Here is a 222,949-nt window from a genome sequence, read left to right as displayed (position 1 = left end):
CAGCACCAGGAACGGCAGCAAGATATGCGTCATGCCGATGACGACGCCGGAAAAATTGTTGGCAAGCGATAGCGGCTGGCTGATGATTCCGAGATCGATCAGCCAGCTGTTGATCAGTCCCTTGCGCTGCAGGATCACCAGCCAGGCATAGGTGCGCACCAGCACCGATGTCCAGAACGGCAGGATGACGAAGATCAGGCAGATCGACGCCGCCCGCCGCGGCAGTTGCGACAGCATGTAGGCCAAGGGATAGCCGAGCAGCACGCAGGCGCCGGTGACGATGAAGGCGACCTTGAAGGTGGTGATGAAGGTCTTGATGTAGGAGGCCTGCTCGAAGAATCGCGCATAATTGGCGGCGCTGAAGCCGCCCGCTTCGTCGAACAGCGACAGCCAGAACAGCCAGCCGATCGGCACGATGATGATGGCGAAGACCAGAAGCAGGCTTGGCGACAACAGCGCCAGCAGCCGTAGTGATTCACGCCGGGCGTCGGCGTGAAGTCCCTGCGTGTTGAACTCCCGGCCTGCGGCGCTGCCGATCTCTTCCATGAGGGCGGGCTGCGCGCTCATCAGTCTGCCGCCACCAGGATCGTGTCCTGCGCATCGAGACCGAATGAGACTGGCTGGCCGGGCGCCGGCATTTTGGCCAGCACATCGCTGCGGCAATAGTCGCGCAAAGTCAGCTGGCGGCCGTCGCGCAACGCCGCGTAGCAGACGAAGCTGTCGCCCTGATAGATGATGTCGCTGACTTTCGCCTCGAGCACGTTGACGCCGCTTGTCGGTTCGGCGTCTGCCAGGAGCCGCAGCTTTTCCGGCCGCACCACCATCAGGTGCTGGCCTGCCGCCGGCACTGGTGCCGCGGTGTGGATTCTCCGGTCCTCGTACCAGACGGAGCCGTTGCGGCACTCGACCGGAATGAAATTCGATTCGCCGATGAAGCCGGCTACAAATCGCGTTTGCGGCCTGGCGTAGAGCGTTTCAGGCTTGTCGAGTTGTTCGATGCGCCCGGCGTTCATGACCGCGATGCGGTCGGACATGGTTATGGCTTCGCGCTGGTCGTGCGTGACATAGACGGTGGTCATGCCGAGCCGGCGATGCAGGGCGCGCAGCTCGATCTGCATGTGCTCGCGAAGGCCCTTGTCGAGCGCCGACAAGGGTTCGTCCATCAGCACGATGCGCGGCTCGAAGACGATGGCGCGCGCCAGCGCCACACGCTGTCGCTGGCCGCCGGAGAGCTGGTCGACCCGGCGCTCGCCCAGGCCCTGCAATTTCACCAGATCGAGCGCCTTCTCGACACGTTCGGCCGTCTCGGCGGCGGCGACGCCGCGCTGCTTCAGCGGAAAGGCGATGTTGTGGAAGACGTTCATGTGCGGAAACAGCGCGTAGTTCTGGAACACCATGCCGATGTTGCGCTTGTGCGGCGGCGTGGTGATGATCTCGTCGCCGCCGACCTTGATCGAGCCGGCATTGGCCCGCACGAAACCGGCCAGGATCATCAGCAGCGTCGTCTTGCCGGAACCGGAAGGGCCGAGCAGCGTCAGGAATTCGCCGGCCTCGACATCGAGGTTAAGGTCGCGCAGCACAGGCACGCTGCCAAATCGTTTCTCGATCCCGCGCATGCCGATGGGCAACGCGGATGGCGCAATGGACAAGATTTTTCGCTCCTTAGCCGCAGAGAACAGGTGGCGAGGCAGTGGCTGGTTACGCTGCCCGCCGTAAGCTTGTGTCCGCGGCCTATTGCTGGACCAGATTGTTGAACTTTTCCGTCGCCTCGACCAGATTGTCGCGCCAGAATTCTGCATCCTGCAACACCTGCTTCTTGACGTTTTCGGGCGCCGAATTGATGTCCTTGATCCTGTCCTGCGGGATCTTGCCGGTCTCGAAAGCCTTCTCGTTTACTGGGCCATTGTCGACGTAGAGCGGCAGATTGGCCTGTAGCTGCGGGCTGACGAACATCGCAAGCGCCTTCATCGCGGCTTCCTTGTTCTTGGCACCCTTGGGGATGACCATGCAGTCGGCGGTCAGCACGCCCTGATCGAAGGAGAAACTGACCGGCGCGCCTTCCTTCTTCAAGGTGCCGGCGCGGCCGTTCCAGATGCTCGCCATGTCGACTTCGCCGTCTTTCACCAGTTGCATGGCCTGCGCGCCGGAGGTCCACCAGGCGTCGACATGGCCACGGATCTTGTCGACCGATTTCAGCGCGCCGTCGACATCCACGGGATAGACCTTGTCGATCGGCAGGCCCGAGGCGAGAGCCGCGACGCTCAGCGTTTCGGTCGCCTGGCTGCCGCTCAACGCGCGCCGTCCCGGAAACTTTTCCACGTTCCAGAAGTCGGCCCAGGTCTTGGGGCCTTTGTCGCCGAACACATCAGTCCGGTAGATCAGCACGACGGAGGTGTAGGAAATGCCGACCCAGTCATCGTGGACAAGCTTCGGGTTGATGCCGGTCTTATCGATGATGCCGTAGTCGAGCTTTTCGAACAGCCCTTCCTTCGAACCGCGTGCGCATTCGTCGGCGCCAAGCTCGGTGATGTCCCATTTCACCGCATTGCCGGTTACCTGCAGCCGTACGTCGTCGAGGCCGTTGGTGGTGTCCTCCTTGATGGTGATGCCGAGCGCGTCGGCGGTCGGCTTGAAGAACGCCTTGGTCTGCGCTTCCTGGTAGGTGCCGCCCCACGAGGCGACGGTGATGGTGTCGCCCGCCATTGCGGGGGCCGCGACCGCTGCCATGAGGGCGGCCACCGCGACAACGCTGATGCTTCTGATCCTGTTCATTTTAGGCTCTCCACCGGTGTTCCCATTGTTTTTGATTTCGCATGCTATTTTGTATACAATTTTGAGTGTAGCTTCGGGATCAGCGATGTCAACACCGATCGGCGCGCCTGGGGTCGTCGACCCGGGCTGGGAGATGGGGCGCCGGGGCGTGGCAAACCGCGCCGACTTTGAATACAGCTATGCGTGAGAACATATGCCGGCGGAAAGACCGGAGAACTGGAAACGGAACTTGGCCAAGGAAACCAAAAACACGCTGCGCGACTCGGTCTATTCCGCGCTCAAGGCGATGATCGTGACCGGCCAGATTCCGCCGGGCTCACGCGTCACCGAAAACGACATCGCGGCGAAGCTGACTGTCAGCCGCACCCCGGTGCGCGAGGCCTTCAACCGCCTCGAGCGCGACGGCCTGGTCACCGGCCGGCCGCGCCAGGGCTATGTCGTCCCCGAGTTCGACATCAACATGTTCCGCGAGGCCTTCGAGATCCGCGAACTGCTCGACGGCCACGCGACGGAACTGGCCGCCGCTGCTGCGACGGAACAGGACAAGGCGCGGCTGCGTGTCATGCTGGCCGAATGCGAGCGGCTGGCCGCCATTCCGGAGCGCACCACGCGCGAAAAATTCCAGGAGCTCGAAGTCGGCATCGACCTGCACCGCGTGATCGCCGAAATCAGCGGAAATGCGATGCTGCATGGCATGCTGTGCGGCATCCTCGACAAGTGCCAGCACTATGTCTGGACCGAACTGTTGTGGCTCGACGAATGGAAGATCGCCCGCGACGAGCATGCCGAGATCGTCGAGGCGATCTGCGCCGGCGATGCCGCCCGAGCCGGCACGCTGGCCCGCGCCCACGTAAGGGGCTCGCGCGACAATGTGCTGCGCCTGCTGCAGGCGAAATCGGACTACCAGAGTTTTCTGGCCAAGGCGTCCTGAGCGGCGCTGGTGGCGGCGTCAGATGGTCCGAGCGGCCATGGATATTGCTATCGACAGCACTACTATATGTCTCACGAACTGCGACGAGGACGGTCCAGTGCTTCCCTCGACAGGGCTCGATCGGTTGAGCGCATTTTCGGATGGCGTGTTCGCCGTCCTCATCACGGTGCTGGTCCTCGACTTGCGCCCGCCGGAGTTGCCGACGTTCAAGGCGCTTCTGGAGCTCTGGCCGACATGGCTGAGCTACAGCGTCAGCTATCTCTTCATCGCCATCGTCTGGGCGAACCATCATCATCTGTTACGCCACGCCAGGGAGGCGACAGCCAGCCTGATGTGGTACAATTTCGCGCATCTGTTCTCGGTTTCGCTGCTGCCGCTGGCGACCGCGTGGATGGCGGTCAGCGAGCTGGCGCCGCAGCCGGTCGCCTTCTACGCCGCCGTCTTCTTCCTGGTGAACCTGACCTACATTCTTCTGATCCGCGAACTCATCGACCCGATGCCGGAGAACGCGGTTCCGCTCGCGGTGCGCAAGCGCATGCGCATCCGGTCGCTCGCGACGCTCTGCCTATTCGCGCTGGCGGGGCTGGTCGCCCTGAAATATCCAGTCGCGGGCTTGGCGATCTGTTGCTGCTGCTTGGCCGTCTATCTCAGGCCGGAAGCGCCGGGGGCAGGCAAAAGCTCGGGCAAAGGCTGAATTCTCGCACCCGACGCGTTGGACGGCTTCAGCCCTTGCGCTCCTGCAGGCTGTTGCCGCCATCGACCACCAGCAGGGCGCCGTTGACATAGCTGGCGCCTTCCGAGGCCAGGAACACGACCGCGGCGGCCACCTCATCCGGTCGCCCGGCCCGCGCCGGCGGCGTATTCAGGGCGGCTTGCCGCTCCATCTCGCTCGACGATCCCGTTTCGATCCAGCCGGGAGCCACGGCATTGGCTGTGATGCCGCTTTTCGCCACTTCGAGCGCCAGTGTCCGCGTCAGGCCGACCATGCCGGCCTTGGCGGCGGAATAGGCTGATGTGCCTTCGAAAGACACCAGCGGCCCGGTGACCGACGCCACATTGACGATGCGCCCATAGCCCGCTTCGACCATCGCCGGCAGAAACGCCTTGGTGACGAGGAATGCGGTCTTAAGGCTGACGTCGATCCCATGGTCCCAGTCGGCCTCGGTCATGGCGAGAAACGACTTGTCGACCGATGGCGATGCCAGCGAGCCCATGCCGGCATTGTTGACCAGGATGCCGACCGCGCCGACATCGGCCCGCAGCCGCGCGACATCGGCAGCGATGGTGAGATCGGCGACCACGGCCTTGGCGTCGATGCCTTCTGCACGGAGCTCAACGGCGCGATCGAGCACACGCCCACTGGCACCGGTGAGAAAAACGGCATGGCCGGCATGGCCGAGCTGGCGGGCAATGGCGAAGCCGATGCCGTCGGCCGCTCCGGCCCCGGTGATCAAAGCGCGCTTGATGGGGGTAGAGGTCATGGTCAAATCAGGCTCCGCTGGTTGCGCCTGTCGCGGTCTTACCACGCACATTGGGGTGATGGCGCTGCGAAGATTTGCTCTGCAACATCCCGCCCCGCTTTGCGTTCTCGACGTGCGAAGACGAGCCGAACGAGGCGTGGCGATAGAGCGGGCGTGGCAAGGACGATCTTGATGCCCGAGATCCGGAAAATACCGTGTCTTCCGCAGGTGGGTGCTATGCGAGCGGGGCGAAACGGGCTCAGCGTGGAGCCAATCGCGCGGGTTAGATCCTCTTGTCTCAATTCCGATGTCGTAGCGTGTCGACGATGACCTTGAACGCGGGAAGATTCTGACGACGGCTCGGATAATAGAGGAAATAACCGTCGAAGAAGGGCGACCAATCATCGAGAACCTGCACCAGCAGGCCCGAGGCGATGTGCTGCTCCACGATGTTCTCGGGCACATAGGCGATGCCGTAGCGGTGCACGGCTGCGTCGATCATGGCGTAGGAATTGTTGAAGGTCAGCTGGCCGTTTACCCGGACGCGCAACGCCTGCCCATCCTTCTCGAACTCCCATGCATAAAGACCGCCGGCGGTCTCGTGACGCATGTTGATGCAGACGTGGCGGATCAGGTCCTGTGGGTGCTCAGGCACACCACGCGCGGCGAAATAGTCGGGAGAAGCCACGGCCACCAAACGCCAGTCCGGACCAATTCGGACCGCGATCATGTCCTTCTCGACGCTCTCTCCCAACCGGACGCCCGCGTCGAAGCCCTCCTCGACGATGTTGCGGAACGTGCTGTCCAGGATCAGTTCGACACCGATATCGGGATAGGCGCTGAGGATCGGCTTCAGCTTGGGCCAAACCACGCTTTCAAGCGCGTGGTCGGACAGCGTCAGCCTGATCGAGCCCGAGGGTTTTTCACGAAACGCCATCAACGCGGCGATCTCATCCTCGATTTCGCCGATGCGCGGGGCGATCGTCTGTAACAGCCGCTCGCCTGCGGCGGTCGTCGCGACATTGCGCGTGGTGCGGGTCAGGAGGCGTATGCCCATTTGCGCTTCGAGCTGCTTGATCCTGTGACTGAGCGTCGACTGCGCGACGCCGAGCTTTGCCGCCGCCTTGGTGAAGCTGCGCTCCTCGGCGACGGCCTGAAACCACGTCAGTTGATTGAGGTCGGTTTTGGCCATGAGCTTCTCTCGTTTGCCATGCCGCAGCACATTATTCGATGTGGTCGATTAGTTCATGCGAATTTCGATGGCTAATCGCTTTATGGCAAAGCCACTAGTTTTGCGTTGCAACAATTCAGCAGGAGCAAACGACATGGCGATTGCCGCCGCAACCGATGCGGATAGCAAACCGGACGCCGCCTGGGGCGCGGTTCTTTCGATGGCACTGTGTGTGGCAATGCTGATCGCCTCGGAATTCATGCCGGTCAGCCTGCTCACCCCCATGGCCGAAGGATTGCGCGCAACTGAGGGACAGACCGGACAGGCGATCTCGATCAGCGGTCTTTTCGCCATAGCGGCGAGCATGGTCATCACCACTGCCGCTGGAATGCTGAACCGCAAATGGGTTCTGGTCGCGATGACGGCTTTCATGCTGTTGTCACTGGTTCTGGTTGCGGCGGCCCCGAATTTCTCCGTGCTGATGCTCGGTCGAGGCCTGTTGGGCATCTGCATCGGCGGCTTCTGGGCACTGGCCACCGCCGTCATCATGCGGCTGGTCCCTGAAAGGGATGTGCCGCGCGCGCTCGCCTTGATGTATGGCGGACAGGCGATCGCTGCGGCCTTCGCCGCGCCGATCGGCAGCTATCTCGGCGCCGTGTTCGGCTGGCGCGCGGTGTTCTGGGCGCTGACGCCAATCGTCGCCATCAACCTCGTCTGGCACTTGATCGCGCTGCCGTCGTTGCCCGCGCGCCAGCGGCAGGATTTCCGGGCGATGTTCGGCCTGCTGAAGCGCCCCCATTTCCTGCGCGGCCTTATTGCCTCGATGTTATCCTGGGGCTCGGCCTTCACCATGTTCACCTATCTGCGCCCCTTCCTGGAGCAGGTGACGGGCGTCAACGTGGGGACGCTCTCGATCCTGTTGCTTGTACTGGGCTGTGCGGGCTTCCTCGGAACATGGGCGGCAGGGCGTATCGTGAGCGGCAATGTCGCACCGCTGCTGCGGTTGCCCGCGCTGCTGATGGGCGGCTGCACGCTGGGGCTCCTGCTTCTCGGCGGCTCGGTAGCCGCCGCCGGCCTCTTCCTTGCTCTCTGGGGCGCGACGAACACCGCAATGTCTGTGATCTGGATGACGTGGATGTCCCAAAACGCGGACGATGCGCCGGAAGCCGCCGGAAGCCTGATGGTCGCAGCCATCCAGGCGTCGATCCTGCTCGGTGCCGTGGTCGGCGGGCTGCTGCTGGATGGCATGACGGTCTTCGCGACCTTCGCCGGCAGCGTAGTTCTCGCCGGCATTGCAATCGCCCTGATCGGCAATGGCCGGCGGTTGCTGAAGCCCGGACGCCCCGCACTGACGTTCGTTCAACGAACTGCCCAATCCCAATTCATACCAACAGGAGATCGGAAATGCCCATGAATACCCCTGACACGAAAAATTCGGCAAGCGTCATCCACCGGCGCGAACTGTTGAAGTTGACCGGCGCAGGCGTCGCCGCCTTCGGTGCAGTTTCAATATCCAACCCCTTCAAAGCAAAGGCTCAGATGTCAAAGCAATGGGATAAGGTCTTTCCGCTCAGCGATAAGATCGATCACGAGAAGATCACGTTCAAGAACCGCTACGGCATCACACTATCGGGTGATCTCTATCTGCCGAAGGACCGGGCCGGCGGACGTCTGCCGGCGCTTGCCGTCGGCGGTCCGTTCGGCGCTGTTAAGGAACAATCCTCTGGCCTTTACGCGCAGACGATGGCCGAGCGCGGCTTCGTCGCACTGGCTTTCGATCCGTCCTACACCGGCGAAAGCGGCGGCGAGCCGCGCAATCTCGCTTCGCCGGACATCAACACCGAGGATTTCAGCGCGGCCGTCGACTATTTCGGCCTGCACGCCGCCGTCGACCGTGAGCGCATCGGCGTCATCGGCATCTGCGGCTGGGGCGGCATGGCTTTGAATTCCGTCGCCGCAGACAAGCGCGTCAAGGCCGTGGTGGCGAGCACCATGTACGACATGACCCGTGTTATGTCGAAGGGCTACAACGACAGCGTGACCCCCGAACAGCGCGCACAGACATTGGAGCAACTGGGTCGGCAGCGTTGGACGGATGCGGAAAACGGCGCGCCAGCCTATCAACCACCCTACAACGACCTGCACGGCGGCGAGGCGCAGTTCCTGGTCGACTACCATGACTATTACAGGACGCCGCGCGGCTACCATGCGCGCGCGGTCAACTCAGGCAATTCCTGGACGCAGACCACGCCGCTGTCGTTCATGAATATGCCGATCCTGACCTACATCGCGGAAATCTCGCCGCGCCCGATCCTGTTCATCCATGGCGAAAAGGCCCATTCGCGCTACTTCAGCGAAACCGCCTTCGCGGCAGCGGCGGAGCCGAAGGAACTCATGATCATTCCAGGCGCCAGCCACACCGATCTTTACGACAAGGTGGACGTGATCCCGTTCGACAAGCTGACCAGCTTCTTCAACCAGCATCTCGCTGCCTGACCAGGTCGTATCGTCGAAAGGTGCGGCCGTGTGCAGGAACGATGGACATGGCCGCACCACCGGGAGACTTTAAATGACACGCGCCGCCGTATGGCTTTCACGCCGCACCTTGCTGGCAGGTGCTGCCAGCCTCGCGCTCCCCTCTTCGGTGCGCTCTCAGACCGACGCAGCCACGGATAGGAAAGGAGCCACCATGCGCCTTAGATTCATCTTCGGGGATCAGGATTTCACGGCGACGCTGGAGGACAATCCTTCCGCGCACGATCTGGTCTCGATCCTGCCGCTGGATCTGACGATCGACGACTATTCGACCAACGAGAAGATCGCCTACCTGCCGCGCAAGCTCACCGAGGAAGGCAGCGGTCGCTTCGGCAACGAGGCGACTGGCGATCTCTGCTACTACGCCCCCTGGGGCAATCTGGCGATGTTTCATGGTCCCTACCGCTGGTCGCGCGGCCTGATCCGGCTCGGGCGACTGGACCAGGGCCCGGCGCCCCTTCTGACGCGCGGAGAACATCCGCTGCGCGTCGAAATGCTTTCCTGAACCCGGGAAGGCCGCTGCGCACGGGGACAATGCCGCGGATGCCGGACAAAACCGAAGCAGGTTTCGAGTGACTGACGCACGCCGACCAAGTGGCATGAGCGCCTGCTGACCTCGATCCATGATCTGATACAAATGATGCTCGCCTATCGGGAGATCGCTGTTAGATCGTCGTCGGCACCATCCACATCGCCAATCACCGCTTGGAGCTCCGCCCCGACCGCGTCGGAACTCCGCCAATCTGAAGAGATTCGAACTCTTTACTGCCTAACGCCGCCGTTTCTACGCTTTTTCGCTCGCAGGCTATTCCCCGCTCGTCGCGTAGGCACCAATTCGGCAGCTATATCGTCGCATAGAAACGATGAATGGTTTTGGCGCGCCCGAAGAGATTCGAACTCCTGACCCCCAGATTCGTAGTCTGGTGCTCTATCCAGCTGAGCTACGGGCGCGCAACAGGCCATGCTTTCCATGACCCCGCGATCCGATCGTGAACGACCGGTCGCGACGAGACGTGTTCCCTAGCGACTGAATTTCCGAAAAGCAAGCCGATCCGGCAAAAGTTTTGTCGCAGGCGTGTCATCCGGCAATGACAGCTCGCTTCTCGGCGCCTCAAAACAACCAAAGCGCATCGTGTCTGGGTGGTTCAGACGATGCGCTTTCCATGCATGCCGGCCTCTCAGGGCAAAAGGCCGTTTCGCGGGCGACATGTTTCTGGAAGGAAGGGGTGAGACCGAAAAGCTAGGTGTTGCCAAGCGGAAACCGGTCAAGAACCTCACGCCGGGCGGCGCAGGCCGTTGCGGGCCTGGTCGAGCCGGACCGGCTGGTCGGGGATGGTGACGGCGAATGTGGTGCGCCCGCCAATGCTCTCGACCAGCTCGACCGTGCCGCCATGCGCGCGGATCAGTTCGTGCGCGATTGCCAGGCCAAGGCCGGTGCCGCCGCTGCGCGCCGAGCCGCGAAAGGCCGCGAACAGGTTTTCGCGCGCCTTGGGCGGCAGGCCGGGGCCGGTGTCGCTGACGGCGATGCGGCTGACGCTGCCCAGGCGCACGGCCGACACCGCCAGGCGGCGCACCAGGGCGCTTTCACTGTCGGCCGCCATCGCCTGCACGGAATTCCGGCACAGATTGGTCAGCACCCTGAACAACTGGTCGGAATCGGCATCGACCTCGAAGGCCGGCTCGACCGAATTGACGAACTCGATGCCTTGCTCGATGTCCAGCAGGCCGTGCACGTCCTCGACCAGTTGCCGCAGCCTCAGGCGTCGGCGCGCCGGCGGCGGCTCCTGCGTGCGGCCGTAGTGAAGCACGCCTTCGGAATAAGACACGGCGCGGTCGAGCGCGCGCAGCAGTTTCGGCGCGAAGGCCTGCACCGTCGGATCCTTGACCTGACGCAAGCGGTCCGACATCAGCTGCGCCGAAGCCAGGATGTTGCGCATGTCATGGTTGATCTTGGAAACCGCCAGGCCGAGATCGGCAAGATGCTTCTGCTCGGAGAGCATTTTTTGCAGCCGTTCCTGCATCTGCGACAGCTCGCGCTCGGCAACGCCGATCTCGTCGGCGCGGGCAGCCGGATGGATGATCCGCCCGGGATCGTCGGGCGCCTCGGAGAAAGATAGCATCGAGCGCGTCATCGTCCGGATCGGCCCGATCATGATCAGGTCGATGGCGGCGTAGACCAGCATGGCGGTGAACAGCGAGATCAGCAGCGAGACGAAGGCGACGTTGCGCGAATAGCGCAGCATCGCATTGCGCAGGCTGTTGTCGGGCATGATCAGCTCGAACTCCTTGTCGGACTCGCCGACCGGACCGAAGACGCGCAGCATCCGGTCGCCGCCGAAAAACAACGTGTCGAGCGCGCCGGTCATGCCCTTGATCATGCCGATCGAGGCGATATCGATGTGTTCGTCGACCTTCGGCGGCATTTCGGCCACCACCAGCAGCCGCGAGACGCCTCCGTCGCGCACCGCGATCGCCTTGGCGCCGATCGCCATCAGCACGTCGTTCTGCGCCGTGCGCGACAGCGAGGTGGGTTCACCCTGCACCAGCACGATCGACACCGCCGCCGCCGTGCTCAGCCGCTCCTTCAGCCAGTTCAGCCGGTAGCTCGCGATCCAAGGCAGGAAAATCAGCACTTCGGCCAGCAGCACGAAGACGATGGTCAGCAGCAGCAGCTTGGTCGACAGGCCGCGCGACAGCGGAACCGTGCGCACGCTGGCCGGCGCCTCGGTGGACCCCGCCGTGCCGATCCCTTCCTGGGCCTGTATGGTTTCGCTCATGCGGCTAATGTCTTCACGATCACTTGATCAACGCAGATTAGGCGATTACGGCTTTTTTGCCAATTTCATCCTTGGTCGCAAACATAAACCGGCCTGAATGGCGAAGCTTTCGGCCCGACGACTCCGGATTGACTTCCAAAAGCCTTCTTTCTATAAGCCCGCACACGCTCGGGCCATTCGTCCCGGCGCGGTTTCGATCGCGCCAAAGCCGGCCCGGCAAAGCTCCTGTTACACAGTGACAGAATCAAGAAGGGCCGCACCCCGCGGTATTAAAACAAATGAAGCGTACCTACCAACCGTCCAAACTCGTCCGCAAACGTCGGCACGGCTTTCGTGCCCGCATGGCCACCAAGGGTGGTCGCGGCGTCGTCGCAGCTCGCCGCAACCGCGGTCGCAAGCGGCTCAGCGCCTGAACGGAAGACGAGATCGTTGCCCGCATCCGGCAAGCCAGTGGGACCAAATCCCAAGCGGCTTCTGAAGCGCGCGGAATTCCTGGCTGTCCGTCGTGGTGAAAAACGACGCGGGCGGCTTTTTCTCGTCGAAGTTCTCGACCGCGGCGACGGCCTGTCGCCGCGCGTCGGCTACACCGTCACCAAGAAGGTCGGCAATGCGGTTGTCCGCAACCGCGTCCGGCGGCGGCTGCGAGAAGCCGTCCGTACGCACGCCGCAAGTGACATGGCGCCTGGCAATGACTATGTCATCGTCGGGCGCGAAGACGTGCTTACCACTCCGTTCGGCCAGTTGAAGGCCGAACTCTCCCGCCGACTGCGCGGAACACGATAGGCCAAGGGCTTTCGATGGAAAACAACCGGAACTTCTTCATCACCATCGCGCTGTCGGTGCTGATCCTGGCGGTATGGCAATATTTTTATGTGTTGCCGCGCAGCGAAGCGCAGCGCGAGGCCGCCCGCGTCGAACAGCAGCGCGTCGAGGAGCAGAAGAAGGCCGCCGGCACCAGTCCCGGTACCGACACCGGAACGCCCGCCGCCCCTGGCGCCATTCCCAACGCACCCGGCACCGATGCCGTGAAGCCGGCCGGCCGCGAACAGGCGCTCGCCACGACGACCCGCGCGAAGATCGACACGCCGAGCCTCGAGGGTTCGATCAACCTGACCGGTGCCCGTCTCGACGACCTCAAGCTCAAGCACTACACCGAGACGGTCGACAAGAACTCGCCCGAGATCAGCCTGCTCAACCCGGCGGCACTGCCCAATGGCTACTATGCCGAGATCGGCTTCGTCGGCAACGACAAGACCGGCGCGGTGCCCGGTCCCGAAACAGTGTGGGCTGTCGACGGCAATGCGACACTGACGCCGACGACCCCGGTCACGCTGACCTATTCGAACGACAAGGGCCTGACCTTCAAGCGCACCTTTTCCGTCGACACCAACTACATGTTCACGGTGTCCGACACGGTGCAGAATGCCGGCACGGCCGCCGTCTCGCTGTCCAATTACGGCCGCGTCACCCGCTTCGACAAGCCGCTCGTTGCAAGCACCTATGTGCTGCATGAGGGCCTGATCGGCTTCACCGGCACGGAAGGCCTGCAGGAACACAAATACGCGTCCATCGAGAAGGACAAGCAGTTCACGCCGGGCAAGTCGACCGACGGCTGGCTCGGCATCACCGACAAATACTGGGCGGTGACGCTGGTGCCGACCGAGAAGCAGCCGTTCCAGCCGCGCTATGCCTATTTCGAGGACGGCCGCCATCGCTACCAGTCCGACTTCCTCACCGACCCGATCACCGTCGATGCCGGCCAGTCGGCGACGGTGGAGAGCGAGATCTTCGCGGGCGCCAAGGAAGTCGGGAAGATCAACGCCTATGCGGAAGACCGTCATATCAAGCGGTTCGACCTTTTGATCGACTGGGGCTGGTTCCACTTCATCACCAAGCCGATGTTCTGGCTGATCGACACGCTCTACAAATTCTTCGGCAATTTCGGCCTGGCCATTCTCGCCACCACCGTCATCGTCAAGGCCATCTTCTATCCGCTCGCCAACAAGTCGTACGCGTCGATGGCGAATATGAAGAAGGTGCAGCCGAAAATGCTCGAGATCCGCGAGAAATACGCGGACGACAAGATGAAGCAGCAGCAGGCGATGATGGAGCTGTACAAGACCGAGAAGATCAACCCGCTTGCCGGCTGCTGGCCGGTGGCGCTGCAAATCCCGGTCTTCTTCTCGCTCTATAAGGTGCTCTACATCACCATCGAAATGCGGCACGCGCCGTTCTTCGGCTGGATCCAGGATCTGGCCGCGCCCGATCCGACGTCGCTGTTCAACCTGTTCGGCCTGATCCCGGTCACCCTGCCGCACATGCTGATGATCGGCGTCTGGCCGTTGATCATGGGCGTCACCATGTTCCTGCAGATGCGCATGAACCCGACGCCGCCGGATCCGACGCAGGCTGCGATCTTCACCTGGATGCCTGTCATCTTCACCTTCATGATGGCGGGGTTCCCGGCCGGCCTGGTCATCTACTGGGCCTGGAACAACACGCTGTCGATCCTCCAACAGGGCATCATCATGAAGCGCCAGGGTGCCAAGATCGAGCTGTGGGACAATCTGGTCGCGCTGTTCCGAAAGAAACCATCACCGGCCGAATAGAAGGCGCAGCGCTTTCTCCAGCCTTCAAAGCCCCGCCTCGCGCGGGGCTTTTCGTTTAAGCAGCTCCGGCATCACGTTCCCGTGATCGGCGAAACTTGCGCCGCGTCGGCGGCGTGACTGCCCGTGCGTTTCCAAAGGCTATCAATTCCGATCAGCCCTCACACGGAGGAAGACCACATGCGCTTGCCGTCATTCAGGATCATCGCCCTTTCCGCACTCGTCGCCGGCGTGGCGATTGCCGCGCCCGCCTATGCCAAGAACCCGAATGTCGGCGGCGCGCCGATGTACACAACCAAGACCATCGTCGAGAACGCCGTCAATTCGAAGGACCACACGACGCTGGTCGCCGCGGTCAAGGCTGCCGGCCTGGTCGACACGCTGCAAAGCGCTGGCCCGTTCACCGTCTTTGCCCCGACCAACGCAGCGTTTGCGAAACTGCCCAAGGGCACCGTCGACACGCTGCTGAAGCCGGAGAACAAGGGCAAGCTCACCAAGGTGCTGACCGCGCATGTCGTGGCCGGCAAGATCTCCGGCGCCGAGATGATGAAGAAGGCCAAGGCTATGGGCGGCAAGTACGAGATGAAGACCGTCTCCGGTGACACGCTGACCGCCGAAGTCAAGAAGGGCAAGCTCTACATCATGGATGAGTCAGGCGGCGAGGCGCGAGTGACGATCGCCGACGTCAACCAGTCGAACGGCGTCATCCATGTCGTCAACAAGGTGTTGTTGCCGAAGTAACGGCTTTCGGCAAAGGGGATCAAGGCAGGTCCGTTGGGGCTTTCTCGGGCCTGCCATCCCCGCCTCATGACGAGGTGCCATGTTTCTTGGGAAGTCGTATCGGCATCGGCCGGGGTCCTGTCCCTCACAGGACCCCGGTTTCTTTTTGGCTGTTGCCTGTGCAGCCGGATAAGTTTCGAGCGTCGTCACTCCATCACGGCGCTGTGGTCGATCTTGGCCGGAGTCGCCGGCTTGCGCAGCAACAGAACCAGCGGAATGGCGGCAAGCGACAGGATCATCATCAGCTTGAAGTCGTTCATATAGCTGATGATCGTGGCCTGCAGCGTCACCACGCCGTCGAGCGCGGCGCGGCCCGCGGCGCTGTAGGGATCCATTGCCTGGAAGATCGCCGGATTGCTGAACGCCTGGTTGTAGGGTGTCACATAGGTGGCGATGTTGGCGTGGTTGATCTGCACGTTCTGCGTCAACAGCGCGGTGACCACCGAGATGCCGACGCTGGAGCCGATGTTTCGTGACAGATTGTAAAGGCCTGTGCCTTCCGCGCGCCGCTCCGGCGCCAGCGTGGCGAAGGTGATGGTGGTCAGCGGCACGAACAGGAAACCCAGGCCCGCGCCCTGGATGAAGCCGGTGCTGATGATCGTCCATTGCGAGACGTCAGGCGTCCAGCCGGTCATGTCGTACATCGCCCAGGCGGTGACCAGCAGGCCGGTTAGAAGCAGCCAGCGTGTGTCCACCTTGCCGATCAGCCTGCCGACCAGGAACATGCAAGCCATGGTGCCGAGACCGCGCGGCCCCATGACGATGCCGGCCGTCACCACCGGATAGCCCATCAGCGTCTGCAGATAGGGCGTCATCAGGGCCAGCGAGGCCAGATAGGTGATGCCGATGATGAAGATGAAGATCATGCCGACGGCGAAATTCCTGTCGAGGAACAGCCGCGGGTTCACGAAGGTGTTTTTGGCGGTGAAGGTGTGGACGAGGAAGATGTAGAAGGCCGACGCGCAGATCAGCGCCTCGACGATGATCTCGGACGACGAGAACCAGTTGAGCTGCTCGCCGCGATCGAGGAACATCTGCAGCGACGCGATGGTGACGCTGAGCATGCCGAAGCCCAGCCAGTCCAGCCTGGCCTTGAGGTCCGTCTTGGTTTCCTGGACGAACATCGAGACGCCGGCGAAAGCCAGCGCGCCGATCGGTACGTTGATGTAGAACACCCAGCGCCAGCTGACATTCTCGGTCAGCCAGCCGCCGATGACCGGCCCGAGCACCGGCCCGACCATCACCGAAACGCCGAACAGCGCCATCGCCGAGCCGCGCTCCTCGACGCTGTAGATGTCGAGCAGGATGCTCTGCGCCAGCGGCACCAGGGCTGCGCCGAACAGGCCTTGCAGCAGGCGGAAGCCGACGATCTGCGGCAGCGACTGCGCGAAGCCGCACAGCACCGACGCGACGACGAAGCCGGTGATCGAGATCAGCAGGATGCGCTTGCGGCCGAAGCGATTGGCAAGATAGCCCGAAGGCGGCGTCATGACGGCTGCCGCGACGATGTAGGACGTCAGCACCCAGTTTATCTGGTCGGCGCTCGCCGAAACGCTGCCCTGGATATAGGGCAGCGCCACATTGGCGATGGTGGTGTCCAGCGCCTGCATGATCACGGCCAGGATCACGCAGGCGGTGATGGCGCCGCGATTGGCGACCACGCCACCTGTCGCGGACGCGCCGGTCATGACTTTTGTCCGAACCGACCGAGGAGGTCCGTCACGAAGTCCGGCAGGCCGCGCGCATGGCCGGTATCGATGCCGACCACGACGCTCATCCCGCCGCGCAGCGGCGGCTTGCCCTGGAGATCGTCCACCGTCACGCGCATCGGAATGCGTTGCACGACCTTGACCCAGTTGCCGGTGGTGTTCTGCGCCGGAAGCAGCGAGAAGCTCGACGACGACGCCGGGCTGATCGAGACGACCCTGCCGTGCCAGACGGCACCGGGATAGCTGTCGACGCTGATCGTCGCCGTCTGTCCCGGCCGCACATAGGTCAGTTCGGTTTCCTTAGGCTCCGCCGCGATCCACAGCTCGGTCGCCGAAATCAGGCTGAACGCCGGCTGCGAAGCCGGCAGGTACTTGCCGACCTGAAGCGCGTCGACATTGGTGACGATGCCGTCGAATGGCGCCTTGACGATGGAATCGGCAAGGTTGCGCTGGGCGTCGTCCACCGCCGACTGCGCCTGGAGATAGAACGGGTTCTTCTCCACCGGCTGGCTGGCGTCGCCGCCGAGCTGGGCAAGCGTCGCCTGTGCCTGCGCTTGGGCAACGGACACTTTCTGGCGGGCGGCGACGAGGTCGTGCTGGGCGCTATCGAAGGTCGCCTTGGAGGAGGTGGAGGTCTTGAGCAGATCCTGCTGGCGTTGGAAAGCGGCCTCGTAATAGGGGATGTCGGCCTGCGCCTGCTCGATCAGCGCCTGCGACTGCTGGTAGCTCGCCTGCAAGGTCAGCACCTGGTTGCGCACTGTGCCGAGCTGTGCCTGGGCGGCGGCAAGAGCGGTTTCGAAAGAGGCCGGCCGCAACCGGAAAAGCACCTGGTCCTTCTTCACCGCCTCGTTCTCGTGCACGTCGATCTCGGACACAGTGCCGGAGACATCGGTGGAAACGCCGAGCGACTGCGCCTGGATGTAGGCATTGTCGGTCGTCATGACCTGGCCGCCGATGACGTAGTAATAGCCGCCGACGACCAGCGCGAACGGAAGCAGGGCAAACAGGATCGGCCGTGCCCGGCCGCGCTTGGGCTTGACCGGCGCCGGAGGCGCCACCGCAACCCCGGCCTGGCGTGGCTCCTTGGACGGAGCCTCGAGCGCCGCCGGCTCCAGGGCGACCGGTGCTTCGAGCTCGTCATTGTCGATGACGGTGCTGGCTCGCCTTTGCTCGCGTTCGCTGTCCAGCCGGATGACCTGGTCGCGCGCCCGGTCGGCGGCGGATCCGTCTTCTTCGACAGGCTTCTTTGGTGAGGTTGATTCAGCCATGTGTTTTCTCCCGGTCGGCGGCAGGCTGGGCGCAAGCCGCGAGCAGATTGGATTTGATGAGGGATAGGGTTTGCAGCAGATGCAGTTGCGCATCCGCGGAAAGGCCGACAAAGGCCTCGTCACGCGTCTTCCGCCCATTGCCGCGCATGATTTCGATCAGTGGATGGGCTTGCGGCTTCAGGTACAGCAGCCATGCCCGGCGGTCAGCGGGATCGGGCCGGCGCTCGATGAAGCCGCTTGCTTCCATCTTGTCGAGCAGCCGGGCGAGCGTGATCGGCGTGATCTCGATCAGGTCCTCCAGTTTGTTCTGGTGGATGCCTTCATGCAGGCTGAGATAGGCCAGCACCTGCCACTGGGCGCGGGTCAGCCCCGATGCCCGCGACCTCTGCTCGAACCGCTTTCGAAGCAGGCGCGCGACATCGTGCAGCACGAAGCTGATGTTGGGTGACGATGGCATGGGAGGTACTGGAGTTTTTCGGCGCGACTGTTAGTGAGCATGCTTATTATCATCATGCACATAATCTTGCTGGACGCGGTGCGCAAGACGGACTAAGCCCGCCTGGAAAAAATGACGCATGGGCTGCGACCCACCCAAAGGCTCAGGTAGCGGGCTGTTGCCGGGCAAGGATACGACGATGAATTGGCTGAAGATCGCGACCGTGGCGGCCATTGCGGGATGGCCGGGCATTGCGCTCGCAAAGGGCGCCGTCAGTTGCGGCGGCGCCGCCATGCTGGGTGGCGCGCAATTGAACTGCAGCCACGTCGAACCCCAGGCGCCGCCTCAGTTTTGCACCTATAGCTGGGCTCTCCACATGCCGGCCGGCGACCAGAAAATCGTTGAAGGCAGCTTCATGCTGCCGCCCGGCGCCACGAATGTCACCGTCTATCAGGGCAGCGGTTTCGACAGTGCGCTGTCCGATCCGATCGTGATTTGCCGCGGCAGCAAATGAGCAAGGCCGTCAAGGAAAGCTCGCTCGTCGCCCGATTGGTGCTATAGGGCGGATCACGCTATTTTGAACGGGCGCATTCGAGTTTCGGATGCACCTGGCGGCCATTTCTCTGACGGATTTCGACATGGACGGACCCAACCCAGACATCAAGCACCCGATCCCGATGCATACCCGCGTCGGCTTCCTCAAGGGACTGGTGAACGCGCCGAACATCGAGATCGGCGACTTCACCTATTATGACGACCCCGACGGGCCGGACAAATTCGCCGAGAAATGCGTCCTGCATCACTATCCGTTCATAGGCGACAAGCTGATCATCGGCAGGTTCTGCGCCATCGCCGAGGGCGCGCGCTTCATCATGAACGGCGCCAACCACGCCATGTCCGGCTTTTCGACCTATCCGTTCAATATTTTCGGCCATGGCTGGGAAAAGGGTTTTGATCCGGCGACCTGGTCGAAGGAGGTGCGCGGCGACACCATCGTCGGCAACGACGTCTGGATCGGCATGGAGGCGGTGATCCTGCCCGGGGTGGAAATCGGCCACGGCGCCATCGTCGCTGCGAAATCAGTGGTGACGCACGACGTGCCGCCCTATGCGATCGTCGCCGGCAACGCGGCCAAGGTGGTAAAGATGCGTTTCGACGACCGGACAATCAGGCGGCTGCTGGCGGTGGCGTGGTGGGACTGGCCGGTAGACAAGGTCAGCCGCAACCTCGATGCTATCCGGGGTGCCAATATTTCTCTTCTGGAGGCAGCAGCTTGAACGCTCTGAACAGCAGCATAATCGGCACCGAACTGTTTACGCGAGGGTGGATCTTCATCCGCGGCGTGCCGGCGATGAAGTTCCTGCCACCGGAAGGGCCGCCGGAAATCGCCTTTGCCGGCCGCTCGAATGTCGGCAAGTCGTCGCTGATCAACGCGCTGGTCAACCAGAAGGGGCTGGCGCGCACTTCCAACACGCCGGGGCGCACGCAGGAGCTCAACTATTTCGTGCCGGATGGATTTTCGGGCGAGGGCGCCGACCTGCCGCCCTTGGCGCTGGTCGACATGCCCGGCTACGGCTACGCCACCGCGCCGAAGGAGAAGGTCGACGAGTGGACCAAGCTGGTCTTCGATTACCTCAAGGGCCGGGTCACGCTGAAACGCGTCTATGTGCTGATCGACGCCCGTCATGGCATCAAGGCCAAGGACGACGAAGTGCTGTCGCTGCTTGACAAGGCGGCGGTGTCCTACCAGATCGTGCTGACCAAGACCGACAAGATCAAGACTGCCGGCGTGCCGAGGCTGATCGAGGAGACGCTGGCAAAGATCAAGAAGCGGCCGGCGGCGTTCCCGTTCGTGCTGGCCACCTCTTCTGAAAAGGCCGAGGGCCTTCAGGAATTGCAGGCAGCCATCGTGCTTGCCGCCAATGGCGGCTAAAGCATCCGCACCTTAGAACAATTCTAGGAAAAGTGTGAAGCGGTTTTCCGTTCAGAATTGCGTCTAAACAAAGAGTTAGAGCATGGTCTGGCTAGGGCTTGGCCTCGATAGCAATCGTCTGATGGCCTTCTTCCGCCACAAGCCTTTCGGTGCCGTAGGCCTTCAGGAACATGCTGACGCCTGACCTGACGATGTGGTCGATCTCGTCCTGGGTCGGGGCCTTGGTGCGGTAGGCGAAGATGCACTGGCGGAACAGACCGGCCAGGCACAGTTCGGTGAACTGATAGGCGGCAAGATCGACATCGTCGATGCGCAGCAGGTCGCGCTCGATGGCGGCATTGAGAAAGGCCGCGACCTTGTCGTGGCCACGCTTGGGACCGCGCTCGTAAAAACGCGCGCCCATGTCGGGGATACGGTCTGATGCCCCGATCACCGTGCGCTGCGCTTGGACGACCTTGGCCGACGTGATCTTGAGAGCCAGCACCTTGCCGAACTTCACCAGCGTCTCGCGCAGGTTGTCGGCGTTGTCCAGCACGTCATACATGTTCTTGAAGATGGTGCCGCGCTCTTCCTCGATCAGCGCCTCGAACAGCTCTTCCTTGTTGGCGAAGTAGACGTAGATCGTACCCTTGGAGACGCCGGCCTCGCGGGTGATGTCGTTCATCGAGGCGGCTTCGAAGCCCTTGTCGATGAAGACACGACGGGCGCCGTCGATGATCTGGCTGCGCTTGGCCGGATCCTGCCCCGCGGCCGGGCGGCCACGACGCAAGCTTTCCAACAGGTCGTCACACGACTCGTTTTCGACATTGGGCGGGGTCTCGGCCATGAAAGTCACACCTCGAAAATAATTCGAACCAAGCGGTTCGATTGCCCTTGATATGGTCCTCTTTACGCGCTATGTCAACGGCCGGATCGAACCGAACGGTTCAGTATTATATTATAACTTTAGAGAGATGTCATGTCCTCGAACGCGCCGACCACTGCCGAAGTCCGTCCCTTCCCCAACGCCAAGGTTGCGCCAGCGACGGAAGCACCGGAAGTACCTGTCCAGCCCGTCTCGTCGCCGCCGGCAGAGGCTCCGGCCAGGAAGAAGCGTTCGGTGCGTTCCTTCCTGCTGCCGGTCATCGGTGTTGCCTTGTTGGGCGCCGGCGCCTGGTATGGGTACGACTACTGGACAACGGGCCGCTTCATGATCTCGACGGACGATGCCTATGTCCAGGCGGACATGGCGTTCATCTCGCCCAAGATTTCCGGCTATGTCGATCAGGTCAAGGTCAGCGAGAACCAGCTGGTCAAGGCCGGCGATCCGCTGCTCGTCGTCGATGACGGCGATTACAAGATTGCCGTCGCCCAGGCCGAGGCGCAGATCGCCACCTTGAGCAAGACGCTCGACCGTATCGACGCCCAGACCGACGCGGCCCGCGCCTCGCTGCAGCAGGCCCAGGCGCAGAAGGTCGCCGACCAGGCCGCGGCCGACAACGCAGCCAAGGTCGCGGCGCGCGCCTCGCAGCTGCTCAAGACCCATGTCGGCACACAGGCGCAGCTGGACGACGCCCAGACCGCGGTCCAGCAGGCCGATGCCGCCCTTGTCGGCGCCGACGCACAGATCGCCGCCGCGCAAGCCAATATCGGCGTGCTGCAGGCGCAGCGCGCGGAATCGGCGAGCACGCTGGCGTCCCTGCAGCTCAGCCATGACAAGGCGCTGCGCGATCTTTCCTTCACCGTGCTCAAGGCGCCATATGACGGCATCGTCGGCAACCGCTCGGTCGAGCAGGGCGACCTTGTCAGCCCCGGCCAGAAGCTCGCCGTCATCGTGCCGATGGACAAGCTCTACATTGTCGCCAACTTCAAGGAGACACAACTTGCCCGGCTGGTTCCCGGCGAGAAGGTCAGGATCTCGGTCGATGCGACCGACGGCCAGGACTTCGAGGGAACCGTTTCGTCGCTGGCGCCGGCTTCGGGTGCCGTGTTCTCGCTGCTGCCGCCCGAAAATGCCACCGGCAACTTCACCAAGGTCGTGCAGCGCGTTCCGGTCCGCATCGATGTGCCGGCCGATGCGCTGAAGAGCGGTAAGCTGCGCGCCGGCCTGAGCGTCGTCGTCGCCGTCGACAGCCGCACCGCCCCATCCGGGTCGGCGTCAGTGGCAGCGTCGAATTGAGCGGCGGCCGGGGAGCAATGCCATGGCAACCGCAACCCTGACAGCAGGAGCGCCGCCGGCGAGGCCGGCTGTGCCTGACACCATTTCGACGCGGCGCGTCATCGCCTTCCTGGCGATGGTGTTCGGCATGTTCATGGCCATCCTCGACATCCAGATCGTCTCCGCCTCGCTGTCGGAGATCCAGGCCGGCCTGAGCGCCAGCTCCGACGAAATTCCGTGGGTGCAGACCGCCTACCTGATCGCCGAAGTGGTGATGATCCCGCTGTCCGGCTTTCTCAGCCGGATGCTGTCGACGCGCGTGCTGTTCACCATCTCGGCGGCGGGCTTCACCGCGGCCAGTGCGCTGGCGGCGACCGCCACCAACATCGACCAGATGATCGTCTACCGCGCCGTCCAGGGCTTCATCGGCGGCGGCATGATACCGAGCGTCTTTGCCGCTGCCTTCACCATCTTCCCGCCCTCGCGCCGCGCCGTCGTCTCGCCGATGATCGGCCTCGTGGCGACGCTGGCGCCGACCATCGGCCCGACCGTCGGTGGCTATATCAGCCATGCCATGTCCTGGCATTGGCTGTTCCTGGTCAACGTCGTGCCCGGCATCCTGGTGACAACGGCGGCCTGGACGCTGATCGACTTCGACAAGCCCAACCTCAAGCTGTTCAGCAAGTTCGACTGGTGGGGCCTCGCCGGCATGGCGGCTTTCCTGGGCTGCATGGAATATGTGCTCGAGGAAGGCCCCAACAATGACTGGCTGCAGGACCAGGGCGTCTTCATCTGCGCCGTCGTCATGACCGTCGGCGCGGTCCTGTTCTTCTGGCGCGTATTCACCGCCGAGGAGCCGATCGTCGACCTGAAGGCCTTCACCAACATCAACTTCGCCTTCGGCTCGCTGTTCTCGTTCGTCATCGGCATCGGTCTCTACGGCCTGACCTATCTCTACCCGGTGTTCCTCGGGCGCATCCGCGGCTACGATTCGATGATGATCGGCGAGGCTCTGTTCGTCAGCGGCTTGGCGATGTTCTTCACCGCGCCGATCTCGGGCATCCTGTCGAACAAGATGGACCCGCGCCTGATGATGATGATCGGCTTCTTCGGCTTCGCCACCGGCACCTGGTGGATGACGCATCTGACCGCCGACTGGGATTTCTATGAGCTGCTCATCCCGCAGATCCTGCGCGGCTGTTCGATGATGCTGTGCATGGTTCCGATCAACAACATCGCGCTCGGCACCTTGCCGCCCGAGCGGCTGAAGAATGCGTCCGGCCTGTTCAATCTCACCCGCAACCTTGGCGGTGCCGTCGGCCTTGCGCTGATCAACACCGTGCTGATCGACCGCAACGCCTTCCACTACGCAAGGCTCTCCGAGCATGTGCAATGGGGCAGTGAAGCCGCGCAGACCAAGCTGCAGAACATGACCCGCAATTTCGAGCAGACCCCCGGCCTCGACGCCACAAGCGCTGCGATCTCCAAGTTGTCTGGCATGGTCCAGCAGCAGGCGGCGCTGCTGTCCTTCATGGACGTGTTCTTCATGCTGACGGTGCTGTTTGCGACGCTTGGCCTGTTCACCATGCTGATCCGCAAGCCGGCCGCACCGGGTGGCGGCGGCGGTGGGGGGCACTGATACGGAGCAATTCCAGGAAAAGTGCGCAGCGCTTTCCCTTGGAGATTGCGACAAGACAAAGATACGTGGGCAGCGGTTTCGGGAAGCTCCTCCAGTCCATGCCCGAAAAGCTCTGACCGCGCAAAAAACTCCGGGCCGCAAGCCCGGAGTTTTTTGCATTCCAGTCTATGGACTCAGGCCGTGGCGGGTTTGAAGGTCAGCGCGACGCCGTTGATGCAGTGGCGCAGGCCGGTCGGCGCCGGACCGTCGTCGAAGACATGGCCGAGATGGCCGCCGCAGCGGCGGCAATGTGCCTCGGTACGCGTCATGCCGAGCGACCTGTCCACGGTCGTGCCGATCGCCTTGGGGATCTCTTGCCAGAAGCTCGGCCATCCGGTGCCGGAATCGAATTTCGTCTCCGACGAATAGACCGGCAGGTCGCAGCCGGCACAGGCGAAAATGCCCTTGCGGTGTTCGTTGAGCAGCGGGCTGGTGCCGGGGTACTCCGTGCCTTCCTTGCGCAGCACGTCGAAGGCGGCCGGCGACAGGATGGCTTTCCACTCGGCGTCGGTCTTGACGACCTCGAAGCTCTCGGCCGCTTGTGCTGCCTGCGGATCGCCCATGCGCAGCATCGTTGCCGCGGCCCCGATCACGCCGATGGCGGCGGCACCGCTCAAAAGAAAGTCGCGACGGTTCATGACCAGTTCCTCCTGATGTCCTTTTGCCAAACTACACCGCCGCGCGGAAATCAAAAGCCGGTGACGGTAGCCCCTCGAACGAACACTCCGCGCCCTCCCACATCCGAATGCAGGCGGGCGCGAAGTGCACGGGCCAATTGCGGATCACGGGAGCGGGATCGTGCAATCGACGGAGGGTCCTTGCCGTCAGTTCGCCGGCAGCAAGCCCCTTGTTACATCTTGGGCAAAAGAACCTTGTCGATGACGTGGATGACGCCATTGGACTGTTCGACATCGGCGATCGTCACATTGGCGACATTGCCGTTCTCGTCGGTGACCGTGACCTTGCCGCCGTCGGCCTTGAGCGACAATTCGCAGCCGCCGACCGTCTTGACCTTGTGGGTGCCGCCGTCAGCCTTGGCCATCGCGGCGACATCTGCTCCCATCGCCTTGGCGCCGATGACATGGCAGGTCAGGATCTTGGTGAGCTTGTCCTTGTTTTCGGGCTTGAGCAGCGTCTCGACCGTACCGGCCGGAAGGGCTGCGAAGGCTTCGTTGGTCGGCGCGAACACGGTGAACGGACCGGCGCCCTGCAGCGTCTCGACAAGGCCGGCGGCCTTCACGGCGGCGACCAGGGTGGTGTGATCCTTCGAGTTCACGGCGTTCTCGACGATGTTCTTGTTGGCATACATGGCGGCGCCGCCAACCATCGGGTTTTCGGCGTAGGCGGCGGTGGCAAGGGCCGAAACGGCGATCGTACCGGCGAGCAAAAGGGTGGCGTATCTACGCATGATGTCGAACTCCTCGGGTTTTTCTCTTCCCATTTTTGGGGACGCGAGGAGATACGGAACAAACTCGCCCGAGTTTCAGAAATATTGTGATTTTTGATTTTATCCATGGCGCAGAGGGATTTCCCGAGCCATCGGCCGCCTGCCGACATGCTGTCTATGGGCATGTTCAGCGAAGGATAGACTTATGATAGTCTGTTGTGATTTTTCAGGTGAAGAGCCGGTCAGATGCTCTTCAGGTCGCCAGCGGCAACCACCGGTCCGGTCGGCTGTCCGGTCGGCGAACCGCCCGACGGCTCGAGGCTGACGGCAAGCACCGCGCCCTGGGCAAGTTTCTGATGGGCCGCCGGCGAGACGATAATATGCGCCGTTGCACCTGCCGGAATGACGCCCATCGAGACCGGCGGGTTCTTGCCCTCGATCATCCACAGCTCGAAGTCCTTGCCGGAAGCACGCTCACCGGAGACATGCGACAGGCCGACTTCGTGATGCGCGGCGTCGTAGACGGCAAGATATTTGACGTCGCTGCCTTCGGCGGCCAGCGAAGCGACGAGTCGCGCCTGCGGCTGCTCGACCGGTGGGTTGAGAATGGGCACGGCGATGTAAATCGCCAGTGCCGCAACCGCGGCTGCGGCAAGGCCGCGCCAGAAGGCCAGGCTGGACCACAGGCCGCCGCGCACTTCGGCGGGCCTGCTCACCGCGGCAGCGGTAGCGAACAGGCGGCGGTCGACCGCGGTCTTCACCGAAACCGGCGGCTCGACTTCCCGATAGGCGGCGGCAAGCGGTGAGAGACTGACCTCCCAGTCCTCGACAAGACGGGCGAAAGCCGTATCCGCATCGATGCGGCGAGAGACGATCTGGCGTTCGTCGGCATCGAGCACGCCGAGAACGTACTCGGCGGCGAGCAGGTCGTCGCCTCCACGTTCCGGTCCTGTGTCTTCTGCCAGCGTCATCTTTCCAGGCATTCTCTGAGTTTCAACAGGCTGCGGCGCAGCCATGTACGCATCGTGTTCAGCGGCACGCCATGGCGCTCCGCCAGTTCGGCATAGCTCTCGCCCTTGAGATAGGCGCCCCGGACGGCTGCTGCCCGGTCCTTCTCCAGCTCATCGAGACAATGGTGGATACGTTCGGATTCGTCGCCCGCCACCGCCATCGCTTCAGGCCCCGGCGCCGGATCGGCCACGTCGAGCGCGGCATCGATGTCGGCGGCGGGTTTGCGCCGCGCTCTGATGCGATCGATCGCATGATTGCGCGCGATTGCCACCAGCCAGGAGATCGGGCTTAGATCGGAAACAGCAAAACGGTCGGCCTTCGTCCATATCTTGACGAAGACTTCCTGCAGCGCTTCTTCCGCGTCTCCCCGGTCGTTCAATACACGAAGACAGACGCCAAAAAGTTTCGCGCTGGTCTGCCGGTAAAGCAGATCGAACGCGGCCCGATCCTTCATCGAAGTCCGAACGATCAGCTTGGTGATGTCCTGCGGCGTCATTGCAGGCAAATTAGGCGATTGCCATGTATTTGCAACGACGGAAATAACCTTGTGCACGCCTAAGCTTTTGTGTGTCGCCGGCCCGGATCCGTCGATCGATTGCCAATGGAATTGCCACTGGCTAGCTTGCCTTCATTGATGGGGGAGCGCGCATGTCGGTCGAACGGATCCTTTGGGAAGAAGATGCCACCGGCCTCGCCAATCTGGTCCGCAAGGGCGAGGTTTCGGCCGTCGAACTGACCGACGCCGCGATTGCCCGCGCCGAGGCCACCCGTCCCGACATCAATGCCACGGCCGAACCGCTCTACGATGCTGCCCGCGCCCGCGCCAAGACCGTCGACCCCTCGCTGCCGCTGGCTGGTGTTCCCTTCGCCATCAAGGATCTTGGCATCGCCATCAAGGGCGTGCCGACGCATGGCGGCAGCCGCATTCCGGCATGGCTGGCCGACGTCAATTCGGCGCTGACCGACCGCTATCTCGCTGCCGGACTTATCCCGATCGTCACCTCGACATCGCCGGAGCACGGGCTTCGATTGATGACCGAATCAAGGGCCTTTGGCATCACCCGCAATCCGTGGAACACCGGCCATACCAGCGGCGGCTCTTCGGGCGGTTCGGCAGCACTGGTCGCAGCCGGCGTCGTGCCGGTGGCGCATGCCTCCGATGGCGGCGGCTCGATCCGTGTGCCTGCCGCCTGCACCGGACTTGTCGGCCTGAAGACGTCGCGCGGCCGTACACCGCTGACGCCCCTGGTGAGCGAAAGCTGGTACGGCATGGTCGTCGACCATGCGCTCACCCGTTCGGTGCGCGATTGCGCGCTGCTGCTCGACCTGACCCACGGGCCCGATCCTCTGTCGCCCTATGCCGCGCCGCGGCCGAAAGGCACGTTCGCGGCTGCCGCCGCGCGCGATCCCGGCAAGCTCAGTCTGGCCGTGTACCGCAAATCGCCGCTTGGCCTGCCGATCTCGGACGAGACGCTCAAGGCGCTCGACACGGCGGTGGCGCTTGCCCGCGAGGGCGGCCACACGGTCGAGGAGATCGACTTGCCCTTTATCGGCCGCGATTTCTTCGCCGATTTCTGCAGGACGGTTGCCTCCGCCGTCGCTGGCACGATGCGGGCCGAAGCGCTGCGCGTCGGCCGTTCCGTTGCCGGCGACATCGAGCGGGCCACGCGCGTGCTCGCCCGCTTCGGCGAACTGGTGTCGGCCGGCGAGACCTATGCCGACCTGCAGCGGCTGCATGCCGCCTCACGGCGGCTGATCGCAGAGACCGCGCAGTATGACGCCGTGCTGATGCCGATCATTGCCCACCCGCCGCTTGCCTGCGGCGCAATGGATCCGAAAGGCGCCGACGACCTCATCGAGAACCTGCTCGACAAGCTTCACCTGACGCCCTTGCTGAAGCTGAAGCCGTTCTTCGGCCAGTTGATGGACAAGAGCCTCTGGTTCACCCATTGGCCGGCGATCCAGAATGTCAGCGGCCAGCCATCGATCGCCCTGCCGGTCCATGTCACCGACGCCGGCCTGCCGATCGGCGTCCAGGCTGCCGGCCGTCCGGGCGACGAGGAGACGCTTTTGTCGCTCGCCGCGCAGATGGAGAAGATCTCGGGTTGGCTGGGTCGCAGGGCGCCGCTGATGGTGCCGACACGATGACGAGGTCGTGAAGCGCTCGAATATGACAGCAAAGCCATTTGCGGGCGGCGCCAATTCCCGCTAAGACGCCGCCGTCCTTACCGATCTCCAGGGAAAAAAGCCGATGACGGAAATAACCGCCACCGCCGAAATGCAGGCAGCCCTGTTGTCGCGGGCGCTGCCCTACATGCAGCGCTACGAGCACAAGACGGTCGTGGTGAAATATGGCGGCCATGCCATGGGCGACATCGAGCTCGGCAAGGCCTTCGCGCGCGACATCGCGCTGCTCAAGCAATCCGGCGTCAACCCGATCGTCGTCCACGGCGGCGGCCCGCAGATCGGCGCCATGCTGGCCAAGATGGGCATCGAATCCAAGTTCGAAGGCGGCCTGCGCGTCACCGACCAGAAGACGGTCGAGATCGTCGAAATGGTGCTGGCCGGTTCGATCAACAAGGAGATCGTCGCGCTGATCAACGCCGAGGGCGAATGGGCGATCGGCCTGTGCGGCAAGGACGGCAACATGGTGTTCGCCGAAAAGGCCCGCAAGACCATGATCGATCCGGACTCCAACATCGAGCGCGTGCTCGATCTCGGCTTCGTCGGCGAGCCGGTCGAGGTCGACCGTACCTTGCTCGATCTTCTGGCACGCTCCGAAATGATCCCGGTGCTGGCGCCGGTGGCGCCGGGACGCGACGGCCACACCTACAACATCAACGCCGACACCTTCGCCGGCGCCATTGCCGGCGCCTGCCAGGCGACGCGCCTGCTGTTCCTCACCGACGTGCCGGGTGTGCTCGACAAGAACAAGAAGCTGATCGACGAACTGACCGTGGCCGAGGCCAAGGCGCTGATCAAGGACGGCACGGTCTCGGGCGGCATGATCCCCAAGGTCGAGACCTGCATCGAAGCGATCGAGCGCGGCGTCGAAGGCGTCGTCATCCTCAACGGCAAGACCCCGCATGCGGTGCTGCTGGAACTGTTCACCGAACATGGCGCCGGCACGCTGATCGTGCCCTGAGGGGCTCGTCAGCCGGCTAACTTTCTCGCCTCGGAATCTTCAATATTGTCGATGGTGGGAATGGCGGGCTTTCTGGCCGGGCGTCGAACGGACATCGATTCCTCCTCGGCGTCCTGCGGCGCGCCCCAGAATTCGGCCAGCGTCGGGCCGTCTTTCACCCTGATGTCGCGGACCAGAAAGCCCCAGACCTCGCGGAACCACACGCGGCGGCCCATCTGTGTGTACCAGCGCATCGAATGGCGCTGCTCGGGATCCTTGTGGAACAGGATGCGGGCCAGCGCCTTCGGCCGCGATTGCACCGCCAGCTCGATCAGCTTGACGCTGAAGAACAGCATCCACGGCTTCAGCCGCGTCATCTGCAGCACCTGGTGCTTGTAGTCCCACAGGCGCGCATCCTGCTGGATCACCTTGCGATCCCGCGCGATGCGGAAGAACGGCGTCCAGCGATGCGGCGTCACATAAAGCGCCTGGATCTGGTCGGGGTCGTAGGCGATGAGTTGGCGAAAGCCGCGCCACAGGTCGCGAAACCCTTCGTCCTCGAAGCCGGACACCCAGGTCGCCATAGACAGGATGCCGCTGAGACGCAGCAGCCTTATCGCCTCGCGATCGGATGAGGTGCTGCCGCCCTTGCGGATCAACTGAAGCGTCTGCTCGTCGGTGTTTTCCATGCCGAGCAGCCAGCGGATGACACCGGCCTTGCGGTAGAGATGCAGGATGTCGGCATCGCGCACGATGTCGTCGGCACGGGTCGAACCGACGATCAGCACCGGCACGTTCTCGGTGATCAGGGCATCGAGGAAGGCCCGCCAGGCTTTCTTCGAGACCGTCGGATTCTCGTCGGCGAGATTGATGAGCTCGACGCCATGTTGGCGATGCAGCCATGCGATCTCCCTGGCGAATTTCACCGGATCGCGATGCCGCCAGCGGGTCCAGAAGCCGCGCTGGCCGCAATAGTTGCACAGATGCGGACAGCCGCGCGAAAACTGCATGACCACGGCCCGCTTGCCGCCCCAGTAGCTGTAACTGGTATGGTCGATCAGTTCCCAGCCGACGCGGTAGGCGTCGAGGTCGGCAATGGTCATCGCCGCCTGTGTGGCGAAGGGGCGGCTGAGATCGTCGCGATAGGCGATGCCGGCCACGCTCGCCGGCGGCTGGCGCATTTCCAGCCCTTCGACCAGCGCCACCACCGTCGCTTCGCCCTCGCCGCGCACGATGAAGTCGAAGGCATCGGTAGCGGCCAGGATGTCGCGCCAATGATAGGTCGGGAAAACGCCGCCATAGATGATGATGGTCGCCGGCTCGCGCTCCTTGATCATGCGCGCGATCGCCAAGGCGGTCGGATGCGCCGAGGTCGAGCCGGAATGGCCGATCAGGACGAAGTCGGGGTGGTCCTCCAGTGCGCTGCGCACGACGTCATCGAGCGGCATAGGCCCGAACTCGGCGTCGACGAGGCGCACCTGATGGCCGGCATCGATCAGCGGCCCGCCGATCGCCAGCAGGCCGATCGGCGGCAGGTGATCGTCGGGCACGCGGCTGCCGATGGCGGTGTGCGGCGGATTGATCAGGACGATTTTCATGGCGGACCTCCTGGGCAGTTGGCCCGCACAAGCTGGCCGGCGATGTGGACACGCGCTTGGCCCGTTTCAGCAGTTTGCGTGCAGCTTTTCCTCAAGGAGTGCGAAGGGCAGGCATTGTCATCGCCTGAGATGCCCGAGCGGCACATGGCCCGGGCCCTTGATGTTCTGCAGCACCAACTGCGTGTGGACGTCGCGCACGCCGTCGAGCCGCATCAGCCGGTGCATGACGAAAGCGTTGAGCTCGTCGACCGACGGCACCATGACATGCAGCAGAAAGTCATGGTCGCCGGTCATCGTCCAGCACGAGGAAACCTCGTCCATGCGCTGCACGGCGGCGATGAAGCTTTCGGGCGAGCCGTCGCTGTGGCTGACGAGGCGCACCTGGATGAACACCTCGACCATCAGCCCGACAGCGCGGCGGCTGATCACGGCGGCAAATCCCTTGATGATGCCGGCCTCCTGCAGCGCCTCGAAGCGCCGCGCGCATGGTGTCGTCGACAGGCCGATCTCTTGCGCCAGTTCGGAAACCGGCTTGCGCCCGTCGCGCTGCAGGACATCGAGCATCTTGATCTCGAAATCATCGAATTGAGGCATTTCCACTCCTTCCTGGGAATTTATGAGTGAATATTATCCCGATTTCCGAATTCGAACCATCATCAAAACCGATTCGCCTCCGCAAACCCGCTTAACCTTCAACACGTCGGCCATTTGCTTTGCGAGGAGAAAAACCATGACGACGATGAGCGTTGCCGAATACGCCCGCGACTGCGCGGCGCAAGGATTGCGCGGCGACTACTCGGTCTGCCGTGCCGATTTCACCGTGTCGCAGGGTTACGATTACAGCGATGAAGAGCAGGCGGTGTGGCGCACGCTGTGCGACCGCCAGACCAGACTGACGCGCAAGCTCGCCCACCATTCCTACCTCGACGGCGTCGAAAAACTCGGCCTGCTCGACCGTATTCCCGACTTCGACGAGGTCAGCGCCAAGCTGCGCAAACTGACCGGTTGGCAGATCGTCGCGGTGCCGGGGCTCATTCCCGCGGCTCCGTTTTTCGACCATCTCGCCGATCGCCGCTTCCCGGTCACCAACTGGCTGCGGACCAGGCAGGAGCTCGACTACATTGTCGAGCCCGACATGTTCCATGATTTCTTCGGCCATGTGCCGGCGCTGTCGCAACCGGTGTTCGCCGATTTCATGCAGATGTATGGCGAGAAGGCCGGCGACATCATCGCGCTGGGTGGCGACGAGATGATTTCCCGGCTCTACTGGTACACGGCCGAATATGGCCTGATGCGGGAGGCCGGCCAGCCGCTGAAGGCCTTTGGCGCCGGCCTTATGTCGTCGTTTACCGAGCTGCAGTTCGCCGTCGAAGGCAAGGACGCCCACCACGTGCCCTTCGACCTGGAAACGGTGATGCGCACCGGCTACGAGATCGACAAGTTCCAGCGCGCCTATTTCGTGCTGCCGTCCTTCGATGCCTTGCGCGATGCCTTCCAGACCGCCGATTTCGCGGCAATCGTCGCCCGGCGCAAGGACCAGCCGGCGCTCGACCCGGCGACGCTCTAGAGCAATTCCAGGAAAAGTGTGAAACGGTTTTCCGTCCGGAATTGCGTCAAACAAAGAGTTAGAGCGGATCGCCGTTCCGTGAAACGGTGAACTGCCCTAGGCAGCATGCTGCCCTGCAGCCGTCAGGCGGTGACCACCTTGCTGAGATGGTCGCCCAGCCGGCAGGCCAGCGCAGTGATCGTCGTCGTCGGGTTGCATTGACCCGACGTGCAGAACACCGAGGAGCCGCCGACATAGAGATTGTCCATGCCGTGCACCTTGCAGTTGGCGTCGACCACGCTCTTGCTGATGTCGGTGCCCATGCGCGTGCCGCCCATATGGTGATGGCCCGCCGTCTCGTCGTTGGTCGGATAGTCCTGACCATTGCTGATCCAGTCGGCAATGCGCACGCGGCCGAGATTCTTCTCGATCAGCGTTGCGCCGAACAGTCTGAGCCCTTCGAGAAGGGTGCGATGTTCCAGTTCGGATTTCTTCCAGTGCAGTTCGATGCGCGGCACGCCGGCATGGTCGACATCGGTCTTCGACAACTCGATCTGGTTGGAGGCCAGCGGCGCCTGTTCCCAGGCGACGTAGAGCTGGGCCGCGCAGCGCAGTCTCTGACTGAGCTGGTAGGACATCCATTCCGCCATGCTGGGCGCCGTGCAGGCGAGGTCGGCGATAAGGCTCTTGACGCCGGGATACGGCGTCTCGATCAGCCGGATGCCGAAATTCATGATCTGCAGCCGCTCCATGGCGGCGAGTGTCGGCGAGAAGAAGGCCTCGTTGACGGCGTCGACCTCGAACGCGTTATAGTCGGCCAGGATGGCGTTGCCGCCCTCGAAGGTCGGATGCTCCATCCAGTAGCGGCCAAGCGCAGTTGCATTCGGCACGACGCCGCCGTTCGAGCGCTGGTTGGACCACAGAAGCAGCCGCGAATTCTCCAGCCCACCGGTGCAGACGATGAAATAGTCAGCGCTGAACGAGCCCGCATCCTGTCCGTGCGACCACAGCCTGGCGCCAGTCACGCGTCTGCCGTCGCCGGCAAGTTCGGTGGCACAAGTGTTGAGCGCCACCGCGATGTTCGTGGCCTTGTCGAGTTCATCGCCGAACTTCTCGGCTAAGCGCACGGCCGGGCTCTTGATCAGCTGCACCCAGCGAATGTCGTCCGAGATCGGCATATCGGGCCGGAGGGCCGGAAGGTCGAGAATATCGCGCACTTCCGGCAGATAGGGTTCGATGTCGGTGCGGGCGATCGGCCAGCCCGTATCGGGTACCCAGGCCTTCGGCTCGAAATCCTGCTTGTCGAGCACGCGGCACCAGCCTGCCCAGTGGTTGGAACTGCCCCCCATGAACCGCAGCCGGGTGATGTCGAGATCGAAATAGAAATCCCCGACCGTGCTGCCCCGGTAAAAGTCCTGCGAGTCGTCGCTGAATTCGCGCGGACCGGCCTCCATCACCACCACCGGAATGCCGGCCGCGCCAAGCTTGCGGGCAATGGTCATGCCGGCCGGACCGGAGCCGAGGATGCAGACCTTCGGGGTGAAGTTCGCAGCGCGATACGCCTCGTAGCTGTCGAAGATCATGCCAGGTCGCTCCGCTTCAGGATCCAGCCACCGACCTCGACGATCTCGTTCGGGTCGGGCTTTGGACCGGCGGCATCGGCATCAGGCAGCTTGCGGAACAAAGACAGGGCAGGCAATGCGATCAACGCCTGCACGAGCGCGCGGCGTGACATTTTCTTGATGATGAAACTCATGGCTGGTCTCTCGGCTGGGCTTCGGCACTGCATGGCGTTCCCAGAACGGCAATTCCCGGAACGACACATGCATCACCGTGGAAGCCAGTATCGTGCCAAGTCTGGCCGCAAAGCAGTGAAAACCCGGCTAAGCGGTACAACCGAGTGCAAACAAGGTTAGAGTTTTCTTAACAGGCCGGTTGCAGCAGATCGGATCACGCCGCCTCGGAAATGCCGGTGTCGATGATCGTCAGGTTACGGCCCTGGTGCTTGGCCTGGTAGAGGCGTCGGTCGGCGGCGCGCATCAACTCCGACACGCTGGCTTCCTCGCCGCAGACAGTACCGCCGATGCTGACCGTGAGCGGAATGGTCCGCTCGTCGACGGGCCGGAAGCGGATCAGCTCGACTTCGCGGCGAATGCGCTCGGCGACGCGCTTGGCCTCCTGCTCGGTGGCGCCAACCAGAAAGGCGCCAAATTCCTCGCCGCCGATGCGGCCGAGCACATCGCCGCTGCGCACGCCGCGCTGAATCGCGCTGGCGATCAAAAGCAGCGCGTCATCGCCGGTCAGGTGGCCGAAATTGTCGTTGATGGTCTTGAAGTGGTCGGCATCGATGATCAGCAGCGCGCCGCGATCGGACTTGCGGCGCGAACCGTCGAGCGCGGCAAAGAAGCTTTCCCGGTTGAGCATGCCGGTCATGTCGTCGCGGCTCGCCTTTTCCGCCAGGCGGCGATGCGCGGCGGCGAGCTGGGCATGGGCTCGGGCGAGATCGCGATGCGCGTTTTTCAGCCTGTCGCTTTGCCAGAAAGTGCTTGCGCTGGCGGCCCACGCCAGCACCAGCGGACAGAGCGTGGAGGTCAGCCAGATCGTCCGGTTGACCGGAAATCCCATGGCCGGAACGATGATCAGGGTCAGCAGGAGAGAGGCCGCGACTGAGGCGAAAGCAACGGCGGCGGATCTCAGAATTATGCTGTTCATCGCTTGCTCCCACAAGACTGCCTCTCTGCCAGCAAGCCCTGAAGGCCACCTTTCCCAGATGCCTAAAATTTGAATCGTGAGACGATTTACGCAACCTCAACGAGCAGAAGTTGTGGATAAAGTCGCTTTCGGAATGCGCGTTTCATGCCATAAGGAGTCCATGACCACGCTCCCTGACCCCGCCCGCTTCGCCCATGTCACCGACTGGGTCTTCGATCTCGACAACACGCTCTATCCGCACCATTCGAATCTGTTCTCGCAGATCGACGTCAAGATGACCGCCTATGTCGGCGAACTGTTGGCATTGCCGCGCGACGATGCACGCAAGTTGCAGAAGGAGCTCTACCGCGAATATGGCACGACGCTGAACGGCCTGATGACACGCCACGGCATCGACCCCGACGATTTCCTCGAGAAGGTCCACGACATCGACTATTCATGGCTGGTGCCCGATCCCGTTCTCGGCACCGCCATCCGCCAGCTTCCCGGCCGCAAGTTCATCTTCACCAATGGCGACCGCAGGCACGCCGAGCGCACCGCGCGCCAGCTCGGCATCCTCGACCATTTCGACGACATCTTCGACATCGTCGCTGCGGGGCTCAATCCCAAGCCGGCGCGCCAGACCTACGAGAAGTTCGCCGAACTCCACGCCGTCACCGGCCACAATGCGGTGATGTTCGAGGATCTTGCCCGTAACCTTTCGGTGCCGAAGTCGCTCGGCATGACCACGGTGCTGATCGTGCCGCGCAATTTCGAGCCGACCTTTTCCGAGATATGGGAGCGCGACCCGGCCAATGAGGATGATGTCGATTTCGTCACCGACGATCTGGCGGGGTTTCTGACGGCGATTGTGGAGAGGGGCGAGGGGAAATGAAGAAATGATGAAATGACGAATTGGGGATCGATCCGAACGCAGAGCCGCTTCAATTCTTCACTTCCCCAATTCCCCAATTCCCCTATTCCCCTACTCCCCTACTCTCCTACTCTCCTAACTTATAGAACCGGCTGATAATCCCCCACGCCTCATCCGCGGTGTCGACGAAGTCGATGATGTCCTGATCACCGGGGCTGATCGTGCCCTGCTCGGCGAGGAAATCGAGATCGATCGCCCGCTTCCAGAAGGATTTGCCGAACAGGATCACCGGCACGCGCTCCATGCGCCCTGTCTGGATCAGGGTCAGCGTCTCGAAGAATTCGTCCATCGTGCCGAAGCCGCCCGGAAACACCGCGACCGCCTTGGCGCGCATGACGAAATGCATCTTGCGGATAGCGAAATAATGGAAGTTGAAGCAGAGCTCCGGCGTCACATAGATGTTCGGCGCCTGCTCGTGCGGCAAGACGATGTTGAGGCCTATCGACGGCGCGCCGACATCGTCGGCGCCGCGGTTTCCCGCTTCCATCACGCCAGGCCCGCCGCCGGTCACCACGACATATTCGCGGTAATAGGAGGTAGCCGATTGCTGCGAGCAGAGGCGGGCGAATTTGCGCGCTTCCTCGTAGTATTTGCTGTTCTCTTCGAGGTTCTTCTTCTGCGTCTCGTTCTTGGCCGCCCAGGCCCCGCCGCCGGGTTCCGGCAGGCGCGCACCGCCGAACAGGATCACCGTCGAGCGGATGCCGCGTTCGGCTAGGATCATTTCCGGTTTCAGGAGTTCGAGTTGCAGCCTGACCGCGCGCAACTCGCGCCGCGTCATGAAGTCGGGATCGTTCCAGGCGAGCCGGTAGGTTTCGGCACGCGTCTGCGGCGTGTCAGGCACGCTCTTCGACCGCTCCAGATCCTCGTCCGAATGCGGCAGCGGCGTCCACCCCGCCTTTTCCATAGGAGTCATAACTACCCGTCCAATTCCCTTAACTGCGCCGTCCCGTGACGCACACGCGATTGACCCCCATTAAGCCTTAACATAGGGTCCGCGCGACTTTCAAAACAGGTTAAGGCTCAGCCCCTTAACAGCTTGGTAATGGAGCGAATTCATGTCGAAGCCCGATCTGGCGAGCCTCGAAAAGACCATCGAGAAGGCCTTCGAGGAACGCGATGCGATTTCGACTGCGACGCGCGGCGAAACGCGCGATGCCATCCAGTCGGCGCTTGACCTGCTCGACCGCGGCGCCGTCCGCGTCGCCGAGCGGCAGTCCGACGGCAAGTGGCATGTCAACCAGTGGCTGAAGAAGGCCGTGCTTTTGTCCTTCCGGCTCAACCCGATGGAGATCATCAAGGGTGGTCCCGGCGAAGCGACGTGGTGGGACAAGGTGCCGTCGAAATTCGATGGCTGGGGCGCTGTCGATTTCGAAAAGGAGGGCTTTCGCGCCGTGCCGGGGTCGATCGTGCGTCGCTCGGCCTATATCGCGCCGGGCGCCGTGCTGATGCCGTCCTTCGTCAATGTCGGCGCCTATGTCGATACAGGCACCATGATCGACACCTGGGTCGGGGTAGGCTCCTGTGCCCAGATCGGCAAGAACGTGCATCTTTCCGGCGGCGTCGGCATCGGCGGCGTGCTGGAGCCGATGCAGGCAGGTCCGACCATCATCGAGGACAATTGCTTCATCGGCGCGCGCTCGGAAGTGGTCGAGGGCTGCATCGTGCGCGAAGGCTCGGTGCTCGGCATGGGCGTCTTCATCGGCCAGTCGACCAAGATCGTCGACCGCGCCACCGGCGAGATTTTCTACGGCGAAGTGCCGCCGAATTCCGTCGTCGTCGCCGGAGCGATGCCGGGCAAGCCCTTTCCGAACGGCGAGCCGGGTCCGAGCCTCTACTGCGCCGTCATCGTCAAGCGCGTCGACGCCAAAACCAGGTCCAAGACCTCGATCAACGAATTGCTGCGCGATTGATCTTTGCGCAAAGCGGGCGCACCTTCCGCCGGCGCGACAATCGGTCGCGCGGGTTCATCATGGAGGGGTGACATGGACTGGAAGTATCTGCTCACAAGTTTTGACGGTCGCATCAACCGTGGCAAGTTCTGGGCCGCGATTGGCGTTTTCATCGTCATTGGCATCGTTGCCTTTATTCTCGATGCGATCCTCGGTACACGCATCACCACGGCCAGTGGCGCCCAGATCGGCATCATCGGCATTCTCATCGCTCTGGCCTCGATCTATTTCGCACTCGCAGTCTACGCCAAGCGCTGGCATGATCGCGGCAAGTCGGGCTGGTGGAGCCTGATCATGCTGGTGCCATTGATCGGCCCGATCTGGTTTCTGGTGGAATGCGGCATTCTCGAAGGCGCCAGGGGCGCCAATCAATATGGACCGGACCCGCTTGCCTGACAGATCAGATCTCACCTGGCTTTTCTTCAAAACCTCGGGCCGCGTCAGTCGCGCGGCCTATTTTCTTGGCGGGTTGCTCGTCGCCATCATCCAGGCCTTCCCGCTCTACCGCTTCACGCTGGTGCCGGAAGGTTCGGCCGAGAGCAACATGTGGTCGTTCATCTTCTTCGTCGCCTTCATCGCCTCGCTGTGGTCGAACATTGCCCTGGCGGTCAAGCGGCTGCACGATTTGGACAAGCCGGGCATTGCGGCGCTGATCTTGTTCGTGCCGGTGGTCTCGATCGTGGCCTTCCTTGTGTTGTGCCTGTTTCCGGGGCAGCCTGGACCCAACCGCTACGGCCGGCGCACCAACGAGCCAGCACAACCCTGAGGTTCGATCGGACATGCGCTACCGTACGCTTGATCCGAAACTGATCATCGAGACCGCAGAACGGCTGGAGACGCGCGTTGCGGAGCGTTTCCCCGATGCCGGCCTGCGCGGCGTTGCCGCCGAACTGGTCTCGCTGTCGCGCGACCTGGCACAGGGCGCCAAGGCCCTGGAAGCGCCGATCTGGTGGCTGCGCGGCCTCATCGTCGCCGCTGTCGTTGCCGGCGCACTGATGTTCATCTTCGTCGGCACCGTCCTGCCATTCGACCGCATTTCCAAACCCGGTGATGCCGTCCAGTCGGTGCAAGGCATCGAAGCTTCGCTCAACATGTTCATCCTCGCCATTGTCGGATTTCTCGCCTTGATCCGCTCCGAGGAGCGCATCAAGCGCAAGCAGGTCTTTCGCCAGCTGCATGGCCTGCGCTCGCTGATCCACGTCATCGACATGCACCAGCTGACCAAGGATCCGGCGGCGCTGTCGGCCGATTTCAAGCCGACGTCGCATTCGCCCGCCCGCATCACCAATGCCGCCGACCTGGCGCGTTACCTCGACTATTGCTCCGAAATGCTGTCGATCACCGGCAAGATCGCCGCATTGTTCGCGCAGTCGGTCAATGACGACGTGGTCATCGACGGCGTCAACGACATCGAGAACCTGGCGTCCAACCTGTCGCGGAAAATCTGGCAGAAGATCACGTTGATCGACGGCCGGCCGGTGCAACAATCTGCTCCGGCGCCAGGCTCGGCGAGCCAAGCCGCTCCGCTTCCGCCGCGCGCACCAAGGCGATGATCCGCTGAACCGTCGGCACGGGCGTGCCGGCCTTCCCCGCCAGCCGCAAGATGGCACCTTGCAAGTCGTCGATCTCCGTCGGCCGGCCGCGCTGAAGATCGTCCCACATCGACGAGCGCGCCTGCGGGTCGATCGCCAGCATGCGCCGCGCCAAGAGCTTGAACAGCCAGTCCGGCAGCCTGAGCACTTTCGGCAGCAGCGCCGGCCGGAGGCCGGCGATCCGCGCCGGCTCGATGCCGGACGCTTTCAGCGCCGTCAGCGCCTCGTCGATCTGGCCGGCCAGGATCAGCCGCCAGCGTCGGTCGGCCAGTTCGGTTGCCAGCGGCAGGCCGGAAAGCGCCACCAGCGCGTTGTTCAGATTCATCAGCAGCTTACCCCACAGCACCGCCTTCATGTCGCCATGCGCTTCAACCGCAAACCCTTCGACGCCAAGCAGGCCGACCAGGCCGGCATCGCCATCCTCGACCATCACCTTGCCGTCGCTGGCGCGGTGCACGCGCAGCGGCAGCTCGCCGTCCGGCGACTGCACCACATTGAACGGCACCATGCCGGCCAGCACCGTTCGCCGGCCAAGTCCGGCACGCAGCCTGTCGGCATTGTCGACACCGTTCTGCAGGCTGATCACCACGGCGTCGGGCCGGGCATGAGCTTTGATAAGATCCGCCATGTCCTGAGTGGCGCCGCTCTTGACCGTGACCAGGATCACGTCCGCCTGCGGCAGGGTGGCGGCCGGATCGGTGGTGACGGCAAGCGCCTCCGGCTTGATCGAGCGATCGCGGCCCTGGAGGTCGCTGACCCGCAATCCACCCTGCCGCAACGCTGCCTCGATGCGCGGCCGGGCCAGCAGAATGACCTTTCGGCTGGCCAGCGCCAGGCAGCCGCCGGCATAGCAGCCGATGCTGCCGGCACCGGCTGCGACGATCCGTTTGTCCTTGTCTGCCATCCTGTCGCCCGCGCCGGGTCGCAACTATACGACATGAAAACCATAATATCGGCGGTATCGCCAGCCATGAGGCTGGCCCCTATGTCTGGCCGTGACAGGCCCTGCGCTTTCGACTATCGCTTTTGCCATGACGCTGCCGACCGATCCTGCCGAAAACCTCGCCGCCCTTATCCGTTGCGCTTCGGTGACGCCCGCTGAGGGCGGTGCGCTGACCGCGCTGGAGACGATGCTCAAACCGCTCGGCTTCCTGGTCGATCGGCCGGTGTTTTCCGAAGACGGCACGCCCGATATCGAAAACCTCTATGCAAGGCGTTCCGGCAATGGCCCGCATCTGATGTTCGCCGGCCACACCGACGTGGTGCCGGTCGGCGACGAAGCCGCCTGGACGCATCCGCCCTTCGCCGCCGAGATCGCCAATGGCGAGATGTATGGCCGCGGCGCCGTCGACATGAAGGGCGGCATCGCCTGTTTCATCGCCGCCGTGGCGCGCCATGTCGAGGCCAATGGCGGTCCGAAAGGCTCGGTCTCGCTGCTGATCACCGGCGACGAGGAAGGCCCCGCGATCAACGGCACGGTCAAGCTGCTCGAATGGGCGGCTTCCAGGGGCGAGAAATGGGATGCCTCTGTCGCCGGCGAGCCGACCAACCCGGATGCGCTGGGCGACATGATCAAGATCGGCCGCCGCGGCTCGATGTCCGGCGCCGTCACCGTCAATGGCCGCCAGGGCCATGTCGCCTATCCCTTGCTTGCCGACAATCCGGTGCGCGGGCTGATGAGCCTGGTCGATGCCTTGCTGCATCCGGTTTTCGACAAGGGAACCAGGGATTTCCAGCCGACCAATCTGGAGATCACCTCCATCGATGTGGGCAACCCGGCCACCAATGTCATCCCGGCCAAAGCGACCGCGACCTTCAACATCCGCTTCAACGACACCTGGACGGACGAGACCCTGCAGGCCGAAATCCACAACCGGCTCGACCAGGCGGCCAGGCGCAAGAAGTACCGGCAGGGCAAGAAGACGCCGGTCGACTACGAGCTCGTCTGGCGCGACCGGCCGAGCCATGTCTTCCTGACCCGTGACGACAGGCTGATCGAAACGCTGCGCGGCTCGATCAAGTCGGCGGTCGGCAAGGAGCCGACGCTGTCGACCTCCGGTGGAACCTCCGATGCGCGTTTCATCAAGGACTATTGCCCGGTGGTCGAGTTCGGGCTGGTCGGCAAGACCATGCACATGGTCGACGAGCGCGTCGCCATTGCCGACCTCGAGACGCTGACGCAAATCTACCAGCGCTTCATAGAAGACTGGTTCGGACAGGGCTGAACAGCATGCTTTCGGCGGACGAAACCCAAGCTTCGCTGACGGGCGCCTGGCGATTGATGCTCGGCAGAGCCGACGGCCTGCGCCTGCTCGACCTGTCGGCCGACGGCTTCTGGAATTCCTTCTTCGCCATTGTCGTTGCAGCACCGGCGCTGATCGTCGGCTGGGTCGGCATCGCCAACGAAATCGGCGATCCCGACGCCTTCGCGGGGCGCTTCAGCATGCTGGTGCGCCTGGCGACGGTCGACATCGGCTCCTGGGTGCTGCCGCTGGTTGCGCTCGCTTTCATCGCGCCGCGCGCCGGCATAGGCGGCCGCTTCGTCCACTACGTCGTTGCCAGCAACTGGGCTTCGGCCATCACCGCCTGGCTGATGCTGCCTTCGGCGCTGATCCGGCTTTTCCTGTCGTCCGCAAGCCAGGTTTCGAGCCTTGTGTCGCTGTTCCTCTTTGCCCTTTCTATGGTGCTGACCTGGCGCATGACAAATGCCACGATGGGCAGGGGCGCAGCGGTCGGCACGGCCGTTTTCGTCGGCATGTTCATTGCGTCGCTGCTGGTGCTGTTCGCCCTGCAGACGTTGCTCGGCATCACCGTCCCGGACGATGTCGGAGTTCAGAGCCTTTCCGGGCTCGTCTCGATCGGATAATCGACACCGGTGAGAAACAGCCCGTCGGGCGGCGCCACCTGGCCGCAGGCGGCGCGGTCGCGCGCCTCGAGCGCTGTTTTCAGGTCGGCCGTGCTCCAGCCGCCGTCGCCGACACGCTTGAGCGAGCCGACCATCGAACGCACCTGGTTGTGCAGGAACGAGCGCGCCGAAGCCCTGACCTCGATCATGTCGCCTTGTCGGCTCACATCGAGCCGTTCCAGCGTCCTGATCGGGCTGTTGGCCTGGCACTGGGTCGAGCGGAAGGTGGTAAAGTCATGCCGTCCGAGCAGGACCTTTGCCGCTTCGTGCATGGCGCCGGCGTCGAGCCGCTTCGGCACCCACCACACCTTGCCCTTGTCGAGCGCGGCCGGCGCGCGGCGGTTCAGGATGCGGTAGAGATAGTGGCGGCCAATGGCCGAGAAGCGGGCGTCGAAACTGTCGGAGACCACCGTCGCTTTCAGGATGGCGATGCGCGCCCCGGCCGCCTGCAGATGGGCGTTGACGGCATCGCGCACCTTGTCGCTCGGCCACGCCTTGACGAGGTCGACATGCGCCACCTGCGCGGTCGCATGCACGCCGGCATCGGTGCGGCCGGCGGCGCGCAGCCTGATCGCTTCGCCGCAGAATTTTTCGATCGCCTGCTCGATCGCCTGCTGCACCGAAGGCTGATCCGCCTGGTGCTGCCAGCCGGCAAACAGGCTGCCGTCATATTCGATGTCGAGGCGAAAACGCGGCATTTGCGGCTAGAGCTCTCGCCTCGAGCAATTCCAGGAAAAGTGTGAAACGGTTTTCCGTTCGGAATTGCGTTAAAACAAAGAGGAGTGCAGTTCGCCGTTTCCGTGAAAACGGCGGACTGTTCTACGCGGCGAGAGCGGTGAAGGCGGAGGCGTAGACCAGCCTGCCTGCTTCTGGCGCGTCACCCCAGGCCAGCGCCTGCAGCGCTTCGCCCTGATACTCGCTTTCGAAGTTCTCGGCACGCGTGTGGCTATAGCCGAAACGCCCGTAATAGGTGGGGTCGCCCAGCACCACGGCCAGCGTCTCACCACCATCCTTGAGGCGGATATGCGCCTCGCGGATCAGCGCGCCGCCAATGCCGCTGCCATGGAACGAGGGCTCCACCGCCAGCGGCGCCAGCGCCACGGCCGCGAAGGTCTTGCCGCCATTCTGGACGAACAGCCGCGAAAACAGGATATGGCCGACCACCTGGCCGTCCTCTTCCGCAACCAGTTCGGCAACCGCGTCGCCGCCGGTCACCAGCGCGTCGACCAGACCGGCCTCCGCCTGTTGGCCGAAAGCGTGTTCCTCGACGAGGCGGATGGCCTCGCGATCCCGCGGCGTTGCCGCGCGTATCGACATCATGCTCATGAGAATTTCAGTCCTTTTTCGATCTTGGCCCCGCGCAGGAATTCCGACGCGGCAGCGGGCTTTCCGCCCGCCCGTTGAACTTCGACCAGCCTGATCGCGCCTGCCCCGCAGGCGACCGTCAGCCGGTCATCGAGAATTCCTCCCGACTCGCCCAAATCTTCCGAAGGCGACAGGCCTTGCGACAGCGTCGAGCGAAGCAGTTTCAGCCGCTCCTGGCGGCCGCCAATTCCTATCTCCGACCAGGCGCCTGGAAAGGGCGACAGGCCACGAATATGATTGTGGACCTCACTTGCCGAGCGAGTCCAGTCCACGCGAGTCTCGGATTTATCGATTTTCTTGGCGTAGGTCACCCCATCCACAGCTTGTGTGGTGAATGTCAGGGTGTTCCCTTCCAACCGCGCCAGCGCTTCCACCATCAAGGCAGCACCGACACTCATCAACCGATCATGCAGATCGCCGGCTGTCATATCGGGTTCGATGGCGCACTTTTCAACCAGCCCGACCGGACCGGTGTCCAGGCCCTCTTCCATGCGCATCACCATCATGCCGCTTTCCAGGTCACCGGCCATGATGGCGCGCTGGATGGGGGCGGCGCCGCGCCAGCGCGGCAGAAGCGACGCATGGCCGTTGATGCAGCCGAGCCGGGTTGCCTCTAGAACCGCCTTTGGCAGCAGCAAGCCATAGGCGACGACCACCGCCACATCGGCCTGCAAGGCGCGAAAAGCGGCCTGTTCGGCCTCGCCTTTGAGCGAAACCGGCGTCCGCACCTCGATGCCCAGTCGCTCCGCCTCGCGCTGCACCGGCGACGGCGTCAGCTCCAGCCCGCGTCGTCCGGCAGCGCGCGGCGGCTGGGTATAGACGACTGATATCTCATGGCCAGCCTCGGCGATCGCGCGCAAGGTCGGCACCGAAAACTCCGGCGTACCCATGAAGATGACGCGAAGGGGCATTTTTTCTTCCGGTATCCTGTCTTCTTGCTCGCGCAGTGTGCCGGCTCAGGCATCCGCTTCAAACGGGTTTACGAGCTTCAGGTCAAGGCCGTCGAAGTCGCGGGACGACCGTCGCGCTATCTTTCCGCTTCGATCTTCTCCATGATTTCCGCGTATTCATCGCCAATTGCGCTTTCAGATACGAAAGCCGAGCGAATTGCAGCCCACGCCGAGAGGCTCGACTCCTCTCGGGCCGGCCTCTCCGCAACTATGCCTTTGCGCAGAAGGCCGATGGCCTTGTCCGAGACGCTCTGGCCGACCTCGCGCGCCGCCAGTTCGATCTCGCGCTTCAAAGGCTCAGGAATGTCCCTGATCAGCATGTCGACCGTCGGCATCTCCATTTGGTGGCAATCCTGCCGACAATAGGCCTGGAGGGGACTCCCGTACCTTATCCCGCGAGCTTGCCCGGCGCCTTGTCCCTGGCGAGCTTCTTGAATTTCTTTACCACCATGTCGCGCTTCAGCTTCGAGATGTGATCGATGAACAGGACGCCATTGAGGTGGTCGATCTCGTGTTGCAGGCAGGTCGCCATCAACCCCTCGGCCTCTATCTCCTGCAATTTGCCGTCGCGGTCGAGATATTTGACCCGCACGGCGGCGGGGCGTTCGACCTCGGCGTAATAATCCGGGATCGACAGGCAGCCTTCCTCATAGACGGAGCGCGCGTCGGCGCTCTCCAGGATTTCCGGATTGATGAAGACATGCGGCGCCGGCGTCTCGTCTTCCTTGGCGAGATCGATCACCAGCAAGCGCAGCGGCTCGCCGATCTGGATTGCCGCCAGCCCGATGCCCGGCGCATCATACATGGTCGCCAGCATGTCGTCGGCTAATTTGCGCAAAGGCGCGTCGACACGCTCTACGGGCTTGGAAACCTGGCGCAGGATGGGGTCGGGAAGGATGATGAGCGGCTTGATCGGCATGGCGTTCCACCTAAGACCTCCAGCGAAACGCGTCAACCGGTTGGCATCAGGCGCGTTCACGTTTTGATCTGTGCTATCGCGGCGAATCGTCTATGCTGTCCACATGAATGATTTGAGCACCATCCTTTCGGAGCCTGTCGCCCGGCTTGGCGCCACAACGATCACGCTCGGCCATGCGCTGGCCTTCGGCGTTTTGCTGTTTCTGGCCCTGTTCGTGGCGCTGGTCATTGCGTTGTGGCGGTCGGCCAAGGCGCGCGCTGTGGCGGCCGCGGAAGCCGCCGATCATGCCCGCGATGCGGAAGTGCGGATGGCCGGCATTCTGCAAAGCCAGGCCGAAATGCAGGGCCGCATGGGCGCCATTGCGGAAGTGTTCGGCGCACGGCAGGCGGAGCTGACGCAATCGATCGGCCAGCGCCTCGACGCCATGACCGGCCGGCTCGGCCAGACCATGACCGAGCAGACCAAATCCACGCATGAGAGCCTGGCCAAATTGCAGGAACGGCTGGCGATCATCGACGTCGCGCAAGGCAACATCCAGTCGCTCGCCGGCCAGGTCGTGCAATTGCAGGCGATCCTCTCGAACAAGCAGACGCGCGGCGCGTTCGGCCAGTCGCGCATGGAGGCGATCGTTGCCGACGGCCTGCCGCACGGTGCCTATGAGTTCCAGGCGACGCTGTCGAACGGCAGCCGGCCCGACTGCCTGGTGAAGATGCCGAATGGCGCGCCGTCGCTGGCCATCGATGCAAAATTTCCGCTGGAAGCCTGGAACGCCATCCGCGCCGCCGATGGCGCCGATCTGCAAAAGGCAGCTTCGCAGGCCTTTCGCCGCGACATCGAGATCCATGTCCGCGATATCTCGGAAAAATACCTGATCCAGGGCGAGACGCAGGACACTGCCTTCATGTTCGTGCCGTCGGAATCGGTGTTCGCCGAGATCCACGAGAATTTCGAGGCGATCGTGCACAAGGCGCACCGTGCGCGCGTCGTCATCGTCTCGCCGTCGCTGCTGATGCTGTCGATCCAGGTCATCCAGGCGATCCTCAAGGATGCCCGCATGCGCGAACAGGCGCACCTGATCCAGGGCGAGGTCATCCGGCTGATGGAGGATGTTGCGCGTGTCGATGAGCGGGTGCGCAAGCTGCAGGTGCATTTCGGCCAGTCGGCCAAGGACATCGACGACATACTGGTTTCGACGTCGAAGGTCACCAAGCGCGGCCAGAAGATCGAGGCGCTGGAATTCGGCGCACAGCCCGACGGCGATGCCGCCGTAGACGCCGCGTCACGGGCTCCCGCCGCGAAGGTCGATACCGGCGCGCGCGTTGCCGATTCGAAAACCGGGCAGCTCAGGCTGAGGGTCGTCGAAGGCGACGATTGAGGCGCGGTGCCGGACCGGTGCTACTGCTCCTCCAACGTGGTCATGCCCTGAAATTCAGGCAGCCAGTGCAGCGCCGAGCGGTGCCATTTCTGCTGTGTCGGGATCAAATCCTGGCGCTGCCGCGCGGTCCCCACGCGAATTCCATAGACCTTCGGACCATCTCCGACAGACGTGGCGTAAAGATGCGAACCGCAGTCGGCGCAAAAGGCCTGGGTGCGCTTGGCGCCGCTCGCCACGATCTTGATGTAGATTTTCGGCGTGCCCTTGGTGATGCGATAGTTGCTTTCCGGCGCCGGAACCGTAAGGCGAAAAGCCGTGCCGGTCAGTTGCTGGCAATCCGTGCAGTGGCAGATCGTGGTCTTTTCCGGATCGACCTCCGCCTCGTAGGTGATGGCGCCACAATGACAGCCGCCGTCTATTCTCATCTTCGTTCCTCCAAAGCCCCTTCAATCTAGCGGCGCAAGGCCGTGAGGCAATGGCACGGTTTTAGTCCAGGGCAGGATCGGATGCGGAATCGATCAGCCTGCGTCGCTGCTCCCAGGTGCCTGACGTCTGCGGCTTGACGAACAGCCGTGTGATCTCCGGCATTTCCTTCTTCAACTGCGCCTCCAGGCGCTCGACGCAAGCTTCGATCTCGGGCGCCGTCAAATGGTCCTCGAACTCGATGCTGAGCCCGGCGACGATCTCTGTCGGCCCCATATGGACGGTCAGGACGCCGTTCGCCCGCTGCACCGCCGGATCCTGCTGGGCGATCGCCAGCACTTTCATCTGCACCTCGGGCGACGCCGGCTCGCCGATCAGCAGGCCCTTGCTTTCGCGGGCCAGGAAGATCGCGGTCGCGCCAAGGATCAGTCCGATGCCGATCGAGGCGGCGCCGTCGAGCTCCGGCATCTCCAGCAGTTCCGCTGCCAATATGCCGGCGAAAGCGACGATCAGGCCGAGAAGTGCCGCACTGTCCTCGAACAGCACGGTGTAGACGCTCGGATCCTTGCTCGACTGCACGGCCTGCAGCCAGCCTTGCCTGCCCTTCTGCCGGCGAAACTCCTTCAGGGCGACCCACCACGAACTGCCTTCGAATAGGAAGGAAAGGCCCAGAACAATATAGTTTACCTTGGCGTTGGCGACCGGCTCCGGCGCCATGATATGGACCACGCCTTCGTAGAACGACACGCCGGCGCCCAGCGCGAAGACGAGGAGCGCGACGATGAAGCTCCAGAAGTAGAGTTCGCGGCCGTGGCCGAGCGGATGCGTGCGATCGGCAGGGCGAGCGGCGCGGTGCATGCCGTAGAGCAGCAGGCCGCCATTGCCGGTATCGACCAGCGAATGGACGCCCTCCGACAGCATCGCCGAACTGCCCGTAAAGGCGGCGGCGGCGAACTTGGTCAGCGCGATGGCGAGATTGCCGGCGAGCGCCGCGTAGATCACCTTTTTTGAGCCGCCGTGCCCGGCCATGGCATTTGCCCCCGTTCAAGGCGCAGTCTAGCGGCCAGGCCGCTAAAGCTCCACAGGCATCACACCGCGCGAATGTCGGGTCGTCCACGGCAGCGGCCATGAGAGATCGGTCTATGGAAAACGGCGACTACTCGATGATCTCGCTGGTCCACACCTTGAAGCCGGCAAGCGTTCCCGGGCCGAAAATATGGGTCAGCGGCACGTCGGCGGCGTCGCGGCCGGAGGCGATCAGGATGCGGCCGATGCGCGGTGCATTGTTGCGCGGGTCGAAGACATGCCAGCGGCCGCCGAGATAGACTTCCATCCAGGCGCAGAAATCCATGCTTGCCCATGGCTTCGGCATACCGATGTCGCTGATGTAGCCGGTGCAATAGCGCGTTGGGATGTTGAGTGCCCGGCAGAAGGTGACGGCGAGATGCGCGTAGTCGCGGCACACGCCGCTCTGTTCACGATAGGCTTCCGCCGCGGTGCGCGTCGGCCGTGCATTGCCGTAGTTGAAGACGATGTGGCTGTGGACGAAGTCGCAGACCGCCTGCACGCGCGGAATACCCAGCGGCGTGTTGCCGAACAGCCGCCACGCCTCGTCAGCCAGAAGGTCGCTTTCGCAAAAACGGCTGGGCAGCAGGAACAGCAATGTGTCCGCCGGCAGGTCGCGCACCTCGTGCTGCCAGGCCATCAGGTCGCCCATCTCGAAGGTGCCGGGGTCGCGGATCACCGCGTCGGTGCCGAAGGTGAAGCGCCCGGGAGGCGCGACAAGCCGGTTGCACCAATTGCCGAAACTGTCGCGATAGCTTTCGATCGGCACCGGCGGATTGGAGATCAGGAAATCCGGCCGCTCGAGATCGGAGGCCCGCGAATAGTGCACATTCAGCATCGCGATGAGCGGCGTTTCCTGCGGAAAGTCGAAGCTCATCTCGCAGCCGATGTGGATTCGCATTGTCGTCCTGACGGCCTGCCTGACGATCACCCGGCGAAGCTCGGGTCGATGCTGCAGTGCGAAAATGACCATGGCACGGACCGCCATGGTTTACGAGCAAATTAGAGCAATTCCAGGAAAAGTGTGAAGCGGTTTTCCGTCCGGAATTGCGTCAAAACAAAGAGTTAGAGCAATTCACTGTTTCCGCGAAACGGTGAATTGCTCTAGAAACCGGTTGAAAGCGATCCGCTGTCGGCGGCAACAGTCGCTAACCCCTTGCGGTCGGGCGGTTCTCTTGTTTCACTTGGCTTCTCACATCAGGAGGAACGAATCATGGCTAAAGGTGCGATGAAGGCAGGCAAGGAAGCCCGCAAGCCGAAGAAGGACGCCAAGAAGCCCGCTCCGGCTCCGGCGCTGAAGGCGCCGCCGGTCAAGGCGATGAAGCTCAAGGACAAGTAGGTCCGGCGATCCACTTCGCAATAAGATTACGGCCGGCGACACTTGTTGCCGGTCGCTGTTGCTCGAGCGCCCGAAATTCCTATATTGGCGTAGCGGGGACGACCTCGCACTTCCCCAAATCCGGACGGGACGACCCGCCATTGTTTGACTGATCGTCGGACGCCGAAGTCACTTTTCGGTCCGATGCTCTGATGGAGCGTTGTCGATGTCGTGGATTCTTCTCTTTTTCGCTGGCTTGTTCGAGATCGGCTGGGCAATCGGCCTCAAATACACCGATGGCTTCTCGAAGCTGGTGCCGACCGTGCTGACCGTTGCCTCGATGGTCGTCAGCCTCACTCTGCTCGGCCTGGCGCTGAAGGCGCTGCCCGTCGGCACCGCCTATGCGGTGTGGACCGGCATCGGCACCGTCGGTACGGCACTGCTCGGCATCTGGCTGCTCGGCGAACCGGCCACCGCGATCAGGCTGGCCTGCATCGCGCTCATCGTCTGCGGCATCATGGGGCTGAAGTTCGCCGCCTGACGGTAACGCTTAGGTCTCTTGGTTTGCGCATGTCGTCCTCCCAGAACCGGGACCAGGGCGACATGCATGGGACAAACACGTTCAGGGCCGCTGCGAGGCGACCCTGATTCTCGAAGCAGATTGCTCCGTAGCCGAGAGCTAGCGGGCGGAGAAGCCCGGAGGCGTCCTGCCGGTACGCTGCTTGCGTGCCGCATAACGCGCGTCGCGCTTGGCCTTGCGTTCGGCTTCGTCGGCCAGAAGACGGGCGATGCGCTCGTTCTCTTCGGATTCCCGAATCTTGGCCTCGGCCTGTGCAGCTTCCTCGGCGGCGATACGTGCCGCTTCGGCTGCTGCCTCGCGCTCGGCCTTCTCGACCGCTTCGCGTGCCAGCTTCTCCTGCTTGAGCCGGGCCTTTTCGGCCTCGCGGATTTCGCGGGCCGCAAGGATAGCCTTGCGTTCAGCCTGCCGCGCCAGCACTGCGGGATCATCCGCCGCCGGCTTTGCCTTGAAGCGCTCGAGGAGCGCCTTCTTTGCCTCGTTTGCGGCATTGCGCCGCTCGAAAACGTCTTTTTCCCTGTAGATAGCCAAGTCCACTTCCCTGAAGTCAATTCGCGACGCTTACATACGCGCGAAAACCGAGAGTTCAAGCGCCAAAACGGCATGGCAGCCATGAAATTGTCGGCTGTTGCACTCGGGAGACGCCTTTGGAGCAATTCCAGGAAAAGGGTGAAGCGGTTTTCCGTCCGGAATGGCGACGAAGAGATAGAGCCGAAACCGACATGCACTGTTCACCGTCCGCCCCACTGGCGGCGCGGCTGAGGCGTCGCTACGTCTAACCCGAAAACCCAACACCAGGATGACATCAAATGGAACTCGGTCTCTACACATTCGCCGACGTCAGCCCGCAGCCGGGCCCCGGTGCCATCGGCCCGCATGAGCGGCTGCGCAACCTGATCGAGGAGATCGAGCTGGCCGACCAGGTCGGCCTCGACGTCTTCGGCCTCGGCGAGCATCACCGGCCCGACTATGCCGCCTCCGCACCGGTCGTGGCCCTGGCCGCGGCGGCCGAGCGTTCGAAGCGCATCAAGCTGACCAGCGCGGTCACCGTTCTCTCTTCCGATGACCCGGTGCGCGTTTTCCAGCAATTTGCCACGCTCGATCTTCTGTCGGGCGGCCGCGCCGAGATCATGGCCGGGCGCGGCTCGTTCATCGAATCCTTCCCGCTGTTCGGTTTCAACCTCGAGGATTATGACGAGCTGTTCGCCGAAAAACTGGATCTGCTGCTTGCCATCCGCGACAGCGTGAAGGTCACCTGGTCGGGCAATCTGCGTGCGCCGATCAACGATCGCGGCGTTTATCCCCGGCCCTTCCAGGACAGGCTACCGGTCTGGATCGCCATTGGCGGCACGCCGCAGTCTGCCGCCCGCGCTGGCGCGCTCGGCCTGCCGCTGGCGCTCGCCATCATTGGCGGCGAGCCGGCGCGTTTCGCGCCGCTGTTCGATCTCTATCGCGAAGCCGCCAAGCGCGCCGGCAGTGATCCGGCGGGCCTCGCCACCAGCATCAACGTGCATGGCTTCATCGCCGAGACGACCGAGCAGGCAGCCGACGATTTCTACGGCCCGCAGGCGGAGGTGATGAACCGCATCGGCCGCGAGCGCGGCTGGGGTCCGACATCGCGGGCGCATTTCGACCAGTCGCGCGGCCCCACAGGCGCCCTGTTCGTCGGCAGTCCCGAGCAAGTGGCTGAAAAGATCGTCGCCCAGCACAAGATCTTCGGCAATGACCGCTTCCTGCTGCAGATGGCGATCGGCACCATGCCGCACGCCAAGATCATGAAGGCGATCGAACTCTACGGCACCAGGGTGGCGCCGATCGTGCGCAAGGAAACAGCCAAGCCCGCCACAGCCGTCACGTCGCCGGCAGCCTGACCCGGAGCCGGCGCGAGCGGCCTCAATCCCGAAGCCGGCTCATGGAACCCTCGCCCGTAACTCTGCGTTTCATGAAGGCGATTGCCGTGCGAAGGGGCGCCGGCTTGAGGGGTGACCATGAAAACCGAACCCACAGCCTGGGGTCAGGACGTTTCCGATGAACCGGATTCGCGCGTCGCGGCTCGCGCCGACACGCGTCTGATGCGCTCGTTGCTGATCGGCATCTTTCTCTTCATGGCCATCTACGCGCTCTATTTCGCCCGCGCCTTTTTCATGCCAGTGCTTCTGGCTTTCCTGCTGGCGCTGACGCTGACGCCGATCGTCCGGCTGCTGCGCAAGCACGGTATCCCGGAAGTGATCTCGGCAACCCTTCTGGTGCTGTTGTCCCTTTGTGTGTTCGCCACCGCCGGCTATCTGCTCAGTGGCCCGATCATCGATCTTATCAACAACACCTCGTCGATCGGCCAGAAGCTCACCGAACGGTTGGCGCAATTGCGACAGCCGCTCGAGAAGATCATGCAGATTTCGCATCAGATCGAACAACTGACCGAGACCTCGCAGGAGTCCGGTATTCAGAAGGTGGCGGTGGCGCAGTCCGGCATCCTGTCGGCGGCCGCCAGCAACATCCTGTCGGCGGGAACAGGCCTCACCATTATCTTCGTGCTGTCGCTGTTCCTGCTCGCCTCCGGCACGATGTTTTATGAAAAGATCATCCAGTCCTTCGCCAGCCTCAGCGAAAAGAAGCGGGCGCTGCGCGTCGTCTATGACGTCGAACGCGAAATCTCGCACTATCTGCTCACCGTCACCATCATCAATGCCGGCCTCGGCACGGTCATCGCTCTCGGTCTTTGGGCGCTCGGCGTGCCCAATCCGCTGGTCTGGGGCGTTGCTGCCGCCCTGCTCAATTTCCTGCCCTATGTCGGAGCACTGATCACCATCGTGCTTGTCACGGTCATGGCGTTGATCAGCTTCGATACCATCTTCTACGCGCTTCTGGCGCCCGCCTTCGTGATCTTGTGCGACATCGTCGAAGGCCAGTTCGTGACGCCGATGGTGGTCGGCAGGCGCCTCGAGATCAACGCCGTGGCGATCTTCATCGCCATCGCCTTCTGGTCATGGCTGTGGGGTTTCGTCGGCGCCCTGATGGCGGTGCCGCTGCTGGTCGTCATCAAGGTGTTCTGCGATCATTTCGATGGGCTCAGCCATGTCGGCAATTTTCTCGCCGCGCAGCACGCGGTTGTCGTCGAGGAGGACGACATCGCCGACCCCGAAGCTGTCAAGGGCTGATCAATATTTTTGAATTTGCGGCGCCGCCGGATGCTTCCTACATGCGGTCCTGACACAGGATCCCACCCATGACCGCTCTTTCCGTTCTCGACCTGTCGCCGATCGTCGAAGGCAGCGATGCCTCGCAGTCGCTGGCCAACTCGCTCGATCTTGCCCGCCATGCCGAGCGCCTGGGCTACAAGCGTTTCTGGCTGGCTGAGCATCACAACATGCCGGGTATTGCCAGTGCCGCCACAGCCGTCGTCATTGCCCATGTCGCGGGCGGCACCAAGACCATTCGTGTCGGCGCTGGCGGCATCATGCTGCCCAACCATTCGCCGCTGGTGATTGCCGAGCAGTTCGGCACGCTGGCCGCATTGCATCCGGGCCGCATCGATCTCGGCATCGGCCGGGCGCCCGGCACCGACATGGGTACCGCCCGCGCCTTGCGCCGCAATCTCGAGGCCGGGGTCGACAATTTCCCGCAGGATGTCGTCGAGCTGATGGGCTATTTCCAGCCGGCCGAGGAAGGCCAACGCATCCGTGCCGTGCCCGGCGAAGGCCAGGGCGTGCCGGTCTGGATCCTCGGCTCCAGCCTCTACGGCGCGCAGCTTGCCGCCATGCTCGGCCTGCCCTATGCCTTCGCCTCGCATTTCGCGCCGGCGGATCTGGATCACGCGCTGGATGTCTACCGCTCGCGCTTCCAACCCTCCGAGCAGCTCGACAAGCCGCATGTCATGCTTGGCCTCAACGTCTTTGCCGCGCCCACAGATGCCGAGGCTCGTTTGCTGTTCACCTCGCTGCAACAGGCTTTCGTCAATCTGCGCACCGGCCGGGCCGGACGGCTGCCGCCACCTGTCGAGAACTATGACCGCGATCTCGATCCGATGGCAAAGACCATGCTGGGCCAGGCATTGTCCTGCGCCGTCGTAGGCTCCCCGGAAACGGTGCGGCAAGGCATCGATGCCTTCGTGCGCCGCACCGGCGCCGACGAGCTGATGGTCACCGCGCAGATTTTTGATCATGCGGCGCGGGTGCGGTCGTTCGAGATCCTGGCCGAGGCGCACAAATCGCTGTCGCAGGCGGCCTGAGAAGTTCTGGTACGATATATGCTGGGCGAAAAACTATGCGCTCACGCTCTGCGCAATCGCCCCGAGCGGGCGGCATGAATTGCGGATCATCAGCCGGCCCTTGAGCAAAAGCTTGCGCGGCGGCGCGTCCCTGTTGCCGGCGAGACGGTCGAGAAGCAGATTGGCCGCCTGTTCGCCGATCGCCTGCACCGGCTGCGCGACGGTGGTCAGCTGCGGCTGAAACACGTCGGACCATGGAAAGTCGTCGAAGCAGGCAACTGAAATGTCTTCCGGGCAGGACAGGCCGATGTCGCGGATCGCCTTCATGGTGCCGATCACCATCGGGTTGTTGGCCGAGAAGATCGCGCTTGGCCGATCGTGCGAGGACAGCATCTGCATGGTCGCGTTGTAGCCGTCGATCTCGTGGAAATTGCCGAAGCGGATCAGCTCCTCCGCGATCGGCAGGCCGGCGGCGTGAAGCGCCTCGCGATATCCCGCCATGCGGTCATGCATCGGCGAAATGTCCGACGTGCCGGTGATGTAACCGATGCGCCGGTGGCCGAGATTGATCAGATAGGTGATGGCGTCGAACACCGCGCGCTGGTTGTCCAGCACCACGGCATCGGTGTCGACGCCTTTGCAGATACGATCGAGCAGCACCACCGGCACGTTGGCGTCGTCGACGATCCGCTTGAGGATCGCGCCGTCGCCGACGCGCGCCACGATCAGCCCGTCGACCATGCGGTCGAGCAGCAGCTTGATCTGATCGTCCTGGGTATTCAAATCCTCGTCCGTGCAGCACAGCATGACGGCATAGCCGGCCCGGTCGAAGGCCTGCTGGATGACCGAGACGACATCGGTGAAGAATGGGTTGGTGATGTGCGGCACGGTCAGTCCGATCGTGCGGGTCGTGCCCATCTTCAGGCTGCGGGCGATCGCGTTGCGCTTGTAGCCGATATCGCGGATCGCCTGTTCGATGCGCTGGCTAAGCTCCGGACTGACCGTCGCCGTGCCGTTGATCAGCGCCGAAACGGTGGCGACAGACACACGTGCCGCTTCAGCCACATGAAGCATGGTGGGCGCGGTGGATTTCCGGTGTTTTTTTTGCCCTGATGCTGTCATTTTCGAAACGTTTCGCCACCCTTGCCGGCCAATACGTACGGAATCCTGTCCTTTTTAGCAAGAATCGAAATGCAGCAAACATGCGGCACCTCATATCAGCTTGACATGATCGAAACGTTTAGATTAGCGTTTGCGGGAAGTTGACGAGGACGGAAGGGAGGCCGCCATTGTCATGCGAGAGAGCAGTTCCCTTTCCCCGCAGCACGGCGCTGCCGATCGGTCGGACACCGTTCTGAGCGCCGAGCATATTTCCAAGAGCTTCGGCGGCATCGCCGCCCTGGTCGATGTCGGCTTCGAGCTGCGGCGCGGCGAGGTTCATGCCTTGATGGGCGAGAACGGCGCCGGCAAGTCGACGCTGATGAAGATCCTCTCCGGCGTCTACACCGGCTATGAAGGCACGGTCAGCGTCGATGGCCACCCTGTCAATTTCGCTGGCGTACGCGACGCCGAGGATGCCGGCATTGCCATCATTCATCAGGAGCTCAACCTGGTGCCCGAACTCAGCGTCGCCGACAACATCTTCCTTGGCCGCGAGAAGCTGATCGCCGGGCTGATTGTCGACCGCAAGGCAAGCAGCCGCGCGGCGGGCGCTTTGTTGCAGCGGCTCGGCATCGAGCTCGATCCGCAAGCCCGCGTCGGTGCCCTGCGTGTCGGCGAGCAGCAGCTGGTCGAGATCGCCAAGGCGCTGTCGATGTCGGCACGCATCCTGATCATGGACGAGCCGACCTCGGCGCTGTCGCCGGCCGAATGCCAGCGGCTGTTCCGCATCATCCGCCAGCTTGCCGAGAGCGGTGTCGCCATCGTCTACATCTCGCACCGCATCGACGAGGTCATGCATCTGGCCAGCCGCGTCACCGTGTTTCGCGACGGGCGCCATGTACTGACCGAGCCGATGGCCAGGCTGGACGAAGATGCGATCATTTCGGCGATGGTCGGACGCAACCTGCTCGCTTCCTCCCAGGAAGAGCGCCACTCCGGCGGCAACATTGTGCTTTCGGTCGAAAACCTGTCGCTGTCGAAGCCCGATGCGCATGGCTGGCGCACGGTGATCGACGGCGTTGGCTTCGATCTTGCCGCCGGAGAGATCCTCGGCATTGGCGGGCTGCTGGGTTCGGGCCGAACCGAGATCCTGGAAGCGATCTTCGGCTCGAGCGATGGCCGCACCGGTGGCGAAATCCAGGTCGACGGCCGGCCTGTGGATATCCGTTCGCCCCGCGACGCAAGGCGGCTGGGCATTGCACTGGTCACCGAGGACCGCAAGACGCAAGGCCTGCATCTGCAGGCTTCGATCGCAGACAATGTCGCGCTGCCGCTGGTCGGGTCGCTGGCCCGCTTCGGCATCCGCTCGCTGGCCTCCGAGCAGGGGCTGGCGCGGCAGGCGGTCAAGGCGCTCGGCATCCGCTGCCGGGACATCGACCAGCCTGCCGGCACGCTGTCCGGCGGCAACCAGCAGAAGGTCGTCATCGGCAAGTGGCTGGCGACCAGGCCAAGGGTGCTGTTGCTGGACGAGCCGACGCGCGGCATCGATGTCGGCGCCAAACGCGAGATCTACGACCTGATCTTCAAGCTGGCGCGCGATGGACTGGCCATCGCCGTCATCAGCTCCGAACTGCCGGAGCTTTTGCATCTCTCCGACCGCATCCTGGTGATGGCCGATGGCCGCCAGACAGGCATTCTTTCCCGCGACGCGGCCAGCGAGGAGGCCATCATGCGTCTCGCCGCCCCGCGCAGGACCATATCGAGACCAGCCGCATGACTGCCCTGAAACTCCTGTCCCGTACCAAGCTCTACTGGGGCCTGATCGCCATCTTCCTGATCGGCGTGCTGGGCTCGCCGATGAGTTCCAAGGGCAACAACATCTTCCTCTCCTACGGCAACCTGCTCGACGTGCTGCGCCAGGTCTCGACCACCGGGCTGATCGCCACCGGCATGACGGCTGTCATCATCACCGGCGGCATCGATCTCTCCGTCGGCTCGCTGATGGCCATCTGCTCGGTGGTCTGTGCCATGCTGCTGACGGTCCCAAGCGTGACGCCGGGCGTCGTGCTGGGCGTGCCGACCGTCGCGCTGGTGGCGCTTTGCCTCGGTTTCGTCGTCACCCGCTTCATCTTCCAGAACCTGGCAAAGTCCCGTGCCGGCGCCGATCTCGTCCGCGAGATCAGGCTGGACGGGATTCGCGGCCTGATCACGCCCGCCGTCGTCGGCGTGGTCTTGTGCTGCCTGTCGCTGTGGTTTCTGCTGCCGCAGATCGAGCCGAAATTCGGCGTGCTCGGCGTGCTGCTGGTGGCGCCGTGCGTTGGTTTGCTGTTCGGCGCGCTCAACGGCTTCATCATCGTTGCCGGACGGCTGCAGCCCTTCATCGTCACCCTGGCTATGATGGTGACGGCGCTCGGCATCGCACGGCTGACCGCCGGCCAGAACAATGCGGTGCTGCCGGTCTATACCGGCTCCAACGCCACCGCCGATTTCGAGATCCTGCGCTCGCTGGTGTTCGGCATCATCCCGATGCCGGGCCTGTTCTTCCTCGGCGCCATCGTGATCTACGGCGCGGTGCTGCGCTTCACGCCGTTCGGCCGCTATGTCTATGCCATCGGCGGCAACGAGGAGGCGGCGCGCCTCTCCGGCATCGCCGCCGGCCGCGTCAAGATCGCCACCTATGCCGTCTCCGGGCTGCTCGCCGGCATTGCCGCCGTGCTCTATGTTGCGCAGTACCGGCAAGGCAAGCCGGATGCCGGCGCCGGGCTGGAGCTCGACGCCATTGCCGCTGTGGTCATAGGCGGCACCAGCCTGATGGGCGGGCGCGGCAGCCTCATCGGCACGTTCTGCGGCGTGCTGATCTTCGGTCTGCTCTCCAACATCCTGCAGCTCCACAACATCAATTCGAACCTTCAGCTGGTGCTGAAGGGGATGATCATCATCGGCACCGTGCTCGTGCAGGAGCGCAATGCCGGTGATCTCCTGGCCTATCTGCGCCTGCCCGGCGGGCAATCGGCGCACAAGGAAACGGCCGCGGCAAAGCGGCCGTCGCAAGAGACACCGTCTCTCAATCTCGGAGGAAACAAAAAATGAAACGACGTGACATGCTGAAGCTTGCCGCCGTGACCGCGGCACTGCTGACCACCACCGCGCTGCTGACCACTGGCAACGCTTACGCTCAGGACAAGAAGTGGAAGATCGGCTTCTCCCAAGTGACGACCATCGAGCCCTGGCGCGCGCAGTTCAACAAGGACATCCTGGCCGAAGCCGCCAAGCACCCCGAGGTCGAGCTGATCATCACCGACGGCGAGGACAAGACCGAAAAGCAGGTCGCCGATGTCGAGAACCTGATCCGCCAGGAGGTCGATGCGCTGTTGGTGTCACCGAAGGAATCGGCCGGCCTGACCGGCGTCGTGCAGCAGGCGATCGACGCCAAGATCCCGGTCTTCGTGCTCGACCGCAATGTCGACACCAAGGACTACACGCAGTTCGTCGGCGGCGACAACGCGCTGATCGGCCGCGCGGCCGGCGAATATGCCGTCGAACTGCTGGGCGGCAAGGGCAAGGCTGCAGGCAACGTCGTCGAGATCTGGGGCGGCATGGGCACCCAGCCGGCGCATGATCGCCATGACGGCTTTCACGAATTCACCGACAAGGAGCCGGGCATCAAATATCTGCTCGACCAGCAATCGGGCGACTGGAAGCAGGACCAGGCCTACAATCTGATGGCCAACGCGCTGAAGAGCAACGAGAAGATCGATCTCGTCTACGGCCACAACGACCCGATGGCCTATGGCGCCTATCTCGCCGCCAAGGATGTCGGCCGCGAGAAGGACATCAAGTTCATTGGTATCGACGGCCTGCCCAATGAAGGCGTGCAGATGGTGAACAAGGGCGAGCTGACGGCGACCTTCACCTATGTCACTCCCGGTGCCGAAGGCCTGCGCCAGGCGATCAAGTTCCTCAACGGCGAGAAAGTCGAAAAGACCATTACCCTACCAACCAAGAAGATCACCAAGGAAAACGCCGCCCAGGTGCTGAAGGACAACGGCCTCTGAGGCAAACTTCCTGCCGGGTGCCTCCTTTGGCGCCCGGCGGGTCTAAGCCAGCTTCACCAGCAGCTTCATGAAGGTGGCGATCTCCTTGGCCGAGAGCGGCGCCAGCGTCTCCTTTGTGATCTCGCGCGCCAGCGGGATCAGGCGCTCGATGGCATCGCGGCCTGCCGCGGTCAGATTGACCAGCAGCCGTCTTTTGTCGACCTCGTGCCTGGAAAGCTCGACCAGGCCGCGCGCCTTCAGCCGGTCGATGACGCCCTTGACCGTCGCCGCATCCATCGCGATCAGCGTGCCGAGCTGGTTCTGCGAGGTCTCGCCGACGTCACGCAGCTTGGCCAACGCCGCAAATTGCGGCGGCGTCAGATCGCCGATATGCGCGGCAAAGATCGCGACATGGCGCTGATGCGCCTTGCGCAGGATGAAGCCGACCTGCTCCTGCAGGAGGTAATCCTGGTCGTCCGGCGCCTCGACCTCGACCAGCTTGAGCAGATTGTCCTCGCCGCTCACCGCAGCCCATCCCAGGCTTTGATGTGATCGGCCGCGAGACCACCCATGCGATCGTGGATGCGCGGGCCACAAGTCATGGCGAGGCAGAACAGAATCTCGTCGGGGCGCGGACCATCGGACATGCCGACTTCCATGGCGTCGAAATGGCTGCGCACATAGGCGGCGTTGATGTGGCCGAGCGGCACGTCGAGCTTCGAACCGAAAGCGCCGACCTTCTTGGCCGACGGCACGATCGCCTTGGCGTCGCCGAGCCGCTCGCGCATGGCGTAGCCGCCGGGCACATGCCAGAGGGCGCCGTGTTCCAGCTCACCTGCGGTGCCGACAATGGCGCCTTTGCCGTAGCCGTCGATCTGCTTGACGTCGCCGCCGAGCGCCGCGATCAGCCGGTCGGCGAGCAGCAGGCCGAGCGGCTTGAGATCGTCCATGGCGCTCTGCAGCTCCTCGACATAGCGCCCGGCGAACGGGTTCTTTACCAGCGCCATGGCGGCGGCACGGCGGCGCGGCACCTTGGCCACCGGCCCGCCCTCGTGAAAGATCTCTTCGGTCAGAACCGCGATCTTGCGGATCGGAAACTCAGGCATGGGCAACTTCCTCCCTCGAAGTTTCGTTGGGCGCGGCAAGCGCAACCGAGCCACTGATGCGGATCTCGCCGCCGAGAAACAGCGCCGACCCGGCAATAAGCCCCCGCCGGCGAAAATCTTCGGCGACGGCAAGGCCATTGTCCAGCGCGCGCGCCACTTCGCCAAGGGCAAGCGTGCCGACGCCTTGCGTCACCAGCCGCGAGCCGAGATCGCTGTCGGGCGACAGTTCGTGTGCGGAAATGCGCTTGATGGCGGGATTGCCGGGCAGGTCCACCGCGTTGGCGATGAGCGTCGCCGCCGCATCGGCTTCGGCGCCGGTCCGCGCCAGAACCGTGACGGCGTCGGCAATGCCAAGCGAGAAGGAGCGGCCACGCCAACCGCTGGTGGCGACGCCGCGAACGCCATCTTCCGCGCGGATCGTGATCCGGTCGGCCATGCCGCTGCCGGTACCGGCTACCGCCAGACCCATCGACTGGCCCTTGCCGATATGGAGCGCGCAGTCGCCGCCATTGTTGACATAGGCGCGCTCGATCTTGCGACCGGCAAGCAATGCGGCGAGCATTTCGTCGGCTACCGATCCCGCGACGGCCGCCATCGGAGTTATAAAGCATTCCGCCAGGGGCATGACGGCTGCCTCCATGCGGCGCGCCGTCGGGCCGGCGAAGGTGCGCGGCACCAGGAAAAACGCCGGCAGCCGCAATTCGGGGAGTTCCTCGACCAGCTCCACCAGGATCGTCTGGAAGCGCGCTATGGCCTGTTCATAGGCTCGGCGGCATTCATCCGCCTCACCAAAAACCTCGACGATCAGGTCGATCGGCCCGTGGTTGAGATGCAGCCGCTTGCCGTCCTGCAGCCAATGCGCTTGCGGGCCTTGCATCACCCGGCTCCATTCGAGCCGGCACGACGTAGCTGCGCGAGTGGCGGCCATGGATTGTTGGCTTCGGCGCCTGTGCCGCGGCGCGGATTCAGGTACTCACCGCCTTTTGCGACAATATCCTCGACGCTGCGGATCTCCGCCTCGTACCCGCCGAGCCTGACATAGTCGTCGCGGCGCAGCGTGAATTCGATCGGCGCCACCAGCGCCGGTGTAGGCACATAGCCGAAGGCGCCTTCCGGCACCCGTGTGACATCGACCATCAGCGTGATGCCGCCGCCCGGCCAGACATAAACCGGCGCGCCGCCGACCGTGACATAGGTGGTCAGGCCCTGAACCGAGCGGGTGAGATTGACCGGGTTTTCGGTGACGCCGGCGCGCAGCGAACCGCCGGCGCCGCCGATGAACAGCACCGTGCACAAAGCCGGCTCGCAATTGTCCTCGATCAGGCCGACCGACTTTTGCAGCCGTTCCGGAAACGGCTTTTGCACCGGCTTCAACTCGTCGTCGAGCTCGTAATAGGCGAATTGCTCGCCGGTGGTCGAAACCATCAGCAGCGACAGGCCCGGCCGCGCACCCTTCTTGGCGTTCCACTCGCCAAGGATCGACAGCGGGTCTGAAATGCTGGTGCCGCCCCAGCCGAGGCCTGGCTCGGACACCTTGAAATAGCGGCCCGGCGTCGAACGGCGGCCGATGATCTTTATCCCTGTGTCCTGCCAGCCCAGCACCTTGCCGGCCTGATGCTCGGAAACGACGCCGGTGATGTGGTCGTCGACCACCACCACCTCGTCGACAAGGCCGCGCCATTGCGTGGCGAACATGCCGATGGTCGCCGAGCCGCAGCCGACGCGCATGCGATGTTCCTGCTTGCCGTCGATGACAGGCGCTTTGCCGGCTTCGACTGTTATGGTGGCGCCGCCGTCGATGGCCAGTTCCACCGGCTTGCGGTTGCACAGATTGAGCAGCGCGTCGCAGGTGGCGCGTCCTTCGGCCTTCGAGCCGCCGGTCAGATGATGCACGCCGCCCAGCGACAGCATCTGCGAGCCATACTCGCCCGTCGTGACATGGCCGATTGCCTCGCCTTGCGATCGCACAATAGCCGTCTCGGGTCCGATATGCCGGTCGGTGTCGATCTTCACCTTGACGCCGCAGTACGAAAAAATGCCTTCCGTGACGACGGTGACGAGATCGACGCCTTCGACTTCCTGGCTGACGATGAACGGCGCCGGCTTGTAGTCGGGATAGGTGGTGCCGGCGCCGATTGCGGTGACGAAGCGGCGGCCGGTGTTGACCAGTTCGCCGTCCCATTGTTCGCCCTCGGCGACGAACGGCACGATTGCCGCGCCGGTCTCGGCCGCATGGTCGAGGATGGTCAGCGGGTCCATCCGCACGATCCTGCCGCCGACATTGCCGTAGCGGTCGCAGGCGCCGGTGCGCCCATCTGATATGTAGCACATCACCGGGCAGGCATCGCAGCGGATCTTCTCCGCCACCAGCTTCTCGCCGGGATCATGGGTCTCGAAGCGTTCGGCAAGCTCGCTCATCGGCGTGCCTCCTTTTCGCGGATGCCATCTCTTTCGCGGATGCCAGCGCGGATACGCGTCGGCGTCGCCGGAACCTTGGTGATCAGAACGCCGGTGGCGTGGCGGATGGCGTTGAGGATTGCCGGCGCCGTCGGGATCAGCACATGCTCGCCCAAACCCTTGGCGCCAAAGGGTCCTTCCGGATCCGGAACTTCTATCAGGACGGTCTCGATCGGCGGCACGTCGCCAATGGTCGGGATGAGATAGTCGTGCAGGTTCTCGGTGCGGCCGGGGATGTACTCTTCCATCAGCGCCATGCCGATGCCTTGCGCGATACCGCCCTCGATCTGGCCTTCGGCCAGCAGCGGGTTGATCGCCTTGCCCACATCATGCGCGGCGGTGATCTTGATCAGCTTCACCGTGCCGAGCTTGAGATCGACCTCCAACTCGGCGATCTGCGCGCCATAGCCGTAAACGGCGTAGGGTTTGCCCTGGCCCTTGGCATCGAGGGGCAGCGTCGGCGGGTCGTAGCTCTCCTCGGCACGGAAGACGAAGCCCTGGGCATCCAGGTCCAACGTCGTGAGATCGATGCGGCGCGTGGCTTCGCCCTCGCGGATGACGATCGCCGGGCCGTCGAGTTGGAGAGCGGCTTTTTCCGAAACATTGGCGAAACGCAGAATCTTTTCACGCAAGGCGCGGCTGGCCTTTTCGGCCGCCTTGCCGGTGACGAAGGTCTGGCGCGAGGCCGATGTCTTGCCGGCATCGGGAGTAATTGATGTATCGGCGCTCTTCAGCTGGAATCTCTCCAGCGGCAGGCCGAGCGCGTCGGCGCAGATCTGGGCGATGACCGTGTTCGAACCCTGGCCGATATCGACCGCGCCCTGGTGCAGGATGACCGTGCCGTCGGCCGCGATGCCGACCCGAATGGTCGACGGATTGGGCAGCGAGGTGTTGCCGCAGCCATACCAGCAGGACGCGACGCCGAGGCCGCGCTTTCTATCTGTGTTGGCACTGTTGAATGCCTCCGCATCGGCCGCTGCGCGCGCCCAATGCGGCTGTAGCGATTCGAGGCATTCGGCAATGCCGACGCCGGAGTCCAGAAGCTGTCCTGTGACCGTTTCGGAGCCGTTACGAAGGCAGTTCTTCAAGCGAAAATCGAGCCTGTCCATGCCGAGCTTGCCGGCCAGCTCATCATAGAGGGTCTCCTGCATGATCGTCGCTTGCGGCACGCCGAAGCCGCGGAAGGCGCCGGAGATCGGCCCATGCGTATGGATGGCGCGGCCTTCGGCGCGGTAGTTCGGCGTCGCGTAGGGTCCGGAGGCGTGCACCGGCACGCGGTTGGCCACGGTAGGGCCCCAGCTTGCATAGGCGCCGGTGTTGAAATCGCCTTCGAAGATCATGCCGGTGACAAGGCCGTCGGCATCGGCGCCGATGGTCGCTTTCATCTCGGCCGGATGGCGCTTGGTGGTCGACATCATCGATTCGGTGCGGGTGTAGGCAAGTGCCGCCGGCCGCCCTGTCTTCATCGCCACAAGGCCGATCAGCGGCTGCAGCGAGACGTCGAGCTTCGAGCCGAAACCGCCGCCGGTCGCGGTCGGCACGATGCGCACCTTGTCGACGGCAAGGCCGAGCACCTTCGCCGTCTCGTCGCGGTCCATATAGGGCGCCTGGGTGCAGGCGACGACGACCAGCGTGTCGCCGTCCACATAGGCATAGCCGGCTTCGGGTTCGATATAGGCGTGCTCGACATAGGAGGTGTCGATGACGCCGGAAACCGTGAACGCTGCACCGGCAAGGGCCCCTTCCGGATCGCCGCGTTCGACGAAGCCGGAGGTCAGCAGGTTTGCCGGTCTGTTCTCATGGATGAGCTTGGCACCGCCGGCGCGCGCTTCGCAGGATTGGAGAACATGCGGCAATTCGGTCCAGCGGATCGGAAAATCCGAGAGGTCGATATCGAGCATCGCCTCGCGTTCGCCAGCGACCAACGCCACCGCCTCACCGCGAAGGCGGGCAAACCCTTCGGCCAGTGCCGGCTGGTCGGCGAACGGGCCGATGACGCCGAAACAGTTTTTTCCCGGAATGTCGGCTGCGGTGAAGACGCCGGCAACGCCGGGATGTGCCTTCGCCCAGCCATCGAGGTCACCGAAGGCGAAGCTGGCGTGATAATGCGGAGAGCGGACCACCAGCACCGCCAGTGCATCGGCGGGGAAGGAATCGCTGCCGAATTTCTCAGCCCCGGTGACTTTCGGCACGCCGTCGAGCCGGATGGGCGAGGAACCGATCGCGTGGCCTGACCGGGGCAAGCGGAAATCCAGGCTTGCTGCCTGCAGGGAGGCATCCATCACTGCGGCAATGATCTTCCGGTAGCCGGTGCAGCGGCACAGAATTCCGCCGAGCGCGTCCTGTACCTCGACCTCCGTGGGGCTCGCCTTCTTCTCCAGCAGAGCCGTCGCCGCAACCAACAGAGCGGGCGTGCAAATCCCGCACTGCGCCGCGCCATGGGCAAGGAAAGAGGCCTGCAACGTCGACAGCGTCGACAGCCGGCCGTTGGCAAGCCCTTCAACTGTCGTCACCGATACGCCGGCAGCGGACGCCGCCGACATCAGGCAGGCGCAGACGGGATCGCCGTCGACCAGCACCGTACAGGCGCCGCAATCGCCGGCATCGCAGCCGACCTTGGTGCCGGTCAGCCCCAGTTCGTCGCGCAGCACCAGGGACAGTCGGCGCAGCGGCGGCACATTGACCGATACGGCGCTGCCATTGACCTCGAAGGCGATGTCAACGCGCTCCGGGCCGCGAGCAGGCCGAACGGCGCCCAGGTCGGGCACTGCTTCACGCACGTCAGGTTGAACCTGGCTCATGCCGCCACCTCTTCGCCAGTCGTCCGCCCCACAGCCGCAAGCACGGCGCGGGCAACAATCTCGCGCACTGCATCGAGCCGGTATTCGGCGCTGCCGCGCACATCGGCGATCGGCGACAGTTCGCTCATCGGCGCGGACAGGACCGCATCGGCAAGCTCGCCATCCACCGGCAGCCCGCACAACGCGGCTTCGACGCCGGCCAGCCGCTTGGCCACCACCGAACAGGAGCCGGCCGCGACCGCCGCTTGCCGGACGGTGCCATTGTCGACGGCCAGACGTGCCGCCACCATGGCAATGGAAATGACGAGGTAGCGCCGGGCGCCGAGCTTGACGAAAGCCGACGTGCCGCTGGGCTTCGGCACGCGGATCGCCGTGACCATCTCACCGGGCAGCAGAGCCGTGCGGCGATTGCCGAGAATGAAGTCCTGCAACGGCAGGTGCCGCGTCGCTGCCACCGAGCGCAGCTCGACCTCGGCATCGAGGACGAGCAGGGCCGGCACGCCGTCGGCGGCAGGCGAGGCGTTGCAGAGATTGCCGGCGACCGAGGCGACGTTCTGGATCTGCGCCGAGCCGACCTCTCGCGCCGCCTGCTTCAGCGCCTCGAAGGCCGGCGGCAAGGGATGGCGGACGATGTCGGTCCAGGTCGTGCGCGCGCCGATGACGAAATGGTCGCTCGTCTCGGCAATGCCGCAAAGCGCCGCCAGGCCGTTAACGTCGAGAACATTGTCGCGGATCGGTTTGCTGCCCTGTGCCGGATAGAAATCGGTGCCGCCGGCAAGGATGCGCCAGGCGCCCTCGCCAAGCAAAGCGAGCGCTTCGTCGACCGAGGTGGGTTTCGCGTAACGGATCACGCTTTGCCTTCCCGAAAAGAGGCCTTCCAGAGCTGGTACTTAGAAAGATCCTTCCAGCACAGGGGTCGGAAAATTCATTCGTATGCAAATGATATCAAGCTGGCAGGATTTGTCAAAGCCGGAGTTTGCCGCGGCGCCGCCGGCACGCATTTGTTATGGCTTGAGAGGTTGACGCGGCCGGCCATCTGGTCAAGTTTCTGCGTCCGGTCGCGTCAGCGGCATTTTCCACTGGAGCCTGCATACGGAAGAGGAAAGCCCATGGCCGACGAAGCGCTTGTCGTCATCGACCTGCAGAACGATTTTTGTCCCGGCGGCGCGCTGGCGGTTGCCGGCGGCGACGAGATCGTGCCGCTGGTCAACGACCTGATCCGGCGAACCGACCATGTCGTGCTGACGCAGGACTGGCATCCCGCCGGTCACTCCAGCTTTGCTTCCAGCCATCCGGGCGCGCAGCCCTTCACCATGATCGAAATGCCGTACGGCCAGCAGACGCTGTGGCCGGACCACTGCATCCAGGGCAGCCTGGGCTCGGATTTCCATTCCGGCCTCGCCTGGACCAAGGCCGAGCTCGTCATTCGCAAGGGATTTCGGCCTGATATCGACAGCTACTCGGCCTTCTTCGAGAACGACCGCACGACCCAGACCGGCCTTGCCGGCTACCTCCGGGAGCGCGGCATCGACACGCTGACCCTGGTCGGGCTGGCGACCGATTTCTGCGTCGGCTTTTCGGCGCTGGATGCCGTCAGCCAGGGCTTCAAAACCACACTGCGGCTGGATGCCTGCCGCGGCATCGATCTCAACGGTTCGCTCCATGCCATGCTGCAGCGCATGCGCGACGCCGGCGTGAGGCTCGAAGACCCTTTGTCGGACTGACGGATCGTGAGGCGCAAGAGGGGCTTTTTGTGGGTCGCGACGAAGGCGGCAATCGTTGTGGCCGTGCTGTTTCCGGCACAGGCTTTCGGGGCGGAGGAACACGGCCTGCCCGGCGCTTCGATGTCGCTGTGGTGGGCGCTGCCCTTTGCCGGGCTGCTGTTGTCGATCGCCACTGGTCCGCTGCTGTTTCTTCATGTCTGGGAGCATCACTACGGCAAGATCGCGGCCCTTTGGGGCGCTCTGGTGATCCTGCCGCTGGCGGTTGCCTTCGGTGTCCCCACAGCGACCGAAGCGGTGCTGCATGCGTTGCTCACCGAATACATGTCGTTCATCATCCTGCTGTTTGCGCTGTTCACCATTTCCGGCGGCATTCTCCTTGCCGGCAACATTCACGGCACGCCGCTGGTGAATGCCGGCCTGCTGCTGGTCGGCGCGCTGCTGGCCTCGGTGATCGGCACGACCGGTGCCTCGATGATCCTGATCCGGCCGATCATCCGCGCCAACGATAACAGGCCGTTCAACGCCCATGTCGTTATCTTCTTCATCTTCCTGGTGTCCAACATCGGCGGCTCGCTGACGCCGCTTGGCGATCCGCCGCTGTTCGTCGGCTTCCTGCGCGGCGTCGACTTCTTCTGGACGACGACGAACCTCTGGCGCGAGACGCTGTTCGTCGGCGGTGTCGTCCTGGGCGTTTTTCTGGTGATCGACATCATCCTGCACCGGCGCGAGGCTGGCGCGCCGAAGATCAAGGACCCGACACCGGATACCAAGGTGCGCCTGCGCGGCCTGGCCAACCTTCCGCTGCTGGCGGGGGTGATCGGCGCCATCCTACTATCGGCGGCTTGGAAGCCGGGCGTCAGCTTCTCCGTGTTCGGCGTCAGCCTGGAACTGCAGAATCTGGTGCGCGACGCCATGATCCTGGCGCTCGCCCTCGTTTCGCTTGTCATTTCGCGCAAGGAATACCGCGAGGCCAATGGCTTCAACTGGGGTCCGATAGCAGAGGTGGCCAAATTGTTTGCCGGCATCTTCATCTGCATCGTGCCGGTCATCGCCATCCTCAGGGCAGGCCATGAGGGTGCGCTGGCGCCGCTGGTGTCGCTTGTGAGTTCTTCCTCCGGCCAACCCAACGATCTCGCCTATTTCTGGCTGACCGGGGCGCTGTCATCCTTCCTCGACAATGCGCCGACTTATCTGGTGTTCTTCGAGCTTGCCGGCGGTGACCCCCGGCACCTGATGACGGAGTTCGCTTCGACGCTTGCCGCGATCTCGGCCGGCGCGGTGTTCATGGGCGCCAACACCTATATCGGCAATGCGCCGAACTTCATGGTCTACGCCATCGCCCGACATCGCGGCGTGAAGATGCCGGGCTTTTTCGGCTATATGGCATGGTCGGGCCTGGTGCTGATCCCGACATTTTTGGTAGCGGGTTTTCTGTTCTTCGGCTGATCAACCCACGCCGACATAACGGCGCACCGCTGACGGATCGGCGCGCAGTTCTTGGACATCGACCGTCTCGCGGTTGCGGCCGTTTTCGACGAAGGCAACGCGGTCGGCGACAGAAAGCACTGCATCGACCCGTTGTTCGACCAGGATGGTCGACACGCCCATGTCACGCAGCGTCGACACCGTCTCGCGGATCTTGGCGATCATCGACGGCATCAGCCCTTCGGTCGGCTCGTCGAGCAATAGCACCTGCGGTTCGAGGCAGAGTGCACGCGCCATCGCCAGCATCTGCTGTTCGCCGCCGGACAGTGTGCCGGAACGCTGCCGCAGCCGCTGGCGCAGCAATGGAAAGAGGTCGAGCACGTTTTCACGCGTCGCCTTGCCCTTGCCGCGCGCCATCAGGCCGATCTCGATGTTTTCCGCCACCGTCATCTCGGCGAACAATCGCCTTCCCTGCGGCACATAGGCGACGCCGGCCTTCGGCACCTCATGTGCCGGCAGGCCGGTCAACTCCTTGCCATCGAGCCTGATCGAGCCGGCGCTCGAGGGGACCAGTCCCATGATGGCCTTGAGCGTCGTCGTCTTGCCGGCGCCATTGCGGCCGAACAGGCACAGCACCTCGCCTTTGTTCAGCACCAGGTCGAGCCCGTAGAGCACCTGGACCTCGCCATAGAAGCAGTCGAGCCTCGAGATGGTGAGCGCTTGAGACTTCGGCTCGGCCTTGTTTGTCATGGGGCAGTCCCCAGATAGGCTTCCTGCACCGCCGCGTTTTCGCGGATCGCTTCGGGCGTGCCTTCGGCGAGGATCTTGCCGGCATTGAAGACCGTGATGCGGTCGGCCAGTTGCATGACGACCGGCATGTTGTGCTCGATCAGAAGCACGGTGGCGTTCTTGGCGATCTCGCGCACCAGGGTGATGAAATTGTCGATCTCGCTGTCGGCCAGCCCTTGCGTCGGCTCGTCGAGGATCAAAAGGCGCGGCTTCAGCGCCAGCCCCATCGCCACTTCCAGCAGGCGCTGATGGCCGTAGGACAACTGCCCGGCCGGCATGTGGGCGCGATCGGCCAGGCCGGTGCGTTCGAGTGCGGTCATGACAGCGGCCTGTATCGCGCTCCTGGAATGGCTGCCATGCCGCAGCGTCAGTTGCGCGGGCAGCGCGACGTTGGCGTAGACGGACAGGTTGGCATAGACGCTGGTGAGCTGGAAGGTGTAGGCGATCCCCCTGCGGACCCTGACATAGGCAGGCAGATTGGTGATGTCGGCGCCGTCGAAGACGATCATGCCGGCAGACGGCTGGATGCGGCCGCTGACCAGGCTGACAAAGGTGGTCTTCCCCGCTCCATTGGGGCCGATCACGGCGCGGATTTCGCCCGGCATCAAGGAGAAATCCACACGGTCGACGGCACGCAGGCCGCCGAAGTCGCGAGAAAGGCCCTTGGTGGTCAAAAGCGGCATCATGGCAGCCACCCGAGCCAGCGCTGCCTAATGCTGCCCAGAATGCCTTTGGGGAAGAACAGCACCAGAAGGATCAGCGCGATGCCGACGATCAGCAGATAGGCGGAGGTGTAGCCGCTGGTGATATCGATGACATAGTACATGAACAGCGTGCCGATCAGCGGCCCGAGCGTTGTTGCAGCACCGCCCAGCAGCACCCACAGCAGCGGCAGGATCGAATACTGCACCGACGCGAAGCTCGATCCGACATAGCCGAACAGCAGCGCATAGGCGGCACCCGAGGCCGCGCAGATGATGCCGGAGATGACGACGGCGGCGAGCTTGTTCGAAAACGTGTCGTATCCGAGCATCTTCGTACGCTCCTCATTTTCGCGGATGGCGACCAACACGCGGCCATAGCGGGAGCGGACGATGGCCAATGTGACGAGCAGCACGATGGAAAACAGCGCCAGCGCTGTCATGTAGCGCACCGTCGGATTGGTGAGCTCGAGCGACGTCGCGCCGAAGCTCAGCACCCGCGCCGGCTGCGGCACGACCATGCCCTGGTCGCCGCCGGTCCACGTCGCGAAGTAGAGGATGAGGAGGTAGAACACTTGCGCGAACATCATGGTGACGATCATGAAGGCGACGCCCGTGGTGCGCAGCGCCAGCAGGCCGATCACGAGTGACACAACAACACCACAGGCAAGCCCGGCGGCGAACGCCGCTGGTACGCTCCAGCCGAGCTGGATGACGGCAAGGCCGGCGCCATAGAGCCCGGCGGCAAAGAACATGGCATGGCCGAGGCTGAGCAGGCCGACATAGCCGAACAGCATGTTGTAGCCCATGGCGAACACCGCCAGCACCATGATGCGGGCGAGCAGGCCGTGATAGTATTCCGGCAGAAGGAAGCTCAGCACGAAAAGCAGCGCGACGACGCCGAGATGCAGGGCATAGGCTTTTACCGGCGAAGCTTCGCTCATCGCGACCTCGTCCCGAACAAGCCTTGCGGACGGAACACCAGCACCATGGCGACCAGCAGCGTGGCGATGATCTTGGCCAGCGTCGGCGAGAAGAACATCGAGATGATGCCGTCGGAGAGACCGATCAGCACGGCGGCGACGACCGTGCCGCGCAGCGAGCCGAGGCCGCCGATGATGACGACGATGAAGGAGAGCAGCAGCGGGTCCTGCCCCATCAGGTAATGCGCCTGGCTGATCGGCACGATCAGCACTGCGGCAATGGCCGCCAGCATGGCGCCAAGCGCGAAGACGCCGCCATAGACGCGGCCGACGGGAATGCCGAAGGCCTGCGCCGTCTCGCTGTCATACTGCGTGGCGCGCATGACGAGACCGATCCTGGTGCGCGTCAGCACCAGCCATGTCGCGGTGAGCAGCAGCGCGGAGGCGGCGATGACAGACAGTTTGTAGCCGGAGTAGCCGAACCACGGCAAAAGGATGCGGTAGCTGAACGGCGGCTCCACCGGTCGCGCCTCCGGACCGTAGAAGGTCAGCGCCAGCTGCTGGATAATGTAGAGCATGCCGATGGTGGCGACGATGGTGGCTTCCGGATTGTAGTTGAGCCGGCGCAGCACCAGCCGTTCGGCGACCAGCGCAATGGCGCCGACGATCAGCGGCGCAATCACAAGTGCGGCCAGGAAGCCGAGCGCGGGATGGCCGCCAATGGCTGTGGTGATCGCCCAGGCGAGCACGGCGCCCAGCATGAAGAACTCACCATGCGCGACATTGACCACCCGCATGACGCCGAACACCAAGGACAGGCCGAGCGCGGTCAGCGCCAGCACGGCTGAGGTGACGAGGCCTTCGAGGGCGGCGAGGAGGAGGTGGGGACCGAAGTGCATGCTACACGCCCAGCGATAGCGCAATCGCGCCCCTTGCGGGGGGTGAGGAGTGGTCCGCGCAGCGGACGGAAAGCCAATTGCTTGGCTTTCCGAACGACGAACGCCCGGAGCGACAGCGAAGGGCCGGGTCCGGCAGGACAGAGGGGGGCGGCCTGGCGCTCACGCTTGTGCTGGAGCAGCTCACAGCGCCTGCGTCGTATAATCCCCTTCGGCCTCGTAAAGTCCGTCTTCGATCTTGGTCTTGTGCACGACCTTGAGCTTGCCGCCTTCGATCTTGGAGATGTTCTGGATGCCAAAGCACTGGTGGATCTTGCCGTTGAAGGTCTTCGGTCCCTGCGGATGTTCCGGACCTTCGGCGAATGCGGTCAGCGCCTCGGTCGCCTCGACCAGCTTGGCGCGGTCTTCCGGTCCCTTGTAGCCGGCGTCCTCCATCGCCTTCTTGACGACGTAGAGCGTTTCCCAGCAGCCGAACATGTGGGCTGCGGTGGAGACGTCCTTGGGGTCGCCGACGGCGGCGCCATTGTCGTCGATGCCGACAGCAGCGCGATAGGCCTTCTGCGCCTCGGAATCATCGGCCTGCGCATAGCGCGGCGAGCCTTCCCAGAAATGGCTGCCATCGAGGAATTCGAGGCCGGGGCTGTTGATGTCGGTGGCTTCGAGCGAATCGATGAAGCCGAACAGTTGCGGCCGGTTGGAGCCGTAGAACTCACCAAGCTCCTTGACGAAGGTGAGCACGGCCGGGCCGACCATGACGTGGTAGATCACCTCGGTCTCGGCCGGGATCTGCGGAAAATACTTGGTGAAGGATGATTCCGTCGGCGGGATGGCGATCTGCGCGATGACCTCGCCGCCTTGCGCCTTCAGCGCCGGCGGCAGGTAGTCGCGGTGGTCGTAGCCGAAGGCGAAATCCGGGAAGATCTGCGTCACCTTCTTGCCTGCATTGGCCGCGATCCACGGCGCCATCGACTGGATCTGGCTCTTCACGTCGGTGATGCCGGGCTGGAAGACATAGCGGTTCAGCTTGGTCGAGGCGACGTGATGGCCTTCGCTGACGACGAAATAGGGCATCTTGTTTTCGCCGGCGGCGGGCGCCGAGCCGATGACGACATGTGAAAACAGCGTGCCGAAGACGATGTCGGTCTTGTGCTGGGTGGCGAACTTGCCGACCACCTCGGCGCCACGGCCGGGATCGGTGCCGTCATCCTCGATGATCACCTCGACCTGGCGGCCATTGATGCCGCCGGCGGCATTGATCGCCTTGACTGCGGCAGCTGTCGTCTTTTCGTACCAGCGGCCATAGGCAGCGCCGATGCCGGTGCGGTGCGACTGGAAGCCGATCTTGATCGGCGCCGAACTCTGCGCCTGGGAATAGCGGACGAAGCCAGGGGCAAGGCCGAGGCCGGCGCCTGCGGCCAGACCTTTCAGTGCGGTGCGGCGGGTGAGCGTGGATCTGGAGAGATCGAAAAACCCATTCTTGTCAGTCACGGCAGTTCCCCTGTTTTTGAGTTTTGACTGGCTGCAACGAGGCAAAAAATCGCATGTGTACAAACTAAATCACCAAAGCCCCGACGTGGCAAGCGGGCTTTCCCCGAAGGCATGCTGGTCGCCTTTTCTCATCCGACAGTCGGCGTGGCAAGCAACCAGAGGCCGAAGACGGTGTAGGCGATCATCAGCAAGGTAAGCGGGAACTGGCTGAGGGCTGCGCGGGAGGGCTGTGGGTGCAGGCGCCAGGCGAAGCCGTGAGCGACGAGGACGGCGAGCACATGGCCCAGGATGATGGCGCCGGCCTGGATATTCCACAGCCACCACGCAGAGTCCGCCCCCGCAACGATGCCGGCCTCGATCTGCATATCGGCGGTGCCGAACAGGTTCCAGCCCATCGCGAACGGATCGGAAAGTGCCGCAAGCGCATATTGGCCGTCGACGAGCAGCGCCGTCAGATAATGCGCAATGTGATAGGCAAGCGCGATCGGCACGATCGACCACACCAGCTGACCGGCCGCCTGGTTAAGAATGTGGTCGCTGCCGGCAAGACGTTGGCCGAGCCAGACGGCAAGCAGGAACACCGCCGCCAGCAGCGCGAATGTCAGGATCAGCCCGAAAGTGCCGCTGCCGATCAGCGCCGTGCGGCCGGGAAATTCGAGCGGGTTGATGCCGAACAGGCCGAGCCAGAAGAAGGTTTTCGACAGGCCGTCGAAGGACACCGACGACAGGGCGAGCAGCAGGAAAGCCATGCCGCTGGCCGGCAAGGGCTCCGCGGCCAGCAGCTTGGCGCCCGGCCAGCACAGGGCAAGCCGGCCATGTTCGTTCCGTACCACAATTGCGAAACGCGCCACCATGGAGAAGAAGACCGTCAGGAATTCGCCGCTGCGGCTCCAGCCGCGATAGCCGAACGCCAGTATGGCGAGGAAAGAGAATAGCCAGTAGAGGCCGGCGGCCACGGCCAGACGCGCCGGATCGTCGGGCGCCGGATCGATGAGTTCGAACCAGGCAAAGGCGAAGAACAAGATGGCCGCAGGCCAGCAGCCGACCCATCGGGGCAGGCGCCATGTCCCGGTCCCGAACAGGCGCGAGGCGATACGCCATGGTCCATACCAGGGGTTCAGCCATGACCAGAGATCGCCGAAGAGGCCTTGCAACAGCGTGACGCCAGCCCACAAAAGGGTCCAGACCACCAAAGGCAGCGGGTTTGAAAGCGGGTCGCGGCTGCCGAAAAGGCCGGCGGCGATGAGAATTGCAAAGCCGGCAAAGGATATCAGGCTGATGGCGGCGCGGGCGCTGTCGCCGAAGGTGAACAGCGGCAGGCGTCGGCGCCAGAAGCGGTCAAGCGAAGCCGCCGGCAGCAGCGCCAGGACGAGGAAGCTGATCGCCACGGCGAAAGCGCCTCCAACCAGATAGTAGCCGGTCGGCAACAGCAGGACGTGGCCCCGGTCGGAGGCGTGTGCGCAGGCGGGGGCGGGCAATACGAGCGATACGGCTGTAAGCAACAATGCCAACGATAGATGACGGCACCCTGCGGCGCCCCCCTCTGTCCTGCCGGACCCGGCCCTTCGCCGTCGCTCCGGGCGTTCGTCGTTCGGAAAGCCAAGCAATTGGCTTTCCGTCCGCTGCGCGGACCACTCCTCACCCCCCGCAAGGGGGGAGATTGGCAGTTCGCTCGATCGGCGCTTTTCGTTGGGCGTCGAAAATTGGCGAAAGCGGAGATGACGTCCAATCTCCCCCCTTGAGGGGGAGATGTCCGGCAGGACAGAGGGGGGCGCCAAGGAACTCGGCCTATCCAAGAGCCCCACCACCCCACCCCTCACACCTTGACCAATTGCTCCACCCGGTCCTTCTCGCCAAAAATCCTGAGATACCGCTCGATCTCTTTCACATCGCCGGTCGCCTTGGCCGGATTGTCCGACAGCTTGACCGCTGGCCTGCCATTGGCCTCGGTGACCTTGCAGACCAGCGATATGGCGTCGAGGCTGTTGGTTTCCGTCGGCGCGCAGCCTTCGAAATCATTGGTCAGATTGGTGCCCCAGCCGAACGACATACGCACCTTGCCCTTGAAGTGGCGATAGGTCTCCTCGATGGTTTCGACCTCGAGCCCGTCGGAGAAGATCAGCAGTTTCTGCTTGGGGTCCTTGCCCTTGTCGCGCCACCAGGACAGGATTTTTTCGCCGCCTTCGATCGGCGGCGCGCTGTCGGGGCGAAAGCCCGTCCAGTCGGCCACCCAGTCCGGCGCATCGCGCAGGAATGAGGCTGTGCCGAAGGCGTCGGGCAGCACGATCAAGAGATTGCCGCCATAGTAGCGCTGCCAGTCCTGCAGCACCTTGTAGGGCGACTGTCTCAGCTCTTTTTCCGAGTCGGCAAGCGCGGCAAACACCATGGGCAGCTCATGTGCGTTGGTGCCGAGCGCTTCGAGGTCGTTGTCCATGGCCAGAAGCACGTTGGAGGTGCCGGTGAACGCCTCGCCGATGCCTTCCTTCAACGCTTCGACACACCAGCGCTGCCATAGGAAGGAATGGCGCCGGCGCGTGCCGAAATCCGAGATGCGGATGCCGGGCAGCGCCTTCAGCCGCTCGGTCTTGGCCCACATCTTGGATTTGGCGCGGGCATAGAGCACGTCGAGCGCGAAAGGCCCGAACGCCCGCATCGCCGCGCGAGATCGGAGTTCATTGATGATGGCGAGCGCCGGGATTTCCCACAGCGTGGTGTACATCCACGGCCCGCTGAAGGTCAGTTCATACTGCCCGTCGCACTTCGACAGCTCGTATTCGGGCAGCCGGAAGCCTTCCAGCCAGGCGAGGAACTCCGGCTCGAAGATCTGCTTGCGGCCGTAGAAATTGTTACCGCCGAGCCAGATCATCTCCTTCTTGGAGAAGCGCAGCGTGCGGGCATGGTCGAGTTGTTCGCGCAATTCGCCCTCGTCGATCTCGTCGGCAAGGCGCACCGAGGTCGTGCGGTTGATCAGCGAGAAGGTTGCGTCGACCTTGGGATACATGCCCCAGATCATCTGCAGCATCAAAAGCTTGTAGAAATCCGTGTCGAGCAGGCTGCGCACGATCGGGTCGAGCTTCCAGGTGTGGTTGTAGACGCGCCGCGCAATATCGGTCTTAGCCATGTTTCAACACCGCCTTCGCTGCCTGCCATCCACAATTGCGACAGGCCTCATAGCATCGAATCGGCCGCAACGCTGCCCGCTTTCAGGCTGGCCCGACAAAAAGAGCTGCCTGCATGCGGCGGCGCGCAGCCCGGCATCAGCTTGCGGATTTGCCGCCCATCACCCTGAGCGCCGGACGCTTGCGGCGGCTGACGATGCGGCCGGCCACAGGGGCGTCGGCGCGCCCGTCATCCCCCGCTTTCTCGGCGAACAGCCAGTCGATGAACACCTGCACGATCGGCGTCGTCCGCATCTCGTTGCGGCAGACGACATAAAAATCGTCGACCGCCGGCACCGACAGGCTGAACGGCGCGACCAGCATGCCCCTGGCCAGCAGCGCGCTTGCCGTCACCGAGTCGCCCAGCGCCACGCCGTGGCCGTGCACCGCCGCCTCGGTCGCCATCCGCGCATCGCCGAGGTGATGGCGGCGGCCCCGCTCCAGGTCCAGCGCATCGGCGGCAGCCAGCCAGGTGTGCCACTCGCGGCCGTCATCGCCATGCAGGAAGACATGATCGGCGAGATCCCTGACGCTGCGGATCGGCCGGTTGTTGATCAAGGTCGGGCTGACCACGGGAAACAGTTCGAGGCCCGACCATTTGCGCATCCAGCAATCGGTCCAACTGCCGTCGCCATAATGCACGCAGACATCGATATTGGGCGCCCGCAAATCCTTGGGATCGTTGGAAGGAATAAGCGTCAGCCTTATGTCGGGATATTGCGCCATGAAACTGCCGAGCCGCGGTGTCATCCACAGCAACAGTAGCGCCGGCACGCAGGAGACCGAAAGTGTGCCGCTGCTCGCCGGCCTTGTCATGCGCTGGGTGGCGGCGGCGATGCCGTCGAACGCGGTCGACACCGCCGGCAGAAGCTCCGCGCCATGCGGTGTCAGCTTGACCCGCTGGCCGACCCGCTCGAACAGCTTGACACCGAGCGACTGCTCGAGCGCCTTGATCTGGTGGCTGACGGCGCCATGCGTGACGTTCAGCTCAGTGGCCGCCTTGGTCAGTGAACCATGGCGAGCCGTTGCCTCGAAGGCGCGCAGCGGATTGAGCGGTGGCAGGCGCTTGGTCATGGTACCACTTTGTTGTGAGATTTTCTCACAGAAAACACCCTAACAATATCAATTGATTTTTCAATGCCACTGCCAGACACTTGAGTTTAGAACAGCATCAAGACATGAAATCTGCAGGCAGCCAGCGGGACAGCGGCCCGGCCGGATGACGGTCGGTTCGCAGGCGTCACCCGCGCCGGCACTGCATCAGCCCAGGAGGAGCGGACATGGGATACGATCGCGGCAAGCTCGATGCGTTGCGTCGCAAATATGGTGAAAGCCATGGCGGCGAGATGTTCGACCCGAAATTCCGCAAGGTCGCCGACAAGATCTTCTCCAAGAGCGGCACGCGGCTGGCGCCCTATTCAGGCATCCCGACCTTTCTCGCCGCGCCCTACCGCGAAATATCGGCCGACAATCCGGATTTCGGCGATTTGCAGGTGGCGATGATCGGCGTGCCGATGGATCTCGGCGTCACCAACCGCCCAGGCTCGCGCTTCGGGCCAAGGGCGTTGCGCGCCATCGAGCGCATCGGGCCCTACAATCACGTGCTGGAATGCGCGCCGACGCATGAGCTCAGGGTCGCCGACATTGGTGACACGCCGTTCCGCAGCCGCTACCGGCTTGAGACCAGCCATGAGGATATCGAGCGCCGCACCAACCAGATCGTCGATGCCGGGGTCATTCCGCTGTCGATCGGCGGCGACCATTCGATCAGCCATCCAATTCTGAAGGCCGTCGGCAAGAAGGCCCCGGTGGGGTTGATCCATATCGACGCCCACTGCGACACCAGTGGCCTGTTCGACATGACCAAGTTCCACCATGGCGGCCCGTTCCGCAACGCGGTGCTTGACGGCGTGCTGGACCCGACGCGCACGATCCAGATCGGCATCCGCGGCTCGGCCGAATATCTGTGGGAGTTCACCTACGAGTCCGGCATGACCGTGGTGCATGCCGAGGAGGTGACCGGCCTCGGCATTCCGGCGATCATCGAGAAGGCGCGCAAGATCGTTGGCGACGGCCCGACCTATGTCTCCTTCGACATCGACAGCGTCGATCCGGCCTTCGCGCCGGGCACCGGCACGCCGGAGGTCGGCGGGCTGACGACGCGCGAAGTGCTTGAACTCCTGCGCGGCCTCAAAGGTCTCAACATCGTCGGCGGCGACGTCGTCGAGGTGGCGCCGCAATATGACGCCACCACCAACACCGCGCATGCCGCCGCACAGGTGCTGTTCGAGATACTGAGCCTGATGGTGTTCAGCCCGGCGATAACAGGCAAGGGCGCCTGACGTCTAGAAAAGCAAAGGCAGCCGCCGCGCTGGAGCCGGCGGCCGACCCGAACAAACAAAGCTTCCAGACAGGGGAATGACAATGACAATCCGTAAGACATTTGCCTCCATCGCCGCCGTGCTGATGCTCGGCACGGCCGGTTTCGGCCTCGCAGTTCAGGCCGCTAGCGCCGATGCGCTGGCGGACATCACCAAGGCCGGCACCATCAATGTCGGCGTCTTCGCCGACTTTCCGCCCTTCTCCTCGGCCAGCGCCGACATGAGCCTCAAGGGCTATGACATGGATGTCGCGCAATACATCGCCGATACGCTCAAGGTGAAGCTCAATCCCATCGCCGTCACCGGCCAGAACCGCATCCCGTATCTGAACGATCATCGCGTCGACCTGCTGATGAGCGTCGGCTATTCGAAGGAACGCGAGCAGGTCATCGACTTCGCCGCTGCCTACGCGCCCTACTACATCGCTGTGATCGGTCCGGCAGCGCTTGCCGTCAAAGGCAAGGAAGACCTCGCCGACAAGTCGATCGCCGTCAATCGCGGCACGCTGGAAGACACCTCGCTCACCGAGGCAGCACCGGCATCGGCCGACATCAAGCGCTTCGACAACTACAATTCGGTGATCCAGGCCTTCATCTCCGGCCAGACGCAGCTGATGGTCGTCGGCAACGACGTCGGCGCGCAGGTGCTGGCCAAGCAGGACGCACTGAAGCCGGAGCAGAAGTTCCAGCTTCTGACCTCGCCTTCGCATATCGGCCTCAACAAGAACGAAGACGGCCTGAAGAAGGCCGTCAACGATGCGGTCGCCAAGATGCTGGCCGACGGCAAGCTGGACGAAAGCTCGAAAGCCTGGCTGAAGACGCCGCTCAATCCCGACAATCTCAAGGATTGAGTTTCCGTGGCCTTTGGCTGGCTCCCGGGTGCCCTGGGCGACATCGCGCATGGCGCGGCCACGACGATCCTGCTGATCGCCGTGACCACGCTGGCCGGAACGCTGCTCAGCATCCTGGGTGCCGCGGGGCGGCGAAACGGCCCGGTGCTGCTCAAGCGGGCAATCGCCTGCTATGTCGAGGTGATGCGCAACACGCCGTTCCTGGTGCAGTTGTTCTTCATCTTCTTCGGGCTGCCCAGCCTGGGCGTCCGGCTCGACCCGCTCCTGGCCGCCATGCTGGCGATGACGCTCAACATGGCGGCCTACACCATCGAGATCGTCGGCGCCGGGCTTGACGCCGTGCCCGGCGGGCAGACGGAAGCAGCGCTGGCCCTTGGGCTGCGGCCACGCCAGGTGTTCGTCAAGATCGTGCTGCCGCAGGCGCTCAAGATCATCTACCCCGCGCTCACCAGCCAGATCGTCATCATGATGCTGGAGTCCGCCGTCGTGTCGCAGATCGCCGTGCGTGAGCTGACCTACGAGGCCGACATGCTGCAGGCACGCACCTTCCGCTCCTTCGAGACCTATTTCGTCGTGACGCTGGTCTATCTCGCTCTGTCGATGGCCCTGCGCCGGCTGCTGGTGTCAGGCGGGCGCCGCGCGCTCGGAGCCGGTGTGTCATGATCGAGTTCACCTTCTGGGACATCGTGCGCAACCTACTGCTCGCCGCCCGGTGGACGGTGCTGCTATCGCTGGCCGCCTTTATCGGCGGCGGCATCGTCGGCACGATCGTGCTGTTCTTCAGGATCGCCAAGAATAAGTGGAGCAGGCGTGTCGCCTCCGGCTACATCGCCCTCTTCCAGGGAACGCCGCTCTTGATGCAGCTGTTCCTGATGTTCTTCGGCCTGCCGATGCTCGGCCTGCGCATCGAACCCTGGACAGCGGCGGCGCTCGGCCTCACCTTCTTCGCCAGCGCCTATCTTGCCGAAATCTGGCGCTCCGGCGTCGCGGCGCTGCCCCTCGGCCAATGGGACGCCGGCGCCAGCCTCGGCTTGCACTATCTGCAGGAGCTGAGGCTGATCATCCTGCCGCAGGCGTTTTCGATCACCCGCGCACCCACCGTCGGCTTCCTGGTGCAGCTCATCAAATCGACGGCGCTGACCTCGATCATCGGCTTCGAGGAGCTGGTGCGGACCTCCAACGCCATCAACAATGCGACCTTCGAACCGTTCAAGGTATACGGGCTGGTGGCGCTGATCTTCTTCGTCATGTGCTTTCCGCTGACGCAATACGCCCGCAGGCTCGAGAAACAGGCGGCTGCTCGCTGACGCGCCAAGGCAGCGCCCGATTTCAGACCGGCAACCCAAGCTGCTTGCGCAGGCTCTTGTCGAATGCGGATGCGGGGACGAAACGGCGCAGGAAACGGACCTGGCGCGCCATTTTTCCCGCCGCATAGCGTTTCTTCGGCGCGGGATCGGTCGCTGCTGCCAGAATGGTCTTGGAGACCACTTCGGGCGCATCCCCTTTTTCCATCGATTTCCGCACTGACATAGTCATCCCGGCGCGCGCGGAGTCGTAGATTTCGAGCGACCGGTCGGGGGCGGCAAGATTGTCCTCGAATGATGTGCGGGTATAGGCGGGCTCCACCAGCGAAACGCGAATGCCGAAGGGGCGCAATTCGTGATCGAGCGACTCGGAATACCCTTCGATGGCGTGTTTGGTCGACGAGTAAAGCGCGAAATAGGGAGCGGGGATGAACCCCTGTACCGAGCTCAAATTTACGATTCTGCCCTTCCCTTGGCGCCGCATTGCCGGCAGCACCGCGTTGGTCACGCGCAAGACGCCGAAGACGTTCACGTCGAACAGCGCCTTGGCCTGGGCGGTCGAGGACTCCTCCGCGCCGCCAAACAGCCCCATGCCGGCATTGTTGACAAGCACGTCGATGCGTCCGGCCGCGGCCAGAACGTCATCGACCATTGTCGCGACGGACGCGTCGTCGGTCACGTCGCAGGTCAGCATGGTCACGCCGGCGGATTGCTGTGAGGCCGTGCGACGGCTGGTTCCGAAGACGCGAAAGCCGGCGCCGAGCAAGGCGTCGGCGGTAGCGCGCCCGATGCCGGAAGATGCCCCTGTGACAAGGGCGACGCCGGGATTGGTCTTGTTCATGGATTCATATCCTTCTTTGCGTTGGATCGGATTGGGAAAAGCATTGAGATAGGCCGGGGCAAAGGTCGTCGGTCATGACTGCGTCTGGCCACCGCTAGTTCCAGCGTCTGAACAGGGCGCTGGCATTCACGCCGCCAAAGCCGAAGCCATTGGAGATCGCGTACTCCATCTCCATGGGCCGGGGTGCGTTGGCGACGAAGTCGATTCCGTCGCCGGCCGGATCGGCCTCGCCCAGGTTGAGGGTTGGCGGGGCGACCTGATCCCTGAGCGCCAGGATTGCGAAGATCGCACCAAGCCCGCCGGCCGCTCCGAGCAGGTGTCCGGTCGCCGATTTCGTGGCACTGACAGCTATCGCGAAATCGCGCCCGAACACGCTCTTGATCGCTTCGATCTCACCCAGGTCGCCGACTGACGTGGAGGTCGCATGCGCATTGAGATGACGAACGTCGCGTGGCGAAATCCCTGCCTGGGCAATCGCGATCTGCATGGCCCGGCGCGCGCCGTCGCCGTCCTCTGGCCCGGAGGTGACGTGATGGGCATCCGCCGTCGTGCCGTAGCCGACGAGCTCAGCAATCGGTTTTGCGCCGCGCGCCAACGCGTGGCTCAACGCCTCGATGACCAGCACGCCGGCCCCTTCGCCCATCACGAAGCCGTCCCGCGATGTGTCGAAAGGGCGCGAGGCTTGGGCCGGCGCCCAATTGAAGCCGGTTGAAAGAGAACGAGCCGCGGCGAAACCGCCGAGACTGACGGTGTTGATGCACGCTTCCGTTCCGCCGCACACGGCGATGTCGGCTTCGTTGGCGCGGATCAGGCGGGCGGCGTCGCCGATCGCCTGGATGCCCGCCGCGCACGCCGTCACCGGTGCGCCGAGTGGACCTTTGAAGCCATGACGGATCGAGATGTGGCCCGCCGCAAGGTTCACCAGGAAGGACGGCACCGTAAAGGGAGACAGGCGGCGGGCGCCACGCAGGTCCACCGTGCGCACCGCCTCGGTGATGGCGGGGAACCCGCCGACCCCTGAAGCGATGATCGTGGCCGTGCGCAGGCGATCCGCCTCCAAGGCAGGTTTCCATTGCGCCTGCGCAAGCGCCTCTTCCGCCGCCGCCAGCGCGAAGAGAATGAACCGGTCTACCTTGCGCTGATCCTTCGCGGACAGGACGGCATCGGCATCGAAACCAGCCTCGGGGTCTTCGCCCAGGGAGGGAACCACGCCGCCAATCTTAGCCGGCAGCTCTCCCACCACATCGTCAGGAAGCCTGCGAACGCCAGACCGGCCGGCAAGCAGGCGTGACCAGGACGCTTCGACATTGGCGGCAAGGGGCGTGACCGCACCCATGCCCGTGACGACAATCCGTTCCATCTGCTCTCCTATCCTTGCTGTGCTGGCGCTGCTCGCGCCGTTCAAGTAGCGACTGCTTCGCGAACCTGATCGGCCGCCGCATCCAGAAAAGCCTGCGCAAGGTCGGGGTCGTTGACGACCCGCGACAGCACGACCGCGCCGACCATCGTCGAGAGAACGGCCATTGCCTTGTTGCCGGTCTTTTCGCTGTCGCCCTCGCCAACCCAACCGCCGAGCATCTCGAGGTACGCCTTGATGCCGGCTTCGAATGATGCCTTCACCTCGGCACCTTGCCTGGCCGCATCCGAGCCGAGCGCAACGACCGGGCAGCCGTCCATCTTTTCTCCGCGATGATCCATGCTGAGGTAGAATGAGATCACCCCGTCGAGCGGGTTCCCGGGATTTGCCGCGGTCGCGGCCGACCATTTGTGGGTGGCGCTTTCCATAGCCCGCCTGGACGCCAGCGCCGCCAGATCGTCCTTCGACTCGAATTGCTTGTAAAAGGCGCCCTGGGTCAGCCCGGCCCCTTTCATCAGATCCTTGAGGCCGATGCCGTCGAACCCGCGCTCCCGAAAAAGCCGGCTTGCCACATTGATCACGGTCTCACGGTTTTCCGCGGCCTGAGTGCGACTTACACGCATCGTCATCTCCTTTTTTAGATTGCGTTCGTAATCTATACCCTATATAGAGGGTGAACGCAATCTAAAAAAGGACAAATGAGATGATCCGTAAAACCTTGGGCGCCTCGCTGCTGGCGGCGCTGTTTCTTGCAACCCCGGCTCTTGCCGAGGAAGCCACCATCGGGCGCCCGATCGAAAGCGGTAGCCTGCACCAGGGACACCTGGACATGGTGGCCTACTACGTTCCGCGCGGCGACCTGCTTGAGGTCACCGCCACTTTCGCACCGAAGGCCGGGGGTGATCCGCTGCGGGTTGTCATGGGCCTCGCCAACAGTGACGCCGTGGCGTTTTCCATACCGGGCTACCCGGGCCCGCTCTACGCGTTCTCAAGGTCCGGTGAGGAAGTGACGGTCTCGACCGAGACCGACACATCCCTGCGGGCCGACGCGACAATGCCCTGACCTGACGCGCAGGCCGCGGCCGCGCGATGCTGGCCGGGGCTCTCGCGTCGGAACGCCGCGCCACCGACAAGTTTGGAGAGAGGTCACATGCTTTACAGCTATTTTGTCGAGAAATCGATCCGGCAGAGCTTCGACGACGTCAACAACCATCGCTGGGATGCGGCGGTGAAGGCCATCGCGCCGCATGTCCATCACCGGGTTGGTGGCGCACACGCGCTTGGTGGCGAGCGTCACGACAAGCAAGCCCTGCGCCGGTGGTTCGAGCGCCTCGGCCGTGTCCTGCCCACTCTCCATCTCACGGTCAACCACGTGTGGGTGAAGGGCTGGCCGTGGCATACCACCGTGTTTGCCCAGTGGGATGGCACCGCTACCCTGCTCAACGGCGATACGTCCTACGTCAACCGTGGTCTCCACGTGTTCACGCTGCGGTGGGGCAGGGTTCATGCGCTCGAGGAATTCTACGATTCACAGGCGGCGGCGCGCGCTCTCGCCGCCCAGGCCGCAGCCGGCCTCGAAGAAGCTGTCGCCGAACAGATAACAAGCTAGCACAAGCGCGGTCCGAGGACGCCCAAGGTCTACGGGCCGGTGGCGCCGATCGTCTTCGTCTCGTGCCTTGCGCCCACGCACTATGCGCGCAGGCTCGAGAAGCGAGCGCTGGCGCGCTGGACTGCAGGCCCTGCATCGATGCCGGTGCTGTCGCGGCAACGGTCGAGCCGAGGCAGGCATACAGCTTTCCTCTTGGGAATAAGACTTGACATCTTGCCGTTCGAATTGTCCATTTGAAGCTTGACCGGGCCGAACGGGGCGGCGAGGGACAGGGGCAAACCGGCGGGTGGATAGACAGTCGAGTCGAGTGCTGTTGAGGACGGTCGGGCTGACAAAAGCCTTTCGAGGGCTAGTTGCCCTGCGTGATCATTCCATCGAGCTCCACGAACGTGAAATCATTGGGGTAATCGGGCCGAATGGCTCGGGCAAGAGCACGCTTTTCAACCTGATCACCGGCTTCTCCCAGCCGAATTCCGGTAGCATCGAGATGGAGGGCCGGTCGATCGTCGGCCTGCGCACATCGCAGATCGTAGCGATGGGCATCGCCCGCACCTTCCAGGGCTCTCGCCTGTTCGGCAGCCTCAGCGTCGCACAGAACGTTCTGACGGCGGCGCAGTTGCGCCATCCTGTCGGCGCCGCCGATACCGTGCTGCGCGGTCGGCGTTATCGCGAGCGGGTGGCCGCGACCCGGCAGAAGGCCGACGAACTCCTCGACCTCATGGGCCTGACAGATCAGGCCGGCAGGGTCGCCGCGGATCTTCCCTACGGCGATCAGCGGCGGCTGGAGATTGCGCGTGCGTTGGCGACCGGCCCGCAACTGCTGTTGCTCGATGAGCCCGCTGCCGGTCTTGATTCCAACGAGACCAAGGTGTTGGCAGCGCTGATCCGGACGATCCGTGACCGCTATGGCGTAACGGTGGTCGTTGTCGAGCACGACATGGACCTGATCATGGCGCTGTGCGAACGCATCCAGGTGCTGGCGACTGGCGAGGTGATCTGCGTCGGAACACCGGAGCAGGTACGCGAACACCCGAAAGTGCGGGAGGCGTATCTTGGCCACGCCTAGCCCCGTTCTGCTCAGTGTCGAGAACCTCGAGGTCAATTTCGGCGCGGTGCGTGCGCTGAAGAGCATTTCGCTCGACGTCCATGCCGGCGAGGTGGTGGCGTTGGTGGGCGCCAACGGCGCCGGCAAGAGCACGACCTTGCGCACCATTTCCGGCCTGTCGCGGCCGCGCGGCGGCAGGATCATCTTCGATGGCAAGCCGATTGGAGGTGTCGCTCCGTCGCGCATCGTAAGTCTGGGCATCGCGCAGAGCCCGGAGGGCAGGCGCCTGTTCGGCGGCCTGACGGTGGCTGACAATCTGCGGCTCGGCGCCTGCACCCGCACCGACAAGGAGGCCGTCGTCAGAGACAGCGAGCGCATGTTCATGCTGTTCCCGATTCTCAAGCAGCGGCTGAAGCAGCTGGCCGGCACGCTGTCGGGCGGCGAACAGCAGCAGCTTGCTTTGGCGCGCGCGCTGATGGCGGCGCCGCGCCTGCTGCTGCTCGACGAGCCTTCGCTCGGCGTTGCGCCGCTGCTGGTCCGCCATATCTTCAGCGCGCTTGCCGAACTGAAGCGCCAGGGCATGACGATGCTGCTGGTGGAACAGAACATCACGCTCGCGCTGGACCTCGCCGACCGTGCCTATGTGCTGCGCACGGGCCAGGTGGCGCTGTCTGGCCGGTCCGCGGAACTGCGCGACAGCGAACGCGTGGCGCAGGCATATCTCGGGGCGGCAACATGACCCAGCTGGACTATATCCTGCAGCAGATCGTCAATGCGGTGAGCCTCGGCAGCCTCTACGCACTGGTGGCGGTCGGTCTGTCGATCGTCTTCGGCGTCCTCAAGCTCACCAATTTCGCGCATGGCGACGTCATGATGGTAGGTGCCTTCGGGGTTGCCTTGCTGGTCGGCATCGGCGTTCCGTTCCCGGTCGCCGTGATCTGCGGCATCGCCGCGGCCGCCGCCGCCGGCTTCCTCATCGAACGCATCGCCTACCGCCCGATCCGCGACGCGCCCGACGTTGCGCGACTGCTGACCAGCCTCGCCGTCACCTACATCATCGAGAATGTCGGCATCCTGGTGTTCACCTCCTCGCCGCGCAATTTTCCACTCCCCGATATTCTCAACACCTCCTGGGAAATGTCGAACGGCGCCATCACCTTCACCAGCATCAATCTCCTGACCATCGCGCTGACCTTCGTGTCGCTGCTGCTCCTCGGCTGGTTTATCACGCGCACCACGACTGGGCTCGGCATGCGCGCCGCAGCCGAGGACATGTCGGCGGCACACCTTGTCGGTCTGAACGTCAACCGGTTGATCATCGTCGCCTTCATCGTCGCATCCGCCTATGCCGGCCTCGCCGGCATTTTGTGGGCGGCGCAGGCCGGCGTGGTGCAGCCGCAGATGGGCTTCACGCCGCTCCTGAAGGCTTTCGTGGCGGCAATCATCGGCGGCTTCGGGTCGATCGCGGGCGCCCTGGTCGGCGGCTACATATTGGGCGCGCTGGAGATCTTCATCGTCGCATTCCTGCCGAGCAGCGTCTCGTCTTATCGCGACGCCATCGTCTTCGCCGTGCTGATCGCCTTTCTCCTGGTGCGCCCAGGCGGGCTGCTCCAGCCAAACCGGGAGATAAAGCTGTGAGCCGGGAAGCGCGGATCACACTCCTCGTCCTCGTCGCCGTGGTGGCGGGGGCAGCTGTCGCATTCGGTGCGCCGCACGTGCTGAGCGACTATTTCGTCCGGATTATCCTGCTGATCGCGCTGAATGCAATCCTGGTGCTGGCGCTGTCGCTGAGCAACGGTTTTACGGGCGTGTTTTCGCTCGGCCATGTCGGCTTCATCGGCGCCGGCGCGTATATTTCGGGAATCCTGTCGATCCCGGTGCAGCAGAAGATGGCATTGCTGCCGCATCTGCCGGGGTTTCTGCATGCTTTCAGCCTCCCCTTCCTGCCGGCGACGCTGGTGGCAGGTCTTCTGACTGCATTGCTTGCGGTGGTCGTCGGTTATCCCTTGATGCGCCTGTCGGGCTATTTCGTTTCGGTGGCGACGATGGGATTCTTGATTATCGTCAACGTGGTGCTGATCAATGCGTCGGATTTCACCCGAGGCGCCCGCACGTTTACCGGCGTGCCGCTGGAGACGACGTTGCCCTGGGTGATGGGTTGGCTCGCCATCACGGTGTTCGTTCTGGCGCGCCTGGTTTATTCGCCTTTCGGGCGCGCCATGAAGGCGGTGCGCGACGACACGATCGCGGCCAGCGCTGTCGGAATCGGCGTGCTGCGGACCAGACTGATCGCCTTCGTCATCGGCGCGTTCTTCTCGGGCGTCGGCGGGTCGCTCTATGCGCATTATCTCGGCTCGTTTTCGCCGAACACTTTCTACTTCGCGCTGACGATGAGTCTGATCACAATGCTGGTGCTGGGCGGCATGGGCTCCCTGACCGGCGCGGTGGTCGGCGTCATCTGCGTTTCGCTGTTGTCGGAGATCCTGCGCTCGGTCGAACGCGGCTTCACGATCGGCGATTTCGCGGTGCCGGCCCTGTTTGGCGCCAGCCAGATCGTGCTCGGCTTCATCTTCATTCTAGTCATGATCTTCCGGCCGAAGGGGATCATGGGGGACCGGGAACTTATGTTCGGATCAACCCAAAGATCGGCAACGGTGAACCAGACAGAGGAACGAAAACGATGATCAAACTCACTCGACGCGGTACCATCGGCCTGGGACTTGGCGCATTCTTCGCGCTTGCCTCGGCCAGCACGGCACTTGCTGCCGACACGATCAAGATCGGCTATCCGGCAAACCTGACCGGCATCCAGGCCTCGCTCGACGGTCCGATGCTGAATGGCGCCAAGCTGGCAGCGAGCGAAATCAACGCCGCCGGCGGCGTGCTCGGCCAGCAGATAGAACTGGTGATCTACGACTCCAAGAGCGATTCGACGACGATCTCGACCGTCGCCAGCCAGTTGATCGACAGCGACAAGGTCGTCGGCATCATCGGCTTCGCCGATTCCGACTCGGTGCTGGCCATCGGACCGCAGGTCCAGACGGCGCAGATACCGTTCATAACGCCAGGCGCGACCTCGCCGAAATTGCCGAGCCAGCTCGGCAACGAGATCTTCCTCGCCGCCTTCGGCGACAACGTTCAGGCTGCGGTTGGCGCGGAATTTGCGCTGAACAAACTGAACGGCAAAACCGCCTACCTGCTGACCGACATCGGCACTGAATACACAACGCTGCTGTCGGACTACTTCGTCACCGCCTACGAGCATGGCGGGGGCAAGATTTTGGAGCGCGACACCTACAAGATCGGCGACAAGACCTTTACCGCGCAGATCGCCAAACTGAAGGCGCTGTCGCCGCAGCCAGACTTCGTCTATGCCTCGTCGAATGCCGAGGAAATCGGCCTGATCTTGAAGCAGATGCGCCAGGCCGGCATCAACCTGCCGGTGGTCGGCGGCGACGGCTACGACACGCCCTTGCTGATCCAGGTCGGCGGCGACGCGGCCAAGGACACCTACTTCACTACACACGCCTACATCGGTGAGGGCGCCACCCCGAAGGTGCAGGCCTTCATCGACGCCTACACCAAGTCGGTCGGCAATGCCCCGGAGAACGCGTTCGCTGCGCTCGGCTACGACTCGGTCAAGCTGATGGCCGACGCGATCAAGCGTGCCGGTGCGCCGGATCCGGCCAAGATCCGTGACGCGCTGGCCGCTACGTCCGGGCTCGACGGCGTGACCGGCACGATCACCTACCGCCCGGGCATTTCGGTGCCGGACAAGTCGGTCTCGGTCATTGGTGTCAAGGACGGCAAGCTTGTCCTAGCAAGTGAAGCGGCACCGACCTTCGTCGCGGAGCCGTGATCTTGTCCACTCCGGGCTCGCTTTGGGACATCTACAGGTCGCGGCTCTCCGCCGCGACCTTCACCGACCTGACGCATGCGTTTCATCCGGGTCAGCCGCATTTCCCGGCCTTCCCGGACGAGGAGCGCAGTGCGTTGCTCGATTTTTCGAAGGGCGATGCCTTCCAGGTCCACCACTACGCCTTCGTCGGACAGTGGGGCACCCATGTCGATCCGCCGGTGCACTTCATCGACGGCGGCCGCTCGATCGACCAACTGCCGGTGGCGGAGATGCTTCTGCCGCTGGTCATCCTCGACATCAGCGACAGGGTCGCCGCCGATCCCGACGCGACGCCGACGCTCGACGATATTTCGGCCTGGGAGACGCGGAACGGCCGTATCCCGGAAAAGTGTTTTGTCGCACTTCGCACCGGCTGGTGGCCGCGCTGGCCGGACCCCGTGGCATTTCGGAACAAGTCGGCCGACGGTATCTCGCATGCGCCGGGTTGGTCGAAGCCGGTGCTGGAGGAACTTTTGGAACGCCGCGGTGTCGCTGCGATCGGGCACGAGGGCATGGACACTGATCCCGGCCGTGCCACTTCCGCAGGTGACGCAAGCCTGGAATACTATGTGCTGTCGCGCGACTGCTGGCAGATCGAGCTCTTGGCCAATCTCGACAAAGTGCCCGAAGCCGGCGCGTTGATAATGGCAAGCTGGCCAAAGCCAAAGGCCGGATCTGGCTTCCCGGCTCGCGCTGTCGCCATCCATGAAGCGGCCGGCTGAACGCGTGAAGCCGCTGCTGGCGGCGGTCGAGGGGCCGCCGCACAACGATCATCAGACACGGAATTCAGACATGGATATAGATACAGTCCGCGATGCTTTTCCGGCGATGGCGAGAGGTGCCGAGCCGAAGAAGCGGATTTTCTTCGACAATCCCGCGGGAACCCAGATGGCGAGCCGTTCGATCGAGCGTATGACGCGTGCCATGATCGAAACCAACGCCAATCTTGGTGGCTATTTCGAAACCTCACTCGCGGCCCAGGCGATGGTCGACGACGCGCATCAGGCGATGGCCGATTTCTTCAATGCCGCCGACCGGCGTGAGGTGGTGTTCGGCCAGAACATGACGACTCTGACTTTCGCCGTCTCGCGCGCCATCGGCCGCGATCTGAACGCCGGCGACGCCATCGTGTTGACGCGCATGGATCATGACGCCAACGTCGCACCCTGGCTGATGCTGGCGGAGGATCGGGGGCTTGAAGTACGCTGGATCGACCTCGATCCAAAAACCTTCGAACTCGACCTGTCGACGCTGGAGGCGACTATCGACGAGGACGTCAAGCTGGTCGCCGTCGGCTATGCCAGCAACGTTACCGGCACGATCAACGACGTGAAGCGGATCGCGCAGCGCGCCCGCGCGATCGGGGCGCTGAGCTATATCGACGCGGTGCAGTTCGCGCCGCATGGGGTGATCGACGTCCAGGAGATCGGCTGTGATTTCCTGGTTTGCTCGGCCTACAAATTTTTTGGACCGCATCACGGGGTGTTGTGGGGCCGTTTCGATCTGCTGCAGGCGCTGACCGCCTATAAGGTGCGCGCGGCTTCCAATACGCCACCTGGAAAATTCGAGACGGGAACGACAAGCCGCGAGGCGCTTGCCGGGGTGCTTGGCGCCGTCGAGCACTATGCCTGGCTCGGACAGTCCTTCGGCAACGTCCACCCGCAGGCGACGCGGCGGGAGCGCATCGTCGCCGGCATTGAAGTCGCCGACCGTTATGAGCGTGTCCTGACAGCACGGCTGATTGCCGGATTGTCTAGAATTGATGGCGTCTTGATCCAGGGCATATCCGATGTGGCGGCGCTGGCGCGCCGTGTGCCTACCGTGTCGATCACCGTTGACGGAACCGATCCCGCCGATATCGCCAAGGCGATGGCAGAGGAAGGCATCTATCTCTGGCACGGTCACAATTACGGTTTGGAGCCAATCAAGCGGCTGGGGCTTGCGGACCGCAACGGTGTCGTCCGCATCGGGCTGGCTCATTACAACACCGAGGCGGAAGTCGATTTCCTGCTGGCGAAGCTGGCGGACTGGATGAAGACGCGGACCTGACATGCGCGACAGAAACGGAACCCCGAGGATCGGCGTCAAGCTGCGCCATGCCAGACAGGTGCTTGGCCTCAGCCTGGAAGAGCTCGGCGCCCGCATCGGGCTGACAGAGGGTTATCTCTCGAAGATCGAAAACGACCGCGCTACGCCGTCCATGGCGGCTCTGCACCGGCTGGTGCAGGCACTGGGCATCAACATGAACGCGATGTTCGGCACGCTGCAGCACAATGCCTCGGAAGTGTTCGTTTTGCGGCAAAACGAGCGTCCGCACATGGAGACGGGACATCGGCGTTCGGGCAACCATGTCGTGCTCGAGCAATTGGTGCCGTCCGGTCCGGAATATCTGCTGCAGATCAACGTCCACGTGATCGAGGCCGGCGGCGGCAGCCCCGAGTTGATCAGCCACAAGGGACAAGAGTTCGGCTACGTGCTCGAAGGTTCCGTCGAATTGCTGGTCGAGGCGAACGTGGTAGCGCTCGAGGCAGGCGACGCGTTCTATTTCAACTCCGAACTCGGCCACGGCTACCGCAATATCGGTTCGACCACGGTCCGCATCCTCTGGGTCAACACGCCGCCGACATTCTGACCGCCTCCAGCGCGGCGCCGGATTTCGAGGGAGTTCTGCAGGCGTTGTTCAATGAGCCAACGTCCACAGGACAACAGCCGCCGAGCCCAACCGTCCTGTTTCAATGCCCGAACGCGAGCGGCGGGGCCAGTCGGTCGCGCCGCAGCCAGCGCGCCAGCAGCAGCGCGGCCACCACGGCCAGCCCCGTCGACAGGCCGATCCAGATGCCGACGCCATGCAGGCCGAAATGGAAGGCGAGCAGCACCCCAAGCGGCAGGCCGACGCCCCAATAGCCGATCGCGGCATAGATCATCGGCACCTTGGTGTCGTGCAGGCCGCGCAGCATGCCGGCGGCCACCGCCTGGGCGCCGTCGAAGACCTGGAACAGCGCCGCGAAGACCAGGAACGACACGGCAAGTTCGATCACCCTGGCATTGGCCGGATTGCTCAGATCGATGAAGGCGCTGATCAGCGGATGCGGCCACAGGATCATCACCAGCCCCATCAGCGCCATGAACGAGACGCCGATGACGAAGGCGGTCCAGCCGGCGCGCGACACGCCTTGCGGATTGCCGGCGCCATGCGCAAGGCCGACGCGCACCGTCACCGCCTGGTTGAGGCCAAGCGGCACCATGAAGGAGATCGAGGCGATCTGGATGGCGATCGCGTGCGCGGCCAGCGAATCCGCGTCGATCAGGCCCATCAGCAGGGCGGCCGCATTGAAGATAGTCACCTCGAAGGCGAGAATGCCGGCAATCGGCAGGCCGAGCCGCAACAGGCCCTTGAAGCGTGGCCAGTCCGATCGCCAGAACCGTCCGAACAGACGATAACGGCGGAACTTCTTCTCCAGCATCACCACGGCAGCCAGGCCGATGAACATCAGCGTTGAGGACAGCGAGGTGGCAAGGCCCGACCCGGCAATGCCCATCGACGGCACGCCGAGATTGCCGAACATGAACACCCAGTTGAAGAAGGCATTGCAGGCGACGGCAACAAAGACGATGACCAGCGCCCAGCCCGGCCGCTCCAGCGCCGAGATGAACGAGCGCAGCACGATATAGAAGTAGAAGGGCAGCACCGCCCATTCGAGCCAGCGTAGATAGATGCCGGCCTGATGCGCCAGCGCCGGTTCCTGGCCCATGGCCAGCAGAATGCCTTCGCCGTGCCAAAGCACGAGCCAGATCGGGATCGAGATCAGGATCGCCAGCCACAGGCCCTGGCGCACGGTGCGGCGCAGGTCGCGCACCGAATAGCGGCGGCGGCCAAGCTCGGTGGCGATCATCGGCGATGTCGCCAGCATCAGGCCGAGGCCGAAGATCAGCGGCATGAAATAGAGGTTGGCGCCAAGCGCGCCGCTGGCCAGCGTATCCGGCCCCAGCCGGCCCATCATCATGACGTCGGTGGCCGTCATCGCGGTCTGGCCGAGATTGGTCAGCACCATCGGCCAGGCGAGCGCCAGCGTCGCCCTGATTTCCTGACGCCAAAGATTTTCCGGCGCGCGAGCGCCGGCTTCGATCGCAGACATTGTTCCGCTCTTTCCAGATACGGCACGTCGGCATTAAAGCCGGAAGCCGCATTTCAAACGGCAAAACCTTCGGTTTCGCGGCGTTTGCGTCAGCTTCTGGACGAAACGCGACATGAAGGCAAGAGAGGAGGGACGGGAACGGATTGAGCCAGGGACCGGCCCCGGTGCTCTAGCGGATCGCGTCCAGCATTCGCCGCTGGCGGTGCATCTCGAGGAAAACCTTATAGTCGCGGTCGAAACGCCCTGATGATTTCGGGTTCGACGCGCGCGTCCTGCCGCCTTGCTGCATGGCAAGACAGGCCGCGTTGAGGTCGGGAAACAGCCCGGCCGCGGTGGCGGCGATCATGCCGGTGCCGAGCAGCACCGCCTCGTCGGCCAGCGGCTCGATCACCGTGCAGCCGGTGGCGTCGGCATAGAGCTCCATCAACAGCGGGTTCTTGGTGTGGCCGCCGGTGACATGCAGCGTATCGATCAGATAGCCGTTCTCGTTCAGCGCCTCCAGCACGTGGCGCACGCCGAGCGCGATGCCGACGGCGGTGCGCCAGTAGAGCTTGCACAGGCTGTCGAAGGAGGAGTCCAGCGTCAGCCCGCTGACGACGCCGACGGCATGCGGATCGGCGAGCGGTGAGCGGTTACCATGAAAATCGGGCAGCACATGCAGCCGCGCGGCAAGGTTGTCGCCCTCGGTGGCGCGCAGCTCGGCGACACGCCTGGCGATCTTCGCATGCATGGCGGCATCCGGCTCGCCGCCGGCGCCGTGCCAGCGGATGATGTGGTCGAGCAGGGCGCCGGTCGCCGACTGGCCGCCTTCCGACAGCCACAGCCTGGGCAGCGCCGCGCCGTAATAGGGACCCCAGACGCCGGCGAAGGGCTGCGGATCCGGTGACATCGCCATGACGCAGCTCGACGTGCCGGCGATCAGCGCCAAATGCCGGCCGATGTCCTGTTGGTCGCCGGCAAAGCCGCCGAGCACGCCAAGCGCACCGGCATAGGCATCGATGACGCCGGCGCCGACCCGGCATTTCTCGCTCAGCCCAAGCTCGGCCGCTGCCTGGGCGGTCAGTTGGCCAATATAAGCGCCGACCGGGCTGGCCTTTTCCGGCAAATTGCCGTGCTCGAAAAGATCGCCGAGGCCGACGAGCGCAAAGAAGTCGCGCCGCCAGCCGGCCTCTTCATGCGCCAGATAGGTCCATTTGGCGGTCAGCGTGCATTGCGAGCGGGCCAGCGAACCTGTCGCTTGCCAGGTCAGGAAATCGGTGAGATCGAATAAATAGCCGGCTTCATTCCAGGTCTCCGGCAAATTGCGCTTCAGCCACATCAGCTTCGGTGTCGCCATTTCCGGCGACATGACGCCACCGACGTAATTCAGCACGGCATGGCCGCTTGCCGTGCATTCGTCGGCCTCCGCGATGGCGCGGTGGTCGAGCCAGACGATGGTGTCCCAGCGCTTGTCGCCCGTGGTCGAGACGCTGAGCTGGCCGTCTTGCCGGTCGCGCACCACCAGCGAACAGGTGGCATCGAAGGAGATGCCGACGACCTCCTCGGCAGCTATGCCGGCCTTTTCGCGGGCAGCGCGCACGGCGGCGCAGACGGCCGACCAGATATCGCGCGAATCATGTTCGGCGTGATCGGGCTTCGGCTGGTTCATGGCGATCGGCCGCTCGGCGCGGCCGAGCAAGGTGCCGTTGGTGTCGAGAATGCCCGCGCGAGCGCTCCCGGTGCCGACATCGACCGCGCAAACGAACTGTTTCGTCAAGATGCTCTGTCTCTCGCTCCCAGGCCTGCAATCAGATCGGGCAATTGCAGCATGTCAGCGAATATAAAGTCCGGTTCACTCGACGCAAGCCGCGCTTTCAAGGTCGGGTTGCCGGCATGCGAGCCGCCGGTGAAGGCAAACACGCGCATCCCCGCCGCCCGCGCGGCAATGATGCCGGCCGGGCTGTCCTCGATGACGAGGCATTTGCGTGGATGGGCCCGCATGCTGGCGGCGGCATGCAGGAACAGGTCCGGCGCGGGCTTTCCCTTGGCCACCATGGTGGCACTGAACAGATGCGGTTCCATCAGCCCAAGCAATCCGGTGACGTCGAGCGCGTAGCGGATGCGGTCGAGCGTGCCCGAGGACGCGACACAGAACGGCAGCCCAAGCTTCGGCAGCATCTTCTTGACACCGGCGATCGGCTTCAGCTCCTCGCGGAATTTGCGCATCAATTCGACGCGCATCTCGGTCAGGTGCAGGTCGGTGATATCGAGCCCGAAGTCGCGGCCGAGGATCTCGCGCACGCTTTTCATGCTCTTGCCGAGGAAATGCTCGTAGGCGGCATCCTCACTGACGCTGCCGCCGGCAAGCCTGACCATGCCGAGCAGCGCCGAGACGGAGAGCGCCTCGCTGTCGACCAGCACGCCATCGCAGTCGAAGATGACCAGTTCAGGCGTCATGACGGCTAATGGCTCTCAGAGCTTGCCGGCGAGGTAGCGCGTCAGCGTGGCGCGCGCGCCATTCGCCCACAGCACGTTGAGCGCATGGGCAAAGGCCTCGACAAACGCCGTTGCGCGGCCGACATCGCCATAGATGTCCTCCATGGCGAGCCAGGCGGCGGGAGCGTCCTTTGCTGCCTTTGCCGTCGCCTGCAGCCGGTCCCAACTCGGGTCGTTGGGCTCGATGACGGCGCCGCTGTCCGTCGTGCCGAAGCAGTAGCGGCACCACAATGCCGATTCCAGGGCCAGGCCGGCGACGCTTTTCCCAGCCTTCAGCCGGTCGGCGATGGTCGGGATGATGAACTTCGGCTGGCGGTTGGAGCCGTCGAGGCAGAGCCGGCGCACCGTGTCGCCGATCTTCGGGTTGGAGAAGCGGCTCTCGATGAGCTGGTAATAGTCTTCCAGAACCGTGTCCGGCACCGGCGGCACCGTCGGGATGATTTCGTCCCGTTCGAGCTTGGCCAAAAAACCGCTCACCAGCGGCTCCTGCATCGCCTCATGCACGAAATGGATGTCCATCAGGCCGGCCGGATAGGCGATCGCTGCATGGCCGCCATTGAGGATGCGGATTTTCATCAGTTCATAAGGCGCAACGTCTTTGACGAACTGCACGCCGACCTTTTCCAGCGGCGGCCGGCCATCGGTGAAATGGTCCTCCAGCACCCACTGCCGGAACGGCTCGCAGAACACCGGCCAGTTGTCCTCGAGGCCGAAATCCTTGGCCAGGATGCCGCGCTCGCGGTCGGTGGTGGCCGGCGTGATGCGATCGACCATGCCGTTCGGAAAGGCGACATGCTCGCTGACCCAGTTTGCCAGATCCTCGTCGATCAAACGGGCCAAGCCGATGACGCCATCCGAGGTGACATGGCCGTTGTGGGGAATGTTGTCGCACGACATGACGGTGAACGGCACGGTGCCTTCATCGCGGCGGCGCATCAGCCCGGCAAGAATGATGCCGAACACCGTCTTCGGCGTGGCGCCGGCCTGCGCGTCGGCGACGATGTCGGGATGGGTCGGGTTGAACACGCCGGAAGCCGGATCGATAAAGTAGCCGCCTTCGGTGATGGTCATCGAAACGATCTTGATCGCCGGGTCGGTAAGCCGTTCGATGATAGCGGCCGCATCGCCGGGCATCAGGAAGTCGATCATCGCGCCGGTCACACGGGCATTCATATGGCCAGAGTCCTGCTCGACCACCGTGGTCAGCCAGTCCTGCTCTTCCAGCTTGGCGCGGCCGATCTTTTCACCGTCGAACACGCCGGCACCGATCAGCGCCCAGTCATGGCCGATGCCCGCATTGAACAGATCGTCGAGATAGACGGCCTGATGCGAGCGGTGGAAATTGCCGACGCCGAAATGCACGATGCCGGCCTTCAGCGTCGCGCGGTCATACTTCGGACCTGCGACGTTGGCGGGCAGCTTGGAGAGGTTAGAGGACGAGAGTTTCACGGTCATCTGTTTTACCCTTTGGCCGGGTTTCGGCCTTCGTTACGCTCCTCTCCCCGTCGGGGAGAGGATAAGGGGTGGCACTTGCTACGCGCCCGCTGAAGTCGGCCTCTGCTCCCCGCGGAGGGACGAGGAGCAGAGGCCGTCCCCCGCCCTCAACTCATCCACTGGCCGCCATCGACATTGTAGGTCTGGGCGACGATGTATTCGGCGTCGCTGCTGGCGAGAAACACCGCCATGCCGGTGAGGTCCTGCGCCGTGCCCATGCGGCCATACGGCACTGCCTCGCCGACCAGTTTCTTCTTCTCGCCCCTAGGGCGGTTCTCATATTTGGCGAACAGCGAATCGACGTGATCCCAGTGCTCGCCGTCGACGACGCCAGGGGCAATCGCGTTGACGTTGATGCGGTGCTTGATCAGGTCGAGCCCCGCCGACTGGGTCAGCGAAATGACGGCGGCCTTGCTGGCGCAATAGACGCCGACCAGCGCCTCGCCGCGGCGTCCGGCCTGGCTCGCCATGTTGATGATCCTGCCGCCCTTGCCTCGCGCGATCATCGAGCGGGCGGCTGCCTGCAGCATGAACAGCGTGCCGGCGACATTGACGGAAAACAACTTGTCGTAGCTTGCCCTGGTGATTTCGACGATCGGCGCCAGGTCGAACAGGGCGGCGTTGTTGATCAGGATATCGAGGCCACCGGTCTTCGTCTCGACGGCTTTCACTGCCGCCTCGATCGAGGCGAGGTCGGTGACGTCGAGCTTGACCGCATAGGCCTTGCCGCCAATCTCTGCGGCCGTCTTCTGCGCAGCCTCGAGATTGATGTCGGCGATGGCGACGGTTGCGCCTTCGCCGGCATAGACTTCGGCGAAGGCTCTGCCGATGCCGCGGGCCGAACCCGTGATCAGCGCGGATTTGCCGGCCAGTCGCATGTTCAGATTGCCTTTCCGTCGGCGCCAAAGCGATGCAGCTTGGCCTTGTCTGGTGTCAGGTAAATGGTGTCGCCGTGATGGACGCCGAGTTCGCCGTCGGCGCGCACGGTCAGCGGACCGACGCCGTCGGCCTGGACGTGCAGGAAGGTGTCGGAGCCGAGATGCTCGGCGACGCCGACGACCGCCTTCCATTCGCCCGCCGTGGTCGAGATCTGCAGGTGTTCGGGACGGATGCCGATGGTCTTGGCGCCGTTTTTGGCAGCCGGCGCGCCCTCGATCAGGTTCATCTTCGGCGAGCCGATAAAGCTGGCGACGAACAGGTTCTTCGGCGTCTTGTAGAGCTCCATCGGCGAGCCGACCTGCTCGATGTTGCCGGCGTTCAGCACGACGATCTTGTCGGCCATGGTCATCGCTTCGACCTGATCGTGGGTAACGTAGATCATGGTGGTCTTGAGCTGATGGTGCAGCTCGCTGATCTCCAGCCGCATGGTGCCGCGCAGTGCCGCATCGAGGTTGGACAGCGGTTCGTCGAACAGGAAGGCGGTCGGCTGACGCACGATGGCGCGGCCGATCGCGACGCGCTGGCGCTGGCCGCCTGAAAGCTGGCCGGGCCGGCGTTCGAGATAGTTGGTCAGGTTGAGCACGCGCGCCGCGTCTCCCACCTTCTTGTCGATGGTCGCCTTGTCCTCACCGGCCATCTTCAGCGGGAAGCCGATGTTCTTGGCCACCGTCATGTGCGGATAGAGCGCGTAAGACTGGAACACCATGGCGAGCTTGCGCTTGGCCGGTGCCTCGCCGGTGACGTCGCGGCCGTCGATGTTGATGGAGCCGCCGCTGGTGTCCTCGAGCCCGGCGATCAGGCGCAGCAGCGTTGACTTGCCGCAACCCGACGGGCCGACAAAGACGACGAACTCGCCATTCTCGATCACCAGGTCGAGACCGGGGATGATGGACGTCGCTCCGAAGGATTTCGAGACGTTCTTGAGCGTGATGTTTCCCATGGTTTCCTCCCCGAGGGGTTATTTCTGCCGATTGCTTCGGGCAATTCCGTTATTTCACCGCACCAAATGTCAGGCCGCGCACCAGCTGCTTCTGGCTGAACCAGCCCATGATCAGGATCGGCGCGATGGCCAGCGTCGAGGCGGCCGAAAGCTTGGCCCAGAACAGGCCTTGCGGGCTTGAGAACGAGCTGATGAAGGCGGTCAGGGGTGCGGCTTCCGTCGTCGTCAGCCGGATCGTCCAGAACGCCTCGTTCCAGGCCAGGATGATGTTGAGCAGCATTGTCGAGGCGATGCCCGGCACCGCCATCGGCGTCAGCACATAGACGATCTCGTTCCACAGCGATGCGCCGTCCATGCGCGCCGCTTCCAGGATCTCGCCAGGGATTTCGCGGAAATAGGTGTAGAGCATCCACACCACGATCGGCAGGTTGATCAGCATCAGCATGATCATGAGGCCGATGCGGCTGTCGAGCAGGCCTGTGTCGCGGAAGATCAGGTAGATCGGGAACAGCACCGCGACCGCCGGCATCATCTTGGTGGACAGCATCCACATCAAGATGTCCTTGGTCCGCTTGGTCGGCGAGAAGGCCATCGACCATGCCGCGGGTATGGCGACCAGCAGGGCCAGGATGGTCGAGCCGACCGAGAGCAGCACCGAGTTGAAGAAGAACTTGAAGTAGCCGCTCTGTGCCTGGACCTCGGTATAGCTCTCGAACGTTCCCGACGGGATGATGCTGAAGCCCTGGATGGCTTCCTGCTCCGACTTGAACGAGGTGATGATCGTGTAGAGGATCGGGAAGAAGATCAGCAGGGCGACGATCCAGGCGGCAACCGTCGCGATCGTCTTGTGCCGGGTGGTGACTGAGCGTGCCATCGTAGCCTCCCTTACTTGTCCAGGTTCTTGCCGACGGCGCGCATGGCGAAGAAGGCAACGATATTGGCGAGAATGACGGCGATCACACCGCCGGCGGATGCCTGGCCGATTTTGAACTCCAGCAACGCCTTCTGGTAGACGAGGAAGGGCAGGTTGGTGGAGGCGTATCCCGGGCCGCCATTGGTGGTGACGAGGATCTCGGCATAGACCGAGAGAAGGAAGATCGTCTGGATCAGGATGACGACCGTGATGGCGCGCGACATGTGCGGCAGCGTCAGATAGATGAAGCGGCTGATGAACCCGGCGCCGTCCATCTCGGCGGCTTCCTTCTGCTCGCCGTCGAGCGACTGCAGCGCGGTCAGAAGAATGAGCGTCGCGAAGGGCAGCCACTGCCAGGCGACGATGATGATGATCGCCAGCATCGGATGTTGCCCGAACCAGTCGATCGGCTGGGCCCCGAAGAAGCGGGCTATGTCGGCGAACACCCCGTATTGCGGGTGCATGATCATGTTCTTCCAGACCAATGCGGCCACCGGCGGCATGACGAAGAACGGCGAGATGACGAGGATGCGCACTATGCCCTGGCCCCACATCGGCTGGTCGATCAGCAGCGCCAGAAGGATGCCGCCGATCGCCGTGATCAGGAGCACGCTGACCACCAAGGTGAGCGTGTTGAGGATCGACTGCAGGAAGGCCGGGTTGGAATAGAACAGCGCGTAATTCGAGAAGCCGACAAAGCCGTCGCGGATCGGATTGAGCGGGTTGTACTGCTGGAAGGAGAACCAGATGGTGATGACCAGCGGCACGATCATCCAGACGAACAGCAGCACCACGGATGGCGCCATCATGAAACGGGCAAGCGAACGGGTCTGCTGAGTAGCCATGACGGTCACCCTCACTGGTCAGACGGAATTTTCAAAAGGCGTTAAAGGCGGCCGCCCGAACTGGGAACTCGGGCGGCCGTTGCCGGTCAAGGAGGCGACCGGCAGTCGGCACCGGGAGGAGCCTTACTTGATGTATCCGCCCTCGGTCATTGCCGCGGTGGCAGCGTCCTGGGCCTGCTTCAGCGCGTCGTCGACGCTCGACTGGCCGGCAAGCGCCGCCGAGAAGAGCTGGCCGACGGTGGTGCCAAGGCCCTGGAACTCAGGGATGGCGACGAACTGGACGCCGACATAGGGCACCGGCTTGACCGTCGGATGTGTCGGATCGGCGGCATTGATGGAGTCCAGCGTCATCTTGGCGAACGGAGCGGCCTTCTGGTACTCGGCATTGGCGTAGAGCGAGGACCGCGTGCCCGGAGGAACGTTGGCCCAGCCTTCCTTCGAAGCGACGAGCTCCGCATAGTGCTTGCTGGTCGCCCAGGAGACGAACTTCTCGGCGGCATCCGCCTTCTGCGTGCCGGCGGGGATGGCCAGCGACCAGGCCCACAGCCAGTTGCCGCGCTTGCCCAGGCCATTGTCGGGCGCCAGCGCATAGCCGACCTTATCGGCGACAGTCGAGTTCTTCGGGTCCGAAACGAAGGACGCGGCGACCGTGGCGTCGATCCACATGCCGCATTTGCCCTGCTGGAACAGCGCCAGGTTTTCGTTGAAGCCGTTGGAGGAAGCCCCCTCGGGGCCGTCGGCCTTCATCAGGTCGACATAGAACTGCAACGTGTTCTTCCATTCCGGCTGATCGAACTGCGGCTTCCAGTTCTCGTCGAACCAGCGGGCGCCGAAGGAGTTCGACATGGCGGTCAGGAAAGCCATGTTCTCGCCCCAGCCGGCCTTGCCGCGCAGGCACACGCCGTTCACGCCATTGGCGCGGTCGGTCATCTTGTCGGCGGCCTGCTTGATGAAGTCCCAGGTCGGCGCGTCGGGCATCTTCAGCCCGGCCTTGTCCATCAGGTCCTTGCGGTACATGACGAAGGAGCTTTCGCCGTAGAAGGGCGCGGCATAGAGCTTGCCGTCGACCGAAAGGCCGCCAGCAATGGCCGGGATGATGTCCTTGGCGTCGTAGTCGTCGCCGAGCTTGTCGAGCGGCAAAAGCCAGCTCTGCTTGGCCCAGATCGGAACCTCATAGGTGCCGATGGTCATCACGTCGTACTGGCCGCCCTTGGTGGCGATGTCGGTGGTGACGCGCTCGCGCAGCACATTCTCTTCGAGCGTAACCCAGTTGAGCTGGATGTCGGGGTTCGCCTTGGTGAAGTCCTCGGTCAGCTTTTGCATGCGGACCATATCGCCATTGTTGACGGTGGCGATGGTGATGGATTCGGCATGTGCGGCGAACGCAAGCGTGCTGGCCGACAACAAGCCCAGGGTGAGCGTGCGAAGTTTCATCAAATTCCTCCCTTGAACCAAGATGAGCATTTGCCTTGGCTTTGGGCAATTACTCACTTGGCGTGAATTATGTCAAGTCGGATTCGATGCTGCAGCGCAGCACCCGGGCGACACCGCAGGCCGGGACGAGCGGAAATTGCCAGGACGAAGAGCGTCCTGGCCGGATACAGTGCGGCAACAGCGGATGGATCTGCGAGACCAGATGCAGCCCGCAAGCCTGCCGGTCAGCAGGCGATCTCGGCCAGCAGCCAGTCGCGGAAGGCACGGATCTTCGGCACGTTGCGGCGCGCTTCGGGGTAGACCAGCCAAAAGGCATGGCCGTCGTCGCCAACCAGATCGAAAGGCTGGATCAGGCGCCCACCGGCAAGTTCCGCCTTGAACAGCGCCCTGGTCAGGATCGCGACGCCATGACCGGCGATCGCCGCATTGGCCTCATAGGCCTGCGCGCCCATGCTGCTGCCGGGCCGTTTGGCGAGATCGTGCGAGTGCACGCCGGCAGCCTCGAACCATTGCGTCCACCAGATGTCGCCGGGATCGAGGATCGGCAGCCGCAACAGGTCCGCCGGCTCCCTGACGCCGCCGATGCTTGCCGCGAGCTTCGGGCTCAGCATCGGCGTGAAATCGGCATCGAGCAGCTTGTAGGCTTCCAGCCCCGGCCATTTGCCGCCGCCCGACCGGATGGCGAGGTCGACATCCTCGCGGGCGAAATCCGTCAGCCGGCTCGATGTTTCGAGCCGCACGGCAAGGGAGGGATGAGCGATCTGGAATGAGCCCAGATGGTGCGCCAGCCAGTTCGAGGCAAAGGTCAGCACCGTCGTGACGCACAGCAATCCGTCGGCGCCGCCACGCGCCGCCGCATAGGCCTGGCCGAGAATGGCAAAGGCCTCGCTGACCGCTGGCGCGAGGCGCTGTCCAGCCTCGGTGAGTGCGATCTGGCGCGGCCGGCGCAGGAACAGCGGCGCGCCGACCCGTTCCTCCAGCACCTTGATCTGATAGCTGACCGCCGCTTGCGTCATGGCAAGTTCCTCGGCCGCCTTGGTGAAGGAAAGATGCCGCGCCACCGCTTCGAACACCCGGATCGCCTGCAGCGGCGGAAGCTGTGAAACCTGCCGAGAGCTGAGGTCCGGCATAAAGCCTCCTTATGGGTCCTTATCGACGTTCGATTGGCAAAGGCCGCCGTCAAGACCGACATTTCCAGTCAACCCGTCATTCGGGTTCAGGATAGCGAAGGTTGACGATCATGACCATGGCGCAGCAAAAATGCACTTCCGCACCCGATCATCGCTGGTTTTCGTGGCTGACGGATGGATTCGGCTGGTTCGCAGCCAAAAACGGGCACATCTCGACATTAGGGACCTGTCGCCCCATCTGCAGCGCGATCTCGGTTTTCTCGATGGCAACGACCCTTTCGGGCGGCACAGCTAGCGCGGTTGGTTTTATCGCAAATCAGTTGTGCTTCCGGTCAGATGCTGGCGAGCAGCGCGGCGGCGGTCCGTTCATCGGTGATGAGGCCGTTGATCAGCCGCCGGTTCGCGGCCGCCAGAATGCCCGGCAGCTTTCGTTCTCCCATCGCCAGTGCGATGACCAGCGATTTCTCGCGTGACGGCAGCGACGCCGACGACACCCGGTCGTTGGTGATGCCCTCGATCATGCGGCCCTCCCTATCGAACACCCAGCCGACGATCTCGGCGATGCCGCCGGCCTTCTGCAGCGCCTTCAATTCGCTCTCCGAAATGAAGCCGTCCTCGTAGAGCGGCGCCTTGGGGCCGAGGTCGCCGATGCCGATGAAGGTGACGTCGGCCTCGGCGGCAAGCGCAAGCGTCGGCTGGATCATCGGCTGGTTGAGCAGCATCTCACGCTCCTCCGGCGACGAGGCGATGACCGGCAGCGGCATCGGAAAAGAACGCGCCTTGACCCTGTCGGCCATGGTGAAGATGACGTTGTAGAAAGCGGCCGAGCCGTCCGGCGAGATGTTGCCGGTCAACGACACCACCTTGTGCTGCGGGCATTCCATCGGCGGCAGCTGCTCGATCGCCGCCTTCAGCGTGCGCCCGGTGCCGATCGCCATGACGATCGGCGTCGGTGAACGCAACCGTCGCTCGATCTCGGCGGCAGCCGCCTCGGCGATGCCGATCGTGGTCGAGGACGAGTTGGGGTCGCTCGGCACCACTTCGACCAGATCGAGCGCAAAGCGCGATCTCAGCCGTGCCGCCAGATCGAGGCAGTTGGCGATCGGATGGTCGACGCGAACCTTGATCAAGCCCTCCGACACCGCCAGCGATACCAGCCGCTGCGCCGTTTGCCGCGAGATGCCAAGCGTCGAAGCGATCTGGTCCTGTGTGTTGCCGGCAACATAATAAAGCCAGCCGGCGCGTGCCGCATCGTCCAGCCTGTTGCTGCCACCATCCTGCCGGCTATTCAAAGTCCTGCCTCCCGAGACCGCCGGTCATGAGAGCGGCCCATGCCCACTTTCGCAGGGAACGGCCTGCTGCGCAATTGTCAAATCTCGGGGGCAATTGCTTGCTGTCCCTCGGCGTAGGCACGGCCCAGTTTCTCGTCTCCCCACGATGTCTGTCTCGCCAAGAGACTTGGCTGCGGTCCCGGCAGGCGGCACGTTCTTGCGCTCCGAAGGTTTATCTCCCGGCTCAAACCCTTTAAGGGATGGCAAAAAGGAGCCTCGCATGACGCCGAAAGCGGTTTTCTGGGACATGGACGGCACGCTGGTCGACAGCGAACCGCTGCACGAAGCTGCCCTGGTGGCGGCGATGCGCAATGTCGGCCTTGTCCCGCCGGACGATCTGCATGAGCGCGTGCTCGGCGTCGCCGCCTGGCCGGTCTACGAGATGATGCGCGACGAGTTCGGCCTGGACCTGCCTTTCGACGACTGGATCTTGCGCAAATACGAACACTACCTGCCGCTGGTGGAGAGCTTGAAGCCGCGCCCCGGCGCGATCGAGATCTTCAACGAGCTGCGTGCAAGAGGCATCCAGCAGGCCGTGGTCTCGAATTCGGACCGGATGATCGTCGACGCCAATTTGAGCATGGTCGGCCTGATCTACCCCGGCATGAAGACGATCAGCCGCAACGACGTGCGCGAAGGCAAGCCGCATGCCGAGCCATTCCTGCGCGCCGCGTATCTGGCCGATGTCGACCCCGCGCAGGCGGTGGCGATCGACGATAGCTGGCCGGGCGCCATGGCAGGGCTGGCGGCGGGAATGAAGACGATTTTCTGGCCGGAAAAGCCGATGGAAGGCCCGCCCGGCGCCGTCGTCATCAACAGCGCCGAGGAATTGCGGAAAGAGCTGGGGCTCTGAGGAAAACCGCCCAGGTCGGCGCCGTCCCTCATCCGCCTGCCGGCACCTTCTCCCCGTATAGTGACGGCATGGGGAGAAGGACGCTCAATTCCGGTAGACCGGTTCCTGCTCGTCGAGGATCGCCTTCAACTCGCTGAGATGGCGTCCGGCCTGGCCGGGATAATCGTCCATCTCGCTCGCCGCCTTTTCGGCGATCGCGTCGGAAAGCGTGCGCAGCGGGCGGCCGGTCCACAGCGCCTTGATGTATGTCTCGGCGGCGCGTTCGAAATAGAACATGCGGTTGAAGGCATCGGCGACCGTGTCGCCGATGACCAGCACGCCGTGATTGCCCATCACCATCACCTTGACCTTGGGATCGACGAGAAGCTGCGAGCAGCGCTCGCCCTCCTCCTCGAAGGCCAGCCCGCCATAGTGCGCGTCGACGACATGGCGGTTGAAGAACATCGCCGAATTCTGGTCGATCGGCGGCAATGTCGAGTCAGCGAGCGATGCCAGCACCGTAGCGTGGATCGAGTGCACATGCATGACGCAGCGCGCGTGACGCACATTGCGATGGATGGCGCCATGCAGCCCCCACGCCGTCGGGTCGGGCGCATTGGGGCCGGAGAGCGTTTCCGGATCGTTGGCATCGATCATCAGAAGGTCGCTCGCCTTGATGCGCGAGAAATGCACCTGGTTGGGGTTCATGAGGAATTGTGTGCCCTCATCATTGACGGCCAGCGAGAAATGATTGGCCACCGCCTCGTGCATGTTGAGCCGCGCCGTCCAGCGGAAGGCACAGGCGAGATCGACGCGCTCCTCATAGTAGGGCAGGTTGGTCAGCGTTTCCTTTTGCAGACGGGCAAGGCTCATCGAAAAATTCTCCGGTTTCGGCAAGAATGCCGTGGCCAGCCCATTCCCGCAACCGGTTTTGGTTGGTGCAGGGATGCTCACGCCGCCGTGCTGGCAGCGGCAGCGCCGGCTCGCAGGCCGCCATGCTCGACGATGAAATCGATCACCTCCTGCAGACCCTTGCCGCGCGACAGGTCGGTGAAGCCGAACGGCCGCTTGCCGCGCATGCGGCCGGCGTCGCTCTCCATGACATCGAGATTGACGTTCACGTAGGGTGCCAGATCGCTCTTGTTGATGACCAGGAAATCGGAGCGGGTGATCGCCGGTCCGCCCTTGCGCGGAATCTCCTCGCCCTGGCAGACCGAGATGACATAGAGCGTCAGGTCGGCGAGATCCGGCGAGAAGGTGGCGGCAAGGTTGTCGCCGCCGGATTCGATGAAGACGATGTCGAGGTCCGGGAACTTCCTGTTCATCTGCGCGATCGCCTGCAGATTGATCGAGGCATCCTCGCGGATCGCGGTATGCGGGCAGCCGCCGGTCTCGACACCCATGATGCGGTCCTCGGGCAGCGCCTGCAGCCGCGCCAGCATCATGGCGTCTTCCTTGGTGTAGATGTCGTTGGTGACGACTGCGATGGAAAACTCGTCGCGCAGCGCCTTGCACAGTTTTTCGGTCAGCGTCGTCTTGCCCGAACCGACCGGGCCGCCAATGCCGACGCGCAGCGGACCATTTGTCTGTGTCATGCGGGAAACTCCGTGATGGCGAGGATGGCAAAGCCGAGCCCGATCAACAGGCACAGCGGCGAATAATAGCGGACATCGAGCCGCGCGAAAGGCTGTTCAGGCGTCAGCCGCCGCCACCATGGCGTGAAGCCGGCTATGCCGCGTCCCAGGAACACCAGACCGATGAGCAGCGACGTGGCGGCGAGACCCTCCTTGGGGAAGGGTGAAGCGAAGACTCCCATGAGCGCCAGCGGCCATAGTGTCGCCAGGCACAAGCACGCGGCAACGGCGAAACTGGCAAACGGCGTTGGCATCTCATCGACGCCGCGAAAGCCGACCACGGCGCGAGCGCAGGAGGCTGCGTCCTGGCCCGGCCAGATGCCGCCAAGGCCCCAATAGACATGCAGAACGGTGATCAGCAGCAGGACAAAGGATAGCGAGAAGGCGAGAAAAATCATGAGCGGAACAGTCGCGAATATTGGATTTCATGCTTCATCGCCATGACATCGGAGACGAAGGCGCAGCCACCGAGATCGTCGAGTGTCGAGCGCGCGGCGCGGCTTGCGGTCGCCAGGGCCAGCGGCTCGAAGCCGGCTAACAACGTGGTCGCGCCGCTCTGGCCGACGATGCCAAGCCGGATCGCTGCCTGCACAAGGTTGGAGAAGAAGGTTTGCAGGAAGGCTGACAGCGCATCCTGAAGCGCGATCCCGTTGCCACCCGCAATGGCGCCGACGGCGACGCAATAGGCGCATTCGGCCGGCAGGCGCTCCAGCACCGGATTAGGCCAGGCGGCCGCCGCTTTGAGGAAGGCCGCACCCTGCAACATGGTCTCGGTGTGGCGTTCGCGCGAGCCGGCCAGGGCTTCGGCGAGTGCCGCCACTTCATCGAGATCACCGGTGCCGCATGCTCGGCGCCAGCTCTCGGCGAACAGCACGGCGTCGTTCCAGCCCGAGCCCATCTCGACCAACGTCTCCAGCCAGCCGGCGAGGCTCCCGGCATCGGCAACCAACCCGTCATGCACCGCCCGCTCGAGACCATGGCTGTAGGAAAAGCCGCCGACCGGAAAGGCAGGCGACAGCCACGCCATCAGCCGCAGCAGGGCGATGTTCGAAGGCTGGTCAGTCATGATCGTGGTGATGGCCGGCATGACTGTGCGAATGGGAATGCGCTTCGCCATGAGAATGGCTGTGCGCTTCGGCGTGCGCATGCGCATGGCCGTGATCGTGGCTTTGCCCGCCATGCCCGGAATAGGCGCCGCGCACCGGCTTGAACGGTTCGGAAACGTCGGTCACGGTGGCGCCCAGCCCCTCCAGCATCGCCTTGATGACATGGTCGCGCAGGATGAGGATGCGTCCGGCCTCGATGCCTGCCGCGAGATGGCGGTTGCCGATGTGCCAGGCGAGCTCGGCCAGATGCACGCCATCGCGGGCGCGGATGTCGTAGACCTCTTCCGGTGCCGCGATGATCTCGATATGGCCGCCATTCTCCAGCACCAGCCGGTCGCCATCGTTCAAGGCGACGGGTTCGGGCAGGTCGACCAGCACCTTGCTGCCGTCGGCAAGTTCGATGGCCCGGCGGCGCAGATGCCGCTCGTCATGGGCGAGAATGGCCCGGCCGGACGGTAGGGTGGTTCCGGCAGCGCCGGCGGACAGCACCGAGACGGCGCGCGGGAATTTGGTGAAGTCGGTGTTGAGGTTGAGCTTCATTTCATGGATTTCCCATTTGCTTGTGCCCACACACGCGCGATCCAATGGCCTTGTACATGTCGAACCCTGCCTTTCCCCAACAAAGCTAGATCATCGCGTTCGTTCAGACGATGGTGTCGAAGAGCCGCAGGATGAACGATATCTGGTAGATAAGCGCCGCCGTGACAAAGGCGATGTGGAAGCGGCGGTCGCGCACCAGGATCGCGATGATACAGAGCACGACGAAGACCGGCGTGCGAAACAGATACTCGCTGCCGAAGCGGGCGAAATGCTCCGGCCCCTTCAGCAGCGTGTCGACCACGTCGAGCAGATAGGTCGCCGCCAGCAGGCCGAAGAACCACGCCCGCCGCGAATAGAAAAAATCCTCGTAGCTGGTGTAGTCCAGCATCGAATCGGGAAACAAAAGCGCGCACAGCAGGAACAGCGTGATCGCGTAGAAGATGATGAACAAATATTTGCCGAAGGTCCAGGTTTCGATGGCGTAGAGGCCGAACTCCCACCACCAGAAATGCACCAGCATCAGGAGCACTGAGACGACCCAGGCCAGATGCACGGTATAGAGCTTGTACTGGCCGGGATGCTGGACGATGCGTGCCACCCCCGACAGCAGGCGGGCGACACCAAGCCCGATCACCATGCCCATGACGATGCGGATGTGCGGGAAGATGTCGTGGGCGGAAGCGATTTCGGTGGTCATGCTCGATCACAATGCAGCTGTTGGTTGGCCGCATAGTGCTGCCTTCCACCAAGGGCTGCAACGGATGCTCGCCCGGTGGAAGCGCCGCTTCAAAACAGGAAATACCGTTGCGCCATCGGCAGCACCGTCGCCGGCTCGCAGGTCAGCAACTCGCCGTCGGCGCGCACCTCGTAGGTTTCCGGATCGACCTCGACATGCGGCGTGGCGTCGTTGAGCACCATCGAATGCTTGCCGATGCCGCCGCGGGTGTTTTCGACGGCGACGAACTGCTTGTCGACACCGAGCCTGCCATGCAGTCCCGACTCGAGCGCTGCTTTCGAAACGAACGTCACCGACGAGTTGGTCCTGGCCTTGCCATAGGCGCCGAACATCGGCCGGTAATGCATCGGCTGCGGCGTCGGGATCGAGGCGTTGGGGTCGCCCATCGGGGCGGCGGCGATCATACCGCCGATCAGCACCATGTCCGGCTTGACGCCGAAGAAGGCCGGGTTCCACAGTACCAGGTCGGCGCGTTTGCCAACCGCGATCGAGCCGATGTCTTTCGACAGCCCATGCGCGATGGCCGGGTTGATCGTGTATTTGGCGATGTAGCGGCGGACGCGGAAATTGTCGTTGTTGCCGGTCTCCTGCGGCAGCGAGCCGCGCTGGCGTTTCATCTTGTCGGCGGTTTGCCAGGTCCGGATCGCGACTTCGCCGACGCGGCCCATGGCCTGCGAATCCGACGAGATGATCGAGAAGGCGCCGATGTCGTGCAAAATGTCTTCCGCCGCGATGGTCTCCTTGCGGATGCGGCTTTCGGCAAAGGCGATGTCTTCGGGGATCGAGGGCGACAGATGATGGCAGACCATCAGCATGTCGAGATGCTCGGCCAGCGTGTTGACCGTGTAGGGCCGCGTCGGATTGGTCGAAGACGGAATGACGTTGGGCAGGCCGCAGACCTTGATGATGTCGGGCGCGTGGCCGCCGCCGGCGCCCTCGGTGTGGAAGGCGTGAATGGTGCGGCCCTTGATGGCGGCGACCGTGTTCTCGACAAAGCCGGATTCGTTCAGCGTGTCGGTGTGGATCATCACCTGCACGTCGTAATCGTCGGCGACCGACAGGCAGCAATCGATGGCCGCCGGCGTCGTGCCCCAGTCCTCGTGCAGCTTCAGCGAGCAGGCGCCGCCCAGCACCATTTCCTCGAGCGCGGCGGGCAGCGAGGCATTGCCCTTGCCCGACAGGCCGATGTTCATCGGAAAGGCGTCGAAGGACTGGATCATGCGGGCCATGTGCCATGGCCCCGGCGTGCAGGTGGTGGCCAGCGTGCCCTGCGCCGGACCGGTGCCGCCGCCGAGCATGGTGGTGATGCCTGACATCAGCGCTTCCTCGATCTGCTGCGGGCAGATGAAGTGGATATGCGCGTCGAAGCCGCCTGATGTCAGGATCTTGCCTTCGCCGGCGATGATCTCGGTGCCGGGGCCGATGATGATGGTGACGCCATCCTGCGTGTCCGGATTGCCCGCCTTGCCGATGGCCGCGATGCGCCCGTCGCGAAGCCCGACATCGGCCTTGAAGATGCCTGCACTGGCATCGATCACCAGCGCGTTGGTGATCACGGTATCGACGGCGCCTTGCGCCCTGGAAACCTGGCTCTGGCCCATGCCGTCGCGGATCACCTTGCCGCCGCCGAATTTCACCTCTTCGCCATGGATGGTGAGATCCTTCTCGACCTCGATGAACAGTTCGGTGTCGGCAAGCCGCACTCTGTCGCCGACCGTCGGGCCGTACATCTGCGCGTAGGCGGCGCGGGTAATTCTGGCCATCAGCGATTGCTCCCGAAATGCGGTTTGCCGAAATGCGGTTGGATTGAAGCGCGGCTGCACATTGCTGCCATCCTATGGTCACGCAATGACCTGCTGGGCGACACCTTCTGATCCCATTTGGCGGTTGAGGTTAGGGGGTCACCCCAGACCGACCGTTTGCCAATCGATGGAAAGGAAAATCCATGCGCAAAACGATAGCTCTTGCCGCCGCCGCCAGCCTGATGCTGGCGGGCGCCGCCAGTGCCCAGCAGCAACCCGCGCCACAGCCCGCTCCGGCGCCGGCAACGCCTGCTCCAGCCACGCCCCAGGCTCAGCCGGCCGTTCCGACGATCCAGAGCGTCAACATCGTCGACATCACGGAGCTGCCAAAGGACACCCAGACGCAGGTCAACCAGGTGATCGCCCAGCGCGGCGATGACGGCTTGAAGAAACTGCGCAGCTCGATCGACGCCACACCCAAGGTCAAGTCGGCGCTCGAGGCCAAGGGAATGACCTCGGCGCAGGTGGTCGCAGCCAGTATGGAACCCAATGGCGCACTGACCCTGATCACCAAGAAGGCGAGCTGACGCCACGGTATGGCGGGCCGGCATCCGGCCGGCCGGCCGCATCGGGAATGGAACCTTCGCCGGGCGGGATTCGTTTTGTTCTTTTCGCGCTAACCCGCGCCCCGAAACGATTTCTCTCAGGAGCGAGCGATGGCGATCACTTCTTTCTCGACCAGAATGCAGGCAGTCGCCGCCATGACGTTCCTGGCGGCGGCTGGTCCTGCTGCCGGACTGAAGGCGCAAGGACTGGAAAGCACGGAGACCGTCAATCGCATCGTCGGCTCGCAGGTCAAGCAGGAAGAGGCCAAGGCCAACACTGAGGCCGGCAACGTCAACACGGCGATCGACCGCACGCGTGAAAACATCGGCACGGTGCGCAAGACATCCAAGCTCGACAAGGTCGACATCGTGTTCCTCACCGATGCCGCGCGCAGCGAAGGCGGCCCGCCGCCGGAGATCGAGGCCAAGGTCAAGCAGCATCAGGACGACATTACGGAGCTGCGCAAGGAGATCGAGGCCAACGCGCTGCTGTTCAACGCCATCGAATCGCGGCGCGTGCAGGCGCAGGATGTCCTCGCCGTCGAATTCGACAATCCCGGAAAGATCGTCATCTACGCCGCGGCCAAGCCATCGAACTGAGCTGAGCGCGCCGGAAGATTTCACAGCTTGCCCATCACCTTCTGCTGAAATCCGTAGACCTCGCGCTTGCCGCCGAGCGGCACCAGCGTGACGTCGCGCTCCTGGCCCGGCTCGAAGCGCATGGCCGTGCCCGCGGCAATGTCGAGGCGCATGCCACGCGCCCGTTCGCGGTCGAATTTCAGCCCCTCATTGGTTTCGAAGAAATGGTAGTGGCTGCCGACCTGGATCGGCCGGTCGCCGCTGTTGGCGACTTTCAGGGTGACGGTCTGCAGGCCCTTGTTGAGCTCGATGTCGCCGCCCACCGTGGTGATTTCACCGGGGATCATGGTCACCCTCACACGATGCCGAAGGCGAGACCGATGCCGATCGCCGCGCAGGCGGCACCGGCAGCGCGGGCCAGGCCACGAAACCGGATGCCGAGACCGAGACCGGTGGCGATGCCGGTGGCATGCAGTAACAGCGTGGCGATGGCAAAGCCGGCCATGTATTCAAGCCCGCCGGCATTCTCCGGCACCTCGGTGCCATGCGCGTGGCCGTGGAAAAGTGCGAACAGGCCGATGATGGCGACGCCGGCCGAGACCGGCAGATCGATCGCCAGCGCCACCAGCAGTCCGAGTGTCACGACCGATGCCAGTATGCCCGGTTCGACGAAGGGCAGCGGCATATGCAGCATGCCCAGCGCGCCGCCAACCAGCATGACGCCGACAAAGGCAGCCGGCCAGGCAAGAACCGCCTTGCCGCCCTTGAGCGCCGCCCACAGCCCGACCGCGATCATCACCGTCATGTGATCGAGGCCGGAGAGCGGGTGCATGAAGCCGGCCGTGAAGGAGGAGGTGGTGCCCAGGCCGACATGGGCATAGGCCGGCAGGGCGGCGGCCAGCAGCAGGATCGCCGACAGGCAGAGGCGTTTGGCGGATATCATTCTGTTTGCCTTTCGTTTTGCTCGGTCTGGTGTTCACGCCGCCTTGCGGGGGCCGCAGCCTTCGGCCTTGAGAACGCGTTTGCTCGACGCCGGATATTTCTTCAGCATCGCTGCCGGGCGGATCGGCCGCGCCGAAAAACCACCGCCGCAATTGGGGCAGATGCCGCCCAACACCTGTTCCACGCATCCGGCGCAAAAGGTGCACTCGAAGGTGCAGATCAGCGCATCCGTCGCCTCGGGCGGCAGGTCCTTGTCGCAGCATTCGCAGTTGGGACGCAGCTCCAGCATCCTGTCCTCCTCAACGGATCGGTTCGTGCACGGTCACCAGCTTGGTGCCGTCGGGAAACGTCGCCTCGACCTGCACGTCATGGATCATCTCGGCGATGCCTTCCATGACTTGCGCGCGGCTGACGACATGAGCGCCGGCTTCCATCAGTTCGGCGACCGGACGGCCGTCGCGGGCGCCTTCGACGACGAAATCGGTGATCAGCGCAATCGCTTCCGGATGGTTGAGCTTGACGCCGCGTTCGAGCCGCTTGCGCGCCACCATCGCCGCCATGGCGATCAGCAGCTTGTCCTTTTCCCTCGGCGTCAGGTTCATGCGTTTCCCTGGATTGGTAGAGGCAGGCCTATAGTGACCATAATTTGGGCAACCCCGCCCTTCCGTTGAGCAATTCGACGAGTGGAACCAGCCGCTGGCGCAGCCGGTAGCCATCCCCGGCGTAGAGCCTCGCAAGAAGCTTGCCAGATTTCTTCACGCGCCAGGCGCTGGCGCTGCCCTGGTCGCCGACGATCTCCAGAACCGGATCGAGCAGGGCTTCGGCGCGCGGCGACACCAGAAGCAATGTCGCCACCGCGATCGCGCCGCCGGCAACCGCCGGGCGATCGAGCGTTGCGGCGATATCGGGCCCGATGCGGAAATCCTCGGCATGAACGAGGGCGCCATCCTGACGCACACGCCAGCGGTCATGGAAGTTGCCCTGCGTGGCGCGTTCGCCCATCGCCAGGCGGCCGAAGACGGCGGCTTCCAGCACCAGCGCCTCGGCGCCGACGGCAAGCTCGACGTCGAGCGTGCGGGCAAAGGCCGCCCGGTCGAAGACGATGGTTTCCTGCGGCAGCCAGGCGATGCGGCCGTTTTCGCCTACCGACAAATTGACCCGCACTTCGGCATGGTCGGATGCCGCCCGGTAGATCTTCTCGCAGGCCTGCGTGGTGATCGATGCCGAAGCGGCCGCGCCGACATCCACGTCCCAGGCGATACGGTCGCCGCCCGTCATTCCGCCGGCGGTGTTGATCAGCACCGCTTCGAGCGGATCGGCCGAGACGGCCGGCATTCTTATCTTGGCGGCGCCGTCCTGATAGAGGCGCCGCAAGCGCGTGCGGCCCTCGCCAAGCGCACAGGAAAGCCGCGCCACGCCCGCAACGCGCTGCGTCGAAATCCCGCCATGTTCGCCCATATCCATGCCTGCACGTTAAGCACTCCGGCGGCTTTGTCGATATGGAGTTCGATATAGCTTGTTGCTTGACAACGTTTCGGTTTCTATAGAGGGAACCACCTTGGTACGGTCATGCTGCGCTTGGCGGGGGTATTAAACGACGACGGCGGCTTGAGACCAGGAGAAAAAGGGGCGCTGCTCAGTCGGCGTCGGGAAACGCGAGATAGTGGGGAAGGAACCGAATGGCCGACCAGCTGGCAACGGATATCATCGCGAAGATCAAGGCTCATGCCGAGCCGGGCGGCGAAGAAATCACCACCACCACCGAATTGACCTCGCTTGGCATCCATTCGCTCGAGCTGACGGAGATTATCTTCGATCTTGAGGAAGAGTATGGCATCGAGATCGAGATGAACACGGTCGACGCCTGGAGCAATCTGAAGAACGTCGGCGACATGGTCGAAGCTGTGCGCGCGCTGATCGCGAAAAAAGCCTGAACTGAATGCGGCAGCGCGTTGTCATCACCGGCATGGGCGGCATTTGCGGGCTCGGCACCAGCGCGCCCGCGATCTGGAACGAGATGCGCGCCGGCCGCTCGGCCATCGGCCAGATCACAAGTCCCCAACTGCATGATCTGAAGGTCAAGGTCGGCTGCGAAATCAAGACGCTTCCCGATCACGGCATCGACCGCAAGCAGACCGTGTCGATGGACCGCTTCAGCCTGCTGGCGACGATCGCAGCCAGGGAAGCCATGCAGCACGCCGGCCTGGTCTCGAATGAAGCCACCACCTATCGGATGGGCACCGTCGTCGGCGTCGGCGTCTGCGGCTGGGAGGCGATCGAGGAGAGCTATCGCGCCATCCTGGTCGAGGGCAAGAACCGCGCCGGCATCTTCACCGTGCCAAAGGTCATGCCAAGCGCGGCCTCCGGCCACGTCAGCATGAATCTGGGCCTGCGCGGCCCGGTCTTCGGCGTCACTTCGGCCTGCTCATCGTCCAACCACGCCATCGCCTCGGCCGTCGACCAGATCAGACTTGGCCGCGCCGACGTGATGGTCGCCGGCGGCACCGATGCGCCGCTGGTCTGGGGCATCCTGAAGGGCTGGGAAGCACTGCGCGTGCTGGCGCCCGACACCTGCCGCCCATTCTCGGCCGACCGCCAGGGACTGTCGCTCGGCGAGGGCGCCGGCATGGCGGTCCTGGAGACGTACGAGCACGCCATGGCGCGCGGCGCCACCATCCTTGCCGAGGTCGCCGGCGCCGGCCTCTCCGCCGACGCCTCCGACATTGTCGCGCCGACCGTCGAAGGGCCGACGGCGGCCATGCGCGCCTGCCTCGCCGATGCCGGCTTCAATCCCGAGGATGTCGACTACCTCAATGCCCATGGCACCGGCACCAAGGCCAACGACCAGATCGAGACGGCAGCGATCAAGCGCGTCTTCGGCGACCATGCCTACAAGCTTTCGGTGTCGTCGACCAAGTCGATGCATGCCCATTGCCTCGGCGCATCGGGTGCGCTGGAGATGATCGCCTGCGTGATGGCGATCCGCGAAGGCATCGTGCCGCCGACGGCCAATTTTCGTGAGGCCGATCCCGATTGCGACCTCGACGTCACGCCGAATGTGCCGCGCGAGCGCAAGGTGCGCGCCGCGATCAGCAACGGCTTCGCGTTCGGCGGCACCAATGCCGTGCTGGCCTTCAAGGCTGTCTGATCTAAGGGGCGGGCGGATCTGCCCCAGGCCGGCCATTCCGTTGACTGTCCGTGCTCGATGAAACCCTTCGCCGCCATATTGATCGTGCCGTGCGCCGCGTCTAATCCTTGGCCGACCCGCCAAAACCGCGCCGCTCGGCGCGAATCCTCATCCAGGAGTTTCCATGGCAGACCTGTCCGCCTTTCCGATCGCAACGCGTTGGCCGGCCAAGCATCCGGACCAGCTCCAGCTCTATTCGGCGACAACGCCGAACGGGGTGAAGATATCGATCGCCCTGGAGGAACTCGGCCTTCCTTACGAGCCGCATTGGGTCAACATCGGCCAGAACGAAAGCTGGACACCGGAATTCCTGTCGCTCAATCCCAACGGCAAGATACCGGCGATCATCGATCCCAACGGCCCGGACGGCAAGCCGATCGGCCTGTTCGAATCCGGCGCCATCCTGCTCTACCTCGCTGAAAAGACCGGCCTGCTCATGCCCATTGATGGCGCGCGCCGCTACGAGACCATCCAGTGGGTGTTCTTCCAGATGGCCTCGGTCGGGCCAATGTTCGGCCAGGTCGGCTTCTTCCACAAATTCGCCGGCCGCGAGATCGCCGACAAACGCCCTCTGGAGCGCTATCGCGACGAGTCAAAGCGACTGCTCGGCGTGCTCGACGGCCGGCTGAAAGGGCGCAAGTGGATCATGGGCAATGACTACACCATCGCCGACATCTCGCTGCTCGGTTGGGTGCGCAACCTGATCGGATTCTACGAAGCGCGCGAACTCGTCGGCTTTGACGATTTCGCCCATCTGGGAACATGGCTGGAGCGCGGCCTGGCGCGGCCGGCGGTGCAAAAAGGCCTGACCATCCCGGCCAAGGGATAGCAAAACCAGCCTCCGAAGCGCGGCTATTTCGCCTTCGCTTTGGCTTTCGAACCGCCTTTGCCAATGACGGAAGCAGCGAGCGACGCAGCACCTCGGGCGGCGACCATGACCGCGCCGGCAGCGACGTTGGCCGTGGCCTTGGCCGTGCGCATCGCACTGCCGCCCAAGGAGTGGCTGGAACTCGCGGGCTTCTTCGGCTTTGCGGCTTTTGGCGCGGCTTTCGCTGCGGCCGGCACCACTTTCTTCGGCGCTGCCTTGCCGAAAGCCGGCTTGGCGTCCTTGGAACGGGCTGTCATCGCCGGGCCGGCGCCGATTTTGGATTGGGTCGCCTTGCCCTTGGCGGGCGCAGGCTTTTTTGCCTTGGTTGCCATTGGACCGAATCCCTCTTTTGGCACAATTGTCGTGTCGGGATAACGGCCTGAAAGTCTTAAGGTTCCCCTTGCACAATCCGTCGAATCAAGCGGAAAGGCCGATCACCAGATCGGCGGCACTGCGCCGCGCGAGCACGCGCTCGATGTTGGGCAGGTCGTTGGAAGCGATCCAGGCGCGCGCATCTTCATCGGAGCGGCCATGCTCGTGCCAGCGCTCCATCAGGCGGCGCTCGAGCTCGTTGCGCGGCACGTCGACGAAGATCGAGAAATCGAACAGCGGCGCCAGCCGCGACCACGGCTCTTCGTCGAGCAGCAGGTAATTGCCCTCGACCAGGATGAACTTGGTTTCTGTGGCGACGATCGAGGCTGCGGCGCGCGACAGTTCCATGCTGCGGTCGAAGACCGGAATGGCGATGTCGGGTTCACCGGCACGGATACGCTTCAGCAAGGCCTCAAAACCGGCAAAGTCGAAGGTTTCCGGCGCGCCCTTGCGCGCGCGCAGACCGCGCCGCTCGAGCACGGCGTCGTCATAGTGGAAGCCGTCCATCGGTACGACCTCCGCTGCACCTTCGGGCAGCAGTTCATGCAGCCTTGCCGACAGCGTCGACTTGCCGGCGCCCGGTGGACCGGCAATGGCGACGATGAAGCGGTTTGCCTTGCCGGCACGCTTGAAGATGGTGGCGGCGAGATGGGCGATTTCGGACATGAGAGCCTCTCTGGCAGAGCTTCAGATCCACCATGTTCCGCATGATGATTTCGGCCACATCTTGGCGACAGTTCACGGAAATTTCAAACCCTGCGGCCGCGCAATCACACCTACGAGGCCAGCGGCTGGCCGATGCGCAGGAAATCGCTGTCGAAGGGAACCTCCCGCGTCGAACCACCGGCTTGCAGCCGCATGCGGCCATCCGCCGTCATGACGTCCCGCGGCGGCTCGCCGCCCGACAGCGGCAGGACGCCGATGACGTGGCGAAAGGACACGCTTTGGCCTTCGCCCAGCGCAAAAGCGGTCGCCACCCCTTCGCGCTTCAGCCAGTTGTCGCCGATCGAGGCGGCATGGCCGACGGCAGCGCGGCCATCCTCGATGCCGAGCACGCCAAGGTGGCGGCCGCTCCATGGGGCGTAGTCGCGCCCGCCATTGCTGAACCACAGCATGGTGATTGGCAGTTCGGCCGGGTTCTTCAGCACCAGCACCAGATCGTCCTCGGCCTGTCGTGCAAGCGCGGTCCATCCCGGCCCGCCATGGTCGGCTTCGACCAGCGTGATGAAATCCTCGCGGCGGTCATCCATACGGTATTCCGTCAGGTCGAGCGTGCCGCCGCCGGCGGCGGGAAAATGACCGAGATCGGCGGAGCGCGCCGGATAGGCGAGCATGAAGCGGCCGCGTGCGGGATCGGGCTCCAGCGGGTCGTCCAGCGTCGCGGCAAAACGCTTCGGCGAAAAGGCCAGCCTGCCGCCGCCGGTCATGGCCGTCATCGGGTGATGGGCGACCGAGATGGCACCATGGCCGCCTGAAAACGCATGCTCCTGGTAGAGGAAGGGATGGCCGTCGTGCAGCGTCAGGATCTTGTCGACCGAAGCGCCCATTACCTTGTGCCGCAAGCGGTAGACGGCGCGCCAGCCATCGTCGGTCGCGACACTTTCGACGACATCCCAGGCGCTGTTGGCCGTCCAGCCATGCAGCGGCGCTTCCTCGACATCGCTGCGCGAAAACGGCGCGCAGAGGAAATCGCCGGACAGCCGAACCGTGCCTTCCGGCAGGTCTTTCGGCAGCGTCTCGTTCGCATCGACCCAGGGCGCGCGATGCAGCGGCTTCAGCTGCCGCCCGCCGCCCTCGACGACCATGTCGGCGATGTGGCCGACCGTGAGGTCGAGCGAAACCGAAATGCCTCTGGCCTTGATGGTGTGGATGGTCATTGCGCTGTCACCGATTCTGAAGGCGCAAACTGAACCGTTCGGCGGCGGTTGCGCAAGCACTGCGACAGGGCATTTTTGCATCAGCGCCCTTTCACCCTCCCCACAAAGGGGAGGGTGAGCTACTGTCGCTTGTATTCCCGCACCGGCGACTTGGTGTCGTCGGTGTAGGTAACCTGCACCGACATCGATTTCACGCTGTCGGCGACCTTGAAATAGGGTTGGTAATCGTAGGGGATGGCGTAGGGGTCCTTCTTGTCGCAAGGCGGCATCTTGATCTCCTTGTCGAGTGCCGCGCCGTTCAGGCTGTAATGCACCTGTTTGATGGCGCAGCGGTAGGACAGCATCTGGGTGAAATAGACCAGGCCGTGGTTGCCGCTGGCATCGAAGGCGATCCACGAGGTCCAGAACTGGTCGAGGATCTGCTTGTTGCCTTGCTGAAGCGCTGTCTCGGGGTCGAAGCGGATGTCGAACGGGCCGGTCTCGCGGCCCCTGATGTCGAGATATTTGATCGCAATGATCCCCGCCACCGTGCTGTCCGGCATCTCGAAGCTCGGATTGGCCATCGGCTTGCCGGTCGTCTGGTCGTTCATGGCCAGGAAACCGGTGTCGGTGAACGGACCGCTGTCGCCCATGCGCCAGGAGATGGCGGTCGCCGGCTCGGGCAGCGAGATGGTCATCGACCAGCCCTGGTTGGAGCGCATCGGCGTCAGCGAAGGCACGAAGCGGGCGGGGTCGAGCACGTCGCCAAGCGCCGCCAGCCGGCTGCGGCTGCGGTCCAGCCAGTCGGCCAACTGCGTCTGGTCGACGAAATATTTGAGCAGCCCGCCATCCTTTTCGTAGGACGTGAACTTGGTCAGCGCCTTGGCCTCGTTGCGCTTGTCGGCCAGCGTCTGGGCGCCGAGGCGGTCTTCGGAAAACTCCTGCGCCAACAGGAAATAGGCCGGCGCGAAATCTGGATTGGCTGATATGAAGGCGTTGAGCTTGTCGAGGCGCTGGGCGTCGTCGAACTGCTGGATATGCACGAGCTTGATCGACAGCGCCTTGCCCTTGTCGGCAAGCGCGCCGAACACCTCACGCGCGCCGGCCTTGCCGTCCTGCACCCGAAGCAGCGTGGCAAAGCGCGTATAGGGGTCGATGGCGTCGACGTCGAAGCCGGCAAAAGCGAGGTAGGAGCGCCGCGCATTCAGCATGTCGCCGGACAGCTCGTAGACGCGGGCATTGTGGTAGAACTCGTCCGGCCGCTTCGGCTCGGCGATCGCCCCGCCCTGCGCGGCCAAGGCGGCAAAGCCCTTGGCGATGATGTCGATCGAGGCGGCGATCTGCACGGTCGTCGCTTGCAGCTTCTCGGTCTGGGCCTGCTGCTGCGCCTGGCCGGCGACCAGCGTCTCGGTCTCCTTCTTCACCTCGTCGGTGGTCTTCTGCACTTCCGCCGTCTGCTCAGTCTGCTGCTGCTGGACGGACGCGATCTCGTCGGTCTTTTTCGCCACCGTGTCGGTCGACTGCTTGACCGCCTCGACCGTCTTTTGCGTCTGCGTGACGGTCTGCTCGATCTTCGCAACTTTCTCGGTAACGATGCCCATCGACTGCTGCAGCCCGGCGATGGCCGGCACCAGGCTGGCGATCACCCCGTGCTGGGCGTTGGTCTGCTGCTGCAGGCCGTAGACGCCGCCGGCGACGGCCGCCGCACTGGTGGCGAAGATCAAGGCCGGCAGCGCCTTGGCCGCCAGCACCAGCCGGAGCACGATGGCAATGGCGATGATGATTGCGGCCACCGCGGCGACCAGCGCGACATAGGCGGCGAACGGCGCCAGCGGATTGAGGATGTCGGATACGGCACCCCCGACAAAGGCGACGCTGCCGGCCCATTTGCCGGTGCGGCTGAGTGATGCCCTGATAAGCGAGGGCGCAGCGCCCCCGGCCCCGATATTCGTCATGCCAAGCCCCCAAGCCCTCGATACCACGCCCCTTCCCACGGAAAACGCGGCCTTGGCAAGCAAAGACACGGGAAAACCGGCGTTTTCGCGGCGGATGCCAAGCTTGCGCGGCTCGACAATCCTGGGGCTAACCGGCATTAACCAAATGGACGCAACAGCTGCGTTACGTTAGCGTCGTCTCATCTCAGCAACAGCCGACCCAGAACAGTCCAGCCCTTGTCCTACCTGCGTCCCCTTCCGCTCATCCAGAGAGTTTTTGCGGCACTAGCCCTGCTGGTGCTGCTGGCCGGCTGCGCCACGACGCCGCCCGACAGCGTGCTGGCCGTGCCCGCGCCGGCGCAGAAATATGCGGCCATCGTGGTCGACGCCAGGACCGGCAAGCAGCTGTTCGAGGTCAGCTCGACGGCGCAGCGCTACCCCGCCTCGCTGACCAAGATGATGACGCTGTATCTTTTGTTCGAGGCACTGGAGTCCGGCCGCGTCAGCAAGCAAACGCAGATCCCGGTTTCGGACCATGCCGCCTCGCAGCCGCCGACCAAGATGCGCTTCCGGCGCGGCGAAAGCATCGACGTCGATTCCGCGATCCGCGCCATCGTCGTCAAATCGGCCAACGACGTGGCGGTGGCGGTCGGCGAATATCTCGGCGGCTCGGAGGATCAGTTCGCCGCCATGATGACATCCAAGGCGCGCCAGCTCGGCATGACCAGCACCACCTTCCGCAACGCGTCGGGCCTGCCCGACGATGGCCAGATGACGACGGCGCGCGACATGGCGGTGCTCGGCATGGCGCTGCATCAGCGCTTTCCCCAGCAGTTCCACTATTTCTCCGAAAGCGACTTCATGTTCCGCGGCCGGCTGGTGCGCGGCCACAACGACATGCTCGGCCGCGTGCGCGGCGTCGACGGCATCAAGACCGGCTACATCAGGGCGTCGGGCTTCAACATCGTCACCTCCTACAATGCCGACGGCCGCAATCTGATCGTCGTGGTGATGGGCGCCGACTCAGCCCGCCAGCGCAACGACCACGTCGAAGCGCTGATCCAGCGCAGCCTGTCGCCGACCACGGACGGCGCCAAGACTAGGCTGATGTTCGCCGAGCAGTGAGGAGTGGTCCGCGTAGCGGACAAAAAGCCAATTGCTTGGCTTTTTGAACGACGAACGCCCTGAGCCTGCGAAGGGCGAGCTGCCGGTAGCAAGCATCGCGCTTGGCTGCGCGGGGATGGATATCGATAGGAATTTTTTCTTGACCCTGAGGGCAGCTATGCTACTATTTTCGGTATGGTGCTGAGTCGCGCCAATTGATCGACTGGAAACGTGACCCGCCCGCAAGGCGGGTTTTTTGTTGCCCGCCGCCCTGCAGAACCTTGTGCACGTTGGCGGGACAGCGCCCCCCTCTGTCTGCCGGATGTTCGTCGCTCGGAAAGCCAAGCAATTGGCTTTCCGCCCGCTGCGCGGACCGCTCCTCAACCCCCGCAAGGGGGGAGATTGGCAGCTTCGGCGCTCCGCTCACTCCTGTGACGGTGGAAATTGGCGAAAGCCGGGACAACAGCCAATCTCCCCCCTTGAGGGGGAGATGTCCGGCAGGACAAAGGGGGGTGATTGGCGCAAACATCGGGCAAGTTCTTCCCGCTCCGGCCAATTTCGAACGTCTCCACCCTCCCTGAGGGGCGAGCCGCCGTCAGCCACATCGCCTCTCCGATCAAAAACACTTGTCCGGCCTGCGAAATCCGTGCCCGGCGCTGGCTATGCGCCGCCACCTCTGTCTATCGTCGCCCAGCACCCTCAGGAGCCCACCATGAGCACCGTCCCCAAAACGCCCGAACAGGCGGCAGACAATCAGAACGATGACGGCGGCGAGTATTTCGAGGCGCCGATCGTCGGTGAGCTGGAGGCCGATCCGGTATCGGACGAACACTTCGACACGCCCGAAGTGCCGGACTCCGAACCGGCAGGCCCCGGCGCCCACCGTGGCAAGCCGAAGAAAAAGCCGTCGGCGATATCGGGCCGCAAATTCCGCAAGCGCGATCTGGTGCGCATCGACACGCTGCGCCCGAGCCTCGCCGACCGCATCCGCTCGGACCATCCCGACCTGCCGGCCGGCGCCCGCATCAGCCGCGCCGAGCTCGGCCGCTACCGCATGCGCTATATGGAGGAGCTGCTGCAGCAGGAGCACGGCGAATTCTCCGAGCTCGACCGTCAGGTGGTCGAATCGATCGCCAGGCAGGACACGATTTCCGAAAACTCGGAAGAAGAATTCGAGGAGCACCGCACCTTCGCCGACCGCGTCTCCGACAACATGGCGGCCTTCGGCGGCAGTTGGTGGTTCCTGATCTCGTTTGGCAGCGTGCTGCTGGTGTGGATCGGCATCAATCTGGTCGCCGGCATGTCGAGCGCCTTCGATCCCTACCCCTTCATCCTGCTCAACCTGCTGCTCTCCTGCATTGCCGCCATCCAGGCGCCGATCATCATGATGAGCCAGCGGCGGCAGGAGTCCAAGGACCGCCTGCGCTCCTTCAACGACTACCGCGTCAACCTCAAGGCCGAGCTCGAAGTGCGCCATCTGCACGAAAAGCTCGACTACCTCATCTCGCGCCAATGGACGCGCCTGGCCGAAATGCAGCAGATGCAGCTGGATGCGATGCACGAACTGGCGGGCGCCAAGAAGCCGAAGCGGGCGGTGCGTGGAAGGCGGACGGTGAAGGCGGGAACCTCATAGGCCGCAGCCTGGAGCACCGGGCCAAGTCGCTACGCCAATCGCCAATTGCCCGTTGAAGCCCGCCCCGGCTTCCGCTAAGAAGCCGTGACTTGCCGGTTCACCGGCTGGTTCGTTTTCCGGATTCCGGAAAGCACCCGTAGCTCAGCTGGATAGAGCGCTGCCCTCCGAAGGCAGAGGTCACAGGTTCGAATCCTGTCGGGTGCGCCAGTTCATGTAGGACCGTTTCGGGGCACTGCGTTTGTCGTTGGCAGCTTTGCGGTCGAGCAGGCTCACGCGGCCCTTCAGCCCTTCAAAGGCATAATTCTTCTCAACCGCCAGCCAGGGCAACCGCCAGCGTTCGGCGGCGAGGGTGTCGCGAGCCCGCGAATGGGCCACCTGCGTCGTGAAGAAGGTGCACCCCTCATTGCTCGGCTGCCGGCCGGCCGTCGAACCACATGTAATAGGAGGCGATGAGCATTTGGCGCCCCTCGAACGCGTCCAGCAATGTTACCGACCCGACACCGATCGGAGTGAGTGCGCCCTATCTCCGCTTATGAGGCACCGTGCCGTTCTCCCGCGGCTGGGGAGCGCCTAGAGCATCAGATAGATGATCCGGCCCAGAGCGCCAAAAAGCAGCGCGAAGGCTGCAATCGACTGGACGAAGAAGCCGGGATAGCGCTTCAAGGGCGCGGTGCGATACCCTACGAAATATGCAATCCGACCTATCATCCAGAGCAGCCCAAGGCCGGAAGCCCACGCGGCATTCCAGTAGATCGCGAACAGCCACATCGACGGCATTAAGATAGGAAACCATTCCACCGCGTTGGCATGTGCCCGGATGGTTCGTTCAAGGAGCGGGTCGCCGGTCATTGCGGGCGCCAGTATGCCAGGCTTCTTGTGGGTTCTCGCGACCGTCACCGCCATTCCGAATATCATCAAGCTACAAAACAGCGTCACGAGAGCTACCGGGTAAAGCCGTTCCATGTTTGCCTCCTCTCATGGTCGGGACAGTAGGCAAGCAAAGGTTATCGGCAAGGGCAAGGCGCAGGCAGATCTTTCCTGACAGCCAGCGCCAATAAGAGCGGGGTTGTCAGTTACATAATTGCCCTTTTTGTTAATCATCCGAAAACGATGGGCAAGTTGGAATGCCATCAGCGTTCCTTCCGTGGAGGCGGTGATGGCCATCGACATACCGCCGTGACCGGCCTGCTGCCGAAAGGTGGCGGCATTTTGTTGCGCGATTGACACGCTGCCCGGCGGAAGGCAAAGAGTGACACATTATTGGCAAAGGGGAATGTCGATGAAGAAAATCTATCAGAAGCCCGTTTTCACGAAGCGTGAGCGACTGTCGTCAGTGACGGCTTCGCCCAGCTCATCCGGGATTATCGATTAACCAAGAGAGTTACAGTTTTGGAAAGCCCGCTGCCGAAAGGTGGCGGGCTTTTTGCTTTCTCCAGGAAACGACAGCCGATTCCGCAAGTCGGCTCCGTCAACCTCAATTTCAAGTTCGGCAGACGCAACTGCCTGTGGGACCGCGTGCAGGGCACGGTTAGCGGACCAGTGCCGAAGGCCTGAAGAAAGACAAGGCGGAATGGTTAGCCCGGCCTTGTCGGACGGGTGCGAAGAAATGCATCGCCATGCGAAGCTGCTGGACTGCCCGGAGGAGAAGTAATGCCCGTGGTAAAAAGGCCCCCCCTGAAGCGCGAGAACAGGCTCTGCACTCGCGATCTAGACCATCAGGCTTAATTGCTGGATTCCTGTTGTGCCGGTAGCGTAATCGGGCTGGGGTGTCCAGCACTGGCCGGCACGGCGTGTCCAACCCCAAATTCGCAACCGTGCCGGTCTGTTGCACCAATGGGAATGAATGTCTCGGGCTTCGACCTTGCCCCCCCCCTTCCGCGCAAGAATTGTCTGCATTGCCGCCATCAGCTCTTCGTCCCACTGGTCAGGTTTCCCTAACGGTCGAAGGTAAGCCAGCGCTGGCCCGCCGAGTCGCGTTACCCCGCCACCCCCCGCACACTCTCCCGCTCCACCAGCGGACACTCCAGCTTCGTGATCGGATACCGCCCCCGTCCAGGCGCCGCCGGCGCTTCCAGCTGTTCGATCGCCCATTGGCCCATCGCCATGTGCGGCAGGATCGAGGTCGTAAGCGGCGGGAACAGATGCCTGGCGATTTCCTCGTCGTCGTAGCCGACCACGGAAATGTCTTGCGGAATGTGCAGGCCGGCTTCCTTCAGCGCTTCGTAGCAGCCGATCGCGGTGCGGTCGTTCTGGCAGAAGATGGCGGTGGGCTTGTCCCTGAGCGCCAGCAGCTTGACGGTTGCGGCATAGCCGGCGCTGGCCGACCAGTCGCCCTCGACCACCAGCTCGGGATCGAACGGAATGTCGGCCGTGGCGAGCGCGCGGCGGTAGCCCTTCAGCCGGTCCTGTGCCGCCTGCATCCACGGCTCGCCGGTGATGGTGGCGATGCGGCGGTGGCCGTGGCTGATCAAATGGCGGGTCGAGCTCTGGCCGCCGGCGATCTCGCTCGGCACCACGGCAGGGAAGGCGTAGTCCGCCGTGTAGCAGTTGAGCAGGATCACCGGGATGTCGAGGCCGTAGAGATAGTCGGGCGCTGTGATCTCGCGGGTGAAGATGGTCATGTAGATCAGCGCCGAAATGCCCCGCTTGGTCAGCGCTGAAATGGCGCGCGGCTCCATGACGGAATCGCCCAGCGTCTGCGCCACCAGAAGCACGTTGCCGGCATTCCACGAGGCCTGGCGCGCGCCCTCGATGGCGACCACGGCTTCAGGGCTGGTGGCGAGCTGGTCGACGGCAAAGCCGATCACCCCGTCCAGCCCTTCGAAGGCGGGCCCCTCGAAGGCAGGCAATGCCGGGTGAAGCGCCTCGAAAGCGGGCGCGGTGTAGCCAAGCGTCCGTGCGGCCTCGATCACCCGTTCGCGGGTCTGCTGCGACAGCTTGATCCCTGGCGAATTGTTGAGCACGAAGGACACGGTCGCCTGCGAGCAGCCGGCGGCCCTGGCGATATCGATCATGGTGACGCGGCCCTTGGCGCCCTTGGCCGGCGCCTTGCGCCGCCTCGCCGTGTCGCTGGCCCGATCCGTCGTCTCGCTCATGGTAAATCCCAGTCTGGCTGGCCGGTCAGGCCGGCAAGGTGGCGTGACGCCGTCGATTTATCGGAATAACATCAAGCTCGTTTATAACTATTAGTATGCCGGAGGTCCATCCGCCACGCATCTCCATACAAGCTAAAGCTCAATTAACAAAAGGCCTGGGCAGCGGCCCAGCGGTGAGGGCGGCATGCCGGCGGGCACACCGCGAAACCGCTGGCATTGGCTCGGAACTAATACTGTTTACTAATACAAAAATGCGCTGTACCGTCAATCGTCGCATCCGGCCGGTCACGTCCGGGGCGGCGGGAGAGTACGAAAAATGGCCCGGTGGCGAGCGGATACTATCTCCGCAAGCCTTGTCTCGGATATGTGATATGTCAGACAAATCGGACTATTTACGAATGAGGGATGAGTCTCTAAGGTCGCTGTCGTGGCTGGAACGACGCCATTCTTTCGGTGCCGGGAACCCCTTTGAGGAGGAGGGCGTCCACGCTGCAAACGGCAAATCAGGTCAGTGCAAGATCGGCCGGTCCAACGACTGAGCCAAACGGGAGGTTGAACATGAAATCCTTGATACGCAATGCATCCGTAGCCGCGACCGCGCTGCTGCTTGGCCTGTCGGCCACGGCAATCGCGCGCGCCGACGACAAGCCGACGCTGGCCTTCGTCGTCAACGGCGCTTCCGATTTCTGGAAGGCCGCCGAAGCCGGCGTCAAGAAGGCGCAGGGCGAACTGCCCGACTATACGCTCGAGCTCAAATATCCCGAACAGTCCTCGGTCGCCATCCAGCAGCGGCTGATGGACGATCTGGTGACGGCCGGCGTCAAGGGCATCATGGTCTCGGCCGTCGATCCCAAGACCTCGACCGATGGGTTGAATAAGATCGCCTCGGAAACCGCGCTGTTCACCACCGACTCGGACGCGCCGCAGACCAAGCGCGTCGCCTATATCGGCTCGTCCAACGTCGATGCCGGCAAGCAGGCGGCCGAAATCGCCAAGAAGGCGATGCCCAATGGCGGCAAGTGCCTCGGCTTCGTCGGCCTGCTCGGCGCCGACAATGCCAAGGAGCGCATCCAGGGCATGAAGGACGGCCTGGCCGGCACCAAGATCGAGCTGATCGACGTGCGCGGCGACGACATCGACCAGGCGCGCGCCAAAAAGAACGTCGAGGACGCGCTGGTCGCCAGCCCCGACGTCACCTGCATGGTCGGCTTCTACTCCTACAACACGCCGCGCATCTATGAAGCGCTGCGCGATGCCGGCAAGCTCGGCTCGATCACCGTCGTCGGCTTCGATGACGATCCGATCACGCTGGGCGGCGTCAAGGAAGGCACCATTGCTGCCACCGTCGTGCAGCAGCCCTTCGAATGGGCCTATCAGGGCATGAAGCTGATGGCTGCCTATCTCAAGGGCGACAAGTCGGGCATCCCGGAAGGCAACCTCATCATCATCCCGACCAAGATCATCGGCAAGGATGACGTCGACGCCTACGCCGCCAATCTGAAGGCGATGGCCGGAAACTAAGACTTGAAGCAGTTCAGCCGGCTCAACGTCGCTTGGGCCGGCTGCTCGCATTGACGAACACCGCGAGGATCGTCAGTCTGCCAAAAGCCAAGAGCATGATCCCGAAAAGTGGAAGCCGGTTCTCGGAAAAGATCATGCCCAGAAATTGGCCCGCCAATCGCTGTCAGGCATGATGAATTATTCCGACACATCCATTGCTGCATCCGTGACCGCCCCGTTCCTCAGCCTTGAGAACGTGCGCAAGACCTATCCGGGCGTCGTCGCGCTCGACGGCTTCTCCATGGAGGTCAGGCCGGGCGAGGTCATCGGCCTTGTCGGCGAAAACGGCGCCGGCAAATCGACGTTGATGAAGATCCTCGGCGGCGTCACCAGGCCCGACAGCGGCACGATCACCGTCGACGGCACCGCGCATGACAGGCTCTCCGTCGAAGCCAGCCTGGGATCGGGCATCGCCTTCGTCCACCAGGAACTCAATTTGTTCGAAAATCTGGACGTCGCCGCCAACATCTTCTTCGGCCGCGAACCTTTGCGCGCCGGGCCGCTCAAGCTCGTCGACCGCGCAAAGCTGCGCACCATGGTGGCGCCGCTTTTGAAGCGCGTCGGCGCCAATTTTTCCGCCGACACGCCGGTTGCGACCCTGTCGCTGGCGCAGCAGCAGATGGTCGAGATCGCCAAGGCGCTGTCGATCGAGGCGCGGCTGGTCATCCTCGACGAGCCGACATCCAGCCTGCCGCTCGCCGAGACCGACAAATTGCTCGACGTCATCAAGGCGCTGAAGGCCGACGGCATCAGCGTCATCTTCATTTCGCACCGCCTGCACGAGGTCGAACGCGTCGCCGACCGCGTCGTGGTGCTGCGCGACGGCATGCTGGCCGGCACCTTGCCGAAGAGCGATATCGGCCATGACCAGATGGTCAAGCTGATGATCGGCCGCATGCTGAAGGAGCGCGAAAAGGCCTCGGAAGCGGCGCGTGCGCCCGGCGCCGTAGCACTTGCGGCCAAGGCCATCCGCACCCCTGCCTATCCCGGCCGCCCGGTCGATCTCGACGTCAGGCGCGGTGAAATCCTCGGCCTCGCCGGTCTTGTCGGTTCCGGCCGCACCGAGCTGGCGCGGGTGTTCTTCGGCATCGATTCGAAGCTTGGCGGCGCGCTGGAACTCGACGGCAAGCCGCTTGCGCTGGCTTCCGCGGCCGACGCCGTCGCGCACGGCATCTTCCTGGTGCCGGAAGACCGCAAGCTCACCGGTATCCTGCTCGACCTGTCGATCGCTCAGAACATTTCGCTGCCCAATCTGCCCGCGCATGCGCGCCGCTCCCTGGTGTCCTCAAGCGCCGAGACCTCCACCGCCGAGAAGCAGAAGAAAGATCTCGGCATCAAGGCGCCTTCGGTGCAGACGCGCACCGGCACGCTGTCGGGCGGCAATCAGCAGAAGGTCGTGCTCGGCAAGTGGCTGGCCATGAACCCCAAGGTGATGATCCTCGACGAGCCGACGCGCGGCATCGACATTGGCGCCAAGGCGGAAATCTACGGCCTGATGCGCGCATTGGCCGATGCCGGCGTCGCCGTGCTGATGATCTCGTCGGACATGGAAGAGGTGATCGGCGTGTCCGACCGCATCGCCGTCATGCATGAGGGCCAAATCTCCGGCATTCTCGACAAGGACCGGTTCAGCCAGGAAAACGTGCTGCTGCTGGCGGTGGGCAAGCAGCCGAAGTAGTTTTGCCGGGGTCGCGCAAGCGCGATCTGCTCAGGCATTGGGGAGACGACGATGAGCAAGAAAGATCTCGGCCTGCTGATCCTGATCCTGGTGGTCGGGGCGATCGTGGCGATCATCAATCCGCGCTTCCTGCTGCCGATCAACCTCGCCAACACCTCGAACCTGATCGGCCTGTTCGGCATCCTGTCGATCGGCCAGGCCTTCGTCATCATCACCGGCGGCATCGAATTGTCGGTCGGCTCGGTGGTCGCGCTGCTTGGAACGCTCTTCATCGACTTCATCGCCGTGCGCGAGGTGGGCTGGCCGCTGGCCTTCGTGCTGATCCTGTTCCTCGGCGCCATCATAGGCCTGGTGCATGGCTGGCTGATCACAAGGCTCAAGCTGCAGCCTTTCGTCGTCACTTTGTGCGGCCTGTTGATCTACCGCGGTGTCGCCCGCTTCTACACCGCCGACGGCACGGCGGGTTTTGCGTTCGGCCAGAATTTTCCCGAGCTCGAATTCCTGACGGCCGGACGCTCCTATGGCGTGCCGAACAGTTTCATCGCGCTGATCGTTATTTCGATCGTCATGTGGGTGGTGCTGCATCGCTCGGTGTTCGGCCGCTATCTCTACGCCATCGGCAAGAACGAGGAGGCGGCGAAATATTCGGGCATCCGCACCGGCCGTGTCGTCATCGCCGCCTATGTCATCTGCGGTGTGCTGACGGCGCTGTCGGCGATCTATTTCGCCATGTACACGCGCTCGATCTCGCCGGCCAGCCACGGCCAGTTCTACGAACTCTACGCCATCGCCGCCGCCGTGCTCGGCGGCTTCTCGCTGCGCGGCGGCGAAGGCTCGCTGATCGGCGTCATCCTCGGCACGGTGCTGCTGCAGGAGCTGCAGAATCTCGTCAACCTGCTCGGCATCCCGTCCTCGCTCAACTTCGCGGTGATGGGCGGCGTCATCCTCATCGGCGTGCTGGTCGACCAGCAATGGGGCGTGTTCCGGGAACGGCGGCTGATGGTCGACGCCACCCGCAAGGGCGTGGCGGGCCAGGCTGCGGAATAGCTAGCCTAGATCAGGCCCGACATGTCGGAAAAGGCCATCGCCTTGCGCAGCACCTCGGCGAAGCGTTCGCCGGCGGCTTCGCGCGGGCCGCTGTTGTCGATCGAGGTGACGCCGGGCCCGGACAGAGTGACATTGGCGCTGCGTGCCAGCCGCGCCAGCACTTCGCCGCGGGACTCCCGGCCGCGCATCGCCAGACGCTCGGCCAGCACTTCAGGCGAGGCAGTGATCTCGACGACGGCCAGGTTGGCATAGCGTTCGCGCAAGGAGGGGATGATCGCGCGCGACACATTGGCGACAGCGACACGGCCATTGGCGACAGACCAGTCGACATCGGCGGGGATGCCGTAGCGCAAGCCGTGTGCTTCCCAGGAAATGGCGAAGGCGCCATCGGCTTCGGCTTCGGCGAAGGCAGCGTCGGCCAGCGTGTCGTGATCCTCGCTTGCGGCATCGCTCGGCCTGGTGATGACCCGGCGGACGAACTCCAGCCGCGTTTCGTCGGCAAAATGGTTGCGGGCGTAGCCGATCACCGTGTCCTTGCCGGCGCCGCTTGGGCCGACGACGGCGACGAAAACGCCATCGCGGATCGGAAACGTCTCGGCCGAAAGTTCCCGCTCGATCAGTGCCGACACCATCATGCCACCCGGCGTCCCTGCCGCCACACGGTGCGCACGACCGGAACATGGTCGTCGACGCGCACCCGTACCAGATCGGCGCGGCGGCCCTGCTCGATGACGCCGCGGTCGGTCAGGCCAACCGCATCGGCCGGGTTCTTCGAGACCATGGCGACGGCCTGCGGCAGGGAAATGCCTTCGACGACATCGCCGAGGAAGAACGCCGACTGGATCAGGCTGAAGGGAATGTAGTCGGACGACAGGATGTCGAGCAGGCCGTCGCTGGCCAGCGTACGGGCCGAGACATTGCCCGAATGCGAGGCGCCGCGCATAACGTTTGGCGCGCCCATCAGCACACCCATCCCGGCCTCTTTCGAGGCCCTGGCGGCCTCTTCCGTGGTCGGGAATTCGGCGACCCGCACGCCCTGCTCGATCGCTTCGTCGACATGGCCCGATGTGGCGTCGTCGTGGCTGGCCAGCACGATGCCGCGCTCCTGGCAGGCGGCGGCGATCACCGCCCGGTTCGGCGCCGAATTGCGCGCCGATTCGGCCATCCGCTTTTCGCAGAACACCTTGAAGTCGCGATCGGTCAGCTTCAGCTTGCGCTGGTAATAGTAGGCATAGGTTTCGAGATTGACGAACTGGCGCTGGCCTGGCGCATGGTCCATCAGCGATGCCAGCTTAACCCGCTCGTCGCCGTCGAAATTGGCGAAAGCCCTGAGGCAGTCGGGTGCCGAAACCTCGCAGCGCAGGTGGATGAAATGGTCGGCGCGCAGACGGTCCTGCTTCACACTGTCCTCGATCGCGTCGGCCAGCTTGCGGATGTCGGCCGATGTCAGGTCGGCGTCTTCGTCCATGCCGACGCGCAAGGCGTCCAGCACGGTGGTGATGCCGGCGGTTGCCACCTGCGCGTCATGGGCGAGCACGGCGGCGATCGGATTCCAGCGCACCTTGGGCCGCGGCGCGTAATGGCCTTCGAGATGGTCGGTGTGCAACTCGACCAGCCCGGGAATAATATAGTCGCCGCCCATATCCTCGCCGATGCGGCCAGAGCCAAGGCTTGCGCCGGCTTCGATGCCGGCGATAAAGCCGTCGCGCAGCACCAGCGAACCTTCGACGATCTCGTCGGCAAGCACGATGCGGGCATTGTGGAGAACAGTCTCGGCGGTCATTTCAGGCAGTCCTTCAGGCGGTTTTTCTGGCCGGGCGGCGCCCGAGCGCGTGATGCGAGAGCACCATGAACGGCGCACCCGGTTCGGTTTCGACAAATAAGGTCAGCGCATCCACCAGCACCTTCTGTTGCAGCACTTCCGCGAACAGGCTGTCGATCGCTGCGCGCAAACGCGGGCTCTCCTGTGACCCCGCCCGGCCGGAGAGCGTCATGTGGAAGCGAAAGGTTTCGAAGACATAGGGGTAGCCCCATTGGCAGAGATTGCGGAACTCGGCCGGCTTCAGCGAATCCGGGCTGCGCCGCTCGATTTCCGCCTCGCTCAGCGGTGCGCGAAACCGGTCGAAGTCGCGCACCACGTCATCGGCGAACCGGTTGAGCGCAGGCACTGGCCCTTCCGGCACCAGTGCGAAGAAGCCGTCGATCTGGCTGACCACGAGACGGGGGATGGTCACCACCGGCGTCACCTCGGCAAAAAGGTCGAGTGCGGCGCGCAGCGAGACTTCCGTCTCGTTGGCAGCCAGGCGGAACGGTGCTTTCAGCGTCGCATGGAAACCATATCGGCGCGCCGAAGCGGTGTGGAAAGCGACTTCCGCCGCCGACAGGTCGGCCACCGCTTCGACCGGCCTCGTCGCGGCGCCAAACGGGTCGCGGCCCAGCCAGTCGGCGGCGATCCGCGCCAGTGGCTCGTCCTGCCGGGGAGTGAAATAGAGGGCGTAGCGCATGGAAAGTCCTTGTCAGCTTCGCTGCCATAGGTGATTTCCATGACGAATTGACGAAGCCTTGCTGGCTTTCAGGTAACAAAACGCTGCGGCGGGGTCATTAGCCGACGATTTTTTCGTGCTGGACCAGGGAGCGAGTGCTCACGCAGCGACCGATCAGGCCTTCATCAGCCATTCATGCTCGGGCGCATTGTGGAACTTCCACGTCCGCTTCGGTCCTGCCATGACGTTGAGATAATAGAGGTCGTAGCCATGGCAGGCGGCGCAGGGGTGATAACCCCTGGGTACCAGCACGACATCGCCATCCTCGATCGCCATTGCTTCGTCGAGCGCGCGATGACCGTTCTTGTCGGCGTCGGTGTAGACGCGCTGGAAGGCAAAGCCCTGCGGCGGGTTGAGGCGGTGATAGTAAGTTTCCTCGAGGTAGGATTCAGCGGGCAGATTGTCCTGGTCGTGCTTGTGCGGCGGATAGCTCGACGTATGCCCCCCGGGCGTGATGACCTCGACCACCAGCAGCGAATCGGCCGGCTTGCCCTCCGGCAATATGTTGGTGACATAGCGCGTGTTGGTGCCCTTGCCGCGCACCTCCTGGCCGAGATCGTCCGGTCCGATGACGCGAACCGGCAGGCGGCCGCCAAGGCCCGGCGCCGAGCAGACCGCGAGTTCCAGTTCGGTGTCCGCGGTCACCGACCAGTCCGAACCCTCAGGCACGTAGACCGACCACGGCTTGCCCTCGAAGGGCGACATGCGCTCGCCGAGCAGGCCGAGCTCCTTGCCGCCGGCTGAAGCCTTGCCCTTGCCGGTGACGAACACCAGGCAGACTTCGCGATCCTCCGTCTTGCCGGAGGCGCTCTCGCCCGGCTTCAGCCGATGCAGGTCGAAACCGACATAGGTCCAGCCGGCGCTTTTCGGCGTCACATGGGCGACGCGACCGTGGCCCTTGTCGGCTTTGACGAGCAGCTTCGACATTTTTGTCTCTCCTATCGCAAATCTTCGAGATCGGCCGAAGCCTCTCAACTTCGTCACCCTAGGGCGTAGCAGGAGCGAAGCTCCGTCGCGGAGACCCTAGGATGACGAAGTTAGAAGCACTGGAAGCTAACCGCCGACGCATGCGATCAGTCACTCCTTCGGCTCGGGCCCGACCGGAGGCCTCGCCTCGTCAGCAGGCTTGTAGAGATAAAAAAACTGCCAGACGGCGTAGCCGGCGAAGCCGAGCGCGATCATGCCCCAGAACGGCGTGCCGGTGGCGAACTCGATGATCGACCAGATGACGCAGACCGCGACGACGGCGACACGCCGCCACAAAGGCCGGAAGAAGGGGTGTTCGGAATCTTTCATCGGGCCAATCTACAGCAATCGGCCTCGCCGGGAACCCGTCGCACCAGCCATTAGGAGACTAGACATTTGGAAAGCCTTGCGTCTCGACCGTGTATCCGGCCGCCGTCATGACGCGCATCAATTCCTTGTAGCCCACTTGCGCCATCCTGAGCGGCGGGTTCTTCTTCGGGTCCTGCTCGGCCTCGACCACGAACCAGCCCTCATAGCCATGGTCGGCGAAGCGCTGCACGATGGCGCCGAAGTCCAGCGAACCGTCGCCCGGCACGGTGAAGGCGCCGAGCGCCACGGCGTCGAGGAAGGATTGTTTGGTGCGATCGAGCTTTTCAATCACCCCCATGCGGACGTCCTTCACATGCACATGGCTGATCCGGGTATGGTGGTTGTCGATGGCGCGCAGCACGTCGCCGCCGGCGAATGCCAGATGGCCTGCATCGAGCAGCAGCGGAATGCCGGCTCCGGAATAGCGCATGAAGGCATCGAGTTCCGGCTCGGTCTCGACCACCGCCGCCATGTGGTGGTGGTAGGACAGCGGCATGCCTTGTTCGGCGCACCATTCGCCAAATTCGGTCAGGCGCTTCGCATAGGCTTTCATCTCGTCGTCCGACAGCTTCGGCTTGGTCGCCAGCGGCTTCGAGCGGTCGCCCTGGATCGAACGGCCAACCTCGCCATAGACGATGCAAGGCGCGTTCACCGCCTTGAACAGGTCGATCATCGGCTGGATGCGATCCTTGTTGGCCATCTCCCCATCGACCAGCGTGCCCGAGAACCAGCCGCCGCACAGCGTGACGTCGGCGGCCTTCAGGATAGGCAGCATGATTTCGGGGTCATTGGGAAAACGCCGGCCCATCTCCATGCCGGTGAAGCCGGCCGAGCGCGACTGGCGCAGACATTCTTCCAGCGACACGTCATCGCTGAGCTCCGCAAGATCGTCGTTCCACCACGCAATGGGGGACATGCCCAGTTTGGCTTTCAAGTCGTCACTCCGGTCCTAAAACAGTTTCTTGCTCGTTGGCGCCGCCCCTCATCTGCCTGCCGGCATCTTCTCCCCGTGTAGAGGTGGGGAGAAGGAGGAGCTTCGGCGCCTCTATCAATCGCCGATGGTCTGCATCTGCCGCTTTTCGTCATACGCCTTGCGCGCCGCGTTGACCTGCGGCCGCACTGATACTTCCGGCACCGCCACATCCCACCAGTGACCGCCGGCATCGGTGGAAACCAGCGGGTCGGTGTCGATGACGAGCACCGTGGTGCGCGTATTCTTCCTGGCCTGTGCCAGCGCGTTTTCCAGCCCGGCGATCGACGGCACTTTCTCGGCAATCGCCCCCATGCTCGCCGCATGCGCGGCGAAGTCGATGTCGGGCAGAACCTCGTGGCGCGAGTCCTTCAGCAGATTGTTGAAGTTGGCGCCGCCGGTCGCCATCTGCAGCCGGTTGATGCAGCCATAGCCGCGGTTGTCGAGCAGCACGATGGTCAGCTTGAGGCCGAGCATCACCGAGGTGGCGATCTCCGAATTCATCATCAGGTAGGAGCCGTCGCCGATCATGACGACGATCTCCTCGCCGGGCTTCGCCATCTTGGCGCCGAGCCCGCCGGCAATCTCGTAGCCCATGGTCGAGAAGCCGTATTCGCCATGGTACGAGCCGGGCGCGCCCGCCTGCCAAAGCTTGTGCAATTCGCCCGGCAACCCGCCGGAGGCATTCAGCAGCGTCACACCGGAGCCCATGGCGCGCTGCACCGCGCCGATCACCTGCGCATCGGACGGATAGGCGGCATTGGTCGACGCCGTCACCTTGGCCGCCTCGACCGCCCAGGCCTTCTTGCCGGAGGACGCATTGTCGGTCCAGCTTGCCGGCGCCTCCCAACCCTTCAGCGCAGCACCGAGTTCCCCCAGGCCCTCGGCCGCATCGGCCACCAGTGGCAGGGCGCGGTGCTTGCCGGCATCGAAGGGCTGCACGTTGAGCCCGATGATGGTCTTGCCCGAATTCTTGAACAGCGCCCACGAACCGGTGGTGAAATCCTGCAGGCGCGTGCCGATGGCCAGCACGACATCGGCTTCCTCAGCCAGCCGGTTGGCGGCAGAAGTGCCGGTGACGCCGACCGCCGCCATGTTGAGCGGGTGGTCGTCCGGCAGCGAGGATTTGCCGCCTTGCGTCTCGCAGACAGGAATGCCGGCGCCCTCGGCGAATTTCGCCAGTTCGTCCGACGCCTGCGAATAGAGGACGCCACCGCCGGCGATCACCAACGGCTTTTTTGCACCCTTGAGCGCGGCGACCGCGGCCGCCAGTTCCTGGCGATCCGGGCGCGGCCGGCGCTGGTGCCAGACCCGCTCCGCGAAAAAACTCTCGGGATAGTCATAGGCCTCGGCCTGGACGTCCTGGCAGAGCGACAGCGTCACCGGGCCGCATTCGGCCGGATCGGTCAGCACGGCCATGGCACGGCTCAGCGCAGGAATGATCTGCTCCGGCCGGGTGATGCGGTCGAAATAGCGCGAAACCGGACGGAAGCAGTCGTTGACCGTCGCCGTGCCGTCGGAAAAATCCTCGGCCTGCTGCAGCACCGGGTCGGGGATGCGGTTGGCGAAGACATCGCCTGGCAAAAACAGGACGGGCAACCTGTTTACATGGGCGAGCGCCGCCGCCGTCACCATGTTGAGCGCGCCGGGGCCGATCGAGGACGTCGCGGCCATGAAGCGGCGGCGGAAATTGGCCTTGGCGTAGGCGATTGCCGCATGCGCCATCGCCTGTTCGTTGTGGGCGCGAAAGGTCGGCAGTTCGTCGCGCACCTGATAGAGCGCCTCGCCGATGCCGGCGACATTGCCGTGGCCGAAGATCGCCCAGACGCCGCCGAAGATCGGGACTTTGCTACCGTCGATCTCAGTCATCTGGCGCGACAGGAAGCGGGTCAGCGCCTGCGCCATCGTCAGGCGGATTGTCTTGCTCATGGTGTTTTCCTCCGCAGTCCTATTCCGCGCCTTCTTATGCCGCCTTGCGGCCGCGCGCGGCAAGCCACGCATCCGTCAACTGTTCGAAGCGCTGCGCCATGTCGGCGATCGCCTCGTCATCCGACATCCTGCCGGCCAGCCATTGTTCGGCCGCATGGACGAAGATGGTGCGGCCGACGGCAAAACCCTTGACGATGGGTGCCTTGGCGGTGGCGGCGAACGCCGCTTCCAGCTCGTCCTGCGGCGCTTCCAGGCCCAGCAGCACGACGCCGCGGCACCAGGGGTCGTGCTTCAGGATCACGGCCTCGATCTTCGCCCAGGCGCCGCTCGACGCCTGCGGCTCGAGCTTCCACCAGTCCGGCTTGATGCCGAGCGCATAGAGTTCCTCCAGCGCGCGCGGGATCGTCGTGTCGTCGAGCTTGCCATGCTTGCCGGCGATGATCTCGATGAGAAGTTCCCTGCCGACCTTCCGCGCGCCTTCGAACAGCGCGCGCAACTTCTGCTGCTGTTCTTCCTTGAGCGCGGCCGGATCGTCGGGATGATAGAAGCACAGGCACTTGATGCAGTGGTCGACCGGCCACTCGGTGAGCTGCGAGCCGATGTCCTGCGAGAATTCGAAGCGCAGCGGCCGCGAACCCGGCAGTTCCACCGGCCGCCCGAGCCAGGCGAAGGAATGCCTGGCGAATTCGAACATCGCCTTGCGGCCGTGTTTCTCGTCGATCAGCATGCCGTAGCCGTCGCGGCCGGCGGCAACCTTCGCCGCCGCCTTGACCGCCAGCACCTTGAAATCCTGGATGCGTGCGGGATCGGCACCGGCCTTCGCCGCCACATCCTCGAGCTGCACGCGGTGGTCGCAGGCGAGCGCCATCATCGAGGGAATGTCGCGCCGGCGCGTCGTTGCCCAATGGATGTGGTTGATCGCCTCGTCCTTGCGCAACGCCAGATGCCTGCTGCCGTTCTTGAGGAAGAACCGCAGCTCCTCGAAGGTCGGATATTCCGGCGCGCAGAGCAGCCGCGACACGGCGAAGGCGCCGCAGGCATTGGCCCAGGTCGCCGCCGTCGCATGGTCTTCGCCGCCCAGCCAGCCGCGCAGGAAGCCCGACATGAAGGCGTCGCCGGCGCCGAGCACATTATAGATCTCGATCGGAAACCCCTTGCCGACGACGCCGTCCTCGAGATCGTGGCTGATCGGTCCGTCATAGACGATGCAGCCCATCGCGCCGCGCTTCAGGACGATGGTGGCGGACGACAGCGAGCGGATCGTCTTCAAGGCGCCCAGGCAATCATCGGCGCCCGACGCGATCATGATCTCTTCCTCGGTGCCGACGATGAGGTCGCAGTCGGGCAGCACCGTCTTCAGCTGCGCCGAGACCCGGTCCGATTTCACATAGCGCTCGAACCCTTCGGCATGGCCGGCGAGACCCCACAGGTTCGGCCGGTAGTCGATGTCGAACACCACCTTGCCGCCCTTGGCCTTCATGATGCGGATCGCCTTGCGCTGCGCGGCATCGCTGTTGGGCCTGGAAAAATGCGTGCCGGTGACGACGATCGAGCGCGCCGAGGCGATGAAGGCCTCATCGATGTCTTCCGGCGCCAGCGCCATGTCGGCGCAGTCCGAGCGATAGAAGATCATCGGCGAGACGCCTTCGTCCTCGACCGACAGCAGCACCAGTGCGGTTAGCCGCTCCTTGTCGGTCTTGAGCCCGTCGACATTGACGCCTTCACGCGTCAGCTGCTCGCGGATGAAGCGGCCCATCTGCTCGTCGCCGACGCGGGTGAGCAGCGCCGAGCGCAGGCCGAGCCTGGCGGTGCCGACCGAGATGTTGGCCGGGCAGCCGCCGACCGACTTGGCGAAGGAGGTGATGTCCTCCAGCCGCGAGCCGATCTGCTGGCCGTAAAGGTCGACGGAAGCGCGACCGATGGTGATCACGTCGAGCGGCGCGTATTCAGCGTCCACGGCTTCGCTCATTGGAACCTCCCGTCGGCCTTGTTGTGTTGGGGTACACGCGCGAGCGGCAGCGTGGCGCCGGGAATATGAAATAATAATTCCAATCGATAGTCAATATGGAATGAGTATTCCTTCGGTGAAAAGTACCTTTTCGGCGGTGGATCAGGCCTTGCGCTTCCTGCCCGTGTCGCGCCGCTTCTCGCCGACGCCGACGGTCAGCGCCATGGCCAGCGCCATCGTCGCCGACAGCGACCGGAAGCCGGCGAAATCCGCCTCGGCAACCTCGAACCAGACCTTGGCGAACTGGGCGAGCGGCGAAAACGAGCTGTCGGTGATGGCGACGATCGGCACGCCCTGTTCCGAGATGCTGCGCGCCTCCTCGATGGTGGCGGGCGCGTAGGGCGAGAAGGAGATGGCGATGACGGCATCCGCCGGCGTGGCGAAGCCGATCATCTCGGCATTCAGCCCGGCCGCCGATTCGATCAGCTGGTTGCGGATCTTCAGCTTGCCCAGTGCATAGGCGATGTAGGACGCCACGGGATAGGAGCGCCGCTTGGCCAGCACATAGATGGTTTCCGCCTTTGCCAGCAGGGAAATAGCGTCTTCCAGATGCGCTTCGTCCAGCGTGCGCGAGATATCGTTGAGCGAGGTCGAGGCGGCGGCGACGAAGCCGTCGAAGATCGCCCGGTGGCCGGCGCCTCCCTCAGCCTTGACGCGCAGCGCCTGCAGCCTTTCGTCATAGGATGAGTTGCGCTCGCGCAGCCGCTCGCGAAACACCTGCTGCAGGCTGGTGAAACCATCGAAGCCAAGCTGCTGGGCAAATCGGATCAGGGTCGAAGGCTGCACGCCCGCCGAAGCGGCGATGCTGGCGGCGGTGCCGAAGGCGATATCGTCGGGATTGTCGAGCGCATGGGCAGCGATCTGGGCGATGCGTTTCGGCAGGCTTTCGCGTCGCTCCAGGATGGTGGTGCGCAGCGTCTCGAAATCGCGAGGTACCCGTTCGTCCATCGTCGCTCTGTCCAGGCTCATGCGTGAAGCGTCCTCTGTGCCTCATCATAGCGAGCCTGCGCAAGAACACCATAAAAAATGAGGCAGACATTCCATTTCAAGAGAAAATGGACTAATTCATCCACGCAGCGCTTCAAGCAGTGGAGAAACGGAAAATGGTCGGCGTCGGTCTCATCGGTACGGGTTTCATGGGCAAGTGTCACGCCATCGCATGGAGTGCCGTCAGCGCCGTCTTTCCCGACGTGGCCAAGCCACGGCTGGTCCACCTCGGCGAGGTCAATGAAGAGCTTGCCCGGCGCAAGGCGGGCGAGTTCGGTTTCGCCAAGGCGTCGGGCGACTGGCGCGCCGTCGTCAACGATCCCGAAGTCGACATCGTCTCGCTGACCACGCCCAATCAGTTCCATCCGGAAATGGCCATCGCGGTTCTTCAGGCCGGCAAGCATCTGTGGTGCGAAAAGCCGATGGCGCCGAGCTTTGCCGAGGCCGAGGCGATGGCGGCGGCGGCGAAAAAGTCCGGCAAGGTCGCCGCGCTTGGCTACAACTACATCCAAAGCCCGGCCATCCGTCACATCGGCGCGCTGCTGGAAGAGAAGATCATCGGCGAGGTCAACCATCTGCGCATCGAGATGGACGAGGATTTCATGGCCGACCCGGAGGCGCTGTTCTTCTGGAAGCACGAAGCCGCGTCAGGCTATGGCGCGCTCGACGATTTCGCCGTGCATCCGCTGTCGCTGGTCTCAGCCCTGTTCGGCCGCGTCGCCAGTGTCATCTGCGACATGGCCAAACCCTATGCCGACCGCAAGCTGGCCAGTGGCGGCCGTCGCGCGGTGGAGACCTACGACATCGCCAGCGTGCTGATGCATCTGGAAAACGGCATTGCCGGCACGCTGCTGGTCAACCGCTCGGCCTGGGGCCGCAAGGGCCGCATAGCCGTCCAGATATTCGGCTCGAAGGGGTCGATCCTGTTCGACCAGGAACGATCGAACGAATTCCAGCTCTACCTCACATCAGATCGGCCGACCGAACAGGGCTACCGCACCATCCTGGTGGCGCCGCACCACAAGCCCTATGACCTCTTCGTGCCGGCGCCAGGCCATGGCCTCGGCTTCAACGACCTCAAGATCATCGAGTGCCACGAACTGCTGACGCGGCTTGAGGGCAGGCCGGCGCGGCTCATCGAGTTTGCCGAAGGGCTGGAGATCGAGCGCACCGTGCATGCGATGGCGCGTTCGTTCGAGGAAAAGCGCTGGGTGGACGTACGGTGATATAAGCCCGCTCAGACGACCGTGGCAGCGACGTTCGTCTCCCATCCATTCACCCAGACCTGCCGCAAGCGGTCGCCTTCGCCCTTGAAGCGTAACCCGGTCGCCTGGCAATCCGCGATCCGGTCGCTGCGGAAATTGCGGATCGCCTGGCGCAGCTCGCACCAGGCGACGATGTTGGCGGTTTCGGCGTAGTAGATCAGCGCGATCGGGCGGATGAGGCGCTCGGAGGCGCGGCCCATTTCGTCTCGATAGGAGAGGTCGAGCTTCTCCTCGTCGCGGATGGCGCGTCGCACCAGCGCCAGGTCGATCGCGCCGGTCGAGGGCGCGGCGAACCCCCACGCATGCAGCGCATTGGCGTCGAATACCTGGCGCAAGGGCGGCGGCACCGCGCCGGCGATCTTGGCGCTGACGCGCTTGGCCGCCTGCTTGAGCTCGCTGTCGCCGGTGCGCTCCAGCAGCGCCAGCGACAGGACGATCGCCTCCATCTCCTCGATCGAGAACATCAGCGGCGGCAGGTCGAAGCCGGGACGCAGGATGTAGCCGATGCCGCGCCCGCCCTCGATCGGCACGCGCATCGCCTGCAGGGCGGCAATGTCGCGATAGATCGAGCGCACCGTCACCTCCAGCCGCCCGGCGATCGTCGCTGCCGTCACCGGCTGCCGCGCCAGCCGCAGGATCTGGATGATCTCGAACAGGCGCGACGCCTTGCGCATTTTTCTCGCCCGGTTTCCATCACAACTGACACACCATCGTCAGTTGGGCTGACCTATAGGAGCGCCTATCGAATTGAAAATCAACAGGTTCCGCTGCGGTTTGGGGGAGCGAGGCGGCAGGCAACTGACATGGGCTATGCGGAAAATCTCTGGCTTTTCTTTATCCTGCTGTTCGGCATCATCGCCGTTCCGGGCATGGATATGCTCTTCGTGCTTGCCAATGCACTGACCGGCGGCCGCGACCGAGGCCTTGCCGCGACCGGCGGCATCATGGTCGGCGGCATGGTGCACACGCTGAACGGCGCCATCGGCGTCGGCCTGCTGATGCATTTCGTGCCGATCCTGTTCAAGCCGCTGCTGCTTGCCGGCGCCGCCTACATGGCCTTCATAGGCATCACGCTGATGCGCAGTTCCATCACTGTCGGTCAGGAGGGGCCTGCCGGCAGCCGTTCCGCGTGGAAGGCGTTTCGCCAGGGGTTTGTGACCTGCCTGATCAACCCGAAGGCATACCTGTTCGTGCTTGCCGTCTACCCGCAGTTCCTGAAACCGGACTACGGTCCGATCTGGATGCAGGCGACGGTCATGGGGCTGCTGACCGTGGTGACGCAGGCTGCGATCTATGGCGGGCTGGCTATCACGGCCGGCCGCAGCCGCAACCTTCTGATCGCCAATCCGCGGGCGACCATTTTTGCCGGCCGGGCGGCCGGACTGCTGCTCTTTGCCGTGTCGGTGTTCACGGCATGGGAAGGATTAAGGGCGGCGTAATCCCGGTCACCGCCGCCCACTTCCCTATGCCCTGTCAGGCAGCTCCCTGCCGGTTGTCGATCATGGCGCGGCGTGCCGAGCGGCGCCACTCGACGGCGCCGGCAAGGCCGTGCAGCACCGTCTCGGTGGTCGCCCAGTCGATGCAGCCATCGGTGATGCTCTGGCCATAGACCAGCGGCTTGCCCGGCACCACGTCCTGCCGGCCGGCGACGAGATTGCTCTCGATCATCAGGCCGATGATGCGCTCGTCGCCTGCCGCGACCTGGCCGGCGACATCTGCCGCCACCTTGGGCTGGTTCTCGGGCTTCTTGGCCGAGTTGGCGTGGCTGACATCAATCATCAGACGGGGCGCAATGCCGATGCGGGCGAGTTCCACAGCGGCGGCTTCGACGCTCGCCGCGTCATAGTTGGGCTGAACGCCGCCGCGCAGGATAACGTGGCAGTCCTCATTGCCCGTGGTCGTGGCGATGCCGCTGCGCCCGCCCTTGGTCACCGCCATGAAATGATGCGGCTGCGCGGCGGATTTCACCGCCTCGGCGGCTATGCGCAGATTGCCGTCGGTGCCGTTCTTGAAGCCGACCGGGCAGGAGAGGCCCGAGGCCAGTTCGCGGTGGATCTGGCTCTCGGTCGTGCGCGCGCCGATCGCGCCCCAGGCAACGAGGTCGGCAATGTATTGCGGGGTGGTCATGTCGAGGAATTCGGTCGCCGCCGGCAGGCCGAGATTGTTGACGGCCGACAGCACATTGCGTGCCATCCGCAGCCCCTTGTCGATGTTGAAGCTGCCGTCGAGGTCGGGATCGTTGATGAGGCCTTTCCAGCCGACCGTCGTGCGCGGCTTTTCGAAATAGACCCGCATCACGATCTCCAGCCGGTCCGACAGGCTCTCGCGCAGCGCCGCCAGACGGCTGGCGTAGTCGACGGCCGCGACCGGATCGTGGATCGAACACGGGCCGACGATGACGAGCAGCCGGTCGTCGGTCCCGTTCAAGATGGCATGGGTTGCGTTGCGCGATGCGCTGACGGTGCGCGTCGCCGTCAAAGTGCGCGGTATCTCCCGCATCACCTCGTCCGGTGTGCTCAGTTCTCGGATTTCCTTGACCCGGAGGTCGTCTGTGGTGGTCAACACGGCTTTCTGCTCCTGTCGAGAGCATGATGCCGAAAAGTGTGAAGCGGTTTTCGGACGACATCATGCTCCTCTTTGATTTAGAGGGAACCTGCCGGCTGAAAACAAAAAAGCCGCCAGGTATGGCGGCTGTTCGGATCTTGTTGCTGCAATCTTCAGATCGAGCGCAATCCTCCCGCCGCCAGCGAGCTCCTAAAGTACCAATATGTGGCGGTCAGGTTGATCATGAGGCTCATATAGTCGATGCGGAGGCACTTGTCACGTGCCCTGATGCGGAGACAATTCGGGATGGCCGAAGCACCCAAACTTCGTCATCCCTGGGCGGAGCAGGAGCGAAGCTCCGTCGCGGAGACCCTGGGATCCATTCCGTGACTTTGGCCGAATGGTGCAGCGGAGCAGAATTCCGCACCGCAGCAACGCTCAGAAGTCGCGGCATGGATCCTCGGGTCTGCGCTGCTTCGCTACGCTCCTTGCTCCGCCCGTGGATGACGAAGTGATGGGCGTTTGAGACTCGCCGGCGTTACTCCGGTGACGCCCCCGCAATGCTTTGATCGTAGTCGACCAGCGACCCGGTCATGACACCGGACTGTGGGCTGACCATGTAGCTGATCAGACGGGCAAGCTGGTCCGGCTTGACCAACTGGCCCATCGGCTGCGTCGCTTCGGCCTTCGCCAGCCAGTCGTCCGGCGCGTCGTGCCACTTCTTCTGCACGATGTCCTCACCTTCCGTGTCCATCCAGCCGGGCAGCACCGCATTGCAGCGGATGCGGTTGTAGCGATAGGCATTGGCGACATTCTTGGTCAGTGTCATCAGCGCGCCCTTGCTGGTCGAATAGGGCGTCAGGAACGACTGGCCGGTATGCGCCGACATCGACAGCACGTTGACGATCGAGCCGGGTGCCTTCTTCTCAAGGAGATGCGCCACCACGCCCTGCATCAGGAAGAACGGGCCGCGCACATTGGTATCGAAAATCGTATCGAACAACTCTTCGGAGGTTTCGACCAGTGAACCGCGCGCCGAAGTGGCGGCGGCGTTGACCAGAGCGTTGACGGTGCCGAAATGCGAGATCGCGGTGGCGACCGCGCGCTTGCAGTCCGCCACTTTTGACACATCGGCGCTGATGAAAATGGCATCGACGCCTGCTTTCTTGAAATGGGCGACAGCCTTGTCGCCCTTCTCCTGCGAGCGGCCGATGAGCGCCAGTGCCCGGCAGCCCTCGTCGGCCAGCGCTTCGGCAACGGCAAAGCCGATCCCCTGGGCGCCGCCGGTGACGATGGCGCGTGTCTGTGAATTGCGATCGGCTGATGCGCTCATCGCTCTGCTCCTGTGGTTTTTCCTAAGGGTTCTCTTACTTGTCGAGACGGACGGTCTTGCCGGTCGTTGCTGATTTCAGCGCTGCGTCGGCCAGTTTCAGCGCCACCAGTCCGTCCGCGCCGCTCGGCGCGGCCTTCTTGCCTAATGTCGCTGCGGCGATGAAAGCAGCGATCTCATTGGCATAGGCGTCGAGATAGCGGGTCATGAAGAAGTCGTGCAGCGGCGGGCGGGTATAGCCCTTCTCGTTGGCCAGCTCGATCGACACCGGGCGCTGGTTCTCGGCCGCGACCATGCCTTTCGAGCCATGCACCTCGATGCGCTGGTCGTAGCCATAGGTGGCGCGGCGCGAGTTGGAGATGACGGCCTGCTTGCCGGAAGCGGTTTCGAGGATGACACTGACGCTATCGAAATCGCCGGCATCACCAATCTTCTTGTCGACCAGCACCGAGGCATGGGCGCTGACCGCCACGACCTCTTCGCCGAGCAGGAAGCGCGCCATGTCGAAATCATGGATGGTCATGTCGCGAAAAATGCCGCCCGAACGCTTGATGTAGTCGATCGGCGGCGCGCCGGGATCGCGCGAGGTGATGGTGACCATCTCGACGGTGCCGATGGCGCCGTCGTCGATCGCCTTGCGCACGGCGGCGAAGTGTGGATCGAAGCGCCTGTTGAAGCCGACCATCAGCGTCGCCTTGGTCTTCTCGACCACGGCCAGGCATTTCTCGACGCGCTTGACGTCGAGGTCGATCGGCTTCTCGCAGAAGATCGCCTTGCCGGCCTTGGCGAAGCGCTCGATCAGATCGGCATGGGTGTCGGTCGGCGTGCAGATGATGACGGCGTCGATATCTCCGGCTTTCTCGATGTCCTCGATGCTGCGCACCTCGGCGCCATAGGCGCTGGCCAGTTCGGTCGCCGCCTTCTCGAACGCATCGGCAACCGCAACCAGTTTGGCCTGCGGATTGGAGCCGACGGCACGGGCGTGGACCTTGCCGATGCGGCCGGCACCGAGGAGAGCGAAGCGAACGGTCATGGGTATTTCCTCTGGGGAATGGGTTGGAGAGAGTTGTCCGCACCTTGCTTTTGGGGAAAGGTGGCAAGGCTATTTTTCGAGCGCGCCAGAAAACAGGATGACCATCCTGTTTTAGGCCGCGAGTTCCGCCTCCCCGGTCTTGGCGCCGGTGATGTAGGAGACGATATCGTTTCCGTCGGTGTTCTCCTTGCGCAGATTGGCGACGATGCGGCCGCGCCGGAACACGACGATACGGTCGCAGAGATCGAACACCTGGCGCATATTGTGGCTGATCAGGATCAGCGGCTCGCCATTGTCCTTCAGCGTACGCACGATGTTTTCGACCTGGGCGGTCTCCTGCACGCCAAGGGCGGCGGTAGGCTCGTCCATGATGATCAGCTTGGAGGCGAAGGTCGCGGTCCGGGCGATCGCCACGCACTGGCGCTGACCGCCTGACATGTGGCGGATGGTGTTGGACAGATTGGGGATCTTCACCGCCGTGCGGACCAATGCCGCCTCGGTTGCCTTGCGCATGTATTTGCGGTCGAGGATCGAGAACGGGCCGAGGTTGAACAAAACCTTCTCGCGGCCGAGGAACAGGTTCGACGGCACGTCGAGATCGTCGGCCAGCGCCAGATTCTGGAACACGGTCTCGATGCCCGCCGTGCGGGCCTCGATCGGCCCGGCAAAATTCACTTCCTTGCCGTCGAACCAGATCTGGCCGCTGGTGCGCTGCTCGACGCCGGTGATCTGGCGCACGAAGGTCGATTTGCCGGCGCCGTTGTCGCCCATGATGGCGACATGCTCGCCCTTGCGCAGCTCGAAATTCGCGCCTTCCAGCGCATGCACGCCGCCATAGCGCTTGGTCAGGTTTTCGGTCTTCAGGACGATGTCTGACATGGTCATGCCCTCATTGCCCGCAGGCGTTGGCGCCACTGGTCGAGAACCACCGCACCGACGATGATCACGCCCTTGACCATCTCCTGGTAGTAGGCGTCGAGGCGCAGGAAGGTGAAGCCGGAGATGATGACGCCGAAGATCAGCGAGCCGATCACCGTGCCGATGATCGAGCCGCGGCCGCCCGACAGCGAGACCCCGCCGATGACCGCCATGGCGATGGCGTCGAGTTCGTACATCACGCCCATGCCGGACTGCGCGGTCAGGTTCTTGGAGCTCAGCACCACGGCGGCGAGCGCGGCGAGAATGCCGGCGATGACGTAGACCAGGATCTTGTGGTTGGCGATCTTGATGCCGGACATGCGCGCGGCGTCCTCGTTGGAGCCGATCGCGTAACAGTGCTTGCCGTACCTCGTATAGGTCATGATCAGCTGGAACAGGATGGCCAGCGACAGGAAGATGACGACCGGCATCAGGCCTTTGCCGATGCTGGCGAAACTCTCGGTGGGAAACGAGATCGGCTGGCCCTTGGACCACCATTTGGCGATACCGCGCGCGGTCACCATCATGCCGAGCGTGGCGATGAACGGCGGAATGCGCGTGTAGGCGATCAGCGCGCCATTGACCAGGCCGGCGAAGAGGCCGCAGGCGATCGCCACCAGCAGCGGCACGATGACAGGCAGGTCGGTCCAGCCCTGCGCCAGGAACATCGCCTTGGGATTGGGGTTGCCGTTGACCGTCGCCACCTGGGCGAAGCTCATGGCGATCATGGCGGTCGCGCCGACGATCGAGCCCGAGGACAGGTCGATGCCGCCGGTGATGATGACCTGTGTCACGCCGATGGCGATGATGCCGACGATCGACACCTGCAGGATGATGATCTGCAGGCGCGCTTCGTTGAAGATGCCGCCGACATCGCTGCGTGTGTTGAACAGGAAGCTGTCGCCGAGAAAGATGCGGCCGATCAGTTCGAAGATGACGACGAGAATGACCAGGGCCAGGAAAACATTGAACTCGGCCGGCCATGTGCGCTTCTTCGCATCATAACCGACGCCGCCGACGCCATGAGATGTCTGTGCCACGTATTCTGTCCTCCATCAGCCGCGGTCGCCCTCGCGCCGTGCCGGCGCTGAGGGAGAGAGGGGAGCGGCGCTGTCTTGATCGAGAGCGCCGCTCCGTATCGAACCGCTGGCGGCTCAGTTCTTCTTCAGGAACTTGTCGATGTTGGCTGGCGTCACCAGCTGGAAGGGCACGTAGACCTTGTGCTCGACCTTCTCGCCCTTGGAGAGCTTGAGCGCCGCATCGAGAGCGCCGGCGCCCTGGCCGGCCGCGTCCTGGAACACAGTTACGTCGAGGTCGCCCGCCTGCATGGCCGCCAGCGCGTCCTGGGTGGCATCGACGCCGCCGACGACAACCGCCTTCATGTCGATGTTGCCGGCCTTCATCGCCTGGATGGCGCCGATGGCGCTTTCGTCATTGTTGGCGATGACGCCATCGAACGGCTTGCCGGTCGAAAGCCAGTTGGTCATCAGGTTCTGCGCCTCGTCGCGGTTCCAGTTCGACGTCTGCTTGTCGATGATCTTGATGAAGCTGCAATCCGGCGTCGCGATCACATCGTCGATGTCCTTGGTGCGCTGCACGGCGGCCTGGTTGGAAAGCTCGCCCATGATCACATAGACATTGGCTTCCTTCTTGCCGGCTTCCTTGAACAGGCGGCAGACTTCCTTGGTCTCGAGCGTGCCGGAATCGGCTTCGTTCGAGGCGACGAAGGCCTGGTTGTCGGGCAGCGTGTCGACATTGACCGGCTCGCGGTTGACATAGACCAGCGGGATCTTGGCTGCGGCGGCGGCATCCGACATCGCCTGCGTGGCCGAAGTGTCGACCGGGTTGACGATGATGGCGTCGACGCCCGAAGCGGCGAAGTTCTTGATCTGGTCAAGCTGCTTGGCAACGTCGTTCTGCGCGTCCTCGACCTGCAGCTCGACGCCGCTCATGCCCTTGGCCTGCTCGATCATGCCGTTGCGCAGCACGGTCAGGAAGTTGTCGTCGAACTTGGCCATCGACACGCCAACCTTGGCGGCCAGGGCGGATGAACTCATCAGCGCCGCGAAGGCGACGCCTAAAATCAATTTCTTCATTGTGTTTCTCCTCCACATATTGGTGTCCGGTTTCACCGATTTATCCGGAATCCCCGATCTCCCCGGGGAATCTCTCCCTGATGTCATTTCTATTCCGGGTGACGCTTGCCGTTGGCTGGAACGTCAAACCCTCTGTTTGAAACAGATATTCCGGAACGAAAGAACCAAAATATACAGATGATGAAATATTTATTCCATTTCACATCGGGGCGTCAAGGGCGATTCCGCGGCCTGCGGGCCGATTTACGCATCGCTCTGATGGATTCTATCATTTGCCTCGGCGCCTTGCGCGGCGGCTGGCTAGATGTTTTCCGGCAGATAGATGTCGAAGGGCAGAAAGGTCTGGCCCGGAGCGTTGGCGGCGCCGGTTTCGATGGCATGCGCCATCAGGTCGACGAGCTCACGGCATAAAGCGGCGAGCGGGGTCGAGATCACCATGGTGAGGATGTTGTCGGCGAGCGCCGCGCGCGACTCTGCGTTGATCTCGTTGCAGACGACCACCGGCATGGTCGCGGGCTTCGCTGCCCGCAGCGCCGAGACCGCGCCTTCCATGCCACCGCCGGCGACGTAGCAGCCGGCAAGATCCGGATAGCGCGCCAGAAGATCGATCATCGCGTCATGGGTCACCTGGTTGGCTTCCAGATTGACCAGCGTTTCAAGCACGCTGAACTCCGGCGCATGCTCGCGGAAGAAGGAGCGAAAGCCGATCTCGCGCAGCTCATGGCCGTGGAAGCGGTGGCTGCCGACGAAGAGGGCGACCTTGCCGGGCCGCTTGGCTGCCTTGGAGATCATCCATGCGGCGGTGCGCCCGACCTTGCGGTTGTCGAGGCCGATATAGCCCTCCCGGATGCCGGCGGCAAAGTCGGACAGCACCGAAAAGACCGGCTGTCCTCTCGCCTTCAAGGTTTCCACGACCGCTGTCAGGGTCGGATGGTCCGGACCGACAACGGCGATGGCCCTCGATTTCGCCGCCAGCCTGCGCATCTGCAAGGCGATCTCGTCGGGAGCCAGGGAGCTGGCGAAATCGATGCTCGCAACGCCGCGGAAGCGCTGCGATTGCGAGATGGCCAGTTCGAGTTCCCGCGCGAAGTCACCGTAGAAGGCATCGTTGCCCCGCAGCAGCAGGAAGCCCAGGCGGTACTCCGGCAACTCCTGGCGCATGCGCTGCTTGATAAGGCCGGCAGCGTGATAGCCGATGTCGGTAGCGGTCTCGTAGACGCGGCGCGCTGTCTCTTCGCGCACCGGCAGCCGGTTGTTCAGCACGCGGTCGACGGTGGCGACACTGACGCCCGAGATGCGCGCCAGATCGGATATTGTCGGCCGCTTCACCATGCTTGCCTCGTCGGGTTTGCTCGAGCCCTTCGTACATCATCCTGATGGGAAATGATAGAAACTATCTTTATGATGTTGAGTCTATCATTAGTCGGCGTTACTTTGACGCCCGAAGCCAAGGGATTTCATGGCATTCGCTCTGGCGGATGCCTTTGCCGAGGGAGGCAATCATGTCCACTGCGCCGTCCCGGCGTGACTACAGCCTGATCGGCCGCGACGCCAAGCTCGCCGTCGAGACCGGCCTGTCGGCGGCCGAGTGGTATCACACCGACATACCGCGCAAGCAGATGAAGGAGCTGATGCAGCGCTCCGACGGGCCGGCGATCCGCGATACGGCGATCTGGTTCGCCGCCCTGATCGTCAGCGGCGCCGGCGGCGCCTGGCTCTGGGGCACATGGTGGTGCGTGCCGTTCTTCTTCGTCTATGGCGTGCTCTACGGCTCCTCGACGGATTCACGCTGGCACGAATGCGGTCACGGCACCGCCTTCCGCACGCAATGGATGAACGATGCGGTCTATCAGATCGCCTGCTTCATGATCATGCGCAATCCGGTGACCTGGCGCTGGAGCCACACGCGCCACCACACCGACACCGTCATCGTCGGCCGCGACCCGGAAATCTCGGTGATGCGGCCGCCGGATCTGGTTCGCGCCATGCTGGGCTTCGTCGGCGTGCTCGACGCCTGGCATGCGATGAGCGATATGCTGCGCAACGCCGCCGGCACCGTCAGCGCCGCCGAAAAGACCTTCATTCCAGAACAGGAACAGCCCAAGGCGATCCGCGTCGCCCGCATCTGGACGGCGATCTATGCCGCCACCGTCGGGCTGGCGCTCTACACCGGTTCGTTCCTGCCGCTGATGCTGGTCGGCCTGCCCAGGCTCTACGGCGCCTGGCACCATGTCATGGTCGGGCTGCTGCAGCATGGCGGCCTGGCCGACAATGTCACCGACCACAGGCTCAACAGCCGCACCGTCTACATGAACCCGATCAGCCGGTTCATCTACTGGAACATGAACTACCATGTCGAGCATCACATGTTTCCGATGGTGCCCTATCATGCGCTGCCGAGGCTGCACGAACTGATCAAGCACGATCTGCCGGAACCGACACCGTCGATCCTGGCCGGCTACCGCGAGATGATCCCGGTCTTCCTGCGCCAGCTGCGCAACGAGGACTATTTCCTCAAGCGCGAGCTGCCGCCGACCGCACGGCCATATCGCGAGGAATTCCACAACGACACTATCGCCGCCGCGGCGGAATGATCGTGCTTCCATCCGATCCAGACTGTTTATTTAACGCAATTCCGGACGGAAAACCGCTGCGCACTTTTTTGCTTTTGGGAGGACTTGAATGAGCGACTGGGTCGAGGCCTGCGCCACCGGCGACATAGACGAGGAGGATGTGATGCGCTTCGACCATGGCGGCCGCACCTTCGCCATCTATCGCAGCCCCGACGACGAGTTCTTCGCCACCGACGGCCTTTGCACGCATGAAAAGGTGCACCTGGCCGACGGGCTGGTGATGGATGACATCATCGAATGCCCCAAGCACAATGGGCGCTTCAACTACAAGACGGGTGACGCCCGCGGCGCCCCGGTCTGCATCAATCTCAAGACCTATCCGGTCAAGGTCGATGCCGGCAAAGTCCTGATCCAGATCGGATGACTGACATGGCGGGGGGGATGCTCATCATCGGCGCCGGCGAATGCGGCGGGCGGGCGGCATTGGCGCTGCGCGACCTCGATTATCAGGGGCCGGTGACGCTGGTCGGCGACGAGCCGCATCTGCCCTATGAGCGCCCGCCTCTGTCCAAGGAGGCGATGGCCAGCGATGCGCCCGAGATCAAGGCGATCGCCAGCGACGCAATTCTGGCCGAGAAATCGATCCGGCATGTCCATTCCGTCCAGGCCGTCGCGATCGATCGCGCGGCGCATACTGTGCGCCTGTCGGACGGATCGGTCCTGCCTTACGACAAGCTCCTGCTGGCAACCGGTTCGACGCCGCGCAAGCTGCCGATGCCGGGCCTGGGCCCGCGCTGCGTCTATCTCAGAACCTTCGCTGATGCGCTCGCCATTCGCGCGCATCTCACCCCCGGCAACCGTATCGCCATCATTGGCGGCGGCTTTATCGGCCTCGAACTCGCCGCCGCGGCCCGCAAGCTCGGTGCCGCGGTCACCGTCATCGAGGCTCAGCCTCGCATCCTGATGCGCGGCGTGCCGGCGGAGATCGCGGAAATCATCCATGAGGCGCATGTCGCCGAGGGCGTCGACATCCTGTGCGGCGACGGCATCGCGTCCATCGCCGACGATGGCAACGAGGTGCGCGTCACACTTGCCGGCGGCCGGGAGATATCAGCCGACCTCGCGATCATCGGCATCGGCGCCGTGCCGGTGACCTGGCTTGCGGCCGAAGCGGGGCTCACGATCGACAATGGCATTGCAGTCGATGCCGAGCTGCGCAGCAGCGATCCCGACATCTTTGCCGCCGGCGATTGCTGCTCGTTTCCGCTCGCCGTCTATGGCGGCCGCCGGGTGCGGCTGGAAGCCTGGCGCAACGCCCAGGAACAGGGCGCGCTGGCGGCCAGGAACATGCTCGGCGCCGGCGAGGCGCATGCGGCGGTGCCGTGGTTCTGGTCGGATCAATATGGTCTGTCCCTGCAGATCGCCGGGCTCTCCGACGAGGGCAAAAACACCGTGCGCCGCGATCTCGGCGACGGCGCCTTCATCCTCTTCCATTTGGCTGAAGACGGCAGGCTGGTCGCGGCCAGCGGCATCGGCCCCGGCAACGCGGTCGCCCGCGACATCAGGCTGGCCGAAATGCTGATCGCCAAGCGCGCCAAGCCGGCGCCGGAAGCGCTGGGATCACAGGACGTGAAGCTGAAGTCGTTGTTGGCGGCCTGAGTCTTTGTGCGACCTTATAGAGGTCGGCGCTGCCCCTCATCTGCCTGCCGGCATCTTCTCCCCGTAAACGGCTACGGCATGCACACATTTCCAAGCAACTGGTCTTTGGCGATGGGGTGCATGGCAACTTGTCTTATGCGGCGCTGGTCGACCCCCACTCCGTCTCGGCTTCGCCGAGCCACCTCTCCCCCGATCGACGGGGTAGAGGAAAGGCGCCAAGCTTTTGCCGTCGACGCTCGTCCAGCAACGCTCCTTTCCTTTCCCTCCGGAGGGGGGAAAGGTGGCGCTGCGAAGCAGCGACGGATTGGGGGAACCACGTGACAATCAGGCCTCGGGCGGATCAGTCACGCCAGTCACAGAAGATATGTGCATCCCGTAGCCGCGAACGGGGAGAAGGACGCTTTCGCCCGGGGATTTCGCCAATCACCAACGTTGCGAGAAGAGCGCTGTCGTTGATGCCAGCTACTTTCTCCCCGTCACTATACGGGGAGAAATGCCCGGCAGGGCAATGAGGGGCGGCGCAGGCGCCAGAAGATGAGGCGTTTTCGGCCTCAAAGCTTGAAGTCAGCGCGCGCTAAAACAGCGCCTTCAGCTCCGGCAGTTTGTCGTTCACCAGCCAACCATAATAATTCTCTTCCGGCAGCTTTTCGGGCTCACCGGCGGCGCGGCGCCTGTCGTTCTCCGCCTTCAGGGCATAAGCGCGCTGCTCCGGATTGCCGACATTGTAGAGCGTGGCGGTCAGCCCGGGATTGCCCGAAATGTCGAAGCCGGCAATGCTTTTATAGGCATCGATCGATTTCCTGATCGTCGCGGCGACGTAGGGCAGCGTCAGGTCGGGATCCATGATGGTCTTGTAGACCGAATTGGGATCGCCGACGTCGAGCTTGGGCAGGCCCGAAACCTTGTGCACCAGATCGCTCATCTGCAGGGCGGTCAGCGGATTGAGCTGGCCGAGGCCGAAGGTCTGGCCGGCATAATAAGGCTGGAAGAAGGTGGCGCCGAAGCGGTCGTCGGGAAAGCTCGTCCCGCCGACCGACTTGCCGCGAAACGAACGGTTCCACACCTGTTCGCGGCATTCCCACAGATCGTAGCTGTCGGACATCCCCGCGCATTTCTTGAATTCCGGCCGCTGGACGAAATCGGTGATGTCCTCGCCGTCATAGGCGAAGGACAGCTTGCTGGAGAGATAGGAGATCGCCTTGACATAGTAGGTCTGCAGCCGGTCATAAGCATCGACATTGTAGGTGTGCTCGCCGACGATGGCGCCGACGATGTGCAGGGGATCGATGCCGTAGGCGGCCGCCGCCTTCCTGATCTTGCCGCGCAAATCGGCGTCGTTCTGCAGCAGGGCATAGACCTTGCGGTACTTCGCCTGGAAGCTGGTGTTGGTCGCCTGCGTGCGCCGGCTGGAGGCGCCGGGAATGTCGGGCTGCACGGCATTGCGATTTCCCGGCGGCACCAATGTCGCTGCCTCGGCGGCGAACAGCGTCGCCGCCAGCGTCAAGCCGAGAATGACCAGGATCAGTTTTTTCATGCACCCGCCGCCCAAGCAATTCCAGGAAAAGTGTGAAACGGTTTTCCGGAATTGCGTCAACCAAGAGATCGAGAATTGCCGCGCAAACTAGGTAAAGCTCTTGGTCGAGTCGAGAGCGCCCCTTCACCCGGCAGGACGAAAGGTGGCCAGATGGTACCATCTGGCCACACATGATTTTGCTTGCCGGAAAATGTTGCCTGGACCGGCGCCGGAACGTTTCGGCGCCGTCGTTTAAAGGATGAACCGCGACAGGTCGGTATTCCTGGACAGATCGCCGACATGCTTTTCGACATAGGCGGCGTCGATAGTGACGCTCGTTCCGTTGCGGTCGGGCGCATCGTAGGAGATTTCGTCCAGCACCCGCTCCATCACCGTCTGCAGGCGCCTGGCGCCTATGTTCTCGACGCTGGCGTTGAGATCGACGGCGATGCCGGCGAGCGAATCGATGGCGTCTTCGGTGAAGGTCAACTCGACGCCCTCGGTCTTCATCAGAGCGATATACTGCTTGATCAGGCTGGCCTCGGTCTCGGTCAGGATGCGCACGAAATCGTCCTTCTCCAGCGCCCGCAGTTCGACGCGGATCGGCAGGCGGCCCTGCAATTCCGGCAACAGGTCGGACGGCTTCGAGACGTGGAAGGCGCCGGAGGCGATGAACAGGATGTGATCCGTCTTCAACGGTCCGTATTTGGTCGCCACCGTGGTGCCTTCGACCAGCGGCAGCAGGTCGCGCTGCACGCCTTCGCGCGAGGGCCCGCCGGAAATGTCCGATCTCGCCGCGATCTTGTCGATCTCGTCGAGGAAGACGATGCCGTCGTTTTCCGCGGCATCGAGCGCCCGGCGCACCACCTCGTCCTGATCAAGCAGCTTGTCGGACTCGTCATTGACCAGCAGGTCGTAGGACTCCTTCACCGTCGTCTTGCGCATCTTGATTTTCTTGCCGCCCATCGCCTTCGACAGCATGTCGTTGATGTTCAGCACGCCGATATTGGCGCCCGGCATGCCGGGGATTTCAAATCCGGGCATGCCGCCGCTGCCGGTGTCGGCAACCTCAACCTCGATTTCCTTGTCGTCGAGCTCGCCGTCGCGCAGCTTCTTGCGGAAACTGTCGCGGGTGGCCGGGCTCGCCGTCTTGCCGACCAGTGCTTCCAGCACACGTTCCTCGGCGTTGATGTGGGCGCGCGCCTTGACGTCCTCACGCATCTTCTCGCGCACCAGGCCGATGGCGATCTCGACCAGGTCGCGGATGATCTGCTCGACATCGCGGCCGACATAGCCGACTTCGGTGAACTTGGTCGCCTCGACCTTGACGAAGGGCGCACCGGCCAGCCGCGCCAGGCGGCGCGAGATTTCCGTCTTGCCGACGCCGGTCGGCCCGATCATCAGGATGTTCTTGGGCATCACCTCTTCGCGCATCTGGCCTTCCAGCTGCTGGCGGCGCCAGCGGTTGCGCAAGGCAATGGCCACGGCGCGCTTGGCGTCCTTCTGGCCGATGATGAAGCGGTCGAGTTCCGAAACGATTTCGCGGGGAGAAAATGTGCTCATATCACTAAATTCCACTTTGCCACTGCTTGATGGCCTCGAACGGATGCAGCAGCATGATCACGTTGAGTGTCAGATTGTCCCGGATGAGGTAGCCGGTGCCGAGTTCGAAGATGATGGCGAGGCTGACGATCACCCATATAGGTAGCCTTCGCGCCATCACAAATCCCAGCACCATGGCCAGTGTGTCCGACACCGAATTGATGATGCTGTCGCCATAGTAATCGAGCGAAATGGTGCCGGCGCGGTAGCGGTCGATGATGAACGGGCTGTTTTCCAGCAGCTCCCAGCCGCCCTCGATGAAGGCGGCGAACGCCAGCCTCAGGCCGATCGGCGAACGCGGGAACAGGAACCGCGCCAGCGCATAGAACAGGAAGCCGTGGATGATGTGCGAGAAGGTGTACCAGTCCGAAATGTGCTGGGAATTCTCCGAACTGTTCACCACGCCATGCCAGAGCTTGACGTAGCCGCAGGTGCAGATCGGCGTCCGCCCCATGCCGTAGAGCGCCCCGGCCTGGAAGATGACCAGGGCAAGCACCAGCAGAAGCCCCATCCGCCAGCTGTCTTCGTAGGCCGAATAGCTGTTTTCCGTGGCCGGTGTCGTCATCGGTTCATTCCCCCTCGTTTCGCGTCGCCGTCTCGATCATCACAAAGCCCTGTCACGCCTTCAGCGGCGGCAGCCGGCGGATCACGGCCGCCGGCAAGGTGGGGTTGACCACAATCCGCCGGATACGCTGCCAGCCGGCCCCGAACAGAATAATCAGCGCGCCAACAACGACCAGGATCAAGGCAAAGGCGGGATGCCCGTCGAATCGGAGGCGGAATTCACCAGATAATAGATGCCCAGCGAGCCGAAGTAAGCCAATGTAGAAACCAGAAGCGAACGGCGGTCTATGGCCAGCGCGACATAGAGGAAGCCAAGGATCAGAATCGTCAGCATGATGGTTGCATTGGCATCCGGCGCGATATGTCCGAATACGACGTTTTGGCCGGTTGCCATGATAAAGAGCGGATGCACCAGCATCGGCGCCGAGACGACATGCAGCCAGAAAGCGCAATCGGACCAGATCTTGCGTCGATCCCTGTCGTAAATGTCAAAAGCGACACCCGTTGCGAACACGATCAGGCCGCAGATCAGCGGCATGTAAAGGGCCGCGCGAAGCAATTCGGGAACGTCCTCGAGGCGCGGCGGCGCAATCGCGCCGGTTGTCACACTGTCATACAGGATTATCGCCGTTTGCAGGAAGGCAAGCAGTGTGAAGGCGATGGCGATGGTCCCGGCAATGATGGGGACGCGAAAGCGCCGGAAATAGATCGCCGCCGCGATTATTCCTCCGCCCAGGAACAGATATCCGGCCCGGGACGCCGTCTGGCGCAACGCCAATAGCTGCCAGATGGTTTCCGGCTTGCGTATGCCGAAGCTGGCCTCCACTTGCAGCGCCAGAGCGGCCAGAATGGCGGCCATGAAAATCAGGGCAAGCACGGACGACGATAGTTTCATCCGGTGCTGACGCGTGACGATTTCGGCGAGCCCCCAGGCGAAAACCGCGAGGATGCCGGCGATCCAGAATGTCTGGCCTGGAAGCAAGGTGGTGAGGACAAAGAAGAAGCCGGCGCTGAGCAGAACGGTTCCCACGGTGACGAACAGATCGTTGCCGCCGCCGACCAGCCGCAGGTTTTCCTCGTCACCCTCGTCATCGGCGCGCCTGGCCTCGGGGGCGAGAGCGACCGCGCGTTCCATGGCCTCCAACTGATCGCGCAAGGTCTGCGAGATCAAACCTTTCGCGACTGCCTTGTCGAGGGTTTCGGCGCTGATCAATTGGGCTCCTGCGTCGCGTCGCGCGCCATCATCAGGGCTGGCCCGTACTCCGATGTTCTGGTGTCAAAGGCAACAAAGCCGGCCTTTTCGTAGGCGCGGATCGCCCTGACATTGGCGGGATCCGGGTCGATGATGACGCGCGGAACACCTTCCTCGAAAAGCTGTTCGACGAATTGGCGCACGATCGCCGAGCCATGGCCACGCCCGACCAGCTCCGGCACGCCGATCGACACGTCGATGCCGAGCGTGCCGAACGGCTGGTCGGCGTAGGGGTGGTCGTCTTCCAGATGCGGGTCGTAGCTCTGCAGATAGGCGATCGGCTTGCCGTCGAGCTCGACGATCAGCGGCTCGACGGAAATCGAGTCGATATGATCGCGAATCCCGGCGATTTCCGTCTCCGGATCGTCCCACCACTCTGCAACATGCGGCTGGGCAAGCCAGCCGACGATCATCGGCAGGTCTTTCTCCGTCACCGGCCGAAAATCATAGGCCACCACCTCTTCAGGCGGCATCGAGCGTTTCGACGACGAAATTGTTGTTGGTGTAGACGCAGATGTCGGATGCGATCTGCATCGCCTTGCGGGCGATCTCCTCGGCATCCTTGTCGCTGTCCATCAGCGCGCGGGCCGCGGCCAGCGCGTAATTGCCGCCCGAACCGATGGCCATGACGCCGAATTCGGGCTCGAGCACGTCGCCGGTGCCGGTCAGCGCCAGCGAGACTGACTTGTCTGCCACCAGCATCATCGCTTCCAGCCGGCGCAGATAGCGGTCGGTGCGCCAGTCCTTGGCGAGCTCGACGCAGGCGCGCGTCAGCTGGTCGGGATATTGTTCGAGCTTGGCCTCGAGCCGCTCCAAAAGCGTGAAGGCGTCGGCGGTGGCGCCGGCGAAACCGGCAATCACATTGCCGCCCTTGCCGATGCGGCGCACCTTCTTGGCGTTGCCCTTCATGATGGTCTGGCCAAGGCTGACCTGGCCGTCGCCGGCGATCACCACCTTGTTGCCCTTGCGCACCGTCACGATGGTCGTGGCGTGCATGGTCAGTTCATTGGACATTTCTTGGGCTCCGAGCAGCGCCATCCCGATAAGGCGATTGGCGCGGTACGAGTAACTTTGATCGGCCATATGTATGCATGGGGCCGGTGATTGCAAATCGCTCTCTGGCAAGGCCGATACCGCTGCCAGAGGCAACTGGCAATCGCCGGATCATGCTGCTAGAAGGCTTTCGTTTTCAAGCCTGCGAGCGCTTGAAGCCTCTGAGCCGGTCACGATGTGAACCTCTGGACAAGGATAGAGTGATGCCGCCCCGTTCCGCCGAAGCGAGCCGTAAGACCAAGGAAACCGACATCTCCGTGTCGGTCCATGTCGACGGTTCCGGCAAGTCGGATATCGCTACGGGCGTCGGCTTCTTCGATCATATGCTGGACCAGCTGTCGCGCCATTCCCTGATCGACATGACGGTCAGGGCCAAGGGCGACCTGCATATCGACGATCACCACACGGTCGAGGACACCGGCATCGCGCTCGGCCAGGCCTTGACCAAGGCGCTCGGCGAGCGGCGCGGCATCATGCGCTATGCCTCGATCGACCTTGCCATGGACGAGACGCTGACGCGCGCCGCGATCGATGTGTCCGGCCGTCCCTTCCTAGTCTGGAACGTTTCCTTCTCGTCGCCGAAGATCGGCACCTTCGACACCGAACTGGTGCGCGAGTTCTTCCAGGCGCTGGCGCAAAATGCCGGCATTACGCTGCATGTCACCAACCACTATGGCGCCAACAACCATCACATCGCCGAGACCTGCTTCAAGGCGGTGGCGCGCGCGCTGCGCGCTGCTCTCGAACGCGATCCGCGCCAGCCGGATGCGGTTCCCTCCACCAAGGGATCGTTGAAGGGATAAGGCCATGGCCACCTACGTCGTGATGGAACCGCCAGGCCGCAGCGAAAAGGCTGATGCGACGGCCTTTGTCCGCGATGGCTTCACCTGGCTGGGCCTCCTGGTGCCGCCGCTATGGTTCGCCTGGCATCGGCTGTGGATCGAAGCAGCACTTACCTTCGTCGTCATGGGCCTGCTTTCGATGCTGGGCCAGAAGCTCGGCCTTGGTGTGGCCGGGTCGCTGCTGTCGTTGTTGGTTTCGCTCTATGTCGGCCTGGAAGGGCAAGGCCTGCGCATCGCGGCACTTCGCCGGCGTGGTTGGCACGAGTGGGGCGCGGTCGAAGCCGGTTGGCTCGACGATGCCGACACACGCTATGCGCTGGAGGCGGAAGCGCTTGCCGATGAGGTTGTGCCGGCGCCGCGCATGGTCCCCGATGCTGCCCTCGCGCGGCCAGCGCAGCCGGGCATTGCGCTGGGGCTGACCCACATACCGGGAAGAAACTGACATGATTCCGGGAAGAAGCTGATATGCGGGTTGCGATCATCGACTACGGCTCGGGCAATCTGCGCTCGGCCACCAAGGCTTTCGAGCGCGCCGCGCGCGAAGCCGGCATCGCGGCGCAGATCGACCTGACGGCCGATGCCGAGCGGGTGCGCACGGCCGATCGCATCGTCCTGCCCGGCGTCGGCGCCTATGCCGATTGCGCGGCCGGCCTGCAGGCCGTCGAAGGCATGCGGGAAGCCGTCGAGGATGTCGCGATCGTCAAGGGCCGGCCTTTCCTCGGCATCTGCGTCGGCATGCAACTGATGTCGCAGCGCGGCCTTGAAAAGACAATTACCGAGGGCTTCGGCTGGATATCGGGCGACGTCAAGGAGATCATGCCTTCCGATCCGGCGCTGAAGATCCCGCAGATCGGCTGGAACACGATCGAACTCAAACGCCAGCATCCACTGTTTGCCGGCATTCCCACCGGGACCAACGGGCTGCACGCCTATTTCGTGCACTCCTACCACCTCGATGCGCGCAAGCCGGACGAAGTGCTGGCGGTCGCCGATTATGGCGGCCCGGTGACGGCGGCCGTCGCCCGCGACAATCTCGTCGGCACGCAATTCCACCCGGAAAAGAGCCAGGCGCTGGGCCTCGCCCTGATCACCAATTTCCTGCGCTGGAGGCCCTAGAGCATGATCCCGAAAAGTGGACCCCGGTTTTCTCGGACAAACGGTCCCGTTTGTCCCGAGATCATGCTCAAGCAAAGGGGAAACCGATGAGCAAGAAGGGCTACTGGATGGCGATGGTCGAGGTGACCGATCCGGAAAACTATCCGCTATACATTGCCGCCAACAAAGCGGCTTTCGACAAATATGGCGCAAAATTCCTGACCCGCGGCGGTCAGTCGTCGAGCCCGGAAGGGTCGTCGGGCAATCGCCATGTCATCATCGAGTTCGAGAGCTACGCGGTCGCACTCGCCTGCTTCCATTCGCCCGAATACCAGGCGGCGCTGAAGTTCCGACGTCTCTATTCGACATCGCATTTCGCCATTGTGGAAGGCGCCTGAACGGATGATCCTTTTCCCCGCCATCGATCTCAAGGACGGCCAGTGCGTGCGCCTGAAGCACGGCGACATGGCCACCGCGACCATCTACAACGATGATCCTGCAGCGCAGGCGCGGGCCTTCGAGCAACAGGGCTTCGAATGGCTGCATGTCGTCGACCTCAACGGCGCTTTCCAGGGCCAGAGCGTCAACAGCGCGGCGGTCGGCGCCATCCTCAAGGCGACGAAGAACCCTGTGCAGCTCGGCGGCGGCATCCGCACGCTGGCGCAGATCGAGGACTGGCTCGATCGCGGGCTGGCCCGTGTCATCCTCGGCACGGTGGCGGTGCGTGACCCGGACCTGGTCAGACAGGCCTGCAAGGCGTTTCCGGGCAAGGTCGCCGTCGGCATCGACGCCAAGGGCGGCAAGGTCGCCGTCGAGGGCTGGGCCGAGGCGTCGAGCCTCGGCGTCGTCGAACTGGCGAGGAAATTCGAGGGCGCCGGAGTCGCCGCCATCATCTACACCGATATCGACCGCGACGGCGTTTTGACCGGCATCAACTGGGACGCCACCATCGATCTCGCCGATGCCGTATCGATCCCGGTCATCGCGTCGGGCGGCCTCGCCTCGATCGCCGACATCGTGCGCATGACCATGCCCGATGCGCAAAAGCTCGAAGGGGCGATCTCCGGGCGCGCGCTCTATGACGGCCGCATCGATCCGGCCGAGGCCCTGGCGATCCTGCAGGGCAGGGCGGAGACGCGGACGTGAAAATCTCCATCATCCTGGCCTCCTACGACAGCGGTCATTACCATGGCGGCATGGGCCAGGGCCCGGACGCACTGATATCAGGCGGGCTCGTCGACGCGCTGACCATGGCCGGCCATGACGTTACGGTGGAAGACATCGGCAGGGTCGGAGACATCCAGGAGCGCGAGATCGCCACCGGCTTTGCTGTCTGCAACGCGGTTGCGACCGAGGTTCGCCTTGCCCGTGACGCCGTTCGGTTTCCCATCGTCCTTGCGGGAAACTGCCTGACATCAGCCGGTGCGGTCGCCGGCGAGGACGCCGATGCGATCATCTGGGCCGACCAGCATGGCGACCTCAACACGCCCGAGACATCGGCATACGGGTTTCTCGACGGCATGGCGCTGGCGACGGTGCTTGGCCTGTGCTGGAGGCCAATGGCGTCGGCCATTCCCGGCTTCAAGCCGATCGATCCGTCGCGTTGCGTGCTCGTCAACGCCCGCGATCTCGATCCGGACGAGCAGCGGCTGCTGGAGACATTGCCGATCGTGCGGACGGAATGCTCCGGGGTGGCACAGGCGACCGAAAGACTGAAGATCGCCGGCGCCAAACGCGTGCACATGCACCTCGACATGGACGTGCATGATCCCCGCGAGTTGCAGGCCAACCGCTATATCACTTCGGGCGGCCCGAGCCCGGAGCAGTTGCGCGACGCCACTTGCGCCATGGCGCTTGCGGTGCCGGTCGTCGGCATCACCGTCTCCGCCTACGACCCGGCTTTCGACGCGCAGGCCGATGTTCCGCCGCTGGTCGGCCAGTTGCTGAACGATCTCATCGCCACGATAGAGGGCCGCTGATGCTGAAAGCCCGTGTCATCCCCTGTCTCGACGTCAAGAACGGCCGTGTCGTCAAGGGCGTCAACTTCGTCGATCTCGTCGACGCCGGCGATCCGGTCGAGGCGGCCAAGGCCTATGACGCGGCCGGCGCCGACGAGCTTTGCTTCCTCGACATCACTGCTTCGTCGGACAATCGCGAAACCATCTTCGACGTCATCGCACGCACCGCCGAACAATGCTTCATGCCGCTGACCGTCGGCGGCGGCGTGCGCCAGGTCGCCGACATCAGGAAGCTGCTCTTGGCCGGCGCGGACAAGGTGTCGATCAACACGGCGGCGGTGAAGAACCCGGATTTCGTTGCCGAGGCCGCCGACAAGTTCGGCAACCAGTGCATCGTCGTCGCCATCGACGCCAAGAAAGTGTCCGCCACCGGTGAGGCCGACCGCTGGGAAATCTTCACCCATGGCGGGCGCGAAAAGACCGGCATCGACGCGGTCGAGTTCGCGCGGAAAATGGTCGATCGCGGCGCCGGCGAGATCCTGCTGACCTCGATGGATCGCGACGGCACCAAGGCCGGCTACGACATCGCGCTGACCCGCGCGATATCAGACGCCGTGCGTGCGCCGGTCATCGCTTCCGGCGGCGTCGGCACGCTCGACCACATGGTCGAAGGCATTCGCGACGGCCATGCCGGTGCGGTGCTGGCCGCGTCCATCTTCCATTTCGGTACCTACACGATAGCGCAGGCCAAGGCGCATATGGCCGCCGCAGGGCTGCCGATGCGGCTGGACTCTGTGAATAATCGGCCCTAAAGCATGATCCCGAAAAGTGGGAACCGGTTTTCGGAAAAGATCATGCCTAAACAAGCAGATAGATGGCGCCATGGCTGAGTTTTCGCTGTCAGATCTTGAAGAAACCATCAGGGAACGCGCCCATTCCGGCGACCCGGACTCGTGGACGGCAAAACTGTTCGCGCGCGGCATCGACAAGGCGGCGCAGAAACTCGGCGAGGAAGCAGTCGAGACGGTGATTGCCGCCGTCAAGGGCGACAAACAGGCCCTCGTTTCGGAAAGTGCCGATCTTATATATCATTGGCTCGTCGTTCTCGGCCTCTCGGGGGTTTCGCTGAGCGACGTGCTCAAGGAGCTCGAAGGCCGCACCCGGCGTTCGGGCATCGCCGAGAAGGCGTCACGGCCCAAGGGCTGACCGCGAGGAAGGGCAGGTATCTCGATGGATCAGCTCGCGCCGACCGAGAAGTATTCCCCGTTTCGCTTCTTCTCCGCCGAGCAATGGTCGCAATTCCGCGCCGACACGCCGCTGACGCTGAGCGCGGACGAATTCCGCCGCCTGCGCTCGCTCAACGATCCGGTCGATCTCGAAGAGGTCACGCGCATCTATCTGTCGCTGTCGCGGCTGTTGTCGGCTCATGTCGAAGCGAGCCAGCTGCTGTTCCGGCAACGCCAGGCCTTCTTCAACGCGGTCGACGTGGTCAAGACGCCCTTCATCATCGGCATCGCCGGTTCCGTCGCGGTCGGCAAATCGACCACCGCACGCGTGCTGAAGGAGCTTTTGGCGCGCTGGCCGTCGAGCCCCAAGGTCGATCTCATCACCACCGACGGCTTCCTGCTGCCCAACGAGGTCCTGCGCCGCGAGAACCTGATGGAGCGCAAGGGTTTTCCAGACAGCTACGATGTCGGCGCGCTGCTGCGCTTCCTGTCGGGCATCAAGTCGGCGCTGCCCGATGTCCGCGCGCCGGTCTATTCGCACCTCACCTATGACGTCATTCCCGGCGAGTTCGTCACCATCGACCGGCCCGACATATTGATCTTCGAAGGCATCAATGTCCTGCAGCCCGGCAAGCTGCCGCAGGACGGCAAGATCGTGCCTTTCCTGTCGGACTTCTTCGACTTCGCCATCTACATCGATGCCGACGAGAAGCTGATCCACAACTGGTACATTTCCCGCTTCATGCGGCTGCGTGAGACCGCCTTCCGCAATCCGGACTCCTTCTTTCACCGCTACTCGCAGCTGTCGGAGGGTTCGGCGCGCGCCATCGCCGAAGGCCTGTGGACCAACATCAATTTGAAGAATCTGCGCGAGAACATCCTGCCGACGCGGGCCCGCGCCGACTTGATCCTGCGCAAGGGGGCCGACCACCTGATCGAGGAAGTGGCGCTCAGGAAGCTGTGACGGCCGGCTTCGTCACCCGTCGCAATGTCAGATTGATCCGCCCACCGTTTTTCAGCAGCGCCGAGGTCGAGGGATAGATCCGACCGACGCCGTGAAAGCACAGCCGCCCCTCGCCGCCGAGCACCACGACGTCACCGCTTTGCAGCCTGAACGACTTGGTGGCGCCATCACGCGTGGTCTGGCCAACCCGGAACAGGCAGTCGTCGCCGAGCGAGACGGAGACGACCGGCGCCGAAAAGTCGGCCTCGTCGCGGTCCTGATGCAGGCCCATCTTCGCATCCGCCGTGTAGAAATTGATCAGGCACGCTTCCGGCGGATGCGGATAGCCCGAGACCTCGCGCCACAGGTCGAGCAGCGCATCCGGAATTGGCGGCCAAGGCGCCCCGGTTAGCGGATGCGCCGGCTGGTAACGATAGCCGTGCTCCTTGTCGGTGACCCAGCCCAGCGGCCCGCAATTGGTCATGCGCACGCTCATCTCCTTGCCGGTGCGCGGCATGGCCGGCACGAACAGCGGCGCCTGCTGCACGATCCGTCTCACCTCGTCGACCAGTTCTTCCTGCACGGTGCGTGACAGGTAGGCCGGCATGTGGCGGACGCCTTTGGGCAGAACGAGCACGGATTCGATCACCTTTTGGATGGTTCGGAACCGTAAAATGTCACGATCAAATGAAAACGGCGACCCGAAAGCCGCCGCTCTTGTCGAATTGGCAGTCGCCGATCAGGCGAGGTCGGGGATGCGCAGCACCTGGCCCGGATAGATCTTGTCGGGATGGGTCAGCATCGGCTTGTTGGCCTCGAATATGACCGTGTTCTTGACGCCTTGGCCCTTGCCGTAGCTTTTCTCGGCGATCTTCCAGAGATTGTCGCCCTTCTTCACGGTGTAAAAGGTGGGCTCCTTGGCCGGGGCGGCGGCCGTGCCAGGTGCTGGCGCGACCTGTAATTCGTCCGCCTGCACCTTGGAGACGCCGAGCGTGTTGCCGACGGCGATGACCGCCTTCTCGAAGATCGACTGGTCCTTGACCACACCCTTCAGCACTGCCGTATCGCCGTTGACGACGACCTCGACGCCATCGGTGCCGAGCTTGTGCGAATCGAGCTCCTTCTTGAGTGTGTCGGCCGTGGGTGCGGCTTCGTCGTCACCGCCGATGCCCAGTTTCTTGCCGACACTCTTGACGAAATCGAACACGCCCATCGTTGGTCTCCATTGCTGTGGTGGGTGATCGCAGCTTGCCATCTGCAACCCAGAATTGGAAGCCACCCGCGCGTTGCAGCTTCGCGGTGCTTAATCGTTCTCCACCCGGCCGCGCAGTTTCTTGATCGTGCCGCGCCCGGCCTTGCTCTTCAGCCGCCGTTCCACGGCACCTTTCGACGGCCGCGTCTTCTTGCGCGGCGGCGGTGGCGGCTCGGCGGCCTTGGCGACCAATGCCGTCAGCCGTGCCCGCGCATCCGCCCGGTTCTGTTCCTGGGTGCGGAAGCGGCCCGCTTCGATGACGATGACGCCGTCCTTGGTGGCACGCTGGCCGGCAAGCTTGATCGTCCGCTCGCGCACGCGCTCCGACAGACCCGCTGCGTTGGCGGCGTCGAAGCGCAGTTGCACCGCCGTCGCCACCTTGTTGACGTTCTGGCCGCCGGGACCGGACGAGCGGATGAAATCCTCGTGCAGGTCGCGCGGATGGATCACCGCATCGCCTGATATGAAGATATTGTCGTCGCTCGCCATGCCGCAGTCATGGCGCGGCGGATCGAAAAAGAAAAGGCCCGATCGAAGCCGGGCCTTTCAACGAAAGCTGAACCCCGTAGCGCGATTACTCCGCCGCTTCCTGCATGCGCGGCGCCGCACCCAGCACCACGGCATCGACATGGCTTTCGAATTTCTCGAAATTGATGGCGAACATGCCGACCAGCCTTGCCGCCTGCCGGTCATAGCCGGCCTTGTCGGCCCAGGTGGAGCGCGGGTCGAGAATGGCGCTGTCGACGCCTCGAACCGCCACCGGCACCTCGAAACCGAAATGAGGGTCGGTGCGGAACTCGGCCGTCTTGAGCGAGCCGTCGAGTGCGGCGGCAAGCAAGGCACGCGTCGCCTTGATCGGCATGCGCTTGCCGGTGCCGTAGGCGCCGCCGGTCCAGCCGGTGTTGACCAGCCAGCAATCGGCGCCGTGGCGGGCAATCAGCTCGCGCAGCAAATTGCCGTATTCCGATGGATGGCGCGGCATGAACGGTGCGCCGAAACAGGTCGAAAACGTCGCTTCGGGCTCGGTCACGCCCTTTTCGGTTCCGGCCACCTTGGCGGTGTAGCCGGAGAGGAAATGATACATCGCCTGCGCCGGGGTCAGCCGCGCGATCGGCGGCATCACGCCGAACGCATCGGCGGTCAGCATGATGATGTTCCTCGGATGGTTGGCGCGGCCGGTCTTGCTGGCGTTGGGAATGAAATCCAGCGGGTAGGCGCAGCGTGTGTTTTCGGTCAGCCTTCCGTCGTTGAAATCCGGCACGCCATCAGCGTCGAGCACGACATTTTCCAGCACCGTGCCGAAGCGCTGCGTGGTGGCGAAGATTTCCGGCTCGGCTTCCGCCGACAGCTTGATCGTCTTGGCGTAGCAGCCGCCTTCGAAATTGAAGATGCCGTGGGGTCCCCAGCCATGCTCGTCGTCGCCGATCAGCGTGCGCGAGGGATCGGCCGAGAGTGTCGTCTTGCCGGTGCCCGACAGGCCGAAGAAGATGGCGGCGTCGCCGGACGTACCCTCGTTGGCCGAGCAATGCATCGGCATCACGCCTTTCGCCGGCAGCAGATAGTTGAGCATGGTGAACACCGACTTCTTCATCTCGCCGGCATAGGAGGTGCCGCCGATCAGCACGACCTTGCGCGTGAGATCCACGGCGATCACCGTTTCGGTGCGGCTGCCGTGGCGGGCGGGATCGGCGCGGAAGGACGGCAGGTCGATGATCGTCATGTCAGGCACGAAATGCTTGAGCTCGGCGGCATCGGGACGAATGAGCAGATTGCGGATGAACAGCGAGTGCCAGGCAAATTCGGTGACCACCCTGGTCGGCAGCTTCAGCTCCGCATCGGCGCCGCCGATCAGGTCCTGGACGTATAGATCCTTGTCCGCGGCATGCGCCTGGAAATCAGCGAGCAGCGTGTCGAACTGGGCTTGTGAAATTGCCTTGTTGTTGTCCCACCAGACGTGCGGTTCGGTGTCACTGTTGCGGACGACAAACTTGTCCTTGGGCGAGCGGCCGGTGTGCTGGCCTGTTTCGGCGACCAGCGCGCCATGTGCCGTCAAGCGGGCTTCGCCGCGCCGGATCGAGTCCTCATAAAGAGCAGCCGCACCGAAATTATAGCGCACCACGCCGGTGGTTTTCAGGCCGATATGATCGATCGCGCAGGCGGAATTGCGTTTGCCGACTTCCGACATCGAGTGTCCCTCTTGGATTTGCCGCATCTTTGCCGGCACCTTCCCGGCACGCCCACTACGCGGGCTGAGATGGTCAGAACCAGAAAAGCCAAATGATATCAAATCATTAATCGATTTAAATATTTTGAAAGTTGTTTAAATCGTTTATATGTGCAAAAAGTTTCGCGGTTGCCCAAAGGATTGGCGATGTACGTTCGTCCAATCGATGTCGAGGTAGGATTGTGGCCGCCGGCATGCCGCGCGTGACAGCGGACAAGGCCTATGCCACATTTTGTACCTAATTTGTCCTGCAAAAGCCCCTTCTCTACGACAGAAGGGACAGCTCATGAGGGAGCCGCTTGAAATGGCAACAATCGCGCTTGTCGATGATGACCGCAACATTCTGACATCGGTGTCGATCGCCCTGGAATCCGAGGGGTATCGCGTCGAGACCTACACGGATGGTGCGTCGGCGCTGGAAGGCCTGGCGGCACGCCCGCCGAACCTTGCCATCCTCGACATCAAGATGCCGCGCATGGACGGCATGGAACTGCTGCGCCGGATGCGCCAGAAGTCCGACCTGCCGGTGATCTTCCTGACCTCCAAGGACGACGAGATCGACGAATTGTTCGGCCTCAAGATGGGCGCTGACGATTTCATCCGCAAACCCTTCTCACAGCGCCTGCTGGTCGAGCGCGTGCGCGCCGTGCTGCGCCGCGCCAGTGCCCGCGAGGCCGCCGCCAAGACACCCAGCCAGCAGGCCCGCTCTCTCGAGCGCGGCCAGCTCGTCATGGACCAGGAGCGCCACACCTGCACCTGGAAGGGCGAGCCGGTGACGCTCACCGTCACCGAGTTCCTGATCCTGCATTCGCTGGCGCAGCGTCCCGGTGTCGTAAAAAGCCGTGATGCGCTGATGGATTCGGCTTATGATGAACAGGTCTATGTCGACGACCGCACCATCGACAGCCACATCAAGCGGCTGCGCAAGAAGTTCAAGGCCGTCGACGACGACTTCGAGATGATCGAAACCCTTTACGGAGTCGGATACCGGTTCCGCGAAGCATAAGTAGCAGGGCCTGCTATTCGATGGCAGTGGAAGCACAGCGAACAAGACCGGCGGGCGCCTCCAGGCGGCCGTCGCGGATCATGCCGTCCTTCGTCTCGAAGATCACGGTGCCGATGCGCCGCTTCCTTGGCCATCACATCTTTTCCAGCCTGACGCGGCGTATCCTGTTCCTCAACCTTGCCGGCCTCGCCGTGCTGGTGACCGGCATCCTCTATCTCAACACCTTCCGCGACGGGCTGATCGACGCCCGCGTCGAAAGCCTGATGACCCAGGGCGAGATCATCGCCGGCGCCATCGCCGCTTCGGCGACGGTCGAGACGGATTCGATCAGCATCGACCCGGAAAAGCTGCTTGAACTGCAGGCCGGCGAAAGCCTAGGGCCGGGCTCCGACCAGCTCGACAATCTCGATTTCCCGATCAACCCGGAGCGTGTCGCCCCGGTGCTGCGAAGGCTGATCTCGCCGACCAGAACCCGCGCCCGCATCTATGACCGCGACGCCAATCTGCTGCTCGATTCGCGCCACCTCTATTCGCGTGGCCAGATCCTGCGCTACGACCTGCCGCCGGTCGAGGAAGAAGAGCCCGATCTGGTCGAGCGCATCCAGAAATTCGTCTTCGACTTCTTCCGCAACACCGAGCTGCCGGTCTATCACGAGCAGCCGGGCGGCAATGGTGCCGCTTTCCCGGAAGTGGTCAAGGCGCTCACCGGCAGCCCTTCGACCATCGTGCGCGTCAGCGAGCAGGGCGAGCAGATCGTTTCGGTGGCGGTGCCGATCCAGCGCTTTCGTGCCGTCCTGGGCGTGCTGATGCTGTCGACCGAAGGCGGCGACATCGACAAGATCGTCGCCGCCGAGCGCAAGGCGATCCTGCGCGTCTTCGGCATCGCGGCCCTTGTCACCGCCATCCTGTCGATGCTGCTCGCCTCGACCATCGCCAATCCGCTGCGCCGGCTGTCGGCGGCGGCGGTGCGAGTGCGGCGCGGCGTCAAGAGCCGTGAGGAGATCCCCGACTTTTCCGACCGCCAGGACGAGATCGGCAATCTGTCGATCGCCATACGCGACATGACCAACGCGCTCTACGCCCGGATCGAGGCGATCGAAAGCTTCGCGGCCGATGTCTCGCACGAGCTGAAAAACCCGCTGACGTCGCTGCGCAGCGCGGTGGAGACCTTGCCGCTGGCCAAGAACGACGATTCGCGCGGCCGGCTGATGGATATCATCCAGCACGATGTCAGGCGGCTGGACCGGCTCATCACCGATATTTCCGACGCATCGCGCCTGGACGCGGAACTCGCGCGTGAAGATGCGGGAACGGTCGACCTGAAGAAATTCATCACCGATCTGGTCGCCGTTTCGCGCGAAGCGACGCGCAACAAGAAGGCGGTCGAGATCGAGTTCAAGGCCGCCAAACTGCCGCAGGGCGTCAAAGGCTATGTCGTCGTCGGCCATGATCTGCGCATCGGCCAGGTCATCACCAATTTGATCGAGAACGCCCGTTCCTTCGTTCCCGAGGATCATGGCCACATCAGCCTGTCGCTGGCGCGTGCCGGCAAGTTCAACATCGTCACCGTCGACGACAATGGCCCCGGCATCCGGGCCGACAACATCGACCGCATCTTCGAGCGCTTCTACACGGATCGGCCGGCCGGCGAGGCCTTCGGCCAGAATTCGGGCCTTGGCCTGTCGATATCCAGGCAAATCGTCGAGGCCCATGGCGGCACGCTCACCGCCGAGAACATCCCTGGCACCAAACCCGGCGAGATCAAGGGCGCGCGTTTTGTGGTGACGTTGCCGGCCGAAGGCTGAGAGCATGAATTCCAACCACGCCTGGTCCAGCCGTGCAGCCTGAAAACATTCACGCGACAATGGTTTTGATCGGCGAGCGCGGCATTCTCGTCACCGGAGCCTCCGGCTCGGGCAAGACGGCGCTGGCGCTGGCGCTCATCGATCATTGTCGCCAGCGCGGATCGTTCGCGCGGCTCGTCGGTGACGATCAGCTCTTTGTCGAGGCGCATGCCGGGCGGCTGCTGTGCCGCGCTCCCGCCGCCATAGAAGGCCTCGTCGAGGTGCCTGGGCTCGGCCCCCGGCCTCTGCCATTCGAGCCGGCAGGCCTCGTCGACCTGCATGTCCACCTGGTGCCGGCCGATGAAGCGCCGCGCTTCCAGGAGGATGCCGCAAGCAGCATCGTGGGTTGTCTGGTGCCACAGGTCGATGTGGTCGAACGCAATATCCCGGCGGCCTTACCGGTCGTGATGGCGCGGCTGTCGATCGCGCCTTTTCTATGATCCGCTCCGGGTTTTTTGCTGCAATGCGTCAAAATGGCATGCGCCTGCGCAATTTTGGGCTTGTCAACGGGCCGCGCGTCGACAAGATAGCGCTCCCGCCGCCTGGATTGGCTGGCGAGCATAAAATGCGCCTGTGAAGCGGCGATGACGGGAGCCACCAAAGAATGATCGGACTCGTGCTTGTAACGCACGGTCAACTGGCCACCGAGTTCCGACATGCCGTCGAACATGTCGTCGGGCCACAAGACAATTTCGAAACCGTGGCGATCGGTGCCGACGACGATATGGAGCAGCGTCGGCGCGACATTGTCGACGCGGTTGCCCGGGTCGACACCGGGGCGGGCGTCATCGTGCTGACCGACATGTTCGGCGGCACGCCCTCCAATCTTGCCATCTCGGTGATGGAGTCCGGCCGCACCGAGGTGATCGCCGGCATGAATCTGCCGATGCTGATCAAGCTCTCCTCGATCCGCAAGGGCGACAACATGGCGGCCGCCCTTGATGAGGCCCAGGCCGCCGGTCGCAAATACATCAATGTTGCCAGCCAGCTCCTGAGCAGCAAATGACCGCGCTGTCCCCGGAAAAAGATCAGATAGTCCGGGATTTTCCCATCATCAACCAGCGCGGCCTTCATGCGCGCGCTTCGGCGAAGTTCGTCCAGCTGGCCAGCGGCTTCGATGCCTCGGTGCATGTCGAGAAGGATGGCGTCAAGGTTGGCGGCACCTCGATCATGGGCCTGATGATGCTGGCGGCAAGCCCCGGCTATTCGATCCGCGTCACCGCCAGCGGGCCGGAGGCCCAGCAGGTCATCGACGCCCTGGAGCAACTGGTGGCGTCCCGCTTCGGCGAGGAATGCTGATCTGGTAGAGCGCCCATATGCACCCGCGAGACATGCAGGGATAAAGATTTCTTTATATCCCATTGTCGTCTTCACGCCGATCTGCTAGTCAGGCCGGCAATTCGCGCCCTTGGACGCGCCGACCGGCGCGGGCGCATCCGCAACCATTCGCAGCATAACAATTCGGAGCACTGCCATGACGGGTAGCAAGGACTATGTGGTCGCCGACATCTCGCTTGCCGGCTGGGGCCGCAAGGAACTCGAGATCGCCGAAACCGAAATGCCGGGCCTGATGGCCTGCCGTGAGGAATTCGGCCCCAAGCAGCCGCTCAAGGGTGCGCGCATCACCGGCTCGCTGCACATGACCATCCAGACGGCGGTGCTGATCGAGACGCTGAAGGCGCTTGGCGCCGATATCCGCTGGGCCTCCTGCAACATCTTCTCGACCCAGGACCATGCGGCCGCGGCCATCGCCGAGGCCGGCATCCCGGTGTTTGCCGTCAAGGGCGAGTCGCTGGAGGAGTATTGGGACTACACCGACAAGATCTTCCAGTGGGCCGATGGCGGCCTCTCCAACATGATCCTCGATGATGGCGGCGACGCCACCATGTACATCCTGATCGGCGCCCGCGCCGAGGCCGGCGAGGACGTGCTGTCCAACCCGCAGAGCGAGGAAGAGGAATATTTCTACGCCCAGGTCAAGAAGCGCCTGAAGGCTTCGCCCGGCTTCTTCACCAAGCAGAAGGCGGCGATCCGCGGCGTCACCGAAGAGACGACCACCGGCGTCAACCGGCTCTACCAGCTGCAGAAGAAGGGCCTGCTGCCCTTCCCTGCCATCAACGTCAACGACTCGGTCACCAAGTCGAAGTTCGACAACAAGTATGGCTGCAAGGAATCGCTGGTCGACGGCATCCGCCGCGGCACCGACACGATGATGGCCGGCAAGGTCGCTGTCGTGTGCGGTTATGGCGACGTCGGCAAGGGCTCGTCGGCCTCGCTCAAGGGCGCCGGCGCCCGCGTCAAGGTCACCGAGGTCGATCCGATCTGCGCCCTGCAGGCGGCGATGGACGGTTTTGAAGTCGTCACGCTGGAAGATGCGGCGCCCACCGCCGACATCGTCATCACCACCACCGGCAACAAGGATGTCGTCACCCTCGACCATATGCGCTCGATGAAGGACATGGTCATCGTCGGCAACATCGGCCATTTCGACAATGAGATCCAGGTCGCCGCGCTGCGCAATTTGAAATGGACCAACGTCAAGCCGCAGGTCGATATGATCACCTTCGCGGACGGCAAGCGGATGATCCTTTTGTCGGAAGGACGGCTGCTCAATCTCGGCAACGCCACCGGCCACCCGAGCTTCGTCATGTCGGCATCCTTCACCAACCAAGTGCTGGCGCAGATCGAGCTCTACACCAAGCCCGGCCAGTACGAGAACCAGGTCTATGTCCTGCCCAAGCATCTCGACGAAAAGGTCGCGCGCCTGCATCTCGACAAGCTCGGCGCCCGCCTGACCGAACTGTCGGGTGAACAGGCCGCCTATATCGGCGTCACGCCGCAGGGTCCGTTCAAGCCGGAACACTACCGCTATTAACCAAAGCTAAAATTACTACCAGATATTGAGGCCGGGCGATTGACTTTTCGCCCGGCCTTATTTTTGCGCGCCATCAGCCTTCACGCCGATTCGGCGAGGGGTTATTGTCAGGTGATTCGGCGATGCTTCCAGCCCGAGAGGGTCAAGAGAGGCACGCATCAGGGCGGTCTTGCATTCAGGCGGCGGAGAGGACCAAGACATGCCGGGGCAACACCCGCACAGAGCGGGACGGGCCGTTTCCGGCGGCCATGACGATTCGGGGATTGCTGGCTCCGCCCTGGAAGGGGGGAGCCTGTCCTGGCGCGCCCGCGCGTCGACATTCCTTGCCACCTCCGCGCTCGCGGGGCCCTTGGCCGGCGCCGCCGCGCATGCCGAGACCGCTGTTGCCAGCGTCGCCGGACTGTCGGTGAGCGCCATTGATGTCATGCAGCTTGCAGTGTTCGTCGGCGTGACGGGTGCCGCACTGATATCGGCCATCGTTCTCATCCGCGAAAGAGCCCGCACCTCGGCGGAGAATGTCGAACTCAGGAGCCGCCTCGCCGACATCAACGCGGCGCTCCGCCGTTCCGAGGCGCTGCTCAATCTGCGCGACCAGCGCGTCGTCGTCTGGGCTGCGGAAAACAAGAAGCCCGAGCTCATCGGCACATTGCCCGTCGAAAGCGGCGCTCCCGAGGATAGGGCCGCTTTTCTTGCTTTCGGCCGCTGGCTGATGCCGCGTTCGGCGGCGGCACTCGAACATGCCGTCGCGGGATTGCGCGAAAAGGCCAAACCCTTCGACCTGGTCGTCGAATCGCAGGCCGGTGCGCCGCTCGAAGTGCATGGCCGCAAGAGTGCCGCGCATGTGCTCGTGCGTTTCGTCTCGCTCTCGGAGACGCAGCGCAGCCAGGCCAGGCTGAAGATCGAGAACCAGCGGCTGGCCGCCGACCACGACACGATGATCGGCCTGCTCGACGCGCTGAACATGCCGGCGTGGCTCCGCAGCGAGGATGGCGGGCTGAGGTGGGTCAACCGCGCCTATGCCGATGCCGTCGAAGCCGAAAATGCCGAAGCCGCGGTTCGGGAGAAGAAAGAGTTCCTCGGCGGCCAGGCGCGCGATGCGATTGCCGCCCAGCACAGGACGCATCCGGTTTTCGAGCAGTCGCTGTCCACCGTGATCGAAGGCGATCGCCGTGTGTTCGCGGTCACCGATTTCGCCGGCAGCGATGGCTCGGCCGGCCTTGCCTGCGACACCAGTGCCATCGAAGCCGTTCGCGGCGAATACGAACGGACGGTGCGAAGCCACGCCGACACGCTCGACCAGCTCAACACGGCGGTCGCCATTTTCGACACCGACGAGAAGCTGCGGTTCTTCAACCAGGCCTTCCAGAAGCTTTGGGGCCTGGATGCAGGCTTCCTGCACAGCGCTCCAGACAATGCCTTGCTGCTCGACCGGCTGCGCAGCGAAGGCAAGATCGCCGAACAGCCTGAATGGCGCCGCTGGAAGGAAGGCCTGCTCGGCGCCTATCGCGCTGTGGAATCCCAGGAACATTGGTGGCATCTGCCGGATGGCAAGACCATCCGCGTCGTCGCCAACCCCCAGCCCAAGGGCGGCGTGACCTGGGTGTTCGAGAACCTGACCGAGAAGATGGACCTCGAGAGCCGCTACCAGACAGCGGTGCGGGTCCAGGGCGAGACGCTCGACAATCTTGCCGAAGGCGTAGCGGTGTTCGGACCCGACGGCAGGCTCCGGCTGTCGAATCCTGCCTTTGCCACGCTCTGGGGATTGAGCGGCGAAGCGGCCAAGCCCAGCGTCCATGTTTCCACCATCCGCGACCTTTGCGACCGGCAGGCGGCGGACAGCCCCTGGCCCGGCTTTGTTGCCGCCGTCACCGGCTTCGACGACGAGCGCCGCGACCGCCACGGACAGACCGAGCTCAACAACGGCAACGTGTTGAGTTACGCCATGATCCCGCTGCCCAACGGGCAGGTGATGATGACCTTCGTCGACGTCACCGACAGCGTCCATGTCGAGCGGGCGCTGAAGGACAAGAACGAGGCGCTGCAAAAATCCGACCAGCTCAAGAACGAATTCGTCCAGCATGTTTCCTATGAACTGCGCTCGCCGCTGACCAACATCATCGGCTTCACCGAACTCCTGTCACAGCCCACGACCGGTCCGCTGACGCAGAAGCAGCGGGAATATGTCGAGCATGTCAGCTCCTCCTCCGCGGTCCTGCTCACCATCGTCAACGACATACTCGACCTGGCGACGGTGGACGCCGGCATCATGCAGCTCGATATTTCCGAGGTGCAGGTCGATCGCACCATCGCCGCTGCGGCCGAACTGGTGGCCGACCGGCTGGAAGAGCATTCGATCAGGCTCGAGGTCGAAGCAGCCTCGGCGCCGAAGACGTTTCACGGCGATGAGGTCCGCGTCCGCCAGATCCTCTACAATCTGCTCAGCAACGCCGCCAATTACGCCCCGGAAGCCAGCACCATACGGCTCACTTGCCGCCATCTGGCGGACGGGGTGGAATTCTCGGTTCATGACGACGGTCCCGGCATGCCGCCCGATGTGCTCGATTCGGTGTTCCGCCGTTTCGAGCCGCGCGCCAATGGCGGCCGCCGGCGCGGCGCCGGCCTCGGCCTGTCGATCGTCAAGAGCTTCGTCGAGCTGCATGGCGGCAGCGTTCGCATCGAAACCGGCAAGGACAAGGGCACGACCGTCATCTGCACCTTTCCAGACATGCCGGGCATCCGTGCCGCGGCCGAGTAGCGCGTTCGATGACCGGATTGGTGCTGGAGCGATTACTCGCCGACGAGACCCAGACAGCGCGGCTGGGCGAAGATCTGGCGCTGTCGCTGCGCCCAGGCGACGTGCTTGCCCTGAAGGGCGATCTGGGCGCCGGCAAGTCGACGCTGGCGCGGGCCTTGATCAGGACCTTGGCCGACGATGCCGGCCTCGACGTTCCGAGCCCGACCTTCACGCTGGTGCAGAGCTACGACACCCGCATTCCGGTGCATCATTTCGATCTCTACCGCCTGTCCTCGGCCGACGAGATCGATGAGCTTGGGTTCGACGAAGCCTTGGCGCAAGGTGCTGCTTTGGTCGAATGGCCGGAGCGGGCGGAAGCCCATCTGCCGAAAACCACGGTCCTGATCGAGCTCGTCCAGCATGGCGACGGCCGGCTGGCACGATTGTCGGGGCAGGGACCTGCCTTCGATCGGGCCGCACGGTCGCTGGCCATGCGCGACTTTCTCGTGAGCGCCGGCTGGGCGCAAGCGCAGCGCCGCCATTTCATTGGCGATGCTTCTGCCCGCTCTTACGAGATCGTTTCGCTGCCGGGCCAAAAGCCGCAAGTGCTGATGAACTCGCCACGGCTGGTGCTCGGCCCGCCGGTCCGCGACGGCAAGCCCTATGCCGAGATCGCCCACACCGCCCAGTCGGTTTCCGCTTTCGTCGCCATCGACCGCGCCTTGAAGGCAGGCGGCGTCAGCGTTCCGGAAATCCATGCCGAGGACCAGGAGCAGGGATTCCTGCTACTCGAACATCTTGGCTCGGAAGGGTTCCTCGGCAGCGATGGCCAGCCGCTGCCCGAGCGCTGCGCGGCGGCGGCCGAGCTGCTGGCCATGATGCATGGCAGGACCTGGCCGCAGCGCCTGGAAACAGGGCATGGCGGCTTCCACGATGTCCCGCCTTTCGACCGCGAGGCCATGATGATCGAGGCCGATCTGCTGGTCGACTGGTACGTGCCGGCAATAACGGGCAGCACGGCAAGCGGTGCCTTGCGCGCCGGCTACCACAAGCAATGGGGCGCGCTCCTCGACCGGCTGCACGGCCGCGAATATACGCTGATGCTGCGCGACTTTCATTCGCCCAACATCATCTGGCGCGGCGACCGTTCAGGGCATGATCGGCTGGGCATCGTCGATTTCCAGGACGCGCTGATCGGCCCGTCCGCCTATGACGTCGCCTCGCTGGCCATGGACGCGCGTGTTACGATGTCGCCCGAGATCGAGAGAAAGACGCTGGATGCCTATGTCGCGGCGCGCCACGCAGCCGGTGCTTTCGACGAGGCAAGCTTCCTGGAATCCTACGCCATCATGGCGGCGCAACGAAATTCCAAGATCCTCGGCATCTTCGTCCGCCTCGAAAAGCGCGACGGCAAGCCCTATTATCTAAAACACCTGCCGCGCATTCGCGATTATCTGCGCCGGGCCTTGTCTCATCCGGCGCTGGCAAGCCTGCGCGAGTTCTACGATGCCCACGGTTTGCTGGAGGAGCGAGCGCTGTGACAGCAGGACCGGACACCGCCATCGTACTTGCCGCCGGCCTTGGCAAACGCATGCGGCCGATTACCGACACCATTCCCAAGCCGCTGGTCAGGATTGCCGGCAAGACGTTGCTCGACTGGAGCCTCGACAGCCTGGCTGCCGCCGGTGTCGCGAAGGCCGTGGTCAACATCCACTATTTTCCCGAACAGATCCTCGCCCATGTCGCCGCGCGCCGCGCGCCAAAAATCGTCATTTCCGACGAGAGCGAACAACTGCTCGATTCGGCCGGCGGCATCGTCAAGGCGCTGCCGGAACTGGGCGAGCGACCCTTCTACATCCTCAATGCCGACACCTTCTGGATCGATGACGGTCCTCTCAATCTCCAGCGCCTCGCCCTTGCATGGGACGCGGCGAAAATGGATATTCTGCTGATGCTGGCGGATCTCCAACAGGCGACCGGACACTGCGGCAGCACCGATTTCCTGGTGGCGCCGGATGGCGGCTTGCGGCGTTCAAAGGGGGATCCGGCGGGGCTGATCTATGCCGGCGCGGCGATCGTCCATCCGCGCGTGTTCAAGGGCGCACCGACCGGGCCGCACTCGCTCAACGCCTATTTCGATTCCGCCATCGCCGCAGGGCGCCTGTTCGGCATGCCCATGCATGGCCACTGGATCACCGTCGGCACGCCCGATGCCGTACCGCTCGCGGAAGCGGCGGTCGCCGGTGCGCTCATCGAGTCGCAATGAGCGGCTCCAGCCGCGTTTTCTCGATCCCGCCCGGAGCGCCGTTTCTGCCGACGCTTGCCGAGGCGCTGCTTGCCGGTCGTCTTGTTCCGGGGTTTCGATTCGACGGCGACCCGCTCGCTTTGGTCGATGTCACCATCTATGTGCCGACACGCCGTGCCGCGCGTGCCTTGCGGGGTGTCTTCGTCGACAGCCTGGCGGCACGCGGCGGCGGCGGCTCGGCGATCCTGCCGGTCATCCGGCCACTCGGCGAATTCGACGAGGATGAGGCTGCGTTCGAGACCGAGGCATCGGCGGCCATCGATCTGGCGCCGCCGATTTCGGCAACCGAACGCCTGTTGCTGCTGACGCCGCTGGTGCGCGCCTGGAAACGCCGGCTGCCGGCACATGTCGCCGCCCTTTTCGCCGAGGAGATCGTCATCCCGGCTTCCACCGCCGACGCGATCTGGCTGGCGCGCGATCTCGCCCGGCTGATGGACGAGATCGAGACGGAAGGCACCGACTGGGCCAAGCTCACCGATCTGGTGACCGGCAATCTCGCCGGATGGTGGCAGGTGACGCTCGAATTCCTCGGCATCGTCACCGAAGCCTGGCCGAAATTCCTCGCGGAAAGCGACCGCTCCAATCCGGCCGCGCATCGCAGCGCGCTGATCCGCGCCGAGGCGGCGCGGCTGCAGCGCAATCCGCCCGCCGGCCCGGTCATCGCCGCAGGCTCGACCGGCTCGATACCAGCGACGGCCGAATTGCTTGCCGCGATCGCGCGCCTGCCCGGCGGCGCCATCGTGCTGCCGGGTCTCGACCGAACGCTGGACGAAGCGTCGTTCCAGGCGATTGCCGCGCCTGGCGCGCGTCCAGCCGTACTCGGCCACCCGCAATATGGCTTGGCCAGGCTGATCGGCAAGATCGGCGTATTGCGCGGCGACGTCGAGGAGATTGGCGTGGCCGAACCGCGACGTGCGCTTCGCGCTGCCCTTGTCGGCGAAGCGCTGCGGCCGGCCGAAACCACCGAACTCTGGGCCGAGACACGTGCCGGTTTCCCGGCGTCCGACATTGCCGGCGCCTTCGCCGAGGTGACCTTGCTCGAAGCCGCCAGCGAACGTGATGAGGCCGTCGCCATCGCCGTCGCGCTCAAGCGCGCGGTCGAACAGCCCGGCCAAAGGGCGGCTCTCGTCACCGGCGACCGCGCATTGGCGCGGCGCGTCTCGATCGAGCTCCAGCGCTTCGGCGTCGTTGCCGACGATTCCGGTGGCACACCGCTCGCCAACACCCCGGCGGCCAGCCTGCTCAGGCTGGCGCTCGAGGCACTGTTCCGGCCAGGCGATCCGGTTGGCCTGCTGTCGCTGCTCAAGCATCCGCTGCTCGGCCTCGGCCTCGAACGGGCCGATGTGCGCCACGCGGCGGAGCTGATCGAACTGGTGGCGTTGCGCGGCGGGACCGGCCGCCCCGACATCGTTTCGCTACCGGAACTGTTCGAAGCCCGCCTCACCGGCTTGGGCGGCGGCAGCCGGCAGCCCTTCTGGTTTTCCCGGCTGACCGTGCGCTCTATCGAAACTGCGCGGAATTTGCTCGAACGTCTCAAGCAGGCGCTGGCGCCGCTCGCAGCCTTCCGAGGCCGGGATGACGCCGACCTTGCCGCGCTTGTCAGGGCCAGTGTCGTGACACTCGAAAATCTCGGGCGCTCCGCCGACGGGGGTCTTGGCGAGATCTATGCCGGTGACGCCGGCGAGAAGCTTGCCGAACTGCTGCGCGGGCTGGTCGCGGCTTCGGCTTCGCTGTCCTTCGCGGCGACCGAGTGGCCCGACATCATGGCGGCGCTGATCGCGCCTGAAACGGTCAAGCCGGCACAAGGCACCGACCGGAACATCGCCATCTGGGGCGCGCTGGAAGCCCGGTTGCAGACCGTCGACACGCTGGTCATCGGCGGGCTCAACGAGGGCGTATGGCCGCGCAAGCCAGAGAGCGACCGCTTCATGTCGCGGCTGATGAAGACCGGCATCGACCTCGAGCCGCCCGAGCGGCGTATCGGCCTTGCCGCGCATGATTTCCAGATAGCCATGGGCGCCGGGAAGGTGGTGCTGTCCCGCTCGGCACGTGCCGGCGATGCACCCGCCGTGCCGTCGCGCTGGCTTCGGCGGCTGCTGACCTTCATCGGCAGCGACCAGGCAGCGGAGCTGCGACGGCGTGGCGATGAGCTGCTCGCCTGGGCGCGCGCGCTGGATGCCGGCCCAAGGCAGGATTTCGCGCCACGGCCGCAGCCGAAGCCGCCGCCGTCGGTGCGCCCGACGCATTTCTCGGTCACCGAGATCGAGACCCTGCGCCGTGATCCCTACGCCGTCTATGCAAGACGCATCCTCGGCCTGATGCCGCTCGATCCGGTCATTCGCGATCCTGGTGCGGCCGAGCGCGGCACGCTGTTTCACGCCATCCTGCACCTGTTCTCAGGCAGCGTCGCCGATCCGCGCGCTCCCGATGCGCTTGCCGGCCTCATCGCCGCCGGCCGCGCCTGCTTTGCCGAAGCCGCCCTTCCGGCCGATGTCGAGGCGGTGTGGTGGCCGCGCTTCGAGAAACTCGCCGCCAACATCATCGAGTGGGAGCGCACGCGCGCTGATGCTGTGACAAGGCGCCATGCCGAGGAGCGCGCCGGAAAGACCGTTGTCGGCCAATCCGGCGTGACGCTGTCCGGCTACGCCGACCGCGTCGACCTTCTGGCCGGCGGCATGGCCGACATACTGGACTACAAGACCGGCTCCTCGCCGTCCAAGGCGCAGGCGCACACACTGCTTGCGCCGCAACTGGCGCTGGAGGGCGCGCTGCTCAGGCGCGGCGCCTTCAAGGATTTGGGCGTGCGTGAGCCCTCTCAACTGGCTTTCATCAGGCTGAAGCCGAATGGCGAGGTGTTCGAGGAATCCATCCTCGAACACAACCGCCAGCCGCGAACCGCGACCGATCTTGCCGAAGAGGCTTGGGCACGGCTGGAAAAGCTGCTGATCCACTATGCGGACCCTGCGACCGGGTATCTGTCGCGCGCGCTGCCGTTCCGCGAAGGCGAGACGGATGGCGACTACGACCATCTTGCCCGCGTGCTCGAATGGTCGGCAGGCGGCGATGCCGGCGACGAGGGAGGGGAGGCATGAAGAAGGCCTATCCCATTCCCAGCGACACCGCGACCAGCCAGGCCCGCGCCGCCGACCCCGGCAATTCCGCCTGGGTGTCGGCCAATGCCGGCTCCGGCAAGACCCATGTGCTGGCCCAGCGCGTCATCCGGCTGCTGCTGCGCGGCACCGATCCGTCGAAGATCCTGTGCCTGACCTATACGCGCGCCGCCGCCGCCAACATGTCGAACCGGGTCTTTTCGACACTGTCGGAGTGGACGACGCTTGGTGACGTGGATCTGACGGCAAAGGTCGAGGCGCTGGAGAGGCGCCGGCCCGATCTCGAGACCATGCGCCGGGCGCGGCGCCTGTTCGCCGAGGCGCTGGAAACGCCCGGCGGGCTGAAGATCCAGACCATCCACGCCTTCTGCGAATCGGTGCTGCACCAGTTCCCGCTGGAGGCCAACATCCCGGCCCATTTCGAGATGCTCGACGGCCAGATGGAGGCATCGCTGTTTGCCGCGGCGCGCCGCGAGATGATTTCGGGCACGTCCGCCGGTGACAGGGATCTGGCCGAGGCTTTTGCCTCCATTCTCGATCGGGGCGGCGAAGCCGGGCTCGACGCCTTGCTGGGTGAGATTGTGCGCAAGCGCGACGGCTTGCGCCATTTCATCGACGCGGTCGGGCGCGATGGCACGCACTTCCAGGCCCTGTTCGACGAATTCCATTTCCATCCAGGCCAGACAGCCGAGGGCATAGCCGCTTCGGTATGGCCGTTGCCGGGCTTCCTGCCCGACTATTTTGCCGGCTTCGCCCACGCCGCCGAGGCCACCGACGCCAGATCGGTGCTGAACAACATCCTGCCCTATGCGCGGCAGGCCTTTGCCGAGGGCGATCCCATTCGCCGCCTGCAACTGCTCGCGCGAGCCTTCCTCAAGACCGATGGCGACGCTTACGACCCGGCAAAGGCCTTCAAGAAGGCCCTGGTCGACCGGTTGCCGGATCTGGCGGAGCGTTATCTCTCGGCCGCCAACGCCATAGTCGAAACCACCGATCGGCTGGCCCTGTTCCGGATGCTTGAAGGCACGGCTGCCGCGCTGACCATCGCCGACTGGCTGATCGCCCGCTACGAAATGCTGAAGCGCAGCCGCGGCTTCCTCGATTTCAACGACCTGATCACCCGCACCGTCAACCTGCTGGCGCGGCCGGACGCCGGCCCCTGGGTGCAGTACAAGCTCGACCAGGGCATCGACCACATCCTGCTCGACGAGGCGCAGGACACCAGTCCGGACCAATGGGAAGTGGTGAAACGGCTGGCGGAGGAATTCTTTGCCGGCTTTGGCGCACGCGACAGGGTCCATCGCACGGTGTTCGCCGTCGGCGACGAGAAGCAGTCGATCTATTCGTTCCAGGGTGCGGCCCCGGACTCCTTCGCCGACAGCCGGCTGTTGTTTGCCGGACGAGTGCGTGACGCCGAGGCGTCCTTCGCCGATCTCAAGCTGACCTGGTCGTTCCGCTCGACCGACGATGTTCTGACCGCGGTCGACCGCGTCTTCGCCGATCCAGCCGTGCGGCGCGGCATCAGTCATGATCCCGATCCGCTTCGCCACCAGGCGATCCGCACCGACGCGCCGGGCTATGTCGAGGTGTGGCCGTCGGTCGGCGCCGATGTTGTCGATGAGCCCGACGACTGGACGCAAGCCATCGACCATGCCCACGCGCCGGCGGTGCGCGTGGCCGAGAACGTCGCCGCCACCATCGCCGGCTGGATCGGCAGTGGCGAAATCATCGAAGGCCGCGGCAAGCGGCTGCGGCCGGGCGATGTGCTGGTGCTGGTGCGCAAGCGCGATCGCTTCGTCCATGCCCTGACCCGCGCACTCAAACGCCGCGACATTCCGGTTGCCGGCGCCGACCGGTTGAGCCTGCCCGGGCACATCGCGGTCAAGGACCTGATCGCGCTCGGTCACCTCCTCATCCAGCCGCAGGACGATTTGTCGCTTGCCGCCGTGTTGCGCAGCCCGATCTTCGATCTGCCGGAAGAGGCGCTTTTCACGCTCGCCGCGCAGAGGCCGGCCGGCCTGTCATTGATCGCATCGCTGCGACAGCACGCCGGCGAAAGCGAGAGACTGGCGAAGATCGTCGCCCAGGTCGACATCTGGACGAACGAAGCCGCGTTTAAGCCGGTGTTCGAATTCTACGCCGCCCTGCTGGCGCGCGATGGCGTGCGCCGCAAGATGATCGCGCGGCTCGGGCCCGAAGCCGGCGATATTCTCGACGAGTTCCTCAGCTTCTGCCTTGCCGAGGAGCGAACCGGCCTGCCGGGGCTCGAAGCCTTCCTGTCGACACTGGAAAACGCCGGTCCCGAGATCAAGCGCGAGATGGACCAGACCCGCGACGAGATCCGGGTCATGACCGTGCACGCCGCCAAGGGCTTGGAAGCGCCCGTCGTGTTCCTGGTCGATGGCGGTTCCGCGCCGTTCAGCGACCAGCATTTGCCGCGCCTGATGCCCTTCGATGGCTCCGGCGCGAACTGGGACGGCAAGGGCTATCTCTGGCGTTCGGCCAGCGAGGTCGCCAACGGTTTTTCGAAAGCGGCGGCCTCAAGGGCACGAGAACTCGCCGACGACGAATACCGCCGGCTGCTCTATGTCGGCATGACCCGTGCCGAGGACCGGCTGATCGTCTGCGGCTATCATGGCAAGCGGGCGCCGAACGCCGGCACCTGGCACTCGATCGTCAGCCGCGCGCTGATCGGTGCGCCGGAGAGCGAGCAGCGTGCGCATCCCGCCGGCGGCGAGCCGGTGCACCGTTTCCATGTCACCAAGCTGCCCCCCGTCGCGCCAAGTTCCGCCGATCAGGTACGGCAGGCCGACGCTTTCGGGCCTTTGCCGGCGACGCTGTTCCGGCCCTTGCCGCCCTTCGAGGATCTGCCGCGTCCGTTGTCGCCATCGGGCGCCTCGGCGCTGATCGACGAAGGCAAGCAAGCCGTTGTCGACAAGGCGTCGCCGGTGCTCGACGCCGATGCCGAGCCCGGCCTTGCCGTGCTGCGTGGGCTCGCCCTCCACAAACTGCTGCAGATGCTGCCCGGTATTGCCGAGCCCGAACGTGCGGGAGCGGCAGAACGCTATCTCTTGCGAACTGGTGCGGACTGGCCGCCATCAGAGCGTGAAAAGGCCCTGGCGTCGGTCACATCGATCCTTGCCGATCCCGGCTTCGGTCAGCTGTTTGCGCCATCGTCGCGTGCCGAGGTTGCGATCATGGGCAGCTTGGAGGTCAAGGGCAAGAAGCGCTCGATTTCCGGCAAGATCGACCGGCTGGCGGTAACGCCGGACACGGTATCGATTGTCGACTACAAGACCAACCGGCCGGCGCCCGCCACTCTGGCCGAGGTGCCGCCGGCCTATGTCCTGCAGTTGGCGCTCTACCGCGCGCTGTTGCAGCCGCTCTATCCCGGCCGCACGGTCAAGGCGGCCTTGCTGTTCACCGAGGCGCCGCGGCTGATCGAACTGCCTGCCAGCGCCATGGACGACGCCCTTGCTCGACTCACGGGAGCGTGACACAACACCTGCTTGAAGAAGGGCGCGATCACCACCACATTTGGTGGGACAAAAACTTTCAAAAGGATTTTTCCATATGGCAACCGTGAAGGTCGACAAGAGCAACTTCCAGGCTGACGTGCTTGACGCCAACGTACCGGTCGTCGTCGATTTCTGGGCGGAATGGTGCGGTCCCTGCAAGATGATTGCGCCGGCGCTCGAAGATATCGCCACCGAACTTGGCGCCAAGGTCAAGATCGCCAAGCTCAACATCGACGAGAATCCGGAGCTTGCCGCCCAGTTCGGCGTGCGCTCGATCCCGACGCTGATGATCTTCAAGGGCGGCGAAATGGCCGACATGAAGGTCGGTGCCGCGCCGAAGACCGCGCTGTCGCACTGGATCAATGGCAACCTCGCCTGACCCATCTGAAATTCCTGATATCAAGCCCGGCCTCGCGCCGGGCTTTTTGTTGGCGTCATCGGTGCGTGGCTCTGGCCCTCGCGTCCGGGCACTCCATGTCATCTGCTCGAGGCAGACAGGAGAACCCCATGACCGGATCCGCCAAGGCCACCGTCTTCATCGACAACGAGCGTGTCATCGTCACCGAATACCGCTTCGCGCCGGGCGAGAACACCGGCTGGCATCGCCACGGCCACGACTACGTCGTCGTGCCGCTGATGGACGGCAAGGTGAAGCTGTTGACCAAGGACGGCGAATCCTTCGCCGAGATGAAGAAGGGCGCGCCCTATTTCCGCAAGGAGGGCGTAGAGCACGACGTCATCAACGCCAATGAAGGCGAATACGCCTTTATCGAGATCGAGCTGAAGTAACGTCGCCTATCAATGCGCTGGAAATCCACCGCGTGATGGCACGCCATCAACTGCCACCTTGATGGCAGCAGTGGATCGGCCTATATCCGTTCTAAAAGGGAGTTCGAAATGGCCGAACCACAACTCTCAGTCCGAAGCGCAAAAGCACGCGACCTGGCTCATAGACTTGCTCGTCGTGAAAATCGTTCGATAGCCGATGTGGTCGAACGTGCGCTCGAATCCTACGAAATTCGTGAAGCTGGCCGTGAACCTGCTTCCACCTTCTATGCCAGCTTGACTGCAGACCATGGCGCCGACATCGATCTGGAAAAGATCATTCGCGAAGGCCGCCAGGTTCATTCGGGACTTGAGCTTTGATTTTCGTCGATACCAACGTGATTTCGGAGAGTCTGAAGAAGGCGCCGGACCAAGCTGTCCTGGCATGGCTTGTCCGCAATGACGCTGAACTGGCCCTTCCCACAGTGACGATTGCTGAAATCGCCTTCGGCATCCAAAAAATACGGCCTGATGAGCGTGCCGATCGGCTGGAGCAGGGACTTTCCCGGTGGCGCCATCGATTTGCCGGCCGGATTTTTGGACTGACTGAAGATGCTGCCTTGGCTTACGGCGAGATCATGGGGGCCGCGACACGCCAAGGTCGCGGTATGTCAGCCCCCGATGGCATGATTGCGGCGATAGCGCGCGTGAACGGTGGCCGGCTGGCAACGCGCAATCTCAGCGACTTTGGCACCACCAGCCTTGATCTGATCTCACCGTGGGATTTCTGAAGGTCGAAAGCCAAGGTTCGGCCTCAGCCGCCGCAGCCACCCAAGGCATGAATAGTCGCCTGCTTCAGGTCGGCGGGGTGCCGTTCTCGGCCAGCACCGCTCCGGTCAGATACAACGAACCGCTGATCAGGATGCGTGGCGACGGGCCGTCCCAGGTGTCGCGCAGCAGCATCAGCGCGCTGGCGACGGAACTCACCGGCTCGGCGGTCAGCCCGGCTTCCGTTGCGCGGATCGCCAGTTCGTCGTTCGGCACGCCGGCCTCGCTGAGGCTCACCGGCACCGTGTAGACATGCCGGGCGAGGCCCTTGAAGGCACGGAAATAGCCGCTCTGGTCCTTGGTGTTGATCATGCCCGAGATGAGGAACAGCGGACGCGGGTTCTTCTCTTCCTGCTCGGCCAGCGCTTCGGCAACCACCACGCCGGCGCCCGGATTGTGGCCACCGTCGAGCCAGATATCGGCGCCCTTGGGTGCCAGTTCGGCCAGCCGGCCCTGCACGAGCTTCTGCATGCGGCCGGGCCAGGCGACATTGACCATCGCCTTTTCGGCGGCGCGATGGCTGATCTCGAAACCGGCCGCTTTGACCGCGGCGATCGCCGCCGCCGCATTGGCGAACTGGTGGCGGCCGGGCAGCCTGGGCGGTGGCAGGTCCATCAAGCCGTCTTCGTCCTGGTAGACCATGCGGCCGTTCTCCTCGAAGGCAAGGAAGTCCTGGCCGTAGACGAAGGTGGGGCATTCAAGCCGCTCGGCGGTTTCGATCAGCACCTGCAGCGCCGTCTCGCTTTCCTGCGCGCCGATGACCACCGGACAGCCGGGCTTGATGATACCGGCCTTTTCGGCCGCGATCAGTTCGACACGGTCGCCGAGATAGGCCTCATGGTCGAGCGACACCGGCATGATTACCGACACGGCCGGCTCCTTGACGACATTGGTCGCGTCGAAGCGGCCGCCGAGCCCGACCTCGATGATGGCGGCGTCGGCCTGGTGTTCGGAAAACAACAGGAAGGTGACGGCGGTGAGGATCTCGAAGACGGTGATCTTCTCGCCTTCATTGGCCCTGGCGGCACGGGCAATGGCATCGGCGAAAACCCTGTCCTCGACCAGCCTGCCGCCGCCATCGGCGGCCAGCCGGTAACGCTCATGCCAGTTGACCAGATGCGGCGAGGTATGGACATGGACGCGGTAGTCCGCAGCCTCGAGCAGGGCGCGTGAAAAGGCTGCGCACGAACCTTTGCCGTTGGTGCCGGCGATGTGGATGACCGGGGGCAGCCGGTCCTGCGGATTGTCAAGCCGCTCCAGCAGCCGCGAAATGCGGTCGAGCGAAAGGTCGAAGCCTTTCGGATGAAGCGCCATCAGGGCTTCGATTTCGCGGTCGGCGGCAAGCGTCGTCATGGTGGAATCCTAGCGCATGAGCCTGAAAACCAGAATCGGTTTCGGATGGCCATGGCAATCAAAGGCTACAGCGCGCCGAAGCCCTCGTGCAATCGCGGTCGCGGCGCTTCGTGTCGCTTCAGGCTTGCGGCCGAGCTTCCGCGGCAACCACCGCCGGCGGCAGGATTTCCGGCTCCAGCGTTTTTTGCTCTTCCGGCAGCTTGAGCAGCATCTTGAGCAGGCGCGCGATCGTTTCACGCATTTCCAGCCTGGATACGACCATGTCGACCATGCCGTGCTCCATCAGATATTCGGAGCGCTGGAAGCCATCGGGCAGTTTCTCGCGGATCGTCTGTTCGATGACGCGCGGTCCGGCAAAGCCGATCAGCGCGCCGGGCTCGGCGATGTGCACGTCGCCCAGCATGGCGTAGGAGGCGGTCACGCCGCCCGTGGTCGGGTTGGTCAAAACGACGATGTAGGGCAGGCCGGCTTCCTTCAGCCGGTCGACACCGACCGTTGTCCTCGGCAGTTGCATCAGGGACAAAATACCTTCCTGCATGCGGGCGCCGCCGGAAGCGGCAAACAGGATCAGCGGCCGCTTGCGCTGCAGGGCCACTTCGAAGCCGTGCACGATGGCGTCGCCGGCGGCCATGCCGAGCGAACCGCCCATGAAGGCGAAGTCCTGCACCGTAACCACAACCGGCAGACCCTCGACGGTGCCCAGCGCATTGATGATCGCGTCCTCAAGGCCGGTCTTGGCCTTGGCGTCCTTCAACCGGTCGACATAGCGCTTCTCGTCGCGGAATTTCAGCGGATCCTGCATCACCTTCGGGTTGTCCAGGGTCTCGTATTTGCCGCCATCGAAGAAGAATTTCAGCCGCTCCTTGGCCGAGATCTTCATGTGATGACCGGACGAGGGAATGACGAACTGGTTCGATTCCAGGTCCTTGTGGAACACCATCTCGCCGGTCTCCGGATCCTTGATCCAGAGATTCTCGGGCATGTCGGTGCGCCGGCCGAGCATCGAATTGATCTTCGGGCGAACGTAATTGGTGATCCAGTTCATCGCTTCGGCTCCTGTCCTGACGAAGAGTTGCTAATGCATGTCGCCCAAAAGTGGGAACCGGTTCTGGGATAACGGCATGCACAAGACCTGACGTAGGGAAACTATTCGGCAGCAGCAAGGCGGGCCGAGCGCACGCCTTGCGCTAGGCCGCTGACCAGCGTGGCGACGGCCTCGGCCGGATCGGCGGTCTTCTCGCCCTTCGGCCCCAGCACATTGGCCACCGCATTGACGATCGCGGTGCCGACGACGACGCCGTCGGCATTGGCGCCGATCACCCGGGCCTGCTCGGCGGTCTTGACGCCGAAGCCGACGCAGACCGGCAGGTCGGTGTGGCCCTTGATGCGCTTGACCGCCGCCGCCACCTTGCCGGTGTCGGCCAGCGCCGAGCCGGTGATGCCGGTCATCGACACGTAATAGACGAAGCCCGACGTGTTCTGCAGCACCTTGGGCAGGCGTTTGTCGTCGGTCGTCGGCGTCGCCAGCCGGATGAAGTTGATGCCGGCTTTCAATGCCGGAATGCACAGTTCCTCGTCCATCTCCGGGGGCAGGTCGACGACGATCAGCCCGTCGATGCCGCTGGCGATCGCGTCCTTGAGGAAGCGGTCGACGCCATAGATGTAGATCGGATTGTAGTAGCCCATCAGCACGATCGGCGTTTCATTGTCGCCAGCGCGGAAGTCGGCCGCCATCTTCAGCGTCTTGGCCAGCGTCTGGCCGCCTTTCAGCGCCCGCAAGCCCGCCGCCTGGATCGCCGGGCCGTCGGCCATCGGATCGGAGAACGGCATGCCGAGCTCGATGATATCGGAACCTGCGCCCGGCAACGCCTTCATGATCGACAAAGAGGTATCGTAGTCGGGGTCGCCGCCCATGAAATAGGTGACGAGCGCCGGGCGGCCTTCGGTCCTGAGCTTCGCCATGCGGCGGTCGATGCGGGTGGCCATGATCAGATCTCCATGCCCAGCATGCTGGCCACCGTGTGCACGTCCTTGTCGCCACGGCCGGACAGGTTGACGATGACGATCTGATCCTTGTCCATGGCAGGCACGATCTTCACCGCATGCGCGATGGCGTGCGCCGATTCCAGCGCCGGGATGATGCCTTCGACGCGCGTCGTCAGCTTGAAAGCCTCCAGCGCCTCGTCATCGAGGATCGGCACGTATTCGACCCGGCCTGAATCGCGCAGCCAGGAATGCTCCGGCCCGACGCCGGGATAGTCGAGGCCGGCCGAGATCGAATGGCCGTCCATGATCTGGCCGTCGGAATTCTGCAGGAGATAGGTGCGGTTGCCATGCAGCACGCCCGGCGCGCCGGCATTCATCGAGGCGCAATGCTCGATGCCGTCGAGACCGCGACCGCCGGCTTCGATGCCGATGATGCGGACCTCCTTGTCGTCGAGGAAGGGATGGAACAGGCCGATGGCGTTCGAACCACCGCCGACAGCGGCGATGATGGTGTCGGGCAGCCGGCCTTCCTGCTCGAGGATCTGTGCCCGCGCCTCGATGCCGATCACCGACTGGAAGTCGCGCACCAGCTCCGGATAGGGATGCGGGCCGGCGGCGGTGCCGATCAGGTAATAGGTGTCCTCGACATTGGTGACCCAGTCGCGCAACGCCTCGTTCATGGCGTCCTTCAGCGTGCCGTGGCCGGCGGTCACCGGGCGCACTTCGGCGCCGAGCAGCTTCATGCGGAAGACGTTCGGGCTTTGCCGGGCAACGTCTGTGGCGCCCATGTAGACGACGCAGGGAAAGCCGAAGCGGGCCGCAACCGTGGCCGAGGCCACGCCGTGCTGGCCGGCGCCGGTCTCGGCGATGATGCGCTTCTTGCCCATGCGCTTGGCCAGCAGGATCTGGCCGAGGCAGTTGTTGATCTTGTGCGAACCGGTGTGGTTCAAATCCTCCCGCTTGAAGTAGACCTTCGCGCCGCCCGCGAGGCCCCTGGCCGAGGAAACCTCACGAAGATGCTTCGTGAGGCCTTCGGCGAAATAAAGCTTCGACGGCCGTCCGGCATAGTGGGTCGACAGGTCAGTCAGCTCAGCCCTGAAATCCGCATCGTTCTTGACCTCGTTCCAGTGCCGCTCCAGATCGAGGATCAGCGGCATTAGCGTTTCGGCAACGAAACGACCGCCGAAAATGCCGAACATGCCCTGTTCGTCGGGCCCGGTGCGGAAGGAATTGGGTGTCGCCGGCTTGTTCATCGCCGATCTCCTGGCATCTTGACTATGAGGCATGTCCTTGTCGGAAAACCGGTTCCCACTTTTCCGGGACATGCTCTGGTTTGAGGCACCACTAGGCTGCGCGGGTGTTCCGCGCGGCCCTGACGGCCCGGAAAAACTGTTCGATCAGCGCCGGATCCTTGACGCCCGGTGCGCTTTCCACGCCTGAAGAAATGTCGATTCCAGGCGGGTTGGCAAGCCGAAGGGCATCGCCGATATTGGCGGCGTTGAGCCCACCGGAAAGCATGTAATCGACGCCGCCGTCAAGGCCGGCGAGAATGCGCCAGTCGAAGGCAACACCATTGCCGCCCGGCAGTTCGGAGCCTTTCGGCGGCTTGGCGTCGAACAGGAACCGGTCGGCTATGCCGATGAATGGCTTCATTCGTTCGAGATCGGCGGCCTCGCTGAGCGGCAGCGCCTTCATCACCGGCAGGCCATAGCGGGCTTTGACCTCGGCGACGCGCTCGGGCGTTTCCGCGCCGTGCAGCTGCAGCATGTCGGGCTGCATTTTGGCAACGATTTCATCCAGGAAGGCGTCGCCGGCATCGACGGTGACGGCAACCGCCATCGCCTTGCCGCGCGCGGCCTCGCGCAGACGGCCAGCCTCGGCAGGTTCGACATAGCGCGGGCTTTTGGCGAAGAAGATAAACCCGACATGGTTGGCGCCGCCAGCCAGCGCCGCGGCCATTGCCGCGTCGGTCTTCAAGCCGCAGATTTTGATGTCGAGTGCCATGGCGCGGGAATTGGCATGAAAAGCGATAAGAGTCGAGAAAAAGCATGCTGTTTGCCGGCACGGCCAAAGGCGCTACCTATGGATGGACAGGACGCAAGGCGGGAGCACGATCATGGCCGACAGAACCGTAGCCGAACTCAGGCAGAAGATTGCGCAGGCGCGCGAGGTCATCGCGCACCTGATCGACAAGGCCGCCTTCAATGGCGCCGAGGCGCACCGCGCGCTCGACTATTTCGGCGGCGATGAGTTCGACGGCAATTTCCTGCCGTGGCCGCATCATGGCGATGAGGGGTTGCGGCCCGAAGACTTGAACGCCGCCAACGACGATTGAGCGATCTACTCGAACATGATCGCCTGCAGCGCACCGCCATTGCGCTTCAGCCAGTCCTTGCAGCGATCGGTGTCGGGGCAGAGCTTTTCGCACAGTTTCCAGAATTTCGGGCCGTGGTTCATCTCCTTGAGATGCGCCACTTCATGCGCGACGAGATAGTTGATGACCGGCGACGGCGCCATCATGATGCGCCAGGAAAAGGACAGATTGCCTTCGGAGGTGCATGACCCCCAGCGGCTTGACGTGTCCTTGAAGCGGATCGCCTTGGCGCGCTTGCCAAGCGCCTCGGTGTGCTTGGCCACCAGCTTCTCGATTTCCTTCTTGGCCTCGCGCTTGAGGAAATCGGCGAGGCGGCGCGGCAGATGAATGCGGTCGCCATGCACGATCAAGAGCGGACCACGTTCGTCGCGCGACACGGTGACGGTGCCGCGCTTTGACGGTTCATGGACGATGCGGTGCGGCACGCCGCGCACCGGGATCCTGATGCCGGGCCGCACCTGCGGCCGCGTCGGCACCTTGGCCAGTCGCTGCTCCAGCCAGTCCTGATGCCGCTCGAGGAACCTGTCCACTTCGCCGCGGCGCAGGCCTGGCGGCACGGTGATGCGCAGGCCCTGGCCGCCTGAATCGATACGCAGCGTCATTCGGCGCGCCCTGGCGCTCTCGACGATCTTGAGCGGCAGCGTGCGACCGGCGACGCAATATTCGCGCTCCACGACAGGCGTGGGCTTGGGCTTTGTCAGATTGCGAAAGAAGCCGAGAGTCATGGCGGGACGATACGCGATTCGAGAAAAACGACTAGAACAAAAAAGAAACGGCGCCGCTCGCGCGACGCCGTTTTTCACGATGTGACCAGTCGCCGGATCTCAGTCGTCAAGCAGGTTCGAACCCTTGCCACGCTTGGTGGTCGTCGTTCCGGTGCTCGGATCGGTCTTCGTCGGCGCCGTCGACTTGTTGCGGTTGGCCATGAAGCGGTCGAACTCGTCCTGGTCCTTGGCGCGGCGCAATTCGCGGGCGTATTCGTCGAACTGGGTCAGCATCTCGTCGAGCTTGCGGCGCTCTTCGTTCAGCCGCTCAAGTTCCTTTTCGCGCCAGTCGTCGAAAGCGACGTTGCCGGTGCGGGCGGAACCATTGCCCCAGCGCGCGGCCTTGTCGGAACCGCGGCGGCAACCGGCGAAGATGCCGTCGGTCGCGCGGTTGACGTCACGCTTGAAGCCATCGAGGCGGTCGCCCCAGATGATGTAGGCGAGCATGGCGAAGCCGAGTGGCCAGAACACCATGAAACCCACAACCATCAACGCGATGGTTGCCGGCGTCCAGGCCGGACGGATCAATGCGGATGTGTTCATTTTCTCCCATTCCTTCGGTTGGAGACAGCCAAACCCGGCTGCGTGGAATCGAAATGGGAAGAGAAAAACGGCGATTCAAGACAATGTCCGCCAAATCCGGACAAGCATCTGAAATGTTTATCGCTTTTTGATCATATCGAGGAAAAGCACGACCAGCCCGGCAATCAGGCCCCAGAATGCGGCGCCAACGCCGAACAGCGTCAGACCCGACGCGGTGACGACAAAGGTGACGGTGGCGGCCATGCGATCCGCCTCTTCCTTCAGCGCGATAGAAAGCGCGTTGGCGAGCGACGCCATCAGCGCCAGGCCCGCCACCAGTACGATCAGGCTCTGTGGCAGCACCGCGAAGATCGCCACCAGCGAAGCGCCGAAAATCGCAAAGATGAGATAGGCGAGCGCATAGAACGGCCCGGTCTTCCAGCGCTCGGCGGGGTCGGGGTGGACGTCCGGCCCGGTGCAGATCGCGGCCGAGATCGCCGCCAGATTGGTGGTCGAGCCGCCGAACGGCGCCGACAGCAGCGAAAACAGGCCGGTGACGCCGATCAGCGGGCCGGGCTCCGGATGGTAGCCGGCGGCGCGCAGCACGGCGAGGCCGGACAGGTTCTGGGAAGCCATGGTGACGAGATAGAGCGGCAGTGCCAGCCCGATCACCGCCTTGGCGGTGAAATCAGGCGCAATCAGCGTCAGCGTCGACAGTTCCGGTGTCGGCAGGCCGCCGACACGGCCGGTGAGGAAAGCGGCAAGGCCACCGCCGATCAGCACCGCCAGCACCGACAGCGCCGGGTTGAACAGGCGGATGACGAAGAAGGCTGCAATCAGCGGCAGGATCAGCCACGGGTCGATGGGAATGGTCTTCACCGCATTGAGCGCGAAGGTGACGACGATACCGGCCAGCATGCCCGAGGCGACGGAAGGCGGTATTCTCGAGATCAGCTTCGTCAGGGGCCGAAACAGCCCGGTGGCGATCAGAAGGACGCCGGTGACGATGAAGGCGGCGACGGCCTCACCCATCGAAAAGCCGCTCGATGCCGCGATCAGCGCCAGGCCCGGCGTCGACCAGGCGGTGATGACTGGCATTTTCGTGCGCCATGACAGCCACAGGCTCTCGATCGCCATGGCCAGGCAGATCGTCGTCACCCAGCTTGCCGTCTCGATCTGCGTCGCGCCGACTGCGTTGGCGGCGGCGATGACGATGGCCAGCGTGCCGCCGAAGCCGACGATCGCCGCGACGAAGGCGGATATCGGAATGGAAAGGCGCATCAGTTTCCCCTCTGCGCCATCGCATCGACGGCCCGCACCAGCATGTCGAGATCCTGCGGTCGCGACAGGCGATGGTCGCCGTCAGGGATCAGCGACAGGGTCACGTCGTCGGCGGGCAGCAGGCTGACCAGCTTCAGTGCATGGCTTGCCGGCACATCCGCATCGGCCAGGCCCTGCAGGATATGCACCGGGCAATGGGTGTCGATCGGGCCTGTCATTGTCAGGTTGTCGCGCCCGTCCTCGATCAGGGCGCGGGTGTAGATGTAGGGTTCCGTGGAATAGTCCGACGGCTCTTCGAAGAAACCTTTTTTGGCGAGATCGCGCTTCTGCGCCTTGGTCAGCACCGGTTCGATCAGTTCAGCGGTAAAATCCGGTGCCGGCGCCAGCAGGACCAGGCCGGCGACGTTGCTGTCATCAGCCTTGCGCAATTCCTGCACCATGCGCAGCGCGATCCAGGCGCCCATCGAGGAGCCGACCAGGATCTGTTTGCCCTTGGTGAAATGCCGGAACACGGCAAGGCTTTGTGCAAGCCATGTCGAAATCGTGCCGTCGGCAAAGGCGCCGCCGGATTCGCCATGGCCGGAATAATCGTGGCGCAGAAAGGCGCGGCCTTCTTTTGCCGCCCAGTCCGACAGCGTCTGCGCCTTCGCGCCCAGCATGTCCGACTTGTAGCCGCCGAGCCAGACGATGCCGGGCGCAGAGCCAGCAGTATGGCGCACCGCGATGCGCGATCCATCGACATCCATAAAGACGGGGGGCGTTGCGGTCATGGCTTTTTCCTCAGGCCCTCTTCTGGCGCGGGATTCTTGTGGCACGGTCGGTGGCGTGGCGAAAAGTGCTCACTATGTTCTTTGTTTGGTGCAGGGCAGCGATCAGGGTGATTTTCTGTCAATGCTGTGCTATTGACTCCGCCCGCGCGCTCACCACATTGGCGCGTCCATGCATCAACACTGACAAATCCTGAACGAAACGGCCAAGGAGACCACGACCATTCGCAGACCTTTCAAAGCAGCGGCGCCGACCAAGGATGGCCCGCGCTCCAACCGTGACATCCGGGTTCCCCGGGTCCAGCTTATCGACGCCGAAGGCCAGAACCGCGGCGATGTTTCCATCAACGACGCATTGCTGCTGGCCGAAGAGGCCGGGCTCGATCTCGTCGAGATATCGCCCAACGCGGTGCCCCCCGTCGTCAAGATCCTTGATCTCGGCAAGTTGAAATACGCCAACCAGAAGAAGGCGGCCGAGGCGCGCAAGAACCAGAAGGTCATCGAGATCAAGGAGATCAAGATGCGCCCGAACATCGACAGCCATGACTACGAGACCAAGATGAAGGCGGTTCGCCGCTTCTTCGAGGAAGGCGACAAGGTCAAGCTGACGCTGCGGTTCCGTGGCCGCGAGATGGCGCATATGGAACTCGGCATGCAGCTTCTGAACAAGGTCCGCGAGGAAGTGGCGACGATTGCCAAGGTCGAAGCGGAACCGAAGCTCGAAGGCCGCCAGATGATGATGGTGCTGTCGCCGCGCTAAGATCTGCATCGGCGCGTATCTAGGATCACGATGACGTCAGGCTTGGCCATCGCGCTTAAATCCGCCTGAATCACATCGCAAGGCGTCCCGGCGATCGGCGGGACGCCTTCTTCTTGTTCAGACGCTGCGATCGCCGGCAAAATTCCTGACGATCGGATTCACTATGGTCGATGAAGTCAAGGTTTCGGACGTGGACTTCAAACACGGGCTGGGCAATTACCAGCATATGCGCCGGATAGTGCTTGCCGTTCTCGTGGTCGTGCTGTTTGCAGCATTGCTATTTGGCCAATCGACGTTTCCGCCCGACACAGCCGTGCACGAGACGATCGAAATGTTCGGCGTGCTGCTGATTTTCCTCGGCATCGTGGGCCGCCTTTGGGCGACACTCTACATAGGCGGGCGCAAATCGTCCGAGGTGGTGACTGGCGGGCCTTACTCGATCACTCGCAACCCGCTCTATGTGTTCTCGACCGTAGCCGCAGCCGGTGTCGGCGCGCAGATCGGTTCGTTCTCCGGTATCATCCTCTTCGGGCTTTTGTGCGCGGGGGCGTTCCATATCGTCATCCTGCGCGAGGAGAAGTTCCTCAAGGAAGCGCTCGGCGCGCCGTATCAGGCCTATCTGGCGCGGGTGCCGCGCTTCTTCCCAAAACTGTCGCTCTACCAGGAGGGCGATACCGGAAACTTCAAGCCGCGCCTGCTGTTGACCACGCTGCTCGACGGCCTGGTGTTTCTGATCGCGCTGCCGGCCTTCGAATTGATCGACGGCGCCCAGCTGTCAGGCATGTTGCCGGTCTGGTTCACGCTGCCCTGACGAGGACACAGCGCCGCATCTCCACAGGTGTTGCGCGCGGGCCGTCTTTGACGTATAGCACCGCCGTTCAAGAAAACCGCCCGGCAGGGCATGCCGTGGCGGTTTCATTTGCTTTTCGGGCTTTGGTCGGCCTGAAGCGAACAAGAAGCGCGATAGTGCGCCAACAATACGGAGTAGCAAAATGCCCAAGATGAAGACCAAATCGGCCGCCAAGAAGCGGTTCAAGATCACAGGTACGGGTAAAGTCCTGTCGGCTGCGGCCGGCAAGCGTCACGGCATGATCAAGCGTTCCAACAAGTTCATTCGAAATGCCCGCGGCACGATGGTTCTGGCTGAACCGGATGGCAAGAAGGTCATCAAGAATTTTCTGCCGAACGGCCTCTAAGGCATTCGGTCCGGACACGCATTTGTTTTACGCAATTCCGAACGGAAAACCGCAAGGCACTTTTCCTGGAATTGCTTTTAAGGAGATCATGACATGGCACGCGTAAAAAGAGGCGTCACTTCGCACGCCAAGCACAAGAAGGTCCTGAAAGCCGCGAAAGGCTTCTACGGCCGCCGCAAGAACACCATCCGCATCGCCAAGCAGGCGGTGGAAAAGTCGCTGCAATACGCTTACCGCGACCGCAAGAACCGCAAGCGCTCCTTCCGCGCGCTGTGGATCCAGCGTATCAACGCCGCGACCCACGAGCATGGCCTGACCTATGGCCGCTTCATCGACGGCCTCAACAAGTCGGGCATCGAGATCGATCGCAAGATCCTGTCGGACATGGCCATCCACGAGCCGCAGGCTTTCGCGGCCCTGGTCGCCAAGGCCAAGGTGGCGCTCGAATATCTGAAGAACACCACGCCGAACGCTTTTGAAAGCGCTGTCGCCTAAGACCAGCGCTTCCCAAGCATTCGCAATTCTGATTTGGGGAACCCGCGCTGGCACGGCTGGCGCGGGTTTTTCTTTTGCCTGATCCTTGGAGTGATTTCACTTTAGGAGTGACTTTCACTTTGAGGCCGACCTCCCAACGCAGCGAGTTTGACCGTGAACGACGCAACCACTGGCCTGGATACGCTTGAAAACTCACTTCTGGCCGAGATCGCCTCGGCCGCCGATGAGCCGGCCATCGAGGCCGTGCGCATCGCTGCTTTCGGTAAGAAGGGCAGCGTGTCCGAGATGCTGAAGACACTTGGCGCCATGACCGCCGAGGAGCGCCAGATCAAAGGCCCGGCCATCAACGGCCTCAAGAACCGCGTCACCGACGCGCTGACTGCCCGCAAGGCTGAGCTCAAGGATGTGGCGATCACCACCCGCCTCGCCGCCGAAAAGGTCGACGTGACGTTGCCGGTGCGGCAGTCGCCGGCCGAGCGCGGCCGTATCCATCCGATCAGCCAGGTCATCGACGAGATTGCCGCGATCTTCGGCGACCTCGGGTTTTCCATCGCGGAAGGTCCCGACATCGAGACCGACTATTACAATTTCACCGCGCTGAATTTCCCCGAAGGCCATCCGGCGCGCGAGATGCACGACACCTTCTTCTTCCAGCCGGACGAGAAGGGCGAGCGCAAGCTTTTGCGCACGCACACTTCGCCGGTGCAGATCCGCACCATGGAAACGAAGAAGCCGCCGATCCGCATCGTCATTCCTGGCAAGACGTACCGGCAGGATTCGGACGCCACCCACTCGCCGATGTTCCATCAGGTCGAGGGGCTGGTGATCGACAAGACGGCCAACGTTGCCAACATGAAATGGGTGCTGGAGGAGTTCTGCAAGGCCTTCTTCGAGGTGCCGCAGGTCAAGATGCGCTTCCGGCCGTCCTTCTTCCCGTTCACCGAGCCAAGCCTCGAGGTTGACATCCAGTGCGATCGCTCGCGGCCCGGCGAAGTGCGCTTCGGCGAAGGCTCCGATTGGATGGAGATCCTCGGCTGTGGCATGGTGCATCCCAACGTGCTGCGCCATGGCGGTCTCGATCCGGACGAATATCAGGGTTTTGCCTGGGGCATGGGCATCGACCGCATCGCCATGCTGAAATACGGCATGCCGGACCTGCGCGCCTTCTTCGATGCAGACGTGCGCTGGCTGTCGCATTACGGCTTCCGGCCGCTCGACATGCCGACTTTGTTCGGAGGCCTGAGCGCATGACAGCGCCCTATGCCGGCGGCTGCCGCTGCGGCGCCGTGCGGTTCGAGGCCTCTGCCGAACCGCATCACGTCAGCTACTGCCATTGGGGCGATTGCCGGCGGGCCAGCGGCGCGCCGGTGTCGGCCTTTGTCGGCTTCCTGGTCGATCAGGTCGCGTTCACCGGCAAGGCGCTGAAGATGTATGAGAACGGCCCGGTGACGCGCTCTTTCTGCGGCACCTGCGGCTCACCCATCGCCTATGTCGACGAGCGGCTGGAAGAAGACATCTACTTCATGCTCGGCGCCATGGACATGCCGGCCGATTTCCAGCCGACGCTGCATGCCCATATCGGCGAGCAGCTTGCCTTCCTGCATATGTCCGACGACCTGCCGAGACATCTGAAATCAAGCGTCAAAAGACCAGACGGAACAGTCCCATGAAATTCACCCTCTCCTGGCTCAAGGACCACCTCGAGACCGACGCCACGCTCGACGAGATCGTCGAGCGGCTGACTTCGATCGGTCTCGAAGTCGAGCATGTCGACGACAAGTCGAGCCTGAAACCATTCGTCATCGCCAGGGTGCTGACGGCCGTTCAGCATCCCGATGCCGACCGGCTGCGCGTGCTGACCGTCGACACCGGCGACGGCAAGCCTCCGGTGCAGGTCGTTTGCGGCGCGCCAAACGCTCGCGCGGGCCTGATCGGCGCCTTTGCCGCGCCCGGCACCTATGTGCCCGGCATCGACGTAACGCTGACGGTCGGCAAGATCAGGGGCGTCGAAAGCCACGGCATGATGTGTTCCGAGCGCGAGCTGGAGCTGTCCGACGAACACAATGGCATCATCGACCTGCCTGAGGATGCGCCGGTCGGCACCAGCTTCGCCGCCTATGCGCACATCGACGATCCGGTCATCGAGATCAACTTGACGCCGAACCGGCCGGATGCCACCAGCGTCTACGGCATCGCCAGGGATCTGGCGGCGAGCGGGCTTGGCCGCCTCGTCGGCGGCGCCATCATGCCGCATGTCGGCAATGGCATGTGTCCGATCAAGGTGACGATCGAAGCGCCGGAGCTTTGCCCCGGCTTCGCGCTCAACTTGGTCAAGGGCGTCAAGAATGGACCCTCGCCAAAATGGCTGCAGCAGCGGCTGATCGCCATTGGGCTGAGACCCATCAGCGCACTGGTCGACATCACCAACTACGTCACCTTCGACCGCGGCCGCCCGCTGCATGTGTTCGACGCCAGCAAGGTTGCCGGCAATCTCGTCGTGCGCCGCGCGCGCGATGGTGAAAAGGTGCAGGCGCTCGACGGCCGCGAATACACGCTGACGCCGGAAATGTGCGTCATCGCAGATGACAACGGCGTCGAGTCGATCGCCGGCGTCATGGGCGGCGAGCATTCGGGCTGCGACGAGAACACCTCAGATGTGCTGATCGAATCCGCCCTTTGGGATCCGATCACCACGGCGCGCACCGGCCGCACGCTCGGCATCATTACCGACGCGCGCTACCGTTTCGAGCGCGGCGTCGACCCCGAATTCATGGTTCCGGGCGTCGAACTGGCGACGAAACTGGTGCTCGATTTCTGCGGCGGCACGCCGACCGAAATGGAGGTCGTCGGTTATGCCGGTCACACGCCGAAGATCGTTTCCTTCCCGCTTTCGGAAGTGAAGCGGCTGACCGGCATCGAAGTTCCCAGCGCGGAAAGCCTCGACATCCTGTCGCGCCTCGGCTTCAAGCCGGAGGGCTCGGGCGATGTCGTCGATGTCGCCGTGCCGTCCTGGCGCCCCGACGTCGATGGCAAGGCAGACCTGGTCGAGGAGGTCATGCGCATCCACGGTGTCGACAACATCGCGCCGCAGCCGCTCGGTGCGCATGACGCGGTCAATGCAAAGATCCTCACCACGCTGCAGGTCCGTACCCGCACGGCCAAGCGCGCGCTTGCCGTGCGCGGCATGATGGAAGCCGTTACCTGGTCGTTCATTCCGGCCAAGCACGCCGAGCTGTTCGGCGGCGGCCAGACCGCGCTGAAGCTCGCCAACCCGATCGCCGCCGACATGTCCGACATGCGGCCCTCGCTGCTGCCGGGGCTGATCGCGGCTGCCCAGCGCAACGCCGACAAGGGTATTGGCGACGTGGCGCTGTTCGAAGTGTCGGGCACTTATGAGGGCGACGGCGCCGACCAGCAGCGGCGCGTCGCCGCCGGCGTGCGTCGCGGCACCGCCAAGCTCGACGGTTCCGGCCGCAACTGGGCCGGCAATTCCGGCCCGGTCGGCGTGTTCGACGCCAAGGCCGATGCGATCGCCGCACTTGAAGCCTGCGGTGCGCCTGTCGACCGGCTGCAGATCGAGGCCGGCGGCCCGGCCTGGTATCATCCCGGCCGTTCCGGCACGATCAAGCTCGGCCCGAAAACCGTACTCGGCACTTTCGGTGAATTCCATCCGAAGACGCTGGAGGGCCTCGATGTTTCCGGCCCGCTGTGCGGCTTTGAAGTCTTCGTCGATGGCGTGCCTGAACCGAAGGCCAAGCCGACGAAAACCAAGCCGAAACTGGAACTGTCGCCCTTCCAGGCGGTCAAGCGCGATTTCGCTTTCGTCGTCGACAAGGCGGTCGAGGCCGGCACGCTGGTGCGCGCAGCGCTCGCCGCCGACAAGAAGCTCATCACCGCCGTCTCGGTCTTCGATATTTTCGAAGGCGCTTCGCTGGGCGAGGGCAAAAAATCGATTGCCATCGAAGTGTCGATCCAGCCGGTCGAAAAGACGCTCACCGACGAGGATTTCGAGGCACTGGCCAAGCGCATCATCGAGAATGTCGGCAAGCAGACCGGGGGCGTTCTGCGGGGCTAAAAAACTTGCGAGCAGATGGCGAATCGCCCTCCAAAGGGCGATGGACCATCTGCGGTATTCCGGCCTTCCCCTTGAAGAACAGCGCGCGGCGTTTCTCGCCATCGTGTCTGCCGACCCGCTGTTATGCGACGCGGTGGCGCGGGCTCGCACGCTCGACCTGCCGGACTGGCTGGTGGTATCCGGCGCTCTCTACAACAGCATCTGGAACCACCTGACCGGCAAACCGTCGGGCTACGGCATCAAGGATGTTGATCTTTTCTACTTCGATGACAGCGACCTGTCCTATGAGGCCGAGGACGCGGTGATCCGCCGGGCGGAGAAGCATTTCGAGGGGCTGGCGTTGCCGGTCGAGGTGCGCAACCAGGCGCGGGTGCATCTGTGGTATCCGCAGAAGTTCGGACGGCCGTGCCCGCGCTATTCGAGCGCCCGCGAATCCGTCAGCCATTTTGCCTCGAAGACGCACGCCGTCGGGGTTCGATACGACGCTGACGGGCAGCTCGAGATCGTGGCACCGTTTGGTCTTGACGACATTTTCTCGTTTCGCATCACGCCGAACCGGGTGATGGACAATCAGCGCACGCATGAGGCGAAGGGTAAGCGTGCAAGGGAGAATTGGCCGGAGATTAGTGTCGAGCCTTGGTAAAAATGTCGGCAGGGCAGAGGGGGGGCGCTTCACGTCAGCGTCCCCACCTTCTGCACCGCGCTGCGTACGAAAAAGGGGCGCGCGGCGCCCCTTCCGATTACTCACCAGTTTTCAACCATTGACCAGCGTCAGCTCCTTCTCCGCATAGCGCCTACCGACCACCTTGTCGGGCGACAGCGCGTCACCAATCGCCTGCACCTCGACCGCGCTCAGCGCGATCCCGGCAGCCGCCGCATTCTGCTTCAGATGGCGTATCCTTCTCGCGCCGGGGATCGGCACGATGAAATCGCCCTGGTGCAGCACCCAGGCCAGCGCCAGTTGGGCCGAAGTTACCCCCTTTTCAGCTGCCAGCTTTTCCAGCGTCGCGATGACAGCGGCGTTGGCTTCCATCGCCTCGGCCTGGAAGCGCGGCAAGGTCCGGCGCCAGTCGTCGTCGCTCAGCGCCTCGGGCTTGGCGATCGTGCCGGTCAGCAGGCCACGGCCGAGCGGGCTGTAGGGAACAAAACCGATGCCGAGTTCGCGGCAGACGGCGAACACCTCGTCTTCCGGGTCGCGGCTCCACAGCGAATATTCGCTCTGCACGGCAGCAATTGGATGCACGGCATGGGCCCGGCGGATGGTCGCCGCACTCGCCTCCGACAGGCCGAGCGCGCGCACCTTGCCCTCGCGCACCAACTCGGCCATGGCACCGACCGTGTCCTCGATCGGCACGTTGGGGTCGACACGGTGCTGGTAGTAGAGGTCGATCACATCCGTGCCCAGCCGCTTCAGCGACGCCTCGGCGACCGCCTTGACGTGCTCGGGGCGGCTGTCGACGCCGGCCATGCGGTCGAGGCCTGTACCTTCCTCCAAAATCCTGAAGCCGAATTTTGTCGCGATCGTCACCTTGTCACGCGCGGACTTCAGCGCCTTGCCGAGCAGGATCTCGTTCTCGAACGGGCCATAGACCTCCGCCGTGTCGAAGAAATTGACGCCGATATCGATGGCGCGGTGCAGCGTGGCGATTGCGTCGGCTTCCGCCTGGCCGCCATAGGCGAAGCTCATGCCCATGCAGCCGAGGCCGACGGGATAGACGTTCAATTCAGTTCCTAGCTTGCGGGTTTGCATAACGCGTCTCCTTGTTGCGATGCGGCAGAAATAGCGCCTTGCCTTGTGTTCGATAATCGGCTCTCATTTGCACGGGCTGTTCTAAAAGATAGATCAATGAATCGCGCGCATCTTTCCCAACTGGCCGTGCTGGCAACCGTTGCCCAATGCGGCAGCTTTCGCGGCGCGGCCAGGGAATTGGCCATCGCGCCTTCGGCGGTCAGCCATGCGGTGTCCAGCCTAGAGGCGCGGCTTGGCGTTCGGCTGCTGGCGCGCAGCACACGCAGCGTCGCGCCGACCGAAGAAGGTGCGCAGTTGCTGGAACGGCTGCGACCGGCGCTGTCGGAGATCGATCTGGCGCTGGAGACGGCAATCGAGACGCGCGACCGGCCGGCCGGCAATCTGCGCCTGACCGTGCCGCGCACCGCAGCCCATTTGGCGCTGACGCCACGGTTGGGCGCCTTTGCGTCGACCTATCCCGATATCGTGCTGGAGATCGTCATCGAGGACCGTTTCACCGACGTGGTGGAAGGGGGCTTCGATGCTGGCGTCAGGCTAGGCGAGAGCCTGCAGCGCGACATGATCGCGGTGCGCATCGGGCCGGACCTTCGCGGCGCGGTGGTCGGCGCCCCGGTCTATTTCGAGGTCAACCCCAAGCCGCGTCACCCGCGCGACCTGGCTGACCACCGCTGCATCCGCTTCCGCTTCTCCAGCGGCATCCTCTACCGCTGGGAGTTCGAGAAAGGCCGCGAGGCGATCGAGATGGCGGTGGAGGGACCGCTGATCCTCGACGAGGACCATTTGATCGCCCAGGCGGCGGTCGACGGCGCTGGGCTCGCCTTCGTCTTTGAGGATTATGTCCGCGCGCCGCTCGCCGACGGCAGGCTGATCCGTGTGCTGGAGGACTGGTGCCCCTCCTTCGACGGCTTCTTCGTCTATTATCCGAGCCGCCGGCAAATGCGCCCGGCGCTCCGGGCGTTTGTCGATTTCTTCAAGGTGAGTGGATAGAGCGGGCTCGCCCCTCCCCTTGTGGCCCTCCGGAGGGCCCTGATGGGAGTCCGAAGGACGGGCGAGATCGGCGGCTCGCCCCGGTAGGTCGGCTGAGGGACGGGGTGGGTAGCGCCCTACCAGACCCCCACCCGCTTCGCAAAAGCCGCTTCGCGGCATTTGCTGCGCGACCCTCCCCACAAGGGGGAGGGTGAAGCGCGCTGGAAGAAAGCCGAACCAACATTCGTTCACTCCCCATGCAAACATCGATCACCAACAGCGCCACCCGCTATGGCTGGGGCGCGATCCTTCTCCACTGGCTGATTGCGCTCGTTTTCATCGGCCAGTTCGGGCTCGGCTTCGTCATGGTGCGGCTGACCAGCCAGCGCACCGCCTTCGAGCTGATCCAACTGCACAAATCCTTCGGCTTCCTGCTGCTCGGGCTTGTGTTGCTGCGCATCGCCTGGCGCCTTGGCAATGCAACGCCGGCGCTGCCGCGCTCGGTCGGAACCCTGGAGCGTCGAGCAGCACCGTTGGCCCATCTTGCGCTCTACGCGTTTCAGCTTGCCTTGCCCTTGTCCGGCTGGGCGCTGGTGTCGGTCTCGATGCTGGAGATCCCCAGCCTGCCGTTCAACCTGTTCGTCATGCCGAACCTGCCGCTGGCCGAATCGGATGGTGCCGAGAGCTTCTGGGCGGCGGCACATTGGTATCTCGCCTATGCCGGCATGACGCTTGTGACTCTCCACGTCGCGGCGGCGCTGCGGCATCATTTCCAGCTCAGGGATGGCGTGCTCACGCGCATGGTCACGCCTTCGTCAAATTCGGAATAGAGCGAGCGGTTCATTCGTTCATGGAGTGAGGGCGCAAGAAATGCGCTGCCTCCAACAAGGAACATCCCCATGTACACGCGCATCCTCGGATTTGCGGCGGTCGCCGCTTGCCTTGCCATGCCTGTTTCTGCGGCCGTCGCGCTGGGTGACGCCGCCGGCAGCTATTCGATCAGCCCGGCCAGCTCCAGCATCCGCTTCTCCATCGGCAAGGTCGGCGGCGGCGGCCTCAATGGCACCTTCGCCCGCTTCAAGGGCTCGATCCGCATCGACAACAGCGATGTCGGGCGCTCAGCTGTCAATTTCACCATTTTTCCCGAAAGCGTCGGCACCGGCCAGGGCCGTATCGATGCCTTCCTGCGCTCCGACGCGGTGTTTGATGCCGCCAACAGCCCGGAAATCCAGTTCCGCTCTACCAGCGTGACCCGAACCAGCGACACCACGGCTCTGGTCAGCGGCCGGCTGACGGCGCGCGGCAAGACGTTCCCGGAAAAATTCACGGCCGAGCTCGGCGGTCTCAAGGCCGGCATGATCAAATTCCATGTCACCGGCAAGGTGCTGAGGTCGCGCTACGGCATGGATGTCGGCACGCCGATCTATTCCAACATCGTCGACTTCGACATGACGCTGACCGGCAAAAGGGGCTGACCTCGTCATTGGCTTTTCCGGCGATTTCGGGCAAACCTCGTCGCCTGTAATCGTGATGGAGAAGCCTGATGTTCCGATGGGGTGTGTTGTCGACGGCCAAGATCGGCCGCGAGCATTTGTTGCCGGCGATGGTCGAGGCGGAGAATAGCGTGCTGTCGGCGATCGCCAGCCGCGATCTGTCGAAGGCCAAGGCGCTGGCCGACCGCTTCGGTGCACGCCATGCCTTCGGCTCCTATGAGGAACTGCTCGCCTCGAAAGAAGTAGACGGCGTCTACATCCCGCTGCCGACCTCGCAGCATGTCGAGTGGTCGGCCAAGGCCATCGAAGCCGGCAAGCATGTGCTGGTCGAAAAGCCGCTGGCGCTCGACGCCAAGGACATCCTGCCGCTGATCAAGCTGCGCGACCAGAAAAAGGTGCTGGTCTGCGAAGCCTTCATGGTCATCTACCACCCGCAATGGATCAAGGTGCGCGAGCTCATCGCCAGCGGCGCCATCGGCCGGCTGCGCCATGTGCAGGGCGCGTTCTCCTACTACAACGTCGACCCCAGCAACATGCGCAACCAGCTCGACCTCGGCGGCGGCGCGCTGCCCGACATCGGCGTTTACCCGACCGTGTCGACGCGCTTTTCCACCGGCAAGGAGCCGCTGCGCGTGCAGGCGACGATCGAGCGCGACAAGACATTCGGCACCGACATCTACTCCTCGATCCGTGCCGATTTCGGTGACTTCGAGCTGTCGTTCTATCTGTCGACGCAGATGGCGGCGCGCCAGGTGATGGTGTTCCACGGCGAGAAGGGTTTCATCGAGTTGTTCTCGCCTTTCAATGCCGGGCTCTACGACCACCACCGCGTGGAACTGCACAACCAGAACCACACCGAGGCGCAGGTTTTCCGCTTTCCCGGCACGCAGCAGTACCGGCTGGAGGTCGAGACCTTCGCGCGCGCGGCACAGGGCGGCAAGGAGCGCGTCTTCACGCTGGAGGAATCGGTGCTCAACCAGAAAGTCATCGACGCCATCTTCCGCGCCGGCGGCAAAGAAGGCTGGGAGACCGTCTGAATTCCTCGCATTGAAATAGCCGGCTAATTCTGGGAGGAAAAATGGCTGACGATGCGGACGTGATCATTGTCGGCGCCGGCCTTGCAGGGCTGGTTGCCGCCGCCGAGCTTGCCGAGGCCGGCAAGAAAATCATCATCGTCGACCAGGAGCCGGAGCAGTCGCTCGGCGGCCAGGCATTCTGGTCGTTCGGCGGCCTTTTCCTCGTCGATTCGCCCGAGCAGCGGCGCATGCGCATCCGCGATTCGCATGACCTGGCGCTGGAAGACTGGTTGGGCACCGCGGCTTTCGATCGGCCCGAGGATTTCTGGCCGCGCAAATGGGCGGAAGCCTATGTCGGCTTTGCCGCCGGCGAAAAACGCTCCTGGCTGATACAGCGCGGCCTGAAATTCTTTCCCGTGGTCGGCTGGGCCGAGCGAGGCGGCGGCAATGCCATCGGCCACGGCAATTCGGTGCCGCGCTTCCACATCACCTGGGGCACGGGCCCCGGCGTTCTCGAACCCTTCGTACAGCGCGTGCGCGAGGCGCAGAAGCGCGGACTGATCAGTTTCAAATTCCGCCATCGGGTCGATGAATTGACCCGCACGGGTGCGACTGTCGACGGGGTGCGCGGCGACATCCTGCAACCGAGTACCGCCGAGCGCGGCCACAAGAGTTCGCGCGAAATATCAGGAGATTTCGAGCTTCGCGCGCAAGCCGTGATCGTCGCTTCCGGCGGCATCGGCGCCAACCATCAGCTTGTACGGGAAAACTGGCCGCAGCGGCTGGGCGCGGCGCCCAAGCGCATGATCACCGGCGTGCCCGACCACGTCGACGGCCGCATGCTGGCGATCACGGAACGGGCCGGCGGTTCGATCATCAACCGCGACCGCATGTGGCACTATGTCGAGGGCATCAAGAACTGGGCGCCGATCTGGACCGACCATGCGATACGCATCCTGCCCGGCCCATCATCGCTGTGGCTCGATGCGCGCGGCAAGCGCCTGCCGGTGCCGCTCTATCCCGGCTTCGACACTCTGGGCACGCTCTCCCACATCATGAGCACCGGCTTCGACTATTCCTGGTTCATCCTGACCAAGAAGATCATCCAGAAGGAGTTCGCGCTGTCGGGCTCCGAGCAGAACCCCGATCTGACCGGCAAGAGCTGGCGCCAGGTGCTCGGCCGCGCCACATCGGGCATTCCGGGCCCCGTCAAGGCGTTCATGGAAAAGGGCGAGGACTTCATCGTCGAGGCCGATTTGCCGGCGCTGGTCGCGCGCATGAACGCGCTGGCCGGCGGCGAGGCGCTGCTTGAGGTGACTCAAGTCGAGCGCGAGATCCGCGCCCGCGATAGGCAGCTCGACAACCCTTTCTCCAAGGATATGCAGATCACCGCTCTGCGTGGCGCCCGCGCCTATCTCGGCGACCGGCTGATCCGCACGGCCAAGCCGCACAAGATGCTCGATCCGGCAAATGGCCCGCTGATCGCGGTGCGGCTCAACATCTTGACCCGCAAGACGCTGGGCGGCCTGCAGACCGATCTCGACAGCCGCGTGCTGGGGGCAGATGGGCAGCCGGTCGCCGGGCTGTATGCCGTCGGCGAAGCCGCCGGTTTCGGCGGCGGCGGCGTGCATGGCTATGCGGCGCTCGAAGGCACCTTCCTCGGCGGCTGCATCTTTTCCGGCCGCAGCGCCGGCCGGGCAGCGGCTGCCTCGGTGGCGTGAAGGGGCGCCACTTGGTCCTCAGAGTTTGGCCGCGATCACCAGCGCCAGCCGCCCCGTCCAAGCGCGGTCACCGCATCGACGATCCGGGTGAAGCTGGTGCGGGCGCGGCCAACCGTGTGCCGGGCTCTGAGATAGCCGTGAACCAATCCCGGCTCCTCGAACCACGTCGCGTGGCCACCTGCCGTGATGATCAGGTCGCGATAGGTCTCGCCATCCGATGACAGCGGGTCGCATTCGGCGGTGATCAGCACTGTCGGCGGCAAGTTGGAGAAATCGGTGTCGGCAAGCGGGGCCAGCGTCGCATCGCCGCTACGGTCTTGCCCTTCAGTGCGAATGTGCTTGTAGAATTCGAGATCGCGCACGGTCAGCATCGGCGCTTCGGCGTGCTTGACATAGGAGCCTTTCGAGCGGTTTCCGCCGAGGCCGGGATAGATCAGCACCTGGCCGACCGGCCTTTTCGAATGGCCGCGCGTGGCGTGACTGACGGCGGCGCAGAGATTGCCGCCGGCGCTGTCGCCGCAGAGCACGATAGGATGATCGCGATTGGCGGCGGCCCATTCGAAGGCGCTCATGGCATCGTCAAAGGCGGCTGGATGCAAATGTTCCGGCGCCAGCCGGTAATCTACGGAGACCACCTCATAGCCTGTGCGCGAGCACAGCTCCGCGCAAACATCGTCGTGGCTGTCCAGCCCACCAAGGATGAAGCCACCGCCATGGACATAGAGCACCGTCACGGCTGCCTGAAGTGTGCTTCGGTAGATGCGGATCGGGATGTCATGCGTCGGCGTTGCAATGGCGGAGGTTTCGACAGCGACGCCCTCGGGGTAGCCGGCAAAGAATTCCCGGCACATGCGGTCGTAAATCTCGCGCTGCTGCACGATCGTGTAGTCGATCGTATCGGGCGGGTAATAGGAATTGGTGCGCTCGATGAAGGCCCAGGTCTCGGCGTCGATGAGCTTGATGTAGTCGGTCATGGGTGCTGGAGAGGCGGCCAAGGCTGAGCCTGGGCGCCCCCCTCTGTCCTGCCGGACATCTCCCCCTCAAGGGGGGAGATCGGATGTTGCGAAGGCTTTCGCCAACCTTCTGCGTCGCAAGAAGACTGCAGAGATCGAAGCTGCCAATCTCCCCCCTTGAGGGGGAGATGTCCGGCAGGACAGAGGGGGGTGAGCGCCGTCATTTCGGCAACAATCCTTACTTCCCCTTCCACACCGGCTCACGCTTCTCCGCAAAAGCCCGAAAACCCTCCATATTGTCCTCGGAGCCATAGAGCGCATCGACCGTCGGCAATTGCCGGCGGGTCACCTTGTTCATGGCGTCCTGGAAGGTCAGCGCCTCGGCCACGCGCGCCGTCTCCTTGATCGCGGCAAACACCAGCGGTGGGCCGCCTGCGAGCAGCCGGGCGATCTCCCAGACGCGATCTTCCAGCTTTTCCTTGGGCAGCACTTCGTTGACCAAGCCCCAGCGATGCGCTTCAGCGACATCCATCCAGCGGCCGGTGAGCAGAAGGTCCATGGCGACATGGTAGGGGATGCGCTTCGGCAGCTTGATCGTCGCCGCGTCGGCCAGCGTGCCGGCTCGGATCTCGGGCAGCGCGAAGGAGGAATGATCGGAGGCGTAGATGAGGTCGCAGGACAGCGCCAGCTCGAAGCCGCCGCCGACCGCCATGCCGTTGACACACGCGATGATCGGCTTGTTGAGGTCGCGCAGCTCCTGCAGGCCGGCAAAGCCGCCGACGCCATAGTCGCCGTCGACCGCATCGCCGCCGGCAGCTGCTTTGAGGTCCCAGCCCGCGCAGAAGAACTTGTCGCCAGCGGTCTTGACGATGGCGACGCGCAATTCCGGATCGTCTCGGAACGCCTTGAAGGTCTCGCCCATCAGCCGCGAGGTCTTCAGGTCGATGGCGTTGGCCTTGGGCCGGTCGAGGGTGACTTCGAGGATGGTGCCCTCGCGGCGGGTCGAAATGACGTCAGACATTCTTGTTCTCTCCCAGCACCAGCAGCGCGTCGGCGATCCAGGCGCCCTTGCCCTCTGCACAGACGATCAGCGGGTTGATGTCCAGTTCTTCGATCTCACCGGCATTCTGCTGCACGAAGGCGGCAATGCCAGAGATAGCATCGATGGCAGCCGCGACATCGGCCTTCGGCCGGCCGCGATAGCCTTCGAGCAGCGGGAACAGTTTCAGGCCGCGCAGCGCCGCCTCGATATCGTCGCGGGTCGCCGGCAGCATCAGCGTGACGCTGTCGCGCAACAGCTCGACCAGCACGCCACCAGTGCCGAGCGTCATCACCGCGCCGAACATCGGATCGCGGGTGAAGCCGACGATGAGTTCGGCAACACCGTCGCGCACCATGCGCTCGACATAGAGCCCGGTGCCGAGCGGCAACAGGTCATGCGCTGCGGTGCTGACGGATTCGGCATCCCTGAGATTGAGCCTGACAGCGCCAACTTCGGATTTGTGGGTGACGCCGAGCGCCTTCAACGCGACGGGAAAGCCGAGCGCCATGGACGAAATCACCGCTTCGACGGCATTGGCGGCGCGCTCGCCCTTCGGCACCGGCAGGCCGGCTTTGATCAGCCGTGACTTCGCCTCGGCTTCGTCGGGCGTGACGTGGTCCCCGCCAGAGGCGCCGGAGGCCGACGTGTCGATCGGCTGCGCCTGCGGTTCAGCCCAAGCCCAGCCGATGAAGGCTGCTGCGCCGGCTGCATCCATCGCTTCCGAAATGCCGAACAACGGCACCATGCCGCGCGCCATCAGTTCGGCGGTGTATTCCTCCGGCAGGTTCTCCGGCAGCGAGGAGACGATCGCACCATGCGCCTTGTTGGTCTTGAGCGCCGATTCGAAAGCGCGCAACGTCGCCCACCAGTCGGTGACCGAGCAGCGGTCGGGTCGCGGAAAATCGAGCACCAGCATGTTGAGGTCGAAACCGCCCGACACCATGGCGGTGAAGGTGGCGGTCATCGCCGGCTCGTTGTTCCAGATGAAGGTGTGATAGTCCAAGGGATTGGCGACCGCGACCAGCGGCCCGAGCGTCGATTTGACATGGGCGCGATGGCTGTCGGTCAGCACAGGGAAATTGACCCAGCGGCCTTCGGCGCTGTCGGCCATGACGGAGGCCTCGCCGCCGGAGCAGCTCATCGACGACAGCCTATAGCCGGGCAAAGGTCCGGTGATGTGCAGCAGCTTCAGCGCCTCGATGAAGGCGGGGATTGAATCGACACGCGCAATGCCGAGCCGCCGCAGGAACGCACCCGAGGCCGCGTCCGAGCCGGCGAGCGACGCGGTATGCGAGACAGTCGCTTGCCTGGCCTGTTCGGAACGGCCGACCTTCATGGCGATGATCGGCTTCTTCAGCTCGCGGGCTCGTGCCGCCAGCCGTTCGAAGCCGGCTACCGAATCGAAGGCCTCGATGTGCAGGCCGAGCGACGTGACGCGCTCATCCTCGATCAGGCCGAGCGCCATTTCGGATAGGCCGGTCTGCGCCTGGTTGCCGGCGGTCATCAGGAAGGCGATCGGCAGCCCGCGCTTCTGCATGGTCATGTTGATGGCGATGTTGGAGGACTGGGTGATGATGGCGACGCCCTTGCCGCCCTCGGCCAGTCTTATGCCGCCATGCTGGTCGGGCCACAGCAGCGCGCCGTCGGCATAATTGATCAGGCCGTAGCAATTCGGCCCGATGATCGGCATCTGGCCGGCCGCCGCGACCAGCTCGGCCTGCAGCCGCTCGCCATCATCGTCATAGGCCTCGGTTTCGAGGAAGCCGGCGGCAAAGCAGACGGCGCCGCCGGCGCCGCGTTCGGCCAGCGCCTTGATCACCTCGATGGTCAAATGCCGGTTGACGCCGACAAAGGCAGCATCCGGCGCGCCGGGCAGGTCAGCCACCGAACGATAGGCCTTGCGACCGGCAACCTCGTCCTTGGTCGGATGCACCGGCCAGATCTCGCCGGCAAAACCCATCTTGATCGATTGCGCGACGACGGCTGCAGCCTGCGCACCGCCGAAGACGGCGATCGATTTAGGCCGCAGGAGACGCTCCAGTTTATGCATATGTTATGCCCCGAACGGGCGCAGCAGCGCCCTTGAAATGATGTGGCGCTGGATCTCGGATGTGCCTTCCCAGATGCGCTCGACGCGCGCGTCGCGCCAGATGCGCTCCAGCGGCAGATCGTCCATCAGCCCCATGCCGCCATGGATCTGGATCGCTTCATCGGCGACGTATGCGAGCATTTCGGTGGCTTTCAGCTTGGCCATGGCCATGTCCTGGTCGGTGACGGTGCCCTGATCGTACTTCCAGCCGGCTTCGAACACCATCAGGTCGGCGGCCTTCAATTCGGTCGCCATGTCGGCAAGCTTGAACGATACGCCCTGGAACTTGCCGATCTGCTGGCCGAACTGCTGGCGTTGCGCGGCGTATTCGACGGCATGGCCAAGCGCACGCTCGGCGCGGCCGAGGCAGGTGGCGCCGACCTGCAGCCGGGTGGCGCCGAGCCAGGAATTGGCGACGTCGAACCCCTTATGGACTTCGCCTAACACTTGGGCTCCGGGTAGCCGGCAATCGTCGAATTCGAGGATGGCGTTGGTGTAGCCGCGATGCGAGACGTTGCGGTAGCCGTCGCGCACCGTAAAGCCCTTGGTGCCCTTGTCGACGAAGAAGGCGGTGATCTTCTTGCGTTTTCCGCGCGGCGAATCCTCTTCGCCGGAAGCCATGAACACGATGGCGAAGTCGGCGAGGTCGGCGTGGGAGATAAAATGCTTGGTGCCGTTCAGCACCCAGTCGTCACCGTCCTGCACGGCGGTTGCCTTCATGCCACGCAAATCGGAGCCGGCGCCCGGCTCGGTCATCGCCAGGCAGTCCCATTTCTCACCACGGATGCAGGGGAACAGATATTTCTCGCGTTGCTCGGGCGTGCCGGCCAGGAGGATGTTGGAGGGGCGCGCCACGCAGGTCCAGTGCAGCGCGTAATTGGCGCGGCCGAGTTCCTTCTCGTAGAGCAGCCAGGTCACCGTATCGAGGCCCGCTCCGCCGACATCTGCCGGCATGTTGGCGGCATAGAGCCCGGCCTCGATCGCCTTTACCTTGATCTCTTCGATCAGGTCGCGGCGCAGCACGCCGGTGCGCTCGACCTCGCGCTCATGCGGGTAAAGCTCGTTCTCGACGAACGCGCGCGTCGTCTCGACGATGAGCTTCTGTTCCTCCGACAGCCCGAAATCCATGCTCTCAGCCTTTCTTCTTGCCGGTCTTTTTCTTCGGCTTTTCGGCTTTCTTGACCGGTTTCAAGGCTTTGGCCTTCTCGGCCGCCTTGGAGGCCATGGGCTTCTTCGCCGCCAGCTTGGCCAGCTGCCTGGTATAGTCCTTATGCAGCGCGCCGGCGCCCCAGCCCTTGCCTTTGTTTTGTTTCGACAGCGCATCCATGATGGCGACCAGATTGTCGTCGCGGATCTTTTCCAGTTCGCGGATCGACAGCCCATGCGCCTGTTCGTCCGACTGCGTGGCGATCAGGTCGACCAGTTCGTCGTTGAACTCAGGCACGTCCATCAGCTTGGTCCATGGCCATTTCAGGCACGGCCCGAACTGCGCCATGAAGTGGCGCATGCCGGCCTCGCCGCCGGCGACGCGATAGACCTGGAACATGCCCATCTGCGCCCAGCGCAGGCCGAAGCCGTAGCGCATGATGTCGTCGAGTTCCTCGACCGTGCAGATGCCGTCCTTGATCAGCCACAGCGCCTCGCGCCATGCCGCTTCGAGCAGGCGGTCACCGACGAAGGCCTCGATCTCCTTGCGGATGACGACAGGCTTCATGCCGATCGAGGCATACATCTCCTTGGCGACCTCGATCGCCTCGGGAAAGGTCTGCTCGCCACCGACGATCTCCACCAGCGGCAGGAGATAGACCGGGTTGAACGGATGGCCGACGACCAGCCGCTCCGGATGCTTCTTCATCGCCACCTGCATGTCGGTCGGCTTGATACCGGAAGTCGAGGAGCCGACAATCGCGTTGGCCGGCGCGTGAGCGTCGATCTCGGCCAGCACGCGGTGTTTCAGGTCGAGCCGCTCCGGCACGCTCTCCTGGATGAAATCGGCATCGGCGACCGCTTCGGCGATGGTCTTGGCGAAGGTCAGCTTGCCCTCTTTCGGCAGGCCGCCGGGCACCATCTGCTTGTAGGCGCGGCGCGCGCCCTTCATCACTTCGCCGACCTTGCGCGACGCCTCGGGATCGGGATCGAAGATCGACACGTCGATGCCGTTGAGCAGCAGGCGCGCCACCCAGCCGGCGCCGATCACACCGCCACCGATGGCGGCTGCCTTGTTGATGATGCTCATGCTGAAGCTCCGGTTCTTGTCGCGGCGGTTGCGGGATCGATGAGGGGCACGCGCTCGCCGGCTCGGATCACCGAGGGATCGTAGGCCTTGCGGGCAAAGACTTCGAGCACGAAGGGCCGGAAGAATTCCATCGACAGCGTGTCATAGTCGGGGTCGAAGCTGGGCTGGTCCCAGCGTTCGCAAAACTGGTCGCAATCGTCGAAATAAGCATGGCCGGCAAAGCGGTCGCGGGCGTGGCGGTTGCCGCCGAGATGATGGGCATAATAGAGCCGCTGGAAGTCGCCATGCTTTTCCACCACCCAAGTGCATTGCTCGCGCACGAAAGGTTTCAGGATCGAAGCGGCATATTCGTCGTGATTGTAAGGCGCATAGATGTCGCCGATGTCGTGCAGCAGCGCGCAAGCGATCCAGTCGGTGTCTGCGCCGTCGCGCCAGGCACGTGTCGCTGCCTGCAGCGAATGGCCGAGCCGGGTGATCTTGTAGCCGGAAAGACCCGCGTCGAGCTGCACCAGCGCGTCGAGCAGCCGCTCGCCGGTCCTGGCCGCATAGTCGATTTCATGCGCGGTCAGGAACTCGTAGTCGTCCCGGTCGCCATCCTTCATCGCGGTGAATTTTACGGTAGTCATGCCGACCCTCCCGACGAATAATTTATGCCGCGATCGGCGCCCGCTTGGTGAGGTTGAGCTTCTGCCGTACCTCTTCCGGTCCAAGGATTCTGGCGCCGAGATTGGTGACGATGCTGGCGGCGCGCTCGACCAGCTGTGCGTTGGTGGCCAGCACGCCCTTGTCGAGCCACAGATTGTCCTCCAGCCCGACGCGGACATTGCCGCCGGCCAGCACCGCCGCCGCGGCATAGGCCATCTGATTGCGGCCGATGGCGAAGGCCGACCAGTTCCAGGTCGACGGCACATTGTTGACCATGGCCATGAAGGTGTTGAGGTCGTCAGGCGCACCCCACGGCACGCCCATGCAAAGCTGCACCAGCGCATCCGGGTTGAGCACCTTTTCCTCGACCAACTGCTTGGCGAACCACAGATGGCCGGTGTCGAAAGCCTCGATCTCCGGCTTGACGCCGAGCGCCGTCATCATGCCGCCCATGGCGCGCAGCATGCCGGGCGTGTTGGTCATGACATAGTCGGCCTCGGCGAAATTCATGGTGCCGCAGTCGAGCGTGCAGATTTCCGGCAGGCATTGGCGCACATGTTCCATGCGGTTGGTGGCACCGCCCATGTCGGTGCCTTTTTCGTTGAGCGGCAGCGGCGCTTCCGGCGATCCGAACACCATGTCGCCGCCCATGCCGGCGGTCAGGTTCAGGATGACGTCGACTTCTGCCGCGCGGATGCGCTCGGTCACTTCGCGGTAGAGATGCACGTCGCGCCTCGGCCTACCGGTCTCGGGATCGCGCACATGGCAATGCACGATGGCGGCGCCCGCCTTGGCCGCATCGATGGCGGAATCCGCGATCTGCTTGGGCGAGCGCGGCACATGCGGGCTGCGGTCCTGCGACCCGCCGGACCCGGTCACGGCACAGGTAATGAAGACCTCACGGTTCATCGCAAGCGGCATGGAACTCTCCTCCGAAAGAAATAGACCTCAACAATGCCCGACTTGCCGGAAACTGTTTTGCGTTTTACGAAGCTTCCATGACGAAAAGCGAAAAACCAACGATCTTTCGCGCCGAGCGCTCGCCGCTCAAGGTGACGCTGCTGGTATTTTCCGGTTCGTCGATCATGTGCGTCGCATCCGCCGTCGATCCACTGCGCGCGGCCAACCGCATCTCCGGCGAGACCCTGTTCGATTTCAAGCTGGTCTCGGTGACCGGCGAGGCTCCAGTCACCACTTGCGGCCTGCCGGTGGCGGTCGGCGGCCGCTTCGATGCGGGCGAGTCGACCGACGTTCTTGTCGTCGTCGCCGGCTTCGGCACCCAGAACTATGCGACATCGGCTCTGTTATCCGGCCTGCGCCGGGCCGCACGGACAGCACGCGCTTGCGGCGGTGTCGAAGCCGGCACCTGGCTGGTGGCGCGCGCCGGCCTGCTGGAAGGACGCAGCGCCACCACCCACTGGGAGGACATGGAGGACTTTTCCTCGGCATTCCCCGGCGTCGATGTCCGCCCTGACCGCTATGTCATCGACGGGCCGGTGTTCACCTCGGGCGGCGCGTCGCCGACCTTCGACCTGATGCTGCATCTCATCCGCACGAGGCTCGGCATGGCCGTCGCGCTCGATGTCGCCAGCGTCTTCATCTACGACCAGGCGCGCGCCGCCACCGACGCACAGCCGCTGGTCTCGCTCGGCCGGCTCGATGGCTACGATCCGCGGCTGGCGCAAGCGATCCGGCTGATGGAAGCGCATGTCGACCAGCCGCTGACCATTGAAGCGGTGGCCAAGCGCGCCGGCGTGACGGCACGGACGCTGGAGAGCATCTTTCGCAAATCGATCGGCGAGACACCGGGCGCCTATTATCTCAGGCTGCGCCTGGGCGCCGCGCGCCGGCTGGTGGTCGATACAAGGATCGCCATGGCCGATATTGCCGGGCGGACCGGATTCTCATCCGCCGCGGCGTTTTCAAGAGCGTTTTCAAGGGCTTTCGGCGAAGCGCCGGTCAGGCTGCGCCGGGGCTGACTATGATAGAATCAGGCAGCGTTCTGACGGTCGCTGCCGCCGTCGATCTGCGAGCGCATTTGCTTGGCAAGATGGGTCTCGAA

228 protein-coding genes, 2 tRNA genes and 2 pseudogenes (2 of these 232 cut by a window edge) are annotated in these 222,949 nt (G+C 63.7%); 108 read left to right on the top strand and 124 right to left on the bottom strand.

Annotated elements, in window-relative coordinates; genetic code table 11:
- The 3 genes from A9K65_RS03280 to A9K65_RS03270 form a co-directional block, all read right to left on the bottom strand.
- Window positions 1-567 carry the 5' portion of an ABC transporter permease gene (locus A9K65_RS03280; RefSeq protein WP_084015515.1) on the bottom strand. 360 nt of this gene lie to the left of the window's left edge, so 567 of the gene's 927 nt are visible here — the first part of the coding sequence; its start codon is at window positions 565-567; its stop codon lies off the left edge, out of view.
- On the bottom strand, window positions 567-1,649 hold the full coding sequence (locus tag A9K65_RS03275) for an ABC transporter ATP-binding protein (protein ID WP_063169709.1): 1,083 nt from the start codon (window positions 1,647-1,649) through the stop codon (window positions 567-569). Before A9K65_RS03275 ends, A9K65_RS03280 begins: the two co-directional genes overlap by 1 nt.
- A gap of 82 nt (window positions 1,650-1,731) precedes the next feature.
- Window positions 1,732-2,772 (bottom strand): ABC transporter substrate-binding protein, encoded by a 1,041-nt coding sequence (locus tag A9K65_RS03270; RefSeq protein ID WP_064992780.1) that lies wholly within the window; start codon window positions 2,770-2,772, stop codon window positions 1,732-1,734.
- Between A9K65_RS03270 and A9K65_RS35580 the strand changes: the two genes are divergently transcribed.
- The 3 genes from A9K65_RS35580 to A9K65_RS03260 all read left to right on the top strand — a co-directional run bounded on the left by A9K65_RS35580 (window position 2,753) and on the right by A9K65_RS03260 (window position 4,397).
- Window positions 2,753-2,959 (top strand): hypothetical protein, encoded by a 207-nt coding sequence (locus tag A9K65_RS35580; RefSeq protein ID WP_198327560.1) that lies wholly within the window; start codon window positions 2,753-2,755, stop codon window positions 2,957-2,959. The two genes, A9K65_RS03270 and A9K65_RS35580, sit on opposite strands and share 20 nt — an antisense overlap.
- A 42-nt stretch (window positions 2,960-3,001) precedes the next feature.
- A complete protein-coding gene (locus tag A9K65_RS03265; RefSeq protein WP_245321963.1) occupies window positions 3,002-3,703 on the top strand; it encodes a GntR family transcriptional regulator in 702 nt (233 codons plus the stop codon).
- A 124-nt stretch (window positions 3,704-3,827) separates the two neighbouring features.
- Window positions 3,828-4,397, top strand: coding sequence for a TMEM175 family protein (locus tag A9K65_RS03260; RefSeq protein WP_027161123.1), 570 nt, complete (start codon window positions 3,828-3,830; stop codon window positions 4,395-4,397).
- Between the two features lie 28 nt (window positions 4,398-4,425).
- On the opposite strand, the gene A9K65_RS03255 is transcribed toward A9K65_RS03260, so the two are convergent.
- A complete protein-coding gene (locus A9K65_RS03255) occupies window positions 4,426-5,184 on the bottom strand; it encodes an SDR family NAD(P)-dependent oxidoreductase (protein ID WP_064992782.1) in 759 nt (252 codons plus the stop codon).
- 277 nt (window positions 5,185-5,461) lie between these two features.
- Complete coding sequence (locus A9K65_RS03250) at window positions 5,462-6,355, bottom strand: LysR family transcriptional regulator (RefSeq protein WP_064993020.1); 894 nt, start codon at window positions 6,353-6,355, stop codon at window positions 5,462-5,464.
- Between the two features lie 133 nt (window positions 6,356-6,488).
- On the opposite strand from A9K65_RS03250, the gene A9K65_RS03245 reads away from it, so the two are divergent.
- From A9K65_RS03245 to A9K65_RS03235, 3 genes are all read left to right on the top strand, one after another.
- Window positions 6,489-7,748, top strand: coding sequence for an MFS transporter (locus A9K65_RS03245; protein ID WP_064992783.1), 1,260 nt, complete (start codon window positions 6,489-6,491; stop codon window positions 7,746-7,748).
- Window positions 7,739-8,830, top strand: a complete 1,092-nt coding sequence (locus A9K65_RS03240; RefSeq protein ID WP_064992784.1) for an alpha/beta hydrolase — start codon at window positions 7,739-7,741, stop codon at window positions 8,828-8,830. Before A9K65_RS03245 ends, A9K65_RS03240 begins: the two co-directional genes overlap by 10 nt.
- Before the next feature lie 73 nt (window positions 8,831-8,903).
- Window positions 8,904-9,374: a cyclophilin-like fold protein gene (locus A9K65_RS03235; RefSeq protein WP_024502099.1), complete on the top strand. Its 471-nt coding sequence runs from the start codon at window positions 8,904-8,906 to the stop codon at window positions 9,372-9,374.
- A gap of 369 nt (window positions 9,375-9,743) precedes the next feature.
- Here the strand turns inward: A9K65_RS03235 and A9K65_RS03230 are convergent.
- Together A9K65_RS03230 and A9K65_RS03225 are read right to left on the bottom strand one after the other, a co-directional pair.
- A tRNA-Arg gene (locus A9K65_RS03230) sits at window positions 9,744-9,820 on the bottom strand.
- Between the two features lie 323 nt (window positions 9,821-10,143).
- On the bottom strand, window positions 10,144-11,646 hold the full coding sequence (locus A9K65_RS03225; RefSeq protein ID WP_063170935.1) for a HAMP domain-containing sensor histidine kinase: 1,503 nt from the start codon (window positions 11,644-11,646) through the stop codon (window positions 10,144-10,146).
- 278 nt (window positions 11,647-11,924) lie between these two features.
- Between A9K65_RS03225 and rpmH the strand changes: the two genes are divergently transcribed.
- The 4 genes from rpmH (at window position 11,925) to A9K65_RS03200 (ending at window position 14,993) form a co-directional block, all read left to right on the top strand.
- Window positions 11,925-12,059: a 50S ribosomal protein L34 gene (gene rpmH, locus A9K65_RS03215; protein ID WP_008833937.1), complete on the top strand. Its 135-nt coding sequence runs from the start codon at window positions 11,925-11,927 to the stop codon at window positions 12,057-12,059.
- 16 nt (window positions 12,060-12,075) lie between these two features.
- Entirely contained in the window at window positions 12,076-12,429 is a 354-nt protein-coding gene (gene rnpA / locus A9K65_RS03210) for a ribonuclease P protein component (RefSeq protein ID WP_013528505.1), read from the top strand.
- A 14-nt stretch (window positions 12,430-12,443) separates the two neighbouring features.
- Window positions 12,444-14,255 carry a membrane protein insertase YidC gene (yidC, locus tag A9K65_RS03205; protein WP_064992785.1) on the top strand — a complete coding sequence of 604 codons (1,812 nt, stop codon included), beginning with the start codon at window positions 12,444-12,446 and terminating at the stop codon, window positions 14,253-14,255.
- A gap of 177 nt (window positions 14,256-14,432) precedes the next feature.
- Entirely contained in the window at window positions 14,433-14,993 is a 561-nt protein-coding gene (locus tag A9K65_RS03200; protein ID WP_064992786.1) for a fasciclin domain-containing protein, read from the top strand.
- A gap of 185 nt (window positions 14,994-15,178) precedes the next feature.
- Here the strand turns inward: A9K65_RS03200 and A9K65_RS03195 are convergent, their stop codons facing one another.
- From A9K65_RS03195 to A9K65_RS03185, 3 genes are read right to left on the bottom strand one after another with little or no spacing between them, the layout of a single operon-like run.
- The gene (locus A9K65_RS03195) at window positions 15,179-16,720 is read right to left on the bottom strand and encodes a DHA2 family efflux MFS transporter permease subunit (RefSeq protein ID WP_064992787.1); all 1,542 of its coding nucleotides are present in this window, start codon (window positions 16,718-16,720) and stop codon (window positions 15,179-15,181) included.
- A complete protein-coding gene (locus A9K65_RS03190; RefSeq protein ID WP_084015517.1) occupies window positions 16,717-18,009 on the bottom strand; it encodes an HlyD family secretion protein in 1,293 nt (430 codons plus the stop codon). Before A9K65_RS03190 ends, A9K65_RS03195 begins: the two co-directional genes overlap by 4 nt.
- Entirely contained in the window at window positions 18,002-18,466 is a 465-nt protein-coding gene (locus tag A9K65_RS03185) for a MarR family winged helix-turn-helix transcriptional regulator (protein WP_064992788.1), read from the bottom strand. The genes A9K65_RS03190 and A9K65_RS03185 overlap by 8 nt, the downstream gene beginning before the upstream one ends.
- A gap of 178 nt (window positions 18,467-18,644) precedes the next feature.
- Between A9K65_RS03185 and A9K65_RS03180 the strand changes: the two genes are divergently transcribed.
- From A9K65_RS03180 to yihA, 3 genes are all read left to right on the top strand, one after another.
- Window positions 18,645-18,959 (top strand): hypothetical protein, encoded by a 315-nt coding sequence (locus A9K65_RS03180; RefSeq protein WP_024502096.1) that lies wholly within the window; start codon window positions 18,645-18,647, stop codon window positions 18,957-18,959.
- Between the two features lie 124 nt (window positions 18,960-19,083).
- On the top strand, window positions 19,084-19,722 hold the full coding sequence (locus tag A9K65_RS03175; protein ID WP_027161114.1) for a CatB-related O-acetyltransferase: 639 nt from the start codon (window positions 19,084-19,086) through the stop codon (window positions 19,720-19,722).
- Window positions 19,719-20,378: a ribosome biogenesis GTP-binding protein YihA/YsxC gene (gene yihA / locus A9K65_RS03170; RefSeq protein ID WP_024502094.1), complete on the top strand. Its 660-nt coding sequence runs from the start codon at window positions 19,719-19,721 to the stop codon at window positions 20,376-20,378. The genes A9K65_RS03175 and yihA overlap by 4 nt, the downstream gene beginning before the upstream one ends.
- A 91-nt stretch (window positions 20,379-20,469) precedes the next feature.
- Here yihA and A9K65_RS03165 read toward each other — a convergent pair whose 3' ends face one another.
- Entirely contained in the window at window positions 20,470-21,204 is a 735-nt protein-coding gene (locus tag A9K65_RS03165) for a TetR/AcrR family transcriptional regulator (protein ID WP_013528496.1), read from the bottom strand.
- 132 nt (window positions 21,205-21,336) lie between these two features.
- Between A9K65_RS03165 and A9K65_RS03160 the strand changes: the two genes are divergently transcribed.
- On the top strand, window positions 21,337-22,536 hold the full coding sequence (locus tag A9K65_RS03160; RefSeq protein ID WP_013528495.1) for an HlyD family secretion protein: 1,200 nt from the start codon (window positions 21,337-21,339) through the stop codon (window positions 22,534-22,536).
- A 22-nt stretch (window positions 22,537-22,558) separates the two neighbouring features.
- Window positions 22,559-24,154, top strand: a complete 1,596-nt coding sequence (locus tag A9K65_RS03155; RefSeq protein ID WP_024502091.1) for a DHA2 family efflux MFS transporter permease subunit — start codon at window positions 22,559-22,561, stop codon at window positions 24,152-24,154.
- Between the two features lie 173 nt (window positions 24,155-24,327).
- Here the strand turns inward: A9K65_RS03155 and msrB are convergent, their stop codons facing one another.
- The 4 genes from msrB to A9K65_RS03135 form a co-directional block, all read right to left on the bottom strand.
- Window positions 24,328-24,831 (bottom strand): peptide-methionine (R)-S-oxide reductase MsrB, encoded by a 504-nt coding sequence (gene msrB, locus A9K65_RS03150; RefSeq protein WP_013528493.1) that lies wholly within the window; start codon window positions 24,829-24,831, stop codon window positions 24,328-24,330.
- A gap of 212 nt (window positions 24,832-25,043) precedes the next feature.
- Window positions 25,044-25,601 (bottom strand): fasciclin domain-containing protein, encoded by a 558-nt coding sequence (locus tag A9K65_RS03145; protein WP_013528492.1) that lies wholly within the window; start codon window positions 25,599-25,601, stop codon window positions 25,044-25,046.
- Between the two features lie 221 nt (window positions 25,602-25,822).
- Entirely contained in the window at window positions 25,823-26,551 is a 729-nt protein-coding gene (locus A9K65_RS03140; protein ID WP_013528491.1) for an anti-sigma factor, read from the bottom strand.
- Window positions 26,548-27,087, bottom strand: coding sequence for a sigma-70 family RNA polymerase sigma factor (locus A9K65_RS03135; RefSeq protein WP_013528490.1), 540 nt, complete (start codon window positions 27,085-27,087; stop codon window positions 26,548-26,550). Before A9K65_RS03135 ends, A9K65_RS03140 begins: the two co-directional genes overlap by 4 nt.
- A gap of 152 nt (window positions 27,088-27,239) precedes the next feature.
- Here A9K65_RS03135 and A9K65_RS03130 point away from each other — a divergent pair, with 152 nt between their 5' ends.
- Window positions 27,240-28,739 carry an amidase gene (locus A9K65_RS03130; RefSeq protein ID WP_064992790.1) on the top strand — a complete coding sequence of 500 codons (1,500 nt, stop codon included), beginning with the start codon at window positions 27,240-27,242 and terminating at the stop codon, window positions 28,737-28,739.
- Window positions 28,740-28,842: 103 nt separating this feature from the next.
- Entirely contained in the window at window positions 28,843-29,736 is an 894-nt protein-coding gene (argB, locus tag A9K65_RS03125) for an acetylglutamate kinase (protein ID WP_013528489.1), read from the top strand.
- Window positions 29,737-29,744: 8 nt separating this feature from the next.
- Here argB and bchE read toward each other — a convergent pair whose 3' ends face one another.
- Together bchE and A9K65_RS03115 are read right to left on the bottom strand one after the other, a co-directional pair.
- The gene (gene bchE / locus A9K65_RS03120; protein ID WP_064992791.1) at window positions 29,745-31,313 is read right to left on the bottom strand and encodes a magnesium-protoporphyrin IX monomethyl ester anaerobic oxidative cyclase; all 1,569 of its coding nucleotides are present in this window, start codon (window positions 31,311-31,313) and stop codon (window positions 29,745-29,747) included.
- A gap of 117 nt (window positions 31,314-31,430) precedes the next feature.
- A complete protein-coding gene (locus A9K65_RS03115; RefSeq protein WP_027040109.1) occupies window positions 31,431-31,907 on the bottom strand; it encodes an Lrp/AsnC family transcriptional regulator in 477 nt (158 codons plus the stop codon).
- Between the two features lie 136 nt (window positions 31,908-32,043).
- Between A9K65_RS03115 and phhA the strand changes: the two genes are divergently transcribed.
- Window positions 32,044-32,880, top strand: a complete 837-nt coding sequence (gene phhA / locus A9K65_RS03110) for a phenylalanine 4-monooxygenase (protein ID WP_064993022.1) — start codon at window positions 32,044-32,046, stop codon at window positions 32,878-32,880.
- A 122-nt stretch (window positions 32,881-33,002) separates the two neighbouring features.
- Here the strand turns inward: phhA and A9K65_RS03105 are convergent, their stop codons facing one another.
- From A9K65_RS03105 to A9K65_RS03095, 3 genes are all read right to left on the bottom strand, one after another.
- On the bottom strand, window positions 33,003-34,442 hold the full coding sequence (locus A9K65_RS03105; RefSeq protein ID WP_064992792.1) for a GMC family oxidoreductase: 1,440 nt from the start codon (window positions 34,440-34,442) through the stop codon (window positions 33,003-33,005).
- The gene (locus A9K65_RS03100) at window positions 34,439-34,615 is read right to left on the bottom strand and encodes a hypothetical protein (RefSeq protein ID WP_013528484.1); all 177 of its coding nucleotides are present in this window, start codon (window positions 34,613-34,615) and stop codon (window positions 34,439-34,441) included. The genes A9K65_RS03105 and A9K65_RS03100 overlap by 4 nt, the downstream gene beginning before the upstream one ends.
- A 194-nt stretch (window positions 34,616-34,809) precedes the next feature.
- On the bottom strand, window positions 34,810-35,571 hold the full coding sequence (locus A9K65_RS03095) for a GGDEF domain-containing protein (protein WP_013528483.1): 762 nt from the start codon (window positions 35,569-35,571) through the stop codon (window positions 34,810-34,812).
- 160 nt (window positions 35,572-35,731) lie between these two features.
- Here A9K65_RS03095 and A9K65_RS03090 point away from each other — a divergent pair, with 160 nt between their 5' ends.
- The gene (locus A9K65_RS03090; RefSeq protein ID WP_013528482.1) at window positions 35,732-36,445 is read left to right on the top strand and encodes a pyrimidine 5'-nucleotidase; all 714 of its coding nucleotides are present in this window, start codon (window positions 35,732-35,734) and stop codon (window positions 36,443-36,445) included.
- A gap of 106 nt (window positions 36,446-36,551) precedes the next feature.
- Here A9K65_RS03090 and A9K65_RS03085 read toward each other — a convergent pair whose 3' ends face one another.
- Entirely contained in the window at window positions 36,552-37,397 is an 846-nt protein-coding gene (locus tag A9K65_RS03085) for an LOG family protein (RefSeq protein WP_084015519.1), read from the bottom strand.
- Between the two features lie 142 nt (window positions 37,398-37,539).
- On the opposite strand from A9K65_RS03085, the gene dapD reads away from it, so the two are divergent.
- The 4 genes from dapD (at window position 37,540) to A9K65_RS03065 (ending at window position 39,986) form a co-directional block, all read left to right on the top strand.
- Entirely contained in the window at window positions 37,540-38,394 is an 855-nt protein-coding gene (dapD, locus tag A9K65_RS03080) for a 2,3,4,5-tetrahydropyridine-2,6-dicarboxylate N-succinyltransferase (protein WP_064992794.1), read from the top strand.
- A 72-nt stretch (window positions 38,395-38,466) separates the two neighbouring features.
- A complete protein-coding gene (locus tag A9K65_RS03075) occupies window positions 38,467-38,829 on the top strand; it encodes a DUF805 domain-containing protein (RefSeq protein WP_013528479.1) in 363 nt (120 codons plus the stop codon).
- Window positions 38,822-39,199, top strand: coding sequence for a DUF805 domain-containing protein (locus A9K65_RS03070; protein ID WP_024502086.1), 378 nt, complete (start codon window positions 38,822-38,824; stop codon window positions 39,197-39,199). The genes A9K65_RS03075 and A9K65_RS03070 overlap by 8 nt, the downstream gene beginning before the upstream one ends.
- A 13-nt stretch (window positions 39,200-39,212) precedes the next feature.
- A complete protein-coding gene (locus A9K65_RS03065; protein WP_064992795.1) occupies window positions 39,213-39,986 on the top strand; it encodes a hypothetical protein in 774 nt (257 codons plus the stop codon).
- On the opposite strand, the gene A9K65_RS03060 is transcribed toward A9K65_RS03065, so the two are convergent.
- Entirely contained in the window at window positions 39,889-40,929 is a 1,041-nt protein-coding gene (locus tag A9K65_RS03060) for a 2-dehydropantoate 2-reductase (protein ID WP_084015521.1), read from the bottom strand. The genes A9K65_RS03065 and A9K65_RS03060 overlap by 98 nt on opposite strands.
- Window positions 40,930-41,056: 127 nt before the next feature.
- Here A9K65_RS03060 and dapE point away from each other — a divergent pair, with 127 nt between their 5' ends.
- Window positions 41,057-42,250, top strand: a complete 1,194-nt coding sequence (dapE, locus tag A9K65_RS03055; protein ID WP_064992797.1) for a succinyl-diaminopimelate desuccinylase — start codon at window positions 41,057-41,059, stop codon at window positions 42,248-42,250.
- A 5-nt stretch (window positions 42,251-42,255) separates the two neighbouring features.
- Window positions 42,256-42,891 carry a transporter gene (locus A9K65_RS03050; protein WP_064992798.1) on the top strand — a complete coding sequence of 212 codons (636 nt, stop codon included), beginning with the start codon at window positions 42,256-42,258 and terminating at the stop codon, window positions 42,889-42,891.
- On the opposite strand, the gene truA is transcribed toward A9K65_RS03050, so the two are convergent.
- The 5 genes from truA to def form a co-directional block, all read right to left on the bottom strand.
- Window positions 42,858-43,628, bottom strand: coding sequence for a tRNA pseudouridine(38-40) synthase TruA (truA, locus tag A9K65_RS03045; protein WP_064992799.1), 771 nt, complete (start codon window positions 43,626-43,628; stop codon window positions 42,858-42,860). The genes A9K65_RS03050 and truA overlap by 34 nt on opposite strands.
- A 121-nt stretch (window positions 43,629-43,749) precedes the next feature.
- Entirely contained in the window at window positions 43,750-44,256 is a 507-nt protein-coding gene (locus tag A9K65_RS03040) for an N-acetyltransferase (RefSeq protein WP_013528472.1), read from the bottom strand.
- Window positions 44,253-45,206 carry a methionyl-tRNA formyltransferase gene (gene fmt, locus A9K65_RS03035; protein ID WP_064992800.1) on the bottom strand — a complete coding sequence of 318 codons (954 nt, stop codon included), beginning with the start codon at window positions 45,204-45,206 and terminating at the stop codon, window positions 44,253-44,255. The genes A9K65_RS03040 and fmt overlap by 4 nt, the downstream gene beginning before the upstream one ends.
- A 116-nt stretch (window positions 45,207-45,322) precedes the next feature.
- The gene (locus A9K65_RS03030) at window positions 45,323-45,586 is read right to left on the bottom strand and encodes a hypothetical protein (RefSeq protein ID WP_013528470.1); all 264 of its coding nucleotides are present in this window, start codon (window positions 45,584-45,586) and stop codon (window positions 45,323-45,325) included.
- A 47-nt stretch (window positions 45,587-45,633) separates the two neighbouring features.
- Window positions 45,634-46,164 carry a peptide deformylase gene (def, locus tag A9K65_RS03025; RefSeq protein ID WP_064992801.1) on the bottom strand — a complete coding sequence of 177 codons (531 nt, stop codon included), beginning with the start codon at window positions 46,162-46,164 and terminating at the stop codon, window positions 45,634-45,636.
- 103 nt (window positions 46,165-46,267) lie between these two features.
- On the opposite strand from def, the gene A9K65_RS03020 reads away from it, so the two are divergent.
- Window positions 46,268-47,539 carry a DNA recombination protein RmuC gene (locus A9K65_RS03020; protein WP_063169730.1) on the top strand — a complete coding sequence of 424 codons (1,272 nt, stop codon included), beginning with the start codon at window positions 46,268-46,270 and terminating at the stop codon, window positions 47,537-47,539.
- Between the two features lie 20 nt (window positions 47,540-47,559).
- Here the strand turns inward: A9K65_RS03020 and A9K65_RS03015 are convergent, their stop codons facing one another.
- The 3 genes from A9K65_RS03015 to A9K65_RS03005 all read right to left on the bottom strand — a co-directional run bounded on the left by A9K65_RS03015 (window position 47,560) and on the right by A9K65_RS03005 (window position 49,928).
- On the bottom strand, window positions 47,560-47,964 hold the full coding sequence (locus A9K65_RS03015; protein WP_013528467.1) for a GFA family protein: 405 nt from the start codon (window positions 47,962-47,964) through the stop codon (window positions 47,560-47,562).
- A 61-nt stretch (window positions 47,965-48,025) separates the two neighbouring features.
- Window positions 48,026-48,991 carry a cation diffusion facilitator family transporter gene (locus A9K65_RS03010; protein WP_013528466.1) on the bottom strand — a complete coding sequence of 322 codons (966 nt, stop codon included), beginning with the start codon at window positions 48,989-48,991 and terminating at the stop codon, window positions 48,026-48,028.
- Between the two features lie 127 nt (window positions 48,992-49,118).
- A complete protein-coding gene (locus A9K65_RS03005; RefSeq protein WP_027161100.1) occupies window positions 49,119-49,928 on the bottom strand; it encodes a transglutaminase family protein in 810 nt (269 codons plus the stop codon).
- Window positions 49,929-50,240: 312 nt separating this feature from the next.
- Between A9K65_RS03005 and A9K65_RS36455 the strand changes: the two genes are divergently transcribed.
- Together A9K65_RS36455 and sugE are read left to right on the top strand one after the other, a co-directional pair.
- On the top strand, window positions 50,241-50,366 hold the full coding sequence (locus A9K65_RS36455; RefSeq protein WP_013528464.1) for a hypothetical protein: 126 nt from the start codon (window positions 50,241-50,243) through the stop codon (window positions 50,364-50,366).
- Between the two features lie 205 nt (window positions 50,367-50,571).
- Complete coding sequence (gene sugE, locus A9K65_RS02995; RefSeq protein WP_013528463.1) at window positions 50,572-50,886, top strand: quaternary ammonium compound efflux SMR transporter SugE; 315 nt, start codon at window positions 50,572-50,574, stop codon at window positions 50,884-50,886.
- A gap of 138 nt (window positions 50,887-51,024) precedes the next feature.
- Here the strand turns inward: sugE and A9K65_RS02990 are convergent, their stop codons facing one another.
- Complete coding sequence (locus tag A9K65_RS02990) at window positions 51,025-51,453, bottom strand: DUF6481 family protein (protein ID WP_013528462.1); 429 nt, start codon at window positions 51,451-51,453, stop codon at window positions 51,025-51,027.
- A gap of 278 nt (window positions 51,454-51,731) precedes the next feature.
- Here A9K65_RS02990 and A9K65_RS02985 point away from each other — a divergent pair, with 278 nt between their 5' ends.
- The 3 genes from A9K65_RS02985 (at window position 51,732) to A9K65_RS02975 (ending at window position 55,150) form a co-directional block, all read left to right on the top strand.
- Window positions 51,732-52,793 carry an LLM class flavin-dependent oxidoreductase gene (locus A9K65_RS02985; RefSeq protein ID WP_013528461.1) on the top strand — a complete coding sequence of 354 codons (1,062 nt, stop codon included), beginning with the start codon at window positions 51,732-51,734 and terminating at the stop codon, window positions 52,791-52,793.
- Between the two features lie 117 nt (window positions 52,794-52,910).
- On the top strand, window positions 52,911-54,080 hold the full coding sequence (locus A9K65_RS02980; protein WP_013528460.1) for an AI-2E family transporter: 1,170 nt from the start codon (window positions 52,911-52,913) through the stop codon (window positions 54,078-54,080).
- 68 nt (window positions 54,081-54,148) lie between these two features.
- Window positions 54,149-55,150 (top strand): LLM class flavin-dependent oxidoreductase, encoded by a 1,002-nt coding sequence (locus A9K65_RS02975; protein WP_064992802.1) that lies wholly within the window; start codon window positions 54,149-54,151, stop codon window positions 55,148-55,150.
- 33 nt (window positions 55,151-55,183) lie between these two features.
- Here the strand turns inward: A9K65_RS02975 and A9K65_RS02970 are convergent, their stop codons facing one another.
- The gene (locus A9K65_RS02970; RefSeq protein ID WP_013528458.1) at window positions 55,184-56,203 is read right to left on the bottom strand and encodes a LacI family DNA-binding transcriptional regulator; all 1,020 of its coding nucleotides are present in this window, start codon (window positions 56,201-56,203) and stop codon (window positions 55,184-55,186) included.
- A 220-nt stretch (window positions 56,204-56,423) separates the two neighbouring features.
- On the opposite strand from A9K65_RS02970, the gene A9K65_RS02965 reads away from it, so the two are divergent.
- The 3 genes from A9K65_RS02965 to A9K65_RS02955 are packed head-to-tail and all read left to right on the top strand — an operon-like array spanning window position 56,424 to window position 60,285.
- Window positions 56,424-58,007, top strand: a complete 1,584-nt coding sequence (locus tag A9K65_RS02965) for a sugar ABC transporter ATP-binding protein (protein ID WP_064992803.1) — start codon at window positions 56,424-56,426, stop codon at window positions 58,005-58,007.
- Complete coding sequence (locus A9K65_RS02960; protein WP_064992804.1) at window positions 58,004-59,320, top strand: ABC transporter permease; 1,317 nt, start codon at window positions 58,004-58,006, stop codon at window positions 59,318-59,320. Before A9K65_RS02965 ends, A9K65_RS02960 begins: the two co-directional genes overlap by 4 nt.
- Window positions 59,317-60,285 carry a substrate-binding domain-containing protein gene (locus A9K65_RS02955; protein WP_064992805.1) on the top strand — a complete coding sequence of 323 codons (969 nt, stop codon included), beginning with the start codon at window positions 59,317-59,319 and terminating at the stop codon, window positions 60,283-60,285. The genes A9K65_RS02960 and A9K65_RS02955 overlap by 4 nt, the downstream gene beginning before the upstream one ends.
- Before the next feature lie 42 nt (window positions 60,286-60,327).
- Here the strand turns inward: A9K65_RS02955 and A9K65_RS02950 are convergent, their stop codons facing one another.
- From A9K65_RS02950 to A9K65_RS02925, 6 genes are read right to left on the bottom strand one after another with little or no spacing between them, the layout of a single operon-like run.
- A complete protein-coding gene (locus tag A9K65_RS02950; protein ID WP_013528454.1) occupies window positions 60,328-60,789 on the bottom strand; it encodes a MarR family transcriptional regulator in 462 nt (153 codons plus the stop codon).
- Window positions 60,786-61,370 carry an amino acid synthesis family protein gene (locus A9K65_RS02945; RefSeq protein ID WP_064992806.1) on the bottom strand — a complete coding sequence of 195 codons (585 nt, stop codon included), beginning with the start codon at window positions 61,368-61,370 and terminating at the stop codon, window positions 60,786-60,788. Before A9K65_RS02945 ends, A9K65_RS02950 begins: the two co-directional genes overlap by 4 nt.
- Window positions 61,363-62,247: a thiamine biosynthesis protein ApbE gene (locus A9K65_RS02940; RefSeq protein WP_064992807.1), complete on the bottom strand. Its 885-nt coding sequence runs from the start codon at window positions 62,245-62,247 to the stop codon at window positions 61,363-61,365. The genes A9K65_RS02945 and A9K65_RS02940 overlap by 8 nt, the downstream gene beginning before the upstream one ends.
- Window positions 62,247-63,788: a 6-hydroxynicotinate reductase gene (locus A9K65_RS02935; RefSeq protein WP_064992808.1), complete on the bottom strand. Its 1,542-nt coding sequence runs from the start codon at window positions 63,786-63,788 to the stop codon at window positions 62,247-62,249. The genes A9K65_RS02940 and A9K65_RS02935 overlap by 1 nt, the downstream gene beginning before the upstream one ends.
- Complete coding sequence (locus A9K65_RS02930; protein ID WP_064992809.1) at window positions 63,785-66,628, bottom strand: molybdopterin-dependent oxidoreductase; 2,844 nt, start codon at window positions 66,626-66,628, stop codon at window positions 63,785-63,787. The genes A9K65_RS02935 and A9K65_RS02930 overlap by 4 nt, the downstream gene beginning before the upstream one ends.
- Window positions 66,625-67,479, bottom strand: a complete 855-nt coding sequence (locus A9K65_RS02925) for a xanthine dehydrogenase family protein subunit M (protein ID WP_024502067.1) — start codon at window positions 67,477-67,479, stop codon at window positions 66,625-66,627. Before A9K65_RS02925 ends, A9K65_RS02930 begins: the two co-directional genes overlap by 4 nt.
- Window positions 67,480-67,737: 258 nt before the next feature.
- Here A9K65_RS02925 and pncA point away from each other — a divergent pair, with 258 nt between their 5' ends.
- Both pncA and A9K65_RS02915 read left to right on the top strand, forming a co-directional pair.
- Window positions 67,738-68,352 carry a bifunctional nicotinamidase/pyrazinamidase gene (pncA, locus tag A9K65_RS02920; RefSeq protein ID WP_024502066.1) on the top strand — a complete coding sequence of 205 codons (615 nt, stop codon included), beginning with the start codon at window positions 67,738-67,740 and terminating at the stop codon, window positions 68,350-68,352.
- A gap of 27 nt (window positions 68,353-68,379) precedes the next feature.
- Window positions 68,380-69,798: a sodium:proton antiporter gene (locus A9K65_RS02915; protein ID WP_024502065.1), complete on the top strand. Its 1,419-nt coding sequence runs from the start codon at window positions 68,380-68,382 to the stop codon at window positions 69,796-69,798.
- Here A9K65_RS02915 and A9K65_RS02910 read toward each other — a convergent pair whose 3' ends face one another.
- The 8 genes from A9K65_RS02910 to gcvA (A9K65_RS02875) all read right to left on the bottom strand — a co-directional run bounded on the left by A9K65_RS02910 (window position 69,799) and on the right by gcvA (A9K65_RS02875) (window position 78,806).
- On the bottom strand, window positions 69,799-70,527 hold the full coding sequence (locus A9K65_RS02910) for an ABC transporter ATP-binding protein (protein ID WP_064992810.1): 729 nt from the start codon (window positions 70,525-70,527) through the stop codon (window positions 69,799-69,801).
- Entirely contained in the window at window positions 70,524-71,252 is a 729-nt protein-coding gene (locus A9K65_RS02905; protein WP_063169740.1) for an ABC transporter ATP-binding protein, read from the bottom strand. Before A9K65_RS02905 ends, A9K65_RS02910 begins: the two co-directional genes overlap by 4 nt.
- On the bottom strand, window positions 71,249-72,211 hold the full coding sequence (locus A9K65_RS02900) for a branched-chain amino acid ABC transporter permease (protein WP_064992811.1): 963 nt from the start codon (window positions 72,209-72,211) through the stop codon (window positions 71,249-71,251). The genes A9K65_RS02905 and A9K65_RS02900 overlap by 4 nt, the downstream gene beginning before the upstream one ends.
- On the bottom strand, window positions 72,208-73,089 hold the full coding sequence (locus A9K65_RS02895; RefSeq protein WP_013528443.1) for a branched-chain amino acid ABC transporter permease: 882 nt from the start codon (window positions 73,087-73,089) through the stop codon (window positions 72,208-72,210). The genes A9K65_RS02900 and A9K65_RS02895 overlap by 4 nt, the downstream gene beginning before the upstream one ends.
- A 180-nt stretch (window positions 73,090-73,269) precedes the next feature.
- The gene (locus A9K65_RS02890; protein WP_064992812.1) at window positions 73,270-74,574 is read right to left on the bottom strand and encodes an ABC transporter substrate-binding protein; all 1,305 of its coding nucleotides are present in this window, start codon (window positions 74,572-74,574) and stop codon (window positions 73,270-73,272) included.
- A 128-nt stretch (window positions 74,575-74,702) separates the two neighbouring features.
- Window positions 74,703-76,085 carry a hypothetical protein gene (locus tag A9K65_RS02885; RefSeq protein WP_198327558.1) on the bottom strand — a complete coding sequence of 461 codons (1,383 nt, stop codon included), beginning with the start codon at window positions 76,083-76,085 and terminating at the stop codon, window positions 74,703-74,705.
- Between the two features lie 305 nt (window positions 76,086-76,390).
- Window positions 76,391-77,695: a nicotinate phosphoribosyltransferase gene (pncB, locus tag A9K65_RS02880; RefSeq protein WP_013528440.1), complete on the bottom strand. Its 1,305-nt coding sequence runs from the start codon at window positions 77,693-77,695 to the stop codon at window positions 76,391-76,393.
- A 136-nt stretch (window positions 77,696-77,831) separates the two neighbouring features.
- The gene (gene gcvA / locus A9K65_RS02875) at window positions 77,832-78,806 is read right to left on the bottom strand and encodes a transcriptional regulator GcvA (RefSeq protein WP_064992814.1); all 975 of its coding nucleotides are present in this window, start codon (window positions 78,804-78,806) and stop codon (window positions 77,832-77,834) included.
- Window positions 78,807-79,012: 206 nt separating this feature from the next.
- Between gcvA (A9K65_RS02875) and speB the strand changes: the two genes are divergently transcribed.
- The 4 genes from speB (at window position 79,013) to A9K65_RS02855 (ending at window position 82,270) form a co-directional block, all read left to right on the top strand.
- Window positions 79,013-80,074, top strand: coding sequence for an agmatinase (speB, locus tag A9K65_RS02870; protein WP_024502058.1), 1,062 nt, complete (start codon window positions 79,013-79,015; stop codon window positions 80,072-80,074).
- Window positions 80,075-80,156: 82 nt separating this feature from the next.
- Window positions 80,157-80,963 carry a transporter substrate-binding domain-containing protein gene (locus tag A9K65_RS02865; RefSeq protein ID WP_013528437.1) on the top strand — a complete coding sequence of 269 codons (807 nt, stop codon included), beginning with the start codon at window positions 80,157-80,159 and terminating at the stop codon, window positions 80,961-80,963.
- Between the two features lie 6 nt (window positions 80,964-80,969).
- The gene (locus A9K65_RS02860; protein ID WP_024502057.1) at window positions 80,970-81,626 is read left to right on the top strand and encodes an amino acid ABC transporter permease; all 657 of its coding nucleotides are present in this window, start codon (window positions 80,970-80,972) and stop codon (window positions 81,624-81,626) included.
- Entirely contained in the window at window positions 81,623-82,270 is a 648-nt protein-coding gene (locus tag A9K65_RS02855) for an amino acid ABC transporter permease (protein WP_064992815.1), read from the top strand. Before A9K65_RS02860 ends, A9K65_RS02855 begins: the two co-directional genes overlap by 4 nt.
- A 22-nt stretch (window positions 82,271-82,292) precedes the next feature.
- Here the strand turns inward: A9K65_RS02855 and A9K65_RS02850 are convergent, their stop codons facing one another.
- From A9K65_RS02850 to A9K65_RS02840, 3 genes are all read right to left on the bottom strand, one after another.
- A complete protein-coding gene (locus tag A9K65_RS02850) occupies window positions 82,293-83,108 on the bottom strand; it encodes an oxidoreductase (RefSeq protein WP_064992816.1) in 816 nt (271 codons plus the stop codon).
- A gap of 94 nt (window positions 83,109-83,202) precedes the next feature.
- The gene (fabF, locus tag A9K65_RS02845; RefSeq protein ID WP_084015525.1) at window positions 83,203-84,468 is read right to left on the bottom strand and encodes a beta-ketoacyl-ACP synthase II; all 1,266 of its coding nucleotides are present in this window, start codon (window positions 84,466-84,468) and stop codon (window positions 83,203-83,205) included.
- Window positions 84,469-84,509: 41 nt separating this feature from the next.
- Window positions 84,510-85,088: a TetR/AcrR family transcriptional regulator gene (locus A9K65_RS02840; protein WP_027161084.1), complete on the bottom strand. Its 579-nt coding sequence runs from the start codon at window positions 85,086-85,088 to the stop codon at window positions 84,510-84,512.
- Window positions 85,089-85,168: 80 nt separating this feature from the next.
- Between A9K65_RS02840 and A9K65_RS02835 the strand changes: the two genes are divergently transcribed.
- The 10 genes from A9K65_RS02835 (at window position 85,169) to A9K65_RS02790 (ending at window position 93,649) form a co-directional block, all read left to right on the top strand.
- Window positions 85,169-85,528 (top strand): hypothetical protein, encoded by a 360-nt coding sequence (locus A9K65_RS02835; RefSeq protein WP_064992818.1) that lies wholly within the window; start codon window positions 85,169-85,171, stop codon window positions 85,526-85,528.
- An 87-nt stretch (window positions 85,529-85,615) separates the two neighbouring features.
- Window positions 85,616-86,074: a nuclear transport factor 2 family protein gene (locus A9K65_RS02830; protein WP_013528430.1), complete on the top strand. Its 459-nt coding sequence runs from the start codon at window positions 85,616-85,618 to the stop codon at window positions 86,072-86,074.
- A gap of 307 nt (window positions 86,075-86,381) precedes the next feature.
- Window positions 86,382-87,140 (top strand): ABC transporter ATP-binding protein, encoded by a 759-nt coding sequence (locus A9K65_RS02825; RefSeq protein ID WP_224620866.1) that lies wholly within the window; start codon window positions 86,382-86,384, stop codon window positions 87,138-87,140.
- Window positions 87,127-87,858, top strand: a complete 732-nt coding sequence (locus A9K65_RS02820; protein ID WP_084015527.1) for an ABC transporter ATP-binding protein — start codon at window positions 87,127-87,129, stop codon at window positions 87,856-87,858. Before A9K65_RS02825 ends, A9K65_RS02820 begins: the two co-directional genes overlap by 14 nt.
- On the top strand, window positions 87,855-88,757 hold the full coding sequence (locus A9K65_RS02815; RefSeq protein ID WP_024502052.1) for a branched-chain amino acid ABC transporter permease: 903 nt from the start codon (window positions 87,855-87,857) through the stop codon (window positions 88,755-88,757). Before A9K65_RS02820 ends, A9K65_RS02815 begins: the two co-directional genes overlap by 4 nt.
- Window positions 88,754-89,803 carry a branched-chain amino acid ABC transporter permease gene (locus tag A9K65_RS02810; protein WP_082826621.1) on the top strand — a complete coding sequence of 350 codons (1,050 nt, stop codon included), beginning with the start codon at window positions 88,754-88,756 and terminating at the stop codon, window positions 89,801-89,803. The genes A9K65_RS02815 and A9K65_RS02810 overlap by 4 nt, the downstream gene beginning before the upstream one ends.
- Window positions 89,800-90,978 (top strand): ABC transporter substrate-binding protein, encoded by a 1,179-nt coding sequence (locus tag A9K65_RS02805; RefSeq protein WP_013528425.1) that lies wholly within the window; start codon window positions 89,800-89,802, stop codon window positions 90,976-90,978. Before A9K65_RS02810 ends, A9K65_RS02805 begins: the two co-directional genes overlap by 4 nt.
- Before the next feature lie 2 nt (window positions 90,979-90,980).
- Entirely contained in the window at window positions 90,981-91,739 is a 759-nt protein-coding gene (locus tag A9K65_RS02800; protein WP_013528424.1) for a cyclase family protein, read from the top strand.
- 70 nt (window positions 91,740-91,809) lie between these two features.
- Window positions 91,810-93,066 carry a cysteine desulfurase-like protein gene (locus A9K65_RS02795; RefSeq protein WP_013528423.1) on the top strand — a complete coding sequence of 419 codons (1,257 nt, stop codon included), beginning with the start codon at window positions 91,810-91,812 and terminating at the stop codon, window positions 93,064-93,066.
- A 1-nt stretch (window position 93,067) separates the two neighbouring features.
- Window positions 93,068-93,649 (top strand): cupin domain-containing protein, encoded by a 582-nt coding sequence (locus tag A9K65_RS02790; protein WP_013528422.1) that lies wholly within the window; start codon window positions 93,068-93,070, stop codon window positions 93,647-93,649.
- A 100-nt stretch (window positions 93,650-93,749) separates the two neighbouring features.
- Here the strand turns inward: A9K65_RS02790 and A9K65_RS02785 are convergent, their stop codons facing one another.
- The 10 genes from A9K65_RS02785 to gcvA (A9K65_RS02740) all read right to left on the bottom strand — a co-directional run bounded on the left by A9K65_RS02785 (window position 93,750) and on the right by gcvA (A9K65_RS02740) (window position 105,323).
- A complete protein-coding gene (locus tag A9K65_RS02785) occupies window positions 93,750-95,153 on the bottom strand; it encodes an MATE family efflux transporter (RefSeq protein WP_013528421.1) in 1,404 nt (467 codons plus the stop codon).
- 169 nt (window positions 95,154-95,322) lie between these two features.
- On the bottom strand, window positions 95,323-96,909 hold the full coding sequence (locus tag A9K65_RS02780) for an FGGY-family carbohydrate kinase (protein ID WP_064992819.1): 1,587 nt from the start codon (window positions 96,907-96,909) through the stop codon (window positions 95,323-95,325).
- Window positions 96,906-97,589: an HAD family hydrolase gene (locus tag A9K65_RS02775; protein WP_024502046.1), complete on the bottom strand. Its 684-nt coding sequence runs from the start codon at window positions 97,587-97,589 to the stop codon at window positions 96,906-96,908. The genes A9K65_RS02780 and A9K65_RS02775 overlap by 4 nt, the downstream gene beginning before the upstream one ends.
- A gap of 15 nt (window positions 97,590-97,604) precedes the next feature.
- Entirely contained in the window at window positions 97,605-99,083 is a 1,479-nt protein-coding gene (locus A9K65_RS02770; protein WP_064992820.1) for a mannitol dehydrogenase family protein, read from the bottom strand.
- A gap of 146 nt (window positions 99,084-99,229) precedes the next feature.
- The gene (locus tag A9K65_RS02765; RefSeq protein ID WP_064992821.1) at window positions 99,230-100,000 is read right to left on the bottom strand and encodes an L-iditol 2-dehydrogenase; all 771 of its coding nucleotides are present in this window, start codon (window positions 99,998-100,000) and stop codon (window positions 99,230-99,232) included.
- A 2-nt stretch (window positions 100,001-100,002) separates the two neighbouring features.
- Entirely contained in the window at window positions 100,003-101,001 is a 999-nt protein-coding gene (locus A9K65_RS02760) for an ABC transporter ATP-binding protein (protein WP_064992822.1), read from the bottom strand.
- A 49-nt stretch (window positions 101,002-101,050) separates the two neighbouring features.
- Window positions 101,051-101,875: a carbohydrate ABC transporter permease gene (locus A9K65_RS02755; RefSeq protein WP_013528415.1), complete on the bottom strand. Its 825-nt coding sequence runs from the start codon at window positions 101,873-101,875 to the stop codon at window positions 101,051-101,053.
- Window positions 101,876-101,886: 11 nt separating this feature from the next.
- A complete protein-coding gene (locus tag A9K65_RS02750; protein WP_064992823.1) occupies window positions 101,887-102,759 on the bottom strand; it encodes a sugar ABC transporter permease in 873 nt (290 codons plus the stop codon).
- A 123-nt stretch (window positions 102,760-102,882) separates the two neighbouring features.
- A complete protein-coding gene (locus A9K65_RS02745; protein WP_013528413.1) occupies window positions 102,883-104,193 on the bottom strand; it encodes a sugar ABC transporter substrate-binding protein in 1,311 nt (436 codons plus the stop codon).
- 224 nt (window positions 104,194-104,417) lie between these two features.
- The gene (gene gcvA / locus A9K65_RS02740) at window positions 104,418-105,323 is read right to left on the bottom strand and encodes a transcriptional regulator GcvA (RefSeq protein WP_013528412.1); all 906 of its coding nucleotides are present in this window, start codon (window positions 105,321-105,323) and stop codon (window positions 104,418-104,420) included.
- 110 nt (window positions 105,324-105,433) lie between these two features.
- Between gcvA (A9K65_RS02740) and A9K65_RS35870 the strand changes: the two are divergent.
- A pseudogene (locus A9K65_RS35870) lies at window positions 105,434-105,618 on the top strand (hypothetical protein).
- 37 nt (window positions 105,619-105,655) lie between these two features.
- Here the strand turns inward: A9K65_RS35870 and A9K65_RS02730 are convergent.
- The gene (locus A9K65_RS02730) at window positions 105,656-106,615 is read right to left on the bottom strand and encodes a sugar-binding transcriptional regulator (protein WP_013528410.1); all 960 of its coding nucleotides are present in this window, start codon (window positions 106,613-106,615) and stop codon (window positions 105,656-105,658) included.
- Window positions 106,616-106,874: 259 nt separating this feature from the next.
- On the opposite strand from A9K65_RS02730, the gene A9K65_RS02725 reads away from it, so the two are divergent.
- The gene (locus A9K65_RS02725) at window positions 106,875-107,507 is read left to right on the top strand and encodes an HAD family phosphatase (RefSeq protein ID WP_064992824.1); all 633 of its coding nucleotides are present in this window, start codon (window positions 106,875-106,877) and stop codon (window positions 107,505-107,507) included.
- 84 nt (window positions 107,508-107,591) lie between these two features.
- Here the strand turns inward: A9K65_RS02725 and A9K65_RS02720 are convergent, their stop codons facing one another.
- The 7 genes from A9K65_RS02720 to ureC all read right to left on the bottom strand — a co-directional run bounded on the left by A9K65_RS02720 (window position 107,592) and on the right by ureC (window position 113,268).
- Complete coding sequence (locus A9K65_RS02720; protein WP_064992825.1) at window positions 107,592-108,359, bottom strand: class II aldolase and adducin N-terminal domain-containing protein; 768 nt, start codon at window positions 108,357-108,359, stop codon at window positions 107,592-107,594.
- A 77-nt stretch (window positions 108,360-108,436) separates the two neighbouring features.
- Window positions 108,437-109,081 (bottom strand): urease accessory protein UreG, encoded by a 645-nt coding sequence (gene ureG / locus A9K65_RS02715; protein WP_027161074.1) that lies wholly within the window; start codon window positions 109,079-109,081, stop codon window positions 108,437-108,439.
- Complete coding sequence (locus A9K65_RS02710; protein WP_024502040.1) at window positions 109,078-109,518, bottom strand: DUF3995 domain-containing protein; 441 nt, start codon at window positions 109,516-109,518, stop codon at window positions 109,078-109,080. Before A9K65_RS02710 ends, ureG begins: the two co-directional genes overlap by 4 nt.
- Complete coding sequence (locus A9K65_RS02705) at window positions 109,515-110,186, bottom strand: urease accessory protein UreF (RefSeq protein ID WP_064993024.1); 672 nt, start codon at window positions 110,184-110,186, stop codon at window positions 109,515-109,517. The genes A9K65_RS02710 and A9K65_RS02705 overlap by 4 nt, the downstream gene beginning before the upstream one ends.
- On the bottom strand, window positions 110,179-110,766 hold the full coding sequence (ureE, locus tag A9K65_RS02700) for an urease accessory protein UreE (RefSeq protein WP_064992826.1): 588 nt from the start codon (window positions 110,764-110,766) through the stop codon (window positions 110,179-110,181). Before ureE ends, A9K65_RS02705 begins: the two co-directional genes overlap by 8 nt.
- 103 nt (window positions 110,767-110,869) lie before the next feature.
- On the bottom strand, window positions 110,870-111,463 hold the full coding sequence (locus A9K65_RS02695; RefSeq protein ID WP_064992827.1) for a hypothetical protein: 594 nt from the start codon (window positions 111,461-111,463) through the stop codon (window positions 110,870-110,872).
- An 89-nt stretch (window positions 111,464-111,552) separates the two neighbouring features.
- Window positions 111,553-113,268, bottom strand: a complete 1,716-nt coding sequence (gene ureC, locus A9K65_RS02690) for an urease subunit alpha (protein ID WP_198327616.1) — start codon at window positions 113,266-113,268, stop codon at window positions 111,553-111,555.
- Window positions 113,269-113,447: 179 nt separating this feature from the next.
- Between ureC and A9K65_RS02685 the strand changes: the two genes are divergently transcribed.
- Together A9K65_RS02685 and A9K65_RS02680 are read left to right on the top strand one after the other, a co-directional pair.
- The gene (locus tag A9K65_RS02685) at window positions 113,448-113,831 is read left to right on the top strand and encodes a hypothetical protein (RefSeq protein ID WP_064992829.1); all 384 of its coding nucleotides are present in this window, start codon (window positions 113,448-113,450) and stop codon (window positions 113,829-113,831) included.
- A 129-nt stretch (window positions 113,832-113,960) separates the two neighbouring features.
- On the top strand, window positions 113,961-114,449 hold the full coding sequence (locus A9K65_RS02680; RefSeq protein ID WP_063170973.1) for a hypothetical protein: 489 nt from the start codon (window positions 113,961-113,963) through the stop codon (window positions 114,447-114,449).
- A 20-nt stretch (window positions 114,450-114,469) separates the two neighbouring features.
- Here A9K65_RS02680 and A9K65_RS02675 read toward each other — a convergent pair whose 3' ends face one another.
- The 5 genes from A9K65_RS02675 to A9K65_RS02655 are packed head-to-tail and all read right to left on the bottom strand — an operon-like array spanning window position 114,470 to window position 116,828.
- Entirely contained in the window at window positions 114,470-114,775 is a 306-nt protein-coding gene (locus A9K65_RS02675; RefSeq protein WP_064992830.1) for an urease subunit beta, read from the bottom strand.
- 8 nt (window positions 114,776-114,783) lie between these two features.
- Entirely contained in the window at window positions 114,784-115,371 is a 588-nt protein-coding gene (locus tag A9K65_RS02670) for a HupE/UreJ family protein (RefSeq protein WP_064992831.1), read from the bottom strand.
- Between the two features lie 33 nt (window positions 115,372-115,404).
- Window positions 115,405-115,659 carry a DUF1272 domain-containing protein gene (locus tag A9K65_RS02665; RefSeq protein WP_027161066.1) on the bottom strand — a complete coding sequence of 85 codons (255 nt, stop codon included), beginning with the start codon at window positions 115,657-115,659 and terminating at the stop codon, window positions 115,405-115,407.
- Between the two features lie 10 nt (window positions 115,660-115,669).
- On the bottom strand, window positions 115,670-115,972 hold the full coding sequence (locus tag A9K65_RS02660) for an urease subunit gamma (RefSeq protein ID WP_013528395.1): 303 nt from the start codon (window positions 115,970-115,972) through the stop codon (window positions 115,670-115,672).
- 28 nt (window positions 115,973-116,000) lie between these two features.
- Window positions 116,001-116,828, bottom strand: coding sequence for an urease accessory protein UreD (locus tag A9K65_RS02655; RefSeq protein ID WP_084015581.1), 828 nt, complete (start codon window positions 116,826-116,828; stop codon window positions 116,001-116,003).
- Between the two features lie 221 nt (window positions 116,829-117,049).
- On the opposite strand from A9K65_RS02655, the gene A9K65_RS02650 reads away from it, so the two are divergent.
- The 4 genes from A9K65_RS02650 (at window position 117,050) to A9K65_RS35575 (ending at window position 119,800) form a co-directional block, all read left to right on the top strand.
- Window positions 117,050-117,304 carry an acyl carrier protein gene (locus tag A9K65_RS02650; RefSeq protein ID WP_013528393.1) on the top strand — a complete coding sequence of 85 codons (255 nt, stop codon included), beginning with the start codon at window positions 117,050-117,052 and terminating at the stop codon, window positions 117,302-117,304.
- A 5-nt stretch (window positions 117,305-117,309) separates the two neighbouring features.
- Window positions 117,310-118,518, top strand: a complete 1,209-nt coding sequence (locus A9K65_RS02645; RefSeq protein ID WP_063170976.1) for a beta-ketoacyl-[acyl-carrier-protein] synthase family protein — start codon at window positions 117,310-117,312, stop codon at window positions 118,516-118,518.
- 163 nt (window positions 118,519-118,681) lie between these two features.
- On the top strand, window positions 118,682-119,386 hold the full coding sequence (locus tag A9K65_RS02640; protein WP_027161063.1) for a glutathione S-transferase N-terminal domain-containing protein: 705 nt from the start codon (window positions 118,682-118,684) through the stop codon (window positions 119,384-119,386).
- Between the two features lie 105 nt (window positions 119,387-119,491).
- Window positions 119,492-119,800 carry a hypothetical protein gene (locus A9K65_RS35575; protein ID WP_198327556.1) on the top strand — a complete coding sequence of 103 codons (309 nt, stop codon included), beginning with the start codon at window positions 119,492-119,494 and terminating at the stop codon, window positions 119,798-119,800.
- Window positions 119,801-119,842: 42 nt separating this feature from the next.
- On the opposite strand, the gene A9K65_RS02630 is transcribed toward A9K65_RS35575, so the two are convergent.
- The 3 genes from A9K65_RS02630 to A9K65_RS02620 all read right to left on the bottom strand — a co-directional run bounded on the left by A9K65_RS02630 (window position 119,843) and on the right by A9K65_RS02620 (window position 123,608).
- Window positions 119,843-120,463, bottom strand: a complete 621-nt coding sequence (locus A9K65_RS02630; RefSeq protein WP_013528389.1) for a nucleoside triphosphate hydrolase — start codon at window positions 120,461-120,463, stop codon at window positions 119,843-119,845.
- Window positions 120,464-120,573: 110 nt separating this feature from the next.
- Window positions 120,574-121,674 carry a hypothetical protein gene (locus A9K65_RS02625; RefSeq protein ID WP_064992834.1) on the bottom strand — a complete coding sequence of 367 codons (1,101 nt, stop codon included), beginning with the start codon at window positions 121,672-121,674 and terminating at the stop codon, window positions 120,574-120,576.
- 119 nt (window positions 121,675-121,793) lie between these two features.
- Window positions 121,794-123,608, bottom strand: a complete 1,815-nt coding sequence (locus tag A9K65_RS02620) for a hypothetical protein (protein WP_027161060.1) — start codon at window positions 123,606-123,608, stop codon at window positions 121,794-121,796.
- 216 nt (window positions 123,609-123,824) lie between these two features.
- On the opposite strand from A9K65_RS02620, the gene A9K65_RS02615 reads away from it, so the two are divergent.
- From A9K65_RS02615 to A9K65_RS02600, 3 genes are all read left to right on the top strand, one after another.
- A complete protein-coding gene (locus A9K65_RS02615) occupies window positions 123,825-124,712 on the top strand; it encodes a D-alanyl-D-alanine carboxypeptidase family protein (RefSeq protein ID WP_013528386.1) in 888 nt (295 codons plus the stop codon).
- 691 nt (window positions 124,713-125,403) lie between these two features.
- The gene (locus A9K65_RS02605; protein WP_064992835.1) at window positions 125,404-126,324 is read left to right on the top strand and encodes a DUF1003 domain-containing protein; all 921 of its coding nucleotides are present in this window, start codon (window positions 125,404-125,406) and stop codon (window positions 126,322-126,324) included.
- 130 nt (window positions 126,325-126,454) lie between these two features.
- Window positions 126,455-126,531, top strand: a tRNA-Arg gene (locus A9K65_RS02600).
- A gap of 51 nt (window positions 126,532-126,582) precedes the next feature.
- Here the strand turns inward: A9K65_RS02600 and A9K65_RS35865 are convergent.
- The 3 genes and pseudogenes from A9K65_RS35865 to A9K65_RS02580 all read right to left on the bottom strand — a co-directional run.
- Window positions 126,583-126,702 (bottom strand): annotated as a pseudogene (locus A9K65_RS35865) (DUF899 family protein); the annotation flags it as partial.
- 192 nt (window positions 126,703-126,894) lie between these two features.
- Window positions 126,895-127,287 (bottom strand): MAPEG family protein, encoded by a 393-nt coding sequence (locus A9K65_RS02590; protein WP_064992836.1) that lies wholly within the window; start codon window positions 127,285-127,287, stop codon window positions 126,895-126,897.
- A gap of 1,013 nt (window positions 127,288-128,300) precedes the next feature.
- Window positions 128,301-129,419, bottom strand: coding sequence for a LacI family DNA-binding transcriptional regulator (locus tag A9K65_RS02580; RefSeq protein WP_064992837.1), 1,119 nt, complete (start codon window positions 129,417-129,419; stop codon window positions 128,301-128,303).
- A gap of 558 nt (window positions 129,420-129,977) precedes the next feature.
- Between A9K65_RS02580 and A9K65_RS02575 the strand changes: the two genes are divergently transcribed.
- The 3 genes from A9K65_RS02575 to A9K65_RS02565 all read left to right on the top strand — a co-directional run bounded on the left by A9K65_RS02575 (window position 129,978) and on the right by A9K65_RS02565 (window position 133,704).
- Entirely contained in the window at window positions 129,978-130,940 is a 963-nt protein-coding gene (locus tag A9K65_RS02575) for a sugar-binding protein (RefSeq protein WP_013528381.1), read from the top strand.
- Between the two features lie 172 nt (window positions 130,941-131,112).
- Complete coding sequence (locus A9K65_RS02570; protein ID WP_081714222.1) at window positions 131,113-132,657, top strand: sugar ABC transporter ATP-binding protein; 1,545 nt, start codon at window positions 131,113-131,115, stop codon at window positions 132,655-132,657.
- Between the two features lie 51 nt (window positions 132,658-132,708).
- On the top strand, window positions 132,709-133,704 hold the full coding sequence (locus tag A9K65_RS02565) for an ABC transporter permease (protein ID WP_027161057.1): 996 nt from the start codon (window positions 132,709-132,711) through the stop codon (window positions 133,702-133,704).
- Between the two features lie 5 nt (window positions 133,705-133,709).
- Here the strand turns inward: A9K65_RS02565 and phnN are convergent, their stop codons facing one another.
- From phnN to A9K65_RS02520, 9 genes are all read right to left on the bottom strand, one after another.
- Window positions 133,710-134,339, bottom strand: coding sequence for a phosphonate metabolism protein/1,5-bisphosphokinase (PRPP-forming) PhnN (phnN, locus tag A9K65_RS02560; RefSeq protein WP_024502021.1), 630 nt, complete (start codon window positions 134,337-134,339; stop codon window positions 133,710-133,712).
- Entirely contained in the window at window positions 134,336-135,487 is a 1,152-nt protein-coding gene (locus tag A9K65_RS02555; protein ID WP_063169766.1) for an alpha-D-ribose 1-methylphosphonate 5-triphosphate diphosphatase, read from the bottom strand. Before A9K65_RS02555 ends, phnN begins: the two co-directional genes overlap by 4 nt.
- Window positions 135,488-135,500: 13 nt before the next feature.
- A complete protein-coding gene (locus tag A9K65_RS02550) occupies window positions 135,501-136,208 on the bottom strand; it encodes a DUF1045 domain-containing protein (RefSeq protein WP_027161055.1) in 708 nt (235 codons plus the stop codon).
- A 153-nt stretch (window positions 136,209-136,361) separates the two neighbouring features.
- Window positions 136,362-137,174: a 5-deoxy-glucuronate isomerase gene (iolB, locus tag A9K65_RS02545; protein ID WP_064992838.1), complete on the bottom strand. Its 813-nt coding sequence runs from the start codon at window positions 137,172-137,174 to the stop codon at window positions 136,362-136,364.
- A 150-nt stretch (window positions 137,175-137,324) separates the two neighbouring features.
- Complete coding sequence (locus A9K65_RS02540) at window positions 137,325-137,543, bottom strand: hypothetical protein (protein ID WP_027161053.1); 219 nt, start codon at window positions 137,541-137,543, stop codon at window positions 137,325-137,327.
- Window positions 137,544-137,601: 58 nt separating this feature from the next.
- On the bottom strand, window positions 137,602-138,516 hold the full coding sequence (gene iolE, locus A9K65_RS02535; protein WP_064992839.1) for a myo-inosose-2 dehydratase: 915 nt from the start codon (window positions 138,514-138,516) through the stop codon (window positions 137,602-137,604).
- 114 nt (window positions 138,517-138,630) lie between these two features.
- Window positions 138,631-140,481: a 3D-(3,5/4)-trihydroxycyclohexane-1,2-dione acylhydrolase (decyclizing) gene (gene iolD / locus A9K65_RS02530; RefSeq protein ID WP_064993025.1), complete on the bottom strand. Its 1,851-nt coding sequence runs from the start codon at window positions 140,479-140,481 to the stop codon at window positions 138,631-138,633.
- Window positions 140,482-140,515: 34 nt separating this feature from the next.
- Window positions 140,516-142,450 carry a 5-dehydro-2-deoxygluconokinase gene (gene iolC, locus A9K65_RS02525; protein WP_064992840.1) on the bottom strand — a complete coding sequence of 645 codons (1,935 nt, stop codon included), beginning with the start codon at window positions 142,448-142,450 and terminating at the stop codon, window positions 140,516-140,518.
- A gap of 141 nt (window positions 142,451-142,591) precedes the next feature.
- Window positions 142,592-143,437 carry a MurR/RpiR family transcriptional regulator gene (locus A9K65_RS02520; RefSeq protein ID WP_024502014.1) on the bottom strand — a complete coding sequence of 282 codons (846 nt, stop codon included), beginning with the start codon at window positions 143,435-143,437 and terminating at the stop codon, window positions 142,592-142,594.
- 155 nt (window positions 143,438-143,592) lie between these two features.
- On the opposite strand from A9K65_RS02520, the gene A9K65_RS02515 reads away from it, so the two are divergent.
- A complete protein-coding gene (locus A9K65_RS02515) occupies window positions 143,593-144,702 on the top strand; it encodes a Gfo/Idh/MocA family oxidoreductase (protein WP_064992841.1) in 1,110 nt (369 codons plus the stop codon).
- An 11-nt stretch (window positions 144,703-144,713) separates the two neighbouring features.
- On the opposite strand, the gene A9K65_RS02510 is transcribed toward A9K65_RS02515, so the two are convergent.
- A complete protein-coding gene (locus A9K65_RS02510; RefSeq protein ID WP_064992842.1) occupies window positions 144,714-145,415 on the bottom strand; it encodes a YafY family protein in 702 nt (233 codons plus the stop codon).
- A 129-nt stretch (window positions 145,416-145,544) separates the two neighbouring features.
- On the opposite strand from A9K65_RS02510, the gene A9K65_RS02505 reads away from it, so the two are divergent.
- Complete coding sequence (locus A9K65_RS02505; protein ID WP_024502012.1) at window positions 145,545-146,180, top strand: LysE family translocator; 636 nt, start codon at window positions 145,545-145,547, stop codon at window positions 146,178-146,180.
- Window positions 146,181-146,214: 34 nt separating this feature from the next.
- Here the strand turns inward: A9K65_RS02505 and A9K65_RS02500 are convergent, their stop codons facing one another.
- The 7 genes from A9K65_RS02500 to A9K65_RS02465 all read right to left on the bottom strand — a co-directional run bounded on the left by A9K65_RS02500 (window position 146,215) and on the right by A9K65_RS02465 (window position 153,994).
- Window positions 146,215-147,306, bottom strand: a complete 1,092-nt coding sequence (locus tag A9K65_RS02500; protein ID WP_064992843.1) for a 3-deoxy-7-phosphoheptulonate synthase — start codon at window positions 147,304-147,306, stop codon at window positions 146,215-146,217.
- A 517-nt stretch (window positions 147,307-147,823) separates the two neighbouring features.
- Entirely contained in the window at window positions 147,824-148,618 is a 795-nt protein-coding gene (locus A9K65_RS02490; protein ID WP_013528365.1) for an SDR family oxidoreductase, read from the bottom strand.
- A 34-nt stretch (window positions 148,619-148,652) separates the two neighbouring features.
- A complete protein-coding gene (iolG, locus tag A9K65_RS02485) occupies window positions 148,653-149,648 on the bottom strand; it encodes an inositol 2-dehydrogenase (RefSeq protein ID WP_013528364.1) in 996 nt (331 codons plus the stop codon).
- A 111-nt stretch (window positions 149,649-149,759) separates the two neighbouring features.
- A complete protein-coding gene (locus tag A9K65_RS02480) occupies window positions 149,760-150,527 on the bottom strand; it encodes an ATP-binding cassette domain-containing protein (RefSeq protein ID WP_023810655.1) in 768 nt (255 codons plus the stop codon).
- Between the two features lie 2 nt (window positions 150,528-150,529).
- Window positions 150,530-151,606: an ABC transporter permease gene (locus tag A9K65_RS02475; protein WP_013528362.1), complete on the bottom strand. Its 1,077-nt coding sequence runs from the start codon at window positions 151,604-151,606 to the stop codon at window positions 150,530-150,532.
- Window positions 151,607-151,720: 114 nt separating this feature from the next.
- Complete coding sequence (locus tag A9K65_RS02470; protein WP_024502009.1) at window positions 151,721-152,662, bottom strand: sugar ABC transporter substrate-binding protein; 942 nt, start codon at window positions 152,660-152,662, stop codon at window positions 151,721-151,723.
- A 300-nt stretch (window positions 152,663-152,962) separates the two neighbouring features.
- On the bottom strand, window positions 152,963-153,994 hold the full coding sequence (locus A9K65_RS02465; RefSeq protein WP_013528360.1) for a LacI family DNA-binding transcriptional regulator: 1,032 nt from the start codon (window positions 153,992-153,994) through the stop codon (window positions 152,963-152,965).
- Between the two features lie 170 nt (window positions 153,995-154,164).
- Here A9K65_RS02465 and A9K65_RS02460 point away from each other — a divergent pair, with 170 nt between their 5' ends.
- From A9K65_RS02460 to A9K65_RS02450, 3 genes are all read left to right on the top strand, one after another.
- On the top strand, window positions 154,165-155,256 hold the full coding sequence (locus A9K65_RS02460; protein WP_064992844.1) for a fatty acid desaturase family protein: 1,092 nt from the start codon (window positions 154,165-154,167) through the stop codon (window positions 155,254-155,256).
- An 88-nt stretch (window positions 155,257-155,344) separates the two neighbouring features.
- Entirely contained in the window at window positions 155,345-155,659 is a 315-nt protein-coding gene (locus A9K65_RS02455) for a MocE family 2Fe-2S type ferredoxin (RefSeq protein ID WP_013528358.1), read from the top strand.
- Entirely contained in the window at window positions 155,656-156,894 is a 1,239-nt protein-coding gene (locus tag A9K65_RS02450) for an FAD-dependent oxidoreductase (protein ID WP_064992845.1), read from the top strand. Before A9K65_RS02455 ends, A9K65_RS02450 begins: the two co-directional genes overlap by 4 nt.
- A gap of 574 nt (window positions 156,895-157,468) precedes the next feature.
- On the opposite strand, the gene A9K65_RS02445 is transcribed toward A9K65_RS02450, so the two are convergent.
- The 7 genes from A9K65_RS02445 to hslV form a co-directional block, all read right to left on the bottom strand.
- Window positions 157,469-158,428 carry a DUF1402 family protein gene (locus tag A9K65_RS02445; RefSeq protein WP_064992846.1) on the bottom strand — a complete coding sequence of 320 codons (960 nt, stop codon included), beginning with the start codon at window positions 158,426-158,428 and terminating at the stop codon, window positions 157,469-157,471.
- Window positions 158,429-158,659: 231 nt separating this feature from the next.
- Window positions 158,660-159,970 (bottom strand): ATP-dependent protease ATPase subunit HslU, encoded by a 1,311-nt coding sequence (hslU, locus tag A9K65_RS02440; protein ID WP_064992847.1) that lies wholly within the window; start codon window positions 159,968-159,970, stop codon window positions 158,660-158,662.
- Between the two features lie 4 nt (window positions 159,971-159,974).
- Entirely contained in the window at window positions 159,975-160,520 is a 546-nt protein-coding gene (locus A9K65_RS02435) for a DUF2585 domain-containing protein (RefSeq protein WP_245322075.1), read from the bottom strand.
- A 106-nt stretch (window positions 160,521-160,626) separates the two neighbouring features.
- Window positions 160,627-160,755 (bottom strand): hypothetical protein, encoded by a 129-nt coding sequence (locus A9K65_RS36450; RefSeq protein ID WP_280953807.1) that lies wholly within the window; start codon window positions 160,753-160,755, stop codon window positions 160,627-160,629.
- Window positions 160,752-161,786: a hypothetical protein gene (locus tag A9K65_RS02430; RefSeq protein WP_198327554.1), complete on the bottom strand. Its 1,035-nt coding sequence runs from the start codon at window positions 161,784-161,786 to the stop codon at window positions 160,752-160,754. Before A9K65_RS02430 ends, A9K65_RS36450 begins: the two co-directional genes overlap by 4 nt.
- Window positions 161,783-162,298, bottom strand: coding sequence for a GNAT family N-acetyltransferase (locus A9K65_RS02425; protein ID WP_064992849.1), 516 nt, complete (start codon window positions 162,296-162,298; stop codon window positions 161,783-161,785). The genes A9K65_RS02430 and A9K65_RS02425 overlap by 4 nt, the downstream gene beginning before the upstream one ends.
- Window positions 162,288-162,839: an ATP-dependent protease subunit HslV gene (gene hslV / locus A9K65_RS02420; protein WP_013528351.1), complete on the bottom strand. Its 552-nt coding sequence runs from the start codon at window positions 162,837-162,839 to the stop codon at window positions 162,288-162,290. The genes A9K65_RS02425 and hslV overlap by 11 nt, the downstream gene beginning before the upstream one ends.
- Window positions 162,840-163,081: 242 nt before the next feature.
- Here hslV and hisB point away from each other — a divergent pair, with 242 nt between their 5' ends.
- The 9 genes from hisB (at window position 163,082) to coaA (ending at window position 168,963) form a co-directional block, all read left to right on the top strand.
- Window positions 163,082-163,681, top strand: a complete 600-nt coding sequence (gene hisB, locus A9K65_RS02415) for an imidazoleglycerol-phosphate dehydratase HisB (protein ID WP_063169777.1) — start codon at window positions 163,082-163,084, stop codon at window positions 163,679-163,681.
- Between the two features lie 4 nt (window positions 163,682-163,685).
- Entirely contained in the window at window positions 163,686-164,162 is a 477-nt protein-coding gene (locus A9K65_RS02410) for a DUF2628 domain-containing protein (RefSeq protein WP_064992850.1), read from the top strand.
- Window positions 164,163-164,185: 23 nt separating this feature from the next.
- Complete coding sequence (hisH, locus tag A9K65_RS02405) at window positions 164,186-164,836, top strand: imidazole glycerol phosphate synthase subunit HisH (RefSeq protein WP_024502000.1); 651 nt, start codon at window positions 164,186-164,188, stop codon at window positions 164,834-164,836.
- A gap of 86 nt (window positions 164,837-164,922) precedes the next feature.
- Window positions 164,923-165,213, top strand: coding sequence for a DUF1330 domain-containing protein (locus tag A9K65_RS02400; protein ID WP_013528347.1), 291 nt, complete (start codon window positions 164,923-164,925; stop codon window positions 165,211-165,213).
- Window positions 165,214-165,217: 4 nt separating this feature from the next.
- Window positions 165,218-165,961 carry a 1-(5-phosphoribosyl)-5-[(5-phosphoribosylamino)methylideneamino]imidazole-4-carboxamide isomerase gene (hisA, locus tag A9K65_RS02395; protein WP_013528346.1) on the top strand — a complete coding sequence of 248 codons (744 nt, stop codon included), beginning with the start codon at window positions 165,218-165,220 and terminating at the stop codon, window positions 165,959-165,961.
- Window positions 165,958-166,794: an arginase family protein gene (locus A9K65_RS02390; RefSeq protein ID WP_064992851.1), complete on the top strand. Its 837-nt coding sequence runs from the start codon at window positions 165,958-165,960 to the stop codon at window positions 166,792-166,794. Before hisA ends, A9K65_RS02390 begins: the two co-directional genes overlap by 4 nt.
- Window positions 166,791-167,585: an imidazole glycerol phosphate synthase subunit HisF gene (hisF, locus tag A9K65_RS02385; protein WP_024501998.1), complete on the top strand. Its 795-nt coding sequence runs from the start codon at window positions 166,791-166,793 to the stop codon at window positions 167,583-167,585. The genes A9K65_RS02390 and hisF overlap by 4 nt, the downstream gene beginning before the upstream one ends.
- A 70-nt stretch (window positions 167,586-167,655) precedes the next feature.
- Window positions 167,656-167,979: a phosphoribosyl-ATP diphosphatase gene (locus A9K65_RS02380; protein ID WP_063170995.1), complete on the top strand. Its 324-nt coding sequence runs from the start codon at window positions 167,656-167,658 to the stop codon at window positions 167,977-167,979.
- Window positions 167,980-168,003: 24 nt separating this feature from the next.
- On the top strand, window positions 168,004-168,963 hold the full coding sequence (gene coaA / locus A9K65_RS02375; RefSeq protein ID WP_013528342.1) for a type I pantothenate kinase: 960 nt from the start codon (window positions 168,004-168,006) through the stop codon (window positions 168,961-168,963).
- Here the strand turns inward: coaA and A9K65_RS02370 are convergent.
- The 4 genes from A9K65_RS02370 to A9K65_RS02355 all read right to left on the bottom strand — a co-directional run bounded on the left by A9K65_RS02370 (window position 168,950) and on the right by A9K65_RS02355 (window position 172,379).
- Window positions 168,950-169,579: an alpha-ketoglutarate-dependent dioxygenase AlkB gene (locus tag A9K65_RS02370; protein WP_064993026.1), complete on the bottom strand. Its 630-nt coding sequence runs from the start codon at window positions 169,577-169,579 to the stop codon at window positions 168,950-168,952. The genes coaA and A9K65_RS02370 overlap by 14 nt on opposite strands.
- A gap of 102 nt (window positions 169,580-169,681) precedes the next feature.
- Complete coding sequence (lysM, locus tag A9K65_RS02365; RefSeq protein ID WP_064992852.1) at window positions 169,682-170,155, bottom strand: peptidoglycan-binding protein LysM; 474 nt, start codon at window positions 170,153-170,155, stop codon at window positions 169,682-169,684.
- A gap of 90 nt (window positions 170,156-170,245) precedes the next feature.
- On the bottom strand, window positions 170,246-170,683 hold the full coding sequence (gene arfB / locus A9K65_RS02360; RefSeq protein WP_064992853.1) for an alternative ribosome rescue aminoacyl-tRNA hydrolase ArfB: 438 nt from the start codon (window positions 170,681-170,683) through the stop codon (window positions 170,246-170,248).
- Window positions 170,684-170,768: 85 nt separating this feature from the next.
- On the bottom strand, window positions 170,769-172,379 hold the full coding sequence (locus A9K65_RS02355) for a phosphoenolpyruvate carboxykinase (RefSeq protein WP_064992854.1): 1,611 nt from the start codon (window positions 172,377-172,379) through the stop codon (window positions 170,769-170,771).
- A gap of 343 nt (window positions 172,380-172,722) precedes the next feature.
- Between A9K65_RS02355 and A9K65_RS02350 the strand changes: the two genes are divergently transcribed.
- From A9K65_RS02350 to A9K65_RS02280, 15 genes are all read left to right on the top strand, one after another.
- Complete coding sequence (locus A9K65_RS02350) at window positions 172,723-173,424, top strand: response regulator transcription factor (RefSeq protein ID WP_013528337.1); 702 nt, start codon at window positions 172,723-172,725, stop codon at window positions 173,422-173,424.
- Between the two features lie 20 nt (window positions 173,425-173,444).
- Window positions 173,445-175,229, top strand: a complete 1,785-nt coding sequence (locus tag A9K65_RS02345) for a sensor histidine kinase (RefSeq protein ID WP_013528336.1) — start codon at window positions 173,445-173,447, stop codon at window positions 175,227-175,229.
- 32 nt (window positions 175,230-175,261) lie between these two features.
- The gene (locus A9K65_RS02340) at window positions 175,262-175,708 is read left to right on the top strand and encodes an HPr kinase/phosphorylase (protein ID WP_198327552.1); all 447 of its coding nucleotides are present in this window, start codon (window positions 175,262-175,264) and stop codon (window positions 175,706-175,708) included.
- Window positions 175,709-175,872: 164 nt separating this feature from the next.
- A complete protein-coding gene (locus tag A9K65_RS02335) occupies window positions 175,873-176,274 on the top strand; it encodes a PTS sugar transporter subunit IIA (protein WP_010912939.1) in 402 nt (133 codons plus the stop codon).
- Window positions 176,271-176,567: an HPr family phosphocarrier protein gene (locus A9K65_RS02330; protein ID WP_013528333.1), complete on the top strand. Its 297-nt coding sequence runs from the start codon at window positions 176,271-176,273 to the stop codon at window positions 176,565-176,567. Before A9K65_RS02335 ends, A9K65_RS02330 begins: the two co-directional genes overlap by 4 nt.
- Window positions 176,568-176,742: 175 nt before the next feature.
- Window positions 176,743-178,143: an adenosylhomocysteinase gene (gene ahcY, locus A9K65_RS02325; RefSeq protein WP_013528332.1), complete on the top strand. Its 1,401-nt coding sequence runs from the start codon at window positions 176,743-176,745 to the stop codon at window positions 178,141-178,143.
- 199 nt (window positions 178,144-178,342) lie between these two features.
- Window positions 178,343-180,898: a PAS domain-containing sensor histidine kinase gene (locus tag A9K65_RS02320; protein WP_064992856.1), complete on the top strand. Its 2,556-nt coding sequence runs from the start codon at window positions 178,343-178,345 to the stop codon at window positions 180,896-180,898.
- 8 nt (window positions 180,899-180,906) lie between these two features.
- The gene (gene tsaE / locus A9K65_RS02315) at window positions 180,907-182,418 is read left to right on the top strand and encodes a tRNA (adenosine(37)-N6)-threonylcarbamoyltransferase complex ATPase subunit type 1 TsaE (protein WP_064992857.1); all 1,512 of its coding nucleotides are present in this window, start codon (window positions 180,907-180,909) and stop codon (window positions 182,416-182,418) included.
- A complete protein-coding gene (locus A9K65_RS02310; RefSeq protein WP_064992858.1) occupies window positions 182,415-183,143 on the top strand; it encodes a nucleotidyltransferase family protein in 729 nt (242 codons plus the stop codon). Before tsaE ends, A9K65_RS02310 begins: the two co-directional genes overlap by 4 nt.
- Complete coding sequence (addB, locus tag A9K65_RS02305) at window positions 183,140-186,274, top strand: double-strand break repair protein AddB (protein ID WP_064992859.1); 3,135 nt, start codon at window positions 183,140-183,142, stop codon at window positions 186,272-186,274. The genes A9K65_RS02310 and addB overlap by 4 nt, the downstream gene beginning before the upstream one ends.
- The gene (addA, locus tag A9K65_RS02300; RefSeq protein ID WP_064992860.1) at window positions 186,271-189,789 is read left to right on the top strand and encodes a double-strand break repair helicase AddA; all 3,519 of its coding nucleotides are present in this window, start codon (window positions 186,271-186,273) and stop codon (window positions 189,787-189,789) included. The genes addB and addA overlap by 4 nt, the downstream gene beginning before the upstream one ends.
- Window positions 189,790-189,865: 76 nt before the next feature.
- Entirely contained in the window at window positions 189,866-190,189 is a 324-nt protein-coding gene (gene trxA / locus A9K65_RS02295; RefSeq protein ID WP_013528326.1) for a thioredoxin, read from the top strand.
- Between the two features lie 128 nt (window positions 190,190-190,317).
- Window positions 190,318-190,599 (top strand): cupin domain-containing protein, encoded by a 282-nt coding sequence (locus A9K65_RS02290; RefSeq protein WP_013528325.1) that lies wholly within the window; start codon window positions 190,318-190,320, stop codon window positions 190,597-190,599.
- A gap of 108 nt (window positions 190,600-190,707) precedes the next feature.
- A complete protein-coding gene (locus tag A9K65_RS02285; RefSeq protein WP_084015535.1) occupies window positions 190,708-190,956 on the top strand; it encodes a type II toxin-antitoxin system VapB family antitoxin in 249 nt (82 codons plus the stop codon).
- Entirely contained in the window at window positions 190,953-191,366 is a 414-nt protein-coding gene (locus A9K65_RS02280) for a type II toxin-antitoxin system VapC family toxin (protein ID WP_013528323.1), read from the top strand. Before A9K65_RS02285 ends, A9K65_RS02280 begins: the two co-directional genes overlap by 4 nt.
- A 64-nt stretch (window positions 191,367-191,430) precedes the next feature.
- Here A9K65_RS02280 and A9K65_RS02275 read toward each other — a convergent pair whose 3' ends face one another.
- The 5 genes from A9K65_RS02275 to A9K65_RS02255 all read right to left on the bottom strand — a co-directional run bounded on the left by A9K65_RS02275 (window position 191,431) and on the right by A9K65_RS02255 (window position 196,746).
- The gene (locus tag A9K65_RS02275) at window positions 191,431-192,756 is read right to left on the bottom strand and encodes a folylpolyglutamate synthase/dihydrofolate synthase family protein (protein WP_064992862.1); all 1,326 of its coding nucleotides are present in this window, start codon (window positions 192,754-192,756) and stop codon (window positions 191,431-191,433) included.
- Between the two features lie 118 nt (window positions 192,757-192,874).
- Entirely contained in the window at window positions 192,875-193,801 is a 927-nt protein-coding gene (gene accD, locus A9K65_RS02270; RefSeq protein ID WP_013528321.1) for an acetyl-CoA carboxylase, carboxyltransferase subunit beta, read from the bottom strand.
- A 101-nt stretch (window positions 193,802-193,902) separates the two neighbouring features.
- Window positions 193,903-194,742, bottom strand: a complete 840-nt coding sequence (trpA, locus tag A9K65_RS02265; protein WP_027161022.1) for a tryptophan synthase subunit alpha — start codon at window positions 194,740-194,742, stop codon at window positions 193,903-193,905.
- A gap of 2 nt (window positions 194,743-194,744) precedes the next feature.
- Window positions 194,745-195,995: a tryptophan synthase subunit beta gene (gene trpB / locus A9K65_RS02260; protein ID WP_013528319.1), complete on the bottom strand. Its 1,251-nt coding sequence runs from the start codon at window positions 195,993-195,995 to the stop codon at window positions 194,745-194,747.
- Between the two features lie 91 nt (window positions 195,996-196,086).
- Window positions 196,087-196,746, bottom strand: coding sequence for a phosphoribosylanthranilate isomerase (locus A9K65_RS02255; RefSeq protein ID WP_064992863.1), 660 nt, complete (start codon window positions 196,744-196,746; stop codon window positions 196,087-196,089).
- 112 nt (window positions 196,747-196,858) lie between these two features.
- Between A9K65_RS02255 and A9K65_RS02250 the strand changes: the two genes are divergently transcribed.
- Window positions 196,859-197,077 (top strand): hypothetical protein, encoded by a 219-nt coding sequence (locus tag A9K65_RS02250; protein ID WP_013528317.1) that lies wholly within the window; start codon window positions 196,859-196,861, stop codon window positions 197,075-197,077.
- A gap of 5 nt (window positions 197,078-197,082) precedes the next feature.
- Here A9K65_RS02250 and A9K65_RS02245 read toward each other — a convergent pair whose 3' ends face one another.
- The 4 genes from A9K65_RS02245 to A9K65_RS02230 form a co-directional block, all read right to left on the bottom strand.
- The gene (locus tag A9K65_RS02245; RefSeq protein WP_013528316.1) at window positions 197,083-197,841 is read right to left on the bottom strand and encodes a M48 family metallopeptidase; all 759 of its coding nucleotides are present in this window, start codon (window positions 197,839-197,841) and stop codon (window positions 197,083-197,085) included.
- Between the two features lie 99 nt (window positions 197,842-197,940).
- Complete coding sequence (locus A9K65_RS02240) at window positions 197,941-198,423, bottom strand: DUF2852 domain-containing protein (protein WP_063169787.1); 483 nt, start codon at window positions 198,421-198,423, stop codon at window positions 197,941-197,943.
- Window positions 198,424-198,540: 117 nt separating this feature from the next.
- Window positions 198,541-199,683 (bottom strand): benzoate/H(+) symporter BenE family transporter, encoded by a 1,143-nt coding sequence (locus tag A9K65_RS02235; protein WP_013528314.1) that lies wholly within the window; start codon window positions 199,681-199,683, stop codon window positions 198,541-198,543.
- On the bottom strand, window positions 199,683-200,453 hold the full coding sequence (locus A9K65_RS02230) for an alpha/beta hydrolase (RefSeq protein ID WP_027161018.1): 771 nt from the start codon (window positions 200,451-200,453) through the stop codon (window positions 199,683-199,685). The genes A9K65_RS02235 and A9K65_RS02230 overlap by 1 nt, the downstream gene beginning before the upstream one ends.
- Window positions 200,454-200,673: 220 nt before the next feature.
- On the opposite strand from A9K65_RS02230, the gene infC reads away from it, so the two are divergent.
- The 8 genes from infC (at window position 200,674) to A9K65_RS02190 (ending at window position 207,619) form a co-directional block, all read left to right on the top strand.
- Window positions 200,674-201,210 carry a translation initiation factor IF-3 gene (gene infC, locus A9K65_RS02225; protein ID WP_013528312.1) on the top strand — a complete coding sequence of 179 codons (537 nt, stop codon included), beginning with the start codon at window positions 200,674-200,676 and terminating at the stop codon, window positions 201,208-201,210.
- Between the two features lie 163 nt (window positions 201,211-201,373).
- Window positions 201,374-202,021 carry an isoprenylcysteine carboxylmethyltransferase family protein gene (locus A9K65_RS02220; protein ID WP_013528311.1) on the top strand — a complete coding sequence of 216 codons (648 nt, stop codon included), beginning with the start codon at window positions 201,374-201,376 and terminating at the stop codon, window positions 202,019-202,021.
- 181 nt (window positions 202,022-202,202) lie between these two features.
- On the top strand, window positions 202,203-202,406 hold the full coding sequence (gene rpmI / locus A9K65_RS02215) for a 50S ribosomal protein L35 (RefSeq protein WP_006201248.1): 204 nt from the start codon (window positions 202,203-202,205) through the stop codon (window positions 202,404-202,406).
- 93 nt (window positions 202,407-202,499) lie between these two features.
- Window positions 202,500-202,901 (top strand): 50S ribosomal protein L20, encoded by a 402-nt coding sequence (gene rplT / locus A9K65_RS02210; RefSeq protein WP_013528310.1) that lies wholly within the window; start codon window positions 202,500-202,502, stop codon window positions 202,899-202,901.
- Between the two features lie 153 nt (window positions 202,902-203,054).
- Window positions 203,055-204,152, top strand: coding sequence for a phenylalanine--tRNA ligase subunit alpha (pheS, locus tag A9K65_RS02205; RefSeq protein ID WP_064993027.1), 1,098 nt, complete (start codon window positions 203,055-203,057; stop codon window positions 204,150-204,152).
- Complete coding sequence (locus A9K65_RS02200) at window positions 204,149-204,571, top strand: GFA family protein (protein ID WP_064992864.1); 423 nt, start codon at window positions 204,149-204,151, stop codon at window positions 204,569-204,571. The genes pheS and A9K65_RS02200 overlap by 4 nt, the downstream gene beginning before the upstream one ends.
- On the top strand, window positions 204,568-206,976 hold the full coding sequence (gene pheT / locus A9K65_RS02195) for a phenylalanine--tRNA ligase subunit beta (protein ID WP_064992865.1): 2,409 nt from the start codon (window positions 204,568-204,570) through the stop codon (window positions 206,974-206,976). The genes A9K65_RS02200 and pheT overlap by 4 nt, the downstream gene beginning before the upstream one ends.
- 40 nt (window positions 206,977-207,016) lie before the next feature.
- Window positions 207,017-207,619, top strand: a complete 603-nt coding sequence (locus tag A9K65_RS02190; RefSeq protein ID WP_064992866.1) for a nucleotidyltransferase family protein — start codon at window positions 207,017-207,019, stop codon at window positions 207,617-207,619.
- A gap of 111 nt (window positions 207,620-207,730) precedes the next feature.
- Here the strand turns inward: A9K65_RS02190 and A9K65_RS02185 are convergent, their stop codons facing one another.
- The gene (locus A9K65_RS02185) at window positions 207,731-208,726 is read right to left on the bottom strand and encodes an aldo/keto reductase (protein ID WP_064992867.1); all 996 of its coding nucleotides are present in this window, start codon (window positions 208,724-208,726) and stop codon (window positions 207,731-207,733) included.
- 96 nt (window positions 208,727-208,822) lie between these two features.
- On the opposite strand from A9K65_RS02185, the gene A9K65_RS02180 reads away from it, so the two are divergent.
- The 5 genes from A9K65_RS02180 (at window position 208,823) to A9K65_RS02160 (ending at window position 213,922) form a co-directional block, all read left to right on the top strand.
- Window positions 208,823-209,713 (top strand): LysR family transcriptional regulator, encoded by an 891-nt coding sequence (locus tag A9K65_RS02180; protein WP_064992868.1) that lies wholly within the window; start codon window positions 208,823-208,825, stop codon window positions 209,711-209,713.
- A 236-nt stretch (window positions 209,714-209,949) separates the two neighbouring features.
- Entirely contained in the window at window positions 209,950-210,522 is a 573-nt protein-coding gene (locus tag A9K65_RS02175) for a cytochrome b (protein WP_064992869.1), read from the top strand.
- Window positions 210,523-210,591: 69 nt separating this feature from the next.
- On the top strand, window positions 210,592-211,167 hold the full coding sequence (locus A9K65_RS02170) for a YceI family protein (protein WP_013528302.1): 576 nt from the start codon (window positions 210,592-210,594) through the stop codon (window positions 211,165-211,167).
- A gap of 68 nt (window positions 211,168-211,235) precedes the next feature.
- Complete coding sequence (locus A9K65_RS02165) at window positions 211,236-212,222, top strand: Gfo/Idh/MocA family oxidoreductase (RefSeq protein WP_064992870.1); 987 nt, start codon at window positions 211,236-211,238, stop codon at window positions 212,220-212,222.
- A 41-nt stretch (window positions 212,223-212,263) separates the two neighbouring features.
- Window positions 212,264-213,922 carry an FAD-binding dehydrogenase gene (locus A9K65_RS02160; protein WP_064992871.1) on the top strand — a complete coding sequence of 553 codons (1,659 nt, stop codon included), beginning with the start codon at window positions 212,264-212,266 and terminating at the stop codon, window positions 213,920-213,922.
- Window positions 213,923-213,957: 35 nt separating this feature from the next.
- Here the strand turns inward: A9K65_RS02160 and A9K65_RS02155 are convergent, their stop codons facing one another.
- From A9K65_RS02155 to A9K65_RS02120, 7 genes are all read right to left on the bottom strand, one after another.
- Window positions 213,958-214,896, bottom strand: a complete 939-nt coding sequence (locus tag A9K65_RS02155; protein WP_064992872.1) for an alpha/beta hydrolase — start codon at window positions 214,894-214,896, stop codon at window positions 213,958-213,960.
- 217 nt (window positions 214,897-215,113) lie between these two features.
- A complete protein-coding gene (locus tag A9K65_RS02145) occupies window positions 215,114-215,896 on the bottom strand; it encodes a carnitinyl-CoA dehydratase (RefSeq protein ID WP_013528298.1) in 783 nt (260 codons plus the stop codon).
- Window positions 215,889-217,967, bottom strand: coding sequence for an acetate--CoA ligase family protein (locus tag A9K65_RS02140; protein ID WP_013528297.1), 2,079 nt, complete (start codon window positions 217,965-217,967; stop codon window positions 215,889-215,891). Before A9K65_RS02140 ends, A9K65_RS02145 begins: the two co-directional genes overlap by 8 nt.
- Window positions 217,968-217,970: 3 nt before the next feature.
- A complete protein-coding gene (locus A9K65_RS02135; RefSeq protein ID WP_013528296.1) occupies window positions 217,971-219,134 on the bottom strand; it encodes an acyl-CoA dehydrogenase in 1,164 nt (387 codons plus the stop codon).
- Between the two features lie 4 nt (window positions 219,135-219,138).
- Window positions 219,139-220,242 (bottom strand): carnitine 3-dehydrogenase, encoded by a 1,104-nt coding sequence (locus A9K65_RS02130; RefSeq protein ID WP_024501970.1) that lies wholly within the window; start codon window positions 220,240-220,242, stop codon window positions 219,139-219,141.
- On the bottom strand, window positions 220,239-220,868 hold the full coding sequence (locus A9K65_RS02125) for an HD domain-containing protein (RefSeq protein WP_063169799.1): 630 nt from the start codon (window positions 220,866-220,868) through the stop codon (window positions 220,239-220,241). Before A9K65_RS02125 ends, A9K65_RS02130 begins: the two co-directional genes overlap by 4 nt.
- A 22-nt stretch (window positions 220,869-220,890) precedes the next feature.
- The gene (locus tag A9K65_RS02120; protein ID WP_013528293.1) at window positions 220,891-221,808 is read right to left on the bottom strand and encodes a 3-keto-5-aminohexanoate cleavage protein; all 918 of its coding nucleotides are present in this window, start codon (window positions 221,806-221,808) and stop codon (window positions 220,891-220,893) included.
- 77 nt (window positions 221,809-221,885) lie between these two features.
- Between A9K65_RS02120 and A9K65_RS02115 the strand changes: the two genes are divergently transcribed.
- On the top strand, window positions 221,886-222,866 hold the full coding sequence (locus A9K65_RS02115) for a GlxA family transcriptional regulator (RefSeq protein ID WP_013528292.1): 981 nt from the start codon (window positions 221,886-221,888) through the stop codon (window positions 222,864-222,866).
- A gap of 11 nt (window positions 222,867-222,877) precedes the next feature.
- On the opposite strand, the gene A9K65_RS02110 is transcribed toward A9K65_RS02115, so the two are convergent.
- A protein-coding gene (locus A9K65_RS02110; RefSeq protein ID WP_013528291.1) for a hypothetical protein crosses the window boundary here: on the bottom strand, window positions 222,878-222,949 show its 3' portion. It continues 138 nt past the right edge of the window; 72 of the gene's 210 nt are visible here — the last part of the coding sequence; its start codon lies off the right edge, out of view; its stop codon occupies window positions 222,878-222,880.

Origin of the sequence: Mesorhizobium sp. WSM1497 (genome assembly GCF_001672455.2) — a bacterium.
Taxonomy (GTDB): Bacteria; Pseudomonadota; Alphaproteobacteria; order Rhizobiales; family Rhizobiaceae; genus Mesorhizobium; species Mesorhizobium ciceri.
Note: the sequence above shows the minus strand (reverse complement) of the source record. Positions and strands in the feature narration are given on the sequence as shown.

Bases quoted from the DNA above. Each gene is read 5' to 3' on its own strand.
- A9K65_RS02850 (WP_064992816.1), bottom strand. From the start codon at position 83,108: ATGAACAAGACCAATCCCGGCGTCGCCCTTGTCACAGGGGCATCTTCC.
- A9K65_RS02855 (WP_064992815.1), top strand. From the start codon at position 81,623: ATGATCGAGTTCACCTTCTGGGACATCGTGCGCAACCTACTGCTCGCC.
- A9K65_RS02910 (WP_064992810.1), bottom strand. From the start codon at position 70,527: ATGACAAACAAGGCCGAGCCGAAGTCTCAAGCGCTCACCATCTCGAGG.
- A9K65_RS03145 (WP_013528492.1), bottom strand. From the start codon at position 25,601: ATGCGTAGATACGCCACCCTTTTGCTCGCCGGTACGATCGCCGTTTCG.
- lysM (WP_064992852.1), bottom strand. From the start codon at position 170,155: ATGGGCGTGTTCGATTTCGTCAAGAGTGTCGGCAAGAAACTGGGCATC.
- iolD (WP_064993025.1), bottom strand. From the start codon at position 140,481: ATGAGCAAGACAATCCGCCTGACGATGGCGCAGGCGCTGACCCGCTTC.
- A9K65_RS02790 (WP_013528422.1), top strand. From the start codon at position 93,068: ATGCGCGACAGAAACGGAACCCCGAGGATCGGCGTCAAGCTGCGCCAT.
- A9K65_RS02755 (WP_013528415.1), bottom strand. From the start codon at position 101,875: ATGGCACGCTCAGTCACCACCCGGCACAAGACGATCGCGACGGTTGCC.
- A9K65_RS02190 (WP_064992866.1), top strand. From the start codon at position 207,017: ATGGACCATCTGCGGTATTCCGGCCTTCCCCTTGAAGAACAGCGCGCG.
- A9K65_RS36455 (WP_013528464.1), top strand. From the start codon at position 50,241: ATGGCTAAAGGTGCGATGAAGGCAGGCAAGGAAGCCCGCAAGCCGAAG.
- A9K65_RS03185 (WP_064992788.1), bottom strand. From the start codon at position 18,466: ATGCCATCGTCACCCAACATCAGCTTCGTGCTGCACGATGTCGCGCGC.
- A9K65_RS02125 (WP_063169799.1), bottom strand. From the start codon at position 220,868: ATGACTACCGTAAAATTCACCGCGATGAAGGATGGCGACCGGGACGAC.
- A9K65_RS35575 (WP_198327556.1), top strand. From the start codon at position 119,492: ATGACCGCGCCGGCAGCGACGTTGGCCGTGGCCTTGGCCGTGCGCATC.
- A9K65_RS02480 (WP_023810655.1), bottom strand. From the start codon at position 150,527: ATGTCAGACATCGTCCTGAAGACCGAAAACCTGACCAAGCGCTATGGC.
- A9K65_RS02710 (WP_024502040.1), bottom strand. From the start codon at position 109,518: ATGATTTTTCTCGCCTTCTCGCTATCCTTTGTCCTGCTGCTGATCACC.
- A9K65_RS02160 (WP_064992871.1), top strand. From the start codon at position 212,264: ATGGCTGACGATGCGGACGTGATCATTGTCGGCGCCGGCCTTGCAGGG.
- A9K65_RS02185 (WP_064992867.1), bottom strand. From the start codon at position 208,726: ATGCAAACCCGCAAGCTAGGAACTGAATTGAACGTCTATCCCGTCGGC.
- A9K65_RS02250 (WP_013528317.1), top strand. From the start codon at position 196,859: ATGGCCGACAGAACCGTAGCCGAACTCAGGCAGAAGATTGCGCAGGCG.
- A9K65_RS03180 (WP_024502096.1), top strand. From the start codon at position 18,645: ATGAATTGGCTGAAGATCGCGACCGTGGCGGCCATTGCGGGATGGCCG.
- A9K65_RS02830 (WP_013528430.1), top strand. From the start codon at position 85,616: ATGCTTTACAGCTATTTTGTCGAGAAATCGATCCGGCAGAGCTTCGAC.
- A9K65_RS02625 (WP_064992834.1), bottom strand. From the start codon at position 121,674: ATGACCATCCACACCATCAAGGCCAGAGGCATTTCGGTTTCGCTCGAC.
- A9K65_RS02895 (WP_013528443.1), bottom strand. From the start codon at position 73,089: ATGCACTTCGGTCCCCACCTCCTCCTCGCCGCCCTCGAAGGCCTCGTC.
- A9K65_RS02350 (WP_013528337.1), top strand. From the start codon at position 172,723: ATGGCAACAATCGCGCTTGTCGATGATGACCGCAACATTCTGACATCG.
- ahcY (WP_013528332.1), top strand. From the start codon at position 176,743: ATGACGGGTAGCAAGGACTATGTGGTCGCCGACATCTCGCTTGCCGGC.
- A9K65_RS02900 (WP_064992811.1), bottom strand. From the start codon at position 72,211: ATGAGCGAAGCTTCGCCGGTAAAAGCCTATGCCCTGCATCTCGGCGTC.
- A9K65_RS02575 (WP_013528381.1), top strand. From the start codon at position 129,978: ATGAAATCCTTGATACGCAATGCATCCGTAGCCGCGACCGCGCTGCTG.
- A9K65_RS03250 (WP_064993020.1), bottom strand. From the start codon at position 6,355: ATGGCCAAAACCGACCTCAATCAACTGACGTGGTTTCAGGCCGTCGCC.
- A9K65_RS03020 (WP_063169730.1), top strand. From the start codon at position 46,268: ATGAATGATTTGAGCACCATCCTTTCGGAGCCTGTCGCCCGGCTTGGC.
- coaA (WP_013528342.1), top strand. From the start codon at position 168,004: ATGGATCAGCTCGCGCCGACCGAGAAGTATTCCCCGTTTCGCTTCTTC.
- A9K65_RS02230 (WP_027161018.1), bottom strand. From the start codon at position 200,453: ATGACCGCAACGCCCCCCGTCTTTATGGATGTCGATGGATCGCGCATC.
- A9K65_RS35580 (WP_198327560.1), top strand. From the start codon at position 2,753: ATGCTTCTGATCCTGTTCATTTTAGGCTCTCCACCGGTGTTCCCATTG.
- phnN (WP_024502021.1), bottom strand. From the start codon at position 134,339: ATGATGGTGTCGGCACTGATCGAGCGGGAACTTTCGGCCGAGACGTTT.
- A9K65_RS03085 (WP_084015519.1), bottom strand. From the start codon at position 37,397: ATGACTCCTATGGAAAAGGCGGGGTGGACGCCGCTGCCGCATTCGGAC.
- A9K65_RS02540 (WP_027161053.1), bottom strand. From the start codon at position 137,543: ATGAAAGATTCCGAACACCCCTTCTTCCGGCCTTTGTGGCGGCGTGTC.
- A9K65_RS02720 (WP_064992825.1), bottom strand. From the start codon at position 108,359: ATGAGCCTTGCCCGTCTGCAAAAGGAAACGCTGACCAACCTGCCCTAC.
- A9K65_RS03175 (WP_027161114.1), top strand. From the start codon at position 19,084: ATGGACGGACCCAACCCAGACATCAAGCACCCGATCCCGATGCATACC.
- A9K65_RS02930 (WP_064992809.1), bottom strand. From the start codon at position 66,628: ATGAGCCAGGTTCAACCTGACGTGCGTGAAGCAGTGCCCGACCTGGGC.
- A9K65_RS02555 (WP_063169766.1), bottom strand. From the start codon at position 135,487: ATGACCGCCGAGACTGTTCTCCACAATGCCCGCATCGTGCTTGCCGAC.
- msrB (WP_013528493.1), bottom strand. From the start codon at position 24,831: ATGAACCGTCGCGACTTTCTTTTGAGCGGTGCCGCCGCCATCGGCGTG.
- A9K65_RS02660 (WP_013528395.1), bottom strand. From the start codon at position 115,972: ATGAACCTGACGCCGAGGGAAAAGGACAAGCTGCTGATCGCCATGGCG.
- A9K65_RS02380 (WP_063170995.1), top strand. From the start codon at position 167,656: ATGGCTGAGTTTTCGCTGTCAGATCTTGAAGAAACCATCAGGGAACGC.
- A9K65_RS02725 (WP_064992824.1), top strand. From the start codon at position 106,875: ATGACGCCGAAAGCGGTTTTCTGGGACATGGACGGCACGCTGGTCGAC.
- A9K65_RS02675 (WP_064992830.1), bottom strand. From the start codon at position 114,775: ATGATCCCCGGTGAAATCACCACGGTGGGCGGCGACATCGAGCTCAAC.
- A9K65_RS02760 (WP_064992822.1), bottom strand. From the start codon at position 101,001: ATGGGAAACATCACGCTCAAGAACGTCTCGAAATCCTTCGGAGCGACG.
- A9K65_RS03010 (WP_013528466.1), bottom strand. From the start codon at position 48,991: ATGGCCGGGCACGGCGGCTCAAAAAAGGTGATCTACGCGGCGCTCGCC.
- A9K65_RS02175 (WP_064992869.1), top strand. From the start codon at position 209,950: ATGCAAACATCGATCACCAACAGCGCCACCCGCTATGGCTGGGGCGCG.
- A9K65_RS02275 (WP_064992862.1), bottom strand. From the start codon at position 192,756: ATGACGACGCTTGCCGCCGACCGCGAAATCGAAGCCCTGATGGCGCTT.
- A9K65_RS02425 (WP_064992849.1), bottom strand. From the start codon at position 162,298: ATGCCGCCTGAAGAGGTGGTGGCCTATGATTTTCGGCCGGTGACGGAG.
- rpmH (WP_008833937.1), top strand. From the start codon at position 11,925: ATGAAGCGTACCTACCAACCGTCCAAACTCGTCCGCAAACGTCGGCAC.
- A9K65_RS03095 (WP_013528483.1), bottom strand. From the start codon at position 35,571: ATGAACAGCATAATTCTGAGATCCGCCGCCGTTGCTTTCGCCTCAGTC.
- ureG (WP_027161074.1), bottom strand. From the start codon at position 109,081: ATGACACAGACAAATGGTCCGCTGCGCGTCGGCATTGGCGGCCCGGTC.
- A9K65_RS03245 (WP_064992783.1), top strand. From the start codon at position 6,489: ATGGCGATTGCCGCCGCAACCGATGCGGATAGCAAACCGGACGCCGCC.
- fabF (WP_084015525.1), bottom strand. From the start codon at position 84,468: ATGGAACGGATTGTCGTCACGGGCATGGGTGCGGTCACGCCCCTTGCC.
- A9K65_RS02130 (WP_024501970.1), bottom strand. From the start codon at position 220,242: ATGAGCATCATCAACAAGGCAGCCGCCATCGGTGGCGGTGTGATCGGC.
- A9K65_RS02435 (WP_245322075.1), bottom strand. From the start codon at position 160,520: ATGGGGCTTCTGCTGGTGCTTGCCCTGGTCATCTTCCAGGCCGGGGCG.
- bchE (WP_064992791.1), bottom strand. From the start codon at position 31,313: ATGAAAATCGTCCTGATCAATCCGCCGCACACCGCCATCGGCAGCCGC.
- A9K65_RS02620 (WP_027161060.1), bottom strand. From the start codon at position 123,608: ATGACGAATATCGGGGCCGGGGGCGCTGCGCCCTCGCTTATCAGGGCA.
- A9K65_RS03165 (WP_013528496.1), bottom strand. From the start codon at position 21,204: ATGGCCGAGACCCCGCCCAATGTCGAAAACGAGTCGTGTGACGACCTG.
- A9K65_RS02330 (WP_013528333.1), top strand. From the start codon at position 176,271: ATGACCGCGCTGTCCCCGGAAAAAGATCAGATAGTCCGGGATTTTCCC.
- dapE (WP_064992797.1), top strand. From the start codon at position 41,057: ATGACGCTGCCGACCGATCCTGCCGAAAACCTCGCCGCCCTTATCCGT.
- A9K65_RS02580 (WP_064992837.1), bottom strand. From the start codon at position 129,419: ATGAGCGAGACGACGGATCGGGCCAGCGACACGGCGAGGCGGCGCAAG.
- A9K65_RS02590 (WP_064992836.1), bottom strand. From the start codon at position 127,287: ATGGAACGGCTTTACCCGGTAGCTCTCGTGACGCTGTTTTGTAGCTTG.
- gcvA (WP_064992814.1), bottom strand. From the start codon at position 78,806: ATGACCAAGCGCCTGCCACCGCTCAATCCGCTGCGCGCCTTCGAGGCA.
- pncA (WP_024502066.1), top strand. From the start codon at position 67,738: ATGGCCGACGAAGCGCTTGTCGTCATCGACCTGCAGAACGATTTTTGT.
- iolB (WP_064992838.1), bottom strand. From the start codon at position 137,174: ATGTCGAAGCTGCTCGTCAAAGCCGACAAGGGCCACGGTCGCGTCGCC.
- A9K65_RS02805 (WP_013528425.1), top strand. From the start codon at position 89,800: ATGATCAAACTCACTCGACGCGGTACCATCGGCCTGGGACTTGGCGCA.
- A9K65_RS02455 (WP_013528358.1), top strand. From the start codon at position 155,345: ATGAGCGACTGGGTCGAGGCCTGCGCCACCGGCGACATAGACGAGGAG.
- A9K65_RS03015 (WP_013528467.1), bottom strand. From the start codon at position 47,964: ATGAGAATAGACGGCGGCTGTCATTGTGGCGCCATCACCTACGAGGCG.
- A9K65_RS02465 (WP_013528360.1), bottom strand. From the start codon at position 153,994: ATGGTGAAGCGGCCGACAATATCCGATCTGGCGCGCATCTCGGGCGTC.
- fmt (WP_064992800.1), bottom strand. From the start codon at position 45,206: ATGCCCCTTCGCGTCATCTTCATGGGTACGCCGGAGTTTTCGGTGCCG.
- A9K65_RS03200 (WP_064992786.1), top strand. From the start codon at position 14,433: ATGCGCTTGCCGTCATTCAGGATCATCGCCCTTTCCGCACTCGTCGCC.
- A9K65_RS02200 (WP_064992864.1), top strand. From the start codon at position 204,149: ATGACAGCGCCCTATGCCGGCGGCTGCCGCTGCGGCGCCGTGCGGTTC.
- A9K65_RS02510 (WP_064992842.1), bottom strand. From the start codon at position 145,415: ATGCGCAAGGCGTCGCGCCTGTTCGAGATCATCCAGATCCTGCGGCTG.
- A9K65_RS03030 (WP_013528470.1), bottom strand. From the start codon at position 45,586: ATGGAGATGCCGACGGTCGACATGCTGATCAGGGACATTCCTGAGCCT.
- def (WP_064992801.1), bottom strand. From the start codon at position 46,164: ATGCCGATCAAGCCGCTCATCATCCTTCCCGACCCCATCCTGCGCCAG.
- rpmI (WP_006201248.1), top strand. From the start codon at position 202,203: ATGCCCAAGATGAAGACCAAATCGGCCGCCAAGAAGCGGTTCAAGATC.
- A9K65_RS02155 (WP_064992872.1), bottom strand. From the start codon at position 214,896: ATGACCGACTACATCAAGCTCATCGACGCCGAGACCTGGGCCTTCATC.
- A9K65_RS02770 (WP_064992820.1), bottom strand. From the start codon at position 99,083: ATGACCGTGAAACTCTCGTCCTCTAACCTCTCCAAGCTGCCCGCCAAC.
- hisA (WP_013528346.1), top strand. From the start codon at position 165,218: ATGATCCTTTTCCCCGCCATCGATCTCAAGGACGGCCAGTGCGTGCGC.
- A9K65_RS02670 (WP_064992831.1), bottom strand. From the start codon at position 115,371: ATGATATCCGCCAAACGCCTCTGCCTGTCGGCGATCCTGCTGCTGGCC.
- A9K65_RS02570 (WP_081714222.1), top strand. From the start codon at position 131,113: ATGAATTATTCCGACACATCCATTGCTGCATCCGTGACCGCCCCGTTC.
- A9K65_RS02550 (WP_027161055.1), bottom strand. From the start codon at position 136,208: ATGCGCTACGCCCTCTATTTCACTCCCCGGCAGGACGAGCCACTGGCG.
- A9K65_RS02705 (WP_064993024.1), bottom strand. From the start codon at position 110,186: ATGACTGACCAGCCTTCGAACATCGCCCTGCTGCGGCTGATGGCGTGG.
- yidC (WP_064992785.1), top strand. From the start codon at position 12,444: ATGGAAAACAACCGGAACTTCTTCATCACCATCGCGCTGTCGGTGCTG.
- A9K65_RS02120 (WP_013528293.1), bottom strand. From the start codon at position 221,808: ATGCCGCTTGCGATGAACCGTGAGGTCTTCATTACCTGTGCCGTGACC.
- A9K65_RS02960 (WP_064992804.1), top strand. From the start codon at position 58,004: ATGACTGCCCTGAAACTCCTGTCCCGTACCAAGCTCTACTGGGGCCTG.
- arfB (WP_064992853.1), bottom strand. From the start codon at position 170,683: ATGGCGAGCGACGACAATATCTTCATATCAGGCGATGCGGTGATCCAT.
- A9K65_RS03060 (WP_084015521.1), bottom strand. From the start codon at position 40,929: ATGGCAGACAAGGACAAACGGATCGTCGCAGCCGGTGCCGGCAGCATC.
- A9K65_RS02165 (WP_064992870.1), top strand. From the start codon at position 211,236: ATGTTCCGATGGGGTGTGTTGTCGACGGCCAAGATCGGCCGCGAGCAT.
- trpA (WP_027161022.1), bottom strand. From the start codon at position 194,742: ATGGCCACCCGCATCGACCGCCGCATGGCGAAGCTCAGGACCGAAGGC.
- A9K65_RS02655 (WP_084015581.1), bottom strand. From the start codon at position 116,828: ATGGGCGAACATGGCGGGATTTCGACGCAGCGCGTTGCGGGCGTGGCG.
- A9K65_RS02240 (WP_063169787.1), bottom strand. From the start codon at position 198,423: ATGAACACATCCGCATTGATCCGTCCGGCCTGGACGCCGGCAACCATC.
- A9K65_RS02865 (WP_013528437.1), top strand. From the start codon at position 80,157: ATGACAATCCGTAAGACATTTGCCTCCATCGCCGCCGTGCTGATGCTC.
- pheT (WP_064992865.1), top strand. From the start codon at position 204,568: ATGAAATTCACCCTCTCCTGGCTCAAGGACCACCTCGAGACCGACGCC.
- A9K65_RS03100 (WP_013528484.1), bottom strand. From the start codon at position 34,615: ATGAGTTTCATCATCAAGAAAATGTCACGCCGCGCGCTCGTGCAGGCG.
- A9K65_RS03005 (WP_027161100.1), bottom strand. From the start codon at position 49,928: ATGCGAATCCACATCGGCTGCGAGATGAGCTTCGACTTTCCGCAGGAA.
- A9K65_RS02445 (WP_064992846.1), bottom strand. From the start codon at position 158,428: ATGAAAAAACTGATCCTGGTCATTCTCGGCTTGACGCTGGCGGCGACG.
- A9K65_RS02775 (WP_024502046.1), bottom strand. From the start codon at position 97,589: ATGACGCCTGAACTGGTCATCTTCGACTGCGATGGCGTGCTGGTCGAC.
- A9K65_RS03140 (WP_013528491.1), bottom strand. From the start codon at position 26,551: ATGACGCTGGCAGAAGACACAGGACCGGAACGTGGAGGCGACGACCTG.
- A9K65_RS03255 (WP_064992782.1), bottom strand. From the start codon at position 5,184: ATGACCTCTACCCCCATCAAGCGCGCTTTGATCACCGGGGCCGGAGCG.
- A9K65_RS02335 (WP_010912939.1), top strand. From the start codon at position 175,873: ATGATCGGACTCGTGCTTGTAACGCACGGTCAACTGGCCACCGAGTTC.
- A9K65_RS02935 (WP_064992808.1), bottom strand. From the start codon at position 63,788: ATGAGCGAGCTTGCCGAACGCTTCGAGACCCATGATCCCGGCGAGAAG.
- accD (WP_013528321.1), bottom strand. From the start codon at position 193,801: ATGAACTGGATCACCAATTACGTTCGCCCGAAGATCAATTCGATGCTC.
- A9K65_RS02285 (WP_084015535.1), top strand. From the start codon at position 190,708: ATGGCCGAACCACAACTCTCAGTCCGAAGCGCAAAAGCACGCGACCTG.
- gcvA (WP_013528412.1), bottom strand. From the start codon at position 105,323: ATGCCGGACCTCAGCTCTCGGCAGGTTTCACAGCTTCCGCCGCTGCAG.
- A9K65_RS02640 (WP_027161063.1), top strand. From the start codon at position 118,682: ATGGCAGACCTGTCCGCCTTTCCGATCGCAACGCGTTGGCCGGCCAAG.
- A9K65_RS03270 (WP_064992780.1), bottom strand. From the start codon at position 2,772: ATGAACAGGATCAGAAGCATCAGCGTTGTCGCGGTGGCCGCCCTCATG.
- A9K65_RS02645 (WP_063170976.1), top strand. From the start codon at position 117,310: ATGCGGCAGCGCGTTGTCATCACCGGCATGGGCGGCATTTGCGGGCTC.
- A9K65_RS02745 (WP_013528413.1), bottom strand. From the start codon at position 104,193: ATGAAACTTCGCACGCTCACCCTGGGCTTGTTGTCGGCCAGCACGCTT.
- A9K65_RS02630 (WP_013528389.1), bottom strand. From the start codon at position 120,463: ATGTCCGAAATCGCCCATCTCGCCGCCACCATCTTCAAGCGTGCCGGC.
- A9K65_RS02345 (WP_013528336.1), top strand. From the start codon at position 173,445: ATGGCAGTGGAAGCACAGCGAACAAGACCGGCGGGCGCCTCCAGGCGG.
- A9K65_RS02140 (WP_013528297.1), bottom strand. From the start codon at position 217,967: ATGCATAAACTGGAGCGTCTCCTGCGGCCTAAATCGATCGCCGTCTTC.
- phhA (WP_064993022.1), top strand. From the start codon at position 32,044: ATGACGACGATGAGCGTTGCCGAATACGCCCGCGACTGCGCGGCGCAA.
- A9K65_RS02170 (WP_013528302.1), top strand. From the start codon at position 210,592: ATGTACACGCGCATCCTCGGATTTGCGGCGGTCGCCGCTTGCCTTGCC.
- A9K65_RS02750 (WP_064992823.1), bottom strand. From the start codon at position 102,759: ATGGCTACTCAGCAGACCCGTTCGCTTGCCCGTTTCATGATGGCGCCA.
- A9K65_RS02515 (WP_064992841.1), top strand. From the start codon at position 143,593: ATGGTCGGCGTCGGTCTCATCGGTACGGGTTTCATGGGCAAGTGTCAC.
- addA (WP_064992860.1), top strand. From the start codon at position 186,271: ATGAAGAAGGCCTATCCCATTCCCAGCGACACCGCGACCAGCCAGGCC.
- sugE (WP_013528463.1), top strand. From the start codon at position 50,572: ATGTCGTGGATTCTTCTCTTTTTCGCTGGCTTGTTCGAGATCGGCTGG.
- A9K65_RS03160 (WP_013528495.1), top strand. From the start codon at position 21,337: ATGTCCTCGAACGCGCCGACCACTGCCGAAGTCCGTCCCTTCCCCAAC.
- A9K65_RS02980 (WP_013528460.1), top strand. From the start codon at position 52,911: ATGAAAACCGAACCCACAGCCTGGGGTCAGGACGTTTCCGATGAACCG.
- A9K65_RS03190 (WP_084015517.1), bottom strand. From the start codon at position 18,009: ATGGCTGAATCAACCTCACCAAAGAAGCCTGTCGAAGAAGACGGATCC.
- argB (WP_013528489.1), top strand. From the start codon at position 28,843: ATGACGGAAATAACCGCCACCGCCGAAATGCAGGCAGCCCTGTTGTCG.
- A9K65_RS02835 (WP_064992818.1), top strand. From the start codon at position 85,169: ATGATCCGTAAAACCTTGGGCGCCTCGCTGCTGGCGGCGCTGTTTCTT.
- A9K65_RS02765 (WP_064992821.1), bottom strand. From the start codon at position 100,000: ATGCGACTGGCCGGCAAATCCGCGCTGATCACGGGTTCGGCCCGCGGC.
- A9K65_RS02460 (WP_064992844.1), top strand. From the start codon at position 154,165: ATGTCCACTGCGCCGTCCCGGCGTGACTACAGCCTGATCGGCCGCGAC.
- A9K65_RS03235 (WP_024502099.1), top strand. From the start codon at position 8,904: ATGACACGCGCCGCCGTATGGCTTTCACGCCGCACCTTGCTGGCAGGT.
- A9K65_RS03040 (WP_013528472.1), bottom strand. From the start codon at position 44,256: ATGAGCATGATGTCGATACGCGCGGCAACGCCGCGGGATCGCGAGGCC.
- A9K65_RS02450 (WP_064992845.1), top strand. From the start codon at position 155,656: ATGACTGACATGGCGGGGGGGATGCTCATCATCGGCGCCGGCGAATGC.
- tsaE (WP_064992857.1), top strand. From the start codon at position 180,907: ATGACCGGATTGGTGCTGGAGCGATTACTCGCCGACGAGACCCAGACA.
- A9K65_RS03065 (WP_064992795.1), top strand. From the start codon at position 39,213: ATGCGCTACCGTACGCTTGATCCGAAACTGATCATCGAGACCGCAGAA.
- addB (WP_064992859.1), top strand. From the start codon at position 183,140: ATGAGCGGCTCCAGCCGCGTTTTCTCGATCCCGCCCGGAGCGCCGTTT.
- A9K65_RS02245 (WP_013528316.1), bottom strand. From the start codon at position 197,841: ATGACTCTCGGCTTCTTTCGCAATCTGACAAAGCCCAAGCCCACGCCT.
- A9K65_RS02410 (WP_064992850.1), top strand. From the start codon at position 163,686: ATGGCCACCTACGTCGTGATGGAACCGCCAGGCCGCAGCGAAAAGGCT.
- A9K65_RS02145 (WP_013528298.1), bottom strand. From the start codon at position 215,896: ATGTCTGACGTCATTTCGACCCGCCGCGAGGGCACCATCCTCGAAGTC.
- A9K65_RS02840 (WP_027161084.1), bottom strand. From the start codon at position 85,088: ATGCGTGTAAGTCGCACTCAGGCCGCGGAAAACCGTGAGACCGTGATC.
- A9K65_RS03195 (WP_064992787.1), bottom strand. From the start codon at position 16,720: ATGACCGGCGCGTCCGCGACAGGTGGCGTGGTCGCCAATCGCGGCGCC.
- A9K65_RS02965 (WP_064992803.1), top strand. From the start codon at position 56,424: ATGCGAGAGAGCAGTTCCCTTTCCCCGCAGCACGGCGCTGCCGATCGG.
- hisH (WP_024502000.1), top strand. From the start codon at position 164,186: ATGCGGGTTGCGATCATCGACTACGGCTCGGGCAATCTGCGCTCGGCC.
- A9K65_RS02220 (WP_013528311.1), top strand. From the start codon at position 201,374: ATGGTCGATGAAGTCAAGGTTTCGGACGTGGACTTCAAACACGGGCTG.
- iolC (WP_064992840.1), bottom strand. From the start codon at position 142,450: ATGAGCGAAGCCGTGGACGCTGAATACGCGCCGCTCGACGTGATCACC.
- A9K65_RS02785 (WP_013528421.1), bottom strand. From the start codon at position 95,153: ATGTCTGCGATCGAAGCCGGCGCTCGCGCGCCGGAAAATCTTTGGCGT.
- A9K65_RS02685 (WP_064992829.1), top strand. From the start codon at position 113,448: ATGCGCAAAACGATAGCTCTTGCCGCCGCCGCCAGCCTGATGCTGGCG.
- A9K65_RS02235 (WP_013528314.1), bottom strand. From the start codon at position 199,683: ATGCGCCTTTCCATTCCGATATCCGCCTTCGTCGCGGCGATCGTCGGC.
- A9K65_RS03115 (WP_027040109.1), bottom strand. From the start codon at position 31,907: ATGCCTCAATTCGATGATTTCGAGATCAAGATGCTCGATGTCCTGCAG.
- A9K65_RS03225 (WP_063170935.1), bottom strand. From the start codon at position 11,646: ATGAGCGAAACCATACAGGCCCAGGAAGGGATCGGCACGGCGGGGTCC.
- A9K65_RS02605 (WP_064992835.1), top strand. From the start codon at position 125,404: ATGAGCACCGTCCCCAAAACGCCCGAACAGGCGGCAGACAATCAGAAC.
- A9K65_RS03135 (WP_013528490.1), bottom strand. From the start codon at position 27,087: ATGACGCCGCAGGACATCACCAAGCTGATCGTTCGGACTTCGATGAAG.
- truA (WP_064992799.1), bottom strand. From the start codon at position 43,628: ATGCCGCGTTTTCGCCTCGACATCGAATATGACGGCAGCCTGTTTGCC.
- A9K65_RS02135 (WP_013528296.1), bottom strand. From the start codon at position 219,134: ATGGATTTCGGGCTGTCGGAGGAACAGAAGCTCATCGTCGAGACGACG.
- A9K65_RS02680 (WP_063170973.1), top strand. From the start codon at position 113,961: ATGGCGATCACTTCTTTCTCGACCAGAATGCAGGCAGTCGCCGCCATG.
- A9K65_RS02290 (WP_013528325.1), top strand. From the start codon at position 190,318: ATGACCGGATCCGCCAAGGCCACCGTCTTCATCGACAACGAGCGTGTC.
- A9K65_RS02255 (WP_064992863.1), bottom strand. From the start codon at position 196,746: ATGGCACTCGACATCAAAATCTGCGGCTTGAAGACCGACGCGGCAATG.
- A9K65_RS02970 (WP_013528458.1), bottom strand. From the start codon at position 56,203: ATGCTTCATGTGGCTGAAGCGGCACGTGTGTCTGTCGCCACCGTTTCG.
- pncB (WP_013528440.1), bottom strand. From the start codon at position 77,695: ATGGCTAAGACCGATATTGCGCGGCGCGTCTACAACCACACCTGGAAG.
- A9K65_RS03155 (WP_024502091.1), top strand. From the start codon at position 22,559: ATGGCAACCGCAACCCTGACAGCAGGAGCGCCGCCGGCGAGGCCGGCT.
- A9K65_RS03090 (WP_013528482.1), top strand. From the start codon at position 35,732: ATGACCACGCTCCCTGACCCCGCCCGCTTCGCCCATGTCACCGACTGG.
- A9K65_RS02955 (WP_064992805.1), top strand. From the start codon at position 59,317: ATGAAACGACGTGACATGCTGAAGCTTGCCGCCGTGACCGCGGCACTG.
- A9K65_RS02795 (WP_013528423.1), top strand. From the start codon at position 91,810: ATGGATATAGATACAGTCCGCGATGCTTTTCCGGCGATGGCGAGAGGT.
- A9K65_RS02320 (WP_064992856.1), top strand. From the start codon at position 178,343: ATGCCGGGGCAACACCCGCACAGAGCGGGACGGGCCGTTTCCGGCGGC.
- hslU (WP_064992847.1), bottom strand. From the start codon at position 159,970: ATGAGCACATTTTCTCCCCGCGAAATCGTTTCGGAACTCGACCGCTTC.
- ureE (WP_064992826.1), bottom strand. From the start codon at position 110,766: ATGAAGCTCAACCTCAACACCGACTTCACCAAATTCCCGCGCGCCGTC.
- A9K65_RS03240 (WP_064992784.1), top strand. From the start codon at position 7,739: ATGCCCATGAATACCCCTGACACGAAAAATTCGGCAAGCGTCATCCAC.
- A9K65_RS02905 (WP_063169740.1), bottom strand. From the start codon at position 71,252: ATGATGCCGCTTTTGACCACCAAGGGCCTTTCTCGCGACTTCGGCGGC.
- hisB (WP_063169777.1), top strand. From the start codon at position 163,082: ATGCCGCCCCGTTCCGCCGAAGCGAGCCGTAAGACCAAGGAAACCGAC.
- A9K65_RS02975 (WP_064992802.1), top strand. From the start codon at position 54,149: ATGACCGCTCTTTCCGTTCTCGACCTGTCGCCGATCGTCGAAGGCAGC.
- A9K65_RS02650 (WP_013528393.1), top strand. From the start codon at position 117,050: ATGGCCGACCAGCTGGCAACGGATATCATCGCGAAGATCAAGGCTCAT.
- dapD (WP_064992794.1), top strand. From the start codon at position 37,540: ATGTCGAAGCCCGATCTGGCGAGCCTCGAAAAGACCATCGAGAAGGCC.
- A9K65_RS03050 (WP_064992798.1), top strand. From the start codon at position 42,256: ATGCTTTCGGCGGACGAAACCCAAGCTTCGCTGACGGGCGCCTGGCGA.
- hslV (WP_013528351.1), bottom strand. From the start codon at position 162,839: ATGTCCAATGAACTGACCATGCACGCCACGACCATCGTGACGGTGCGC.
- trpB (WP_013528319.1), bottom strand. From the start codon at position 195,995: ATGAACAAGCCGGCGACACCCAATTCCTTCCGCACCGGGCCCGACGAA.
- A9K65_RS02565 (WP_027161057.1), top strand. From the start codon at position 132,709: ATGAGCAAGAAAGATCTCGGCCTGCTGATCCTGATCCTGGTGGTCGGG.
- A9K65_RS03105 (WP_064992792.1), bottom strand. From the start codon at position 34,442: ATGATCTTCGACAGCTACGAGGCGTATCGCGCTGCGAACTTCACCCCG.
- A9K65_RS03075 (WP_013528479.1), top strand. From the start codon at position 38,467: ATGGACTGGAAGTATCTGCTCACAAGTTTTGACGGTCGCATCAACCGT.
- A9K65_RS02815 (WP_024502052.1), top strand. From the start codon at position 87,855: ATGACCCAGCTGGACTATATCCTGCAGCAGATCGTCAATGCGGTGAGC.
- A9K65_RS02520 (WP_024502014.1), bottom strand. From the start codon at position 143,437: ATGGACGAACGGGTACCTCGCGATTTCGAGACGCTGCGCACCACCATC.
- A9K65_RS02180 (WP_064992868.1), top strand. From the start codon at position 208,823: ATGAATCGCGCGCATCTTTCCCAACTGGCCGTGCTGGCAACCGTTGCC.
- A9K65_RS02945 (WP_064992806.1), bottom strand. From the start codon at position 61,370: ATGCCTGAGTTTCCGATCCGCAAGATCGCGGTTCTGACCGAAGAGATC.
- A9K65_RS02985 (WP_013528461.1), top strand. From the start codon at position 51,732: ATGGAACTCGGTCTCTACACATTCGCCGACGTCAGCCCGCAGCCGGGC.
- A9K65_RS02665 (WP_027161066.1), bottom strand. From the start codon at position 115,659: ATGCTGGAGCTGCGTCCCAACTGCGAATGCTGCGACAAGGACCTGCCG.
- A9K65_RS02355 (WP_064992854.1), bottom strand. From the start codon at position 172,379: ATGTCGGAAGTCGGCAAACGCAATTCCGCCTGCGCGATCGATCATATC.
- speB (WP_024502058.1), top strand. From the start codon at position 79,013: ATGGGATACGATCGCGGCAAGCTCGATGCGTTGCGTCGCAAATATGGT.
- A9K65_RS03130 (WP_064992790.1), top strand. From the start codon at position 27,240: ATGTCGGTCGAACGGATCCTTTGGGAAGAAGATGCCACCGGCCTCGCC.
- A9K65_RS02400 (WP_013528347.1), top strand. From the start codon at position 164,923: ATGAGCAAGAAGGGCTACTGGATGGCGATGGTCGAGGTGACCGATCCG.
- A9K65_RS02490 (WP_013528365.1), bottom strand. From the start codon at position 148,618: ATGAGCGCATCAGCCGATCGCAATTCACAGACACGCGCCATCGTCACC.
- A9K65_RS02115 (WP_013528292.1), top strand. From the start codon at position 221,886: ATGACGAAAAGCGAAAAACCAACGATCTTTCGCGCCGAGCGCTCGCCG.
- iolG (WP_013528364.1), bottom strand. From the start codon at position 149,648: ATGACCGTTCGCTTCGCTCTCCTCGGTGCCGGCCGCATCGGCAAGGTC.
- rplT (WP_013528310.1), top strand. From the start codon at position 202,500: ATGGCACGCGTAAAAAGAGGCGTCACTTCGCACGCCAAGCACAAGAAG.
- A9K65_RS02470 (WP_024502009.1), bottom strand. From the start codon at position 152,662: ATGAAGAAATTGATTTTAGGCGTCGCCTTCGCGGCGCTGATGAGTTCA.
- A9K65_RS02505 (WP_024502012.1), top strand. From the start codon at position 145,545: ATGGGCTATGCGGAAAATCTCTGGCTTTTCTTTATCCTGCTGTTCGGC.
- A9K65_RS02940 (WP_064992807.1), bottom strand. From the start codon at position 62,247: ATGCAAGGCCCGCAAGCGCATTGGCTGCAGGACGGCAAGCGGCTGCAT.
- A9K65_RS02695 (WP_064992827.1), bottom strand. From the start codon at position 111,463: ATGACCACCGAAATCGCTTCCGCCCACGACATCTTCCCGCACATCCGC.
- trxA (WP_013528326.1), top strand. From the start codon at position 189,866: ATGGCAACCGTGAAGGTCGACAAGAGCAACTTCCAGGCTGACGTGCTT.